Here is a 212,412-nt window from a genome sequence, read left to right as displayed (position 1 = left end):
CCCCCCCCCTCCCGCCCCCCCCCCCCCCCCTCCCCCCACCCCCCCCACCCCCCCCCACCCCCCCCCCCCCCCCTCCCCTTCCCCCCCCCCCCCCCCCCCCCCCCCCCCACCCACACCCCCCCCCCCCCCCCCCCCCCCCCCCGCCGTGCGGGACGAGGCGGGTCAGTCTCCGGCGAGGCGCCGCCGGAGCTCGGCCTTCTTGACCTTGCCGGTGAGGGTCTTGGGCAGGGCCTCGGCGAGTTCCAGCCGGTCCGGCAGGAAGCGCGGGTCCTGGCCGCGGTCGAGCAGGTGCTCCCGGACCTCCCGGAGCGTGGGCCGGGCGCCGCCGCGCGCGACGACGAAGGCCACGACGGGGTCGTCCGTCCGCCCCGTGGGACCGACCAGCGTCGCCTCGGCGATCTTCGGGTGGGCGGAGAGGATCGCCTCCAGCTCGGCCATGGGTACGACGATCCCGTCACGCAGGACGGCGTCCTTGGCCCGGCCCAGGACGCGGATGCCGCCGCGGCCGTCCTCCCGCGCCACATCGCCGGTGTCGAACCAGCCGTCCGCGGTCAGCTCGGCGTCGAAGGCCCGCTGGTTGCGGTAGTAGCCGAGCGCCTGGGAGGCGCCGCGCACCCGCAGCCGGCCCACCCGGGCCCGCCGGCCGGGCTCGTCGCACCGGTCGATGCGGATCTCCATGGCGTCGATCGCCCGGCCGTGGCTGTGCGCGGACCAGTCCTGGTCGTAGTCGAGCCGGCTGATGGTGATCGGACCGAACTCCGACATGCCCCACACCGAGTACGTGGCCGTGTCGAAGGTGTCGCGCAGCTCGTCCACCAGCTCCTGGAGCACCGGTTGGGCCCCGGTGACGGTGTAGCGCAGGCTGGACACGTCGTGCCGGTCGGCGCGCTGGGCCGCCGCCACACCGAAGAGCGTGGGCGGCGGACCGTACAGCAGGGTGGCGCGGTAGCGCTCCGCCAGGTCCAGCAGGCTGGTGTGGTTCCTGCCGTCCTGGAAGGCGATCGTCCCGCCGAGCATCACGCCGGCGAGGATGCCCTGGCCGAAGCCGGAGTAGTGCACCAGCGGCGTGGTGACGACGGCGACCAGGTCGTCGCGGAGCAGGAAGGTGTCCACGTAGCCGCGCACGCCCGAGTGCACGGTGTTCTGGCTGTGCACGACTCCCTTGGAGAAGCCGGTCGTACCGGAGGTGAACAGCACCACGAACGGCTCGTCGGGTCCGAGTGCGCGGCCCTCCAGGTCGCCCATGTGCGTGTCTTCCCAGGGCACCGCCACGAAGTGGTCGTGGAAGTCGAGCGTGCCCTCGGGAGCCTGGCCGCCGACCACCGCCACCCGCTCCAGCGGCAGTTCGTCGCGGAGCGCGGCGATGTCCCGGGCGAGCGGGTGTCCGTCCCACTCGGCGACCGTGACGCACAGCCGGGCCTCGGTGAGTTCGAGGCGGTGACGCAGCTCCTCGCCCTGGCACTCCGGCGCGATGGGGCAGATGACGGCGCCGACGGCCATGCACGCGTACATCAGCGGCACCATCTCCCACCGGTTGGGCAGCTGGACCGCGACGACGTCCCCCCGCCGGACGTCGAGTTCGAGCAGCGCTCCGGCGAACCGGTCGGTGAGAAGGGAGAGTTCGGCGTAGTCGAAGGTGTCGGTACGCGCCTCGCCCAGGCGGCGCCCGGCGACGGCCAGTTTGCGCGGCCGTATCCGGGCCTGCCGCCGCAGGTCGTCGAGGAACGTCTCGTCCCTCCACCAGCCGCGCGACCGGTACGCGGCCGCGCGGTCCGTGGCCGGCGCCGGGGCCGGCGCCGGTATGTGTGCCGGGGGAACGATCGTCGTCATCGCAGTTCTCCACGTCGCACCGCGAGCAGCTCCGGCAGCGGGTCGCCGGCGCGTCCGGCGGCGATCTCCAGCAGGGCCCGGGTGTTGTCCCGCACCCGGTCGCCGATCCAGTCGAAGACCCATGCCTTGCGCGCCTCGGCCGCCAGCTCGAAGGGCACGACCCGGGTGACGGCCAGGGCGGCCGCGCCGGCGCCGCCGATGTTGGCGATGACGCCCGGCACCAGGGTGGCGCCGGCCGCCCGCGCCTTCTCCCGCGCCTCGGCGTCGGAGGCGAGGTTGGCGCCCTCGACCACCAGGCCGGCGCGCAGCCGGTGCGCGTTCTCAGCGTTCAGGGCGTGCTTCTGGGCGGCGAGGATCAGCAGGTCGGCGTCGACGTCGAGCCAGGCGTCGGGGCCACTGGAGCGGGTGACGTGCTGCGGCAGACGGGAGCGGTCGATCAGCCCGAACTCGTCGGTGATCGCGACGAGGTCGGCCACGGGCAGCCGGTCGGCGCTGATGGTGCCCTGCGCGTCCGCGACGCCCACGATGACGTGGCCGCGGTCCTCCAGGAACCGGGCGACCGCGCGGCCCACCGCGCCGAAGCCCTGCACAACGACCCGGGCGGGCTCGGTACGGCCGCTCGCCTCCAGGGCGGTGACGGCGGCGACGCCGACGCCGTGCCCGGTGACGTCGATGAGCGGCTCGTAGTAGGTGCGCCAGTCGATCGGCATGTCCGGGGCGCCCAGCCGGTAGCGCGGGTCGTAGCCCGCCTCGTCGAAGAAGACGGCCCGGTCGGCGGGGGTGACGCCCATGTCGATGCCGAGGTGGATGCCGCCGTGCAGCAGGGGCTTGACGGTGCGTCCGAAGGTGCGGAAGGTCTCCTCACGGTTGCTGCCGTCGGAGACGATGCCGCCCTTGGCGCCGCCGATGCGCAGGCCCGCGAGCGTGAACTTGTGGGTCATGTCGCGGGCGAGGCCGGCCACCTCCTCCTGGGTCACCCCGGGGGTCATCCGGACGCCGCCCATCGCGAGGCCGTCGACCAGCGTGTCGATCACGACCCAGCTCTTGATGGTGCCGCCGCTGCCGTTCAGGTGCACGACGAGCGCGGGATCCTGCGTCGTGGTGTCGTCGAGGCTCATGTGCCGAGTACTCCTGTCAGTCGGTGAGGTGCGTTCACTGGTAGAGCTGCGCGAAGCCCCGCAGGATCTCCAGGCCGTCGCTGCGGAACTCCAGGTGCGCCTGGGAGCCGTGGATCCGGCCGTCGTCGGAGCGCAGGAACTCCACGGGCGCGTGCTCGGAGCGGCCGATGGAGCGGAAGCCCCGCGGGGCCTCCTTCAGGTAGAGGGTGTGCCGGTGGAAGACCGTCACCGTGGGCTTCACATGGGTGAAGAGGGGCTCTTCCTTGTCGACCTGGACCTCGTAGCCGCCGACCCGCTGCGGGCCCTCGGCCAGCTGCCCGCCGGCCGCGACCGCGAGGATCTGCATGCCGCCGCAGATCCCGAACACGGGGACGTCGGCGTTCATGACGAGGTCCACGAGCGGCTTGTAGTACTCCTGGTCGTAGGCCCGTACCTTGGTGCCGCTCAGGACGATCGCCTGGTAGCGGCCGTCGAGCCGGGCGGGCACGTCGGCCGGTTCGACGGTGTCGGTGTCCGAGCCGAGCGTCTCGAAGCGTCCGCGCAGCTGTTTCAGGGACAGGGTGCGGTTGTTGACAACCAGCACACGGGTTTTCGCCACGGTGGTGCTCCTCAGGTTCGCGTGATGACGGTGCCGGTGCGGGCGGCGAGCAGGTCCGTGACGGGTGCGCTGCCGATGACGACCCGCTCCACGCCCCGGTCCAGGGCCTCGCCCGCGGCCCGCAGCTTCTTGCGCATGCCGCCGGTGGCGCCCTTGTCGCGGAACTCCGCCGCCGCCTCGGCGGTGATCTCGGACACCGGCTTGCCGTCGATCAGCAGGTGCGCGACGTCGGTGACGAGGACCAGGTCGGTGGCGCCGGTGGCCCCGGCGATGGCGGCGGCGGCCCGGTCGGCGTCGGTGTTCACCTCCTGGCCCGCCTCGTTCCGGGCCAGCGGCGTGACCAGACAGGCGTGTCCGGGCCGCAGTCCGGTCAGCGGCGCCGGGTCGACGCCGGTGATCGGGCCGACCAGGTTCTCCAGCTCGACCAGCTGCTTGTCCTTCCACCACCAGCGCTCACCGGCGCCGGCACGGACCAGGCCGTCGCTGCCGAGCAGCCGCCGGGCGGTGATGCCGCGCTGTTCGAGCCGCTTCAGCACCTCCCGGCCCAGCTCGGCGCTGACGGTCTTGATGTCCTCGATGACCTCGGGGGTGGTCCAGCGGCTCTGGTTGCCGTAGCGGTCGCGCAGGATCGCGGAGGGCTCGCTGTAGCGGGGGCTGAGCTGCTTCAGCGGCTTGGACCAGCCGTGCACGAGGACCAGCGGCCGCTCCTGGCCGTGCTTGGCGAGGTCGTCCCACCAGCCGCCGTCGAGGTCGGCCAGGCAGCTGCCGCCGAGCTTGACCACGGTCGGGGGGAGCTGTGCCTGTGTCCCGTTCATGCGGGCATCACCGGCTGCATGGTCAGACCCGTCTCCTCGGGCAGGCGGAAGCGCTTGTTCACGGCCTGGACGGCCTGGCCCGCGGCACCCTTGACCAGGTTGTCCAGGGCGGCGAGGACGACGATCCGGCCGCCGTCCGGGTCGTGCAGGGCGGTGACGTCGCAGTAGTTGGAGCCGAGCACGGCCTGCGGGTCGGGCACCGGGATCAGCGTCTCGTTGTGCCGGCGCACCCGGACGAACCGGTGCTCCTTGTAGAACCTGATGTACGCGCGCTGGAGTTCCCGCTGGTCCACCTGCTCGTCGGTGTACACGTAGGAGCTGGCCAGCAGCCCGCGCACATGCGACACCCCGTACGCCGACATGGCCAGGGAGCCGACGCTGCCGGGCTTGCCGCGCAGCAGGAAGTCGCTGACCTCGGCGGCGTGCCGGTGGCCGGTGGGGGCGTACGGCGCGATGGCGCCGTTGCGCAGCGGGTGCAGGTCCGGGACGCGCAGCTGGAGACCGCCGCCGCTGGAACCGCTCTTGCCGTCGATGACCACCGTGCGCAGGTTCAGGCCGAGGCCGAGGGTCAGCGGGGCGAGCCCCAGGGTGATGGCGGTGGCGTAGCAGCCGGGCACCGAGATCAGCGCGGCGTCCACCAGCTGGTCACCGACCAGTTCCGGCACCCCGTAGACGAAGCGGTCGGCCAGCTCGGTGGCCCGCTCGGCCTTCGGGTACCAGCGCGCGTGCAGCTCCGGGGTGCGGATCCGGAAGGCGCCGCTGAGGTCGGTGACGCACGGGACGCGGTCGGCGAGTTCGGCGGCGAGCCGGGCGGAGACCGGGGCGGGCGTGGCGAGGAACACCACGTCGCACCGCTCGGCCACCCGGTCGGCCGTGACCGGCTCGACGGTCAGGCCCAGGTCGAGACGGAGCCCCGGGTGCAGCTCGGCCGGACGCCTTCCGGCGCTGGAGTTGCCGCCCAGGAAGGTCAGTTCCATCTCGGGGTGCTGGGTGACCAGTCTGATGAGTTCCCCGCCGGCGAGCCCGGAGGCGCCGACGATTCCCACACGGATCATTCGAGTGTCTCCTGGACGTGACGGACGACGACCGACGCGATGTCGACCCCGGTCGTCGAGGCAACTCCCCGCCAGGCGGGGGCGTGGTTGACCTCGTTGACGAGATAGCCCGACGGGGTCCTGAACAGGTCGACCCCGTAGATGCCGCTGCCGAGCCGGTCCACGACGCCGTCCACGATCTTCTGCACGTCGGGGTCGTGGGCGAGGGCCCGGCTCTGGTTGCCCAGGGCCGCGTTGCTGCGCCAGTCGGCGCCCGCGCTCTCGAACTCGGCGGCGGCGACGATCTCCCGGCCGACGACCAGGCAGCGGATCGAGCCGCCGCCGAGGTAGGGCTCCACCAGGCAGGCCTGCTCGAAGGCGTGGCCGAGGTCCTCGACGTAGTCGTAGACGGACTGCGCCAGGTCGGCGTCGCGGACCAGGGTCACGCGCTTGCCCATGCCGCCGTAGACCGGCTTGAGCACGACCGGCACGCCCAGTTCGTCCAGCGCCTTCTCGAAGTCCTTGCGGGACAGGGCGAGCCGGAAGTCCGGCACCGGGACGCCGGCCTCGCGCAGGACGGCGCGCAGCACCAGCTTGTTCTCGCAGGAGTGGATGGCGGAGGCGGAGTTGAGGACGCGGAAGCCGTCGGCCTCGGCGAGGGTGGCGATCAGGCCGCCCCGGGTGTAGCTGCGGCTGCGCACCATGAGCGCGTCGTAGCCCTTGACGGACAGGGCGTCGCGGTGGCCGGCGCACAGGGACTCGTCGTTGACCCAGTCGATCCGCAGGCCGAAGTCCTGGGCGGTCTCGATGAGCCGGCGTTCCTCCCAGCCGACCCGGTCCGCGACGATGGCGACTCGGTTGGTCATGTCACTGGCCCCAGTCGCGGAGCTGGACCTCGACCATCTGCAGGGTCAGCCGGCCGTCCTCGATGCCCTCGATGCGCAGGGTCAGCATGCACTCGGGGCAGGAGAGGGTCTCGCCCTCGACCATCTCGGGCACGGTCAGGTCGGTCTCGCACTCGGGGCACGAGCCGGTGAGAACAGCGGTGCTCATGGATGAACTCCGTTCACGGTGACGGTGGGAGGGATGAGGAGAGGTTGGGTACGGTCGTGGCGCGGGACGCGCTCAGGCGGCCTGGAAGTCGATGGCGGCCTTGCGGACCGCCTCCTGGTCCAGCACGGGGGCGCCGTTGCCCTCCTGCCGCCGGACGAGCCAGGCGGTGAAGGCCTCGATGTCGACGTCGATGTCCGAGCCGGCCAGCGCCCACCTGACGAGGGCGGGGGTGAGACGGGTGCGGACCCGCAGCTCCCGGGTGTTGCCGACGAGTTCGGCCGGCAGGGTCTCGTACGCCTCCGGGTGGCTGAGCTGGCCCGGCAGCTCGTAGGCGAAGGCGTGCGGGGTGGTCGGGCCGGACTGGAAGGCGCTGCCGAGACCGGCGCCCTTGAGGGCCGCCCGGGACAGCTCCGTGAGGTGGGTCAGGTCGAAGCGGGTGTCGCCGTGGATGACGCGCAGCGAGGTGAGCAGCTCGGCCAGGGGGGCGTTGCCGCCGCGCTCGCCGATGCCGCCGACGGTGGCCGAGATCCACTGTGCTCCCGCGCGGACGGCGGCGAGGGAGTTGGCGACGGCCATGCCCAGCATGTTGTGCGAGTGGATCTCGATCTCGGAGCCGTCGATGGCGGTGAGGTCGGAGATGACCTCCTCCATCTGCCAGGGCGAGAGGTACGCGACGGTCTCCGCGAGCCGGAACCGGTCGGCCCCGGCCTCGAAGCCGGCGGTGACGTAGGGCACGAGCCGGCCCTTGGGGGTGCGGGCGCCGTCCTCACCGCTGAAGGTGACGTGGAAGCCGCGCTCCTTGGCCTGCGATATCGCCGAACGCGCCAGTACCTGCAGGAACTTGGCGCTGGGCGAGCCGAGCTTCAGCTTGGCGTGCTGCTCGGAGGTGGGGATGGAGTACATGATGTGCCGCACGCCCAGGCGCTCGGCCTCGTCCAGGGCCTTCTTGACCTGCTCGCGGTCGCGCACCACCACGAGGGTCATGCTGCGCTCGGGGCCGATCGCCTCGTGCGTGGCGAGGACCAGGTCGGCGTCCTTGGAGTCGGGGCCGGAGACCATGCCGACCTCGACCAGGTCGATACCGGTCCTCACCAGCAGTTCGGAGATGACCGTGGCGTCCTTCGGACCGAATTCGACACCTCCCATGTGTGCGGAGTCGCGCAGGGTCGCGTCGGACAGATGGGGCAGCTGCGGAAGGCTGCCCTCGTTCTCTGATTCAGCCATTGCGTTCCCTCCTTTTCCAGAGCCTGCTTCCTTTTCGACACCGAACATGCTGCGTGACCCCGTGCAAAGATGCGATGCTCGCTTTGTCAGAGCTGTGTCAAGGGCTGTCAGGGAATGTCACGCCCGGCAAGAAGTGCGAATGATTCTCAGACTTGGAAAATCCCGGGAACCGCTTGTCGTTTGCCTTTGCATGAAAACCGCCCCCACCGGCTGGGCCGGCGGGGGCGGTTCGAGGCCGTCGTGCGGGACGGAATCCGTCAGGCGGTGTAACCGCCGTCCACGGCGAGGGCGGTACCGGTGATGTAGCGGCCGGCCGGGCCCGCCAGGTAGGCCACCGCGGCGGCGATGTCCTCGGCCTCGCCGTAACGGCCCAGGGCGGTGAGGGAGGCCTGCCACTCGGCGGAGTCACCGTCGGCCGGGTTCATGTCGGTGTCGATCGGGCCCGGGTCCACGACGGTGGCGGTGATACCGCGCGGTCCCAGCTCCCGGGCGAGGCCCTTGGTCAGGCCGACGAGCGCGGTTTTGGCCATCGCCTGGAGGACGAAGTTCCCGGCGGGGACACGCCCGTTGAAGCACGAGCCGATGCTGATGATCCGCCCGCCGTCGCCCATGTGCCGGGCGGCGGCCTGGGAGGCCAGGAACACCGACCGGACGTCGGCGGCCAGCACCTTGTCCAGGTACTCGGTGGTCACCTCGTCCAGCGGGCCGTAGGCGAGGAAGCCCGCGTTGTTCACCAGGATGTCGATGCCGCCCAGCTCGCGCACCGTCTGCTCCACGGCCTCCACCGCGTCGTTCGGCCGGGTCAGATCGGCCCGGACGACCGCGGCCCTGCCGCCGTTCTCCTCGATGCTCTTGGCGACCTGGCGGGCCCGATCCTCCGCCTGCACGTAGGTCAGCGCGACCGCGGCACCCGCGTCGGCCAGCCGCTTCGCCACCGCCGCGCCGATACCGCGGCTGCCGCCGGTCACCAGCGCCACTTTGCCGGTCAGGTCACTCATGGGACTTCCTCCGTAGACGGCTCGATGTTCGTCGCCCCGCTACGCTAGAAGCTGACACCGGTGTCAGATTCAAGTCCTCTGCTCGGACAAGGGGTTGAAAGATGCGGATCGGTGAACTGGCCAGGCGCAGCGGGGTGAGCGAGCGGTCGCTGCGTTACTACGAGGCCCAGGGGCTGCTCACGTCCGAGCGGACCCCCGGCGGCCACCGCGACTACGGCGAGTGGGCCGTCGACCGGGTCATCCTCATCCAGGCGCTCTACGCCGCGGGGCTGAACAGCAAGAAGATCGCCCAGCTGCTGCCGTGCATGCGCGACGGCGACGGCACACCGAGCGCGAGCGCGACGCCCCGGCTCGTGGACGAGCTGACCGCGGAACGGAGCCGGCTCGACCGGATGATCGCCGACCTGGTCCGCTCCCGTGATGTCCTGGACGGTGTCATCAGCACCGCGTCGGAGGGCCTGAGCGCCGCCGCCCTCTCCGGCACCGGCGGCGGCTGACCCCCGGCGCCGTTCAGGCCGCCTTGTCCGCCAGCGCGGCCAGGGCGGTGCGCGCGTGGTGCTCCGCCTCGTCGGGGCTCAGCCACACCCCGCGTTCGAACGCCTCGGTGAAGGCCCGCCCGCCCAGGACACCCTCGGCCGCCGCGGTGATCCGGTCGACGTCACCGCGCTCCGCGGGCGGCAGGGGTGCGCCCACGCTCCGGCGAGCGGCGTGGGCGGCGCCGAGGAGCAGGGCCGCGCAGGTGGCGCCGGAGCGGTGTCCGCACAGCGCGGCCGTGCCGGCGAGGCCCTCCAGGGAGAGGGCGAGGGCGCGCGGCTCGTCCAGGCTGTGGGCGATGCGCAGACCGCGCAGGTGGTGGGCGGCGGAGCGGGCGGCGTCGCCGCGGAGTTCGGCGATGAACCCGAGCTCGGCGTGGAGCAGATGGTCACCGGCCGGTGAGGAGACGTCGGCGTGGGCGTCGCGGATGCGCAGCAGGTGCGCCTCGGCCGCGTCGACGTCCCCGGAGCGCCGCGCACCGAGCGCCAGGCCCATGTCGGCGTGGATCTCGCCGTACTTGTAGCCCTGTTCGACGGCGATACGGCGGGCCTGCTCGTGCAGTTCGCGGGCCCGGTCGAAGTCCTGGGCGAGCAGCGCGAGCCGGCCGAGCCCGGACAGCCGGGCCGACACCTCGGCCTCCAGGCTCAACTCCCGGGCGATCTGCAGCCCTTCGTGCTGGCGGTGCGCCGCCTGCGCGTACTCCCCCTTGATCTCGGCGAGCGCGGCGAGCGGTGACACGGTCTGCAGTTCGCCCCAGCGGTCGCCCAGTTCACGGAAGAGCGCACGGCTGCGCCGTCCGTCGCGGGCCAGGCCGTCCAGGTCACCGCGGACCAGGGCGAGCGCCGCCCGCAGGCCGAGCGCGGCGGCGATCCCCCACTGCTCGTCCGCGGCCTCGAAGTGGAGGAGCGCACGGGTGTTCAGCGCGCGGCTGCCGTCCAGGTCGCCGACGCTGAACCTGCCGTAGGCGTTCAGCCACAGCGCCCGGGCGCGGCGCACGGGGTCGGGTACGGCGTCGGCGCGGCAGGTCACCGTGCGCTCGCCGGTCAGCAGGAGGAACCCGCCGTGCAACAGGGCGAGTTCGGGGTCGGGATGGCGGGGGGTGGCGGTGAGGACGGCGGCCAGGGCGCGGCGGGCCTCGGTGAGCCGGCCGCGCAGCAGCCACCACCAGGACAGAGCGGTGGCGAGCCGTACGGCCTCTTCGCCGCGCCCGTCGGCGGCCCGTCGTACCGCCTCGTCCAGGGCGGCGCGCAGGTTGCACGCCTCGGTGTCCAGGCGGGTGAGCCAGTCCCGTTGCTCCGGACCGCGCAGCCGGTGCTCGGCGTGTTCGGCGAGCGCGAGGTAGTGGTGCAGATGGCGTTCCCGGACCGCGTCCTCGTCGGCCGTCTCGTGCAACCGCTCGGTGGCGTAGGCGGCGACCGACTCCAGGAGGCGGTAGCGGGGGCCGGCCGGGCCGTCCGTGACGACCACGAGGGACTTCTCCACCAGCCGGGTGACGAGGTCGAGCACGTCGGCGCCGGCCACGCCCTCGCCCGCGCACACCGCCTCCGCGGCATCCAGGCCGCAGCCGTCGCGGTGCACGGCGAGGCGGCTCAGGACGAGGCGTTCGGGCGGGCTGAGCAGCTCCCAGCTCCAGTCGATCATCGCGCGCAGGGTCTGCTGGCGGGCGGGCGCGCCGCGCTGCCCGGAGGTCAGCACCCGGAACCGGTCACCGAGGCGGGCGGCCAGCTCCCGTACGCCCAGGGCGCGTACCCGGGTCGCCGCGAGTTCCAGGGCGAGCGGGATGCCGTCCAGGCGGCGGCAGATCTCGGCCACGGCGGCGTGGTCGGGCCCCTCGCCCGTGCCGAGCCGGAAACCGGGCGCGCAGGCGGCGGCCCGCTCGGTGAACAGGCGTACGGCGTCCGGGGTGGGGAGCGGCTCGACCAGGAACACGGCCTCGCCGGCCAGGGCGAGCGGTTCCTGGCTGGTGGTGAGGATGCGCAGCTGGGGGGCGCTGCGCAGGAGCAGCGCGACCAGCTCGGCGGCGGCCGCGACGACGTGTTCGCAGTTGTCCAGCACCAGCAGGGTACGGCGGTCGCGCAGGGCGGCGGTCAGCCGGTGCACGGGGGAGGTGGCCCCGGTGCCGGTGGCGGGCGGGGCGGAGGGGGCGTCGTCCCGGATGCCGAGGGTCGCGGCGACGAGGTCCGCGAGGTCGTCGGGGGTGGCACTGCGCACCCCCGCGAACTCCACGAACCAGGCCCCGTCGTGCAGCCCCCCGGCGACGCCCTGCGCGGCGGCCACCGCCAGGCGGGTCTTGCCGACCCCGCCGGGCCCGGTGAGCGTGACGAGCCGCTGCCGCCCGAGCATCCGGGAGATCAGCCCGAGAGCCTCTTCACGCCCGATGAGCGCGGTGAGGGGCACGGGCAGGTTGGTCGCCGGGGCGACGCCGGGACGCGATGCCGGCGGGGCGGAGGGAGACATGGTGGGCGCGGTCGCGGCCTGCGGCCGACCGGCGTGCGGCGGGCCGGCGTGCAGGAGCCCGGCGTACGGCGCCGCAGCGGACGGCTCACCGGCGAGCGCCGGATCGGCGTGGGACGCGCCGGGGTTGGACGCCTCGGCGTGCGGCGCGCCACTGTGCGCCGGCGCGGTGTGCGGTGACGCCGCGTGCGAGGGTGCGGAGGGCGGCAGCGCGGAAGGAGGAAGGCCGGCGTGCGGCGGGTGGGCGTGCGGCGGCGCGGCATGCGGCTGACCAGCGTGCGGCGGCGCGGCATGCGGCTGGCCTGTGTACTGCGGGCCGGCGTGAGGTGGCCCAGCCTGCGGCAAGCCCCCCTGCCGGGGCCCGTCCTGCGCCAGGCCGGCATCCGGCGGCGCGACAGGAGACACCCCGGGATTCGACGCCGCGGCATGCGACGACCCGGTGTACAGCGGAGCGCCGTGCGGCGGTGCCCCTTCCGCTGGACCTGTGTGCAGCGGAGCGCCGTGCAGGGAACCGGCGTACGGTGGCGGCGCGTCCAGGCCTGGGTCCTGGCGGAGCATGGCCTGGTGGAGGGCGCTCAGGGCGGGGGCGGGGCAGGCGCCCAGTTCGGCGGCGAGGCGGCTGCGCAGGTCCTCGTACGACGCGAGGGCCTCGCCCTGGTGGCCGGCCCGGTACAGCGCCTGCATCTGCACGGCGCGCAGCCGCTCCCGCAGCGGGTGCTCGGCCACGAGCGCGGCCAGTTCGCCGGCGAGCAGCAGGTGGTCCCCCGCCGCCAGGCGGGCCTCGGCCCGCTCCTCCAGCACGGCCAGCCGCTGTTCCGCGAGGCACTCCCGGGCCGCGCGGACGAACTCCTCGTCGGCGAAGTCCGCGTACGCCGGTCCGCGCCACAGCCGGAGGGCCTCGGTGAGCAGTTCGGCCCGCGCGCGCGGGTCAGCGACGGAGCGGGCCTCGGCGACGAGCCGGCCGAAGCGGTCGGCGTCCACGTCGTCGGCGGGGCCGAGCCGCAGCCCGTACCCCGGCGGCTGCCGCACCAGCCGTTCCCGGCCGAGCACCCGGCGCAACTGCGAGACCTTGGCCTGCAGCGCGCCCGACGGATTGCCGGGGGGATGGTCGCCCCAGAGATCGTCGATGAGCCGGTCCGCGGAGACGGGGCCGCCGTCGTGCGCGAGCAGATCCGCCAGCAGCGCCCGCACCTTGGTCTCGGGGACCTGAAGCCGCTCCCCTTCGTCGTCCCACACCGCGAGTGGTCCGAGCACCCCTAACCGCATGTGCACCACCGTACCCGGTCCGTAATGCGTCCGCTCGGTTCCGGTTCCGTCCCGGGCCCGTTCTGTTCCGGCACCGGCCCCGAAGCGTTCCCGAAGGCTTTCCGAAGCATTCCCGAAGTGGCCGCGCGCACAGTCGTACTCCCCGGATGTCCGGCTGCCGGGAGTGCCCGGCAGCGTCACGGCGGATCCCCCTCCCCCCGCCGTGGCCCACGGGCATCGCCCCAGCAGATCAGGAGTACAGCCCATGAGCGCCTCACCCGACACCGCCACCCCTGCCGGCGCCGCGCCGCCCAGCCGGCGGGCGAGCGAGGAGCCGCCGCAGAAACTGCCGATGCTCGCGCTGCTCGCCCTGGCCACCGTGGTGTTCATCACCAGCCTGACCGAGACGCTGCCCGCGGGCCTGCTCCCCGACATGAGCCATGACCTGCGGGTGAGCGAGTCCGCGACCGGGCAGACGGTCACCATCTACGCCATCGGCACCGCGCTCACCGCGATCCCGCTGACCGCGGCCACCGCGGGCTGGCGGCGCAAGCGGCTGCTGCTCACCGCCGTCGCGGGCTTCGCCGTGGCCAACACGGTCACGGCCGTGTCGTCCGTCTACGGCCTGACGATGGTGGCCCGCTTCCTCGCCGGTGTCGCCGCGGGCCTCGCGTGGGCCCTGCTCGCCGGCTACGCGCGGCGCATGGCGCCGGTCCCCCTGCAGGGCCGGGCCATCGCCGTCGCCATGGCGGGCATTCCGGTGGCGCTCTCCCTCGGCGTGCCCGCCGGGACCTTCCTCGGCCAGGCCCTCGGCTGGCGGGTGGCGTTCCTGGCGATGACGGCGCTCACGGTGGTGCTGCTGCTGTGGATCACCGCCGCCGTGCCCGACTACCCGGGCCAGCCCCGCGGCGAACGCCCGCGGATGCTGCGGGCATTGGGTGTCCCGGGGGTGCGCCCGGTACTGTTCGTCACGCTCGTCTTCGTGCTGGCCCACACGGTGCTGTACGCGTACATCGCCACCTTCCTGGACGGCCTGGACATGGGTGACCAGACCGATCTGGTCCTGCTCGCCTTCGGTGTCACCTCGCTGCTCAGCATCTGGATCGTGGGCGCCCAGATCCAGCACCGGCTGCGCTCGCTGACCGTCGCCAGCACCCTGCTGGTGGCTGCCGCCGCCGCGCTGCTCGCGGCGCTGAACGGCGGCGGCGCCCTGGTGTACGTCGCCGCCGTCCTGTGGGGGTTGGGCTGGGGCGGACTGCCCACGCTGCTGCAGACCGCCGTCGGCGACGCGGGCGGCGACCAGGCCGACGCGGCGCAGGCGATGCTCGTCACGCTCTGGAACGTGGCCATGGCCGGCGGCGGTGTGCTCGGCGGCGTGCTGCTGGACGCGACCGGCAGCGGTTCCTTCCCCTGGACGGTGCTGTTGCTCCTGGTGCCGGTGCTGGCCGTGGTGCTCGCCGCGCGCCGCCACGGCTTCCCGGCGCGACGGCGCGCAATGTGATGTTCACAGACCGGTGACGGTACGCGGGCTTTCTTTCGGCCCTTCTCCGCCGGTGGCCCCGGCCTCCGGCGGAATGCCCGGCTCCCTCCGCCTGACCAGTGGAAACCGGTCCTGTTCCGTGGGTCACGGAAGGGGCGCAAGGGCTTTCCCCGGCCCCTTCACCGCCCTTGGCCCCACCCCTCCCCCGACCCCGTTCCCGCTGGTCAGCGGCCGAAATGTCAAAGTGACAGCACAAGGCGTGAATTTAGCGATGCAGCCGGTAGCTTTGTCCCTCGTACGACTGCCCGTACATCCACACGAACACTGTGGGACGACACGACTGCGAGGGGGCGTAGTTAAACATGTCGTCATTGGGAGTGCGCGTCGCTGCCGGGGATCGCGAGCGCATACAAACGTTTGTTGAAAGCGTATTCAATCCGCTGCACCGCGCGGAACAACGCCGCTGGGCCCGGGCCTACTTGTGGGGGCTGATCCACACCCCCGGCAAGAAGACCCCGCGGCGCATGGCCGAGGCCGGATTATTGCCGGCCGGAGCGGCGCACGGCCTGCACCAGTTCATCAACAGCAGCACATGGAGCTGGGAACCGGTGCGCCGCGCGCTCGGCCGGACCATCGCGGCGAACCGGCCGGCGTACGCCTGGACGGTCGCCGATCTCCTGATCCCGAAGCAGGGCGAGCACTCGGTGGGGGTGCACCGTCGCCTCGACCAAGCGACCGGACGCACCATCAACTGCCAGCGCGGGGTGGGGCTCTTCCTGTCGACGGGCACCCGGTGCTTCCCCGTCGACTGGAGCCTCGTCCTCGACGGAGCGTGGGACTGGGACGATCTGCGCAGGCGCCGTGCGCGCATACCGGACACCGAGACCGGGCGCCCCGTGGGGGCGTTCGTCCTCGGCTTCGCCGCCGGGGTCACCACCGCGCACCCGCCGCTGCCCACGGCGCCCTGGGTGCTGAACCTCACGCAGCGGTGCGACGACGCGAGCGGCGTCATGGCCGGACTCGCCCGCCGCGGGCTCGACTTCGTGTGCGAGGTCGACTCCGGACAGATCGTCCTCGTCGGACGCCCGTCCCCGAGGGTGATCACCGTCGGGGAGCTGATGGAGGAACCGCACGCCCGGCAGCCGCATGTGCTCATGCGCCCGGCCGAGCACGGGATGTCGCGGGCCGTACGGGTCAACGTGTACACGGGGCCGGTACGTCTGTCCCAGCGCGGGGCCGCCAAGGACGGCGTCTCGCGTACGTACCACGTCCTCGAACAGCTCTCCGCCGACGGCGGCCAGCCGGCCCGGTACTGGATCACCAGCCTGATGGGCCGGGGCGTGGAGGAGGTCCTGGCGCTGGCCCGGAGCCAGGCCGTCGCCCGCCGGACCGTGACCACGCTGCGGGAGGAATTCGGTGTGCTCGACTTCGAGGGCCGTTCCTTCCCCGGCTGGCACCACCACATGACCATGGTCTCGGCAGCGTACGCCTACCAGCACCTGTGCGGCGCTCACGGCGCTGTCCCCGCGCCGGCCGCAGGGCTGGCCGCGGCCGGCGCCGACGCCACGGGCTACTGGGCGGACGCCGGAGCGAAAGGCCTGGGAGCGTGAAGAAAGTGCTGGTCGTAGAGCCGGACGCCACCGCGGCCGAGACTACGGCGGGTGATCTGCGCCGGCAGGGCTACGCGGCCCACACCGTCGACCGGGGGTCACGGATCCTGCGTTCCTACCACGACGCCGATCTGGTGCTGCTGTCCCTGGATCTGCCCGACATCGACGGACTGGAGGTCTGCCGCACGCTGCGGGCGGAAAGCGATATTCCGCTGATCGCCTGCACGCACCGGGACAACGAACTGGAAAGGGTGCTCGCGCTCAAGGCGAGAGCGGACGACTGTGTGCTGAGGACGTGGAGTCCGCGCGAGATCGGTGCGCGGATCGAAGCGGTGCTGCGGCGCACCCGTCCGCACTCCGTCGGCGCGGACAGCATCTCGCTCCGGCCGCTGCACATCGACCCGCGGACCCGGGAGGTGCGGCTGCGCGACCGTGTCGTCGACGTGACGGCCACGGAGTTCGAGTTGCTCTACACCCTGGCCGCCCGGCCCGACTCCGTCGTCTCCCGGAAGGAGCTGATGGCCAAGGTCTGGGGCAGCAACTGGGTCAGCACCAGCCGCACCATCGACACGCACGTGAGCAGCCTGCGGGCGAAACTCGGCTCCAGCCGCTGGATCATCACGGTGCGCGGGGTCGGCTACCGCATGGGACACGTCGGGCAGCTACCCGAGGTGTCCGCGGGCTGAACCGCCCGAACACCTGTCGAGGACCCCGGGCACGCGCGGTGCCGGACACCGCGCCGCCCGGGGCCGTTTCCCCCCGCGCTCGAGAAGGAGCATCTTGACGAAGCAGATCCATCTCGCGGCCCAGCTGCCGGGCATCCACAACGTCACCGTCTGGTCGGACCCGCGCTCCAGGAGCCAGATCGCCATCGGCTCCTTCGTGCACCTCGCGCGGACCGCTGAGCGCGGCAAGTTCGACTTCTTCTTCCTCGCCGAGGGACTGCGGCTGCGCGAGCACAAGGGCCGCGTCTACGAACTGGACGTGGCCGGCCGCCCGGACAACCTGACGATGCTGAGCGCCCTGGCCGCCGCCACCACGCGTCTCGGGGTCGCCGCCACCGTCAACGCCACGTTCAACGAACCGTACGAGGTGGCGCGCCGGCTGGCGACCCTGGACCACCTCAGCGGCGGGCGGGCCGGCTGGAACGTGGTGACCAGTTTCGACGCCTTCACCGGGGAGAACTTCCGCCGCGGCGGCTTCCTCGCCGAGGCCGACCGCTACACCCGCGCCGCCGAGTTCCTGGCCACGGCGCGTGAGCTGTGGGACAGCTGGGACCGCGCGGATGTGCCCGCGGACCCGGTGTCCGGGCGGTTCGTGCGCCCCGGGGCCGGTGAGTTCGCCCACCACGGCGGGCACTTCGACATCGCGGGACGGTTCACCACCCCGCGCAGCCCGCAGGGGCACCCGGTGATCATCCAGGCCGGGGAGTCCGACGCGGGCCGTGACTTCGCGGCGTCGGACGCCGAGGTGGTGTTCAGCAAGTACAACCGGCTGGAGGAGGCCCGCGCCTTCTACCGCGACGTCAAGGGCCGGCTCGCCCGGTACGGCCGCTCACCGGACGACCTGCGGATCATGCCCACCGCCACCGTGGTCGTCGCCGACACCGACGCGGAAGCCGCGGCCTACGCCGACGAGATCACCCGCGCCCAGGTGAGTCCGCAGACCGCGATCGCCCATCTGGAGGCCGTCTGGGGCCGCGACCTGTCCGCGTACGACCCCGACGGGCCGCTGCCCGACATCGACCCGGAGCCCGAGTCGCTGGTCCTCAAGGGGCACTCCGTGTTCCGCACGGGCCGTGCCGAGACCGCCCGGCGCTGGCGGGCCCTGGCCGAGGAGCGCGGGCTGAGCATCCGCGAGCTGGTCATCGAGGTGCACGGCGGGCAGACCTTCGTCGGCAGCCCGCACACCGTCGCCGACGCCATCGACCACTTCGTGCAGACCGACGGCGCGGACGGCTTCGTCTTCGCCACGCATCTGACGCCCGGCGGCCTCGACGACTTCGTCGACCGGGTGGTGCCCCTGCTCCAGGAGAAGGGCGTCCACCGCCCCGACTACACCGGCACGACGCTGCGGGACCACCTCGGCCTGCGCCGGCTGCCGGACACCGAGCGCACGTCCGGCGCCGCTTCGGCCCAGCGGGAAGGGAGTGCATCGTGAACGACAGCTTGCTGCACCTCGCCGTCGCCCTCGACGGTGCCGGCTGGCACCCCGCGGCCTGGCGGTCGGAGGACGCCCGTCCCGGCGCCCTGTTCACCCCCGGGTACTGGGCGGACCTGGTCACGGAAGCCGAGCGCGGCCTTCTCGACCTCGTCACCTTCGAGGACGCCCTCGGTCCGCAGTCGGCCGCGCCGCACCGCCCCGACGACCGGACCGACCAGGTCCGCGGCAGTCTGGACGCGGTCCTGCTCGCGTCCCATCTCGCCCTGCTCACCACGCACATCGGCCTGGTCCCCACGGTCAACGTCACCCACACCGAGCCCTTCCACGTCGCCGTGGGCATCGCCACTCTCGACCATGTCAGCGAGGGCCGCGCGGGCTGGCGTCCGCAGATCGCCTCGCGCGCCGCCGACGCCGCCCACTTCGGCCGCCGTACGACCCCGCAGCTGACCGACGACGACCTCCGCGACCCGGAACTGATCGCCGCACGGCTGCGCCCGCTGTTCGCGGAGGCCGCCGACGTGGTGGAGGTGGCCCGGCGGCTGTGGGACAGCTGGGAGGACGACGCGGAGATACGGGACACGGCCACGGGCCGCTTCCTCGACCGCGACAAGCTGCACCACATCGACTTCGAGGGCGCCTGCTTCAGTGTCAAGGGCCCCTCGATCACCCCGCGCCCGCCGCAGGGCCAGCCGGTGGTGGCGAGCCTCGCGCACGCCTCGACGCCGTACGAGTTCGCTGCGCGTGGCAGCGACATCGTGTTCGTGACACCGTTCGACCGCACGGACGCCAAGGCGATCCTCGCGCAGGTGGACGAGGCCGCGGACCGGGTGGGCCGGGACCCGCGGGACGGGCCGCTGCGCAGGTTCGCGGACCTGGTCGTCTTCCTGGACGACGAGCCCGGCGCCGCCGCCCGCCGCAAGGAGCGCCTGGACGCACTGGACGGCGCGGAGTACACCTCGGACGCCCTCGTCTTCACGGGCAGCCCCGGTGAACTGGCCGACCTGCTGCTCGACTGGCGCACCGCCGGACTGGACGGCTTCCGCCTGCGGCCGGGCGCGCTGCCGCACGACCTCACCGCGATCACCCGGCGGCTGGGGCCGGAACTGCGCCGCCGCGGCGCGTTCCGCAGCGCGTACGGCACCGGGACCCTCCGCGAGCGGCTGGGCCTGCCGACGCCCCGCAACCGGTACGCGCGCCAGGGCTGATCACGGTCGGCGGGCGTGGCTCACCGGGCGTCGTTCACCGGGCGTCGTCGGGTGTGCCGAGCCCGGTCAGCGCGCCCACCGGGTCGAGGTCCGGGGTGCCGCGGGGCCACCAGTCCTCCTGGCCGGGCTCCGACTCGTAGGCGTACCAGAGGCCGTCGCGGCCGAGGCGGAGCTGGACGTGGCCGCGGGGGTGGGTCAGCCGGTTGCGCCAGGGGCGGAACGCCGGGAGGTCGGCGGCGAGCAGCAGCGGGCGGGCCCGGTCGAAACGCCCGGCCGGCGGGTCCCACGGTTCCTCCAGGACGGCCAGGCCCGCCGGACCGCCCTGCCGCCAGGCCGCGACGGCACGCGCGAGGTCGGCCGGGGTGCGGCCGGCGGCATCGGCGAGCGTGGCGTACAGCGCCCGGGTGGCCGCGGTCAGCCCGGAACCGGGGCGGGCCGCGGCGAGCCGTACCGCGTCCTGCCACAGGGTCAGCTCGCCGACCGGGTCGCGTCCGGTGCCGAGCAGGGCGTGGGCGCGGGCGGCGGCGTCGGTGGCCAGCTGGTCCAGCGCGAAGGGGTCCGGGCCGCCGGGTGCCGAGGGATAGACCGGGGGCTGCTCGGGGTGCGGGGGCACCGGCAACGGCGGGGGCAGCGGCGGACGTTCACGCGCGGCGAGGGCCTCGGTGGCCCGGACGCCGGGCAGGGTCTGCGGCTGCCCTTCCCGCGCGGCACGGGCCGCGCGGGCGGCGCTGCGCCGGGACAGCGCGTCGAGCAGCTCCTTCTCGCCCCGGCCGCGCAGCAGGAGCAGCACGAACGGGTCGGCGTCGAGCAGGCGGGCCGTCTGGTAGCAGAGGGCGGCGGCGTGCTTGCAGGGGTGGCCGGAGTCGGGGCAGCTGCACCGGGGGGCGAGGTCACCGGGCCCGGGCAGCAGGGGCACGCCGCAGTCGGCGAGCGAGTGGGGCAGCTCCTTGTCGAGCAGCGCCGCGATGTGCCCCGGACGGTCGGCCGCCGCGTCCAGGAACCTCTCCCAGTCCTCGTCCCCCAGCGTCCGCACCCGCACCTGCACCCGGTAGGGGCGGGGCCGGCTCCCGCGCACATAGGCCAGCACCAGCCCCGGCGTGACGGTGATCGCGTCCACATGCCCCTGCTCCGCGTACCCCCGCCCGCGAGCCAGCCGCTTGCCGTCCAACGCCCCCCGCTCCAGCGCCGTCACCCAGGCGTTCCCCCACCAGGTCCCGGCGAACGAGGCCTCCTCCCCCGAGTCCTCCCGCACCGCGAACGCCGGGAAGGTACGGCGGAGTTCGGTGTCGCGGTGAGGGGTGGCCATGGTGGGGGGTGCGTGCGGGGTCGCGGGGGCGGGGGCCGGGGGCGGGGGCGGGGGCGACGGGGATGACGTCGGCGGGGCCGGCTCGGTGGGTGCGGGTGTGGGCGCGGGGGTGACGTGCGCGGGGTGTTCCGGCTCGTCGGAGGTGTCCGCCCAGGTGGGCATGCGGAAGGCGGTCGCCAGGTAGTGCCGCATCTCCTGCACGGCCTGGGCCCTGGTGGCCCGGGCCTCCCCCAGCGCGGGCGCTGCGGAACCGGAAGGCGCCGGTGCCCGCCGCTCACGCCGGGGCTCCGCCGCCTCGGCGCGCAGCGCCTCCCGCCGGGCCGCACGCAGCGCCTCCCGCGCCGCGTCGCCGGGCCGCCCACCGGAGACACCGGCAGCACGGTCACCGGAACCGGCCGGACCCGCACTCGAACCAGCCGCCCCGGCTTCCGGCACGGCGGGCGCGGGCTCCTCCTGTCCTTCGCCCGCCACGGGGCCGGCGGCATCATCCGCCGGCGCCGCGCCGCCGGTCGTCGACGCGTCTCCCCGCCGCGTGGAGAAGGCAGCCCGGAGCGCCGCCCGCGCCACGTCCCCGGGCCGCGCCGCGCTCTCAGGGGACGGCACCGCGCGCGTCACGTCCTCCGGCTCGACGTCGTCACCGCCGGACAGCGCCCTCCGCGCCGCATCGCCCGGCTCACCGCCGCCGTCACCGGACGGCACCTTCGGCGACAGGTCCCCCGATTCCGCCCCCGTGCTGTCGGTGTCGGCTCCGTGGCGTGCCGCCCGCAGGGCACGGCGGGCGGCGTCGGCGGGGCGGGGGCCGTCGGTGCCGGTCATGGCGTCCTCCGCAGGGAGACCAGGTCGGAGAGTTCACGGTCCGTGAGTTCGGTGAGCGCGGCCTCGCCGGAGCCGAGGATGGCGTCGGCGAGGGCGCGCTTGGAGGCGAGCATCTCGGCGATGCGGTCCTCCACCGTGCCCTCGGTGACCAGGCGGTGGACCTGGACGGGCTGGGTCTGCCCGATGCGGTACGCGCGGTCCGTGGCCTGTTCCTCGACGGCCGGGTTCCACCAGCGGTCGAAGTGGACGACATGGCCGGCGCGGGTGAGGTTGAGGCCGGTGCCGGCGGCCTTCAGGGACAGCACCAGCACCGGGGTCCCGCCGCTCTGGAAGCGGTCGACCATGCGCTCGCGCTCGGGGACCGGCGTGCCGCCGTGCAGCAGGTCGACGGGGACCGCGCGGGCGGACAGGTGGGCGGTGAGGAGGCGGGCCATGCCGACGTACTGGGTGAAGACGAGGGCCGAGCCGTCCTCCGCGAGCAGGGTGTCCAGCAGTTCGTCCAGGAGGGCGAGTTTGCCGGAGCGGGCGGCCAGGCGATCGGGGTCCGGCTGCTCCTTGAGGTAGAGCGCGGGGTGGTCACAGATCTGCTTGAGCGCGCCGAGCAGCTTCAGCACCAGGCCCCGGCGGGCCATGCCCTGCGCCGTCTCGATGGCCAGCATCGACTCGCGCACCACCGCCTCGTACAGCGCGGCCTGCTCCCGGGTGAGCGGCACCGGGTGGTCCGTCTCCGTCTTGGGCGGCAGCTCGGGCACGATGCCGGGGTCGGACTTCTTGCGGCGGAGCAGGAAGGGGCGGACCAGGCGGGACAGGCGCTCCACGGCTTCCGTGTCCTCGCCGGTCTCGACCGCGCGGGCGTGCCGGGCGCGGAAGGACTTCAGCGGGCCGAGGAGCCCGGGGGTGGTCCAGTCGAGCAGGGCCCACAGTTCGGAGAGGTTGTTCTCCACGGGGGTGCCCGTCAGCGCCACGCGCGCGGGGGACGGGATGGTGCGCAGCGCCTTGGCGGTGGCGGAGTAGGGGTTCTTCACGTGCTGCGCCTCGTCGGCGACGACCATGCCCCAGGGCTGCCGCGCCAGCTGTGCGGCGGTGGAGCGCATGGTGCCGTACGTGGTGAGGACGAAGCCGCCGGTCACCTCGTCCAGGGTGCGGTCGGGGCCGTGGAAGCGGCGGACGGGGACGCCGGGCGCGAAGCGGGTGATCTCCCGCTGCCAGTTGCCGAGGAGGCTGGCCGGGCAGACGACGAGGGTCGGCTCGGTGCGGGCCCGCTTCAGGTGCAGGGCGATCAGGGTGACGGTCTTGCCGAGGCCCATGTCGTCGGCGAGGCAGCCGCCGAGGCCGAGGGAGGTCATGAGGTCGAGCCAGGCCAGGCCGCGCAGCTGGTAGTCGCGGAGGGTGGCGTTCAGGCCGGGGGGCGGGGTGGCGGGGCGCAGGCCCGCGGTGAGCCGGTCGCGGAGGGCGGCCAGCGCGCCGGCGGGGACGACGTCGACGGTCTCGCCGTCCACCTCGGCCTCGCCGGTGAGGGCGACGGACAGCGCGTCGACCGGGTCGAGCAGGCCGAGTTCACGCTTGCGGGCCTTGCGGACCAGGGCGGGGTCGACGAGCACCCAGCGGTCCCGGAGCCGTACGACGGGGCGGTGGGTCTCGGCGAGGGTGTCCATCTCGGCCTCGCTGAGCGGATCGCCGCCGAGCGCCAGCTGCCAGCGGAACCGGAGCAGGTCCTCGCTCTCGAAGAAGCCGGTGCCGTCGGTCGCCGAGCCGGGCGCCGGGCGGACCACCGCGGTGGCGGTCAGGTCGCGGGCGAGGTCGCGGGGCCAGTGGACGGCGACCCCGGCGGCGGCCAGCCGGCCCGCCGCCACGCCGAGCAGCTCGCCCAGCTCCTCCTCGGTGAGGGCGAGGACGTCGGGCACGTCCTGTTCGGCGAGGCGGTCCAGGGGCGGCCACACCCGGGCGGCGCGCCGGACGGCGAGGGCCGCGTCCACGCGCGCGCGGGGCCCGAACGCCGCATCGGCCTCCCCCGTCCACAGGGCCGCCGCGTCGGCCACCAGGGTGGGGTCGGCGAGGCTGTGGACCTGCACGATCGCCGCCCCCGCGGCACGCGTCCCCTCGCGTTCGCCGGCGTCGAAGACGTCGTACGCGGACAGGTCCAGGCGCAGCGAGATCCGGACGCCCGCGTCCATGCCGGCGGCGACCTCGGCCGCCCACTCATGGGCCTCGGGCAGGTGCTGGGGCTCGCGGGCGGCGAAGGGCCGGCCGGCGGTGAAGGGGGCCGCGGGCGTGCGGGGCAGGGTGTCGGCGACCGCGTCCAGGAAGGAGCGCACCAGGGCCTCGGGCTCGGGCAGGCACAGCGGGCCCGGGCCGGGCAGGGGCACGGCGTGGCCCTCGGCGGGCAGGGCCGCGGCGATGGCGCGCAGGTGGGCGATGTCCTCGGGCTCCAGCGGGCCGGCCCGCCAGGCGTCGTGGCCGCCCGGGGTGAGGCCCGGCAGCAGCCGGCCGCGGGCGACGAGCCGCAGCGCGTGCAGGGCGGCGGCGCCCCAGCAGGCGGTGGCCGGGTGGGCGGCCGGGTCGCGCCGGGCACGGACCAGCAGCGGCAGGGCCTCGGCGAGCGGCAGGGTGAGGGCGGGCACCTGCCGGCGGCGCGCCCCGGCACCGTGCCGTCGTACGACCGTCAGCTCCTCCGTGGCGGTCCCGGCGCCGTCGGGCAGCGGGGCGCCGTCGGGGTCCCAGAAGGCGAGGCGGCCCTGGCGCGGCAGGGGCGCGGGCAGGTAGACGGACGCGAGGCGCACCGGGAGCGGGTGCCCGGTCCCCGTCTCGCGGGACCCACCCGTGCGCTCGGCCACCGCAGCCGTGCCGCTCATACGTCCTGCCACCTCCCGCCCTTGCCTCGGACCAGTCGTCTCCGACTCTACGGGCGGGGTCTGACAATCGGCTCCGAGGCCGGTCACGGGCCCGGTTACGGCACCGTGCGGGAGACGACGAACACCACCGGCTGCTCCGGGTCGGACAGGTTGACGACCACGTCCTGGGTGGGTGCCGGGTTCCTCTGTTCGTGGGTCAGGCCCCACCAGGGGCCCGGGCCGCCGAAGGTCCAGCCGCTGACTTTCCGGTCGCGTTCTCCGACGGCGATCTCGTTCTTCTTCAGCTGGTCGCGGCGGACGCCCATGGCGCCCAGGAAGCTGTCCAGGCCGGCGGGGTTGGTGCGGAACTGGACGTAGAGCCGGCTGGTCTTCCAGTTGTTCGTCTCGTAGTAGGCGATGTCGTCGGCGGGGTGCGGGACGGACACCTGGTACAGGCGGCGCTGGACCTTCGACGGCCAGCCCGGGGTGAGGCCGGTCGCCGAGTACTTGGCCTCCTTGTCCTTGCCGCTGTTGCGGCTCTGGTTCGCGGAGATCACCAGGTAGCCGGCCGGGACGCCGATGAGCAGGACGATGATGAGCAGGGTGAGCGCCCGGCGCTTCGCCTTGTGCCGGGGGTCCTCGGCGGGCCGCTGCGGCTCGTCCGGGGGGCCGCCCTGGTGGGGCAGCGACGAGGTCATGCGGTGTCCCGGTCGCGGCGGCCCTGGACGTACCGCTCGTAGCGCTCGTACCGCTCCACCCGGCGCCGCTTGGCCCGGCGGAACCGGCGGGCGACCAGCCGGGCCAGGTCGGCGGCGCCCACCATGCCGGCCTCGGGGCCGAGCTGGGCGCGGGTGATGCGGGCCTCGGGGCGGTAGCCGCGGCCGGTGAGGTGGCGCTTGAAGGCGTCCCGGGCCGGGCCGATGAGCAGGTCGTCGGCGGCCGAGACACCGCCGCCGATCACGAAGCAGGAGGGGTCGAGGGCGGCGGCGAGGTTGGCGATGCCGACGCCGAGCCACTGGCCGATGTCCTGGAGCAGCTCCACGCACATCGCGTCGCCCTCGCGGGCCAGCTCGGTGATCATCGGGCCGGTGATCTCGTGGATGTTGCCCTTGACGTGCTCGATGATCCCGTAGGCCACCGGGGAGTCGGCCGCGGCCAGCTCCTTGGCCTCGCGGACGAGGGCGTTGCCGGAGCTGTACTGCTCCCAGCAGCCGCGGTTGCCGCACGGGCAGCGGTGCCCGCCGGGGACGACCTGCATGTGGCCGAACTCGCCGGCGACCCCGAACTTGCCGCGCTTGACCTGGCCGTCCTCCAGGATCGCGCCGCCGATGCCGGTGCCGAGGGTGATCATGACCAGGTGGTCCTCGCCGCGGCCGGCGCCGAAGCGCCATTCGGCCCAGGCGGCGGTGTTGGCGTCGTTGTCCACCAGGACCGGCACGGCGAGGCGGCTGGCGATGCGGTCGCGCAGGGGTTCGTTGCGCCAGGACAGGTGGGGGGCGAACAGGACCCGGTTGCGGTCGGCGTCGACCCAGCCGGCGGCGCCGATGCCGACCGCGTGCACGTCGTGCCGGTCGGACAGGTCCAGGACCAGTTCGACGATGGTGTCCTCGACGACCTTGGGGCTCTTGGACTTGTCCGGGGTCTCCGTGCGGAGCTTCTCCAGGATGTTGCCGTCGGCGTCCACGACGCCCGCCATGACCTTGGTGCCGCCGATGTCGATGCCGACCGTCGGCACACGGGGTGCGGTCAGGTGGGACCGGCGCTCTCGTGTGCCGACGGTGCGCAGGACCGGGGCGCGGCGGGAACCGATGGGGGCGGTGAGGTCGCGGTAGGTGCTCATCGTTGGTCGATTCTGCCGCACGCTCACGCGCGGTGCCGCGCAGGGCAGGGGCAGGGGGTGCGCGTCTTCAGGTTCGCTGCAGTTCGTGGACCAGAGCGTCCAGGTCGGCTCCGCCCGCCATCTGCTTCGTCAGCTCGTCCAGCGTGATCTCGTCCCGTGTGTAATTGCCCACCATCGTGCCTCTCCTCAGGAGCACGAATCTGTCGCCCACCAGGTACGCGTGATGCGGATTGTGGGTGATCAAGACAACACCCAGGCCCTCGTCCCGTGCCGCGGCCACATATTTGAGGACCACACCGGACTGCTTCACACCCAGTGCAGCCGTCGGCTCGTCCAGCACGAGGACCTTCGCGCCGAAGTGCACCGCCCTCGCGATGGCGACGCACTGGCGCTCGCCACCCGACAGGGTGCCGATGGGCTGGTCGACGTCACGGAGGTCGATGCCCATGCGCAGGAGCGCCTCGCGGGTGGTGCGGCGCATGAGGTCGGTGTCGAGGCGCTTGAAGGGGCCGGCGCCCCTGCGGGGCTCGGAGCCGAGGAAGAAGTTGCGCCAGACCGGCATGAGGGGGACGACGGCGAGGTCCTGGTAGACCGTGGCGATGCCCCGGTCCAGGGCCTCGCGCGGGGAGGAGAGGGTGGTCTCCTCGCCCTCGATGCGCAGGGTGCCGCCGTCGTGCCGGTGCAGGCCCGCGATCATCTTGATCAGCGTCGACTTGCCCGCGCCGTTGTCGCCGAGGACGCAGGTGATCTCGCCCGCGTGGACCTCCAGGGAGACGCCCTCCAGGGCGCGGACGGTGCCGTAGTGCTTGCTGACGTCGGTCAGCTCCACGAGTGTCACTTGGTGGCCTCCGCGCGCTTGCGGACCCAGGCGTTGAGCAGGGTCGCGAGGAGCAGCATCGCTCCGAGGAAGAATTTGAACCAGTCGGGGTTCCACTCGGCGAAGACGATGCCCTTGCTGGTCATGCCGAACAGGAGGGCGCCCACGGCGGAGCCGATCGCGCTGCCGTGGCCGCCGGTGATCAGGCAGCCGCCGATGACGGCCGCGATGATGTAGATCAGCTCGTTGCCGACGCCCTCGCCGGACTGGACGGCGTCGAAGGAGAAGAGCAGGTGCTGGCCGGAGATCCAGGCGCCGAACGCGACGCCCATGTAGAGGCCGATCTTGGTCCGGGCGACCGGCACGCCGACCGCGCGGGCCGCGTCCTCGTTGCCGCCGACGGCGAAGATCCAGTTGCCGGTGCGGGTGCGCAGCAGGATCCAGGAGGCGAGGGCGACCAGGCCGAGCCACCACAGGATGGTGACCTTGACGTCGACGCCGCCGACGCCGATCGTCGAGGCGAAGACGGCGTGGGCGCTGGGGAAGCCCTCCATGTCGGCGATGGTCTTGGTGGAGACGGTGCCGTCGATCAGCTTGGTGAAGCCGAGGTTCATGCCGGTCAGCATCAGGAAGGTGCCCAGCGTGATGATGAAGCTGGGCAGCTTGGTGCGGGTGAGCATGAAGCCGTTGAAGGCGCCGATGGCCAGGGTGACCAGCAGCGACACGCCGACACCGACCCAGGTGTTGGCGGTCATCTGGTAGCTGAACATCGAGGAGACCAGCGCGGAGGACGTCACCAGGACGCCCGCCGAGAGGTCGAACTCGCCGCCGATCATCAGCAGGGCCACGGGTACGGCCATGATGCCGATGGTCGAGGAGGCGTACAGGACCGTGCTGAGGCTGGAGGCGCGCAGGAAGCCGTCGGCGGCGAAGGCGAAGAAGACGAAGACCGCGAGGGCGCCGACCGTCGAGCCGAGTTCGGGGCGGGTGAGCAGCTTCCGCAGCGCGGAGGTCTGCAGAATCCTTTCGTCCAGCAGCTTCTCGTCCGTGACCGCGCTCATCGGGTGCCCCGCTCGGTGTACTCCGCGAGGGCGGACGCCTGGTCCCTGGTGATGATCTGCGGGCCGGTCAGGACCGGCTTGCCGCCGCCGAGGACGTCGCCGTTGTACTTGTACAGCCACAGCAGGTCGACGGCCTGGTAGCCCTGGAGGTACGGCTGCTGGTCCACGGCGAAGCCGAGGGTGCCGTCCTTGAGCGAGGCCGCGACCTTGGCGTTGAGGTCGAAGGTGTCGATCTCGGCTTTGCTGCCCGCGTCCGTCTTCGCCTTCACGGCGGTGTCGGCGTAGGGCGCGCCCAGGGTGACCACGGAGTCGATGGACGTGTCGGCCTGGAGCTTGGCCTCGATCGCGGACTGCACGTCGGGCATGTTGGTGCCGTTGACGTAGAGCTTGCGCAGGGTGCCGCGGAAGGTCTTGGCGACGCCGTCGCAGCGCTGCTCGTGGCCCACGTTGCCCTGCTCGTGCAGCACGCACAGGGCCTTCTTCCTGCCGCGCTTGTTCAGCTCCTCACCGACGGCCTCGCCGGCGATGGTCTCGTCCTGGCCGATGTGGGTGAGGGCGCCGAAGGCCTTGGACTCCTCGGAGCCGGAGTTCACCGTGATCACCGGGATGCCGGCCTTCTCGGCGCGGGCAACGGCGGCCTTCATGGCGTCCGGCTTGGCGAGGGTGACGATGATGCCGTCGACCTTCTTGTCCACGGCCGCGTCCACCAGCTGGGCCTGCTGCTGGGCCTCGTCGTCGTGCGAGTACAGGAAGTTGATGTTGTCCTTGACGGCGGCCTGCTCGGCGCCGCTCTGCACGATGTCCCAGAAGGTGTCGCCGTCTCCCGAGTGGGTGATCATCGCGAAGGTCCAGCGGGGGGTGTTCACCGCCGCCCTGCCCTGGGCGGCGGCGGCCTTGCGGGCGTCCTCCGCCCGCTTGCCTCCGGTGCTGCTGCACGCCGCCAGGGACACGGAGAGTGCCCCCGCCAGCGCTATGCCTACCCAGGTCCGAAACCGTGCCACGAGGCCGTGCCCTTCTTGCTGTGTCCATCCATACGCAAGGGGCCGTCGATCGCATCAGCGGCCCCAAACGCTCCAGTATCGAACACGAGGAACACACGTGACATGACCGGGGAGCCCCGGGCGGTCGCATTGTCCGGACATTGCGACGAAGCGGGGCAGCCGATCAGGGACGTACGAGCAGCTGGAACTCGAAGGAGTAGCGGCTCGGGCGGTAGGTGTGGTCGCCGAACTCGACCGCGCGGCCGGTGTCGTCGTACGTGGTGCGCTGCATGGTCAGCAGCGGGGCCCCCTCGGCCTCGCCGAGCCGCTCGGCTTCGGCGGCCGTGGCGCCGCGGGCACCGATGGACTGGCGGGCGCTGTGCAGGGTGATCCCGGCGGAGCGCATCAGCCGGTACAGGCCGGTGGCCTCCAGCTGGTCGGTGTCGAGGTCGAGCAGACCGGGCGGCAGGTGGTTGATCAGGTACGCCATCGGTTCGCCGTGCGCGAGGCGGAGCCGCTCGACGCGGTGCACGTCACTGCCCTCCACGACCCCGAGGGCGGCGGCGACCGCTGCGGAGGCCGGGACGACCGTGTTGACCAGAACCTTCGTCGCGGGGCGCTGGCCGGCCGCCTCCAGGTCGTCGTAGAGGCTGCTCAGCTCCAGCGGACGCTTGACCTGGCTGTGCACGACCTGGGTGCCCACACCGCGGCGCCGGACGAGGAGCCCCTTGTCCACGAGGGACTGGATGGCCTGGCGCACGGTGGGCCGGGACAGACCGAGCCGCGCGGCCAGCTCGATCTCGTTGCCCAGCAGGCTGCCCGGGGTGAGGCTGCCGTGCTCGATGGCGGCTTCCAGCTGCTGGGAGAGCTGGAAGTACAACGGCACCGGGGAGCTTCGGTCCACACGGAGGTCGAGCGACACGGTCGGGTCCACATCTGGTTTCGGCACGGGCCCGAGCGTAGTCCGGTGCCCGGTTGACGGGAAGTTGTGTAGTCCGGTTGTCCGGACATACACATTGACAGCGTACGGGGTCCGCCCTCACTTTGTTTCCATGCGCATCGGGGTCATCGGTACGGGCCGCATCGGCACCCTTCACGCGAGGACGCTCAGCCGCCACCGCGAGGTCGGTTCCCTGATCCTCACGGACGCGGACCCGGCGCGGGCGCAGGAGCTGGCGCACCGGCTGGGCGAGACGGCGGCGCCGGGCGTGGACGAGATCTTCCGGTGGGGCGTGGACGCGGTGGTGATCACCACGGCGACGCCGGCCCACGCCGAGTACATCGGCCGGGCGGCCCGCTCGGGCCTGCCGGTCTTCTGCGAGAAGCCGATCGCACTGGACCTGCTGGGCACGCTGCACGCGCTCGCCGAGGTGGAGACGGCCGGGACGGTCCTGCAGATGGGCTTCCAGCGGCGGTTCGACGCGGGCTACGCCGGCGCCCGGGAAGCCGTCCGCGCCGGCCGGCTCGGACGGCTGCACACCGTGCGGGCCATGACCTGCGACCAGTCCCCTCCCCCGGCCGAGTGGCTGCCGCTGTCCGGCGGGCTGTTCCGGGACACGCTGATCCAGGACTTCGACGTGCTGCGCTGGGTGACGGGCCGTGAGGTGCGCGAGGTGTACGCCACCGGCTCGGACCGCGGGCCCGCGATGTTCCGGGAGGCCGGGGACGTCGACACGGGCGCGGCGCTGCTCACGCTGGACGACGGCACCCTGGCCTCGACGACGGCGACCCGGCTGAACGGCGCCGGCTACGACGTCCGCATGGAGCTGGCCGGGGAGCGCGACACGGTCGTGGTCGGCCTGGACGACCGTACGCCCCTCGCGTCCACCGAGCCGACCGGTCCACCGCCCGCGGACAAACCGTGGACGGGGTTCCTGGAGCGGTTCGGCCCCGCCTACGAGGCCGAACTGAACGCCTTCGTGGAGGTCGTGCGCGGCGAGCGGCCCAACCCCTGCGACGGCCGGGAGGCGTTGCAGGCCCTGCGGATCGCCGAGGCCTGCGAACGCTCCCGCCACGAGCGGCGCCCGGTGCCGCTCGCGGAGATCCCGGGCGGCGGTCAGCCGGCGTAAGGCTGCCGAGGGGCGTACGACGGCTGCCCGGGCGCCCGGCTCACACCCGCTGCCAGCGCACCGGCAGGCTTCTGACGCCCCGCATGAGCAGTCCCGGCAGCCACTCCCCCGGTTCGCCGTCCAGGACGAGACCGGGAGCGCGTTCCAGGAGGGTGCCGAGGGCGATCCTGCCCTCCAGGCGGGCCAGGGGTGCGCCCAGGCAGTAGTGGATGCCGTGGCCGAAGGCGAGGTGGCCGCGGGTGTCGCGGCGGATGTCGAAGCGGTCCGGCTCGGCGTACCGGGTGGCGTCACGGTGGGCGGCGGTGAGGCCGACCAGCACGCCCTGGCCCTGCCCTATCCGGGCGCCGGCGATCTCCAGGGGTTCGGCGGCGTACCGGTAGGTGGCGTTCTGCACCGGGCCCTCCCAGCGCAGCGTCTCCTCCACCGCCGCGTCGAGGAGGGTCGTGTCGGCGCGCAGGGCCGCCAGTTGGGCGGGGTGGGTGAGCAGGGCGAGGACCGCGTTGCCGATGAGGTTCACCGTGGTCTCGTGGCCGGCGATGAGCAGCAGGTAGGCCAGGCCCCGTAGCTCCTGCGCGGAGAGCCGGTCGCCGTCCTCGGCGGTGGTGCGGATCAGGTCGCTCAGCAGATCGCCCGTGGGCCCGGCGCGGCGCTTGTCCTCGATCAGCTCGGTGAGGTACTCGGCGAGGCGGACGGTCGCGGCGCGCTCGCTGTCCTCACCGGTCGGCGCGACGACCTCCGTGGAGATCTTCCGGAACTCCGCGCGGTCCATCTCGGGGACGCCGAGCAGCTCGCAGATGACCGTGATCGGCAGCGGGTAGGCGAGGGAGTCGATGAGGTCGGCGCGGCCGCGCGGCAGCATGTCGTCGAGCAGTTCGTCGGTGATCTGCTGGATCCGGGGGCGGAGTTGCTCGACCCGGCGCATGGTGAACGCGCGCGCGACCAGGCTGCGCAGACGCGTGTGCTGTGGGGGGTCGGCCGTCAGCAGGTACTTGCCGATCAGCTGCTCGTCCAGCGGCACCTCGCCGATCTTGGTGGTGTCCTTGGCCAGCCGGGGGTCGGCGAGGGCGGCCCGCGCCTCCTCGTACCCCACGACCAGCCAGGTCTCCCAGGGTCCTCCCGGCGTGGCCAGCCGGACCCGGTGGACGGGGCCCTGTTCGCGCAGCCGTGCGTAGACCGGGTGCGGGTCCCGGCGGAGCGCGTCGCCGTGCTCCGTCAGGTCGATCACTGGTTCCATGTCCTCCCCTTACGGACAGCCCCGAGGTCCCGGACAGCTGCCGGTACCCGGACAACGCGCACGGCGTCCGGCTAGTGCCCGCCGTCGCCGTCCAACAGCCCCGCGTCGTAGGCGAGGAGGGCGATCTGGACCCGGTTGTCGAGGCCGAGTTTGGCGAGGATGCGCGAGACATGGGCCTTGACGGTGGCCACGCTGATGAAGAGTTCGGCGGCGATCTTGGCGTTGGCCAGTCCCCGGCCGACGGCGACGGCGACCTCGCGTTCGCGGTCGTTGAGGACGGCGAGCCGTTCACGCGCGCGGGTCTGCCGGGAGTCGGCGGCGGTACCGGCCGCGTGCCGCATCAACTGCCGGGTGACGGCGGGCGACAGGACCGGGTCGCCGGCGGCGACCCGGCGCACGGCGTCGACGATCTCGGCGGGCGGGGTGTCCTTCAGCACGAAGCCGGCGGCTCCGGCGCGCAGGGCGTGCAGCACCTGTTCGTCGGCGTGGAAGGTGGTGAGCACCACGACCTGCGGTGCGTCCGGCCGCGCGCGCAGCCGCCGCGTCGCGGTGATCCCGTCCACCGCCGGCATCCGGATGTCCATCAGCACGACGTCCGGCCGGACCCGCCGCACCAGTTCCTCGGCCTCCGACCCGTCGGCCGCCTCCCCCACGATCTCGATGTCCCCGGCCCCTCCGATCATCAACGCCAGACCGGCACGTACGAGGGGGTCGTCGTCCACGAGGAGCAGTCTGATCGGCGTCGCAGTCATGGGGTTACGTAATCACGGGCGGGGAGCGGGACGGGACGAGCGGTCCGGATGAGGAGGTGTGGGACCCGGGCTCGGAAGGAACGCTCCGGAACGGGGTGCGCACGCCCGCGTGCACGACGGGAGGGAAGCCCGGGGTGCACGCCGACGGTGGCGGTGACAGGAACACGCGTGCCCCGCCCGGAACAGGACACCGGGCTGCACGGCGTCGGCCTCCGAGGCACCGCGCGCGCGGGTGCGTGGCCGCACCGCGGTGGTGGCTGGTGGCACACGCGGGTGTGGGGGCCGGGTCGAGCGGTGTGCCGGTGGTGGCGGTCCTCAGGGCCGCGGCCACGGCAGCCGCCCCCGTACCTCGAAGCCCCCGTCGGGCCGCACGCCGTGGTGCAGGTGGCCGCCTGCCAGCGTGGCGCGTTCCGTGAGGCCGATCAGGCCCTGGCCGGAGCCGGGGACGGGCGGTACCTCGGCGGGCGGGGCGGGGTTGGTGACCGTGACGGTGAGGCCGTCGCCGGGGGTGCCGGTGAGGCGGAGGGTGACCTCGGTCCCGGGGGCGTGCTTGCGGGCGTTGGTCAGGGCCTCCTGGGCGATGCGGTAGGCGGTGCGGCCGACGGAGGCGGGTACGGCGCCCGGGTCGGCGACGCGATGGTCCAGGGTGACCTTCATGCCGGCCTCGCGGCACTCGGTGACGAGGGCGTCCAGCGCGGCGAGCGTCGGCTGGGGACGCCCGCCGGACGTCTCCTCGGCCTCGCCGGCCCGCAGCACGCCGATGATCTCCCGCAGGTCCTGCAGGGCCTCGTGGGCGCTCTCCCGGATCACCCCGGCGGCCCGCGCGATCTCCTCGCGGGGCGCGTCCGGCCGGAACTCCAGGGCGCCCGCGTGCACGCTGAGCAGGGTGAGCCGGTGGGCGAGCACGTCGTGCATCTCGCGGGCGATGGCCTCGCGGGCCAGCCGCTGCGCCTGCTCGGCCCGCAGCCGGGCCTCCGTCTCGGCGTGCCGGGCGCGGTCGCGCAGGCTCAGCACGAGCTGCCGCTTGGACCGTACGAACATGCCCCAGCCGACCATCGCGGCGGTGAGCAGCACGCCCGAGGCGACCGCCCCCACGTACGGCACGTCGGGGTCGGGCCGCAGCCGGAAGAAGACCGGGAGCAGCGCCACGGAGGCCCCGCCGACCCAGGCCACGTACCGGAAGGGCCGGTGCACGGCGAGCGTGAACAGGGCGACCACGCCCGCGCCGCCCGCGGTGTTCGACAGGAAGGCGACCGGCACCATCGCCACGGCGAGCCCGACCGGCCACCGGCGCCGCAGCCACACGGCGGCGCAGGCGAGCGCGCCCAGCACCTGGTCGAGGGCGGCGTAGCCGTCCGGGAGGTCCTCGTGCCGCAGGGTGTCCGCGCTGAGCAGGCCGATGAACACGGCCAGCAGGAAGCAGAGGAAGTCGACCACCCAGTCGCGCGCCGTGCGCCGGGGCCGTCGGCCGGAGGCCGCGGCGTCCGGGTCCAGTTCGTGGACCAGCGCGGAGGGGAACAGCCACCGGCGGCCCGTGATCTCCTTCGGGGCCGGCGCCCTCTCGTCTGTGCTCACGATCGGCAAATCTACGCACCGGCGGCGCCGTTCCGTCGTTCCGTGCCCGCGATCGCCTACCGGTCGACCGCAATCATCGACCAAAGTCGCACCGCGGTGGACTTTCGGCGACCGACCGCCGACGCGGGGACAGCCTTTCGGCAGCGTGCGCTCGCCCCGCGGCCGATGTGTGGGGGGAGGCCGCGGGGCGAGAGTCGTGCCATGAAGCGTTTGCTGGAGTTCCTCGGGTTTCTCGCCCTGACGCAGGGCACGGGCGGTCTGGTGTACGAGATCACGGGCAAGGTGCGCTGGGGCATCACCCAGCAGTGGAGCATCCTCGACGGCTACGAGATCTACGCGAGCATCGCGTTGGTGGTGCTGGCGCTGGCCATGTTCGCCGCCGCCGAGAGCCGCAGGCCCGGCTGACCCGCGGCCCCCGGCGGCGGTGGGTCAGCAGCCGTAGTCGATCAGGTCGAAGGTGGCGTAGTGGTCGGCGGTGTAGTAGTCCTCCTGGTTCTCCTCACCCGTGACGATGCGGCGGGCACCGCGGGTGGAGGAGCCGGGGGTCTTGACCGTGTACTCGTGGTAGTAGCCCGTCGGCTGGCCGGGCAGGACGCCCTCCCGGTTCTGGAAGACGCTTCCGTCCTGCGAGTAGGGGAAGGGGCCGCCCTGGGCGATCAGCCGCAGGGTGTCGTAGGCCTGCGACGGCAGGTCGCCGTAGCAGACGCTGCCGACCGACGCGGTCGCGGCGTCCGCCGTCGTGGCGGTGACGGTGCCGCCCACGAGGAGGGCGGACAGGAGTGCGGCGGCGGCGCCGATGCGTGTGGCGCGTGGGGGGAATCTCATGCTCCTCATGATGACGCGCGTAGACGTTGGCATGTCAACGTCAAGGTTGAAGATTTTCCCATCAAGCCCGAGGAGTTTTCAGGGAGTTAACCTGCCGTCCGGCGCCCCCACGCGGTCCCCACGAGCACCAGCGCGCCGCCCGCGAGCCCGAGCGCGCCGAGCCGGTCGCCGCCCAGCGCGATACCGGCACCGGCGGCCCACAGCGGCTCGGTGCCGAGCAGCAGGCTGACCCGGGAGGGCGAGGTACGGCGGACCGCCCACATCTGTACGAAGAAGGCGAACACCGTGCACAGCACCGACAGGAACAGCAGCCCCGCCCACTGCCGCGCACCGAGCCCCGTCGCGACCGTCCACGGCGCGGGGCCCCCGCCGGCGGCCGCCAGCAGGGCGAAGACGGCGACGGCGGTGCCGAGCTGCACCGTCGTCAGCGGCAGCGCGCCGGCGCCCTGCACGGCCCTGATCCGGGACATGGCGAGGACGTGCAGGGTGCGGGCGAGGGCGGCGAGCAGCATCAGCAGGTCGCCGAGGGAGGGCCGGGTGAACCCGGCGCCCTGGGTGAGCAGGACGACGCCCAGCACCGCCAGGGCCGCCGCGCCGAGGAAGGCCGGCGTGGGCCGGGTGCGGGTGACGGCGGCCTCGGCGAGCGGGGTGAGGACCATGGTGAGGCTGATGATCAGTCCGGCGTTGGTCGCCGAGGTGTGCACCACCCCGTACGTCTCCAGCAGGAAGATCCCGGCCAGGATCAGCCCGAGCAGGGCCGCGCCGCGCCACTGGGCACCGGTGAGGGCGCGCAGGGCCCGGCGGCCGGCGAGGGCCAGGGCGGGCAGCGCGAGCGCGAACCGCAGCACCAGGACGGCGAGCACCGTCCGGGCGGTGGTGATCTCCTTCGCCGCGAGGTAGCTGGCGCCCCAGCAGACGGCGACGAGCAGGACGGGCAGGTCGGTGTGCCAGGCCCGGCGGGGTGCGAGCGCGGCGGGCACGGCGAGCGAGGACATGGGCGCGGTTCTCCCGGTCTCCGAAAGGGGTGCGGAGACTTCGGCGGCTCGCGCGGGGCGCGCTCACCGTACCGGTGAGGACGATCTTCGGCCAGGGTTTTCCCACGCCCCCGGCATCGGGGCTAGCCCTCCTCGGGCAGGTCGTAGGAGCCGTACTCCGGGCTGCCCGCCACGTCGTACGTCTGGAGGGAGATGCCCGAGCCGGTGACGCGGCCGGAACGGTGGGTGAAACGGGTGGGGACCGTACCGTCCGGGAACAGGCGGCGGCCGGCGCCGAGGACGACCGGGAACGTCAGCAGGTGCAGGGTGTCGACGAGCCGCAGGTCCAGCAGTGAGCGGAGCAGGACGCCGCTGCCGTGGATCTGGAGTTCGCCGTCCGTGCGCTCCTTCAGGGCCGTGACCTCCTTGGTGAGGTCGCCCGGGACGACGGTCGTACCGGACCACCCGGGTGACTGGAGCGTCGAGGAGACGACGTACTTCGGGAGCGTGTTGAGCGGGCCCGCGACGGGGTGGGCGGGGTCGGTCACCTTCGGCCAGTAGGAGGCGAAGATGTCGTACGTACGGCGGCCGAGCAGGAAGCCGCCCGCGCGGGCGAAGGACTCGGTGACGAACCGGCCGAAGTCGTCGTCGGCGTGCGGGAAGCTCCAGCCGCCCTGTGTGAAGCCGTCGCGGGTGTCCTCCTCGGGGCCGCCGGGCGCCTGGTAGACGCCGTCGAGGGTGACGAAGATCGTGGAGACGAGCGTGCCCATGGCGGGTGCCTTCTTCCGGGTGCGGGGTCTGCTGTCATCGGTGCAGACCCCGCGCCCGCCCGCAACTCATCGGTTCAGCCGGCGTGGGTGGAGAACAGTCCGCCGGTCGGGCCCTGCTTGTCGCCGCCCTGGGCCTTCTTCAGGGCGTTGGCGAGGCTCTCGATGGTGAGGGACTGCAGGATCACCCGGCCGTTGCCCTCCAGGGTGGCCAGGGACAGGCCCTCGCCGCCGAACACGGCGTTCATGATCCCCTGCCGGTTGAGGCCGCCGACCCGCTGGACGCCGTACTGGATGCCCTCCTCGAAGGCGACCACACAGCCGGTGTCGACCTCGATACGGCCGCCGAAGTCCGCCGGGTTCAGGTCGATGAAGTTGCCCGCGCCGGCGATGATCACCGTGCCGTGCCCGGTGAACTTCTCCAGGATGAAGCCCTCGCCGCCGCTCATGCCGGTCCGGCCGCCGGCGAAGGCGATGCCGAAGTCGACGGTGGACTCGGCGGCCACGAAGGCGTCCTTCTCGGCGAACCACGCGCGCGTGCCGTCCAGCTCCAGGGCGCGCATCTCGCCCGGGAGGACGCCCGCGAAGCCGACGGTGCCCTCGCCGCCCTGGGCGGTGAAGTACTGGAAGGCGAGCGACTCGCCCGCGAGCATGCGCTGGCCGACCTGCATGGCGGTACCCATGGCCTGGCGGAGCAGGCCGCCCATGCCGCCGCCCGAGCCGCTCTGCTGCTGCCCGCCGCTGCCGGACGGCCCGGACAGCCGCGTCTCCATGGTCACGTTCGTGGTCTTGAACAGGAACTTCCCGGCCTCGCAGTACACGGTCTGGCCGGGGTTCAGGTTGACGACCGCCATCTGCATGGCGTTGCCGACGATCTCTTGCTTAAGGGTCACGCGGAAACAACGCGAGAGGTGGAGGGAAGAGTTCCGGCAGCTCGGAACAGGGGTCCGTACGGGTGACGCGTGGGGCGCCCCGGTGCTGTCCAGCCGGGGCGCCCCACGCGCGCGTGGACGGGGATCAGCCGCCCAGTTCCTGGTGGCGGGCGGCGAGGCCGCTCGCGCCCTGCTCGGTCAGGGAGCCGAACAGGCGCAGCCGGGAGATGCCGCCGTCGGGGAAGATGTCGATCCGCGCGTGGGTGCCGACCGCCGGCTCGGGCAGGACGAAGCGGTGATCGGTGTCGGGCTGGAGGCGGGTGCGCGGCAGGATCTCGGTCCACTCGCCCTCCTCGCCGTCCTTGACGGAGACCGAGGCCCAACCGGCGCTGTTGCCCTTGAGGTAGGCGGTGTCGATCTCGATCGCGCGGATCCGGGACTGGGCGGCGAGCCGGTAACGGATCCAGTCGTTGCCCTGGTCACGGCGGCGGCGGGTCTCCCAGCCGTCGTCCATCTTGCGGGAGCGGCCCGGCTGGATGGTGTTGGTGGCCGGGGAGTAGAAGAGGTTCGAGGCGTCCTCGACCTGGCCGCCGTTCTCCAGGGCGACCACGTCGAAGGTGCCGAGCACCGCCAGCCACTGCGGGTCCGGGACGACCTCGCCGTGGACGCGCAGGCGGGCGATGCCACCGTCGGGATGCTGGTTGACGCGCAGGTGCGTGAAGCGCTGCTCGACGGAGACGGCGAAACCGTTCGCCGCGTGGCCGCCGACGGCCGTGCGCGGGACCAGGGTCGTCCACTTCACGTCGTCGCCGAGCAGTTCCTCCGGGGACGGCGAGCCGGGTACGGAGGTGCCCTCGATGGAGACGGCCTGCGGGTAGTTGCCGCGGAAGTGGGCGGTGTCGACGACGATCCCGCGTACGACACCCGGCGCGCCGAGGCGGACCAGCGCCCAGTCGTGGTCCTCGGCGGTCGGCCACGGGTGCTCGGCGGAGGTGCCGCGCCGGCGGCGGGTCTCCCAGCCGTCCATGATCTTGCCCTTGTGACCGAAGTGCTCGGGGTCGAACTCGGCCCGCTCGGGCACCAGCAGGTTCTCCCGCTGGGCGAAGAACTCGTCGTTGGCGGCGATGACACCGGCGCCGAGCTGCCGGTCGGCGAGGTTGGCGTACTGGGTGAAGGGGAAGTCGGCGGTGCGGTAGTCCGCGTACGGGTCGCCGCCTCCGTAGGGGTTCGCGTCGCCGGTGAAGCTGGGTATCGCCGTCACGGTGATCAGTTCTTCCTTTCGAAGCTCGGTGGGTGGGATTCAGTCGGTCCGGCTGAGCAGGGTGCCCTTCGGCTCGGTGAACTCGCCGTCGGCGACGATGCGTTCGCCGCGCAGCCAGGTGGACTTCACGACGCCGTACAGAGTCCTGCCGGCGTAGGCGGTGACCCGGTTGCGGTGCTGGAGGCCGGCCGGGTCGACGGTGAAGGTCTCGTCGGGGGCGAGGACGGCGAAGTCGGCGTCGCGGCCGGCCTCGATGGCGCCCTTCCGGGTCAGGCCGACCAGGCCGGCGGTCCGCGTGGACATCCAGCGGACGACGTCCTCCAGGGTGTGACCGCGCTTGCGGGCCTCGGTCCATACGGCGGACAGGCTGAGCTGGAGGCCGGAGATGCCGCCCCACGCGGTGGCGAAGTCGTCCGTCTTCAGGTCGGCCGTGGACGGCGAGTGGTCGGTGACCACGCAGTCGATGGTGCCGTCGGCGAGGGCCTCCCAGAGGAGGTCCTGGTTGGCGGCCTCGCGGATGGGCGGGCAGCACTTGAACTCGCTGGCGCCGTCCGGGACTTCCTCGGCGGTCAGGGCGAGGTAGTGCGGGCAGGTCTCCACGGTGATGCGGACGCCCTCGGCGCGGGCGTCGCGGATCAGCGGCAGGGCGTCGCTGGAGGACAGGTGCAGCACGTGCACGCGCGCGTTCAGCCGCCGGGCCTGCGCGATGAGGTTCGCGATGGCGGTGTCCTCGGCGTCGCGCGGGCGGGAGGCGAGGAAGTCGGCGTACCTGGGGCCGCCGTGCTGCGGGGCGGCGGCGAGGTGGTGCGGGTCCTCGGCGTGCACGATCAGCAGCCCGTCGAAGCCGGCGATCTCCGCCAGGGACTGGGCTAGCTGGTCCTGGTCGAGGTGCGGGAACTCGTCCACGCCGGACGGGGAGAGGAAGGCCTTGAAGCCGAAGACGCCGGCGTCGTGCAGCGGGCGCAGGTCCTTGACGTTGTCGGGCAGGGCGCCGCCCCAGAAGCCGACGTCGATGTGCGCCTTGTCGCGGGCCACGTCCTGCTTGGTCCGCAGGTGGTCGACCGTGGTGGTGGGGGGCAGGGAGTTGAGCGGCATGTCGATCAGGGTGGTGATGCCGCCGGCCGCCGCCGCGCGGGTGGCGGTCCAGAAGCCCTCCCACTCGGTGCGGCCCGGGTCGTTGACGTGCACGTGGGTGTCGACCAGGCCGGGCAGCAGGACGTGGTCGCCGACGTCCTCCAGCCGGGCCGCGGCCGGGACCTCGGCGTCGTAGGGCAGGACAGCCGTGATCTTCCCGGCGGAGACGGTGACGGTGGCGGCCCGCGTCCCTTCCGGAGTGATCACGCGCGTGGAGCGCAGCACCAGTTCAGCCTCGGACACCCGAACCCCTCTCTCTACCGCCGTTTTACGTCCAGGAAACGGGATTTACACCCACGTAACGGATTTCAACGTTCTGTTGAAGGAGTCTTCACTCCCGCTTCCCCGCCGTCAAGAGGCACACTTCCGGGCAGGGCGGAGGGAGCGCCCACTCTGGACGTTTCCACAAAGCGGAATTAGAATTCCAGCAGGCAGAACGTAGCTATGTACAAGCCGGGAGTCAACCGACTGCCGGGTAGGCTTCTGCCCTCCCGCCAGTCCCGAAAGGAACGCGCCGTGCCGACGTCCAGCGCCAGCACCACCGACTCCGCCAAGCCCTCCGCCGCAGGCGGGGTGCAGTCCCTGGAGCGCGCCTTCGACCTGCTCGAGCGGATGGCGGACGCGGGCGGCGAGGTGGGTCTGAGCGAGCTGTCCGCGGCCAGCGGGCTGCCGCTGCCCACCATCCACCGGCTGATGCGCACCCTGGTCGCCTGCGGCTACGTCCGCCAGCAGGCCAACCGGCGGTACGCGCTCGGCCCCCGGCTGATCCGGCTCGGCGAGTCCGCCTCCCGGCTGCTCGGCACCTGGGCGCGGCCGTATCTGGCCCGGCTGGTGGAGGAGACCGGCGAGACGGCGAACATGGCGCTGCTCGACGGCGACGAGATCGTGTACGTGGCACAGGTGCCCTCGAAGCACTCGATGCGGATGTTCACCGAGGTCGGGCGGCGGGTGCTGCCGCACTCCACCGGCGTGGGCAAGGCGCTGCTGGCCGGCGTGCCGGACGACGAGGTGCGGGCGCTGCTGGCCCGGACGGGCATGCCGGCCGCCACGGAGAAGACCATCACCACGCCGGAGGGGTTCCTGGCGGCGCTGGCGGACGTACGGCGGATGGGATACGCCGTCGACGACAACGAGCAGGAGATCGGGGTGCGCTGCCTCGCGGTGTCCGTGCCCGACTCCCCCACGGCCGCGGCCGTCTCCATCTCCGGACCGGCGGGGCGGGTCACGGAGGCGGCCACGGAGAAGATCGTGCCGGTGCTCCAGCAGATCGCCCGCGAACTGTCCGCGGCGCTGGCCAGCCAGAACCACGGCTGACCGAGCCGGAGCCGGTCCAGGGCCACCGCGGCTTCCCGACCCGGGCTGAGTACCCGTACTCATGTGCCTGCCCCGCCCGTGAGGGCAAGGTGGCGGGCATGGACCTGCCCACGGCTCCGCCGGCCTTCGACGCCACCGAGGGCCCCGGTCCGCACCGCCGCGCCGACCGGGGTGCCGACATCGGGGCCGGGTGCGGACTGGTGCTGCTGGAGCTGATCGCCCTGGTGGTGATCTTCGGACTCTGGTGGCTGTCCTGGTTCAACCTCGACCCGGCCGAGACCGTCACCGCCGACTCACTGTGGGGCTGTCTGGCCGCCGCCGGCGGAGTCGGGGTGCTCGCCGTCGCCGCGGCGGCGGTCGCCGCGCGGGCCGGGGCCGTCGTGACCGTCGTCAGCCAGACCGTCATGGCCGTCCTGGTCTGCCTCGTCGTCTTCGGCGGGGCCGCGGCGCAGTCCCACCAGAACCAGGTGTGCCGTGACCTGCCGTCGGCGTCGGGCTGCCCGACGGACGGCTAGGGCGTCTCGTTCGGATCAGGTCGGACCCGGGCTCATCCGAACGGAACCCCCTGGTTCCGGGGCGGCTCGCCGAACAGGTCCACCGCGTCGCGCACCTGCGACAGCCCCCGGGCCAGTGCGCTCATCGAGCCGATCGCGCCGGCGATCAGCAACAGGGAGCTGCGCAGGCGCGGGATCTCCGGCAGGCCGCCGGCGGCCATCGCGGCCAGGGCCGCGAGTTCGTCCTCGGCTATCGCCCGGTCGGGGAAGTCCGCCGGTAACGCGGCGAGTTCGCGGCGCAGCCGGGACACCGCGGTCCGCAGTTCCGCCACCCTCGCGTCCTCGTCGCTGCCGGTCACTGGCCTCTGCCCCAAGCTCTGCAACACAGCCCTCCCCCCTGGCACGCCCTCGTGCGCGGGCCAGTAAACGCCACCCCGTGCGGGAGCGCCACAGCGCGGACCGAAATTCAGCCCAACGGAATCCGCGCCGGAAAAAACGGCCGGCTCCGGCGCCGTCGGGTATGCAGGACCCATGACGGACAACCAGGATCTCCAGGCCGAGGTCGCGGGGCTGCTGCTCGCCGCGGGCGGCGGCAGACGGCTCGGCGGGCGCCCGAAAGCACTGCTGCCGCACCGGGGACACCCCCTGGTCGAGCACGCGGTCGGGGTGCTGCGCGCGGCCGGGTGCGGGCGGATCCACGTGGTGCTGGGCGCCGCTGCGGCCGAGGTGCGGGCCCGCGCCGAGCTGGGCGGCTGTGTGCTGGTGGACAACCCGGACTGGGCGGAGGGCATGGGCTCCTCGCTGCGCGCGGGCCTGGCCTCGCTGGCCGGTACGGGGGTGCGGGCGGCCCTGGTGAGCCTGGTCGACCAGCCCGGCATCGGACCGGCCGCGGCGGCCCGGGTACTCGGCGCGTACGAGGACGAGAAATCGCTGGTCTCGGCCGCCTACGACGGGGTGCGCGGCCATCCGGTGCTGTTCGGCTCGGCGCACTGGGCGGGCATCACGGAGACGGCCACCGGCGACCGCGGGGCGCGGGACTACCTGAAGGCGCATGCGGCGGGGATCCGGCTCGTGGAGTGCGCGGACGTCGCCGAGCCGTACGACATCGACACCGAGGCCGACCTGAGCCACCTTGAGTGAACGGGGTGGCACCGAGCGCCACCTTGCCTCGACCCAGAGAATCTCGACATCAACAAACCATTGAACTTCCACGATGAGGAAACTACTATCCACTGATCAGAAGCGTCCGACCGCACAGTGGGCGCTCACTGTCCTATTCGTGCCACTTGGCACTAGGTGCCACCGCTGAAGGAAGTGACAGCTCATGTCCGCACCAGCGCCGTCCCCGCTGGCCATCGTCGACGCCGAGCCCCTGCCCCGGCAGGAGGAGGTCCTCACGGACGCGGCGCTCGCCTTCGTGGCGGAGCTGCACCGGCGGTTCACCCCGCGCCGTGACGAACTCCTGGCCCGCCGGGCCGAGCGCCGCGCCGAGATCGCCCGCACCTCCACGCTCGACTTCCTGCCCGAGACGGCCGCGATCCGCGCGGACGACTCCTGGAAGGTCGCCCCGGCCCCGGCCGCGCTGAACGACCGGCGCGTCGAGATCACCGGCCCCACCGACCGCAAGATGACCATCAACGCGCTCAACTCGGGCGCGCGGGTCTGGCTCGCCGACTTCGAGGACGCCTCCGCGCCCACCTGGGAGAACGTGGTCCTCGGCCAGCTCAACCTGATCGACGCCTACACCCGGAACATCGACTTCACCGACGAGCGCACCGGCAAGTCCTACGCCCTGCGGCCCAGCGAGGAGCTGGCGACCGTCGTCATGCGCCCGCGCGGCTGGCACCTGGACGAGCGGCACCTGGTCGACGCCGACGGCCGTGCCGTCCCCGGTGCCTTCGTCGACTTCGGCCTGTACTTCTTCCACAACGCCCAGCGGCTGCTCGACCTCGGCAAGGGCCCCTACTTCTACCTGCCGAAGACCGAGTCCCACCTCGAAGCCCGCCTGTGGAACGAGGTGTTCGTCTTCGCCCAGGACTACGTCGGCATCCCGCAGGGCACCATCCGCGCGACCGTCCTGATCGAGACGATCACGGCGGCGTACGAGATGGAGGAGATCCTCTACGAACTGCGCGACCACGCCTCCGGGCTGAACGCGGGCCGCTGGGACTACCTGTTCTCCATCGTCAAGAACTTCCGTGACGGCGGGTCGAAGTTCGTCCTCCCGGACCGCAACGCGGTCACGATGACGGCCCCGTTCATGCGGGCGTACACCGAACTCCTCGTCCGCACCTGCCACAAGCGCGGCGCGCACGCGATCGGCGGCATGGCGGCGTTCATCCCGTCCCGCAAGGACGCCGAGGTCAACAAGGTCGCCTTCGAGAAGGTCCGCGCCGACAAGGACCGCGAGGCGAACGACGGTTTCGACGGCTCCTGGGTCGCCCACCCCGACCTGGTGCCGATCGCCATGGAGTCCTTCGACAAGGTCCTCGGCGACAAGCCCAACCAGAAGGACCGGCTGCGCGAGGACGTCCACGTCGAGGCGGCCGACCTGATCGCGATCGACTCGCTCGACGCCAGGCCGACGTACGCCGGTCTCGTCAACGCCGTCCAGGTCGGCATCCGCTACATCGAGGCCTGGCTGCGCGGGCTCGGCGCGGTCGCCATCTTCAACCTGATGGAGGACGCGGCCACCGCCGAGATCTCCCGCTCGCAGATCTGGCAGTGGATCAACGCCGGTGTCGAGTTCGAGAACGGGGACAAGGCCACGCCGGAGCTGGCCCGCAAGGTCGCCGCCGAGGAACTGGACGCCATCCGCAAGGAGATCGGCGAGGAGGCCTTCGCGGCCGGGCACTGGCAGGAGGCGCACGACCTGCTGCTGAAGGTGTCCCTGGACGAGGACTACGCCGACTTCCTCACCCTGCCGGCGTACCAGCAGCTGCACGGCTGACCGCCACGGCCACGCACGGGCCCGGGGCTTCCCCCGGGCCCTTCCGTCGTTCCCGGCTCACCCCAGGTGCGCCGACCAGTCCTGTTCCGCCGCCGGTTTGCCGTGCAGGTCGGGGACGCGCTTGAGCCAGTCCGGGCGGCCCGCCTGGGTCTTCGCCGCGCGGGCCGCCTCCTCGGCGGCGAGCTGTTCGCGGCTCGGGAAGTCGGTGGGCAGCCACTCGGCCGAGAGCCGGAGCCGGTCCAGCAGATAGCCGACGTAGGCGTCCCGGACGTCGTCGGGCGTGGCGAACCCGGCGTCCTCGGCGAGCCAGGCGTCCGGCACCTCGGCGACGATCCCGCGCAGCAGCTCCTCCGTGACCCGGGGCGCGAGCTCCGCGTCGGCGGCGCGCACGTCGGGGCCGTAGTGGCCGAGGGCGTGGTGCCGGAAGTCGTACCTGCGGCCCGGGGCCGTGGTGTCCCAGCGGTGGTGGAAGACGAGGGCGGCGCCGTGGTCGATGAGCCACAGCCGCGGGGGCACGGTGCCGAGCGTGGGCCACACCATCAGGTTGGAGCTGTGCACCGTACGGTCGACGTTGACGGTCAGCGCGTCCAGCCAGACGATCCGGCCGGCCTCCAGCGGGTCCACCGGGAAGCTCCGGGCGATCTCCGGGGTGAAGTCCCGGGCGCCCGGCAGATAGTCCATGCCGAGGTTGACGCCCGCGCTGGCGCTGTGCAGCTCACGCACCTCCTGGTGCGGTTCGGCGGCGGCGATGTCCGGGTCGAAGTGGACCAGGACCAGTTCCGGGAAGCGCAGGCCGAGCGCGCGGGCGAGTTCCCCGACGATGATCTCGGCGACCAGCGCCTTGTGGCCCTGCGCCGAGCCCGTGAACTTCACGACGTACGTGCCCAGGTCGTCGGCCTCCACGACGCCGGGCACGGAGCCGCCGGAGTGCAGGGGGGCGACGTAGCGGGCCGCGGTGACCTCCCTCAGCGGTGCCATGCCGATCCCCGTCCCTTCCGAGCAGCCCGAAGTGAGCATAGTAACCGAGCGTGACAGCGGACGAGGGGTGCGCCCGAGTCGCCAGGCCCGACACCACTGACGCCCGGAAACCGCCCATCCCCCATATCGTCTTGGCTTCAATCATTTGACACCAGATAATTTTGCTCCTACGGTCACGCCCATGACCCTGGACCTGACACCGGATCAACTCCTGTCCACCACAAGGGCCGTCCGCAAGCGCCTGGACTTCTCCCGGCCGGTTCCGCGGAAGCTGATCGAGGAGTGCGTGGACCTGGCCACCCAGGCGCCCACCGGACGCAACCGGCAGCGCTGGCACTTCCTCGTCGTCACCGACGAGGACCGGCGCACGGTCGTCGCCGACATCTACCGCCGCGCCGTGGCCGCCGGCGGCGGAGCGCCGGTGAACGCCCGCGACCTGCGCCGCATGAACACCCACCCCGGGACCATGGAGCGCATCTTCGACGGAGTGCAGTACCTGTACGCGAACATCCACCGGGTTCCGGCCTTCGTCGTCCCGGCGGTGGAGGGCCGCACGGAACGGGCGTCCGTGCTCGACCAGTCGATGACCTGGGGATCGATCCTGCCGGCCGTGTGGAGCTTCATGCTCGCGGCCCGCGCCCGCGGCCTCGGCACCTGCTGGACGACCGCCCAGGGCCCGCTGGAGCGCGAGCTGGCCGAGGCGCTCGGCGTGCCGTACGACGAGGTCATGCTCGCCGCGTTCCTGCCGCTCGCCTACACCGTCGGAACCGACTTCAAGCCCGCCCGCCGTATCCCGCGCGACGAGGTACTGCACTGGGACACCTGGTAGACGTTAGAGTTGAGTTTTCGGGATATGTAGTCGCGCAGATATTCTTCGCACCTCCTATGGCGAAGGCGTGCAGGGACGAGGAAGCCGATGACCACCAAGCCGCCACGCGCCCGGCGTACTTCGCCGAGCAGGGACGCCGGGGACACAGCCCGCCGGCGCTACTTCGCCACACTGGCCGTGAACCGCCCGGACATCGCGATGTGCCGGGCCACCACCGTGGTGGCGCGCGCCGTCGAGGCCGGACTCACCGAGTACGACGTCACCGCGGCCCAGCATCTGGTGCTGAAGATGCTCAGCGACGTGGGCCCCTGTTCGCAGCAGGAGCTGAGCGAACAGCTGCGCATCGACCGCAGCGTGATGGTGGGCTGCATCGACGGCCTGGAGGACTCGGGCCTGGTGCGCCGCGAGCGGCACCCCAAGGACCGGCGGGCCAACGCGATCACGCTGACCCCGGAGGGGCTGGTCGCCCTGGCCGAGGTCGAGAGCGGGGTGCCGCGGCTGCTGGACCGTGTCTTCCAGGCCCTCACACCCGCCGAGCGCAAGACACTGGCCCGCCTGGCCGCCAAGATCCTCGAAGTCGGCTGAGCGGGCGCGAGAAGTCCGTCCACGAGCCGGTCCGGGACGCCCGCCGCAGCATCCCGCGGCGCGCACATGCCCATGCCCATGCCGCCCGGCGTGCGGATCAGGCGTCGGCCAGCGGGTTCGGCAGGGGCAGGTAGCGGGCGTCCGCCCCGTCCGCGCCGGTCCAGCGCAGCAGCAGGTTGGTCTTGCCGGGCAGGGTGGGCGCGGTGAGCAGGGCGGGGATCTCGGGCAGGTCGTGCCGGGCCAGTTCGCGGCGCGCGGCGGGCCACGGATCGAGGCCGGGATGGTGGTCGACGAGGGCGCCGGCGATCTCGATGAGGTGGTTGACGACCAGGCAGTACACCAGCCGCTCCCAGCCGGCGGCCCGGGTCACGTCCGGCAGCAGCTTGGCGCCCTCGGCGTCCCGGAACAGGGCCTGCACGGGCGTGCCGGCCGCGTCCACGGCGACGAGCGTGTTCTGCAGGTGGGCCTCCAGCACCACGCCGTGAACGTCGAACGCGGTCAGGGCGGGCGGCACGACCTGCCGTAGGTACGCCTCCCACCAGCCGCCCGGGTCGGTGGCGTCGGCCAGCGGGCTGCCCTCGAAGCCCTCGGCGAGCCCCGCGGCCAGCAGCGGGGTGGCGCCCGGCAGCAGGTGGCCGCGCAGTCCGTCGCGGACCAGGACCGCCAGCTCCTCGAAGGCGAAGGCGGCGGTGCGGTAGCCGCGGTCGCTCAGCCAGGCCGCGGGCGGTCCCATCGCCGCGAAGGCGTGACCGGCGGCCGTGTCGGTACGGCGGAGTCTGCGCAGGTCGTGGCGCCAGAGCCGGCGGATGTCGTTGGTGATGCGGACGTCCAGGCTGAACTTCAGGAACAGGTCGCGGCGCGGCTCGTACACCGTGCGGACGGCGGCCGTCGGCCAGGCGTCGAACCCGGTCGTGGCGAGCCGCAGCAACCGGCCGTCGGCGAACGCGGGGGCGAGGTCGCGGGCGACGAGATCGAGCTGCCAGGGGTGGGCGGGCAGCAGCCGGTAGCCGGGCGGGGCGGTGCCGAGGGCGTCCAGGGCCCGGGTGTCGCCCTCCTCGGCCACCTGGTCCTCGCGGACGCCGAGCAGCACCAGCGGGAAACGGGCGTGCGCCTCGGGGGCGTACGGCAGCCAGGACGCGACCGGGCCGCCGCCGCGGGCCTTGGGGGCCGGGTGGTAGGGGTGGCCGGTGAGCAGGGACTGCTCGGAGCGCAGATACGGGTCCGCGGGTGCCGTGGCGCGGGCGCGGGCGGTGAGCAGGGCGGCGATCGCCTCCCGGCTGTCGATCATCTCGGCGGGCAGGTCACCGCCGGGCAGACCGGTGTGCCGGCGCAGCTCCTCGGCGACCAGTTTCACCAGCTCGGGGTGGCCGATCCGGCGCCAGGTGCCGTCCGTGCACACCTCGGGGTCGGTGGGGCGCCGCCCGGCGCGCACCCGCAGCAGCCGGCCGTCCGGCAGCCGGTGGACGCGGTGTTCACCGGCGTCCGGGAGCGGCTCGGCCACCTCCCGCAGCAGGCAGTTGAGCAGGGGGGCGGCCGCGTAGGCGTCGGCGCGGCGGCCGACCGAGCCGGTGGGAGGTGTGCGGCCGGCGCCGGTGGGGGATGTGAGGTCCACGCGATCCATTCGTTCTTCGTCCAGGGGCCCGCGGTCTTCCCCGCGCACCCGGGTGCGCTCCGCGGGAGCCGGTGACGATCAGTATGGCTGCCGTCCCGGACAATCGTGCCGTGCCCCGTGTACCCGAGGAGCCGACCGTGCACCGTCCCCCCACCGCCGAGGCCGAGATCGCCGAGGAACTGGCCGCCGTCCGGCCCGGCCTGCTGCCCCGGTACACGGCGGAGCTGCCCGGCGCCCGCGCCGCCGTACTGACCCGGCTGTGGCGGGCGCTGGCCCATGAGCCGCTGCCCTGGCTCACCGGCCGGGTGTCCGGGGCGCACGGTCTCGCCCTGCGCCTGGCCGACGGCCGGACCCTGCACGGGCCGCACGCGGACCCGTACGCCACGAGCGCGTACGTCACCGCCGTACGCCTGGACCGGGAACGGTACGACGATCCGGCGCGGCTGATGACGGCGCTCGGGGTGCCGCACGGACCCGCCTTCGCGGCGGAACTGGCGCACAGCGTGGCCTCGCTGGCACTGTCCCGGGCGGGCGCGGATCACTCGAAGGAGTGGCCGGAGCTGGGGTGGGAGTGGGAGCAGCGGGTGGTCGACGGGCACCCGTTCCACCCCAACTGCCGCTCCCGGCCCGGTTTCTCGGCCGCGGACCAGCTGGCGTACGGCCCCGAACACGGCCCGGTGGTGGAGCTGGGGACCGTACCGGTACCGGCGGCCGACTGCCTGCTGTCCGGCGACTGGCCGGCGGAACTCCGAGACGGTGACCGCCTCTTGCTGCCGGTGCACCCCTGGCAGGCCACGCACGTACTGGGGCGCTCGTACGACCCCTGGCGCGCGGCCCGGCCGCTGATGTCCCTGCGCACCCTGGCGGTGCCCGGCGGTCCGCACGTGAAGACGGCCCTCAGCGCCCGGCTGACGTCGTCGGTGCGGGACATCTCCGCGTACGCGGTACGGTCCGCCGCGGCCCTGTCCGACTTCGCCGAGGAGCTGGCGGCACACACCGAAGGTCTGCTCCACATCACCCGCACGCTGGGCGCGGCCACGGCCGACTCCCCCGACCTGGCCGCCCTGCTGCGGGAACCGCCGGAGGTGTACGCGGCACCGGGTGAGCGCGTCGTACCGGTGGCCGCCCTCGCCACCACGTCCCTGCCCGACTGCCCCGCCTGGCTGGCCGCGTTCACCCGGCTGGCGCTCACGGTGGGCCTGCGCCTGCTGGATCTCGGCGTGGCCCTGGAGGCCCACGGCCAGAACCTCCTGGCCGTCCTGTCGGCCGACGGCACCCCGCTGCGCCTGGTCTACCGCGACCTGGCCGACATCCGGATCAGCCCCGCCCGCCTGACCCACCACGGCATCACCCCACCCGCCCTCACCGGCCGCCTGATCACCGACGACGACACCGCCTTGCGCCGCAAGCTGTTCGGCTCGCTGGTGGCGGGAGCACTGGCGGCTACGGCGGGTTCGGGGCCGGCGCTCAGCACCGCGCTCGCCAGCGCCCTGCCGGACCTCGCGGACACCCCCGACCTCCTGGCACTGCGTCACAGCCCGCTGCCCTCGAAGGCGCTGACCCTGATGCGGCTGTCCCCCGGGACCCCGGGTGACCTGTGGGCTTCCCTGCCCAACCCGCTCGTTTTGGAGGGTGACCCGTCTGATCAATAAGATCCGGCGATGATCAGAAGACAACGGCTGGCGGCGGGCGTGTGTGCTCTGCTCGCCGCCCTGACGGCCGGGATCGCGTTCCCCGCCGGAGCGGTCGCCGACGAGACGGAGCAGGCCGCTCCGAAGGTCGAACTGGTGCTGGACGTCAGCGGTTCCATGCGCACCCGGGACATCGACGGCGGCACCCGGATGGCCGCGGCGAAGCAGGCGTTCAACGAGGTGCTGGACGCGACTCCCGAGGAGGTCCAGCTCGGTATCCGCACGCTGGGCGCCAACTACCGCGGCAACGACCGCAAGGAGGGCTGCAAGGACACCGAGCAGCTCTACCCGGTCGGCCCGCTGAACCGGACCGACGCGAAGACGGCCGTGGCCACGCTGGCGCCGACCGGCTGGACGCCGATCGGGCCGGCGCTGCTGAAGGCGGCGGACGACCTGAACGGCGGTGACGGCACCCGCCGTATCGTCCTGATCAGTGACGGCGAGGACACCTGCCAGCCGCTCGATCCGTGCGAGGTGGCCCGGGAGATAGCCGCCAAGGGCATCGGGCTGACCATCGACACCCTCGGCCTGGTGCCGGACGCCAAGACCCGCGAGCAGCTCAGCTGCATCGCGGACGCGACCGGCGGCACCTACACCGACGTACGGCACAAGGAAGAACTGTCCGACCGTGTCGGCCAGTTGGTCGAGCGGGCGGCCGATCCGGTGGTGACGCCGGTGGCCACCGAGGGCGCGGACCGGTGCGAGAAGGCACCGGGCCTGAAGTCCGGTCTGTACACCGACCGTGCGGAGTTCGGGCAGCAGCGCTGGTACAAGGTGGAGGTCGAGCCCGGCCAGGAGCTGCGCGCCTCGGTGAGCGTCGCGGACGACCGGGCGGTCCAGCCGCACTACGGAGTCCTGCTGCGGGCGGTCACCGTGCACGGCCGGGAGATCGTGCGCGGCGAGGCCGCCGGCACCGGCCGTACCGACGTCATCTCCACCGGTCTGCGCTATCCCAGGCCGGACAGCGACGACGACACGGCGCCCGCCGAGACGGTGTGCCTCCAGGTCACCAGTTCCTTCTCGGCCGCCGCCGGCGTCAAGACCAGCCCCGGCCTGCCGCTGGAGCTGACCGTCGACGTCGTGGACGGGCCGTCGGGGCACCACGACGTGGCCGCCTTCGGTCTCGGCCGCGGCTGGTGGCTGCTCGGTCTGCTGGTGCTGATCGGCTTCCTCGCCGGTCTGCTGTGGGGCTGGCTGTCGCGCTGGCGGGTCGCGGTCTGGAGGACGAACTGATGCGGATCACACGAGTGCTGGGCGCCGCGCTGCTGGCGCTGGGGCTGGCCGCCGGGCCGGCCGCCGCCGACTCCTCGCCCTCCCCGAGCGCCTCCGCCGACGGCGACGCGCCCACCCAGGCGGGCACCTCCTTCCGTACGGCGACCGAGATCGAGCAGGGGCAGCGGGCCACCGCCTCCGGCTCCACCGGCGACTACCTGTACTGGTCGTTCCCCGCGGACACCGGGCAGCGTCCCACCGTCAAGGCGACGGTGAAGCTCCCCGGCACGCACGGCGCCGAGACCTGGCAGCTCGACGTGTACGACGGTCTGCGGCGCCGCCAGGCCTGCCAGTACGGTGCCCAGACCCGCACCGCCGCGCAGGGCACCGCCTCGGTCGAACTGGCCTGTGTGCTGCGCACGGTGCGCGGCTGGTCGGAGCCGTGGGCCAACGACCCGCTGCCGGGCACCTACTACATCCGGCTGACGGTGGTGAACCTCGCCGCCGCCGACCTCGGCCAGCCGGTCAACGCCGAGGTGCGCGTCGACTCCAAGGACATCGGCGGCGCGGCGGCGGTCGACGGCTCCCTGGGCAAGCCGCTCGTCCCCGGCATCGCCGCCAAGTCCGAAGCCGCGCAGGGGAGTTCCAAGGGGGCCGTGCTCTCCAGCTTCGGCCAGGACGACGGCTGGTCGTCCGGCTGGTGGTCCGACCGCTGGGTGTGGACCGGCATCGGCGGCGTACTGGCCGCGCTCGCCGGCATCGGGGGGTACGCCCTGACCCGCGGCTCGGGACGGCCGTCGCGGGTGCCGCCGGGCGCCTGAGCGACGGCGAAGGTCCGTGACCGGGCCGACGCCGGGACAGAACACGACAGAGCCCGGCCGGGGCGGCTTCCCCGGCCGGGCTCCGTGCTGTGCGGGCCCCTAGGGGTGGGGCGCGGCGCTCCCGCGGTGTCGGACAGCCCGGACTCCGGCCCCGCGTCCTCCGCCCGGGTCTCCCACGGACCGAACGCCCGGGTGGCCTAGAGACCGAACAGGCCGACATCCGAGGCCAATTCCTTGAACACCTCCCGCGGGTCGGCTATCAGCTTGCGCTGTTCGAGGTTCAGCAGGCCGCCCACCGCGGTGACCTCGGCGGCGAGCGTGCCGTCGGTCTTGCGGATCTCCTGCCGGATCCGGAAGGTCTTGCCGCCGCCCCACTCGAACGCGCAGGTCACGTCGACCTCGTCACCGGCGAGGAGTTCCCGCAGATAGCGGATGTTCGTCTCCAGCGCCACCGGGCCCACGCCCCGGCCCACGAGCCGGGCCTGGCTGATCCCGGCCGCCTGGAGCAGCGACCAGCGGGCGTGCTCGGCGTAGTTGAGGTACACCGCCTGGTTGAGATGGCCCTGGGTGTCGGTCTCGTAGCCGCGGACGGTCACACGGACGGAAAACGGTTCGGCCACTGCGTGCCCTTCTCGTGTTCGGATCTCCGGTCGACCGATCTTGACACGCCGTTCACACCCGACGCGGCGAGGCGAGCAGATAGCGGGCTCTCGTCCGGGGCTCGGTGTACTCGCCCGCCTGCCAGCCGGCCCGCTCCAACGTGGCCGCGCAGGCCGCCAGCGTCTCCGCGTCCGGCGCGTACACCGCGACCGCCTCCGGCTGCGGGGTGGCCCGGACCCGGTACCCGTCCGCGTCCCCGCCCGCGGGAGGGTGCCCGGCCGCCTCCAGCGCGAGCGCCGCGGCCCGCACGAGATGCGTCCGCTCCCATCCGCAGGGCCGGTCCACGGCGCCGTCGGGATTCGTCATCCGGCGCAGCTCCAGCAGGCCCTGCCAGGCACTGTGCACCTCGCGCCGCCGGGCCGGACCGGACTCGGGCGGCTCCTCCTCGCCGCCGACGCGGGCCGCGAACACCCCGGTGTCCGGCGCGGGTTCCGCCGGCGCCTCGGGCACCGCTTCCCGTATCCGGTGACCCGCCGGGGTGAGGAAGTGGTCGTGCGGCGGACGCGGATGCCGGAAGGCCAACCCCCGCTTCACCAGCGCCGCGAGCTGGGCCTCCGTACCGCGCAGCCGGCCGGTGACCGGGTCGGCCCCCTCGATCACCCGCCGCTGCGCGGCGGTCGGCGGTCGGGTCACGGCATGCTCCTTCCGACACCGTTGCTTCTCGGGACCGTCGGGGGGCGGTCCGTGCGCGTAGCCGGGACCGCCGATGGGCGGGCCCACGCACCGGACCGCCGGGCCGACGGCCCAGCGAGACCGCCGGGACGGCGGCCCGTTCGCAGAGTACGGCCCGGGTCTGACAACGCCCGGGGCACGCGGACCTCCCGGTGTCACCGCGGGCAGGCCCCACGCGGTCGCCCCCGTGTGGGCGCCGCCGGTGCCCGTCGCTACCCCGGGGGCCGGATGTTCCAGCCCGCCACCACCGGTCGTCCGTGTTCCGTACCGAGGCGGCACAGTGTGCCTGTCGCCAGTTGGAAGAGGGCCCCGTGCCGGGGTGGCAGGCCCAGGCGGCGGGCGGTGAGGACGCGGAGGAAGTGGCCGTGGGCGATCAGCACGACGACCCCCTCGGTGTCGGCGAGCGCGGCGTCGGCCTTGGCCAGCATCCGGTCGGCGCGCTCCCCGACCTGTTCCGCGGTCTCGCCCGGGTGGTCCGGCGGGCCGGGTGCGACCCCGTCCGTGAAGAGGAACCAGCCGGGCCGGGTCCGCTGGATCTCCGGGGTGGTCACGCCCTCGTACCCGCCGTAGTCCCATTCGCGCAGGTCGGCGTCGACCCGCGCGTCCGGGATCCCGATGAGCCGGGCGGTCTCCCGGGCCCGCTGGAGGGGGCTGACGAAGGCCGCGCCGATCCGGTGCGGGCGGATCAGCGGCACGAGCCGGCGCGCCTCCTCCCGGCCGTGCTCGGTGAGGGGCACGTCGGTGCAGCCGGTGTGCCGCCCGGACCGCGACCACTCGGTCTCACCGTGCCGGACGAGAAAGAGGTCACCCATGACGGCACGGTGGCACACCCCCGCCCCGGCCCGCAGGACGGACTGCGCCAGACGGCTTCGGAAGTCCACGGCCCTTGCCCTGCCCGCCGCTCTCGCCACGGCGTGCCGCCCGGTGTGAGGTAACGCGCGGGGCGTCCGCCGTCAAGTCACGAACAGCCGGGGCTGGGGCTCCGGCCCGGTCACGGGCGACCGTGTGCGTATCCCGCATCACCCGCTTACGCCCCCCACGGCCCCACCCACGAGCAGGTCCCCCATGACTGACATCGCCATCGTCGGACTCGGCTGCCGCTTCCCCGGCGCCCGCGACAGCCAGGCGTACTGGCGGCTCCTCCGGAATGCGGAGCGTCAGTTCCGCCCCGTCCCGGAGGACCGCTGGAACCATCGTCCCTTCCACGCCCCCGGGGACCGGTCGGCGCCCGACACCGCCTACACCGACCGGGTCGCCTTCCTCGACGGCGTCGACCGCTTCGCCGCCCTCCACTACGGTCTGCCGCCCCGCCGCGCGGAGGCCATGGACCCGCAGCACCGGCTGCTGCTCGACGTCACCCGCGAGGCCCTGGACGACGCCGGGCTGGGCCGGGGCGGCTTCGACCGGGACGGCACCGGGGTCTTCTTCGGCCTGTCGGTGTCCGACTACAAGGACCTCCTCACGGCCCGGATGCGCGCCCTCGCCCTCGCCGACGGCCCCCTCGCGCAGCTGCCGCCCGGCGACCCGGCGGGTCCCGGCACCGCGCGCGCCCTGCGGGACGGCGTCACCGCGCTCCTCCCGCCGCTGGACGCCTTCACCGTGCCGGGCAGCCTGCTCAACATGGCGTCCGCCGCGGTCAGCCGGCACTTCGGTCTGGGCGGGCCCAGCTTCGCCGTCGACGCCGCCTGCTCCAGCTCGCTGGTCGCGCTCGAACAGGCCGTACTGCACCTGCGCGCCGGCACCTGCGGCATGGCCGTCGTCGGCGGCGCCTACCTCAGCCTCACCCCGGACACGCTCGTCGGCTTCTCCCGGCTCGGGGCGCTCTCGGCCGACGGGGTGTGCCGTCCGTTCGACGAGCGGGCCGACGGCTTCGTCCTCGGCGAGGGCGCCGGTGCCGTCGTCGTACGGCCGCTGAAGGACGCGCTCGCCGCCGGTGACCGGGTCTACGCCGTCCTGGAGGGGATCGGCACGGCCAACGACGGCGCCACGCCGGGCCCGCTGTGCCCGACGCCCGAAGGACAGCTGCGGGCCATGCGCCGCGCGTACGCCGACGCGGGCGTGCCGCCCTCGGCGGTCGGGTTCATCGAGGCCCACGGCACGGGTACGGGCGTGGGTGACCGGGTGGAGGTGGAGGCTCTGCGCCGGTTGCGGGCGGACCGGCCGGGCCCGTGCTACCTGTCGGCCGGCAAGGCGCTGATCGGGCACGCGCTGTCCGCCGCCGGTATCGCGGGGCTGATCAAGACCGCGCTGGTCGTCCACCACCGTACGGTCGTCCCCCAGCCGGACACCGCCCCGCACCCCGGTCTCGGCCTGGCCGCCGCCGGCCTGCGCATCGCCGACTCCGCCCGGCCGTGGCCGGACACCGGCACCCCGCGCCGCGCAGCCGTCAGCTCCTTCGGCTTCGGCGGCACCAACGCCCACGCGATCCTGCGCGAGGCCCCGGCCCCGGCCCCTGTCCGGACGGCCCCCGCACCGGCGCCCACCCGAACCACCGCCCACGTGGTCCCCGCTCCCGACGGCAGCGCACCGACCCCGCTACCGGGGCAACCCGCGCCCCACAGGGCGTCCCCGCCCTCCCCTGACGCACCGACTCCGGCCCCGGGACGAGCCTCCGGCCGCACGGCACCCACGCCCGGTCCCGCCGAGCCCACCCCGGCCCGCGCCACGACCACCCCCGAAAGCCCCGGAACCACCGGAGCCGGTCCTCAGCTCGTGCTCGTCTCGGCCGGCAGCCCGCGCCTGCTCGTCGAGCAGATCGACGAACTGCTCGACGCCCTCGATCACCATCCGGCGGTGTCCGCCGGGGCTCTCGCTCACACCCTCGGTGGTCGTGAGGCGCTGTCGAGCAGGCTTGCCGTCGTGGCCGCGGACGCGGCGGGGTGTGCGGAGCGGCTGCGCCGGGCGCGGCGGCAGCTTGCCGAGGGTGCCCGGGGTGATCTCGGGGACGGTGCCTTCGCCGCCGACGCGGTGCTGCCGCCGGCCGAGCGGCGCGTCGCCCTGCTGTTCCCGGGCCAGGGCAGCCAGCGGCCCGGGCTGCTGCGCGCCGCGTACGAGCGGTTCCCCGGCTTCCGGCGGACCGTGACCGCCCTCGGCGCGGCGGCCGGGGTCGAGGTCGCCGAGCTGCTGTACGGCGGCGCGGCGACCGGGCCGGCGCGGCAGGAGCGGCTCGCCGCCACCGAGGTGTGCCAGCCGCTGCTCGGCACCGTGCAGATCGCCGCGAGCCGGTTGCTGGCGGCCTGCGGTGTCGTACCCGACCTGGTCCTCGGCCACAGCGTCGGCGAGTTCGCGGCGGCGGCCGCGGCCGGCGTGCTCGGCGACGAGGAGACGGTACGGCTGCTCGCCCACCGGGGTGCCGTGCTGCGGGGCGCCGAGGCGGAGCCGCGCGGCGGGATGCTCGCCGTGCAGGCCGACCAGGAGACCTGTAGCCGGCTCGTCCGGGACGTCGACGGCGTCTGGCTCGCCTGCTTCAACGCGCCCCGGCAGATCGTGGTGAGCGGCAGCCGCGAGGGCCTCGACACGCTGCGGCGGCGCTGCGCCGAGGCGGGTGTCGTGACGTCCGGCCTCGACGTGTCCCACGCCTTCCACTCCCCGCGGCTCACCGCGGCCGACGAGGCGATGCGCACGGATCTCGCCGGGCGCCCGCTCGCCGAGCCCCGCCTGCCGTTCGTCTCGGCCGTCAGCGGGACGGTGTGCCAGGACCCCGGACGGCTGCGCGAGCTGTGGGCGCGGCACGCCTCCGCGCCGGTCCGCTTCGGCGACGCCGTCCGCGCCGCCCACGACGCGGGCGCCCGGGTCTTCGTCCAGGTCGCCGGTGCGGGTTCGCTGCTCGCCGCCGTCCGCCGCAATCTGACCGGGCACGACGGCGTCCACGTCGTCGCGGTGGACGGCGCCGAGCCGGACGACGTGTGGGCGCTGCCGCGGGCCCTGGGCCGGCTGGCGGTGCTGGGCGTCCCGGTCGATCCCCGGGCGCTGGTGCCGGAGCACGAGCGCCGGCTGCTGGATCTGCCGGCCGCCCGGCTGGACACCCGGCCCTACTGGCTGCGCCGCCCGGCCCCCGCACCGACGCCGCCGTCAGCCCCTCGCCCTCTTCCTCTCCCCCTCCCTCTCCCCGCCCACCGGCCTACCGCCCCGGAGAACCCCGTGAACGACATCGACAATCCCCTGCACCAGCTGCTCGACCTGGTGCAGCAGCAGGTGACCGTCCTCCGGCGCCTGGGCGAGACGCTGCCCGGAACGCCTGCCACACCCTTGACACCTGCCCTGCCCCCGACGCCCTCCGCGGCCGAGGACCCCGGTGCCGGCCGAGCCGTCCGGGAGCAGATCGCCCGCATCGGTGCCTTCCCGGTGGAGCACCTGAGGGACGACCAGCGGCTGGTCGAGGACCTCGGCTTCGACTCGCTGATGCTGACCGACCTGTTCGCCTCCCTCAAGCGCCGGTGGCCCGCCCTCACGATCGACGGCCGGTGGGCCCGGCCGACCGTCGGCGGCGTCACCACGCTGGTCGAGGCGGAGGCGGGACCGGCGGAACCGGCGATCGCCGACGGCACCGCGCGGATCGAGTGCTTCCCTGAGGTCGCCGCGCACCGCGAGCGCGTCGCCGTACTGGACGAGCTCCGCCTGCCGAACCCGTACTTCCTGGTCCACGAGCGCGGCATGACGGACCGGACGGTCGTCGGCGGACGGGAGCTGGTCTCCTTCGCCGGCTACAACTACCTCGGCCTGGCCACCGACCCCCGGGTGCGGGACGCGGTCACGGAGGCCGTCGCACGGTACGGCACCTCCGCCTCCGCCAGCCGGCTGCTGTCCGGCAGCCGCCCGCTCCACGTGGAGCTGGAGCGCGAACTCGCCGACACGCTCGGCACCGAGGACGCGCTCACCCTGACGAGCGGGCACGCCACCAACGTCACCGTGATCGGGCACCTCGTCGGGCCGGACGACCTGATCGTCCACGACGCGCTGGCCCACGACAGCATCCTCCAGGGCTGCCGGCTCTCCGGCGCCACCCGCCGGCCGTTCCCGCACAACGACGCGGCGGCCCTGGACGCGCTGCTCGGCGGGGTCCGGAACCGCTACCGCCGGGTGCTGGTGGTGGCGGAGGGCGCCTACAGCATGGACGGCGACATCGCCGACCTGCCCGCCCTGATCGAGGTCAAGCGCCGGCACCGGGCGCTGCTCATGGTGGACGAGGCGCACAGCATCGGGGTGCTCGGCGCCACCGGCCGCGGTGTCGGCGAGCACTTCGGCGTCGACCGGGCGGACGTCGACCTGTGGATGGGCACCCTGTCCAAGGCGCTGGCGAGCTGCGGCGGTTACGTCGCGGCGGGCCGCGGCGCGATCGAGTGGCTGCGCTACACCGCCCCCGGCTTCGTGTACAGCGCCGGTATGACCCCCGCCGACGCGGCGGCGGCGCTGGCCGCGCTGCGGCTGCTGCGGGCCGAACCGGAGCGGGTGTCCCGGCTGCGGGAGAACGCGGCGCTGTTCCTGCGGCTCGCCCGCCGGGCGGGGGTGGACACCGGGGACAGCGGGGGCACACCGATCGTGCCGTGCGTCGTCGGGGACTCGGCGGGCACGCTCCGGCTGGCCCAGGGGCTGTTCCAGGACGGCGTCAGTGTCAACCCGATCCTGCACCCGGCGGTCCCGGAGGAGCTGGCCCGGCTGCGCTTCTTCGTCACCGGCGCGCACACGCCCCCGCAGATCTGCCGTACGGTGACGGCGCTGGCCCGGCGGCTGCGGCCCGGCGACGACGCCGAGCCCGCCGCGGCGTGAGGGGAGCGTGCCGTGCACAGCGTCTTCCCCGCGATCCCGGCGGGCCGGGTCCACCGGTGGAGCGGTGTCACCCTGGTCGTGGCCCGCCGCGAGACCCTCGACCGGGCGCCGTCCTGGTCACCGCTGCCGCTGCTGACCCCGGCCGAACGCCGGCTCTTCGCCGCGCTGCCGCCGTGGCGGCAGGCCGAGTGGGCCGCCGGACGGCTGCTCGCCAAGAGCCTGGTCTCCGAGGTGACCGGGGCACCGCCCGGTGCGGTGGAGATCCTTCCCCGGGACGACGGCAGCCCACGGGCGACCGTCCCCGGCGGCCGGGTGCCCGTCCCGCACCTCTCCCTCAGCCATACGGACCGTCATGTCGCGGCGGCCGTATCCCGCGCACCGGTCGGTGTGGACGTGTGCGAGACCTCCTCGGCGGCGGCGGTGCGGCGGGCCGCGGACCACGTGCTGCTGCGGCAGGAGCGGGCCCTCGTCACCGGGCGGCCCGAACTCCTCGCCGCGGCCTGGGCGTTGAAGGAGGCCGCGGTGAAGGCGGAGCGGCTGGGCCTGTTCGGTGAGGCGCCCCGGCGAATCCGCATCCTCACGCTCAGCCCGCCCACCCTGGACGGCGGGCGCCGTGTGCTGGTCCGGCGGACCGGAGGGGCGGTCCTCGCCCTCGTCCTCGCGCCGGCGCCGTGAGCGCGGGGAGGCCGCCTCGGTCAGGTGCCGGGGTGGACCAGTGTGTGCTCGGTGCCGAGGGTCTTGGCGCCGGTGTCGGCGTACAGCGTGGTCTCCCCGTCGGACCAGCGCGCGATCAGGTCGTTGCCGGTGCGGTCGTGGAGGAAGTCGCCGGCCGTCAGCACCTGCGCGTGCGTCCACAGGCTGTTCGGGCCGCGCATCCGGGTCCTGGTGCCGAGGCCGGCGGCCGAGGTGCCGGCGTACGTGTCGAGCGTGCCGTCCGCCCAGCGCACCAGCAGGTCCCCGCCGGCCGTGCCGTCGAAGTCGCCGCCGGTCAGCTGGGCGGCCTTGGTCCAGGTGCCGTTCGCCGCGAGGATCTGTGTGCCGGTGCCGAAGCCGCCGGTCCCGATCCCGGTGTAGAGGGTGAGCGCGCCGTCGGAGCGGCGCACCAGCAGGCCGGTGCCGCCGCCGTCCGCGAACGCTCCGGCGGTGAACTGGACGGCGTTCTTCCACGCGGAGCCGGGTGCCGCCATCCGGATCTCCCGGCCCAGGCCGGCCGGGCCGGGCTGCGGGTAGAGGGTGACCTCGCCGTCGGACCAGCGGACCAGCAGCCCTGAGCGGTCGCCGGTGAAGGTGCCGCCGGCCACGGTCCGGGCGTGGGTCCAGGTGGAGTTGGCCTGCCGCAGCCGCTTCTCGGCCCCGAATCCGCCCTTGCCGTCGCCCGGGTGCAGGGTGACCCCGCCGTCGGACCAGACCACGAGCAGATCGCCGTGCCGGTCGCCCGTGTAGTCGCCGGAGGCCATGAGCGCGGCCTTGCGCCAGCGTGCCGCGCCGCCGGGCAGGGTGCCCTTCAGGCCCCGGTACGGGGGCAGGTCGGCGGGCGGGGCCTGGTCGGCGACGGCGTCGGCGAGGAGGTTCGCGGCGTCGGCGCCGAACGCGGTGCCGTAGCTGATGTAGTCGACGTTGGCGTCGTTGCCGCCGCCGTTGTAGCCGCCGAGGTTGCCGATGACGTGCCCGGTGCGGGCGTCGTCCTTGTAGTCGGTGATCCAGGGGCTGCCGGAGACGCCGCCGTAGTAGCCGCCGCAGGTCATCGCCAGCTGCCGGTAGCCACGGAGTTGTCTGGTCGGGACCGTGCACTTGACGGCGCGTCCGGCGCTGTTGTGCCGGTAGGAGGGGTAGCCGACGACGGTGACGTTCCGGAGGTTGTAGCCGGGCGGCCGGGTGAAGGTGAGCCCGCCGCCGACCGCGTCCTGGAGGGACTTGCCCCACTGGTTGGCCGAGACCCGGGCGAACGCGGTGTCCAGGTCGGACGCGGCCTTCTTGGTGGTGGTGGAGCCGCGGTCGGGCACGTACCGGGGGTCGATGAAGACCCGCTGGATGTGGAAGATGCCGTACGGCTGCCGGTCGGGGGCGGCGCCCTTCACGAACTTCGGGACGAAGACATAGTCGCCCTTCATGTTCAGCGCGCAGTGGGCCGCGGTGAGCACGATGTTCCGGGACTTGGTGGCGATCACGCTGCCGGTGCAGTGCCAGGTGGTGCCGCGCGGCCCGTCGGAGCCGAAGAACGTCCCCACCAGGCGGGTTCCCTTGTACAGGGTGCCCTTCGGCCGGGCCGCCGCGGCAGGCCCGCCCGGCGTCGCCGGGGTCTGCCGTACCGGGTCCAGGGGCTGTGCGTCGGCCATGCGCTGCGCGGTCCAGAACCGCGCGGCCTGCCGTGCCTCCTGCCCGGCGGCGGGGCCGGGCGGCGTGGGCTCCGCGGCCCCCGCGGCCGGGACGGCGAGGCCGAACAGCGCGATGCACAACACCATGACGGCGGGACGCCGTCCGGCGGGCGCGACTCTGCTTCCGGGCGTACGGCGTGGTCCGTACGAGAACACTGCTGATCCCCCCTGATCCGTATGTCTGCCGGAACCGGACCAGGGGAGGGCGGGCGGTGCGGCGCTGGTCAGGCGCGCAACACGGCGGATGGGCCCGTTCCGCGCGCGGCCCCCGGTCGGCAACGGGGGTGATCTTCGCACGAATGCGCGAAACGGGCCAGGCGGCTACTGCCGGTACCCGCTGAGGAACCGGCCGATCCGGCCGATCGCCGCCTCCAGGTCGTCCGCGTGCGGCAGGGTCAGGATGCGGAAGTGGTCGGGGGTGGGCCAGTTGAAACCGGTGCCCTGGACCACCTGGATCTTCTCGCGCAGCAGCAGGTCCAGGACGAACTTCTCGTCGTCGTGGATCGGGTGCACCTTGGGGTCGATGCGCGGGAACGCGTACAGCGCGCCCTTGGGTTTGACGCAGGACACGCCGGGGATCTCGTTGAGCTTCTCCCAGGCCACGTTCCGCTGCTCGTGCAGCCGGCCGCCGGGCAGGGTGAGTTCGCGGATGGACTGGCGTCCGCCGAGGGCGGCCTGGATGGCGTACTGGGCGGGCGCGTTGGCGCACAGCCGCATGGAGGCCAGCATGGTCAGGCCCTCCAGGTAGTCCTTGGCGTGCTGCTTCGGACCGGTGACGACCAGCCAGCCGGAGCGGAAGCCCGCCACCCGGTAGGTCTTGGACAGGCCGCAGAAGGTGAGGACGACCAGGTCGGGGGCGAGGGCGGCGGCCGAGTGGTGGACGGCGTCGTCGTAGAGGATCTGGTCGTAGATCTCGTCGGCGAACACCATCAGGCCGTGCCGGCGGGCCAGGTCGAGGATGCCCTCGACGACCTCCTTCGGATAGACCGCGCCGGTCGGGTTGTTGGGGTTGATGATGACCACGGCCTTGGTGCGGTCGGTGATCTTCGACGCCATGTCGGCGAGGTCCGGGGTCCAGTCGGCCTGTTCGTCGCACAGGTAGTGGACGGCCTTGCCGCCGGCCAGCGTGGTGACGGCCGTCCACAGCGGGAAGTCCGGTGCGGGGATGAGGATCTCGTCGCCGTCCTCGACCAGCGCCTGTACGGCCATGGAGACCAGCTCCGAGACGCCGTTGCCCAGGAAGACGTCGTCCACGGTGACGTCGAGGCCGAGGGTCTGGTAGCGCTGGGCGACCGCGCGGCGGGCGGAGAGGATGCCGCGGGAGTCGGTGTAGCCGTGCGCCTGCGGCAGCATCCGGATCATGTCCTGGAGGATCTCCTCCGGCGCCTCGAACCCGAAGGCCGCGGGATTGCCGGTGTTCAGGCGCAGCACGCTGTGCCCCGCCTCCTCCAGCGCGTTCGCGTGCTCGATCACCGGGCCGCGGATCTCGTAGCACACCTCGCTGAGCTTGTTGGACTGCCGGAACTCCATGCGCCCCTCCGGAAACTTGTGTTGCTTGGTTTTACCAAGTGTGAGCTTGGAAAGTCCAACAACACGTCTACACTGCGTCGCATGTCACCTCGCCGAAGCTACGACCAGTACTGCTCCGCAGCCCGCGCCCTCGACCTCGTCGGCGACCGCTGGACCCTGCTGATCGTCCGGGAGCTGCTCGCCGGCCCCCGCCGCTACACGGACCTGCACGCGGACCTGCCCGGCGTGAGCACGGACGTACTCGCCTCACGGCTGAAGGACATGGAACGGGACGGCCTCACGACCAGGCGCCGCCTCCCCCCGCCGGGCGCGGCCTACGTCTACGAACTCACGGCTCAAGGCCGGGGGTTGCTCCCGGTCCTCCAGGCGCTGGGCTCCTGGGGCGAGGGAGAACTGGGCGAGCGCCGCCCCACGGACGCCGTCCGCGCCCACTGGTTCGCCCTGCCGCTGCTGCGGGCGCTGGACGGGGAGGGAGTCGTGGAAGTCGCCCTGGAGGAAGGGCAGTTCCACCTCCACGTAGGCGCCGGGGACGGCCCGGTCTACGGCGACGGTCCCGCCCCCGGCGAGGCGGACGCACGGCTGGAGATGGACGCGGCGACCTGCGAGGCCCTCGCCCGCGGCGAGACCCGCCTGCCGGACGCGGTACGGGCCGGACGGGTGACGGTGACCGGCGACGGAACCCTGGCGAAGGCACTGCGCGAGGGGTGAACGCCTAATTGCGCGGCCTCGGCCTGGAGGAGGAGGCCGGCAGGCCCGGGTGCTGCCCGACCGGCTCCCGGCGCCGGCCGCGGACCTCGCGCGGCGGACGGCCGGCGTCGGGGTCTCCCCGCCCCCGAGCACCAGGCCCGGATCCACCGCGTACGCCGTGTGCCCCCCATGCCGCCACCGCGCCGAGGGCCGAGCCGGCCGCCGCGGCCGGCCGCGCAGGACGCCGTCAGGCGTACCGCCGGCCCGGAATGCGCGTGCGGGTGCGTGGTGAGGGTGGGATGCTCGCGGTCATGTCCGCACGTCGCGTCAAGCCCAGTCTGTACATCTCCGTCGACATCGAGGCCGACGGTCCGATTCCCGGGCCGTACTCGATGCTCGGTCTCGGCGCCGCGGTCGCCGGAGTGCAGGACGGTGCCGGTTTCACCGCCGCCGACCCCGAGGAGCGGACCTTCTACCGTGAACTGCGGCCGATCAGCGCGGAGTTCGTGCCGGAGGCGCTGGCGGTGAGCGGACTGGACCGGGCCCGGCTGACCGCCGAGGGGGCCGAACCCGCCGTGGCGCTCACGGAGTTCGCCGCGTGGGTGCGTGAGGTGAGCGCGGGGGCGCAGCCGGTGATGTGCGGTTACCCGGCGGCGTACGACTGGACGTTCCTGTACTGGTACCTGATCCGCTTCACCGGCTCCAGCCCCTTCGGGCACTCCGGCTGCCTGGACATGAAGACGCTGTACGCGACGAAGGCCCGGCTGCCGCTGCGGGCGGTGGCCAAGGACACCATGCCGCGTGCACTGCTGTCCCGGCGCCGGCACACGCACCATGCCCTGGACGACGCGATCGAGCAGGCGGAGCTGTTCGCCAACCTCATGCGTTGGCCGGGGGTGACGGTGTCCCCGTCTCCCCCGGCCGGTTAAGTCCTGACCGTCGGTCTCAGTGCACAGCGGCGATCTCCTCCCCCGCCTCCATCGGATGGGTGACGTCCTGGGCCTCACGGCCCTTGCCGAGGTGGTTGAAGAGGAGGTTCAGCACCACGGCGGTGACGCAGCCCGTGGAGATGCCCGAGTCCAGGACGATCTTCGCGGTCTCGGGGAACGCGTGGTAGAACTCCGGCGCGGTGATCGGGATGATGCCCACCGCGAGGGACACGGCGACGATCAGGACGTTGTTGTCCTTGTCGAGGCCGGCCCGGACCAGCGTCTGGATGCCGCTCGCGGCGACCGAGCCGAACAGGACGACGCCGGCGCCGCCGAGGACCGGGCGGGGTACGACCGCGATGAGCGAGGCCGCCATCGGGCACAGGCCCATCAGGACCAGGAAGCCGCCGCCGGTCGCGACGACATAGCGGCTGCGGATCCTCGTCATCGCGACCAGGCCGATGTTCTGGGCGAAGGCGCTGCACATGAAACCGTTGAACAGCGGGCTGATCGCGGAGCCCAGGGTGTCGGCGCGCAGGCCGGCCGCGATGGTCTTCTCGTCCGCGGGGCGCTCCACGATCTCGCCGAGCGCCAGCATGTCGGCGGTCGACTCGGTCATCGACACCACCATCACCACGCACAGCGAGAGGATCGCGGCGAGCTGGAACTGGGGGGCACCGAAGTGGAACGGGGTCGGGAAGCCCACGATGTCGGCCTCACCGACGGGGCTGAAGTCCGTGACGCCGAACGGTATCGCGATGAGCGTGCCCACGATCAGACCGAGCAGGACGGCGATCTGCTTGACGAAGCCGCGGGTGAAACGGCGCAGCAGCAGGACGATCAGCAGGGTGATGCCGGCGAGGGTGAGGTAGGTGGTGGAACCGTAGTCGTCGGCCCGGGGGTTGGGGCCCTGTGCCCAGCCGAAGGCGACCGGGAGGAGGGACACGCCGATCAGGGTGATGACCGAGCCGGTGACGACGGGCGGGAAGAAGCGGATCGCCTTGCTGAAGAAGGGCGCGGCGAGGAAGCCGAGGAGTCCGGCGACGATGACCGCGCCGAAGATGATCGGCAGGGCGTCGGACTTGTCCTCGGTGGAGGCGACGACCGCGGTCATGGGGGCGACACCGGCGAAGGTGACGCCGTTGACGAAGGGCAGGCGGGCGCCGATCTTCCAGAAGCCGAGCGTCTGGAGGAAGGTGGCGAGGCCCGCGGTGAACAGGCAGGCACCGGTGAGGAAGGTCAGGTCGGTCGCGCTCAGGCCTATGGCCGCGCCGACGATCAGGGGTGGGGCGACGACTCCTGCGTACATGGCGGCCACGTGCTGCAGGCCGCTGGTCGCCATTTTCAGGGCGGGGAGTTTCTCGTCTACGGGATGGGCGGCCACGGCGGGTCCTCCGGGCGGGTAACACGTCGTCTTCGACGTGGGTTTCATGGAGGTGGTGCGTGTGGGCATGGGGGCACCTCCCTGCTCGAGCGAAGCCGAGAGCTTGGGGGAGGGACCGTCGGGGGGTGGCGGTTGAGCGGTTGAGCGGACGGTGTGGGGGTGACCGTCTCCGGGGCGCGTGCGTCCGCACGCGACCCGGAGACGGCGTGCCGTGGATCCCGCTCGGATCCACGGTCCCGGCCGGAAGCCGTCCCTCCCGGCCGGAGTCTGTGAGGGCCCGGGGTCAGGCCTGCGCGGCGATGCGGGCCAGGCGCTGGGCCTCCGCGCGGGTGGAGACGGCGATGGCCTCCTCGTCGACGGCGACCAGACGGCCGTTCTCCACGATCTGCCGGCCGTTGACGAAGGACGCGGTGACCGGGGCCGCCGCGCCGAAGACCAGCGCGGTCACCGGGTCGGCGATGGAGGCGTGGGCCAGGGTGTCCATCTTCCACAGCACCAGGTCGGCGAGCTTGCCCGGCTCCAGCGAGCCGATCTGCTCGGCCCGGCCCAGTACCTGGGCGCCGCCGTAGGTGCCGAGCCGCAGCGCCTGACGGGCGTTGAGGGCCGCCTCGCGGTGGGCGCCGAGGCGGTTGATCAGCAGGGCGTTGCGCAGCTCGGTGTGGAGTTCGCCGGACTCGTTGGAGGCGGTGCCGTCGACGCCGAGGCCCACGGGCACGCCCGCCTTGAGCATGTCGGGGACCCGGGCGATGCCGGCCGCGAGGCGGGCGTTGGAGGACGGGCAGTGAGCGACGCCGGTCTTCGTGCGGCCGAACGCGGCGATGTCGGAGTCGTTCATGTGGACGCAGTGCGCCATCCACACGTCCTCGCCGAGCCAGCCGGTGGACTCGAAGTAGTCGGTCGGGCCCATGCCGAACAGCTCGTGGCAGAACTTCTCCTCCTCCACGGTCTCCGAACCGTGGGTGTGCATCCGCACTCCGAGGCGGCGGGCCAGCTCGGCGCCCTGGCGCAGCAGCTCGGTGGAGACGGAGAACGGCGAGCAGGGGGCGACCGCCACCTGGGTCATCGCGTCGAAGGAGGCGTCGTGGTGCTTGCGGACGGTCTCCTCGGTCGCGGCCAGCGCGCCCTCCAGCGTCTCCACGGCGAAGTCCGGGGGCAGGCCGCCGTCCTTCTCGCTGCGGTCCATCGAGCCGCGGGCCAGGGTGAAGCGCACGCCCATCTCGGCGGCGGCCCGGATGATGGAGCCGGACAGGTCGCCGGAGCCGTGCGGGAAGACGTAGTGGTGGTCCATGGCGGTGGTGACACCGCCCCGGGCCATCATGGCCAGGGACCCCTGCGCGGCGGCGTACGTCATCTGCTCGTCGATGCGCGCCCAGGTGGGGTAGAGCGCGACCAGCCAGTTGAACAGGTTGTGGTCGGTGGCCAGGCCCCGGGTGATCCACTGGTAGAAGTGGTGGTGGGTGTTGACCAGACCGGGTGTGGCCAGATGACCGGTGGCGTCGATCCGGCGTACCACGTTCTCCAGGCCCTCGGGGGCCTTGCCCGCGCCGACCGACTCGATGCGGTTGCCGGCCAGGACCAGGTATCCGGAGGCGTACTCCGTGTCGCCCGCGTCCACGGTCGCGATCGCACAGTTCTCGATGACGATGCGCTGGGCTGCCGATGGTGCCATCGTGCTTCCTTGTCTTTCAGTGGCGGCCCGTGGACCGAAGGGGTGTCCACGGGGAGGGCACGGCAGGACCCTAGGAGGATTTGAGTGCCGGGGCCGGCCTGCGGCTCCGGGTGCCGAGGTGATGGAAGAACAGGTTGAGCAGGACCGCGACGAGCGCGCCCGCGCTGATGCCGGAGCCGAGCACGGTCTGCGCCCAGGCCGGGAAGCCGGCGTAGAAGGTCGGCGCGGCCAGCGGGATGATGCCGGCACCGAGCGCCACGGCCACCAGGATGATGTTGGAGCTGTCGTCCAGGCCCGCCTCGGACAGTGTACGGATGCCGCTGACGGCGATGGAGCCGAAGAGGACGATGCCCGCGCCGCCGAGGACCGGCATGGGGACCAGGGAGACGACCGCGCCGAGCACCGGGAAGGCGCCGAGGACCAGCAGGGTGCCACCGGCGACGGCGACGACGTACCGGCTGCGCACCCGGGTGAGGGAGACGACGCCGACGTTCTGGGCGAAGGCGGAGGTGGGGAAGCCGCCGAAGACGGGGCCGAGCAGGGTGGCGATGCCGTCGGTGCGCAGGCCGCGGGTGATGGTCCTCCCGTCGGCGCGGCGGTCGCAGATCTCGCCGAGGGCGAGCATGCCGGCGCTGGACTCGGTCATCAGCACCAGCATCACGATGCACAGGGAGAGGATGGCCGCCGGCTGGAACTCGGGGGCGCCGAAGGCGAACGGGGTGGGCAGCGCGGCGACGGGCGCGGACTTCAGGCCGCTGAAGTCGGCCATGCCGAAGGGGATCGCGGCGAGGGTGCCGACGAGCAGTCCGAACAGCAGGGCGATCTGCTTGACGAAGCCCTTGCCGAAGCGCTGGATCAGCAGGATGACGGCGAGGGTGAACCCGGCGAGGGCGAGGTGCCGCATGGCGCCGAAGTCGGCGGCGGTCTTGTCGCCGCCCTGCGCCCAGCTCACCGGGACGGGCATCAGGGTGACGCCGATCAGGGTGATGACGACACCGGTGACCAGGGGCGGGAAGAAGCGCAGCAGCCGGCCGAAGAACGGGCCGAGGGCCAGGCAGAAGGCTCCGGCGACCATCACCGCGCCGTAGATGGCGGGGAGTTGGTGGCCTGTGCCGTTGGTCTCGGCGATCGCGAGGATCGGGGCGATGCCGGCGGAGGAGGCGGCGTTGACGAAGGGCAGCCGGTTGCCGACGAGGCCCTTGACGCCGATGGTCTGCAGGATGGTCGCGACGCCGGCGATGAGCAGGCTCGCGGCGATGAGCCGGGTGCGGGCCGCGATGTCGAGTCCGCAGGCCTGGCCGATGATGAGCGGAGGAGTGACAACGCCTGCGTACATCGCGGCGATGTGCTGGAGCGCGGCGGGGACGAGCCGCGAGACGTGGAGCTTCTCGTCCACCGGGTGCACGGACGTGACGGCGTCCTCGGTGTGCTCCGGCGGGGTGGAACAGGGGGCTGTGTCGGGCCCCTTCGCAGGCTGTGCCATTTTGTTCCCTCCGGTGTTGCGGGCCCCCGGCCCGGGTGGCGGGGCCGGGGGCGCGCGTCCCGCGTCAGAGGTTGGTCATGTCGACCGGGATACGGGCCTCACAGCCGTCCCGCAGGATGGTGGCCTCGATGAGGCCGTAGGGGCGGTCGGCGGCGAAGTAGACCTCGTTGTCGTTCTTGAGACCGAACGGCTCCAGGTCCACCAGGAAGTGGTGCTTGTTCGGCAGCGAGAAGCGGACCTCGTCGATCTCGCTGCGGTTGTTGATGATGCGCGACCCCATCTGGTACAGCGTCTGCTGCAGCGAGAGGGAGTACGTCTCGGCGAAGGCCTGGAGCATGTGCTTCTTGGTCTGCTCGTAGGACTTCTCCCAGTTGGGCATCTTCTGCTCGTCGTCGGTCCAGTTGAACCGCCAGCGGCCGGAGACCTGGGTGGCCAGGATGCGGTCGTACGCCTCCTGGAGGGTGGTGTACTTGTCCTTGACGTAGCCCCAGAACTCAGAGTTGGTCGAGTTCATCACGACCAGGTCCTTCAGGCCGGAGACGACCTCCCACTTCTCACCGTCGTAGGTGATCTGGGTGAGGCGGGTCTCCTGGCCCTTGCGGACGAAGGAGTGCTTGACCTCGTCGGCGCCGATGAACTTGCTGTTGGCGTCGGAGGTCTCGATCCGCTCCCAGGCGTACTCCTCGATGCGGATCCGGGCCTGGTGGATCGGCTCCTGCGAGGTGACGAAGTGCCGGGCGAGGTGGATGCCGAACTGCTCGGCGGACTCGATGCCGTACTCCTTGGCGAACGCGAACACCGTGTTCTTGGTGGTGTCGGTCGGCAGGACGTTGGCGTTGGAGCCGGAGTAGTGGACCTCGTCCATGTCGCCGCTCAGCGCGACGGAGACGTTGAGGTCCTTGATATGGTGGGTGGCGCCGTCCCGCGTGATCTTGACGACTCGGTTCTCGGCCTTGCCGTACTGGTTCTGTCCCAGGATGGTCGGCATTAGCTAGCTCCCTCGGTAAACGGAGTAGCCGAACGGGTTGAGCAGCAGCGGTACGTGGTAGTGCTCGCCCGGTACGACGGCGAACGTGATCGCCACCTCCGGGAAGAACACGGACGACGCACCGCTGTCCCGGTTCGCGGGGGCGTCCTGCTGCGCATCGGCTTGCTTCTTCGCAGTTTTTCCTTCGAAGTACGGCTCGACGGCGAAGTCCAGCCGTACGTGGGTGGTCCCCTCCGGCAGTGCCGGCAGGTCCTTGCACCGGCCGTCGGCGTCGGTCGCGGAGCCGCCGAGCGCCTGCCAGTCCGCGTCCGCCCCGCCGCGGGCGGAGAGGTGGACGGCGACGCCCTCGGCGGGGCGGCCGATCGAGGTGTCCAGGATGTGCGTGGACACGGAGGCGGTGGTGCTGGTGCTCATGGTGTCAGGCGTCCTCTTCGACGAGTCGGGCCAGTCGGATGCGGTTGATCTTGCCCAGCTCGGTGCGGACGATCTCCCGCTCCTGCTCCGGCGAGTTCCCGATCCGCTCCTTGACCGCGTCCCGCATCTGCTCGCCGGTCCGGCCGGTGGCGCAGATGAGGAAGACATGGCCGAACTTCTCCTGGTAGGCCAGGTTCAGTTCGAGCATCTCCGCCTTGAGGGCGTCGGAGGCGCCGGCCATGCCGCGCTGTTCGCGGGCGGAGGTCGGGTCGCCGGGCTTGGGGCGCCCGATCGGCGGGTGCCCGGCCATCGCCTCCTGAAGGTCCGCGGTGGTCAGCTCGGCCATGGCGGCGTCGCTGGCGGTGTACAGGTCCTCCACGGTGGCGTACGGGCGGGCGGCGAGCAGCCGCCGGGCCCACTCGGTGGAGGCGCACGCCTCGTGGAGGGCGGCGAGGGCCGCGCTCTCCCCGAGATCGTTGAACCGGGCCAGGCCCGGGGGCGTGGAAGTCGACGTCACGGGAGCCTCCGTGGCCGGATTCGGCCTTCGTGCTGAACGGGCTGCGAACAGCTAACGCCCTCCGAAACACGACGTCAACACTTTGTTGAAAATTCGGGGGTACACGAAGGATTCCGCAGCCCGGGTTCAGGCCCCCTTCTCCCGGTTGAGGTAGTTGTAGACCGTGAAGCGGCTGACGCCGAGCGCACTCGCCACGGTCTCCACGCCGTGTCGCACGGCGAACGCGCCGCGCGCCTCGAGCATGCGTACGACCTCCTGTTTCGCCTTGCGGTCCAGGTCGGCCAGCGGCCGGCCCTCCCGGCGCTCCATGGCGGCGAGGATGTGGTCGAGGGAGTCGGCCAGCTGGGGCAGGCGTACGGCGACGACGTCGACGCCCTGCCAGGCGAGGACGACGTCCTCGGGGCCGGCCTCGTCCGGCGGGAGCATCTCCCCGCCCATGGCGTCGACCAGCGGTTTCACCGCCGTGATGAAGGACTCGTCCCCGTTGCCGGTCATTCGCCCGCTCCGATCACGTTGACCTGCAGCGAGATCCGGGTGGCACCGGCTTCCAGGCTCTTGCGCAGCAGCGCGTCCACGGCGGTCAGCACCTCGTCGGCACCGCCCTCCGCCGTGTTGCCGAACGGGCCGACGTCCACCGCGTCCAGCTCCGCCGCCTCGATCACCTCGCGGGCCGCCAGCGCGTGCGCGGGCGCCTCGTCCAGGTCGAAGGGCTCGGTCGTGAACTCCACTTTCAGTCGCACTGTGCCCCCATGGCATCTGCTCCGACCCGCGCGTTCCGCCAGGTCCGCGGCGGCGGGGTCCGACCGCCCAGGCCGCTTGGGGAGACCTTAACGGACGCCCGTGCCCACCCGGCCTCGCGAGAAGGTCCGGCTTCCGGCGGTCTTCCCGCGACGGACGGACCACCCGCCCGCGTAGAGCAGAGGACGGAGACCACACAGGGAGGGGACCGCGAGGTGCGCACATTCGGGAGCGGCGTGTTCAGAGGTGCCAGGGGGACGGCGGTCGCGGCGACGGCGATGGCCGTGCTGACCGCGTCACAGGCGCCCGGGGCGGTGTCGGCGCAGGCCCCGGAGCCGGCGCGGAGGGCGGTGCCCGCCGAACACGGCCCCAGCGTGTCCGGAGACGCCCCCTTCCGCACCGGCCTGCCCCCGCTGCGGACGAGCGGTGAGGCATCGGCACAGCGAGTGACGGGCGGCGCCCTGCCCGCGAGCGTGTTCGCCGCGTACCGGCGCGCCGAGGAGGAGCTGGCGCGGAGCGCGCCCGGCTGCCGGCTGCGGTGGCAGCTGCTGGCCGCGATCGGCCAGGTGGAGTCCGGGCAGGCCCGGGGCGGCCGGGTGAACCCGGACGGTACGACCGTGACACCGATCCTCGGCCCCCGGCTGACCGGCGGCGCCTTCGCCGTCGTACCGGACACCGACGGCGGCGCGTACGACGGGGACACGGCGTTCGACCGCGCGGTCGGCCCGATGCAGTTCATTCCGTCGACCTGGGCGCACTGGGGCGCGGACGGCAACGGAGACGGGCATGCCGACCCGAACAACGTCCATGACGCGGCGCTCGCCGCCGGCCGCTACCTGTGCGCGGGCGGCCGTGACCTGTCGAGCCCGGCCGAGCTGGACCGGGCGATCCTCGGCTACAACCACTCGGAGGCCTATCTGCGCACGGTGAGGGCCTGGTACGCGTACTACCTGACCGGACACCGGGTGGTGCCGGACGCCCCCGGCGGGTCCCGGGCGGACCGGCCGAGGCCGTCCCGTCCGACGACCGCGAAGCCCTCTCCGAAGCCGTCAAAGAACCGGAAGCCGGACCCGCGCCCGTCGCGCACGCCCTCGGCGCCACCCGCCTCGCCCTCCCCCGCCCCGTCCCGCAAGCCCGGCGTCCCGGAGGAGTCGCAGACGCCGCCGATCCCCGTCCCCGAGCCGACCCTCACCCTGCCCGGCGGTGCCGTGTTGCCCGACGCCGGCCCGCTGACCAGCGACAGCTAGGTCCGGCAACGGCTGGAACACGATCGGATTCTCCCCCTCCACAACCGCGGATACCGGGCGGTAATGTCGCCACCCGCCGGGAGCACAGGACCGGCGGGTGAGTGCGAAGGGGCCCTCATGGCGACGGACATGCCTGCGGACACAGCGGCCGCCGAGGAGCGTTGGCAGCGGATGTGGAGCCACCGTGAGCAGTTGCTCAAGGTGGCCCGGCGCCGCTCGATGAGCCAGGAGGACGCCGAGGACGCCGTGCACGAGGCGATGCTGCGGGCCGCCGAGCGCCGGGACCTCGACGACGAGCGGCTCGGCGCCTGGCTGACGACGGTGACGATGCGCCTGTGCGTCGACCGGCACCGGCAGGTCAACCGCGAGGCCGAGGTCGGCAGCCGCCCCACGCTCGTCGCGCCGGGCCCGGTGCCCGTCGAGGAGGCGGTGTGTGACCGGGCCGAGGCGAAGTGGCTGGCCGTGCGCAGCGGGGAGCTGCCCGCCCGGCAGGCGGAGGCGCTGCGGCTGAAGTCGGAGGACCTGGATGTGAGCCAGGTCGCCGTGCGGATGGGACTCAGCTACCGGACCGTCGAGTCGCTGCTCGCCCGGGCCCGGCGGACGCTGCGCGCCTCCCTGGCCGGGACGCTCGGGCTCGTCCTGTTCCTGGTCGGGCGCGGGCGGCCGCGCGGTGGCGGGAAGGTCCAGGCCGTGGCGGTCACCTCGACGGCGGCGACCCTGGCGGTGGCGGGGTTGGTGCTGCCGTACGCGCTCGACGGCGGCGGTGGCCCGGCCGCTCCGTCTCCGCGGCCGGCGGTGTCCGACGGGGCACAGGTCCGGAGCGACAGCACCACCGGGCAGGCGTTCCCCGCGAAGACGCGCGGGCCGTCAGCGGCGGAGCCGGGCCGGGCGGCGACTCGCCCGCCCTCCGGCGAGCCCGTCCTGCCCGCGCTTCCCGAGCTGCCGGTGAAGTCCGCGGTGCCGTCCGTACCGCCGGTGCCGTCCGTACCGCCGGTGCCGTCGCTTCCGTCGGCACCGTCCCTGCCGGCGGCGCCGACACTCCCCTCTGCGCCGTCCGTCCCGTCCGTCTCCCTGCCCGCACCCCTCCCGAGCGTGCCGTCCCCGAAGCTGCCGTAGCACGCCGTAAACGCGTCCGAAAAAAATTCGCGGTCACCGCGACGGACGCCGCGCCCCTCCCCGTAGAGCAGATGTCGGAGCTGCTCCACGGGCGAAGGGTGGGACCGGATGGGTGTCGAGATCTGTGTGGAAGGGCTGACCAAGTCCTTCGGACGGCAGGTCATCTGGCAGGACGTCTCGCTGACGCTGCCCGCCGGGGAGGTCTCGGTGCTGCTCGGCCCCTCGGGGACGGGCAAGTCGGTGTTCCTCAAGACGCTCGTCGGGCTGCTGAAGCCCGGGCGCGGCTCGGTGAAGGTCGCGGGCCGGGACATCACCCGCCTGCGCGAACACGACCTGTACGAGGTGCGGAAGCTGTTCGGAGTGCTGTTCCAGGACGGCGCGCTGTTCGGCTCGATGAACCTGTACGACAACATCGCCTTCCCGCTGCGCGAGCACACCCGCAGGTCCGAGAGCGAGATCCGGCGGATCGTGCTGGAGAAGATGGACATGGTCGGGCTGATCGGCGCCGAGGGGAAGCTGCCCGGCGAGATCTCCGGCGGTATGCGCAAGCGGGCCGGGCTCGCCCGCGCGCTGGTCCTGGACCCGGAGATCATCCTGTTCGACGAGCCGGACTCGGGCCTCGACCCGGTGCGCGTGGCCTACCTCAACCAGCTCATTGTCGACCTCAACGCGCAGATCGACGCGACCTTCCTGATCGTCACCCACGACATCGCCTCGGCCCGCCAGGTACCCGACAACATCGGGCTGCTGTTCCGGCGCGAGCTGGTGATGTTCGGGCCGCGCGAGCAGCTGCTGACCAGTGAGGAGCCCGTCGTACGGCAGTTCCTGAACGGCCGGATGCAGGGGCCGATCGGCATGGCGGAGGAGAAGGACGCGGCGCAGGTCGAACAGGAGCTGGCCGGGATCGACGACGGCGGCCCGGCGGACGCGCTGCCACCCCGCCTGCTGCCCAGCCCCGGCATCACCCGCCCGCCCCGCTGGGAGGCGATCGCGAGACGCGAGGCCCAGCTCCAGGGAACGGGGGTGAACAGCGCATGAGGCTCTCCCCGACAGGGGCGCTCCGACACTCGGGCAACCTGTTCGCGATGGCGCTGGACGTCCTGCGCACCCTGCCCCGACGGCCCTTCCAGGCACGGGAGTTCATCCAGCAGGCGTGGTTCGTGGCGAGCGTCACCATCCTGCCGACCGCGCTGGTCTCGATCCCGTTCGGGGCGGTCATCGCGCTCCAGATCGGCAGCCTGACCCGGCAGCTGGGCGCACAGTCCTTCTCCGGTGCCGCGTCCGTGCTGGCCGTGCTGCGCGAGGCCTCGCCGATCGTCACCGCCCTGCTGATCGCGGGCGCGGGCGGCACGGCGATCTGCGCGGACCTCGGGGCCCGCAAGATCCGGGACGAGATCGACGCGATGCAGGTGCTCGGCATCGACCCGATCCACCGGCTCGTCGTACCGCGCGTACTGGCCTCGATGGTCGTGGCCGTGCTGCTCAACGGCCTGGTCTCGGTGGTCGGTGTCGCAGGCGGCTACTTCTTCAACGTCATCCTCCAGAACGGCACGCCGGGCGCCTACCTGGCCTCCTTCACGACGCTCGCCCAGCTGTCCGACCTGTGGGCGGCCGAGATCAAGGCGCTGGTGTTCGGGGCGATCGCGGCGATCGTCGCCTCGTACAAGGGGCTCACCGCGAAGGGCGGCCCGAAGGGCGTGGGCGATGCCGTGAACCAGTCCGTGGTGATCACCTTCATGTTGCTGTTCGTGACCAACTTCGTGATGACCGCGGTGTACTTCCAGGTCGTCCCGCAGAGGGGTTAGCCGATGAGACTTCTCGACCGCCCCTTGCGCTCACTCGAAGAGCTGGGCACCCAGCTGTCCTTCTACGGCCGCTCACTGGCGTGGACGGGCCGCACCCTGCGCCGCTACAAGAAGGAGATCCTGCGGCTGCTGGCCGAGGTGAGCTTCGGGCGTGGCGCGCTCGCCGTCGTGGGCGGAACGGTCGGCGTGATCGCCTTCCTGTCCTTCTTCACCGGCACCGAGGTCGGCCTCCAGGGCTACGCGGCCCTCAACCAGCTCGGCACCTCCAACTTCGTGGCGTTCCTGTCGGCGTACTTCAACACCCGGGAGATCGCCCCGCTGGTGGCCGGTCTCGCCCTCTCCGCCACGGTCGGCGCCGGATTCACCGCGCAGCTCGGCGCGATGCGGATCAGCGAGGAGACCGACGCGCTGGAGGTGATGGGCGTCCCGTCGCTGCCGTTCCTGGTGACGACGAGGATGATCGCCGGCTTCGTCGCCGTGATCCCGCTGTACGTGATCGGTCTGCTCTCCTCGTACTTCGCCGCCCGCACGATCACCACCGGCTACTACGGGCAGTCCACGGGCACCTACGACCACTACTTCCAGCAGTACCTGCCGCCGGTGGACGTGCTCTGGTCCTTCGGCAAGGTGATCGTCTTCGCCGTGCTGATCATCCTGGTGCACTGCTACTACGGCTACCACGCGAGCGGCGGCCCGGCGGGCGTAGGCGTCGCGGTGGGCCGGGCGGTGCGGACGTCCATCGTCGCCGTCAACGTCCTGGACTTCTTCCTGAGCCTCGCGATCTGGGGCGCCAACACGACCGTCCGGATCGCGGGGTGAGAAGGGTGAGAGTGCTGAGACTCAGGTTGTACGGCATCGCGTTCCTCGTCGTGCTCGCGCTGCTGCTTTCGCTCGCGGTGGCCGTCTACCAGCAGGCGTTCACGTCCGTCGTACGGGTCACCCTGGAGGCCGACACCCTCGGCAACCAGCTCGATCCGCGCGCCGACGTCAAGCTGCGCGGGCTGCTGGTCGGCGAGGTGCGGAGCGTGCACGCCGACGGCACGAAGGCGACCCTCGACATCGCGCTCAAGCCGGAGTACGTCACGGACATCCCCTCGGACGTGCACGCGCGGCTGCTGCCCAAGACCCTGTTCGGCGAGAAGTACGTCGACCTGGTGGCGCCCGCCCGCTCCACGGCTCGGCCGATCCGCGAGGGGGATGTGATCACCCAGGACCGTACGAAGGTCGGCATCGAGGTGCAGCAGCTGATGAACGACCTGCTGCCGCTGCTCCGCACGGTCAGGCCGGGCGAGCTCAACGCCACGCTCTCGGCGTTCGCCACCGCTCTGGAGGGCCGCGGCGACCGGATCGGCGACAACCTCACCCGGGTCGAGGGCTATCTGCGCCGCCTCAACCCCCACCTGCCGTCGATCAAGGAGGACATCGCGCGCTTCGCCGACGTCGCCGAGGTCTACGGCGACGCCGCGCCCGACCTGATGCGGATCCTGCGCAACACGGTCACCACCAGCCGCACGATCGTGGAGAAGCAGGACCAGCTGGCCGCGGGGCTCCGCTCGACCGCTGCCGTGGCGGGCACGGCGAACGACTTCCTGTCCGAGAACGGCGACCGGCTGATCACCCTGGGCCGGGTCTCGCGCCCCACGCTGGAGCTGTTCGCCCGCTACTCCCCCGAGTACCCGTGCCTGTTCCGGGGCCTGGTCCGGCAGGAGAAGGCGTCGGAGGACGCGTTCCGGGGCGGCGAGATGCGGATCACCCTGGAGGTCGTCCGGCCGCAGGGGGCGTACCGGCCCGGTGAGGAGCCGGTCTACGCCGAGCGGTCGGGTCCCGACTGCCGTGGCCTGCCGCATCCGCGGGTGCCCGGCCCGAAACCCCATCTCGACGACGGCACGTCCGCCCGGAGTCCCGGCGGCGCGCTCCCGGGAGGTGCCAACGTGTCCGCAACCGAGGCCGAGCAGCGTGCCGTCGGCTCACTCGTGGCGCCCGTCATGGGTGTCCCCTCGGACGAGGTGCCGCCCGTCGCGACCCTGTTGTTCGGGCCGCTCGCGCGCGGAACGGCGGTGAGTGTCGCATGAGCAGGGCAGGAGCCCGGCAGACCGCCGCCCCACTGATCAAGTTCGGTCTCTTCGCGCTGGTGACGATCGCGGCGACGGCCCTGCTGGCCGCGACCATCGTCAATGTCTCGTTCACCCCGAAGGACAGCTACCACGCGGTCTTCAGCGACGTCACAGGGCTGGAGACCGGCGACGACATCCGGGTGGCCGGCGTACGGGTCGGGGAGGTCGAGGACATCCGGATCAAGGACCGGACCCTGGCCGAGGTCACGTTCACCGTCACCACGGACCGGCCGCTGCTCACGGGCACCCACGCGGTCGTCCGCTACCGCAACCTGGTCGGGCAGCGGTACATCGCGCTGACCGAGGGCACCGGCGACGGGACCACCCGGCTGCGGCCGGGCGGCACGATCCCGCTGTCCAGGACCCAGCCGGCGCTGGACCTCAACGCGCTGCTGAACGGCTTCAAGCCGCTGTTCGCCGCGCTCAGCCCGAGCGACGTCAACCAACTCGCCACCGAGATCATCAAGACCCTCCAGGGCGAGGGCGGCACGGTGAACAGCCTGCTCGCGCACACCGCCTCGCTCACCACGACCCTCGCCGACCGCGACGAGCTGATCGGCTCGGTGATCGACAACCTCAACACCGTGCTGAAGACGCTCGACAAGCGCGGCTCCCGCTTCTCCGGGCTGCTCAAGCAGCTGCGCCGGGTGATCTCGGGGCTGTCCGCCGACCGCAAGCCCATCGGGCAGTCGCTGGTGAGCATCGGCGACCTCACGGAGGTCACGTCGGGGCTGCTGAAGGACGCGCGTCCGCCGCTGAAGGACGACATCGCCGGTCTGGGCCGGCTCACCGGAACGCTGAACGACAACGAGAAGACCGTGGAGGGCGTCCTGCAACGGCTGCCGAACAAGCTCGACAAACTGACCGGGACGGCGTCCTACGGCTCGTGGTTCAACTTCTACCTCTGCGACTTCGACGGCCGGATCGTGCTGCCGAGGACCAAGCAGGTGATCAGCCCGGAGCTGCACGTGGCACGGGCGAGGTGTGGCGGATGAGAATGCGTGTCCCACGGCGGCGGCAGCGCCCTGAGCCCCTGGTGAGGGTACGGATCCTGCCGCCGAAGCTGCCGAAACTCCCCCGGCTGCCCAGGCGCAAGGCCCGCCCCGAACCGCTGGTGAAGGTACGGATCCTGCCGCCGAAGCTGCCCAGGATCCGGCTGAAGCGCCCGCGGCTGAAGCCCTTCCGTGAGCGGAACCCGGTCGTCGTCGGCGCCGTCGGACTCACGGTCCTCGCGCTGCTCACGGTCGCCGCCTTCAACGCCGACAGCCTGCCGCTGATCGGCGGCGGCGACACGTACAGCGCGGCCTTCTCGGAGGCGGGCGGGCTCAAGCCGGGCGACGAGGTGCGGATCGCCGGGGTCAAGGTCGGCAAGGTGGAAGACGTCGACCTGGACGGCGACCACGTCAAGGTCACCTTCAAGGTGAAGGACCACCCGGCGTTCGGCACCGACACGGGCGCGTCGATCCGGGTCAAGACGATCCTCGGAGCGAAGTACCTGGCCCTGCACCCGAAGGGACCGGGGCAGTTGAAGCCGGGCAGCGAGATCCCGCTCCGGCGGACCGTGTCGGCGTACGACGTCGTCCAGGCCTTCAGTGACCTGACGACCACCACCGAGGAGGTCGACACGGACCGGCTCGCGAAGGCACTGGACACGATCTCCGTCACCTTCCAGGACTCGCCCGAGGAGGTGCGGGCGTCGATCAAGGGACTGTCGCGGATCTCCAGGACCGTCGCCTCCCGTGACAAGGCGCTGCGCGAGCTCCTCGACCACGCGAACGGAGTCACCAAGGTGCTGGCCGGCCACACGGAGGACTTCTCGGCGCTGGTGAAGGACGGCGACAAGTTGTTCCAGGAGATCGGCAAGCGGCGCGCGGCGATCCACAAGCTGCTCAAGAGCTCGGCGCTGCTGGGCATCGAGCTGTCCGGCCTGGTCGACGACAACAGCAAGGAGATCGGGCCCGCCCTGAAGAACCTCGACACCTTCGTGAAGATGCTCGAACGCAACCAGGCGAGCCTCGACCGCAGCGTCAAGCTGCTCGCCCCCTACGTGCGGCTCTTCACCAACACCCTCGGCAACGGCCGCTGGTTCGACTCCTACGTGCAGAACCTGGTCGCCGCCCCGGTCACGCCCCGGACGGGAGGCACCCGATGACCCGCAGACTCCTGGCCCTGTTCACCGCGCTCGCCGTCGTCGTGGCGCTCGCCGTGGTCCTGTGGCCGCACCCCGACCCCGTCCGGATCACGGCGTACTTCCCGCGCACCGTCGGCATCTACCCCGGTTCCGACGTCCGCGTCCTCGGTGTCCGCATCGGCGAGGTCAAGAGGATCACGCCGGAGGGCGGCCGGGTACGGGTGGAGCTGGAGTACGACCAGGGCCGCAAGGTCCCCGCGGACGCGCAGGCCGCCATCGTCAACTCCTCGGTGGTGAGCGACCGTTACGTGCAGCTGCTGCCGGTGTACCGCAAGGGCGCGGTCATGCGGGACGGTGACGTCATCCCCGAGTCCCGCACGGCCGTCCCCGTCGAGCTGGACCGGATCTTCGACAGCCTGCACACCACCGCCGAGGCGCTCGGCCCGGACGGCGCCGGCAAGAAGGGCTCGCTGTCCCGGCTGCTCGGGGTGAGCGCGGACAACCTCCAGGGACAGGGGAAGAACCTCAACCAGACGGTCCAGGACCTCTCCCAGGCGGTCACCACGCTGTCCGACGGGCGCGGCGACCTGTTCGGGACCGTGCGGAACCTCCAGGTGTTCACGGCCGCGCTGGCGGCGGACGACCAGAGCGTGCGGTCGTTCAACACCGACCTCGCCGACGTGGCCGGGCAGCTCGCCGGGGAGCGCAAGGATCTCGCGGCCGCGCTGAAGTACCTGGCCGCCGCCCTCGGTGACGTGGCCGGCTTCGTGAAGGGCAATAAGAAGGCGCTGACCTCGGACGTGCGGGGCCTGGCCAAGGTCACCAAGGTCCTCGTCAGCCAACGGGCCGCACTGGAGGAGCTGTTGACCGTCGCCCCCACCGGCCTGTCGAACCTCCAGAACGCCTACAACCCGGCCGCCGGCACCCTGGACACCCGCAACAACGCGCAAGCCCCGCAGGACCCGACGTCCCTGCTCTGCTCGATCCTGAAGACGACCGGGGACGACCACGACGACTGTGCCGGGCTGAAGAAACTCTTCGACTCCCTGCCCGCGGTGCCGTCGGCCCCGGCGGCGACGGGCACGGTCGACCGGAGCCTCGGCGGAATCCTGGGGGCACGGGCATGAGCGGGCAGCGCTTGGGGCGGGTGGCCGCCTGGACGGCGGTCGGCTCGCTGGTGCTGACCGGCTGCGAGTTCAACGGCTGGTACGACGTCCCGCTCCCCGGCGGCGCCGCCTCGGACGGCCACGCCTACCACGTCACCGTCGAGTTCCGGGACGTACTGGATCTGGTGCCGCAGTCCGCGGTGAAGATCAACAACGTCACCGTGGGCGCGGTCGAGGAGGTGGAGCTGGACGGCTGGCACGCGCGCGTGCGGCTGCGGATCGCCGACTCGGTGAAGCTGCCGGGCAACGCGGTCGCCGACCTCGGGCAGACCAGCATGCTCGGCGAGAAGTACGTGGCCCTGTCCGCGCCGACCGGCACCCGGCCCGTCGGACGACTCCGCGACGGCGACCGCATCCCCCTCTCGCGCAGCGGCCGCAACCCCGAGGTCGAGGAGGTCCTGTCGGCCCTGTCCGCGCTCCTCAACGGCGGCGGGGTGGCCCAGCTGAAGACGATCACCGTCGAGCTGAACAAGGCGCTCAGCGGCCGCGAGCCCCGGGTCAGGTCCCTGCTGAAGCAGCTCGACACGTTCCTCGGCGGGCTCGACGACCAGCGCGCGGAGATCGTGCGTGCGCTCAAGGGCGTCGACCGGCTGGCCGGGCGGCTGAAGAAGGAGAAGAAGACGATCGCCGAGGCCGTCGACACCATGCCGCCCGCCCTGAAGGCCCTCGCCGACCAGCGCAAGGACCTGACGAAGATGCTCACCGCGCTGTCCAGGCTCGGCAGGACCGGCACCAAGGTCGTGAACGCCTCCCGGGACGACACCGTCGCCAACCTCAAGAAGCTGCAGCCGATCCTGCAGGAGCTGAACAAGGCCGGCGACGACCTGCCCGACTCCCTCGAGCTGCTGACCACTTACCCGTTCCCGCGCAACGCCACGGACGCCGTCAAGGGCGACTACGTCAACCTGAGGATCACCGCCGACCTCGACCTGACGGACGTCTACGGCAACGTCGGCGACAAACCGGGCAAGGGCAAGCCCTCCCCGACGCCCGGGACCCCGGACCTTCCCGGCGTCCCCACGCCCACCCCGCTCCCGTCCCTGCCGCCCGTCCCGGACACCCCGTCCCTGCCGGACACCCCGTCCGCACCCGCCGTGCCCTCGACGCCCTCCGACGGCGGCACCCTCCTGTGCCCGCCGGTGTGCACCGCGGCGTACGGCACCGGGGGCGGCTCACGCCGCCTTCCGCCCGGGGTCGACCTCGGCCTCGCCGAGCTGATGCTGAAGGGGATACTGCCGTGATCACACGTACGGTCAAGGCCCAGCTGCTCGCCTTCGCGACCGTCACCGCGCTCGGGGTGTCGTACGTCGGCGCGCGGTACACCGGCCTGGTGGACGGCCTCCTCGACCGCGGCTACACCGTGCGCGCCGACTTCGCCGAGTCCGGGGGCGTCTTCCCCGGCGCCGAGGTCACCTACCGGGGTGTGCCGGTGGGCCGGGTGGGCGATCTGAGGCTGACCGGATCCGGGGTGTCCGTGGCCCTGGACATCAAGGACGGCGCCCCGAACATCCCGGCCGACACCCTCGCGGTGATCGCCAACCGTTCGGCGGTGGGCGAGCAGTACGTCGACCTCCAGCCGCGCCGGTCGGACGGGCCGTACCTCGTCGACGGCAGCCCGATCCCGCGCAGCCGCACCCGGACCCCGCTGCCGGTCACCGACCTGGTCCTCAGCCTCGACCGGCTGGTCAACTCGGTAGGCAAGGACGATCTGCGGGTGACCGTCGACGAGCTGGGCAAGGCCTTTTCCGGCACCGGTCCACACCTGAGCCGCCTGGTGGACTCCGGGAACGCGCTGGTGGAGTCGGCGTCCGAGTCGCTGCCGGAGACGGTCTCGCTGATCGAGGACTCGCGGAAGGTGCTCAGGACGCAGGCCGACCAGGGCTCGGCCATCAAGTCGTTCTCGCGCGATCTCGCCACGCTCAGCGCGCAGTTGAGGTCGAGCGACGGGGATCTGCGCCGGCTGATCGGCAACACGGTGCCCGCCGCGCAGGAGGTCGGTTCCCTGCTGAGGTCCACGCGAGCGCACGTGCCGGTCCTGCTGGCCAACCTCATCAGCGGCGGCCAGGTCACCGTGGCCCGGCTGCCCGGCGTCGAGCAGGCCCTGGTCACGCTCCCGCTCAACGTGGCGGGCAGCTACACGGTCATCCCCGGCGACGGCACCACCCACTTCGGGCTGACCGTGAACGCCGACGACCCGCCCGCGTGCACCCAGGGCTACGGCACCCAGCGGCGCGACCCCGCCGACACCGGCACGCGCCCGGCGAACACCGACGCGCGCTGCACGGCACCGCGCGGCAGCGGGACCTCGGTGCGCGGCGCGCAGAACGCGCCCGGCGCGAGGGCCGGTTCGACCGGCGCGAACCAGGCCACGTTCGTGGCCCCGTACGACCCGGAGACCGGCACCGCGACCGGCCCGGACGGAACGCCCGTCGAGATCGGCTCGACGGGCGGCGAACAGACCGTGTTCGGAAAGGAGTCGTGGCAATGGCTGCTCGTGGGACCGATGGCATGACAGGGGCGCGCAGGAGGCTGCTGTCGGCGGGGCTGGTCACCGCGACCGCGCTGACGACCGTGCTGTCCGTGTGGCTGGGCCTGAGACTGGCCGACGAGCGGGAGGCGGAACAGCGCCGTCAGGACGTCCTGGCGGCGGCCCGCCAGTCGGCGCTGAACTTTACCTCGCTCGACTACCGGCACTACGACCGGGACAGCGGCAACGTGCTGAAGGGCGCCACCGGTGACTTCAAGAAGCAGTTCGCCGCGCAGACCGCGCAGTTGACGAAGCTCGTCGCCCAGAACAAGTCGGTGTCCGAGGGGCAGGTCCTGGAAGCGGGCGTCGTACGGTCCGACGAGCGCTCGGCCCGGGTCCTGGTCGTGGCCGACAGCAAGGTGACCAACAAGGCCGCACCCGAGGGCCAGGCGCGCACCTACCGGCTCCAGCTCGACCTCGTGCGGGTGGACGGCCGCTGGCTGACCTCCGACGTCACGTTCGTGGGCTGACCCACCGGCCTGCCCTCATCAGCGCTGTCCCACCAGTGCCCCACCAGTAAGGAGAGACCCCGTGGCGAACCCGACCTCCCGCACCCGTGGCACCGGCTCCCCGGCCCGCCGCACGATGACCGCGGCCGCCCGCGCGGCGGCCAAGCGCGCCGGGCGGCCGGCGGGCCCTGAGCGGGGTGCCCGCCGGGAAGAGGAGATCCCGTCCGGGCGCACCCTGCTCATCGAGCCCCCGGCGACCGGCTGGGAGGACCCGCCGGAGCCCGCGCCGGCCGAGTCGGGCGAGGAGGAGCCCGAGGAGAGCACGCCGCCGCGCCGGGCGGGACGGAGGCTGCTCACCGCGGCACTGTGCGCCGTCCTCGTGGCCGGCCTGGTCGTGGCCACGGTACTCGGGTGGCGGTACCGGGAGGGGCAGCGGGCGGAGCAGGCCCGGGGCGAGGCCCTCGCGGCCGCACGGAAGGCGGCGCCGGTCGTGCTGTCGTACGACTACCGGCACCTGGACCGTGACTTCGCCCGGGCCCGCGCCCTGCTGACCGGGCGCTTCCGCGAGCAGTACGGCAGGACCACGAAGGCGGTGGTCGCACCGACGGCGAAGAAGTACCACGGCGTGGTGACGGCGACCGTGGCCACCCCCGCCGACGGCGGCGCGCCGGCGGTCTCGGTCGTGTCGGCCGCGCCGGACAGGGCCGTCGTCCTGCTCTTCGTCAACCAGATCACGGAGAGCACCCGGGTCTCGGGGCCCCGCCTGGACCTGAACCGGGTGCGGATGACCCTTGCGCGCACCTCCGACGGCTGGAAGGTGAGCGGCATCGACGCCCTCTGACCCGTCCGCCCCGAGTGCCCTCGCGCAGTACGCGCGGGGGCACTTTTTCGTGGGCTCTCTTGACAGTCCTCCCCTCCCACAGGCAATCTTCCATTAAGCAGAAACGAACTTCCGCAATATGGAATTACAGGGAAGGGAGCGCCGCCCCCGTGGGATTTGCAGACCAGCGCTTCAACGTCAACCTGTCGATCCTCTTCACGGAACTCCCGCTCCTGGAGCGTCCCGCGGCCGCCGCCGCGGCGGGCTTCTCCGCGGTCGAGCTGTGGTGGCCCTGGATCGACTCGCCCACCCCCGCCCAGTCCGAGCTGGACGCCCTCAAGAAGGCCATCGAGGACGCCGGAGTCCAGCTCACGGGCCTGAACTTCTACGCCGGGCAGCTGCCCGGCCCGGACCGCGGTGCCCTCTCGGTCCCCGGTGAGGAGTCGGAGAGGTTCCGCGCCAACATCGACGTCGCCGCGGACTTCGCGGCCTCCCTCGGCTGCACGGCGCTCAACGCGCTCTACGGCAACCGCGTCGACGGCGTGGACCCGGCCGAGCAGGACGCGCTCGCGCTGGAGAACCTGGCCCTCGCGGCCCGGGCGGCCGACCGGATCGGCGCGATCCTGCTGATCGAGGCCCTCAACCAGCCCGAGTCGCCGCTGTACCCGCTGGTGTCGGCGCCGGCCGCGGTCGGGGTCGTCGACAAGGTGAACGCGGCGACGGGACTCGGCAACGCCAAGTTCCTCATGGACCTGTACCACCTGTCCATGAACGGCGAGGACCTGCCCTCGGTCATCGAGCGGTACGCCGCGAAGACCGGTCACGTCCAGATCGCCGACAACCCCGGCCGCGGCGCGCCCGGCACGGGCTCGCTCCCGCTGGAGGAGCTGCTCGACCAGCTGCGCAAGGCCGGCTACGACGGCTGGGTCGGCCTGGAGTACAAGCCCGGCGACCGGCCGAGCGCCGAGGCCTTCGACTGGCTGCCCGCCGAGGCCCGCGCGGCCCGCTGATCACCCTGTACTGAGAAAGGCACCCCCAATGAGTCTTCCCAAGATCGCCTGGATCGGCCTCGGCATCATGGGCTCCCCCATGTCCGAGAACCTGATCAAGGCGGGTTACCAGGTCACCGGCTTCACGCTGGAGCGGGAGAAGCTGGACCGGCTGGCCGCCGCCGGCGGTACGGCCGCCGCCTCGATCGCCGAGGCCGTGCGGGACGCCGACGTGGTGATCACCATGGTCCCCGCCTCCCCGCAGGTCGAGGCCATCGCCTACGGCCCCGACGGCATCCTGGAGAACGCGAAGCAGGGCGCCCTGCTGATCGACATGTCCTCGATCACCCCGCAGACCTCCGTCGACCTGGCCAAGGCCGCCAAGGACAAGGGCATCCGGGTGCTGGACGCCCCGGTGTCCGGCGGTGAGGCCGGCGCCATCGAGGCCGTACTGTCGATCATGGTCGGCGGTGAGCAGGCCGACTTCGAGCAGGCCAAGCCGATCTTCGAGGCGCTCGGCAAGACCATCGTGCTGTGCGGCCCGCACGGCTCCGGCCAGACGGTGAAGGCGGCCAACCAGCTGATCGTCGCCGTGAACATCCAGGCGTGCGCCGAGGCCGTGGTCTTCCTGGAGAAGTCGGGCGTGGACCTGGCGGCCGCGCTGGACGTCCTCAACGGCGGCCTCGCGGGCTCCACCGTGCTGACGCGCAAGAAGGACAACTTCCTCAACCGCGACTTCAAGCCGGGCTTCCGTATCGACCTGCACCACAAGGACATGGGCATCGTCACCGACGCCGCCCGCAACGTCGGCGCCGCCCTGCCGGTCGGTGCCGTGGTCGCCCAGCTGGTCGCCTCGCTGCGCGCCCAGGGCGACGGCGGTCTGGACCACTCGGCCCTGCTGCGGGCGGTGGAGCGCCTCTCCGGCGCCCAGGTCTGACAGCCTCCCCAGACTTCCGGGCCGCGGCGCCGCTGACACCTGTCCTGTCGCGCCCAGGCGGCGCCGCGGCCCGGAATCACTTTCAACAAACCGTTGATTCGCATTCAACAAACTGTTGACGCCCAGATCGCCCCACTTCTAGGCTCCACAAAGCGGAAACAGGTTTCCGCTGACACCCGCACGGAAGGTCCACGATGTCGCAGCGCGTGCTCACGACAGAGTCCGGCGCCCCGGTCGCCGACAACCAGAATTCCGCCTCCGCCGGCGTCGGCGGCCCGCTCCTGATCCAGGACCAGCACCTCCTGGAGAAGCTCGCGCGCTTCAACCGCGAGCGGATCCCGGAGCGCGTGGTGCACGCCCGTGGCTCCGGCGCGTACGGCCACTTCGAGGTGACGGACGACGTCACCGGCTACACCCACGCCGCCTTCCTCGGCGAGATCGGCAAGCGCACCGAGGTCTTCCTGCGCTTCTCCACGGTCGCCGACTCCCTCGGCGGCGCCGACGCGGTCCGTGACCCGCGCGGCTTCGCGGTGAAGTTCTACACCGAGGAGGGCAACTACGACCTCGTCGGCAACAACACCCCGGTGTTCTTCATCAAGGACCCGATCAAGTTCCCCGACTTCATCCACTCGCAGAAGCGGGACCCGTTCACCGGCAAGCAGGAGCCCGACAACGTCTGGGACTTCTGGGCGCACGCCCCCGAGGCCACGCACCAGATCACCTGGCTGATGGGCGACCGCGGCATCCCGGCGTCGTACCGGCACATGAACGGCTACGGCTCGCACACCTACCAGTGGACGAACGCCCAGGGCGAGGCCTTCTTCGTCAAGTACCACTTCAAGACGAACCAGGGCATCCGCTGCCTGTCCACCGAGCAGGCGCAGGAGCTGGCGGGCAAGGACGCCAACTCGCACCAGACCGACCTGCTCCAGGCGATCGAGCGCGGTGTGCACCCGTCCTGGACCCTCTACGTCCAGATCATGCCGGCGGCCGAGGCGGCCGATTACCGCTTCAACCCGTTCGACCTGACCAAGGTCTGGCCGCACAAGGACTACCCGCTCCAGCGCGTGGGCCGCCTGGTCCTCGACCGCAACCCGGACAACGTGTTCGCCGAGGTCGAGCAGGCCGCGTTCTCCCCGAACAACTTCGTGCCCGGCATCGGCCCGTCCCCGGACAAGATGCTCCAGGGCCGCCTGTTCGCCTACGCGGACGCGCAGCGCTACCGCCTGGGCGTCAACCACACCCTGCTCCCGGTGAACGCCCCGAAGGCGACCGAGGCGAACAACTACGGCCGGGACGGCTTCATGGCCCTCAACCCGCAGGGCCGGGCCGCCAGGAACTACGAGCCGAACTCCTACGACGGCCCCGTCGAGACCGGCCGCCCGCTGTCCGCCCCCCTGGCGGTCCATGGCCACACCGGCACCCACGAGGCCCCGCTCCACACCAAGGACGACGACTTCTTCCAGGCCGGCGAGCTGTACCGGCTGATGTCCCAGGAGGAGAAGTCCCGCCTGGTCGCGAACATCGCCGGCGGCCTCTCGCAGGTCTCCCGCGACGACGTGATCGAGAAGAACCTGGCCCACTTCCACGCCGCCGACCCCGAGTACGGCAAGCGCGTGGAGGAGGCGGTCCGCGCCCTGCGCGAGGACTGAGCACCAGGAACACAAGCAGCGTACGGGACTGACGGGAGGTCATGATCCCGCACGCGGCCCGCGCAGCACGCCCGGCGGCCCGGATGAGGGGTGGCCGCCGGACGGAGGGCGCGGGCAGGGCGAGGACCGCGGCGGTGTGCGAGCCAGTGCGGTGGTGAAGGACCGAGTCCCCTTCTCGACCAGAGGGAAGGGCACCCGGCTCCGTCGCAGCCACCGCGGTCCCACCCAGCCCCTTCCCTGGGGCCCGCCCACCCCGTCCGGCGGCGCGAACGACCTGTCGCGCCCAGCCTCGCGCCGTCGGACGGCAACCACCCGGTGCCGAAGCGCCCCCTGGAGCAGGGGGCGCTTTCGCGCGTTCCCGGCTCGGGTCACGTCCGGTTCGGCGTGCGCCCGCACCCCTTCCGCAGCAGGCTGAAGGCATGGCGAATCCGACTCACTTTCCGCACATCGTGGTGCATGCCCCGGCCCTGGACGGCTCCCGGCGGGTCACCGAGGGGGACGTGACGCTGGGGATCGCCTCGCATCTGGACGACGTCGTGGAGATCCTGCGGCTGGCCGACCTGGACCGGATCGAGGTGGAGGAGAGCGACCTCATCGAATGGCAGGGCGGCGGCCCGGACGACTGGCCGGGGCTGTCGGAGCACGAGCTGTGACGGCGGCGCGTACGGCAGCGGTCGTAGGCCGGGTGCGCAACCCTCAAATCAACCTCTGAAGACCGCGGCGGAGGCTTCAACCACCCCTGCGCCAGGGCACATTACGGCACAGGGGCCCGTCGGCACGGGGGCGGCGGGCCCCGCTCGGGGGGTGTCTCATGGCCCGTACGACGTCGGTTCCGCCGACTCCGCCGACTCCACCGGTTCCGCCGGACCCGTACGCGGTCGCGCTGCTGCGCGGGGGCGACCGTGCCGCCATCACGGTCGCCGTCCTCGCACTGCACCTGCGCGGCGCGGTCGAGGCGGGCCGGCCGGGCACGCTGCGCAGGACCGGGGCAGGCGGAGCCGAGCCCTTCCGGCATCCGCTGGAGAAGGCCGTCCGTACCGGCCTCTACCGGCCCGCCGGAGCGCGGGAGCTGCCCGGCCGCGCGGTGGTGCGGCGGGCCCTGGCCCGGATGCGGGCCGGACTCGCGGCGGACGGACTGCTGCGGGTGCTGCCCCCGGGCCGCACCCGCGCCGCCCGCCGTCTGCTGGCGGAGCTGCGCGAGCGCCGTCCGGTCCCGGAAGGCCCCGACGGGCTGCCGGAGGCGGAGACGCTGCTCGCCGTGGCGCTGTACGGCGAGCAGGCCCTGACCGTGCTGGTACCGCGGTTCGCCCGCGAGGCCGGGCTGACGGGCCGCGGCGCGCTCGCGGACGAGGGCCGCTTCCCGTTCGGCCGGGGCACCAGCCTGCGCCACATCGCCGGTGACGAGGATCTGTACGGCGACCTGGGCGGCTGGGCCGGCGACGACCGGGGCGACAGCACGCCCGGCGGTCACGGCCACGGCCACGGCCACGGCCACGGTGGCGGGGGCTGCGGGGGCGGCGGCTTCGACTGAACGCCCGGGCGCCGCGCGAACGGGCTGACAGGCCACGGCGCGCTCACGCACGAGGACCACGTCCCGCTCGACGCCGGGGCATCAGCCGCGATCTGGGCGGCCGGAGCGGCGGCACGGACGGGGGCGGGGGCGGGGGCTGTGGCTGTGGCTGGGCGGTCGGATGGGCGTCGGCCGGTGGGCATGGCGAAGGGGCGGCCCGCCTCCCCTGGGCGGGCCGCCCCTCGTGTGTGCCGGACGTGTCAGACCTTCAGCGGCTTGATCGACGTCGGCGCGTGGCCGGGCTCGGTGGCCAGGTCCTCGAACTCGCTGATGTCGCTGATGTCCATGGTGCGGCTCATCGAGATGTTGGTGATCCGCTCCAGGATCGCCTCCACGACGACCGGCACCTGGTGCTCGGCGGCCAGCTTCTTCGCCTGCTCGAAGGCCGCACCCAGCTGGTCCGGCTCGGTGACCCGGATCGCCTTGCAGCCCAGGCCCTCGGCGACCTTGACGTGGTCCACGCCGTAGACGCCGAGCTCGGGCGTGTTGATGTTCTCGAACTCCAGGTTGACCTGGAAGTTGATGTCCAGGCCGATCTGCGCCTGACGGATCAGGCCCAGGTAGGCGTTGTTCACCAGGACGTGGACGTAGGGGATCTTGTGCTGGGCGGCGACCGCCAGCTCCTCGATCAGGAACTGGAAGTCGTAGTCACCGGAGAGCGCGACGACCGGCGAGTCCGGGTCGGCCTTGGCGACACCGATCGCGGCCGGGATGGTCCAGCCGAGCGGGCCGGCCTGGCCGCAGTTGATCCAGTGGCGCGGCTTGTAGACGTGCAGCATCTGCGCGCCGGCGATCTGGGAGAGGCCGATCGTGGTGACGTAGCGGGTGTCCGGGCCGAAGGCCTTGTTCATCTCCTCGTACACGCGCTGCGGCTTCATGGGCACGTTGTCGAAGTGCGTACGGCGCAGAAGGGTCGCCTTGCGCTCCTGGGTGGAGGCGACCCAGTCGGAGCGGTCGGGGAGCTTGCCCGCGGCCTTCAGCTCCTTCGCGACCTCGATGAACAGCTCCAGCGCGGCCTTGGCGTCGGAGACGACCCCGTAGTCCGGCGGGAAGATCTTGCCGATCTGGGTGGGCTCGATGTCGACGTGGACGAACTTGCGGTCGCCGCGGTACACGTCGAGCTTGTAGCCGGTGTGGCGGTTGGCCCAGCGGTTGCCGATGCCGAGGACGACGTCCGACTCCAGGAAGTTGGCGTTGCCGTACCGGTGAGAGGTCTGGACGCCGACCATGCCGGCGTTCAGCTCGTGGTCGTCGGGCAGCGCGCCCCAGCCCATCAGGGTCGGGATGACCGGGGTCTGGGTCAGCTCGGCGAACTCCACCAGCAGGTCGGCGGCGTCGGCGCCGAGGATGCCACCGCCGGCGACGATGACCGGGCGCTCGGCGGCGAGCAGGAAGGAGATCGCCTTCTCGATCTGCGCGCGGGTCGCGGCCGGCTTGTAGACGGGGAGCGGCTCGTAGGTCTCCGGGTCGAACTCGATCTCGGTGAGCTGCACGTCGATCGGCAGGTCGATCAGGACCGGGCCGGGACGGCCGGAGCGCATCAGGTGGAAGGCCTGCTGGAAGACGCCGGGGACCTGCGCGGCCTCCAGGACGGTGACCGCCATTTTCGTGACCGGCTTGGCGATCGAGGCGATGTCGACGGCCTGGAAGTCCTCCTTGTGGATGACGTTCGTGGGCGCCTGACCGGTGATGCAGAGGATCGGGATGGAGTCGCCGATGGCGGAGTACAGGCCGGTGATCATGTCGGTGCCGGCCGGACCCGAGGTGCCGATGCAGACGCCGATGTTGCCCGGCTTGGTCCGGGTGTAGCCCTCGGCCATGTGCGAGGCACCCTCGACGTGGCGGGCGAGGGTGTGGTTGATACCGCCACCCTCTTTGAGTGCCTTGTAGAACGGGTTGATCGCCGCGCCCGGCACACCGAAGGCGTCGGTGACGCCCTCGCGCTTGAGGATCTCAACTGCCGCGCGGGCAGCGGTCATACGAGCCATCGAGTACTCCTGCTTCGGCTGTCGGATGCGTACTCCCGTCGCGCCCCGCGGTGAGCACCAACATCTTCCGCATAGCGGAAACTGACTTCTACTATCTGGAAGCAATGTAAGTGCGAGGGGCAAGGTCGTCAAGAGTGGTCCGGACAGCGGAAAGCGCCGGACAGGAGGGGCCGGAGAGGAGCACCATGGGCGCGACGCCTACGCGACGCCTGGGGGTGGGCCATGCCCGAGAGCGTTCCGGTGCGCTGCCCGGTCTGCCGGCGCACGCACCTTTACACCGCGCCGGTGTATCCGTGCGCGTGCGGCGCGCCGACCGCGCCGTGGCTGGATCCGGCGGCCGAGCCGGCCGTGGCGGCGCACCGCGCCTGGGACGACGAGTGGCTCACCGTGCCGTGCGCCGCCTGCGGGCGCGGCAACCACTGGCCCCACCCGGAACTGGGCTGCCCGTGCGGCACGGTCCTGCGCGTTCCGGTGGCCGAGGGCCCGACGCCACGGGAGCCGGGCCCGGCCGACGCCGACGGCCCCCGTGAACCCGAACGGCAGCGTCCGCCCTTCCAGCCCCGCGCCATCCGCACCGCCCGCGACGCCGTCACGACCGCCGCGCTCTATCTGCGCTGGCTCGGCTACGGCGACATCCGCCGCGCCGACCAGCGGCCCCCGAACGGCATCGGGCTCGCCGCCCGCGGACTGCTCGCTCAGGTGGACCCGACCGTGCGGCCCGCCGGGCCGAGGGACGTGGAGTGCCTGTGGCTGACGGCGATGACCGAGTCGGCGCAGTGCGTGTACTTCTCCCTCGCCGGCTACACCAGCGCCGCCCGGGCCGCCGCGGACGCGCTTGGCATCCCCCTGTTCGTACTAGACCTGGCGGGCGCGCCCCAGCCGGTGAACGACCCCGCCGTCACCCTGCACACCAGGGGCGCCCCGAAACCGGCAACCAGAGCCCGGGACGGCCACACCTGACCCGGACACAGGACGGCCAGGCACGACCTCGCCCGGGGACGGACACCCCGGCCCGGAATCGACACACCCCAGGCACCCGGACACGCATGCCGCACGGAACCCGAGACGCCCTCCAGGCACGGAACCGATCCCGCCCAACCTCGACCCAGCACCGACACACCTGACCCGGACGCACGACGGCCAGGCACGACCTCGACCCGCGACAGACACGCTGAGCCGGGCCCGGGACCGACGCATCTCGCCCTGGGACGGGACCGGTCATGCCTGCCCCTGAGCGTGGGACGGGCGGTCCTGACCTCCGCGCCCGTCTGACGAGCCCCGGGCCGGGTACGCCGCCGACTGCGCGCTCGGTCCGGGGTCGCCGTGGGGCATTCAGCGGATGCTCGTTCCCCGCCGTTTCACGCCCCGTACTTCTCCCGCAGTTCCACCTTGCGGACCTTTCCGGACACCGTCATCGGGAAGGAGTCGAGGATGCGGAGCCGGCTGGGGATCTTGTAGTGGGCGAGCCGGCCCGCGCAGAACTCCCGTAGTTCCTCCAGGGTGAGCGGGTCCGCCGGGTCGCCCGGGATGACGCAGGCCAGGACCTCCTCGCCGTACCGCTCGTGCGGCACCCCGACGACCTGGACGTCCCGGATCTTCGGGTGGGCGTGGAGGAACTCCTCGATCTCGCGCGGGTAGATGTTCTCGCCGCCCCGGATGATCATGTCCTTGATCCGGCCGACGATCTCGACGTACCCGTCCTCACGCATCACCGCCAGGTCCCCGGTGTGCATCCAGCGGCCAGCGTCGATCGCCTCGGCCGTCTTGTCCGGCTCGTTCCAGTAGCCGAGCATCACGCTGTAGCCGCGGGTGCACAACTCGCCTGCGCTGCCGCGGGGTCGGGTGACCCCGGTGGCCGGGTCGACGACCTTGACCTCCAGGTGGGGCAGGACCCGCCCGACGGTGGCGGTGCGGTGCTCCAGGTCGTCCTCGATCCGCGTCTGCAAGGACACCGGTGACGTCTCCGTCATGCCGTAGCAGATGGAGACCTGCTCCATGTGCATCTCGGCGACCACCCGCTTCATCACCTCCACCGGGCACGGCGAGCCCGCCATGATGCCGGTGCGCAGGCTGGACAGGTCGTAGGTGGCGAAGTCGGGGAGGTTCAGCTCCGCGATGAACATGGTCGGGACGCCGTACAGGGATGTGCACCGCTCCCGCTGCACCGCCTCCAGGGTGGCCGCCGGGTCGAAGGACGGGGCCGGGATGACCATGCAGGCGCCGTGCGAGGTGGCCGCCAGATTGCCCATGACCATGCCGAAGCAGTGGTAGAAGGGCACCGGGATGCAGACCCGGTCCTGCTCGCTGTAGGCGATCAACTCCCCCACGAAGTAGCCGTTGTTGAGGATGTTGTGGTGGGAGAGGGTGGCCCCCTTGGGGAAGCCGGTCGTGCCCGAGGTGTACTGGATGTTGATGGGGTCGTCGCAGGACAGTTCCGGGTACGACACGTCGGGGGTCGCCCGCCCGAGCAGCGCCTCCCAGCTCGGGTCGCCGAAGTACACGACCTCGCGCAGTTCGGGGCAGTTGCCCCGCACCTGCTCGGCCATGGCCCGGTAGTCGCTCGTCTTGTGGCGCAGGGAGGCGAACAGCAGGCGGACACCGGCCTGTTTGAGGACGTACTCGACCTCGTGCGTGCGGTACGCCGGGTTGATGTTGACCATGATCGCGCCGATGCGGGCGGTGGCGTACTGCGCCAGGACCCACTCCGGGCAGTTGACCGCCCAGATGCCCACCCGGTCGCCCTTCGCGACCCCGCTCACGACCAGCGCCCGCGCCAGCTCCTCGACGGCCGCGCCGAACTCCGCGTACGTCCAGCGCCGCCCCGACTCCACGTCGACCAGGGCCTCCCGGTCCGGCCAGGTCGCCACGGCCCGGTCCAGGTTGGCGCCGATGGTGTCGCCGAGTAGGACGGTCGGGCTCGTCCCGTGCGTGTACGACAGCTGTGCGGTCACCGGAAGTCCTCCTCGCGGTACTCGTCCTCGGAGCCGGCCGCCGTGGCCTCGCGCAGCTCGATCCGGCGGATCTTGCCGGAGACGGTCTTGGGCAGCGTGCCGAACTCCAGCCGGCGGATGCGCTTGTACGGGGCGAGCACCTCGCGGGAGTGCTCGAAGATGACCTTCGCGGTGTCGGGGCCGGGCTGCCAGCCCTCGGCGAGGACGACGTACGCCTTGGGTACGGAGAGCCGCAGCTCGTCCGGGGCGGGCACGACGGCCGCCTCGGCCACCGCCTCGTGCTCCAGCAGCGCGCTCTCCAGCTCGAACGGACTCACCTTGTAGTCCGAGGACTTGAACACATCGTCACTGCGCCCGATATAGGTGAGATACCCCTCTTCGTCCCTCGTGGCGATGTCCCCGGTGCGGTAGTAGCCGCCCGCCATGGCCTCCGCGGTCCGGTCGGGGTCGCCGTGGTAGCCGGTCATCAGGCCGACCGGACGCTCGGCGAGGTCGAGCGCGATCTCGCCCTCGGTGGCGCCGGGCGCGCCGGAGACCGGGTCGAGGAGTTCCACCCGGTATCCGGGGCTGGGCCGGCCCATGGAGCCGGTCTTCAGCGGCTGGCCGGGGCTGTTGGAGACCTGCACGGCGGTCTCGGTCTGTCCGAAGCCGTCCCGGACGGTCACTCCCCAGGCCCGCCGGACCTGCTCGATGACCTCGGGGTTGAGCGGCTCGCCGGCGGCGACGATCTCGCGGGGCGGGGTGCGCAGCTGCCCGAGGTCGGCCTGGATGAGCATCCGCCACACGGTCGGCGGCGCGCAGAACGTGGTCACGCCGGCCCGGTCCATCTCGGCCATCAGCCGGGCCGCGTCGAAGCGGGTGTAGTTGAAGACGAAGACGGTCGCCTCCGCGTTCCACGGCGCGAACAGGTTGGACCAGGCGTGCTTGGCCCAGCCGGGCGAGGAGATGTTCAGGTGGACGTCGCCGGGCCTGAGGCCGATCCAGTACATGGTGGCCAGGTGGCCGACCGGGTACGAGGTGTGGGTGTGCTCGACCAGCTTGGGGCGGGCGGTCGTACCGGAGGTGAAGTAGAGCATCAGGGGGTCGTCGGCCAGGGTCGGACCGTCGGGGAGGAACTCGGCGGGCGCCGTGTACGCGTCCTCGTACGGCTCCCAGCCCTCCTCCGGCAGGCCGCCGACCGAGATCCGGGTGTAGGCGCCGGGCACGTCGGCGAACTTCGCCGTGTCCCCGGCGCGCGCGATCACATGCTTCACCCGGCCGCGCTCCACGCGGTCGCGCAGGTCGGCCGGACCGAGCAGCGGCGTGGCCGGGATGACCACCGCGCGCAGCTTCATCGCGGCCAGCGCGGTCTCCCACAGCTCGGCCTGGTTGCCGAGCATGACGAGGACGCGGTCCTCGGCGGCGACCCCGCGCTCGCGCAGCCACCGGGCGACCCGGTTCGACCGTTCGGCCAGTTCGGCGAAGGACAGCCGGGTCTCGCCGCCGTCCTCCTCGACGATGTGCAGCGCGGTGCGGTCGTTGCCGGCGGCGATCACGTCGAACCAGTCCAGCGCCCAGTTGAAGTGGCCGGGCCGGGGCCAGCGGAAGCCCTCGTAGGCGGTGGCATAGTCCTCGCGGTGCTCCAGCAGGAAGTCCCGTGCGTTCCTGAAGGCCTCGGTCGCCGTCGTCATCCGTCCTCCTTGCCCGTGTGGTCGCTCGCCGGTGCGCCCTCCGGCTCACTCCCGTGCTTCCCGGCCATTGCCGGGCGGCTCTCTGGCATCGTCTAATCCGTGATGCAGGTCTCACTACCCCCGAACGGGGGTGTGAGCGGCCGAAGGGGCGAAGACGTGACGGCAGACGCGGTGGGGGCGGTGGAGATCGGTGGTGCGCTGGCCCGGCTGCGGCGGGCGACGGGGCTTCCCGTGGCCTTCGGCGGCCTGGTGGAGTCCGGCCGGCCGCAGATCCGCATCAGCGAGCTGAGCGGCACGACCACGGCCGCGCTGCGTTCGCTCGCGGTGACCTCCGGCAGCGGGCTCGGCGGCAAGGCGGTGGCGCTGGCCCGGCCGTGCGCGGTGACCGACTACTCCAGCTCCCGGCAGATCAGCCACGAGTACGACGTACCGGTGGCCGCCGAGGGGATCCGCGCGGTGCTCGCGGTGCCGGTGGTGGTCCGGCGCCGGGTGCGCGGGGTGCTGTACGGCGCGCTGCGCTCGGCCCAGCCGCTCGGCGACCGCACACTGGGCGCGGCGGTGGCGGCCGCGCGGGACGTGGAGCAGGCGCTGGTGGTGCGGGACGAGGCACGCGGGCTGCTGGCGGCGGCCCGGCCGGAGCGGGCCGGCGCCGCTCCGGGGGGAGCGTGGGAACAGGTGCGCGAGGCGCACGCGGCGCTGCGGGCGCTGGCACCCCGGATCACCGACCCGGGGCTGCGGGCCGAACTGCTGGCCGCGTGCGGTCTGCTGACCGCGCCGCCACGAGCCGGGGGCGTGACCCTGGCGCCACGGGAGCTGGACGTGCTGTCCTGGGTGGCGGCGGGGGCCACCAACGCGGCGGTGGCGGAACGGCTGGGCCTGCGCCCGGAGACGGTGAAGGGCTATCTGCGTTCGGCGATGCGGAAGCTGGGCGCGCACACGCGAGGGGAGGCGGTGACCGCGGCCCGCGGGGCGGGGCTGCTGCCGTAGCGCGAAGGCGGTAAGGAAACCTGCCCATTCATCCGGCGCCGCTTTGAATTTCCCTCTGCTTGACCGTTTGTTATTTCCCTCACCACGGCTTCCGTCCGAATTTCAAGGATCGTTGCCTAGAATTTGGCCCGGACACGACACACGAGGGGAGCGGTGACCGTGCGACGGGACTTCCAGGAGCCTGCCAGGTGCCGCCCCGACCTGGTCATCGGCCGCGAGGAGCTGTTCGCCGGCGCCCGTGAGCAACTCGCCTCGGGGGGCAGTGTGCTGCTCCACGGCCCCGCCGGAATAGGGAAATCCACGGTCCTGCGGGCATTGGCCGAGGAATACGGCGCCACCGCGCGCACGGTCTTGCGCTGCTCGGCGACCGAGTCCGAATCCCACCTCCCCTTCCTCGCCCTCGCCGACCTCCTCGGCCTGGTCCTCGACGAGGTCTCCCCGCGGCTGCCCGCCGCCCAGCGCACCGCCCTGGAATCGGCGCTCACCGGCCGCGGCGAGTCCAGCCTCCAGCGCGACGGCCTCGCTCTGCGCCTGGCCGTGCTCTCCGCGCTGCGCGCCCTCGCCGCCCACGGCCCGGTCCTGGTCGTCGCCGACGACCTGCAGTGGCTGGACCCGGCCAGCGCCGAACTCCTCGGCTTCGCCGCCCGCCGGCTGGAGGGCACCCCGGTGCAACTGCTGTGCGCGGTCCGCACGGAGGGGCAGGAGAGCCAGGAGTACGACCGTCATCTGCGCGCCTGCCCGCCGGGCACCCTCGCCGTCCGGCTGGGCCCGCTCTCCCGCGCCCAGGTCGCCCAGCTGCTCGACCACCGCGGCCACGGCGGCCTGTCCCGCTCCACGGTCCGCGAGATCCACCGCACCAGCGGCGGCAACCCGCTGTTCGCCCTGGAGCTGGGCCGCGCCCTCGCCGACAACCCCACCCCGCCCCGGCCCGGCGAGCCGCTGCCCGTGCCGACCTCGCTGCGCGCCCTCGTCCTCAGCCGGCTCGACATGCTCTCAGTGGAGGCCCGCCGCACCCTGCTGGTGGCCAGCGCCGGCGCCCGCCCCACCCTCGCGCTGCTGCACGCGGCCGGCCGGGAGAACGCCGAGGCCGAGTGCGCCCAGGCCGCCGAACTCGGGCTGCTGGCCACCGAGCCCGACGCACCCGCCGTACGGTTCGCGCACCCGCTGATCTCCGCCGCGCTGTACGCGGAGGCACCCGCGCACGAACGGCGGGCCGCGCACGCGGCGCTGTCCACCGCCGCCTCCGACCCGATAGAACGGGCCCGCCACCTGGCCCTCGCCACCACCGGCACCGACCCGGACGTCGCCGCCCGGCTCGCCGAGGCCGCCGCCCTCGCCCGCGACCGCGGGGCGCCCTCGGTCGCCGCCCAGCTGGGCCTGCTCGCCGCCCGGCACACCCCCGCCGACGGCACCCCGAGCCCGGAGGAGCGCCGGCTGACGGCCGCCGAGGACGCCATCACCGCCGGCGAGGTCGACCTGGCCCGGGACATCGCCCGGGAGGTGCTGACCCGGGCGACCGTGCCCGCCGACCGGGTGCGGGCCTGGATCGTCGTCATCGACACCGCCGGCCACACCATGGCCGAGGTCGACGCCGTCTTCCCGCAGGCCCTCGCCGACGCCGGCGACGACCCCCGGCTGCTCGCCCTCGTGCACTACCAGCTGGCCTGGCGGGCGCTGATCGTGGAGGGCGACTTCACCGAGGCCCGGGAGGCCGCGGCGCACGCCGCCGAACTGGCCGCGCGCGGCCAGGACCGGCGCACCGAGCTGCTCGCCCTCGCCTTCCAGGCACAGACCGAGACCCTGATGGGCCATCCGGAGGCGCCCCGCACCATCAAACGGGCCCTGAGGGAACCCCAGGACCCCCGGGTGGCCTGCCATCACAACGGCGCGGGCAGCGCCCGGTTCCGCTGGCTGGTCATGGGCGACCAGCTGGCCGAGGCCCGGACCACCGTCACCGCGCTGCTGCGCGAGGTCCGCCGGCGCGGCTCGGTGGAGAGCGAGGTGCACTTCCTGCGCGGCCTCGCCGAGACCGAACTGCGCGCCGGACACTGCGGGCGCGCCCTCGACCTGGCCCGCGACAGCCTGCGGCTCGCCCGCGACTCGGGGATAGGCGAGACGGCCTCGGCGATGCTCACCTCGCTCGCGGAGGCCTCCGGCGGCGATGTCGACCGGGCACTGGCGCTCGCCCGGGAGGCGGTGGACCACGCCGAGGAGGACGGCGACCAGATGTACCTGTCCCGGGCGCTGGGCGCGCTCGGGTACGCCCAGCTGGTGGCCGGGGACCCGGCGGGCACCGTGCGCTCGCTGCGCCGGGTGCGCAGCCTGGAGCTGGGGCTCGGCATCACCGACCCGGCCCGGGGCCGCTGGCAGGGCGACCTCGCCGAGGCGCTCGTCCGGATCGGTGAACCCGCCGAGGCACAGGACGTCATCGACGTCAGCCGGGAACACGCGCTGCGGCTCGGCCGGGAGAGCGTCCTCGCGGTCCTGGACCGGTCCGAGGCGCTGGTGCGGGCCGCCCAGGGCGGTCTGGAGGCCGCGCTCGCCCAGCTGACGTCCGCTCAGGACCGGCTCGGCAAGCTCGGCTACGGCCTGGAGGAGGCGCGGGCCGCGTTCGCGCTGGCCCGGCTGCGCGGCGGTGTCCCCGGACCCGCCGGCTACGACGAGGCCGCCCGGATGTTCCGGCGCTGCCGGGCACTGCCCTGGCTGCGCCAGGTGGAGGAATCCCGCACCAACCCCGAGCCGGCCCCGGCGCCGGCCGCGCCCGACGCGCCGGCCGCCCTGGCCGTGCTGGCCGCGATGGAGCGTCAGGTCGCCGCGCTCGTCATGGAGGGCGCGACCAACCGGGAGATCGCGGCCCGGCTGTTCATCAGCGTGAAGACGGTGGAGGCGACCCTGACCCGGGTCTACCGCAAGCTGGGGATCCGGTCGCGCGTCGACATCGTCCGATTGGCGGCGGCTCAACGGGCACGTTGAGCGGCGCTCTTGTTAACTGAACCGGACCGAGGGTTTTCCCTCACCCAACCCCCTAGGGGGTTCCCTCATTGGGAGCCGAGGGATCCGGGTCCTAGCGTAAAGGGCGTGCCGCTCGCCCGGGCATACGGGGGTCGGTCCCGCGACCCCCGTGCACACCCCCCACACCCGCGCGACCCCCCACCGGTGCAACCCCCACTGAGGAGACTCATGTTCGGGCTCACACGTGCCAGAAAGACCGCCGCGACCCTGGTGGCCACCGCCGCCGCAGCGGCGACCGCGCTGCTCGCCTCCCCCACGGCGAGCGCCGCACCCCAGCCCATCGTCGGCGGTACGACCACCACGACGACCGCGTACCCGTTCATGATGCAGATCACGGACGCGTCCGGGAACCAGTTCTGCGGCGGCACCCTCGTGTCCGCCACGAAGGTGGTGACGGCCGCGCACTGTATGGTCGGCGAGACCACCGGCAGTGTCCGGGTGGTCGGCGGCCGGACGTACCTGAACGGCACCAACGGCACGGTGAGCCGGGTCAGCAGGATCTGGGTCAACCCGGACTACACGGACGCCACCAACGGCGACGACGTGGCCGTACTGACCCTCTCGACGTCGATGCCGTACACCCCGGCGAAGTACGTCTCCTCCTCCCAGACGAGCGTGTACGCGGCCGGCACCAAGGCCCGCATCCTCGGCTGGGGCACCACCTCGGAGAACGGCAGCTCCTCCAACCAGCTGCGGACCGCGACCGTGCCGGTCGTGTCCGACTCCGGCTGCCGTTCCTCCTACGGTTCGGACTTCGTCCAGTCCGACATGGTGTGCGCCGGATACACCTCCGGCGGCGTAGACACCTGCCAGGGCGACAGCGGCGGTCCCCTGCTCATCGGGGGCGTCCTGGCAGGGATCACTTCTTGGGGCGAGGGGTGCGCGGAGGCCGGTTACCCGGGTGTCTACACCCGGCTGACCACCTTCTCGGACCTGGTGACCGCGCAGGTCGACTCGTGACCCGGAAGATTTCCCGAGTATCCCTCGGGTAACCGCCAGGGGGCGGTTGCGAGCCACCACGAGCGGCCCGCAACCGCCCCCTATCCAATGGCCGGCTCCCCTGGCCGGCCGTGGTCCGGCTACGCCGTCCGGCGGTCCCTCGCGGAGGCGAAGCCCAGCCAGGTGTGCCGGTTGCCGGCCCAGCACCAGCCGACCTTGGGGGCGTTACGGCGCTCGCGGCCGTCCCGCCCGGTGCCGTTGCTGATCCAGAGCGCCGGGGTACGGGCGTCCAGGGCGCCGTTCGCCTTGCGCAGCCGGGAGCCGATCGTCATGAAGCAGTGGTTGCGCTCCAGGACGTCCGGCTGCTGGAGCACCCAGTGGATGCCCTCGGTGAGCAGCAGCGGGGTGCGGGCCTCGGCGGTGAGGGCGGGCAACGCCTCGTCCGGGCTCCAGTTGGCCATCCGGTCGCCTCGGTCGACCCCGGTGAGCAGGTAGAGCGGGGCGTCGGGCAGCGTGACCGTGTCCAGCGGGGCGAAGAGGTCGACGTCGGTCATGTCGGTGACCACGAAGCCGGCCTTGTCCTCGCGGCGGAGCAGCGGCGCGAGCGCGGAGGCCGGGGCCCGGTCCGGATGGACGGCGAGCAGAACCCCGCTGTCCGAGGGGACCTCGCCGTCCGAGCAGACCTCGGCGCTCGCGGCGAAGGCGCGCAGCTCGGCGGCGGCCAGTCCGGCGATCCGGTGCACCCCCAACTCGATCAGCCGCTCGGCCTGCGCGCTCGGCGCCGGGAGTGCGGGGAGGGCGGTGGCGGGTGCGGGCGTCGTTTCGGGCACGATGCTCCCAGGATCGGTGACAGGGTGGACCCAGGGGCAACGGAACGTACCGCCGGAACGTTCCCGTCCGCATAGCCCCCCGGCTCACGGCCGTACGACGTCCCCGAACCGGATGTCGTACGCGGCACCCGGATGCATCACCGCGAGCATCCGCTCCCCTTCCGCGGTGACCTCCTCCCGCTGAACCCTGGTCAACTGCTCGAAGGTCTCGACGACGAGGGCGTCGCCGTCGAGCTTCCACAGGCCGGCCAGGAAACCGTCCACGAGCAGGGTGCGGTAGGCCTGGTTGCCCCGCCAGTGACGGCCGCGGTGGGCGGGCGGTACGACCCGGGTGCGGTCGGCGTGGGAGAGCAGGAGGTTGTCGAACTCAGGCAGGAAGCGGGGCGGTGCCGGGGTGGCCGGGTCGGGGCGCGGGGCGTCGGGGAGGTCGAAGAGTTCCACGCCGTTCGGGTCGCGGAAGGTCAGCAGCCGGGGGCGCAGGCGCTCGAAGGCGGGCTTGAGGCGGGTCAGCCCGGACCAGGTCTGCATGTCCCGCACGGAGGCGGGGCCGAACGCGGCGAGGTAGCGCAGGACCACGGCATCCGGCGCGGGGGCGGCTTCGGCGGGCCGGCCCAGCCACTGCTCGACGGTGGTCAGGGCGACCTGGCCGCTCTCCTCCCACAGGCCGCGCGGGGTGACCTGGACGAGCGGGAGCAGACAGCGGGCGGCGACGGCAAGCGCCCTCGGGTCGGCGTCCGGCCACTCGGCGCCGAGCGCCTCGCGCAACTGGGCCATGGTCCGCGGCTCGGCCTCCACGAGGTCCCGGGCGACGGCCGCGAGCCGGTCCAGGTCCACACCGGCCAGCCCCGCGCGGAAGGCCCCCAGCTCGCGGTCGCGGGCCGGCTGGACGAAGGGCCGCAGCGCGAGGCAGTCGTCGGCGGTGTGGGTGTGGATCGTGGACCGCAGGGTGACGATCCGGGCCACCTCCCGTCCGGCCATGAGCGCCGACAACCGCTCCGGCGCGAACCCCTCCAGCCGGGCGGCGAGGGCGTAGTACGGGGGCCTGGTGTTCTGCGCCTGGAGACCGACGACATGACTCACCGCGTCCCTGACCGACCGCGCGGAACGGCTCAGCAGGAGCTGCCGGGCGAGGGTGGCGCGGTTGAGGGCACGTTCCGCCATGACCGGGGCACCTTCCACACCGCTCCGGCTACTGGTCCGCTTCCCGCTGCTCTTGGTCATGGCCGCACGTTAACGTCACTCGAGGACATCGACCGGCGGAAGGGGCAGGCGTGCGTGAGGCGTTGGTGCTGGGCGGCGGTGGGGTCGGCGGGATCGCCTGGATCACCGGGGTGCTGGCGGGGCTCGCCGATGGCGGGCGGGATGTGACGGGGGCCGGGCTGCTCGTCGGGACCTCCGCGGGGTCCACCGTGGCGGCCCAGTTGGGCAGTGGGCTCGGTCTGGAGGAGTTGTACGCACGGCAGGTGGATCCCGCGGCGCGTACCGTCGAGATCACGGCCGAGATGGATCGGGAGAAGTTCGCCGCGGAGATCGGCTCCGCCATCGAGTCCGGCGCGTCCGTACCGGAGTTGCGGCGCGTGGTCGGGCGGATGGCGCTCGCGGCGCGGACGGTGTCCGAGGCGGAGCGGCGCGCGGTGATCGAGTCGCGGCTGCCGGTCCACGAGTGGCCCGGGCGGGCACTGAAGGTCGTCGCGGTGGACGCGGAGAGCGGCGAGCCGCGGGTGTTCGACCGGACCTCGGGGGTGTCCCTGGTGGACGCCGTCGCGGCGAGCTGTGCGGTGCCGGGTGTGTGGCCGCCGGTGACGATCGGTGGGCGCCGGTACGTGGACGGCGGGGTGCGGTCCGTCGCCAACGTCGATCTCGCCGCCGGCGCCGACCGGGTGCTGGTGCTGGTGCCGCTGGGCGTCACCGAGCCGTTCCCCAGCGAGCAGCCGCTGGAGCGTGCCGTGGCGGAGCTGCGGGACCGGGGGGCCGAGGTCGTGGTCGTCGGTCCCGACGAGGCGTCGGCCGCGGCGATCGGCGACAACCCGCTGGACCCCGCCACCCGCGGCCCGGCCGCCGAGGCGGGCCGGGCGCAGGGGCGGGCGCTCACGCTGCCCTGGGCGCGGGGCTGAGCCTGGCCGGTCAGTCCGGCGCGCGGTCGCACACCGACGGCAGCCAGGTCAGGCCCCGGGTGCGGCTGAGGGTGTCCAGGGAACGCAGCAGGCTGTCCAAGTGGTCGCGGTGGGCGAGGAATTCGATGGTCGCCTCGGCGAACGCGTCGCGTACGGCGGGCGGCATCGCGTCGGAGGCGTCGAAGCAGTGCACCTCCCTCTCGTCGCGCAGGGCGCGGGCCAGCGGGAGGCGCCAGTCCGAGTCCGGGTCGCCGGGGCCGGGCTGGACGTCGGCGTGCACGGAGAACCCGGACTTCTCGGCGCTCCAGGCGCGTTGGGCGTCGGCGGAGGCCAGGTAGCGGATGAGCTTCTCGGCCTCCGGGGTGGCGTGCAGCAGGGCGACCAGGTCGCCGGAGACCTCCCAGGCGCGGTTGGCGGCGGTCCCGAGGAGCAGCGGGGCGGAGGGTCCCCAGCGGCCGTGGGCCTGCCGCCAGGCGTGCTGGCCGCGGATGAACGACGCCTGGTGCTCCAGGGTGCAGCCCCGCGGGTTCGCGGTGACCGGCCGGGACGCCGCGTCGAACGGGGTCTTCAGGGCCCGCCGGACGAGGTCCGGGTCGCCGCCTGCGCCGACGAGGTCGCGCCAGGTGGTCCAGGCCGACTTCACCTGCTTCGACCGCCAGGACAGATCGCCGTGCGCCCACTGCTCGTAGACCTTCGGACCGTACCGCTGGAGCAGGATGTCCTCGATCCAGTCGGTGCCGGGCCAGCCGCTGGTGGCGCCGGAGCCCATGCCGACGCACCACTCGGCCGGCTCGCGCGCCGCCTGCCCGCGCTGCTGCTCACCGACGTCGCCCGGATACCAGACGATGCTCTTCAGATCGGCCTTGAGCGGGAACCAGTACACGTGTCCGTCCGTCAGCGGCACGGCCCAGGACTTGCCGAAGTCCTCCGGGTCCACGAGGCCTTCGAGCGGCAGGAGGTGCTTCTGCCGGGCGTATTCGGCGAGTTCGCCGGGGCCGGTGAGCACCACCACGTCGGGCGGGGTCCCGGCCTCGACGTCGGCGCCGAGCACATGGCTCTCGGCATTGCTGCCCTGGTAGTCGACGTGGATGTGGTACTTCCGCTGGAACGGCTCGATGACCGCCTTCCGGAAGTTCTTCTCGTCGTCGCGGGTCCAGTTGGCCAGCAGGGTGACGGTCGGCTCCTGCCCGAGGGCGCGTACCCCCACCACCACGGCCGCCGCCAGGACGGCCAGGCAGCTCGCCACCACCGTGACCGTGCGGACCAGGCGGCGCGAGGGGCGGCGCCGGATGCCGGGGGCGGCCGTCGCCGGACCGCCGGTGTGCGCGCTCACCGGGGCCTGAACCGGTAGTCGTCGATGTGCCGCCGCAGGCCCGTCTCGGCCAGTGCCATCAGCAGGACGCCTCCTATCAGGATCCACACCGCCGCCGCCGCGCGGAAACCGGTGTGCGCCAGGTACGAGGCGGTGTGCCGCCCCGCTTCGGGGATGAGCCGCCCGGGCAGCGGGCGGTCGAGCAGGTGCCGGGTGTCCGTCATGCCCGCTTGGGTCCACACGGTGAACAGCACGGCGGTGACGACTCCGGCCGTCAACAGGGCAAGGGCGGCGAGGAGTTGCCGGTTGTAGCGGCGGCGGAACCGGCGCCGGAGGAAGAGCTGGGTCTCCAGCAGGGCCGCGCCGAGGGCCAGGGTCAGCAGCAGGGTGACGCTCCAGGCGAGCCACAGCAGCGGGCCGAACGAGGTCTGCCGGTGCACGGCGGCACGCTGCTGCCGTTGCAGGGCCTTCAGCCGGTCCTGTATCCCGGAGCCCTTCTCGGTCAGGACGCTGGTGGCGTAGCTGAGATACGCCTCGCGCAGCACGCTGCCGTCGGGCTGGAGCTGGGACTGCTGGACCTTGACGGCGTAGACGGTGATCAGCCCGGCGATCGTCTGCAGGGCCTGGCGGCCCGCCGGTCCGCCGAGGTCGTCCTCCGCGGCGGCGGCCGACAGGCTCTGCGCGGCGACCGAGATCTGCTTCTGGAAGTCGCTGGTCGGGGCCGGCGCGCCGGCGTCCTGCTGGGCCTGGCCGAGCGCGTACAGGGCGGTGTCGAGGGACAGCACGGCCGGGGCGCTGGAGGTGCGCAGCGGGTTCGCGTCGCCGTGCACGCCCTGGTACGACACGAACAGGGACAGCGTGAGCAGGGCCGACAGGGCCAGCAGCAGGCGATGGCGGACGGTGAGGTCGCGGGCGGTCGTGCTGCCGCCGTCCGCCGGGCGCGGACCGGCGCCGGGGAGCCGGGCGAGCAGACGGGCGGGCAGGCGGGGTGCCTTGCCGCGTACGCGACGGTCGGCCGGGTGCGCCCGCGGGTGCGGAACGGAAGAGGAGGGTGCCGCGGGCGTGCCGGCGCCTGAACGGTGCTCCGGTCCGGCGGTCGTACCTCTGCCGGTGCTCATGCGGGCGCCCCCCTCAGCAGCCGGCCGCAGTCGCCCCCGCAGTAGACGGAGTCGGCCGGGCCGAGCCATCGGCAGTCCGGGCACTCCACGAGCCCGTCGGGGCGGACGGGGAAGGCGGGGTCGGGCGGGGCGACGGCAGCGGGCTCGGGGGGCGCGCCCGGGTCCGCCCGCGGTGTGGGCGCCCGCGGTGTGGCCGCCGGGGGTTCCGGTGGGGTGGTCAGGGCGCTGGAGAGGATCAGGTGCTGCCAGTCGACGTCCTTCAGGCCGGTCCGGACCCGGCCGGTGCCCGGTGCCGCCTCGATCAGCCGGAGCGCGCCGAGCAGTTGGGTGTCGCCCAGTTCGCCGGCCAGCGCGAGGGCCCGGGCGAGTTCGCGGTCCGCCGTGTCCCGGCCGTCGGTCCCGCGCAGCCAGGCCCGGTAGGCACCGGCGACGGCGGCGCTCGCCTGCTGGTACAGCTCGTGCCGGCGGACCCCGGGATGCTGCCGGGAGGCGTCGAGCGGGTTGTCGGTCCAGCGCACCAGGACGGGCCGCGGCGCGGGCAGCCGTACCGGCCGGCCGAAGTCGGGTACGACGACCTCCACGGCCGCCAGCTGGAGGTCCTCGCCGGTCTCGCGGCCGGTCGGGTCGGCGGTCAGGACGACCTGGAAGTGCCGCACCTCGTCGCCCCAGGCGCGGGTGACGTACTCCACGCCGCGCCGGCCGGAGCCTGCCGGTACGGGGGGCAGCTCCTGTTCGTTGGGCACCACCTGTTTGACCTCGCGGATCACCGTACCGGGGGTGGGGGTGATCCGGATGCGCAGTTCGGGTACCGCTGTGCCGAGCAGTCCGGCCATCAACTCCTCGTACGCCGAGGTCAGTTCGGACTCGGCGCGGACGGCGCGGGCGCGGCCGTGCAGCCGCCGGGTGATGCGCAGCAGCAGTTCGGCGTCCCAGTCGTCGCCGATGCCCCAGGCGTCGCAGACGAGCCGGCCCTCGCAGGCGTCGAGGGCGGTGTCCAGGGACATGGCGGCCCGGTGGTCGTGCTCGTTGCGCCCGTCGGTGAGCAGCAGGACGTGCTTGACGGGGGCGGGCTGGTCCTTGAGCAGCCGCCGGGCGAGGTCGAGCCAGGTGCCGATGGCGGTGCCGCCGTCCGCGTCCAGGATCCGTACGGCGCGTTCGGCGGCCTCGCGTTCGGCGGGGCCGGCGACGGCGAGCACCGCGCTGCCGGACCCGGGGTGGACCAGGGTGGCGTCGAACCGGCCGGAGAGCACGGCGAACGCGGTGCCGTCGGGCAGCATCCGGACCGCGGCGACGGTGGCGTCCTTGGCGGCGTGCAGTTTGGCGGCGGGGTGCAGCATGGAGCGCGAGGTGTCGACGATCAGCACCTCGGCGAGCGCGGGCCCGGTGCCGGGCACGGGCGCACCGGCGCGCGCCGGGCGGCGGTCCCCGCTCCTCACCCCGATCTCCAGGATGGCGTGCATCTCCCGGTCGGGGTGCCGTCCGGCCGGGTCCGGCGCGACGGGCAGTTCCTTCTGCTGGCCGACCGCGAGCGTCACCTCGGTCTCCTCGGCCACGGTCATCGGTGCCTCTTCCCTGGGTGGTCGGAAGGTGGTCAGAAAGTAGTCAGAAGGTGGTCATCGGCCGGACCGCGTGGGCCAGGTCGAGGAGCCGGCCGTGTTCCCCGGCGGTGCGGGCCTGGGCGGCCAGCTGCCGGAAGGACTGCTCCAGCCGGGTGCGCAGGCTGTCCTCGTCCCCGGGGCCGAACAGGTCCCCGGCCGGGAAGTCGGGTCCCCAGCCCCGGCCGGGCCGGCTGTGCAGGGCGTTCTCGCGGACCTCGGCGATCAGCCGGGCCCGGGACTCGCCGCTCGCGGCGCCGCCGTCCAGGCGCAGTTCGGGCAGCCGCCGGGCCGCGTCCCCGAGGCCGGCCGCGGTGGGCGGGCCGCCGTGCAGGATGCCGGCGCGGATGCGTACGGCGGCGATCCGGGCGGCGTCGTAGTGCCGGGAGGTGGCGGGGACCTCGTCGAGGACGTGGACGGCGGCGTCCCGGTCGCCGCCGGCCAGGTGGCCTCGGGCCAGGCCGAACGCGGCGGCGGTGTGCGCGGAGTCCCGTTTCCAGACGGCCTCGTAGTAGCGCATGGCCCGGGCCGGGCGCCCGCCTCCGGACTGGTCGGTACCGGTGTGCTCGGCGCAGTAGCCGAGGGCGAGCTTGGGCACGTACTCGCCGGGCAGGGCCCGGTAGACGGCGTCGAAGCGGGCGCCGGCCAGGTCCACCTCGCCCCTGCTGAGGTGCAGGACGCCGTGGTGCCAGGCGATGCGCCAGTCGTGGGCGGCGCGTTCGCCGAGCTGGGTCTCGGCCTCGGCCAACCAGCTCTGCGCCGCCTGCTGTTCGCCCTTCCTGAGGTAGGCGCGGCACAGCCACAGCGCGGTCTCGGGGGTACCGAGGCGGGATTCGCGGGGCCACTGCCGGGCGACCCGGTCGGGGGCGTCGGGCGGGAAGGTGTCCAGCAGCAGGGCGGCGCCGTCCTCGGGGTCGGGGACCGGCTCGGGCAGGGCGCCGGCCACCTCGGCGGCGGGCGGCGGGGAGACGTCCAGTCCGGGGGGCCGCTCGCCGGGGCGGCCGGTCCAGTGGTCCAGGGCGGGGATGGCGCCCAGTCCGGCGTCCAGGCTGGCGCCGGAGGCACGGAACCGGGTGGAACTCTCCGGAAGTTGCTCACCGAACTGGAGGGAGCGGAACTCGCGGAGTACCTCCCAGAGTTGGCGGGACATCTCGGCCGCCGAGCGGAACCGGGCGCGGGGTTCGGCGTGGGTGGCGCGGGCGATGAGCCGGCGGAAGGAGTCGGGGGCGAGGCCGCGGGCGGTCTCGGTGCCGCGGGCCAGGGCCTGGAGGGTCATGCCGACGGTGTAGAGGTCGCTGTCGATGTGCCAGCCGCGCCGGTCGATCTCCTCCTTGGGCGGGGCGAACCCGGCCGTGTAGACGTAGGCGGAGGCGCGGTCGCCGATGGCGCGGACGGCGCCGAGGTCGATGACCTTGATCGCCCGGCCGAAGTGGATGACGTTGGCGGGCTTCATGTCGCAGTAGAGCAGGCCGCGTTCGTGCATGTACTCCAGCGCGCCGAGTATCTTGCAGCCGTAGGTGAGGACGTGGTCGAGGCGGGGGCGGCCGTGGAAGATCCGCTCGACGTCGTCGGCGTCGAAGAGCTGCTGCAGGGAGCGTCCGCCGATGTAGTCCATGACCAGGTAGCCGGTGGGTGAGCGGCCGGGGGTCCGGTGTTCGGCGTAGGTGATGATGCGGACGATGTCGGGGTGGTGCAGGTCGGTGAGGGAGCGGCGCTCCTCCACGGCGGTGCGGCGGGCGAGGGCGTCGTGGACGTTGATCTGGCCCTTGAGGACGACCCGGTGGCCGTCGGCGCGGGTGTCCTCGGCGAGGTAGACCCAGCCGAGGCCGCCGTGGGCGAGGCAGCCGAGGACCTTGTAGTGATCGGCGACCACGTCGCCCTTGGCGAGCTGCGGCAGGAAGGAGTAGGGCGTGCCGCAGCGCGGGCAGCGGCCGGTGGCACGGGCGGGCTGGCCGCCGTAGCCGATGCCGATGGTCATGGTGCAGCCGTTCGCGCCGCAGCGGCGGCCCCCGGTGGGCGGGTGGGGGTCCTCCACGAGCACGTCGTCGGGGACGGGGATCTCGGGCAGCACGACCAGTCCGTGCTGGTCGAGTTCGCCGATCCCGGCGACGGCGTGCACGGCGGCCGGGCCGGCGGGTTCCTCGGCGGTACCGGTGGTACCGGTGCTGCCGACCGGGGGCCGGTCCGGCGGCGCGGTGCGCGGCTCGGCGTGCCGGTGGCCGCAGGTGTCGCAGTAGCCGGTACCCATGATGCGGCCCGCACAGCCGGGCCGGACGCACGAGGTCACGAGACGCGCTCCTCTCCGAGCTGGACGAACGAGGCCAGGCAGCACTCCTGTCCGGACCGCACGCGGGAGGTCACGGGACCTGCTCCTCTTCGAGCTGGACGCACGAGGCCGGGCCGCGCTCGTGTCCGGACCGCACGCACGAGGTCGCCGTCCTCCGCGAACCGCACACGCCGGAACCCGAGGCCGCCCTCCCCTTCGGCCCGAACACACCAGGCACCAGGCGGCCTTTCCCTCCGAGCCGGGCCACGACATGCCCTCCGGGCCGAACGCACGAGATCAGACGGCCGCCGTCCCCTGCGAGCCGAACGCACGAGATCACGCGGCCGCCCTCCCCCCCGGGCCGGACAGAACAGGCCAGGCCAGGCCAGGCCACCAAGCCGCCCCTGCCCCGAGCCGGGGCACGCGACGTCCACCAGGCCGCGCACACGAAGTCACCAGGGCACCCTCCCGGGCGGGCCGTACGCACGAGGTCACGGGACCTGCTCCTCTTCGAGGTGGACGCACGAGGCCGTGCCGCGCTCCTGTCCGGACCCCACGCACGAGGTCGCCGTCCTCCGCCGACCGAACACACCAGGCCACCAGGCTGCCCCCTCCCTCGAGCCGGGGCACGCGACGCCCGCCTGACCGCGCGCACGAAGTCACCAGGGCGCGGGAGGTCATGAGGCGCCCTCCTCTTCGGGTGCGGTGGTGGAGCAGAAGCCGACGAAGCGTTCTACGGCGGCCTCGGCCCGCTCGATGTCGCAGGGGGTCTGCCGCAGCACCGACATGGCGTGTTCGTAAAGCCGGTACGCCGCCATGACCCGGTCGCCGTGTGCGGCGGCCCGCTGCCGGCACAGCGGCCACTCCGCGCCGACGCGGCCGAGGAGTTCCTCGCGGCGGCGCAGCCGGGCGTCGAGCAGGCCGATGGCCTTCTCCAGGCGCCGCCGGCGGCGGCCGACGGCGTCCTCGAAGGTGAACAGCAGGTCGGCGCGCCCGGGTTCGCGTTCCTGGTCGGGGCTGTGGGCGATCCAGGCGCGCAGCATCCGGCTGCGCCGCACGCCGGCCTCGGCCCGGTCGAGCAGCGGACGGGTGCCGGGCGCGGGCAGCACACGGTCCCGGCGGACGTCGAGCGCGGGCCCCAACTCGTCGGTGATGTGGTCGAGTTCGGTGTGCAGGCGGGCCCAGCGGTCACGCAACGGGTGGCGTACGAGGTTCTCGGCGGCCCGGGTGGTGCGCTCGCCCGGGCGGCGGAACACCAGCAGCAGCCGGGCGCCGTGCCGGGCGAGCCGGTCCAGCAGGGTGAGCAGGGCGTCGGGTTCGGCGGCCTGGTCGACGGCGACCAGGACGGCGGCGAGCGGGACGCGCAGGTCACCGAGCCGTTCGGGCCGGGGGTCGTCGCGGATGCCGAGGCGTTCGGCGATCCGGTCCATGACCTCCGCGGACGTCAGTCCCTTGACGTCGAGGGCGAGGTCGTGGGCGCCGGCCGGGGGCACGGTCTCGGGCGGGTCGTGGCTGACGGCGCTGGTGTTGCGGTGGGTGCGCAGTTCGCGATCGGCGAGGGTGATGGCGCGCTGCAGGGTCCAGGCGCGGTCGCCGCGGGCGGGGACGACGGTGACGAGGACCGGCCAGCCCTCGCCGCGGAACCAGGAGGCGAGTTCGGTGGCGAACGGTACGTCGAGCCGGCCGGCGGCGGCGCCGGTGCCGGTACGCAGCCGGGGGTCGACGGCCTCGGCGCCGTCGGTCCACTCGGCGACCTGCGGCAGATGGCTGACGATGGTCTCGGCGGGGCTCATGTAGCTGAACGCGGAGCCCGGCCCCTCGTCCACGCTGAGGACGATGCCGATGACCTGGTCGGTGGCGTGGTCGATGACGCCGCCGCCGCTGAAGCCGGAGACAGCGAGTTCGCCGGGGGTGAGCGGGCGCAACTGCACCTGGCTGTCCCGGCCGCGGGCGGCGACCAGGGTGGCGCCGTGCCAGCGCCCTCCGTCGTCGCCGTCCGGGAAGCCGTACATGCTGACGGGTCCGTGCGGGGCGGCGAGCCGGTAGAGCCGGGTGGTGTGTTCGGCGGGCAGCGGTGCGGACAGGCGCAGCAGGGCGAGGTCGCCGCTGCGGTCGCCGAAGGTGTCCTCGCGCTGGGGCACGTGTTCGTCGGGGTGGACGGTGGCGGTCACGGCGTCCAGCCCGGGGACGCCGACCAGACGGACGGTGTAACGGTGTCCGGGGCTGACGACGTGGCCGGCGGTGAGGACCCGTTCGGGGGCGAGCAGCACGCCCGCGCCGAGGACGCGCCCGTCCGGTGTCTCGATGCGGGCGATCCAAGGCGGTGTCCGTAAGCGCGATGCCACGACTCGCTCCCCCGTGCGCGTCATGGTCCCGAGGTTACTCCGCGTACCCGTCCGGTACTACTGGTGTGCACGGGGTCGTTGCGGAGGTCCGGGGGCGAGGGGCTTGCAGGACCGGGGAAGGAATTCGAACGGGTGCACTATACACTCGGTGTATAGTCCGGGCATGCCTCTTTCGACCGACACGATCTCGACGCCGACCGATGCGCCCAGGAAGATGCGCGGAACGGGCCGGAGGTTGCGTGGCCGGGCGCTCGCGTCCGCCGCGGCCTGCCTGGCGCTCACGCTGACCGGCTGCGCGCAGGTCGACACGACCGCACCGAGCACCGCCCGCGCCGAGGCGGCCGAGGGGGCGCACGGGGCGCCGGCCCGCTTCGGCACCGTCGACTGCCGCGAGGCCAAGTGCATCGCGCTCACCTTCGACGCGGGACCCAGCGAGAACTCGGCACGGCTGCTCGACATCCTGAAGGAGAAGAAGGTCCCGGCCACCTTCTTCCTGCTCGGCAAGCGGCACATCGAGAAGTACCCGGAGCTGGTCAAGCGGATGGCGGCGGAGGGCCACGAGGTCGCCAGCCACACCTGGGACCACAAGATCCTCACCCGGATATCGGACAAGGAGATACGTGAGGAGCTGAACCGGCCCAACGAGGCGATCGAGCGGCTCACCGGGCACAAGCCGACCCTGATGCGCCCGCCGCAGGGCCGTACCGACGCCGACGTGCACGAGATCTGCAAGGAGCTGGGCCTCGCGGAGGTGCTGTGGAGCGTGACCGCCAAGGACTACACGACCAACGACTCGGCGCTGATCACCAAGCGCGTCCTCGACCAGTCGTCCCGGGACGGGATCATCCTGCTGCACGACATCTATCCCGGGACCGTGCCGGCCGTGCCCGGCATCATCGACGCGCTGAAGGCGCGCGGCTACGTCTTCGTGACGGTCCCTCAGCTGCTGGCGCCCGGAAAGGCGGAGCCCGGAAAGGTGTACCGCCCGTAGCCTCCCGCGAGGCTCCTCAGAACACCACGGTCCAGCCTTCGCCGGCGGCCTGTTCGGCCGTGTAGGAGACGCCGTGGACCTTCAGTCCGGCCGCGTCGAGCAGCGAGATCTCACCGCCCTGGTTGCCGAGCTGGGCCCCGGCGGTGAGCGGGACGGCGAGGCAGCCGCCGGGCGCGAGCGGGGCCGCGGCCGGGACCGGCGAGCCCGGGCCGGTGCGGCCGACGACGCGCCAGCCGGTCAGGTCGACGGGATCCGGCGAGGCGTTGAGGAGGGTGACGGTCTCCGCCTCGGGGGCGGCGCCCTTCGGGTTGACCAGCGCCGCGACGATCCGTACGGGCCGCGCGGCGGGGGTGGGCCGGGTGCCGTCGACGTCTTCCAGGGTGTGCCCGGTGGTGTCGTCGGTGTGCCAGGACTGGCTCTGGAAGGCCAGGAAGATGCCGACCCAGCGGGACTGTCCGGGGAAGCGCAGCAGCATCGCGCCGTCCTGCCAGACGCCGTCGTCGCCGCGGAACCGGTGGCTGTTGCCCTGGTTCATGTGGACGTCGTGCACGCCGTTGCCGGGCAGGAACCCGAACACCTTGTCCTTGACGGAGGGTTCGGGGCCGAAGCGGGAGCCGAAGACGTACAGCCGCGCCGCCGGGTCGGCCACCGCGCGCTTGACGTAGTGGTCGAGGAGGTCGGCGAGGTCGTTGTCGGGGCCCTCGACGTCCGCCGGGAGCGAGCGCATGCCGGCCGGGTCGAAGAGGTTGCCGCGTACGAAGTCGAGGTTCGGGCCGCCGGGACCGGGCGGCAGGGTGTTCCAGCCGCCGGGGAGGCCCTCCAGGCGGGCGGTCAGCGGGTGCCGGAAGTCGTCGGCGACCAGGTAGAGCAGCTCGGAGGGGCGCTCCTGCGACAGCACGTTGACCGCCGCGCGGTAGTGGGTGCCCCGGTCGTCCGTGAGGTGGATCTGGTAGTGCGGCGTGTTCCTCGCGCCCTCACGCCGGATGTCGACGGCGCGGGCGATGAGAACGCCGTAGTCCTTCAACGGCATGACGATCAACTCCCCCGTGAGACGGGCTGGTTGCCCGGCACATGGCAGGAAGGGCAGAAACAGGAACGGCGTCGTGCCGCCCCGCGCACCGACTGTTTCAGCATACGTCCGCGCACGGACACCTGCTACGCGGGCGGGGTGAGGCGGCCGATGAACGCGCAGGTGACCGGCGCGCGTTGCCTACGATCGTGCCCGTGCCCACCTTCTCCTTCGAACGTACGGCCCCGCTCCCGCTCGACGTGGCGTGGCGCCGGCTCACGGACTGGCCCCGCCACGCCGACGCGGTCCCGCTGACCCGGATCAGGATGCTCACGCCCGCCCCGACCCACGAGGGCACCCGCTTCGTCGCCCGCACGGGCTTCGGCCCGCTCTCCGTGGACGACATCATGGAGGTGACGATCTGGCGCCCCCCGGCCGCCGACGAGGGCGGCCTGTGCCGCCTGGAGAAACGCGGCCGGCTCATCCTCGGCTGGGCGGAGATCGAGGTCCACCCGGGCCCCGGCGGCCGCACCCGCGTCCTGTGGCGCGAGAACCTACGCCTCCGCTACCTGCCCCCCGCCTTCGACGGCGCCCTGAAAACAGCGTCCCTCCATCTGTTCGGCCGCGCGGCGAACAGACTGCTGAGAGGGGCGTGAGGGGGCTCGCGGGGGGGGCGTGGAGGGGCCCGACCGGGCGGACCGGCGTGAGCCACCACAGGCCCCTGTCACCCGGAACAGGCTCCGCCGGCGCCCCCACGAGCGGGGTTCAGTCCTTGCGGCCCGTCAGCGCGACCGTGACGCCCAGGCCGATCATCGTCAGGCCGCCCGTGCCACCGACCGCGGACAGGCGTCGGGGTGAGCGGGCGAACCAGTCGCGGGCGGCGGAGGCGGCGAGGCCCCAGACGCCGTCGGAGATCACCGCGATGGCGTTGAAGACCAGGCCGAGGAGCAGCATCTGGGCCGGGACGTGTCCGTGCTCCCGGTCCACGAACTGCGGCAGCACGGCGGCGAAGAACACCATCGTCTTGGGGTTGGCCACGCCGACCGCGAACCCCTCACCCAGCGTGCGCAGGCCGCCGCGCGCCGGGCCGGACTCCGCGACCGCGGCCCGCAGGGAGCCCCGCTGCCGCCACGCCTTGACGCCGAGGTACACCAGGTAGGCGGCGCCCACGAGCTTCAGGGCGGTGAAGACGAGGACCGAGCGCTCGACGACCGATCCGATGCCGAGCGCCACGGCCACGACGAGCACGTACGCGCCGAGCGTGTTGCCGACGACGGTGGTCAGCGCGGCCCGGCGGCCGTGGGCCAGGGCCCGCCCGACCACGAACAGCACGCTGGGGCCGGGCACCACGATGAGCAGGAAGGAGAGGGCGGAGAAGGCCGCCAGCCGATCGGGGGACACCATGCCGTCATGCAACACAGGGCCGACGGCGCCCGGCAAACCGTTTTCCCGGCGGCCCAGGCCGACGCGCAGGAGGCGCCGCCATGCACCCGGCCACACGGGAACGGACGACGCCACTTCCCCGGCCGGGCCCGGTCACGAACCGGCTTCCCGAGCCCACCGCGACCCGCCGCCCAAGCACGAACCGCTCCCCGGACGGACCAGGCCCACGCAAGGGACAGGACGTCACGCACCCGGCCGTCCCAGAACGAGGGGACGCCATTCCCCCCGGCCGGACCCGGCCACGAACCCACTCCCCCGGACAAGCCAGGCCGACGCACACGACGCGCCGCCATGCGCCCGGCCACACCGGAACGGGGCGACGCCATATCACCGGCCGAACCCGGCCACGAACCGCTTTCCCAAGCCCGCCATGGCCCGCTGGCCGCCCCCGACCCGCCGCCCGGCCGCGGCCCACTCCCCGGCCAGGCCAGGCCGACGCAAGGGACAGGACGCCATGCGTCCGGCCACCCCGGAGCGAGGGGACGCCATTCCCCCGGCCGGACCCGGCCACGAACCCGACCCCCGGCCGGGCCAGGCCGACGCACACGATGCGCCGCCATGCGCCCGACCACACCGGAACGGGCGACGCCACTTCCCCGGCCGGGTCCGGTCGCGAGCCGGTTTCCCAGGCTCCGCGCGGTCCGCTGGCCGGCCACGGCTCGCTCTTCCGGCCGCAGCCCGCGCCCCGCTCCCCCCGCCCCCGTCTCCTCAGGCCACCGATCCGATCCGGCCCGTCGGTGTCGTCGGCGTGTCGTGGTGGATGGGGGTGTGCGCGCCGGTGAGGGACACCCCGCTGCCGCCGCGGCGGCCGGCGACGATCTCCGCGGCGATGGACAGGGCCGTCTCCTCGGGTGTGCGGGCGCCGAGGTCCAGGCCGATCGGGGAGCGCAGGCGGGCCAGTTCCAGTTCGGTGACGCCGACCGCGCGGAGCCGCTCGTTGCGGTCCAGGTGGGTGCGGCGGGAGCCCATCGCGCCGACGTAGGCGACCGGCAGGCGCAGGGCGAGCCGCAGCAGGGGGACGTCGAACTTGGCGTCGTGGGTGAGGACACAGAGGACCGTACGGGCGTCGACCTCGGTGTGCTCCAGGTACGTGTGGGGCCACTCGACCACGATCTCGTCGGCCTCCGGGAAGCGGGCCCGCGTGGCGAACACCGGGCGGGCGTCGCACACCGTCACGTGGTAGCCCAGGAACTTGCCGATCCGGACCAGCGCCGACGCGAAGTCGATGGCGCCGAAGACGATCATCCGGGGTGCGGGGACGGAGGATTCCACCAGGACCGTGAGCGGGGCGCCGCAGCGCGAGCCCTGTTCGCCGATCTCCAGCGTGCCGGTGCGGCCCGCGTCCAGGAAGGCGCCGGCCTCGGCGGCGACCGTGCGGTCCAGCTCGGGGTGGGCGCCGAAGCCGCCGTCGTACGAGCCGTCGGGACGGACCAGGAGGGCCCGGCCCCGCAGCTCGGCGGGGCCCTCGGCGATCCGCGCGACCGCCGCCGGCTCCCCATGGGCGGCGGCGGCCAGCGCGGTCGCGAACACCGGCCGGGCGGGACCGTCCGCCCGGACCGGAGTGACGAGGATGTCGATGACGCCGCCACAGGTCAGGCCGACGGCGAAGGCATCCTCGTCGCTGTAGCCGAAGCGCTCCAGGACGGTCTCGCCGTCCTCCAGCGCCTGCCGGCACAGCTCGTACACGGCTCCCTCCACACACCCGCCGGAGACCGAGCCGATCGCCGTGCCGTCGGCGTCCACCGCGAGGGCGGCGCCGGGCTGGCGCGGGGCGCTGCCGCCGACGGCCACCACGGTGGCGACGGCGAAGTCACGGCCCTGCTCGACCCACCGGTTCAGCTCCTCGGCGATGTCCAGCATCTGTCGGTCTCCTTAAGCGGGTGGGAGGGATCTGGGGGACGGGCGGCTAGTGGACGCCCAGCCAGGTCTCGATCGGATGGAGGGCGAAGTAGATCAGGAAGACGACCGTCAGGCCCCACATGAAGGCGCCGATCTCGCGGGCCTTGCCCTGCGCCGCCTTGATGGCGACGTAGGAGATGACGCCCGCGGCGACACCGGTGGTGATGGTGTAGGTGAACGGCATCAGGACGACGGTCAGGAAGACCGGGATGGCGGTCGCGCGGTCGGCCCAGTCCACGTGCCGGGCGTTCATCAGCATCATCGCGCCGATGACGACCAGGGCTGCGGAGGCGACCTCCTGCGGCACGATCGCGGTGACCGGCGTGAAGAACAGGCAGGCCGCGAAGAACAGGCCGGTCACGACGGAGGCGAGACCCGTGCGGGCGCCTTCGCCTACGCCGGTGGCCGACTCGATGAACACGGTCTGGCCGGAGCCGCCCGCGACACCGCCGATCGCGCCGCCGGCGCCGTCGATGAACAGCGCCTTGGACAGGCCCGGCATCCGGCCCTTGTCGTCGGCGAGGTTCGCCTCGGTGCCGACGCCGATGATGGTGGCCATGGCGTCGAAGAAGCCGGCGAGCACCAGAGTGAAGACGATCATGCCGATCGTCATCGCGCCGACCTCGGCCCAGCCGCCGAACTCCACGTCCCCGAAGAGCGAGAAGTCGGGCATCGAGACCGCGCTGCCGTGCAGTGCGGGGGCGCCGTTGGCCCACTGCCCGGCGCCGATGACGCCGAGCCCGTTGAGGACGGCGGCGACGATCGTGCCGGAGACGATGCCGATGAGGATGGCGCCGGGGATGTTCCGGGCCTGGAGCATGAAGATCAGCAGCAGGGTGCCGGCGAAGAGCAGCACCGGCCAGCCGGCGAGTTCACCGGCGGGGCCGAGGCTGAGCGGGGTGGCCTTGCCCTGGTGCACGAAGCCGGCCTTGTAGAAGCCGATCAGCGCGATGAACAGGCCGATGCCCATGGTGATCCCGTGCTTGAGCGCGAGCGGGATCGCGTTCATGATCATCTCGCGCAGGCCGGTGACGACCAGCAGCATGATGACCACGCCGTACATCACGCACATGCCCATGGCCTGGGGCCAGGTCATGTTGGGGGCGACCTGCGAGGACAGGACGCCGGAGACGGAGAGGCCGGCGGCGAGGGCGAGTGGCACCTTGCCGACGAAACCCATCAGCAGCGTGGTGAAGGCCGCCGCGAACGCGGTCGCGGTGATCAGCGCCTTCTGGCCGAGCGTGTCCCCCGCGTGGTCCTTGCCGGACAGGATGAGGGGGTTGAGCAGGAGGATGTACGCCATCGCCATGAAGGTGGTGATGCCGCCGCGCACCTCACGCGCGACCGTGGATCCTCTTCTGGATATGTGGAAGTACCGGTCGAGCCAGGACCGTCCGGCCGGGACGCGGCTTCCTTCGCCGGCGTCTTCGGCTGCGGTCCTGGGCTCCACTGACTGCTGGGTCATGGTGCCATCTCCCAAGGTTCAAAGGGGCACCCGTACGACTTCCCTGTGGGGTACGGGATTTGGGGAATGGACGACCCGGGGGACGGCCCGAGACGAACGTTTTCCTGGTACTTCAAGGACCGCGAGCGGAGCGGAACTCAAAGAGGGGGTTCCTCCGGGCGGCGCGTGGAGTGTGTGACGTTCCCTGCGCCGCCCGGAGAGCTGTGGGGGTGTTACGCGGTGCCGGTGAGGTGCTCGGGCCGTACGGGAGTGCGGTTGAGCTCCAGCCCGGTCGCGTTCCGGATCGCCGCGAGGACGGCCGGGGTGGACGACAGGGTCGGCGCCTCGCCGATGCCGCGCAGCCCGTACGGGGCGTGGTCGTCGGCGAGTTCGAGCACGTCGACCGGGATGGTCGGCGTGTCGAGGATGGTGGGGATCAGGTAGTCCGTGAAGGAGGGGTTCCTGACCTTCGCCGTCTTGGGGTCGACGATGATCTCCTCCATCACGGCCACGCCCAGGCCCTGGGTCGTACCGCCCTGGATCTGGCCGACGACGGAGAGCGGGTTGAGCGCCTTGCCGACGTCCTGGGCGCAGGCCAGTTCGATGACCTTGACCAGGCCGAGTTCGGTGTCGACCTCGACCACCGCGCGGTGGGCGGCGAAGGAGTACTGGACGTGTCCGTTGCCCTGGCCGGTGCGCAGGTCGAAGGCCTCGGTCGGCCGGTGCCGCCACTCCTCCTCGACCTCCACGGCCTCGCCCTCCAGGACGTCGACCAGGTCGGCGAGGACCTCGCCGCCGTCGGTGACGACCTTGCCGCCCTCCAGCAGGAGTTCGGCCGTGGCCCAGGCGGGGTGGTAGGAGCCGAACTTGCGCCGGCCGATCTCCAGGACCTTCTCCCGGACGATCTCGCAGGCGTTCTTCACGGCGCCGCCGGTGACGTACGTCTGCCGGGAGGCCGAGGTGGAGCCCGCGGAACCGACCTGGGTGTCCGCCGGGTGGATGGTCACCTGGGTGACGCCCAGCTCCGTGCGGGCGATCTGGGCGTGGACGGTGACACCGCCCTGGCCGACCTCCGCCATCGCGGTGTGCACGGTGGCGACGGGCTCGCCGCCCACGACCTCCATGCGGACGCGCGCGGTGGAGTAGTCGTCGAAGCCCTCGGAGAAGCCGACGTTCTTGATGCCGACGGCGTAACCGACGCCCCGTACGACGCCCTCGCCGTGCGTGGTGTTGGACAGACCGCCGGGCAGCTGCCGTACGTCGGCGCCCTCGCTGGACTCCCACTGGCGCTCCGGCGGCAGCGGCATCGCCTTGACGCGGCGCAGGAGTTCGGCGACGGGGGCGGGCGAGTCGACCGGCTGGCCCGTCGGCATGATGGTGCCCTGCTCCATCGCGTTCAGCTGCCGGAACTCCACCGGGTCCATGCCCAGCTTCTTCGCCAGCTTGTCCATCTGCGCCTCGTAGGCGAAGCACGCCTGGACCGCGCCGAAGCCGCGCATGGCGCCGCAGGGCGGGTTGTTGGTGTAGAGGGCGATGGCCTCGATGTCGACGTCGTCGATGACGTACGGGCCGACGCTCAGCGAGGAGGCGTTGCCGACGACCGCCGGGGAGGCGGAGGCGTAGGCGCCGCCGTCCAGCACGATCCGGCACTTCATGTGCGTGAGCTTGCCGTCCTTGGTGGCGCCGTGCTCGTAGTACAGCTTGGCCGGGTGCCGGTGGACGTGCCCGAAGAAGGACTCGAACCGGTTGTAGACGATCTTCACCGGCTTGCCGGTGCGCAGCGCCAGCAGGCAGGCGTGGATCTGCATCGACAGGTCCTCGCGGCCGCCGAACGCGCCGCCGACGCCGGCCAGCGTCATGCGCACCTTCTCCTCGGGCAGGCCGAGGACGGGCGCGATCTGGCGCAGGTCGGAGTGGAGCCACTGGGTGGCGATGTAGAGGTGGACGCCGCCGTCCTCCTCCGGCACGGCGAGGCCGGACTCGGGGCCGAGGAAGGCCTGGTCCTGCATGCCGAAGGTGTACTCGCCCTCCACGATCACGTCCGCGCGCTTGCGCGCTTCCTCCACGTTCCCGCGGATGATCGGCTGGCGGTGCACGATGTTGGGGTGCGGGACGTGCCCGGAGTGGTGGTCGTCGCGGTTCTCGTGGACGAGGATCGCGTCCGGGGCGGTCGCGGAGGCCTCGTCGGTGATCACCGGGAGTTCGCGGTAGTCGACCTTGATCTTGGCGGCGGCACGGCGGGCCGTCTCCGGGTGGTCGGCGGCGACGATCGCGACCGGCTCGCCGTGGTGGCGTACCTTGCCGTGCGCGAGGACCGGGGTGTCCTGGATCTCCAGGCCGTAGTTCTTCACCTCGGTGGGCAGGTCGTCGTACGTCATGACGGCGTACACGCCCGGCATGGCGAGGGCCTCGGAGGTGTCGATCGAGACGATCTCGGCGTGGGCGACGGTGGAGCGCAGGATCTGACCCCACAGCATGTCCTCGTGCCACATGTCGGACGAGTACGCGAACTCGCCGGTGACCTTGAGGGTGCCGTCCGGGCGGAGCGTGGACTCGCCGATGCCGCCCTTGGTCTGCGAACCCTGGGTGATCTTGGTGGGTGCACCGTTGGTCGGCATGCTCAGACCCCCTCGGACTGGCGGGCCGCGGCCAGGCGGACCGCGTCCATGATCTTCTCGTAGCCCGTGCAGCGGCACAGGTTGCCCGACAGCGCCTCACGGATGTCGGCGTCGGTCGGGTTCGGGTTGCGCTCCAGCATCTCGTCGGCGGCGACGAGCAGACCCGGGGTGCAGAAGCCGCACTGGACGGCGCCGGCGTCGATGAAGGCCTGCTGGATCGGGGAGAGTTCGGTGCCCTCGCCGGTCTGCGAGTCGGTGCCCTTGGCCTGCCACTGCTGGGCGTCCTGCAGCGACGTACCGCAGGCGCCGGTCGCGCAACCGCCGTGCTCGGCGCGCTGCTTGGCGTAATCCGCGAGGCCCTCGACGGTCACGACGTCGCGGCCCTCGACCTGGCCGGCCGCGACCAGGCAGGAGCAGACGGGCACGCCGTCCAGGCGCACGGTGCAGGAACCGCACTCGCCCTGCTCACAGGCGTTCTTGGAACCCGGCAGGCCGAGGCGTTCGCGCAGGACGTACAGCAGGGACTCGCCCTCCCAGACGTCGTCGGCCTCCTGCGGGCGTCCGTTGACGGTGAAGTTGACGCGCATCACGCAGCTCCCTCGGTGGTACGGCGGGCGCCGCGGTACGACTCCCAGGTCCAGGTCAGCGTCCGGCGGGCCATGACGCCTACCGCGTGCCGGCGGTAGCTGGCGGTGCCCCGGACGTCGTCGATCGGGTTGCAGGCGGCCGAGCACAGGTCCGCGAACTGCTTGGCGACCGACGGGGTGATGATCTTCCCGTTGTCCCAGAAGCCGCCCTCCTCCAGGGCCGCGTTCAGGAACTCCTCGGCGGCCTTGGCCCGCACCGGGGTGGGGGCGGCCGAGCCGATGCCGGTGCGCACGGTCCGGGTCTCGGGATGCAGGGCGAGCCCGAAGGCGCACACGGCGATGACCATGGCGTTGCGGGTGCCGACCTTCGAGTACTGCTGCGGGCCGTCGGCCTTCTTGATGTGGACGGCGCGGATCAGCTCGTCGGGCTGGAGCGCGTTGCGCTTGACGCCCGTGTAGAACGCGTCGATCGGGATGAGGCGGGTGCCGCGGGCCGCCGACGCCACCTCGACCTCGGCGCCGGCCGCGAGGAGGGCGGGGTGGGCGTCGCCCGCGGGCGAGGCCGTGCCGAGGTTGCCGCCGACGCCGCCGCGGTTGCGGATCTGCGGGGAGGCGACCGTGTGCGAGGCGAGCGCGAGGCCCGGCAGCTCGGCACGGAGGTTCTCCATGATCCTGGTGTACGGGACGGAGGCACCCAGCCGTACGGTGTCCTCGCCGACCTCCCACTCGTAGAGGTCGCCGATGCGGTTGAGGTCGAGGAGGTACTCGGGCCGGCGGTGGTCGAAGTTGATCTCGACCATCACATCGGTGCCACCCGCAATCGGCACAGCGGTGGGGTGCTCGGCCTTCGCGGCGAGCGCCTCCTCCCAGCTGGCGGGGCGAAGGAAGTCCATGACCGGCTCTCTTCTTCTTCGTCTCGTGGGTCGTACAGATTGAGCCAATCCGTGTGCGGCGGTCCCGGCTCGTTCATGTGCTGTTAACGCGGAGTGGACTCAGTACACCGCCCTGTGCTCCGGCGGGGTCAGTCACCGAAACCATGAAGGAGTTCGCTGGCCAGGGGGAGCATCTTGTAGATTCGTATGAACGGAGGTCATCGGTAACCTCTCCGTTTTCCTGGGGAAACGCAGGTAACGGCACGGCGAGCCCGGTTTCCGGCCGGTACGGCCCCTCATCGGGCCCCTTCCCGGCCCCCCTCCAAGATCCATCGTAGGTTTCGAGACAAAGAACGGCGGCGACGAGATGCGGCTGCGCGCACTGCTGGACACCGATGCGCTGGGCCTGCGGCTGCTCGGCGGCGAGGACGAGCTGGACCGCTCGGTACGCGGGGTGATGACCACCGACCTGCGCGACCCGAGCCGGTACCTCTCCGGGGGCGAGCTGGTGCTGACGGGCCTGGCCTGGCGCCGGGACGCCGCCGACTCCGAGCCGTTCGTGCGCATCCTGGTGCAGGCCGGGGTGGCGGCCCTGGCGGCCGGCGAGGCCGAGCTGGGCGATGTACCGGACGATCTGGTGCTGGCCTGCGCCAAGCACCGGCTGCCGCTGTTCGCGGTGCACGAGTCGGTGGCGTTCGCGACGATCACCGAGCATGTCGTCCGGCAGGTCTCCGGGGAGCGCGCCGGCGACCTGGCGGCCGTCGTGGACCGGCACCGGCGGATGATGACCTCCGGCCCGGCGGGCGGCGGCCCGGACGTGGTCCTGGACCTGCTCGGCTCCGACCTGGACCTGCGCGCCTGGGTGCTCTCCCCCACCGGCCGGATGATCGCCGGCTCCAAGGAAGCGGGCCCGGCGCTGCCCGCCGAGACCTGCGCGAAGCTCGCCGCCGAGCACCTGGCGGCCACCCGCACCGGCCGCCGCGGCCCGTACCGGGTCCCGCTGCACGGCACCACGTACTCCCTGTTCCCGATCCGCTCCTCCGGCCGCTCCCCGCAGGCCGCCCGCGATGTGCGCGAGACGGTCCTGTCGGACTGGCTGCTGGCGGTGGAGGCGGACGCGGGCGACTGGCCCGGGGAGCGTCTGGACCTGCTCCAGGGCGTCACCCAGCTGATCGCCGTCGAGCGGGACCGCCGGGACGCGGCCCGCACGGTCCGGCGCCGGCTCGCCCAGGAGGTGCTGGAGCTGGTACAGACGGGCGCCGCGCCCGCCGAGATCGCCGCCCGCCTCAGGGTGGCGGCGCCGGTGCTGCTGCCCGGGCTCGGGGCGGCCCCGCACTGGCAGGTCGTGGTGGCCCGCGTGGAGTGGGAGGGGGACGAGGTCGACGGCGGCCCGGTCGCCCAGTCCCTGCTGGAGGAGGTGCTGGTCGACCCGCAGGCGACCGGCCCCGAGCCCTCCGACCGGATCGCCGTCGCGCACACCGGCGGCGAGGCGATCGCCCTGGTCCCGCTGCCCGCGGTCGCCTCCGAGCACGACGGCTCGGAGACCGGGCTGCTCGCCGACGCCCTGCTGCAGTCGGTCCGCGAGCCGCTGTCGGCGGGCCTGGACGACGACGGCCGGCTCACCCTCGGGGTCAGCGCGGCCGTGCACTCGGCGGAGGGCCTGCGCGGCGCCCTGGAGGAGGCCCGGCACGCCCGCCGGGTGGCCGCCGCCCGCTCCGGCCGGGTCTGCGCGGCCGGCCACCAGGAGCTGGCCAGCCACGTCCTGCTGCTGCCCTTCGTCCCGGACGACGTCCGCCGCGCGTTCACGGCCCGGCTGCTGGACCCGCTGAAGGACTACGACCGCCGGCACCGGGCCGAGCTGATACCGACCCTGGAGGCGTTCCTCGACTCCGACGGCTCCTGGACCCGCTGCGCGACCCGGCTCCACCTGCACGTCAACACGCTGCGCTACCGGGTGGGCCGGATCGAGCAGTTGACGGGACGGGACCTGTCCCGCCTGGAGGACAAGCTGGACTTCTTCCTGGCCCTGCGCATGAGCTGAGGTCAGCGGGGGCGTGCGGCGGCCAAACCCGGTCACGCCCACGCCCCACGACTTTGTGAAATCTTTCACCCAGCCTCTTGGCCGGGCGCCGCGATTGGTGCTGGAATGCCGCCACCACTCAACAGCTCGATGGCGTGCTCGGGGAGGGCAACGTGGCGCATACCGCCATGTCTGGTAACGGAACCACCGGTGACGATCCGCTCCAGACCGCGGTATGGCGGTTGCGCAGCCGGGCCTGCTGGGCCGACGCGGCGGCCCTGCTGCCCGCCGACCGGCCCGAGCCGGCGCTGCAGCGGGCCGCCCTGCTGACCGAACGGTGTCTGTACACCGAGCGGGGCTGGGAGGAGGCGGAGGACGCGCTGCGGACGGCGGAGGCGCTGGCGCACAGCGACGAGGAGCGGGGCGCCGCCGCGTGCGAGCGGGGCTACCTGGCGTACGCCGCCACACTGCTCGGGGTGCGCGACCGGGCCGACGAGGCGCGGGCCGCGCTGGGCCGGGCGGCGGCGCTGATCCCTCCCGGGGCGTCGGGGCGGGCCCTGCTGGACTTCCGGCGCGGGCTGGTGGCCCAGAACCTGGCCGGCGCCCCGCAGGCGGCCCGCGCCGCGTTCCGTCGCGCGCACGCTGCCGCCACGGCCAACGCCGACCCGTTGCTGCTGTCCTTCACCTGGCGACACCTGGCGGGACTCGCGCTGCGGGACGGCGAGTTGGCGGAAGCGCGGCACGGCTTCGCCGAATCCCTCCGGATCCGGGAGGAGTTGGGCTACCTGGTGGGCACGGCGCCCGCGCTGGTGTCCCTGGCCGACACGGAGGAGGAACCCGAGGCGTCCCGGCTGCGCGAGGAGGCCCGCCGCTTGTTCCGACTGCTGGGTGGGGTGCCGACGTGGCTGGCGAGCCAGCTGGCCCCGCCGGCGGCGGGGGCGGCGACGGCATAGGGGCAGCGACGGCGTAGGGGCGAGGCGTGCGGATCCGCAGCCGGCCGCCACCGTCCGGGGCGTCACACCGGCGCACGGCGACGCTACCCGCTCATTGCCCCTTCAGCACCCTCCGCGCCCTGTCCAGTTCCCTTCGCTTGGCCGCCGCCAGGCCCGCGAAGTAGCCCCGATGCCGCCCGACCGCCTCGCTCTGAAGGCGCCGCTCGACGTTCCGGAACGCCTCCGTGTAGCCTGACCGCGCCTTGCACCGCACGTCCGCCCCGGCCGTCTTCTTCTCGGCCGCCGACGCCCCGGCCGTCGTGTCGGCCCTCCACCGCGGATCCGCCACCACCTCGAACGGATCGGCGTACCGGTGGCCGGCCGACCGCATGCACCCCTGCCACGCCAGCGCCGCACGCCGCACCGGCCCGCTGCGCCGCGCCTTCTCGAAGATCGCGGCCCCCACCTGGTTCAGCAGGGAGAAATCCGCCTCCTGGCCGCCGAGGTCGTGCTGCGCCCGCCGGTCACAGCCCGACTCGCCTTCCAGGGCCTTCCTCTGCTCCCGCGTGAGCAGGCTCTCGCGTCGGCGCACGGCCGCTTTCACCCCCTGAGGGTCCATCAGGGCCGCCGGGGCGTGATAGCCCCACCTGGAGGCCACACGGGCCTCCAGAACGCCATAGCGGCGCCGGTTGGCCACCTGGGGGACGTGGACCGGCCGTACGAGGACCGTCCACGGCTGACCACGCTCCCGCATACAGACGCCGGTGAGGACGTCGCGGGCGTTCTCGACCTCGGCGAACTGCGACTCGGTGAGGTCGTAGGCGTCGAACGGCAGCACCAGCGACGTGACGTCCTCGTTCGGGACCACGGCATCCTGCGCCGGGACGGGCCGCACGGTCTTCACCGCCTCCGACCGCCGCGCCCCCTCCACGGAGGTACAGCCGGCTGCCGCGGCCAGCAGCAGCACGGTGCAGACAACACGTGTGGCTATCAACGGAACGGCTCCAGACGGACGAAAGCCCGACGCGGCTGCTCCACGCCGGGAAGGGACTCCATGGACGGCCCGCAGCGCAGGGACGGCTGCGACTGCGGTCCGTCGGCCGATCGCCTTGCGGTCAGCGCCAGTCGACCGAGCTGACGGCGTTGTCGATGTGCGGGTTGTTCGCGAAGCTCAGGTCGATGCTGTGCTTCTTGGCCACGTACTTGTAGCCGGTGAAGTTGGCGCCGGTGTAGAGCCACGCGTCATGGCCCGAACGGTTGATCATCGAGCTGGGGCGGTTGTCGATCGCGGCGCCCCGGTTCGTCTTGTTGTTGTTCAGGTTGCGGTCGTCCGCCTTGAACCGGGCCCAGCCCCCGCCGCACTCCTTGTCGACGAAGAGGTAGATGTAGTCACCCGTCTGGGCGCACTCACGGCCCCTCGCCTCAGCGGCGTTCGCCGCGCCGGAACCCGCGACGAGCAGGCCGGCGGCCACGGCGGCCGAGGCGGAGACGAGTGCGATGGTGCGTTTCATGGAACGTTCCTCCCGTTGCACTGCTGGTTGTGTGCCGTGACCGGAAGCGAACGACGCTTCCCGGCCACTGCCTACGAAACCTAGGGGGAACATGGGGTCGGACAAATGCGATCTTCGGCCACACCAGACATTCATGACATCGAACGGCAATCGCCATCCAACCTCCGGAGAAACCACCGAAGTTCGCGCTCATACGCGTCGAATGCCGGTTCCCGGCACCGCGCGGCGGTCGCGCTGCGTGACGAGATACGGACACTTAGCACACCACCGCCACAGCAGCAACCGAGTGGCTGAAATCCGTTGGCCGATGCGACAGGAAGGCCGTCCGCCGGACCGGCACAGTTCAGCACGCGCCCGCGAAGTGCTCCCCGGCCAACCCCCGCACCACATCCACGTCCCCGAGCGCCAACGCGTCCAGCAGAGCCGTGTGCTGCGCCGCGTCGGCGACCAGCTCGGCCCGTCCCCGCCGCACCGGCGGCCACTGTGAGCGCCGGTGCAGGTCCTCGGCGATGCGGACCAACTGCTCGTTGCCCGCGAGGGCGAGCAGTGCGCGGTGGAAGGCGCGGTCGGACTCCGCGTACGTCGCCGGACAGCCGGAGGCGGCCGCGCGTACCGTCTCCTCCGCGAGCGGCCGCAGCTCGGCCCACCGCTCGGCCGGCACCGTACGGGCGAGCCGCAACATCACCGGCACCTCGATGAGCGCGCGCACCTCGGCCAGCTCGGCCAGCTCCCGCGCCCCGCGCTCGACCACCCGGAAGCCACGGTTGGGCACGACCTCGACGGCGCCCTCCTGCGCGAGCTGCTGCATGGCCTCCCGCACCGGTGTGGCCGAGACGCCGAAGCGCTCGCCGAGCACCGGCGCCGAGTAGACCTCGCCCGGTGTGAGTTCGCCGGTGACCAGTGCCGTGCGCAGCGCGTCGAGGATCTGCCCGCGCACCGAGGAACGCTGTACCGCGGCCCGCGGCTCGGGGACCGGCCGCTCGCCGTGGGTGTGCTCGCCGCGCACCGCGCCCGGCACGGCGGCGTCCCGCTCCCGGCCGCACTCCGCGCCGCCCGCGGGCCGCTGCTGCGCCGGCACCCGGGCGGCGACCGGAGTGCCCGGGGAGCCCTGCGCGCCCTGCTTCACGGGTCCTCCTGGCGGCTTGTCGGTACTTGGGGTCATTAACGACGGGTTGTCGCTTGTCCGTCAAGCACCTTAGGCGCACCGGGCGACAGTTCAAATTCCGACGACCTTGGGTAAGGTAAGGCTTACCTGCTCAACCCAGTCCGCGATCACGGACGCGTCCAAGGACCGGTGGTTCCGCCATGCCCGCTGCGGCCTCGCCGCTCACCGCCGCGTACGACCGCCTCACCGCGGCCTTCCCCGGCCTGACCGTGACCGAGCTGGGCCCGGACGACCCGATGCCCGCCGGCGCGGGCTGGGTGGGCGCCGACGGGCTCGCCGCGGGCGGCGCGGAGCTGGACGCCTTCCTGGCCTGGGACGCGGCCCAGGTGGTGCGGGACTACGGCCGGGTGGCCCGCCCGGACGTCGTCGCGAGCTTCGGCCTGCACCGCTACGCCTGGCCCGCCTGCCTGCTGATCACCGTCCCGTGGTTCCTGCACCGCCGGGTCCCCCGGCTGCCCGTGACCCACGTCCGCTACGACCGCGCGGCCGGCCGGATGGCCGTACGCCGCCCCGCCTCCCTCGCCTGCCTGCCGGGCGACCCCGCCGCCGCGCTGCCCGGCACCGTCGTCGTCCCGGACGAGGAGGCGCTGCGGGCCGAGGTGCGGGCGGCCGTGGCCGAGCATCTGGAGCCGGTGCTCGCCGCGTTCGGGCCCCGGATGCGGCGGCGCGGGCGCGCGCTGTGGGGCATGGCGACCGACGAGGTCGTGGAGGGGCTGTGGTATGTCGCGCGGCTGTTCGGCGAGCGGGAGGCGGAGCGGGCCGTGCGGGAGCTGGAACTGCTGCTGCCGGGGGCGACCCTGCCGTACGCCGGTGCCGCCGGGTTCCGGACGCTGACCGGCCCGGACGGCGCGCCGCTGGCCACCCGGGACCGGGCGAGCTGCTGCATGTTCTACACCGTCCGCCCGCAGGACACCTGCGCCACCTGCCCGCGCACCTGCGACAGCGACCGGACCGCCAGGCTCACGGCCACTGCCGCCGCTTGAGGGTCACACTCCCCCGGGCGCCGTACGAAGTTCCCACGGAACCATCCGTCCGGGTAGTTTTATTCGAACTCAACTCCAGTCCGTCAAGCGGCAGTTCGAACAGAACGCCGTCCTGGGCATCCCCTTGCACCTCTATGGCGGCCTCTTGCCCCGAAACCCCCTGAGGGCCCTCGGGAGTGGGCCACTATGGCGGGCGTTACGCCCTATCCCAATGCAAGGGACCCCTGATGAGACTGACCGACATATCGCTGAACTGGCTGCTTCCGGGCGCCGTACTGCTCCTGGGGATGCTGGCGGCGGTGGCGGTGCTCGCGCGCGGCAAGCGCTCCTCCGGGGAGAACGCGAGCGCGGACGACTCCTGGGAGCGCAGCGAGGAGCGCCGCAGGCGCAAGGAGGCCATCTACGGCACGGCCTCCTATGTGCTCCTGTTCTGCTGTGCGGCGGTCGCGGCAGCCCTGTCCTTCCACGGCCTCGTCGGCTTCGGCGAACAGAACCTCGGGCTGACCGACGGCTGGCAGTACCTGGTGCCCTTCGGCCTGGACGGCGCGGCGATGTTCTGCTCCGTCCTCGCGGTGCGCGAGGCCAGCCACGGCGACGCGGCCCTCGGCTCGCGGATACTGGTCTGGCTGTTCGCGGCCGCCGCGGCCTGGTTCAACTGGGTGCACGCGCCGCGCGGCGTGGGTCACGCCGGCGCTCCGCAGTTCTTCTCCGGCATGTCGCTGTCGGCGGCGGTGCTGTTCGACCGGGCGCTGAAGCAGACCCGCCGGGCCGCGCTGCGCGAGCAGGGCCTGGTGCCGCGTCCGCTGCCGCAGATCCGGATCGTGCGCTGGGTACGGGCGCCCCGCGAGACCTACAGGGCCTGGTCGCTGATGCTCCTGGAGGGCGTGCGCAGCCTCGACGAGGCGGTCGAGGAGGTCCGCGAGGACAAGCGGCAGAAGGAGGAGGCCCGGCAGCGCCGGCGCGACCAGCAGCGGGTGGAGCGCGCCCAGCTCAAGGCGATCAGCCGGGGCCACCGCGGCTTCGTGGGCCGGGGTGCCGGCCGGGAGGTCGAGGTGCAGGTGGAGCGTGGACCGGCGCAGGCGACCGCGGAGCCTGCCATATCGAGCGCGGAGCAACTGCCCGTCCGCGCTCGGCCCTCCCTTCAGCCGGTCCCCAGCGGGGCTGAACCGGTGACCGTCGACCTCACCGCCGAGGACGACACCATGGCCCTGCCGCGCCTGGACTCCCTGGAGCGCAAACTCAAGGACCTGGAGCAGCAGTTCGGCTGACCGCCGGACCCGCGGTGGGACCGCGGTACGGGACGGGGGCGTGACCGCGCGGGTCGCGCCCCCGTCCCGTTGTCACCCCGCCCCTCCGGTCGGCACCGCGCCTCACGCCGCCTCGGCGCCGAGTTCGAACCACACCGACTTGCCCACCCCGTGCGACCGTACGCCCCAGGCGTCGGCGAGGGACTGCACCAGCACCATGCCCCGGCCGTGGGTGTCGTCGTCCGTGCCGGGGCCGCGCACCTCGGGTCTGCGGGCCACGAAGTCCCGTACCTCCACGCGCAGTCCGCCGTCCTCCACGACGGCCGTGAGGACGGCGTCATCGTCGGTGTGGACGAGCGCGTTGGTGACGAGTTCGCTGGTGAGCAGTTCGGCGATCTCCGAGCGGCCCGGTTTGCCCCAGTGCCGCAGCAGCTCGCGCAGCGCCCGGCGGGCCTCCGGCACCGCCCTGAGGTCGGCCCGGCCCAGCCTGCGCCTGAGGCGCCGTGCGTGATCGGTGATGGTGTCGGTCTCTTCCCCCGTTGCCGCCGAGAAGGCCCCTACAGCCATGGGACCGCCCCCTCGTGCCTGCCTCTTCATGACCCCCGCCCGCACGCCGCCGGTCCCTGCCCCTCCTGGTCGAACACGTTCACGGGGGATGCTTGCCCAGCAGACTCCGGGGCAGTCCTGGCGTATGCCCGATCGACGGTGGTTCGGCCATATCCGCGCACCGTCCCGACGGGCCGCCCGGCCGCTCCTGACCCCCGCCCCGGGCTCCCCGGACGCCGCTGCACGCCACCGACGCCCCGCGACACCGGTCCGGCCGCCTCCGGCACCGGTTGCCGTCACGTCGTCACGCCACGTGAAACTGGCCGAAATCACCCCCCTACGGCCGCGGTACGTTGCGCAGATTGGAGCGGGCCATCTGGAGCATCCGGCCGACCCCGCCCTCCAGCACGATCTTGGAGGCGGACAGCGCGAACCCGGTGACCATCTCGGCGCTGATCTTCGGCGGGATGGACAGGGCGTTGGGGTCGGTGACGATGTCCACCAGGGCCGGTCCCTTGTGCCGGAAGGCGTCCTTGAGCGCCCCGGCGAGCTGCTTGGGCTTCTCCACCCGCACCCCGTGGGCGCCGCAGGCCCGGGCGACGGCGGCGAAGTCGGGGTTGGTGTTGGCGGTGCCGTACGAGGGCAGCCCGGCGACCAGCATCTCCAACTCGACCATGCCGAGGGAGGAGTTGTCGAACAGCACCACCTTGACCGGCAGGTCGTACTGCACCAGCGTGAGGAAGTCCCCCATCAGCATGGAGAATCCGCCGTCCCCGGACATCGAGACCACCTGCCGGCGCCGGTCGGTGAACTGCGCGCCGATGGCCATCGGCAGCGCGTTCGCCATCGAGCCGTGCGAGAAGGAACCGATGATCCGCCGGCGGCCGTTGGGCGAGACGTACCGGGCGGCCCAGACGTTGCACATCCCGGTGTCGACGGTGAACACGGCGTCGTCGTCGGCGACCTCGTCCAGGACGGCGGCCACGTACTCGGGGTGGATCGGGATGTGCTTGTCGACCTTCCGGGTGTACGCCTTGACCACGCCCTCCAGCGCGTCCGCGTGTTTCCTCAGCATCCGGTCGAGGAACCGCCGGTTCGTCTTCTCCTTCACCCGCGGGATCAGACACCGCAGCGTCTCGCGCACATCGCCCCACACGGCGAGGTCGAGCCGGGAGCGGCGGCCGAGCACCTCGGGCCGCACGTCGACCTGGGCGATCCTCACGTCGTCGGGCAGGAACGCGTTGTACGGGAAGTCGGTGCCGAGCAGCAGCAGCAGATCGCACTCGTGGGTGGCCTCGTAGGCGGCGCCGTAGCCGAGCAGTCCGCTCATGCCGACGTCGTACGGGTTGTCGTACTGGATGTACTCCTTGCCGCGCAGCGCGTGCCCCACCGGTGCCTTGATCCTCCCGGCGAACTCCATCACCTCGGCGTGGGCGCCGGCCGTGCCGCTGCCGCAGAACAGGGTGACCTTGCCGGCCGCGTCGATCATCTCCACGAGCCGGTCGATCTCGGCGTCACCGGGCCGCACGGTGGGCCGGGAGGTGACGAGCGCGCTCTGCGCGGCCTTCTCCGGGGCCGGTTCGGCGGCGATGTCCCCGGGCAGCGACACCACGCTCACCCCGCTCTGCCCGACCGCGTGCTGGATGGCGGTCTGCAGCAGCCGGGGCATCTGCTTCGGGCTGGAGATCAGCTCGCTGTAGTGACTGCACTCCTGGAACAGCCGGTCCGGGTGGGTCTCCTGGAAGTAACCGAGGCCGATCTCGCTCGACGGGATGTGCGAGGCGAGCGCGAGCACCGGGGCCATCGAGCGGTGGGCGTCGTACAGGCCGTTGATCAGGTGCAGGTTCCCCGGGCCGCAGGAGCCGGCGCAGGCGGCCAGCCTCCCGGTGATCTGGGCCTCCGCACCGGCCGCGAAGGCGGCGGACTCCTCGTGGCGTACGTGGATCCAGTCGATGGCGGCGTTGCGGCGGACGGCGTCCACGACCGGGTTGAGGCTGTCGCCGACGACACCGTAGAGGCGGCGCACGCCGGCGCGGACGAGGATGTCGACGAACTGCTCGGCTACGTTCTGTCTGCCCATACCCCCATCCAGTCACAGGGGCCGCGGTTACGCCTCCCACACGGCGGCCGCCGTACGGTCGTCGGCGTAGCCCTTCACCCGCACCTGGGCGTCGGCGAGGAAGGCGGCGAGGCCCGGCGGGGTACGGCAGGACCAGCGCCGGGCCAGGTAGGCGCAGAGGGCGGGCTCGCCGCGCAGCGGCTCGGCCAGGCCCGCCGTGCACATCACCAGCGCATCACCCGGACGGGCTACCGAGGCCCGGAAGCGGAACGGCTCGCGGGGCGGCTCCGGGGCCGGCCCGGCGGGTTCGAAGGGGCTCGGCGGGGTCGGGATGCCGAGGTCCATCGTCAGCCGGTCGCCCTCGGGGGTCCGCTCGGGCGGCGAGCCGGAGCCGGCGCCGGGGGCGCCGGTGCCGCCGTCGGACGGCACGCTCGGCTCGATGTCCTGCCAGGCGCCGTCCCGCAGCCGGAACAGCCCGCCGTCGCCGACGCCGAAGAACACGCGGGTACGGCACTCCGGGCCGGCCGGCAGCAGCAGACAGCGCAGGCTCGCCCTGTACTCCTCGGGGTCCAGGCCCTGTTCGGCGGCGCTCGCGCGGAGCTTGCCGAGCGTGCGGTCGGTGAGCCGGTGCAGGCCGGACTTCAGGTCGCCGCGGCGGGCCGCGCTGATGTCCTCCACGAGCCGCTGGTGGCTGCGGCCCACGGCCCGCCCGATCCACCGGCACGCCTCGGCCGCCGCCAGGTGCGCGCCGGGCGTGGCCCGCGCGCCGGTCGCCATCGCGACCAGGACCAGCGCCTGCTCCCCCGTCCCGAACCGCGCGGTGAGCAGCGAGTCCCGGCGCGGCTCGCCCCGGTAGCGCGCCGAGTCCCCGCGCAGCGAGACGGCCCGCAGCGTCCACGTCCCGTACCGGGCGCCGTCCAGCACGGTGTCCGCGACCAGTTCACCGAGCCCGTCCGGGTCGGCGGGCGGCAGCGCGGTGGGTTCGGGGTCGTAGGTGGGAGGGCCGGAACCGACGTAGTCGACGTGGTCGGCGGGGTCGGCGGGGAGGAGGGCGGGCTCGGCGGGCTCGGCGGGCTGGGCCGGCTCTGCCGGCGGATGCGGCGCGGCCCGCTGCGGCGGCACCGCCGCCTTCTCGGGCGCCGGTGGCGGGAGTGCGGGCTCCGGGCGCCCCGCCACCGCGTTCCGCGCCGAGGCGTACCGGTCGTCCAGGGAATCGGGCGCTGCCGTGGGACCCGTGTCCTGGGTGGAGTCGTCGTACAGCTGGCCCCACCAGTCGTCCTCATGACGGGCGGGTCTTCCCCCCTGCTGGCTCATGCCCGTAATTGTCCACCGCGCGGGCCGTAGGAAAACGGGGCATCAGGAAAATCCCGGCGCATCGGCCGCGTTGAAGGGCGTGTCGGGTGAGGGGGTGAACTGCCGTACGAGAACCGGCGGGTGACCACCGGGCGGCCCCACCCCCCACGGGAGGACCGCCCGGTGCTGCCACCTTGGCAGAGTCCCCACCCCTACGGCGATGATGTCCCGCGGCGGGTTTGCGCCGTGGCCGGTTTCCGCCAGGGCGATCCGCCTCGGTGACGTGTGCACAGGGGAGGGACGTGGGCCGATGCTCGCGGCGATAGGGCTGGACGAGACCCACGAGGCGGCGTACCGGGCGCTGGTGTCCGTGGGCGCGGCCGACGTGGCCGATCTGGCGCGGCGCCTGACGCTGGCCGAGCAGGACACCGAGCGGACGCTGCGCCGGCTGGAGCGGCAGGGTCTGGCGGCCCAGTCCTCGGCACGGCCGGGCCGCTGGGTCGCGGCGCCGCCCGGGGTGGCGCTGGGCGCGCTGCTCACCCAGCAGCGGCACGAGCTGGAGAAGGCGGAGCTGGCGGCGGCGCTGCTGGCGGAGGAGTACCGGGCTGCGGCGGCCGAACCGGCGGTGCACGACCTGGTGGAGGTGGTGACCGGCGCCTCGGCGGTCGCCCAGCGCTTCCTCCAGCTCCAGCTGGGCGCGGCCGACGAGGTGTGCGCGCTGGTCACCGGCGCTCCGGTGGTCGTGTCCGGCATGGAGAACGACGCCGAGGAGCAGGCGGCCGGGCGCGGGGTGCGCTACCGGGTGGTCGTGGAGCGCGCGGTACTGGACCTCCCCCACGGGCTGACCGAGCTGACGGCGGCGCTCGGCCGGGACGAGCGGGTCCGGGTGGTGGACCGGGTGCCGACCAAGCTGGTGGTGGCCGACCGCTCGCTCGCGATGGTGCCGCTGACATCGCGGACCGCGGAGCCGGCCGCGCTGGTGGTGCACGCCAGCGGGCTGCTGGAGCTGCTCGCCGGGCTGTTCGAGTCGGTGTGGCGGGAGGCGCTGCCGCTGCGCCTCGGCGCCTGCGGGGTGACCGAGGAAGAGCCGGACGGCCCCGACGCCACCGATCTGGAGGTGCTGTCCCTGCTGCTGGCCGGGATGACCGACGCGAGCGTGGCCAAACAGCTCGACCTGGGCCTGCGGACGGTCCAGCGCCGGGTGCGGCGGCTGATGGAACTGGCCGGGGTGACGACCCGGCTCCAGCTGGGCTGGCACGCCCGGGAGCGGGGCTGGGTGAGCCGGGAGGATTCCCGCTGACCTGCGCCTCCTTTCGTTCGGCCCGGCCACCGGCCCTCCGCACGGTCCCGTCGCGATCAGCACGCCGGGCAGCAGGAGTTCCCACCGGCCCGGGGACACGAGGCGGGCCGGCCGGGCGAGCGGCGGGTCAGGGCGCCGTGGACGGTGTCGGCCACGGCGGCCATGCCGGCGTCGTTGAAGTGCAGATGGTCGCCGGGGTCGTAGGCGGGCAGGATGCGCCCGGGGTCGGCCGGGTCGCGCAGGACGGCGTCGGCGTCGGCGACCGCGTCGAAGGCGCCGCCGGTGCGGATGAAGGCGTTCACCCGCTGCCGTACCTCCTCACCGGCGGCGGTCCAGGCGGGGTAACCGCGGTACGGGGTGAGGGTGACGCCGACGACCCGGATGCCGCGGGCGTGGGCCCGGGCCACCAGGGTGCGGTAGGCGGCCGCGAACGCGGCGGGGTCGTTCGCCGCCGGGGTGCCCTTGATGTCGTTGATGCCCTCAAGGACGACCAGGGACCGCACGCCGGCCCGGTCCAGGGCGTCGGCGTCCAGGCGGGCGAGGGCGCTCGGTCCGGTGCCGTCGCGCAGCAGCCGGTTGCCGGCGATGCCCGCGTTGAGGACGCCGAGCCGCTGCGGGGAGAGCCGCTGGGCGAGCCGGTCGGGCCAGCGGCGGTTGGTGTCGGGGGTGGAGCCGTTGCCGTCGGTGAGCGAGTCCCCGAACGCGACGACGCTGCCGGCGGCGGACCCGCGGACGTCGACACCGGTGACGTAGTACCAGCGGCTGGTGGTCTCCGTGTACGCGGTGCCGGCCTCGTCGGCGGCCCGGCCGGCGCCGGGCCGGGCCAGGTAGCTGGTCTGCAGGGCGGTGCGGTGGTAGGTGGCGGGCCCGGAGTCGTCCGGCGTGTACACGGTGACGAGCAGGTCGGCTCCGGCCGGTACGGGCAGCGGCACCGGATCGGTGAGCGTGTCCGCGCCCGGCGGGACGGTCGTCTCCGGGGCGCCCTGGAAGGTGGCGGTGCGCAGGCTGCCCGGCACGGCGTCGGGGCCGGCGGCGCGGCGCAGGGCGACGGTGACCGCGCCGAGACGCAGCGGCCTGGTGCCGAGCCGGTTGCTGAGCCGGACACGGACGGCGGTGCCGCCGGTGCTGAGGTGGACGACGTTGCGGACGGCGGCACCCGGCAGCGCGGCGGCGGTGCCGGAGGGCGCGGTCTCCCAACTGCCGGTCCAGGGCAGCGGGGCCGGCTCGGCGACGGCCGGTGCCGTGAGACCCGGCAGCAGCGCCGGGAGGAGGACCGCGAGGACCCGAACGAACCTGGCCATGTCTGCCCGCCCTTCCCCGAGGCCCGCCGGGGACTTCCCCGTGGCCCTCGGAGGCGACCGTGCCACATGGCCGGGCGGTGCCGCCGGAGGATCCGGGACGGTCCACCCACTCGGCGCAACGCCGCGAACGGCCGCGCGGAACGAACAGCGGCTCATGAAGCGGGCGGGCGGTCAGCGGACGGGCTCTCCCGCCACGCGCAGGTGCTGGACGGCGTACGACCGCCAGGGCCGCCAGCCGTCGGGGACATCGGCGCCGGGCGGGGCGACGTCGGGGTCGCCGAGGGCGCGGACACGGAGGGTGGCGACGGTGGCCGGGTCCATGCCCGGCAGCGCGAGCAGGGCCTCCTCGGCGTCGTGCCGGTCGGCGCCCGGGTCCAGCCGCAGGGTGCCGTCGGCGAGGGCGGCGGCGAGCGCACCCAGCGGGCCGCGGGGCTCGGCCTCGGCGAGGACGCCGGGCTCCGGGAAGAGGTGGGTGAGGCCGCCGTGGGGGGCGTCCAGCACCTTGCCGTACCGGCGCACCAACTCCTGGGCGCCGTGGGTGCCGGCCAGGGCGCGTACGGCGGGCTCCAGCGGATCCACGGCGCCGGGCGAGCGCAGCCCGGGCCGGGCGGCGACCAGCGGGGCGAGCCGGGGGTCGGCGCCGAGCCGCTCGTCGACGGCGTACGGGTCGGCGTCCAGGTCGAACAGCCGGCGCAGCCGCTGCACGGCGGTGGTGAGGTCCCGGGGGTCGGTGAGGTGCAGCCGGGCGTCGAGCCAGCCGCCCGGGTGGGTGCCGGTGCCGGCCCGTGGGGCGCGGGTGCGTTCCTGGACGGCGGCGAGGGCGGTGCCGTACGGCAGCCGCAGGGTGCGCCGGTAGGTGCGGGCGCCCAGGGCGCCGGTCACCTCCTCGACGCCGGGTACGGCCTCCCGCGCGAGCTGGTCGAAGACGGCGGCGGCCTGGTAGGGGCCGCGGTGGGCGAGCCGGAGCGGGATGCCGGTGCCGGGGGTGGCCCGGCGGGCGGAGCGGCCCCCGGGGGCGGCGGCCCGCAGCTCGGTCGGTGTCGCCGCGTACACCTCCTTGACGGTGTCGTTGAACTGCCGCACGCTGGCGAACCCGGAGGCGAACGCGATCTCGGTGACCGGCAGTTCGGTGGTCTGCAGCAGGACGCGGGCGGTGTGGGCCCGCTGGGCCCGGGCGAGGGCCACGGGCCCGGCGCCCAGTTCGGCGGTGAGCTGCCGCTGGACCTGCCGGGCGCTGTAGCCGAGCCGCGTGGCGAGCCCGGCGACGCCCTCGCGGTCCACGACGCCGTCGGCGATCAGCCGCATGGCCCGGCCGACGACGTCCGCGCGGACGTTCCACTCCGCCGAGCCCGGCACGGCGTCCGGCCGGCACCGCCGGCAGGCCCGGAAACCGGAGCCCTGCGCGGCGGCGGCCGTGGCGAAGAACCGCACGTTGTGCCGTTTCGGCGTCACGGCCGGGCAGCTGGGGCGGCAGTAGATGCCGGTGGTCTCGACGGCGAAGAAGAACACGCCGTCGAACCGCCCGTCCCGGCTCCGCACCGCCTCGTACCTGCTGTCTTCGTCCTTCACGCGTTCCAGTGTGGGACGCCGGGCCGGGGCCGGGCCAGCGGAAACCGGACATGACGCCGGCACCGGCCCCGGTGGGCGAGCCGCACCCGCCCCGGGCCCGGCCGGCGAATCAAACCGGTCCCCCCGGCCCGGGCGTACGGCGCGCCTACCTCCAGCCCCGCCGCTTGGCCTCCACCGCCGCCTTGCCCACGGCGTGCTTGCGCTTCCAGTCCTTCTTGATCTCGGCCCGGAGCCGGGCGTCCGTCTTGGCCACGATCCACTGGTTCTCCCGCATGAGCTTGCGGTAGCTCTCCAGCCGCCGCTCCGGCAGCTCCCCGTCCTCCACGGCGGAACGCACCGCGCAGCCCGGCTCCGTCTCGTGGGCGCAGTCGTGGAACCGGCAGCCCTCGGCCAGTTCCTCGATCTCGGAGAACACCTGCCCGACGCCGGTCTCCGCGTCGAAGAGGCCGACGCCCCGCAGCCCGGGGGTGTCGATGAGGACCCCGCCGGAGGGCAGGGCGAGCAGGTTGCGGGTGGTCGTGGTGTGCCGCCCCTTTCCGTCGACGTCCCGGGCCGCCCGCACGTCCATGACGTCGGCGCCGATGAGCGCGTTGGCGAGGGTGGACTTGCCCGCGCCGGACTGGCCGAGCAGCACGCTCGTACCGGAGCCGACGAGTGCCACGAGCACGTCGAGCCCGTCGCCGTGCAGGGCGCTGACGGTGAGCACGGGCACGCCGGGCGCGCTGGTCTCCACGTCCTGCACGAGGTGGGCGAGGGTGACCGGGTCCGGCACGAGGTCGGCCTTGGTGAGGACGACGACGGGCTGGGCGCCGGACTCCCAGGCGAGGGCGAGGAAGCGTTCGACGCGGCCGAGGTCGAGTTCCAGGGCGAGGGACACGGCGACGACGGCGTGGTCGACGTTGGCGGCGAGGATCTGCCCCTCGGACCGCTTGGAGGAGGTGGAGCGGACGAAGGCGGTGCGGCGCGGCAGGTACGCGCGGACGTACCGCGGGTCGCCGTCGGGGTCGACGGCGACCCAGTCCCCCGTGCACACGACCTTCATCGGATCGCGGGGCACGACGAACTCGGTGTCGGCGCGGACGGTCCCGTCCGCGGTGACGATGTCGCACTGGCCGCGGTCGACCCGGACGACCCGGCCGGGCAGCAGTCCGTCGGCGGCGTACGGGGCGAACGCGTCGGCCCAGTCCTCGTCCCAGCCGTAGGGAGACAGTGCGGGGAACACAGCGGAGGTGGAAGTCAAGGGAGACCCTTCACAAGGGTGGCCCCGGCCAGGCGCGTGGGTTGCGCGGGCGCGTGGGTCGCGCGGTCGGTTCAGCCGGTGGCCACGGAGGTGGACTTGAGGAGTTCCTGGATGAGGGCAGCGCCCAGCACAGTGACAGCCATCGGTCGACACCTCCTCTTTCTCGCTCGCGCGTGCGCACACCACCTCGGCGTGCCCGGCAACTGTAGCCCGCGGGCGGGCTCGTGCGTCAAAGGGTTTTCCGGCGGCAGTCTCAGCCGGTCGTGCAGGGCTCCCCGTTGAGGGCGAAGGCGTGCGGGGTGCGGTTGGTGTCCGTCCAGGTGCCGAGGAAGCCGAAGGACAGGGTGCCGTGCGCGGCGACCGTCCTGTTGTAGTCGGCGGCGGTGGCGGTGACGCGGGAGCCGTTCTGCTGGACGGTGGCGTCCCACATCTGGCCGACCTGCTGGCCGTCGCGGAAGGACCAGGACACCCGCCAGCCGCTGAGGGCCTTGTCGGTGGTGACGGTGACGGTGGCCTGGAAGCCGTCGGGCCACTGGCTGTCCAGCTCGTAGGCGACCCGGCAGCCCGCCGACGGGGTGGTGGCGGGGGCGCCGGCGGGGCCGGTGCGGTGGGTGGCGGAGGAGGTGCCCTGGGGTTCGGGGTCGGGCTTCCTCCGGCGCGGGGTGTCGTTCGTGGGACTCGGGGTGGGGGTGGCGGAGGACGAGCCGGTGGGGCGGGGCGCGGTGCTGGACAGGTCCGGGTCGGCGACCGGCTGCCGGTCGTCCTGGGCGGCGGCGGTGTCGTCGCCGGAGCCGCCGAACGGCATCATCGACACGCCGAGCGCCAGTGCGGAGAGCAGGACCGCGGCGGCGAGCAGTCCGCCGCGCAGCACACGGCTGCGGCCCGTGCCCTCGGCGGGGTCGGCGGGGTCGTCGGTGCCCGGGCGGCCCGCGCCGAGGCGGACCTCGGTGGCGCGGCGGCGCCGCTCCAGGTAGGCGAGGCCACCCCAGCCGATCACTCCGCCGGCCAGCGCGGCGGGCAGTCCGCCGCCGTGCAGGCGCAGGCAGGCGGCGGCCTCGGCGCACCGCACACAGGTGGCGAGGTGCCGGGAGAGGTCGCCGGGGGTCTCGGCGACGGCCGAGCGGGTGACCGCGTCCAGCAGGCGGGCGTAGCTGCGGCACTGCGCGTCCATCGGGGAGTCGAGGTGGGCGCGGTGGCAGCGGTCCCGGAACAGGGTGCGGACCTGGTCGAGTTCGTCGGTGACGGTGGCCGGTTCCAGGCCGAGCCGGCGGGCCACGGTGGGCAGCGGGAGCGCCTCGACCTCGGCCAGCCAGAGCAGCTCGGCGTCCGCCTCCTGCATGTCCCGCAGTCCGCGCAGCGCGACGGGGCGGTCGAGCGGGGGCCCCGAGAAGCGGGCGGCGTTCCCGGAGTTGAGCCACAGCCGCAGGTCGGGGTCGAGCCGGTGCCCCTGTCCGCCGGCCTCCCAGGCGGCGGCGGTGTTGCGTACGGCGGTGAGCAGCGCCGGGATCGTCGGCAGCCGTGCGGTACGGCGGCCGGCGCCGCGCACATGGGTGTGCGCGGCGGCGCGGACCTCGCGCATGCCCAGCGTGAACGCCTCGGTCGCCAGTTGATGGGCCGTCAGGGAACCGGAGGTGCACAGGTCCGCGTACGAGAGCACCGCGTCCCAGCACTCCGAGAACAGCGCGGCCTCGGTGTCGTCCTGGGGGGTCGGCAGGTCGGGCATGGGACTCCTGCATCCACGAGCGAGGTCAACTCACCAAAGGGAAAAGGGAGTTAAGGGGAACCTCGCGGCAGCGCACAGAGCCTTTCACGTCCTCGACACAACTGACAAGCGGCCTGTTCACATCCGGCTACCGACGGTGGCGGCAGGCGTGCGCGCCGCTACGGACCCCGGAACTCCGGCCTCTGGTACGGATGCGGACGCGCTTCGGCTCACACCGGTACGGCTTCGTTCGCGGGCAGGCTGTCCATGAAGGAGCTGACGGAGAAGACCGCGCGGCCGGGGCCGGGCGGGCCGTAGCCGGGCGGGGAGGACAGGCCGAAGTCGTCCATCGTCTGCCGGTAGGCCTGGAGCAGCCGGATGTGGTACTCCAGCGGGGCGCCCTGCGGGTTGGCCTTGCCGAGCGGGGTGGTGGGCTCCGGGCACCAGGTGGTGAAGCGGGGCGTGATGCCGTGCGACATGAAGAAGCGCAGGCCCTCGGTGGTGGAGTCGATGGCCTCGTCGACGGTGGTGAAGCCGAACGGCTCGGCCATCTCCACGCCCGCCACGAAGTTCGGGATCACGTTGCGCGCGCCGAACACCTCGGCGGAGTCCAGGATCCGGCGGTGCCACTCGTCCCGGCCGACGTACCGCTCCTTGCCGGGGCAGTACAGCTCGAACAGCCGGCGGTCCCACACCTCGAAGTTGGGGTGGTAGATCTGCACGCCGTAGTCCTTGAACCGCTGCACGTCCGCCTTGGGCAGTGCCTGGGCGACGACCTTGCCGATCCAGCGGCCCGGGAAGCGCTCCTCGATGGCCTTGGCGTAGTGGCCGTAGAAGTCGGCCTCGTCGCGGCCCGCCACCTTCGACGTGATGGCGCCGCCGGTGAGGGTGTAGGCGGTCGACGCCTTCTGGGTGTCGTAGCGGTCGATGATCTCCAGCGCCTCCAGGACCTCCTCCACGTCCTTGACACCGGTGTACGGCCGGCCCGCCGCCTTGTGCTGGCGCCAGTTGTGGTTGATGTCGCAGTACTGGCACTCCTCCTTGGCGCCGAAGTACTGGCAGACCCGGAAGACGGTGAGGTAGATCAGGTAGCCCCACTGGATGGTCGGCGCGACCTCCATGACGGACTTCCCGTTGGACAGGGTGTGCCGGTAGTACTCGGGCATCGGCGGCACCCCGACGTCGGCGATGCGCCTGCCGTCGAGGTACAGCCCGAGCAGCCCCTCCTCGTCGGCGGCGACCCGGTACGGCGAGGCGGGGTTCACCCGTACGGAGACGACCGTACGCCTCAGGTCGTACGGGCCGCCGGTCAGGATGATCTCCTCCGGCGGCCGGCGCAGCGCGGCCTCGCCCAGTTCGGGCAGGGTGCCGTGGTCGAAGGAGAAGATGAAGTACGACTTCGGCTTGACGTCCCCGCCCTCATTGTCACTGAGGGCGGACCGGTCGAAGGCGACACCGCCGCGGAGCAGGTCCTCCTTGAAGACGGCTTCCCGCGGCACGTGCGGGAACCGCTGCATCAGATCCTCGACCAGCGCGGTACGACTGCCCATCCGTCTGTCTCCTCCCGGTTCAGGCGTACGGATCTCACCGTATGCCCCCATCCCGGGCTCATCCGTGCCGGGTCCCCTCCCGGCGCGCGATGTGCTCCGGTACGGCGGTCCCGGGGGGCAGGGCCGGGTCGGGTACGGGAGCGCCCCAGGACTGGGTCAGCGGGAGTACGCCCGCCCACAGGCCGAGGGCCGCGTCGGGTCCGTCACCGTCGTCGGGGGCGCCCGTACGGATCTTGACGGAGGCCTCCTCCAGGGAGAGGGCGAGGAGGGTGGTGGCCGCGAGTTCCCTCCGGTTCGGGCGGCGGGCGTACGACCACTGTCCGGGCGTGGCGTGCTCGGTGAGCCGGCGCAGCCCGTCCAGCTTCTCGTCGGGGTCGGTGACCTTGCGCGCGTCGCCGTGGATCACGGCGCTCCGGTAGTTGACCCCGTGCTCGAACACGGACCGGGCGAGCACGAGCCCGTCGATGTGCGTGACGGTCACGCAGACCGGGAGGCCGCCGGCGAGGCTGCGGCTGGCCACGGAGCCGTGGACGTACAGCCGGCGCTCGTCCCGCCCGTACACGGTCGGCACGACCAGCGGCCGTCCGTCGACCACCACGCCCAGGTGGCAGACGAAACCGGCGTCCAGGATCGCGTCGAGATCGGCGCGCTCCAGGCTGCCCTGCTCGCGCAGGCGGCGGTGGCGGGTGCGGTCGGTCTCGGGGAGGCGAGCGGGGAGGGGGTGCGAGGTCATGCCGCCGAAGCTATCGAAAAAGACAGGGATCGGCGAAATTTTTTGCGAATTCCAGAGTTTTAGAGTCAATGAACAACGAAATCCGCTGCACGGGCCCCGAAGTCGAGCTCCACGGCGGTTCGCGCCGGATGAGAGGGTCGGGGGACACGCAACTCTCGTGGAGGGACGCACGGATGACCGAGACAGCGGACACGGGGACCAGGGACGGCGCGGGCGCGCCCACCAACTGGGCGCGCACCGTCACGTACGCGGCGCGGGAGTTCCACCGTCCGCGCACGCCGCAGGAGTTGGCGGCGCTGGTGCGGGACAGCACGCGGGTACGGGTGCTGGGCAGCGGGCACTCCTTCAACCGGATCGCCGACCCGGGCCCGGACGGCATCCTGATCTCCACCGCCGGGCTGCCCCGGACGATCGACGTCGACACGACGGCGCGTACGGTCCGGGTGGCGGGCGGGGTCCGCTACGCCGAACTGGCCCGCGCGGTCCACGCGCACGGGCTCGCGCTGCCCAACATGGCCTCGCTGCCGCACATCTCGGTGGCCGGTTCGGTGGCGACGGGCACACACGGCTCGGGCGTCGACAACGCTCCGCTGGCGTCGGCGGTCCGGGAGCTGGAGATGGTCGTCGCGGCCGGCGACACCGGGACGATCGGCCGGGACGACCCGCGCTTCGACGGCTTCGTGACCTCCCTCGGCGCGCTGGGCGTCGTCACCGCGCTCACGCTCGACCTGGAGCCGGCGTACGAGGTGGAGCAGCGCGTCTACACCGAACTCCCCCTGGACGGACTGGACTTCGACGCCGTCGCCGCCGCCGGGTACAGCGTGAGCCTGTTCACGGACTGGCGGCGGCCCGGCTTCCGGCAGGTGTGGGTCAAGCGGCGCACGGACCGGCCGGCGGTGGACTTCCCGTGGGCGGCGCCCGCGGCCGGCCCGCTGCACCCGGTGCCGGGCATGCCCGCCCGGAACTGCACCCAGCAGCTCGGTGTGCCGGGGCCGTGGCACGAGCGGTTGCCGCACTTCCGGGCGGAGTTCACGCCGAGCAGCGGGGAGGAGACCCAGTCGGAGTACCTGCTGCCCCGGTCGGCGGCCCTCGACGCGCTGCACGCCGTCGACGGTATCCGCGAGACGGTCGCCGGGGTGCTGCAGACCTGCGAGGTGCGGACGGTCGCCGCCGACACGCAGTGGCTGAGCCCGGCCCACGGACGGGACTCGGTCGCGCTGCACTTCACCTGGGTGCGGGACGAGGCGGCCGTGCTGCCGGTGGTACGCCGGCTGGAGGAGGTGCTGGAGCCGTTCGACCCGCGCCCGCACTGGGGGAAGGTCTTCGAGGTCCCCGCGGCCGTGCTCCGCGGGCGGTACGCGCGGTTCGACGACTTCGCGTCCCTGGTCCGCCACACAGACCCGTCCGGCACGTTCGCCAACGCCTTCGTGCGGGACCTCCTCGGCCTCCCCGGCCACTGGTAGCCGCCCGGGACTTTCTCCAGCCCCTTTCCTAACCCCTTGTCGAAAGTCCATCCCAGCCCATAGCCTGACGCCCGCGCCGGTGCCGAAGCCGCCCCGGCCTGGACTGGTCCGCACGGGACGGGAGGGGCAGCCGCGTGAAGCGCACATCACGGGACATCCGCACCGCGAACCGCTACGAGGTGCTGCGCCAGATCATCGCCGAGTCTCCCACCTCCCGGCAGGAGCTGGCCGCGGCCACCGGGCTGAGCCTCGCCACGGTGGCCACGCTCGTCGGCGAGCTGCTGGACCTGCGCATGATCACCGAGGTCGGGTTCGAGGACTCCGCCGGGGGCCGCCCCCGGGGGCTGGTCGCCGTCAACGCGTCGGGGGGCGCGTTGATCGGCGTGGACATCGCCGAGACGTACGTCCACGTCGAGCTGTTCGACCTGGCGCTGAACGTGCTGGCCCGGGCCGACGAGGACATGCGGCCCGGTGAGAGCCGGCCCGAGCAGGTGGTCGGGCACGTCGCCGCCGCGGTCGGCTCGGTGGTCGCCCAGGCCGGGGTCGAGGCGGCCCGGGTGCTCGGCGTCGGGGTGAGCGTGCCGGGCCAGGTGGACCGGGACACCGGCGTCGCCGAGTACGCGCCCAACTGGGACTGGCACGACGTGCCGTTGCTCGACCTGCTCGCCGACCACATCGCCTACCCCCTCTACCTGGACAACCCGCTGCGCGCCTGCGCGGTGGCCGAGCTGTGGTTCGGGGCGGCGCGGGGCCGCGGGGACGCCGTGGTGGTCAACCTCGGCACCGGGGTCGGCGCAGGCCTGGCCCTCGGCGGCGGGCTGCACCGGGGCGTGAGCAACAGCGCGGGCGAGTGGGGGCACACCACGCTCGTGCTGGACGGCCGGCTGTGCCACTGCGGCAACCACGGCTGTGTGGAGACGTACGTCGGCGCGCCCGGCATCATGCAGAACCTGCGCGAACTCAGCCCGCGCTCCACCCTGTTGCACCCCGAGGACCAGACCGCCACCATCGACGCGCTGGCCCGCGCGGTCGCCGAGAACGACCCGGTCGCGCTCAAGGTCGTCCGGGACACCGCCCGTTACCTCGGCGCCGGCATCTCCGACCTGATCAATCTCCTCAACCCCGAAGTGGTCGTGCTCAGCAGCTGGGTGGCCGCCCGGCTCGGCGAGCCGCTGCTCGGGGAGGTCCGTCAGGCGGTCGCCCGGCACGCCCTGCGCCGGCCGCTGGCCGCCACCGAGATCGTCCTCTCCCCGATCCCCACCGACCCGGTGTCCCTCGGCGCGGCCACGTTCGCGCTGGAGGGGGCGCTGCAGTCCGTCGGGCAGAGGGCAGTGAAACGCACGCACGCACGGAGCCGTACCGCACCGCCTTCATGACGACGGAAGGGATGCACGTGTCTCACCCCCGCCTCACCAGACCCGCCCTCCTGACAGCCGCGACCGCGCTCGCTGTCACGGGCCCCCTGATATCCGCCCCCACCGCCCAGGCCGCCCCCGCGACGGCGCAGGTCTCCCCGCACGCCGCCCAGACCATCGACAACATCGGTGCCTCCGGGGCCTGGTGGGTCAACGACCTGAAGAACTTCGACCCGGCGGTCCGGGCCCGGGTCGCCGAGCTGCTGTTCTCCAAGGACGGCCTGGCCCTCAGCTCGTACCGCTACAACATCGGCGGTGGCGGCACCGGTGTGACGTACGCGCCGCGCGCACCCGAGGACTTCCTGGATCCGGACGGCGGTTACGACTGGAGCAAGGACGAGGCCGGCCGTTACTTCCTCGACGCCGCCGCCGAGTACGGCGTCAAGGACCTGATCGGCTTCGTCAACAGCGCGCCCGCCCAGTGGAAGACCAACGGCAAGAGCTGCGGAGGCTATCTCAAGGCGGAGAACGAGAAGGACTTCGCCACGTACATCGCCGACGTCACCGACCACTTCGCCGAGCAGGGCGTCAAGTTCGACTACATCAGCCCGTTCAACGAGCCGACGAACAGCTTCGACTCGTGCGGCCAGGAAGGCATGCTGGTCGACGTCCCGCAGCGCGACGACATCGTGCGCGCGCTCGGCGCCGAGCAGCGGGCCCGGCACCAGAAGACGACGATCATCGCCGACGAGTCGACCAGCACGGTGAAGTTCAACTCCGAGGTCCCGCAGTGGATCTCACAGCCGGGCACCGCGCGGTACGTCGCCAAGCTGGCCCATCACACGTACGACAACCCGAGCGACGCGAACCGCGCGCAGGTGTACGAGACGTCGAAGGCGGCCGGCAAGGAGTCCTGGTCGACGGAGATCTGCTGCTTCGGCAAGGGCGGCACCGGCTGGGCGCAGGAGTACGACCCGACGATCGACGGCGGGCTGAACCTGTCCCGGATCATCTACAAGGACTTCGCGACCGCCCACGACTCGGCGTTCCAGTGGTGGGTTGCGCTGTCGGAGATGTTCGGCAGCGATCCGAACGCCCGCAACGACGAGGGCTGGAACGACGGGCTGATCTACTACGACCCGGACTACGCGAAGAACGGCAACCAGTCCCTGTACTTCACCAAGCGCTACTACGCGCTGGGCCAGTACAGCAATTTCGTGCGGCCGGGCGCGGCCCTGCACAACGTGACCGGGGTGCCGGACGGCGTGGAGGTGTCGGCCTACGACCGCAACGGCACCTGGGTCGTGGTGGCCAACAACCACAACGCGTCCGACACCGCGCTGAACCTGCACTTCAACAGCGACTCGCCGGTACGGGCCCGGCAGGCCGTGCGGACCTCCGCCGACGAGAACTGGGCGAGGGTGGCGAAGCCGTCGGTCACCGGCGGCACCCTGTCCGCGACGCTCGCGGCCCGTTCGATCACCACGTACGTCCTGGACGGGAAGGGACACGGCAGTTCGGCGCTGACCGGTGCCCTGGTCGGCGGCCAGTCGGGCAAGTGCCTGACGGCCGACGCCTCGGGCGCCGCCATCGCCGCCTGCACGGGCACGGCCGGGCAGTCGTGGTCGTACGACGCCCGGGGCACCCTGAAGGGTGCGAACGGCTATCTGACGGCGGCGGGTTCGAACCTGACGGCCGTCGCCTCGTACAGCGGTGGCGGCTCCCAGCGCTGGCTGCTGAACGGCAACGGGCAGATCGTGAACGAGGCGTCGGGCAGGTGCCTGGACGTCGGCGGGCAGGCGACGGCCGACGGCAGCGAGGTCATCCTCTACAGCTGCACCGGCGGCGCCAACGAGGCCTGGACCCGGCGCTAGCGCGACCGCTCCCCCGTACCGAGGGCCGCCGGCCACTCCCCTGACCCGGCGGCCCTCAACTCGCCTGCCCGGACAGCCCGTTCGTGATCCCGAACCGCGTACAACAAGTCGTACCCACTTCGTCCAACCCCTTGCCGAAGCCTTAGCCGAAGGTTAGCGTCCCGCACCACGCCCCCGTTGCGGGCCACCCGGCCGACGCCGGCAGGGCCGCCGGGCGTGAGAGCCGCACCGTCGAACCCGACAGACAAGGACGTCAGCAATGTCCGCACAGAGCAGCACCTGGGACCGCCGATCGATACTCCGGGCCGCCGCGGGCCTGGCCGCCGCCGGCACGCTCGCCGCGTGCGGCAGCAACAACGGCCGGGGCGGCGGCTCCGGTTCGGGCAAGCAGCTCGTCCAGTACTTCCACGCCTACGGCGAACCGGGTACCGAGCAGGCGATCAAGCGCTACGCGAAGGCCTACACGAAGGCGAACGTGACCACACAGTGGATCACCGGCTCGAACTTCGAGAGCAAGCTGTTCGCCTCGCTGCTGACCGACCAGGCGCCGGACCTGTTCGAGTTCCACCCGCAGATCCAGCTCGTCAGGAGCGGCCAGGTGGCGGACCTGACCGACATCATCGAGCCGGCCAAGGACGACTTCAACCAGGCCGACATCCGGTCGCACACGGTGGACGGCAAGATCTACGGCGTGCGGATGATCGACGACCCGCAGTTCTTCTTCTACCGCAAGTCGATGCTGGAGAAGGCGGGCATCGAGCCGCCGCAGACGCTGGACGAGCTGATCGAGGCCGCCGCCAAGCTGACCACGCGCAAGGTCAAGGGCGTGTTCCTCGGCAACGACCTGCACGCGGTCATCAACCCGCTGATCTGGTCGGCCGGTGCCGACACCCTGAACGAGAAGAACGAGATCGCCTACCACACGGACGGCGTGGTCGAGGGCCTGAAGAAGATGCGCAAGCTGTTCACCAGCGGCGATCTGCTGCTGGACGCCCCGGCCGACTTCTGGGACCCCTCCGCCCTCAACCAGGGGCTGTGCGCCATCCAGTTCTGCGGCATGTGGGCCATGCCGCAGTTCCAGCAGGCCCTCGGCGACGACCTCGGCATCATGCCGTTCCCGAAGGTCGGCGACGCGGGCAAGCCGTCCGTCTACAACGGCGGCTGGTCGATGTTCGTCAACGCCAAGGGCAAGAACGTCGATGCGGCCAAGGAGTACGTGAAGTGGCTGTGGATCGACCAGAAGAAGTACCAGGAGGACTGGGCGACCTCGTACGGCTTCCACATCCCGCCGCGCACCTCCATCGCCCAGTCGACGAGCAAGCTGAAGTCGGGCCTGCCGGCGGAAGGCGTGAAGCTCTTCAGCGAGTACGGGCACTTCGACAACATCGGCTGGACCCAGGCGATGATCACCGCCACGGAGGACGTCTTCGCCGACTGCGTCCGCAAGGGCGGTGACCCGGAGGCCGCGCTCGACAAGTGCGACAAGACGGTCAACGCCGAGCTGAAGAAGCTGTTCGGATAGGCCGCCGGACGGATCACGCCATGTCTACGACCACCGCGCGCGGTGTCACGAGCACCGCCCCGGCGGGGGCCCCCGAGGCCCGGCCGCGGCGGCGGCTGCTCGGCAGCCGCACCTTCAACTTCTGGCTCTTCAGCAGCCCCTTCCTGATCGGGCTGATCGTCTTCGTCTACGTCCCGATCGGCTGGAGCCTCTACCTCAGCTTCTTCGAGGCCCGCTTCACCGTCACGCCCAGCGAGTTCGTCGGGCTGGGCAACTACCGCGAGATCCTCTCCGACAGCGGGTTCATGGGCTCGCTCGGCACCTTCACCGTCTTCGCCGCGTTCATCGTGCCCACCACCTGGGCGCTGTCCCTGGGCCTCGCCCTGCTGGTGAACCGGCTGCGGTTCATGCGGGCGTTCTACCGGTCGGTGTTCTTCCTGCCGACCGCGTGCAGCTATGTCGCGGCCTCGCTGGTCTGGAAGATGTCCATCTTCAACGGTGTGCGCTTCGGCCTGGCGAACACGGTCCTCGGCCTGTTCGGCGTGGACAACACCGCCTGGCTCGCCAACCCGGACCCGCCCTGGTACTGGCTGGTCATCATCACCGCCCGGCTGTGGCTCCAGTCCGGCTTCTACATGATCCTGTTCCTGGCCGCGCTCCAGAACATCCCGCAGGAGCTGTACGAGGCCGCCGCCATCGACGGCGCCAAGCGCGGCTGGCAGACCTTCCGGTACATCACCCTGCCGCAGCTGCGGGCCACCTCCACGGCCGTGATCCTGCTGCTGCTCGTGGCCGCCTACCAGGCCTTCGACGAGTTCTTCAACCTGCTGGCCAAGACGACCTGGGGCCGCCCGCCGCTGGTCGAGCTGTACTACACCGCCCTCGGCCAGGACCAGAACTACGGCAAGGGCAGCGCCGGAGCCGTCGTACTGACCGTGCTGATCTGTGTCGTCACCCTGTTCCAGGGCCGGATCATGGGCTTCGGAAGGGGTGAGGAGTCCAAGTGACCACGACCGCACCCGACACCGGCAAGCGCGCCCGGCGCGGCGGGGTGATCAGCTCCACCGGCCTGTACATCGCCACGAGTGTCGCCGCGCTGCTCTTCCTCATCCCCTTTTATCTGATCGTCCGCAACGCCCTGTCCACCGACCCGGAGATCACCGGCGAGAACTGGAAGTTCTTCCCGACCCACATCCAGTGGGACAACATCACCGAGCCGTTCGAGGACACGACGGTCGACTTCGGCCGGTCGATGTGGAACTCGCTGGTGGTCGGCGTCCTGCACACGGTCGGCACGCTGTTCGTCTGCTCGCTTGCCGGCTACGCCCTCGCCCGTATCCCCTACCGGCACGCCAACAAGATCTTCTACGCCGTCCTGGTGACCCTGATGGTCCCGGCCGCGGTCACCTTCGTCCCCAGCTTCGTGCTGGTGTCGTCCCTCGGCTGGGTGGACAGCTACCGGGGTCTGATCGTCCCGGGGCTCTTCAGCGGTTTCACCTGCTTCCTGTTCCGGCAGTACTTCCTCGGGTTCCCGAAGGAGCTGGAGGAGGCGGCGCGCGTGGACGGGCTCGGCTACTGGGGCGCGTACTGGCGTGTCGTGGTGCCGAACTCGCTGAACTTCTTCGCGGCGATCGCCACGATCACCTTCATCAACGGCTGGAACGCCTTCCTGTGGCCGCTGGTCATCGGCCAGGACCCGAACGCCTGGACCGTCCAGGTCGCGCTGTCGTCGTACATGACCAACCAGACCGTCAACTACCACCTGATCTTCATGGCGACCGCCATCTCGATCCTGCCCCTGCTGTTCGTGTTCCTCTTCCTCCAGCGCTGGCTGGTGCAGGGGATCGCGCAGACCGGCATCAAGGGCTGAGCTAGGAGACCGATGTCTTTCCGTACGACCGCCGCCTACGTCGAGGACGTCTCGCCGGGTTCCGGGGCGCTGCCACCCCGCGCCTGGTACGCGTCCTCGGACGCCAAGTCCCTCTCGCTGAACGGCAGCTGGCGCTTCCGACTGTCGGACACAGCCGACGCCGAGGACGACTCCTTCGCGGCCGAGGGGTACGACGCCGGTGACTGGGCGGAGGTCACGGTCCCCGGTCACTGGGTCCTCCAGGGCCACGGCTCCCCCGTCTACACCAACCACCTCTACCCGTTCCCGGTCGACCCGCCCCGGGTGCCCACCGAGAACCCCACCGGCGACCATCTGCGCACCTTCGACCTGCCCGCGGACTGGCCGGCCGACGGCGGTGCCGGCTTGCGCCTCGACGGCGTGGAGTCCTGCGCCCGGGTCTGGCTGAACGGCACCGAGCTGGGCGAGTTCAAGGGCTCGCGGCTGCCGCACGAATTCACCGTCGGGCACCTGCTGAAGCCCGCCGGGAACGTCCTGGCCGTCCGTGTGCACCAGTGGTCGGCGGGCTCGTACCTGGAGGACCAGGACCAGTGGTGGCTGCCGGGCATCTTCCGGGACGTCACCCTGCTGCACCGCCCGGCGGGCAGCGTCCGGGACTTCTTCGTGCACGCCTCCTACGACCACGTGTCCGGCACCGGCACCCTCCGCGTCGAGTCCGAGGTGCCGGGCCGGGTCACGGTCCCGGATCTCGGCATCGACGTCGCCACCGGGGAGCCGGTGACCGTCCCGGTCGAGCCGTGGACGGCGGAGACGCCGAGGCTGTACGACGGTGTGCTGGCCACCGAGGGCGAGCGGGTGCCGCTGCGCATCGGCTTCCGTACGGTGGAACTGTCGGACGGCCTGATCAAGGTGAACGGCCGCCCGGTGCTCTTCAAGGGCGTCAACCGGCACGAGTGGCATCCGGAGCGGGGCCGCGCCCTGGACCTCGCGACCATGCGCGAGGACGTGCTGCTGATGAAGCGGCACAACATCAACGCGGTCCGCACCTCGCACTACCCGCCGCACCCCGCCTTCCTCGACCTGTGCGACGAGTACGGGCTGTGGGTGATCGACGAGTGCGACCTGGAGACGCACGGCTTCACCGAGCAGGGCTGGCGGGACAACCCCGTCGACGACGACCGCTGGACCCCGGCCCTGCTCGACCGTGCGGCCCGCATGGTCGAGCGGGACAAGAACCACCCGTCGGTCGTCATCTGGTCGCTGGGCAACGAGGCCGGCACCGGCCGGGGCCTGACCGCGATGGCCGAGTGGATCCACGGCCGCGACGCCTCCCGGCTCGTGCACTACGAGGGCGACCTCGGCTGCCGTGACACGGACGTGTACTCGCGGATGTACGCCGACCACGCCGAGGTCGAGCGGATCGGCCGGGGCCTGGACGGCGGGACGCACAAGCGCCGCGAACTGCCCTTCGTCCTGTGCGAGTACGCGCACGCCATGGGCAACGGGCCCGGCGGACTCGCCGACTACCAGCGGCTGTTCGAGACCCACGACCGGCTCCAGGGCGGCTTCGTCTGGGAGTGGATCGACCACGGCATCACCCACCCGGACCTGGGCTTCGCCTACGGCGGTGACTTCGGCGAGGAGCTGCACGACGGCAACTTCGTCTGCGACGGCCTGCTGTTCCCGGACCGCGAACCCTCACCCGGTCTGGTCGAGTACAAGAAGGTGATCGAACCGGTCGCCCTCACCGGTGACGGCACGGACGGCGCGGCCGGAACGGTCCGGGTCACCAACAAGTACGACTTCGCGGACCTGTCGGCGCTGGCCTTCTCCTGGGTGTACGAGGTCGAGGGGGAGACGGTGGACTGCGGCACCCTGTCGGTGCCCGCGCTGGCGCCCGGCGAGTCCGCCGAGGTCAAGCTGCCCGCCGTACCGGGCGGGGCACCGGCCGGCGAGGCCCACTGGACCGTCCGGGCGGTCCTCGCGTCCGACACGGCGTGGGCGCCGAAGGGCCACGTCGTCGCCTGGGGCCAGCTCCCGGTGTCGGAGCGCCGGGTGCCGTACGTCGCCGCGACCGCCCGCCCGGCGCCCGGTGACGGCGTGATCACCTTGGGCCCGGCGGTGTTCGACGCCCGTACCGGGGCGCCGCGGACGATCGGCGGGGTGCCGGTCACCGGTCTGCGGCTGGACGTGTGGCGGGCCACGACCGACAACGACGACGGCGCCGCCTGGCAGAGCGACCTGCGCTACGGGCTGCTGTGGCGCACGCTCGGTCTGCACCGGATGCGGCACCGCCTGGACGCGGTCGAGGTGGGCGGGGACGCGCTGACGGTCCGCACCCGGGTGGCGCCGGCCGCCCGGGAGCTGGGGCTGTCGACGGTGTACCGCTGGACGTCGGACGGGGACCGGCTCCGGCTGACCGTGTCCACCACCCCGGACGGCGACTGGACGGTCCCGCTGCCCCGGCTCGGCATCCGCTTCGGACTGTCCGCGGCCGACGCCGTGCGCTGGTACGGCGGCGGCCCCGGCGAGGCGTATCCGGACACCAGGACGGCGTCCCGGATCGGCCGTTGGCAGTCGACCGTGGACGGCATGCAGACCCCCTACGTCCGCCCCCAGGAGAACGGCGCCCGGATCGACGTCCGCTGGGCGGAGCTGGGCGGCCTGCGCATCGAGGGCGACCCGGCGTTCTTCCTCACCGCCCGCCGCTGGACCACCGAGCACCTGGACACCGCGGCCCACCGCACCGACCTGGTGCCGGGCGACACCGTCTGGGTCAACCTGGACCACGCCCAGCACGGCATCGGCTCCCAGTCCTGCGGCCCGGCCCCGCTGCCCCGGTACCACCTGCGGGCCCGGCCGGCGGAGTTCTCGTTCGTCTTCTCCGCGACGGAAAGCGTTTGCTGAACTCCTCTTCAATCGCAGTCGAGTTGACGTGACCATGGGTCGCATGCGACCCATGGGACGACTCCTCGGCGCTCTCGCCGCCGGCCTGCTGACCGTGTCCGGGCTCACCGCCTCGGCCGGTAGCGCACAGGCCGCCGAACCAGGCGGCTTCAGTGTCCTGACCTACAACGTGGCCGGACTCCCGGAGGGACTCAGCTCCAGCCATCCGGCCACCAACACACCGTTGATCTCGCCGCGGTTGGCGGGATACGACATCGTCAACGTCCAGGAGGACTTCAACTACCACGCGGCGCTCTACGCGGGCGACCACCACCCCTACCGCACGGCGACCAGCGGCGGTGCGGGCTTCGGCGACGGCCTCAACACCCTCTCCGCCTACCCGTTCGAGGACTTCGAGCGGGTGAGGTGGAACGACTGCACCGGCACCAACTGCCTGACCCCGAAGGGCTTCACCCTGGCCCGGGTACGGCTCGCCGAGGGCGTCTACGTCGACCTGTACAACCTGCACCCCAACGCCGACGACACCGACGACGCCCTGGCCGCGCGCCGTGCCAACATCGCGCAGCTGTCGGCCTTCGTCCGGGCCAACTCGGCGGGCAACGCGGTGATCGTGATGGGTGACACCAACACCCGGTACACCCGCGCCGGGGACACCATCCGCACCCTCGTCGCCGACAACGGCCTGACCGACGCCTGGGTGCGGCTGGTCAAGGGCGGTACGGCCCCCGCGCAGGGCGCCGACCCGCTGCTGTGCCCGGCGTCCGCGCCGCCCGACGACTGCGAGGTGGTCGACAAGATCCTCTACCGCGGCAACGACCTGGTCTCGCTGACCGCGACCCGCTACCACGACGAGTGGGCGTCGTTCCTCGACGCGGCCGGCGGCAACCTCTCCGACCACTTCCCGCACACCGTCGACTTCTCCTACACGCCGAGCCCGAAGCTCCGGGCGAGCGACTTCTTCGGCGGCCCGCACGGCACGGCCTTCAACGACGCCGACGACCTGCCGGCGACCCCGTCCCCGCGCACCCTCGCCCTGCGCGGCGGCGCCCGCCTGGACGCCGTGTCCCTCACCCACGACGGCGGCACGGCCCTCGCCCACGGCGGCACGGGCGGCACGGCCGCCTCCCTCACCCTGGCCGCCGGCGAACACCTCACCTCGGTGAAGCTCACCGAGGGCCAGAAGGACGGCCGCACCCGGATCTTCTCGGCCGCCTTCACCACCGACAAGGGCCGCACCCTCGCAGCGGGGACTCCGACCGCCGACACCGCCGCCTTCACCGCCCCCAGCGGCTGGCAGATCGTCGGCTTCACCGGCCGTTCCGGCACCGAGATCGACAAGCTGGGAGTGCTGTACGCGCCGATCGGCTGAGCACTTCCCTAGATGCTCTAGGCTATGCCCTAGACATTCAAGGGAGGCGGGCGCATGGCGAGAGCGGGGCTCAGTGTCGAGCGGGTGGTGGCGGGGGCCGCGGAACTGGCGGACGAGGCCGGGTTCGAGAACCTCAGCGTCTCCGCGCTGGCCCGCCGCTTCGGCGTCAAGGACGCGAGCCTGTACTCGCACGTCCGCAATCTCCAGGACCTGCGCACCCGGCTCGCGCTGTACGCGGGCGGTGAGCTGATCGACCGGATCGCGGCGGCCGTGGCCGGCCGGGCGGGCAAGGAGGCGCTGACGGCGTTCGCCGGCGCCTACCGGGAGTACGCCCTGGAACACCCGGGCCGGTACGCGGCCACCCAGATCCGCATCGACCAGACCCTGGTCGCCGACTCCCCCGCGCTGCGCCGCACCGCGCAGATCACCTACGGCATGCTGCGCGCCTACGGTCTGGAGGAACCGGACCTGACGGACGCGGTGCGCCTGCTGCGCAGCACCTTCCACGGCTACTGCGTCCTGCAGAGCGCGGGCGGCTTCGGCGCGGACCGGGACGTGCGGGCCTCCTGGGACAAGGCGGTCGACGCCCTGCACCTCGCCCTCACCCACTGGCCGCGCGAGAACGGGGAGCGGAAGAACGATGACTGACACGCCGCACTACGACGTCACGGGCCGCGGTCCCGTGCTGCTGCTCGTGCCGGGTGGCGCCGGGCATCCGATGGGTCTCGGGCCGCTCACCGAGCGGCTGGCCACCCGCTTCACCGTGGTGACGTACGACCCGCTGGGCCTCGCGCACGGCCGGCTCGGCGCGCCGGTCGCCGAGCAGCGGGTCGCGGACTGGAGCGAGGGCGCGCGGCGGGTGCTGGAGGAGGTGCTGCCGGAGGGTGAACCCGCGTCCGTGTTCGGGACCAGTTCCGGTGGCATCGCGGTCCTGGACCTGCTCGCCCAGTGTCCGGGACGGCTGGCGCACGTGGTCGCGCACGAGCCGCCGTGCGTGACCGTCCTGCCGGACGGGGCCGCGCGGCGGGCCGAGCTGATCGAGCAGCTCGACGGGCCCGGGCGGCCGCCCGCCGAGGGCGCGTCGGCGACCCCGACGGGGGTCTTCCTGGCCCGGGTGCTGCGCCCGTTCACCGCGTACGTGCCCGCCGCCGCCCCGCCCCGGGGCCGGCTCACCATCGCCGCCGGCGCCGGCTCGCGCGGTCAGGTCCTGCACCGTACGGCCGAGTCGGTCGCCGGGCGGCTGGGGTGTGCGTTCACCGAGTTCCCGGGCGGGCATCTGGGCACCCTGGATCACCCCGAGGACTTCGCCGACGCGCTCACCGAGACGCTGCGTCCCCGTGCGCGCACGTCGGCGTAGGACGGGGTCGTACCGCCCGGGGTGCGCCCGGCCGCGATGTCGGCCATGGCGTCGAGGGCCGCGCCGAGCGCCCGCCGGTACAGCAGCGAGCCGAGGCTGATGCGGCGCACGCCGAGATCGGCGAGGCGGGCGACCGTGGGCCCGGTGGGCGAGTAGAGGACGTTGAGCGGGACGGCGGTGTGCCGGACCAGGGCCGCGATGCGCCCCGGGTCGGTCAGGCCCGGGACGAAGACCCCGTCGGCACCCGCCTCCTGATAGGCGTCGAGCCGGCGCAGGGTGTCCCTGTCGTCGCCGTCGCCCGCCCAGTACGTGTCCGTACGGGCGTTGACGAAGAGACCGGGCACGGCCGCCTTCACGGCGGCGATCTTCGCCGCGTGCCGGCCGGCCGGGCCCAGGCCGTCCTCCAGGTTGATGCCGACGGCGCCCGCGGCCCACACCTCACGGGCCAGCGCGGCGACTTCCTCCGGGTCGTCGCTGAAGCCGCCCTCGGCGTCGACGGAGAGGAGGTACGGCTCGGAGCCGAGGGTCAGGGCGAGCCGGACGGTGTGCTCGCGGGTCGCCGCCTCCCCGTCGGGCAGGCCGACGGCCGCCGCGACCGCCAGGCTCGTCGTGGCGATCGCCGGGAACCCGCGGGCGGCGAGGGCGGCGGCCGAGGCGTGGTCCCAGGCGTTGGGCAGCAGCAGCGGCTCGCCCGGACGGTGGTGGAGGCAGGCGAAGGAAGAGGCCGGGGCGGGGGCAGGCTCTGCGGTCATACGGCCACGCTAGGCTCGGGACGGTTCGGTCCCCGCCGAACCGTCCCCGACCCGTCCTCCTGTCAGCGCGGCGCCACCGACCACGCCTCGGCCGTCGCCCCGTCCGGCGCCGTGAACCGGAAGGCGGCGGTCTCGCCCGCGGTCCAGCTCACGCGCACCTCGAGGCCCGGTTCCCCGGTGTCGTCCTCCCGCACCGCCACGGACACCAGCTCCGCGAGCGGCAGCGGGTCCGGCTCCCCGGTGAGCCGGGCCAGCGCCACGAAGAGCGTGGCCCCTCCGTCCCCGGTCACCCCGGTCAGCTCCGCCGACAGACAGGTGACCGGGGCGAGTTCGGCCCGTACGCCCTTCGCGTCCGGCCAGCCCGTCACCCGCACCGGAGTCCCGGGCGCCGCACCGGCCACCAGATGGGCCCGGACCTCCACGGCACCCCGGACCACCACCAGGCTGGTGACGGTGACGCCGGCGCCCACGGTGTGCCGGGAGGCGATCCAGCCCTCGCCCGTGCCGAGCGGCTCGATCCCCGTGCGGCTGGGATCACCGCCGACGATCACGCTGTTGTCGTACGACGGCGCGGGCGCGGTGGCGGTCGAGTAGGCGAGCCGGGTGTAGTACGGGTCGTAGCGGACGTCCTCGCTGCCGTGGTTGTGGAGCCGGACCAGGCCGTCCGAACGGGTGGACTGCAACAGCCAGTTGGGGACGGGAACGGGGTGTGCCCCGTCCGCGCGGTCGGCCGGCCCCGGCCGCTCCGGCGCCGTCCAGACCTCGTGCTCCGGCGGCAGCAGCAGGCCCAGGAAGCCCTTGCTCGCCCAGTACGGCGAGGCGGGGCCCGAGTAGTTCTGCGCCAGGGACTCGTCGGGGCCGAGCCAGCCGAGCGGCAGCAGGCCCCGCTCGTCGACCGCTCCGCCGTCCAGGAAGTACCGCAGCGCCCCGGAGGCCAGGCGCCGTGTCTCGCCCGGGGGCAGCGGGGTGTGGCCGGTGAGGGCGCCGAGCCAGAGCGGGGCTGTCGTCGCGAAGCGGTAGGTCAGGGAGCGGCCCTGGTGCATCGGGGCGCCGTCGCCGCCGAACAGGCGGGCGTAGTCGGCGAGGTGACGGGAGAGCCGTCGGCCGTACCGGTCCAGCAGGTCGCTGTCGTCCGCCAGCCAGGCGTGCAGGACCGTGTACAGGTGCATGGCCCAGCCGTTGTAGTAGTCGAACTTCCGGCCGTCGCCGTCGGTGTACCAGCCGTCGCCGAGGTACCACCCCTCGACCCGCTCCAGCCCCCGGTCGATCGCCCTCCGCGCCGCCTCCTCCTGGTGGCCGGTCTCCGCGAGGAAGCCGCCGACGGTGACCGGGAACAACTCCCAGTTGCACGGCCAGGGTTCGGCGGTGAGCGCGTCCGCGAGCCAGGCGGCGGTCCGCTGGCGCACCGCGTCGTCCAGGCGGTCCCAGAGCAGCGGCCGGGTGAGCCGCAGGGCGAGTGCGACGGAGGCGGCCTCGACCAGGGGCTGGCTGCGGTCCGTGATGCGCGGCCAGACCCCGCAGGGGCCGGCCGCGAGGCCCTCGGCGTACCGGCCGAGCGCATTCTCGTCGCGGCGGAACGCTGCCAGCAGCAGCGTGCGGGCGTAGCCCTCGAGCCCGTCGGAGAGCCGGCCGGCGTGGCTCACACGGGTGCCGGGCAGGTGGTAGAGGGCGCGGTCGGGGGTGGCGTACGGCTCCACGGCGGCGAGGAGGGCGTCGGCGGCGGCCTCCCAGTGGGCGCGGGTGTAGCCGGTGTGGGGGCTGGCCGCGCGGTCGTCGGCGGGCAGTCGGATCACGGCGGTGGTCTTCCTTCCTGGCAGGGCCTGGGACGCCCCGGTTCCGGTCGGGGCGCCCCAGGGCTTCATCCCACCCGCACGGCGCCCTCGGGCACCAGATGCCGGGCGAGGAGTTCGTCGCGGACCAGGCCCGCGTAGACGGTGGCGCCGTGCACGGAGGTGTGCGTGTTGTCGCGCTTCTCGTCGGAGAGGTAGAGGGCCTTGGAGCCCTCCGGGCCGAGGGACTCCACCAGCGCCTTGGTCTTCGCCGTGAGGTCGATCAGCGGAACGTCCCCGGCGGCGGCGACCGAGCGGATGACGGCCGGGTGGTCGACGCCGAGGCCGTTGACCAGCAGGGCGGTGTTGTTGTTCAGGGTGCCGTCGGCGTTGAACCAGCGGCGCACGATCGGGGTGACGAGCACCGGCTCGCCGCGCTTCTCCCGGATGCCCGCGACCAGCGTCTCCAGGTTGGCGCGGTAGGTCGCCTCGTCGGTGGTCTTGTCGTTGTGGGCGAGCTGGACCAGCACGAGGTCGCCGGGCCGGATCCGCGGCTGGACGGTGGCCCACAGCTGCGGGTTCTGCAGGTAGGTGACCGTACTTTCGCCGGAGTCGGCGTGGTTGGCGACGGACAGGCCCTTGCGCAGGTACTGCGGGAGCTGCTGGCCCCAGCCGGAGTAGGGGTCGGCGGGCTGGTCGCAGACGGTGGAGTCGCCGATGAGGAAGATCTGGCGGACGTGTCGGGCGGGGGTGACCCTGATGCCGGCGAGGGCGGGTGCGGAGCCGCCGAGTGCCAGGTCGAGGCCGGGAGTTCCGTCGGGGCCGGTGGGTTCGCCCTCGGGAGTGCGGACGTCGACGGTGAAGCTGCGGGTGACGTGCTCGCCGGCCGGTACGGCCGTCTCCGGCAGCAGCGAGCGCCGGGTCTCGCCGGTGACCCGGGTGCTCGACGCCGCCGCGCCGCCGAGCCGGACCGTGACGTCGTAGGCGCCCGGGGGGACGTCGAAGTGGCAGGCGGTGGCGGTGCAGTTCGCCATGCCGAGCGGGCGGCCGCCGTGGGCCTGGGCGGGTGTCGCGGTCAGGGCGGCGCCCAGGGCTGCGGGCACCAGCAGGGCGGCTGTGACACGTCTCATGAGCGGCTCCTTGGTCGGTCGAACCTCGGCCGACCCGAGACCGTACCGCTCTGGACAAGCGCTTTCTAGTCTTAGGCGAAAATTCAAGTAATCCCCGACTGCCCCGCCGTGAAAGCCCTTTCGCAAAATCGATTCAACTGTCACTCTGCCAGACACCCGCACACCCCGGACCTCCCGAAGGAGGCACCCCCATGTCCGGATCCCCCGAGAGCGCCGTCAGCCGCCGCGCCTTCGTCGTCGGCGCCGCTGCCGCCGCCGGCTCGGCCGCCCTCGCCGGCCCGCTCGCGGCCACCGCGTCCGCCGCCGGCTTCGGCTGGAGCGACGACGGCTCGCACTACGTGGTCGACACCGGCGCGAACCTGGTCTTCAAGGTCAGCAAGACCAACGGCGACCTGACCTCACTGGTCTACAAGGGCACCGAGTACCAGGGCTACGGCGGCAAGAACTCGCACATCGAGTCCGGCCTCGGCACTTCCACCGTCACGGTCAGGCAGTCCGGTACGACGATCCTGATCTCCGTCGCGTACGGCACGCTCCGGCACTACTACGCGGCCCGCAGCGGCGAGAACAACATCTACCTGTGGACCGACAAGGCCGACGACTCCGTCTCGGCGACCCGTTACATCCTGCGCGTCAACGCGGGGAAGTTCCGCAACGACGAGCCCGACTCCTACACCTACGCGCCCACCACCATCGAGGCCTCGGACGTCTTCAAGAAGTCCGACGGCCAGACCCGTTCGAAGCACTACTCCAAGCTGCGGGTCATGGACTACGCCTACGTCGGCTGGTCCACCGGCAGCGTCGGCCTGTGGATCGTGCGCAGCAACCACGAGAAGGCCTCCGGCGGACCCTTCTACCGCTCGCTGCTGCGCCACCAGAGCGCGGACGGCGGCGGGCTGTACGAGATCCTCTACTACGGCGAGAACCAGACCGAGGCCCAGCGCTTCGGCCTCCAGGGCCCGTACGTCATCGCGTTCACGGACGGCGGGGCACCCTCCTCGTCGCTGTTCCCGGGCACGCTCACCACCCCGTGGGCGGACTCGCTCGGCATCTCCGGGTACGTCCCCGCGAGCGGGCGCGGAAAGGTCGCGGGTGTCGGGATCGCCGGGCGCGACACGGCGTACCCGTACACGGTGGGGCTCGCCAACGCGTCGGCACAGTACTGGGGTTCGGCGCGCTCCTCGGACGGCTGGTTCTCGATCGGCGGTGTACTGCCGGGGACGTACACGCTGACCGTCCACAAGGGCGAGCTGGCCGTGTACACCACCTCGGTGAGCGTGTCCGCGGGCGGTACGACCACCCTCAACACGATCACGATCCCGTCCTCCGACGACCCGTCCAACGCGGGCGCGATCTGGCGGATCGGCGACTGGAACGGCACCCCGGCCGGGTTCAAGAACGCGGACCTGATGACGTACGCCCACCCCTCCGACGTCCGGGCCGCGTCCTGGACCGGCAACGTGGTGATCGGCAGCGGCACGGAGACGTCCGCCTTCCCCTGCTACCTGTGGAAGGACGTCAACAGCGGGATCATCGTCTACTTCAAGCTGACCGCCGCGCAGGCCGCCGCCGCGCACACCCTGCGCATCGGCGTGACGACGGCCTACGCCAACGGCCGCCCGCAGATCACCGTCAACGACTGGACGTCGTCGATCCCCTCGCCGCCCGCCCAGCCGAGCACCCGGTCGCTGACCGTGGGCTCGTACCGGGGCAACAACCACACCTTCAGCTACAGCGTTCCGGCCAGTGCCTGGCTCACGGACACCAGTCGGTACAACGTGCTGAAGATCAATGTGGTGAGCGGCTCGGGGACGACGTCCTATCTCAGCGCGGGCACGTCCGTCGACGCGATCGACCTGCTGGCCTAGGGATTCTCAGGTCCCGCGCGTCCACTGCTGGTTCGTTCCTCCGTTGCAGGTGTACGTGATGATCGCGGCGGAGTCGGCGGTGGACGCGCCGTTCACGTCCAGGCACTCGCCGCTGGCGCGGGACTTGATGGTCACGTAGGAGCCGCTGGTGGTGACCGACCACTGCTGGCCGGCCGCCGAGGCGTTGCAGTTCTCCTGCGTCACCGTGCTCGCGTTCTCCTGGACGCAGAGCGAGCTGTGCCGGGTCATCAGCTGGTGGTAACCGCTCCCGACGGACTTGAACCAGTACTTCTGGTTGGTGCCGCCGTTGCAGCCGTACTGCTTGATCTGGGCGCCCGCCCACAGCGACTGGCCGGTGACGTCGGCGCACTTGGTGCTGTGCCGCGCGATCAGCGTCTGGTAGGTGGCGCTCGTCCCGCTGACCGTCCCGGTGGCCGTGTCGACGGTGACCTCCGGGGTCCAGGACATCGACATCGAGGTCGAGGACGGGAAGGTGAGCGGCAGCCACACGTACCGCGAGTCGTTGACGGTGCCGCCGAAGGAGTTGCCCCAGCGGTCGCCCAGGTAGAGGTACGAGGTGCCCGAAGTGCCCTGCACGGGAAGGACGTACGCGGTCTGCGAGCCGTAGGCCGTGGAGTCGCCGATGCTGGTCATCGAGGTCCAGGGGCCGGCGAGGTTCGTGGCCGTGGCGTACTGCTGCTGGTTGGGGTTCCAGCCGGTGGCGCCGGATGTCAGCATGAAGTACACGCCGTTTCGCTTGAACAGCGCCGGGGCCTCGCGGTGGCCGCCCGGCCAGGGGTTGGCGACCAGGCTCGCGATGCCGGTGTAGTCGGCGGTGAGCCTGTAGATGTGCAGGTCGTAGTTCTCGTTGGCGGCCGAGGCCATGTATCCGGTTCCGTCGGTGTCGACGAAGACGGTGATGTCGCGGGACATGTGCTGTCCGAGCGGGCGGAAGCTGCCTTTCCAGGTGTAGGTGCCGTCGACGGTGTCGGAGACGGCGACGGCGGCGCGGGCCTCGCTGTAGTCGGTGCCGTTCTCCTTGTGCATCCACATGACGAACTTGCCGGTGGCCGCGTTGTACATGACCTTCGGGCGCTCGATGTTGGCGGTGGCCAGCTCGGAGGAGGACGACTGGGTCAGGACGTGGCCCCGGAACTCCCAGTTCTTCAGGTCGGTGGAACGGTAGGCGTCGACGTAGCGGAAGGTGTTGTCGGCGTTGCGGTCCTCGCCGAACCAGTAGTAGTAGGCGCCGACCTTGACGACCCCGCCGCCGTGGGCGTGCACCGGGTCGCCCGACGTGTCCGTGAACTGCGTGCCGTTGACGATCGTCTGCGGTGCCGCCTGGGCCGGTCCGGCCGTCGCCAGGGCGGCGGCGAGGGCGCAGCACAGGGCGAGCAGGATCGCGTACGCGCGTCTCATCTCACGCACCCTCCTTCACGGTGTCGGCCACGGGGACGCCGAAGTCCGGGGTGCCGTCCGGCTTCCAGCCGAGCTTCTGGATCCGGGTGTGCCGGTTGGGGTCGTGCAGTGGGTCGCCGGCGATCTCCTTGTACTGGCGGGCGTGGTAGACGAGGACGTCGGTCCGGCCGTCCTCGGCGACGGTGAAGCAGTTGTGGCCGGGGCCGTACTGCTTCGTGGTGTCGTTGCTGGTGAACACCGGGACCGGCGACTTGCTCCAGCTCCGCGCGTCCAGCAGGTCGCTGTGCGCGTCGGCGGTCAGCAGGCCCATGCAGTAGTGCCAGTCGGTGGCGCTGGCCGAGTAGGTGAGGAAGACCCGCCCGTTGCGCTGCAGGACGCAGGGGCCCTCGTTGACCTTGTAGCCGACGCACTCCCAGTCGTACTCCGGCGTCGACAGCCGGACCTGGGGGCCGGTCAGCGTCCACGGGTCGGCCATCTTCGAGATCCACAGCGCGGTGTTGTTGTCCATGCCGGGTTCGTGCTGGGCCCAGACCAGGTAGCGGGTGCCACGGTGCTTGAAGGTGGTGGCGTCGAGGGAGAAGGTCTCCCAGGCGGTCTTGATCTGCCCCCGCTCCACCCATGTCCCCTCGAACGGGTCGGGGTTCGCGTTCTCCAGCACCCAGATGCGGATGGCCCACACGTCCTCGGCGGGGGCCGAGGCGAAGTAGATGTACCACTTGCCGCCGATCCGGTGCAGCTCGGGCGCCCAGATGTGCGCGCCCATCGGACCGGTCGCGTGCGCCCGCCAGATCACCGACTCGGCGGCCGTGGACAGGCCGTTCAGGGTACGGGCGCGGCGCAGGACGATGCGGTCGTACTCGGGGACGGTCGCCGTGAAGTAGTAGTGGCCGTCGGTGTGCCGGGTGATGTGCGGGTCGGCGCGCTGGACGACGAGGGGGTTCACGTAGGGGGCCGCCTTCGGGACCGCGGACGCGGACGGGGACGCGAGTGCGGGGGTCGCGGACGTGGCCGCCAGGGCGCCGGCGGCTGCGGCGCCCTTCAACAGCAGGCGGCGGGCGGGGAGGTGGGGAGGGTGGGGGTCGCGGCTCATGCGGACTGCCTCTCGGTGGGGAAGCAAGGAGGTTCGATGTTCGATATGTCGGACCTCATCTGCTATTCCGAACGCCGAAAAGGTAAAGGTGAGCCACGAGAGGGTCAATGGGTCTGACGGCAAGGAGGAGAAAGCGCTTCCCCTCCTCAGCTCGCGGGGGCTGACGGCCACGCGGTCACACATGGGGCGGCCATGAGGGATCCCCAGCGGGAGCGGGTGACCGTGACGGGGGCGTTCACATGTTGGGCAAGCTGTTCACGAACGACTAGCGTCGTGACATGACCAGCGACACCTCCCCCAGCCTCGCCGACGCCCTCGCCGCCGGGACGGTCGTGCTCGACGGCGGCATGTCCAACCAGCTGGAGTCGGCCGGGCACGACCTGAGCGACGAGCTGTGGTCGGCGCGGCTGCTCGCCGAGCGGCCCGAAGCGGTCACCGAGGCTCACCTCGCCTACTACCTCGCGGGCGCGAGCGTGGCGATCACCTCCAGCTACCAGGCCACCTTCGAGGGCTTCGGCAAGCGCGGCATCGGCCGGGGCGAGGCCGCGCGGCTGCTCGGGCTGAGCGTGGAACTGGCCCGGGAGGCGGCCCGGCAGGCCCGTGGAGCGGGTGTCTCGCGCCCGCTGTGGGTGGCTGCCTCGGTCGGGCCGTACGGGGCGATGCTCGCGGACGGCTCCGAGTACCGGGGCCGCTACGGGCTGAGCGTGGACGAGCTGGAGCGGTTCCACCGGCCCCGGATGGAGGTGCTGGCCGCCGCCGCGCCGGACGTGCTGGCGCTGGAGACCGTCCCGGACGCCGACGAGGCCGCCGCGCTGCTGCGGTCGGTACGGGGGCTGGGGGTGCCGGCCTGGCTGTCGTACACCGTCGAGGGCCTGCGGACGCGGGCCGGGCAGCCCCTGGAGGAGGCGTTCGCTCTCGCCGCCGACGCGGACGAGGTGATCGCGGTCGGCGTCAACTGCTGTGCGCCGGAGGATGTTCGGGATGCGGTGGAGATCGCGGCGCGCGTCACCGGCAAGCCGGTCGTGGTGTACCCCAACAGCGGGGAGGCCTGGGACGCGCAGGCGCGGGCCTGGCGCGGGGGCACCACGTTCGGCACCGAGCGGGTGAAGGCGTGGCGGGAGGCGGGCGCACGGCTGATCGGGGGGTGCTGCCGGGTGGGTCCGGAGGCGATCGGCGCGCTCGCGGGGGCGCTGGCGGCTTGATCCGGTAGTCGACACCGTTCCGGCTCCTCGCACAGTCCCCCACCCGGGGGACGCCGGAGTACGCAGAGCACTCCTCGATCGAACGGCGCCCCCGAGCGCCGGTGACGGTGCGCATCCACGTCCGTACTGTCAGTGGTGGACCGGGTACAGCCTCTCCATCCGGTGACCTGAGCCGTGCCCCTGCCACCGGCCGCCCGGAGCCTCCCACCGGGCGGCCGGCCCCTTCCCTGCCCGGGGCCGCGGGACACTGGCCCGCCGCTCCGCCGGGACGCCGGCCTCCCGGCGCGGGAACCGGTTGCCGTACGGCGTGGTTCCCAGGGGAGACAGGGGCCCGGATGACCACCGTGCAGGTGCCCTACGAGGAGCTGGGCCGGCCGTGCGCACCGCGCTCGACCGGTGCGCCGGCAGCGGGTCGGCGCACCCGCTGCCGGGCACGCGTGGGGTGGTGCGGGACTCGGTGGCAGCCATGAGTGGCCGAGGGGCGGGTCAGCGGCGCAGGGTGCCCACCGAGCGGCGCAGCCGGCGCATCGCGGCGGCGAGTTCGGCGCCGGGGGCGCGGGGCACCGAGTGCCGCGGGGGTTCCGGGAGCGCGGGCGCGGCCGACCACAGGGCGACCTCCGCGTCCCGGGGGCCGTACGCGGTGTGCGGAACGCCGTCGCCGAAGACCCGCACCGGGTGCGTGGCGTCCCAGGCCGCCCAGCCGGGGTCCCCGGTCGTCGCGAACCGCACCCAGGCGGTGTGCATCGCGTCGCACAGCTCCTGCGGGGCGCCCTCGCCGGCCAGCCGCTTCGACTCGGGCACGTCCCCGGTGTCGAAGACGAATCCCAGCTCCAGCGCGTGGCAGGCGCCGAGGCCGGGGAGGCGGGACGGCCAGGCGAACTCGTACAGGTAGGAGGTGCCGGGGCGGGCGTCGGCGAGCCGGTGCAGCGGTACCCGCAGCAGGTGGTCGGTGACCATCTGGCCGACGATCTCGGCGGTCCCGGCGTCGGGGTGCAGCGCACGGTAGCCGCGCGGTATCTCGTGGCCGGCGTGACAGCGGGCCATGGCCCCGGCCAGGGCGAACGCGCCGAGCCGGTCGACGCGCTCCAGCAGCCCGCCGGGCACCAGCCACAGCCGGTACTCGTCCCGGGTCCAGCCCATGAGCAGCTCGACGTCCCGGGCGGCGGCGCCCTCGGTCAGCGCCTTCAGCGGGTCGCGGGGCACGAGGTCGCCGTCCGCGACGATACCGAACGCGGGGCCGCCCAGCACCGGGCTGCTGAGCCGGCCGACCTCGGCCTGGGTGCGCAGCAGCAGTTCGCGGTCGACGGCGGCGAACGCCTCGGCGGTGGCGGGGATCTTCAGCCGGGTGGCCATCCGGCGCACCATCCGCCGTACCTTCTCGCGGTCCAGGATCTCGGGCGGGCCGCTCTGCAGCACCGCCCGCCGGATCAGGCCCCGCGTCCGGGGCGCGGCGAGCAGGACGCCGGCGCTGATGGCACCGGCCGACTGGCCGCACAGGGTGATCCGGCCGGGGTCGCCACCGAAGGCCTCGATCGCCTCGTGCACCCAGCACAGGGCGGCGAGCTGGTCGCGCAGGCCGGGGTTCGGGGGCGCGTCCGGGAACAGTCCGTAGCCCTCCACTCCCAGCCGGTAGTTGACCGAGACGCAGACGACGCCGTCACGCGCGAAGGCGCTGCCGTCGTACACCGGCACGGCCGAGGAGCCCCTGGTCAGCGCGCCGCCGTGCAGCCAGACCAGCACCGGGAGCTTGGCGCCGGGTCCCGGTTCGGGGGTCCAGACGTTGAGGTTGAGGCAGTCGTCGCCGGGGATCACCGGGTCGGACAGGTACGGGGCGAACGCCTCGGAGTACGGCGGCTTCGGCGCGGTCGGCCCGAACGCGCCGGCGTCCCGCACCCCGTCCCAGGGCTCGGGCGGCCGGGGTGGGCGGAACCGCAGGGGGCCGAAGGGCGGGGCGGCGTACGGGATACCGCGGAAGACCGCGACACCCCGCTCGTACCGGCCGCGTACGGCTCCGTGGGGCGTTCTGACCACGGGGCCCGTCTGGTCTGCCGTCATCGCCCACCAGCCCTTCGCCGCGCGTGCAGTGTTCCTTCAGAGCACCACACCGGCCGCGGGTATTCCGGTGCACGGGCCCCGCGTGTGGGCCATTCGGCGTACATCAGGGCGCCGCAGCCCAGCTGGTCGTATCCGCCGGAGGGGGAACCGCAGTCGCCGCCTCCGCCCTCGAGGGCCGCCGCTGGGCCGCCGTACGAACTGGCCGGAGCTGCCCTGGCCGTTGACGCCGAGGTCGCTCCCAGGGCCCCGTACCGCGAAGGTCCCGTCCTCGTGGGCGATGCTGTGCGGGCGGCGGGGTGCCGACGGTGCGGATGAGGGTGCCGGTGGCGTCGCCGGCCGCGTTACCCGCGGTGGTGGTGGCGGTGAACTCGCCGGTCCCGGTGGGTGTTCCGGAGACGAGGCCGGTGCGCTCGTGGACGCGCGGGCCGTCGGTGCCGGAAGCGGGCCGGCCCCGGCCCGGCACGGCCCACCTCCCGAGCCCCACCGATTGACCCGTCTTTCTCGGCAGACATACGGTAGAAGGCGCTTTCTGAAACTGTTTCCCCGCGTTCGTCAGGAGAGCCATGCCCAGCCCTCAGCCGCCGCGGGCCGTGTTCGCGATGGATCCGGTACACCTCCCGCTGCTCTTCCCCCCACCGCTCATGGACCGGCTGAGGCGGACGGCCGACATCGACCCGGCGTTCGTCGTACGGGACTTCGCCGATCCGGTGGTGGCCGAGGCCCTGGCCCCGGCCGAGGTGCTGATCACCGGCTGGGGCTGCCCGCACCTGGACGCCGGCGTCCTCGCCGCGGCCCCCGGACTGCGGGCCGTCCTGCACGCCGCGGGCTCGGTCCGCTCCCTGGTCGGCGAGGCCCTGTGGAAACACGGCGTCACCGTGTCCAGCGCGGTCACCGGCAACGCCCTGCCGGTGGCGGAGTACACGCTCGCGATGATCCTGCTCGCCGGCAAGGACGTCTTCGACCACCGCGAGCGCTACCGCCGCGAGCACACCTGTCCGACCCCCGCCGAGACCGCGGCCACCGGCAACCTCGGCCGCCGCGTCGGGGTCGTCGGCGCCTCCCGCGTGGGCCGCCGGCTCCTGGAGCTGCTCCGGCCGTTCGACCTCACGGTGCTGTTGCACGACCCCTACGTGAGCCCCGCCGAGGCCGCCGCGCTGGGGGCGGAACTGCTGCCGCTGGAGGAGCTGTTGCGGCGCAGTGACATCGTCACCCTGCACGCCCCCGACATCCCCGAGACCCACCACATGCTCGACCGCACCCGGCTCGCCCTCGTCCGGGACGGGGGCGTGCTGATCAACACCGCTCGCGGTGCGCTGGTCGACCACGAGGCACTGACCGAGGAACTGGTCTCGGGACGCCTGTACGCGGTGCTCGACGTCACCGAACCCGAGCCGCTGCCCGCCGGTTCCCCGCTGTACCGGCTGCCCAACGTCTTCCTCACCCCGCACATCGCGGGCTCGCTCGGCAACGAGCTGCAGCGGCTGGGCGCGATCGTGGTGGACGAGCTGGAGCGGCTGGCCGAGGGGCTGCCGCCGCTGCACGAGGTGCGGCACACGGATCTGGCCCGGGTCGCCTGATGCCCGCGGCGGACGCCGTCCACAGGCCCACCAGCCCGGAGTGACCATGGGACGCGGTTTCCGCACCGGCGCGGGCGGGACCCGGGCAGGCGGGAAGCGCGCCACGACGTCGAAGGAGCCGGAACGGTGAGTCAGCGCAAGGCGCCCGGTGACGCCGGCCGGGCGACCATCCGCGACGAAGCCAGCCCCGCAGGGTGGCGGCGCCCTCGACGCCCTTGGCCACGTGAGCGAACGCGGCACCGGTGACGTAGTCCAGGTCCCGGATGACCTTCATCTTCGCTGGTCGGCACGGCCGGCGACGACCCCGAGCGGGAGCCGGCGCTGGTGAACCTCATGCGGCAGCAGGGCGTGGCCGCGGTGGTGCTGCTGGGCGGTGCGTACGACTACGACGAGTACCAGCTGCGCATGGCCCGCTTCGCCCGCTCCCTGGACGCGACCGGATCCCGTCTCGTCCTGGTGGGCAGGCCTCCCCTGGAGGGCGACGCCCCGGCCACGACGGTCGACTACGACAACGAGGGCGGCGCCTACGCGATGGCCGGCCACCTGCTGTCGGCCGGCCACCGGCGCATCCTCGTGCTGCCGGGACGCGCCGAACTCACCACAGCTCAGGGCCGGTTGAGGGGAGACGACATCGGTGGCCGACCGGCGCGAGGGCGGCGCGGGCCGCCGCAGGGGCGCCGACGGCGAGCACGTGGTGCCGGGCGCCCATGCCGTCGTACGCCACTCCGTGCGGCCGCCCGCCGGTCGGGTACAGCCCTCGCCGTGGAACGCCGAGGGCGTTTCGTAAACGGTTTCCCCGGGGTCTTCAGCAGCCGAGCTGTTGGAGGCGGCCCACATCGACAGCGCCGGTGAGCTGCGGAGGAACACCCGTGTCTTCCCGCCGTGTTGACGCGCATCTATCGTAGGAAGCGCTTTCTGCATGGTCGGTGCGCAGGCCGCGGAAGCAGCGTTGGTCGCAACTTTCGGTGGCCCACGGGCGGGCCGGAGAGGTGGTTCCCTATGGTCCGTGCGGGGAGTGCGAGCGTGGCGGCCGGCCCGACGCTGGCGGTGGTGGCCCGTGAGGCGGGCGTGTCGGTGCCCACCGCGTCGAAGGTGGTCAACGGCCGGGAGGACGTCGCACCGGAGACCCGCCGCCGGGTGACCGAGGCCCTCGACCGGCTCGGCTATGTGCGCCGCCCCCGCTTCGACGCGTCGAAGGCGCCGGGCCTGGTCGACCTGGTACTGCACTCGCTGGACAGTTCCTGGTCGGGTGCCGTGCTGCACGGGGTGGAGGCAGCGGCGTACGAGGCGGGCCTGGAGGTGGTGGTCTCGGCCGGGCCGAGCCGCAGCGGGGGCGCCCGGCCGGAGCGCGGCTGGCTGGACAAGCTGACCACGCGCGGCTCCTCGGGCGTGCTGTTCAACCTGGCGGAGCTGTCCGCCGCGCAGTACGCGTGGCTGGACCAGCACCGCATCCCGTACGTGCTCATCGACCCGGCGCACGAACCGCCGGCCGGAGTGGTCTCGATCGGGGCGGCCAACTGGCAGGGCGGGGTGAGCGCGACCGAGCACCTGCTGGGGCTCGGTCACGAGCGGATCGCGGTGATCGCCGGGCACCGGCGCGCGATGGCCGACGGCGCCCGGGTGGCCGGCTACCGTTCGGCGCTCGCCGCCGCGGGTGTACGGCACCGCGCCGAGTACGTGCGGCACGCGGGCGGTGACGAGGCCACCGCCCGGCTGCGCACGCACGAGCTGCTGGACCTGCCCGAGCCGCCGACCGCGGTGTTCGTGTGCTCGGACCGGATGACGCTCGGGGTGTACGCGGCGCTGGCCGAGCGGGGGTTGCGGGTGCCGGACGACATGAGCGTGGTGGGCTTCGACGATCTGCCCGAGGCGCGCTGGGTCGCCCCGGCGCTGACCACCGTCCGCCAGCCGCTGGCGGAGATGGCGGCGACGGCGCTCCGGCTGCTGGTGCGGATGATGCACGGCGAGCGCCCCGAGGGCACCCGGACGGAACTGTCGACCCGGCTGGTGCAGCGCGCCAGCACGGCCCGGCCCGCGGCGCACCACCCGGCGCACCACTCGGCGGCCCGCGCGGCGGCGCCGACCGGGCGGCCAACTGCGTGACGGCAGCGGCCGATTCGGGCACCGGACGGTGACCCCGCCCCCGCTGAGGTCGTTTTCCGGGCATGAACCACACCACGCGTACCGCCGCGGCCCTGGTCGCGGCCGCAGTCGCCTTGGTCACCGCCTACGGCACGGCCCATGCCGCCGACCGCGTCCTCGCTCCCGGTCCGCACCGCGCCACCGTGGCCTCGCCCGCCGACGAGCACGACCCGAAGGAGGACGTCGAGCTGGACGAGAACGGCCGCCCCGACCTCACCGAGGACTGAGTCCCGGGAGGTGCCCGGCCGCATGGCGACGGCCGGGCACCTCCCGCAGGGGTGCCCGGCCGCTTCCCTCTTCTGCTGTCGCTCAGTCCTCCTCGCCCCGGCCGGCGCCGACGAGGGCCTCCACCACGTCCACGGCGCTGCCGTCGTGGTCGCTGCCGGCGGTGCCGCTGCCTGTCTGCGCGTTGCCCGTGCGGTCGACCTCCAGGATCGAGTCCTGCTCCGAATTGTCGACACCGGTCCGCGAGTTGTCGATCACGGTGATCAGGCCTCCGGACGCGACGGCGGGTACGGCGCCGGCTCCGAGGAGCACGGCGGCGACCGCCGTGGCCATGCCGAGCCGGGGTAACGCACGGGTCACACGCCCACGCCCTCGGGGGTGAGCCGGTCGCGGGCGATGTTGCGCTCCAGCAGGCTGGTGGAGGCCTTCACGCCGACCCCGCTCGCGGGATCCACCTCGGGCAGCCGGCCGTCGGCGGCCTTGAGGTCCGAGAGCGCGGAGTCCATCGCCTCGTGCGCGGCGAACAGGCACGGGGTGCTGTAGATGGCGACGTCCACGCCGAGGTCGGACAGTTCGCCGAGGGACAGGCGGGGCGACTTGCCGCCGGCGATCTGGTTGAACAGCAGCGGCTTGTCCCCGACGACCTCGCGGATCCGCTTGATCCACTCGACGCTGCGCACCCCGTCGACCAGGACCACGTCGGCTTCGGTGGCCGCCAGCTGTTCGGCGCGGTGCAGGATGTCGTGCTCGTCGGTGGCGTCCGTACGGGCGACGACGACCAGGTCCTTGCGGGTCTCCAGGACCTTGTGCAGCTTCTCCAGGTACTCGTCCAGGGGCAGCACCTGCTTGCCGTCGGCGTGGCCGCAGCGGCGGGGCCGCTTCTGGTCCTCCAGGATCACCCCGGAGGCGCCGATGCGCTCCAGTCCCTCGACGACGTGACAGGCGACCTCCGGGTCGACGTACCCGTCGTCGATGTCGACCAGCAGGTGGTGGTGCGGGAACGCGCCCCGCAGCCGCTGTACGAAGGCCACCATGTCGGGCCAGGCGATGAATCCGATGTCCGGCAGTCCGTAGTACGAGGCCGCGAAGCCGAAGCCCGATACGAACATCCCGTCGTAGTGCTTGGCCGCGATCGACGCGGAGTACATGTCGTACACGCCGATCAGCGGTGTGGTCCCGGGCCCGGCGATGCGCTCGCGCAGCTTCTTCCCGTAATTCAAGGTCCGGCTCCTCCTGTGGGTGGGTGACGCGGGCGGAAGGGGGGTGGCCCGCCGCGTCCGGCGCCCTTTGCCAAGACAAGAGCATGTCTAGATAGTCACGTGACCTTCGCCCTACGCCAGCTTTACTCACTCGAACGGCGGAACCGGTTCACCGCAGAAACGTCACTCGGCGAGCCGCCCCGCCCAGATGAGCCCGCCGTTCAGGTGGGCCAGGAAGACCGGGTCGCGGTAGGCGTCGGCACAGTGGCCGAGGGCGGTGTAGAACACACGTCCGTCTCCGGGGCCCTGTTCGCGGCACCAGGCCAGCGGATGGTCCGCGCCCATCCCGCCGCCGTCGTACGACGTCTCGTCGGCGCGCAGCAGCACCCGGGCCCCGCCGCCCGGAGCGCGGTCGAAGTCGTACCACTCGTCGGTGAATTCCCACCCGGCCGGCAGCTGCCGGGTGGCGGGATGGCCGGGGTCCGCGACGAGGATCCGGCCCCGCTGGCAGGCGGGGTGCCGGGTGAAGCGGGCGCCGAGCAGTTCGCCGTAGTACGGCCATCCGTACTCGGTGCAGGCCGCCGCGTGCACGCCGGCGAAGCCGCCGCCCGAGCCGACGTACCGCTCCAGCCGCTCGCGCCCGGCCGGGGTCAGCACGTCACCGCTGGTGGAGAGGAAGACCACGGCCGCGAACCCGTCCAGCGGCCGTTCGAGGTCCGCGGGGTCCTCGGTGTGCTCGACAGCGAACCGGCCGAGCGCCCGGACGGCGGCGACGGCGTCCGGGATGGAGTCATGACGGTAGTCGGCGGTACGGGTGTACACGAGGAGACGAGGAGGCATGCCACGGGACTCTAGGCGGACGCGCGCCTGCCCGGCAGACGCCTCCGGTCACCGGTGGCCGGCCCGGTCAACCGCCCTCGCCCACATGGTTGTCGGGCGCTCCGTCGCCGTACGACGGAAGGTCGCCGCGCCGCACCGGGGCCGTGGCCGTGGCCGTGGGGGCCGGCGGCAGGAGTGCGGCGAGTTCCGCCGGCGTGGGGCGGTGCACGGCGTCCGCCGCTCTGCGGAGCACACCGGGCGCGACCTTCTCGCCGCCGATCCGCACCACGTGACCCTTCGCCGGTGCGAGGCAGGCATAGCCCTCGGGGCAGTCGGCGGCGCTGCCCCGCTCCGCGTAGAGGTGGAGCACGGCACCGTTCTTCGCCCAGTACGCGGCGGAGAAACCGTCGTCACCGTTCACCCCGACCGACTGCTGCGCGAGCGTGAAGCCCGGCACGTCCGTGACGTAGACCAGTTCCGGTGCGATACCCAACGCCCGCAGTCGGGCGTCCGTTCCGGGCTGCCGCGTGGCGGTCGGCGTGGGCCGCCCGGTGGCGGTCGGCGCGGGCTCCCGGGCGTCGCCGGTGTCCGCCTTCTCGGTGCCGCACGCCGTGAGCAGTGCCGGGAGGAGGAGCAGCGGCAGGGCGCGTGCGGTTCGGATCATGTGCCCATGGTGCCGCACGGCCGTTCCCCGGGGCGGCCCCGGTCCCGTAACCTCCCGCACGATGAACGCCATTCCGCCGCTGCTGGACCATCTCGTCCTCGCCACGCCCGACTTGCGCGCGACGGTCGCGGACTTCGCCCGGCGGACCGGGGTCACACCGGCGCCCGGCGGGGTGCACCTCGGACTGGGTACGCGCAATCACCTGGTGGGGCTGGGCGGCCGGAGCTATCTGGAGATCCTCGGGCCCGATCCGGACCAGCCCGAGCCGGCCGGGCCGCGCCCGCTCGGCGTCGACCGGCTGGCCGGGCCCTTGGTGCTGACCTGGGCCATCAGCCCGCCCGACCTGGACGCGGCGATCGCCGGGGCGCGGGCGCGGGGCCATGACCCGGGTCCGGTACGGCCGATGAGCCGCCGCACCCCGGACGGCACCCTGCTGCGGTGGCGGCTGACCGACGCCGGTCCCGGGGAGGCCACGGGCCTGGTGCCGTTCCTCATCGACTGGGGCGACTCCCGGCACCCGGCCGCCTCGGGCCTGCCGGTCACCCCGCTGCTGGCGGTGTCGGCCTCGGCCCCCGACCCTGAGGAGCTGCGCGGCCGACTCGCTGCTCTGGGCACCTCACTGACGCTCCGCCCGGGACCGGCCGCGCTCTCCTTCACCGTCGACTCCCCGAACGGGCCGGTCACCTTCGGCTGAGTGCCGGACCCGCCTGTCGTCCGGGAGTGTCCGGCTGCCGGACGCGGCTTCGCCGGTCCGAGCCGTGTACCACCTCGCCGGCGAGGGATCGGTGGGCGGCGGGGAGTTCGTCGGCGGTCCGGTCGGCGGTAGGCGACACCGGGGCGGGCGTGGTGAAGGGCCGTGTGTGCGGGTGCGAGCGAGGCTGGTGAACCGCTTCGGCAACGCCCGGGTGATCTTCGCCGGACTGCTTCCGGCCCCGCTGTCGTACGCCCTGTTCCTGCCGCTCGGGGCCGACTGGACCGTTCCCTTCGCGGACGCGGAGCCGACGGGCTACGGCCTGGAGTGGCGGGCCGGCACCGCACCCCCATGATTGAACATGTTCAATTCCATGCCTAGGATCGGGCCCCTCGCTGTCGCACGAAGGAGGGGGTATGCGCGACGAGGAGAGGTCCGCCGCGGGCGGACTGAGGCACGGGCTCGCCCAACTGGTGCGGTTCGGCATGGTCCAGGTCCGTGCCTGCGCCTTCGCCGGGGCGCTGCTGGCCGGGATCGGCGCCTCCCGGCTGCTGCCCCCGCTGCCCGTGGCGCGCTACGACCTGATCCTGGTCTACGGCGTGCTGCTCACCCTCGTCGCCCGCCGGGTCGGCTGGGAGACCCGGCGGGACACCGCCGTGATCGCCGTGTGCCATGTGCTGGGCCTCCTGTTCGAGCTGGTCAAGGTGCGCCTGGGGTCGTGGAGTTACCCGGAGGACGCCCTCACGAAGATCGCCGGGGTGCCGCTCTACGGCGGCTTCATGTACGCGGCGGTCGCCAGTTACGTCTGCCGGGCCCGGCGGCTGATGCGACTGCGCTACACCCGCTACCGCGCCGCCGCCACGACCCTGGTGGCCGCCGCCGTCTACCTCAACTTCTTCACCCACCACTGGATACCGGACCTGCGCTGGCCGCTCGCGGTGGCGATGACCGCCGCGACCGCCGGGAGCTGGGTGGGCTTCAGCGTGGGCACCCACCGCTACCGCATGCCACTCGCCGTCTCCTTCGTCCTGATCGGTTTCTTCCTCTGGGTCGCCGAGAACGCCGCGACCTACGCGGGCGCCTGGAGCTACCCGCAGCAGCTCGGCGGCTGGCAGCCGGTGCCGCTGACCAAGTTCGGCGCCTGGTCCCTGCTGATCAGCGTCACCTTCGTCCTCGTCGAGCGCCTCGGATCATCCGGTCCGGACCGCCGCGCCGGGCACCCCGAACCCGGCCGGCCCGCCACCGGTGTGCCCGGTGTTCCCGGTGTCCGATTCCTTCAAGACCGGCTGACCGGCCGCCGCCTACGGTGACCGCATGACCGTACAATTCGCCGTGACCGGCCTGGTGGCCTCCGATCTGGCCGCCTCGCTCGCCTTCTACCGCCGCCTCGGACTGGTCTTCCCCGAGGGAGCCGAGGACCAGCCGCATGTCGAGGCCGCCCTGCCCGGCGGGCTGGTGCTCGCCCTGGACACCGAGGAGACCATCCGCTCCTTCCAGCCCGGCTGGCAGCCGCCCGCCGGCGGAGGGCGGGTCTCGCTCGCCTTCCGCTGCGACTCCCCCGCCGAGGTCGACGCCCGGTACGAGGAGCTGGTGGCCGCCGGCCACCACGGGGAACTGAAGCCGTGGGACGCCTTCTGGGGCCAGCGGTACGCCGTCGTGCACGACCCCGACGGCAACGAGGTCGCCCTGTTCGCCCCGCTACCCGTCTCCGGCGAGTAGCTCCCCGAGCGGCATCCCCGCCAGCTGCCGCACCTCCCGCGCCAGATGCGGCTGGTCCGCATAGCCCGCACGGACCGCCGTCTCCGCGTACGGCGTCCCGGAGCGGGCCAGGCTCAGCGCGCGCTGCAGACGCAGGATGCGGGCCAGGGTCTTCGGGCCGTAACCGAACGCGGCCAGGCAGCGGCGGTGCAACGTACGCTCGCCGAGGCCCAGATCAGCGGCCGTCGCGGACACCGGGCGGCCCTCGTCCAGGCACTCCACCAGCCGGCGCAGCACCGGGTCCGGGGGTCCTGCCTCCGCCGCCCGGTCGAGCGCGATGTCCTCCAGCGCGCTCGCCGGGTCGGGGTCCGCCGCGATCCGGTCGCACAGCCTCCGGACCCGCGCTGTGGGCCAGAGGTCCGCCAACTCCACCCGGAAGTCGCGTAGTTCGTGCGCCGGGACGCCGAGCAGCGCGGGTGCGGTCCCGGGGAAGAAGCGGACACCGGCCCAGGAGCGGGCCGGGCCCTCAGGGGCGTAGGGGCGGGTGTCGGGCCCCGCGACCAGCAGCCGGCCCTCGCTCCACAGCAGGTCCATGCAGCCGTCGGGCAGCACGGGCCGGGCGCCGGAGCCGGCCGGGGAGTTCGTCCACACGACCGCGCCGGTCAGCCGGGATGCCCGCTCCGTGTACACGGGAGCCAGCGTACGTCGCCGGGGGTGCCCGTGTGCGGCCTCCGCGCTCAGCCCGGCCGATGGACCGCTCAGCCCGGCCGGCGGACCACGGACGGCGAGGGCGCCCGGGCGGGGCCGGCGCCGGGAGCCGTCGTCGGGGCCGGTGCCGGGGCCGGGGCACCGAACAGCGGGAGGGCGTGGCGTATGCGGAAGCGGCGGGCGTAGACCGCGGTGGCCCCGGCGGTCAGGGCCAGCAAGAGGAGGGAGAGGACACGGTCGAACAGCGGCACCGTGTCCGTCGGCAGCGTGGCCGCGGCCAGTGCGCTCAGACCCCCGTCCAGGAGCTGCTCGGTTCCCCAGAGCAGGGTGAGGACGCGCAGGCCGCGGCGGAACGGGGCGCTGTCCCGCCAGAATCCGGCCCGTACGCGGACCGCGCTTCCCCGGTGCAGTCGCTGTCCCAGCTGGAAGGCCAGGGGTCTGCCGGTGAACGCGGTGGCGAGCGCCCAGCCGCCGACCGCGAGGGACAGTGCGGCGTTCTTGAACAGCAGGACCCGGGGGCCGCCGCCGATCAGGGACACCAGTGCGGCGGTGGCCAGCAGCACCGTCAGGAACAGGTCCACTCCGTCGGTCCGGCGGTGCCGCACCGCGCCGGCCACCAGGCGCAGGGCCGGCGGCGCCCCGCTCAGCAACAGGGCGGGCGCCTGGCCGGCACCGAGTGCCCGGGCCGCGTAGTAGACGAGGAGCGGGAGGAGGATGTCCACGGCGAGGGACAGCAGGGCGCCGCGGGCCGCTCCGGGTGGCTCGGCGGGCCTGGGCGGCCCGGGAGGCTCGGGGGGCTCGGGGGGCTTGGCCTCCCCGGCCGTCCCCCGTGCCGTACCCCGCCCCCGCGTGTGTCCTGTCGGTTGCACCATGTCCGCTGCCTCCCTGCCCGGTCTCAGAGCCGTACACCTGTGTCATCACGCTAGGCGCAGGACCGTGTCCGGCGGATCGGCGCAGGGGTGGAGTGCCGGGTGGATATCCCGAGGACAAGCACAGCCGCCTTCTCCACCGCGGGGAGGAGACGGACACCTCGGGGATCAGGAAGGGCTGTCGCCGCCGTGGCCGCCATGGCCGCCGTGCCCCCCGCTGCCCTTGTGGGCGTGGTGGGGGTTCTTCGCATGGGTGCGCAGGCGGGCCGTCACGTCCTCCGGAGGGAGGAAGCGGGACCAGCGCTCGGGAAACTCGGAGGGCATGTCCGGGTCGTCGGGATCGTCGGGGTGGGCCTCGCGGGCCGCCGCGGCACGCGCGACGTACTCGGCGACCTGCGCATGCCGCACCCGCTCGTTGGCCTCGCGCGCGGCGGCCGTGGCGGCGGCGGGCCAGACCCGGTCGATGGCCGCGTTCACGGCCGCGCCGACGAGCACCGCGAAGGCGGACACACCGATCCACAGCAGCACGGCGACGGCGGCGGCGAGGGAGCCGTAGATCGTGGCGCCCTCGATGGTGTTCGTGAGGTAGATGCGCAGCAGGAAGCTGCCGAGGACCCACATCGCGAGGGCGACCAGGGCGCCCGGCACGTCCTCGATCCACGGGGAGCGGACCGGCACCGACACGTGGTACAGCGTCGTCAGGAAGACGATGGACAGGACGATCACGACCGGCCAGTACAGCACCTGGACGACCGTCTCCGACCAGGGCAGGATCCGGACCACCGCGTCCGGCCCGGCCACCATCAGCGGCAGCGCCACCGAGCCGATCAGCAGCGCCACGATGAACAGCAGGAACGCCATGATCCGGGTCTTGACGATGCCCCGGACGCCGTCCAGGCCGTACATGACGGTGATGGTGTCGATGAAGACGTTCACCGCACGCGAGCCCGACCACAGGGCGAACAGGAAGCCGATGGAGATGACGTCGGGCCGGCCGCCCTTCATCACGTCGTCCAGGATCGGCTCGGCGATCTCCTTGACGCCCTTGTCGGAGAGCACCGTGCGGGAGGCCTCCAGCAGGTTGGTCTCCAGGCTGTGGATGGTGTCGGCGCCGGTCCAGTCGTCGACGTAGCCGAGCAGTCCGATCAGGCTCAGCAGCAGCGGCGGCACGGACAGCAGCGTGAAGAACGCCGCCTCGGCCGCCAGGCCCAGGATGCGGTACTCCATGCAGGAGTTGACGGTGTCCTTGAGCAACAGCCAGGCGGTCCTGCGCTTGGATACGTTCCGGTAGAGGGCTCTGGCCCGGTGGAGCCGGCCGGCCGGCTGCTCGGGGATGTCACTTGCTGGCTGCACGTCCTAACGGTATCCGCCGCGCGGGGCCGCCCTCACCTTCCGGGGGCGATCAACGGTTCTCCGCCCCGGCTTGCCCGCGCTGTGCCACTCTGGAGGCCGTCACCGCCATCATCGCCGCCGTCCCGGGTAGGTTCGCAGTCATGGCAGGTACCTCCACCCACACCGTGACGAACCAGCCGCCCCCACTGGTCGGCTACGACGTCTTCACCGCCGACCGGGCCCTCGTGGAGGCCGTCGACCGGTACGCCGGCCCGGACGTCCTGGACGAGGTGCGCGCCGAGCTGTCGGCGCTCGGCCGGGCCGCCGGCTCGACGCAGCTGCAGGAGTGGGCGGTGCAGGCGAACGCGTACCCGCCCCGGCTGCGCAGCCACGACCGGTACGGCCACCGGATCGACGAGGTCGAGTTCCACCCCGCCTGGCACCGGCTGCTCGGCAAGGGTGTCTCGGCCGGTCTGACCGGTGCCTGGACCCGGCCCTCCGGGCACGTGCGCCGGGCGGCCGGGTTCCATGTCTGGACGCAGGCCGAGGCGGGCACCTGCTGTCCGCTGTCGATGACGCACGCGGCCGTGCCCGCGCTGCGCGCCGACCCGGAGCTGGCCGCCGAGTGGGAGCCCCGGCTGGCGTCCACGGTCTACGACCGGGAGCTGCGGCCCGCCGGTCAGAAGCCCGGCGCGCTGTTCGGGATGGGCATGACGGAGAAGCAGGGCGGCAGCGACGTCCGCGCGAACTCCACCCGGGCGGTCCCGCTCGCGGAATCCGGGACGTACGCGCTGACCGGGCACAAGTGGTTCTGCTCGGCGCCCATGTCGGACGCGTTCCTGGTGCTCGCGCAGGCCCCGGACGGGCTCACCTGCTTCCTGGTCCCGCGGGTCCTGCCCGACGGCAGCCGCAACGCCTTCCTGATCCAGCGGCTGAAGGACAAACTGGGCAACCGTTCGAACGCCTCCGCCGAGGTGGAGTTCGACGGCACCTGGGCGTGCCGGGTCGGCGAGGAGGGGCGCGGGGTGGGCACGATCATCGGGATGGTCGCCGCGACCCGGCTGGACTGCGCGCTCGGCTCGGCGGGCCTGATGCGGCAGGCGGTGGCGCAGGCCGTGCACCACTGCGCCTACCGGGAGGCGTTCGGCGGGAAGCTGGTCGACAAGCCGCTGATGCGCAACGTCCTCGCCGATCTCGCGCTGGAGTCGGAGGCGGCGACCGCGCTCGCGCTGCGGCTGGCCGCCGCGTACGACGACGGGGGCGAGCAGGAGCGCGCGTTCCTGCGGCTCGCGGTGCCGGCCGCCAAGTACTGGATCACCAAACGCTGTGCCCCGGTGGCCGTGGAGGCCGCCGAGTGCCTGGGCGGCAACGGGTACGTCGAGGACTCCGGCCTGCCCCGGCTGGTGCGGGAGTCGCCGCTGAACTCCATCTGGGAGGGTGCCGGGAACGTCCAGGCGCTGGACGTGCTGCGGGCGCTGCAGCGGGAGCCGGGCGCACTGGACGCGTGCCTCACCGAGATCGGCCGGGCGCACGGCGCCGACCACCGGCTGGACCGTGCGGTGAAGGACCTGTTCACCGAACTCGCCGACCTGGACGGCATCGAGGGCCGGGCCCGCCGCCTGGTGGAACGGCTCGCCCTCGCCCTCCAGGGCTCCCTCCTGGTACGGCACGCGCCCCCGGAGGTCGCCGACGCCTTCTGCGCCTCCCGCCTGGGCGGCGACCACGGGGCGTCGTTCGGCACGCTGCCGGCGGGCCTGGACCTGGAGTCGGTGGTGGACCGGGCGAGGCCGGTCTGACCTGTCCGAAGGGCACGGGCTCCGGCCGGACCCCCGGAGGGAGGGGGTGATGCTGCGCCGACACGGCACCACCCCCCACCGCCTGGGTCAAGTCTCAGCCACTCCGCGACGGTCCACCAGGGTTGCAGGGGGTTGCAACTTATGGGGGCACGTGCGCGGAGTCTGTGCCTCCGCCATGCCCGGAGCGGCAGTATGAGGGGCACAGCCGGACCGGATTCCGCCGCCCGGACGGCTTGACAAGTGTGTTCGACACCCTTTCCGGGAGGACCGCAGTGGTGAACCCGCCGATGAACGTGGCGCGCCTGGCCGCCGTGGACGCGGCACAGGCGGCGCGGGTGCTGAGCGAGGTGCGCGAGGCCACGCTCGCCGGACAACGTGCGCGGATCGCGCCCCGACCGGTGATCGAGCAGTCGTGGGGACGGGTGCTGCGCCGCGGCGTCGACCCGGAACGCGACGTCCGCTCGGGGCTGTTGTCCTCCGACGAGGTGCGGCGCCGGAGGGAGGAGTCACCGCTGCGGCATGTCCTGCCGGTGCTGCGGGAGGGGCTGCTTTCGGTCGCGGACGTCGCCCAGCACATCATGGTCGTGGCGGACGCCGACGGGCGCGTGCTGTGGCGGGAGGGGGCGCCCGCGGTGATGCGCAAGGCCGACGGGCTCGGTTTCGAACTCGGCGCGGACTGGCGGGAAGACGTCGTCGGCACCAACGGGGTGGGCACCCCGGCGGTGGTGCGGCGGCCGGTCCAGGTGTTCGCCGGTGAGCACTTCGTACGGTCACAGACCTCCTGGACGTGTACGGGCGCACCGATCACCGATCCGCGGGACGGCCGGCTGCTCGGTGTGGTGGACGTCAGCGGTCCGCTGGAGACCATGCACCCGGCCACCCTGGCCTGGGTGGACTCGGTGGCCAAGCTGGCCGAGGCCCGGCTGCGGGAGCTGCACCTGGCCTCGCTGGAGAGGCTGCGTGCGGTGGCGGCGCCGGTGCTGGCCCGGCTGGCCGGGCGGGCGCTGGTGGTGGACCGGGACGGCTGGGCGGCGGCCGTGACCGGGATGCCGTACGTACGGCGGGTGACGCTGCCCAAATCGCTGGCGCCGGGCCGCCGGTGGCTGCCCTCACTCGGTTCGTGCGCGGTGGAGCCGCTCGCCGGGGGCTGGCTGCTGCGGGCGGAGGACGAGCCCCGGGCCGGTGCCGTCCGCCGGGTCGTGCTGGACCTCGCGCGGCCGGGCCGCTGCACGGTGACGGTCAAGGAGTCGGCGGTCTCCTGGTCGCGGGAACTGAGTCCACGGCACGCCGAGTTGCTGTTCCTGCTCGCCGAGCACCGCGCCGGGCGCGGGGCGGCGGAGCTGGCCGAGGACTTGTTCGGCGATCCGTCCCGGACTGTTACCGTACGGGCTGAGATGTCCAGAATCCGGCGGTATCTTGGGGATCTTCTCCAGCATCGGCCGTATCGTTTCAGCGAGGATGCGGAAGTAGACGTGGTCCTTCCAGACAATCCGCGTGAGCTGCTCACACAGTCGACGGCACCGGCGGTGGCCCGGAAACGGAATGCCGAGCACGACGACCGGCCCGCGTAGCCGCCGACCGGTTCGGCGCCCGCGCCGACCGCGCGCCTTCCGCCCATCTGCGGGGTCTTGGCCCTGCCCGGCCCGTTCCTGCCGTAGCATCCGGTACGGGCCCCCCACCTGCTCCTCGCGTCAACGTACGGATCACGAGGCGCAGTTGGCCCGCCCTCTGGAGGAGAGATGAAGCATCGCGGCAGACACCGCCGGCGCAGGCGGGGCGCGGCACTGCGCGCCGTCCTGACCGGGACCGCGCTGGCACTCACCGCCGCCGCCACCATAATCAGCGCCTCCCAGGCCGAGGTCACCGAGGGGCCGGGCGCGCTGAAGCCGCTGACCTCCCCGGCGGACACCGGCCCGCTCCGGCTCCAGGAGGACCTGGTCCCCGCCCGCACGCTGGACCGGCTCACCGCCGCGATGGGCCGCCCGGTCGGTGTGGACGCCGTCCTGCAGAGCGCCGACCGCGGCCTGCGCGAGGCCGCCGACTGCTCCTCCGGCGACCGCGCGTCCCTGCCCGTCGCACCGGCCGCCGCCCGCGCCTACTGCTGGGACCCGGCCGACACCTCCGGCGACGCCTGGCGGCCGGCCTCCGTGACCACCTCCGGCGACGCCGACGACGACGGCGTCTGGGGCACCCACCGCGTCGTCCTCGCCGGCTGGACCCACAGCACCACCGCCGGCCGCCCCGCCGAGCGCGGCCTCGCCCGGATCGCCTTCGTCGACGCGGACGACCCCGCTCACCTCGCCTACCGCTGGGTGCTGCTGGTGGTACCGGTCGACGGCGGCCGGGACTACCGGGGCCTGACCTCCGGCATCTCCGGCATGGTCTGGTACGAGAACAAGCTCCTGGTCACCACCACGGCCGGCGGCGCCGACGCGCTCTACGTCTACGACCTCGACCGCATCCAGCGCACCACGGTCGACGGGCCCGCGATCGGCCGGGTGCCCGGCGGCTGGTCCGCCGACGGCCACCGCTACGTCCTGCCCGCCATCGGCTCGTACCGCTATACGGACGGCCGCTGCACCTCCTCCGGTCCGCCCTGCCCCGGGGCGCTGGCCCTCGACCGCGGCACGGCACCCGACAGCCTGGTCGCCGCGGAGTGGACCGCACCCGGCGCCGACCGGCGCGCCCGGCTGTGGCGGTACGCGTTCAGCACCGATCCGGCGCGCCCGGGGCTGCTCGCCACGGACGCCCGCGGGCGGGCGGACGCGGTGGAGGCGTACCGGACCCGGGCGGACGGGATCCGGGGCGTGCTGTCGTACCGGACGGCCGGGGCGGACAAGGCGTCCTGGTATGTGGGACGGCTGCCCGCTTCGCAGGACGGGCACGGCGGACTGTGGCGGCAGGACTCCGAGGGGGCCCGGGCGGCCCGCTGCGGCGCCGACGCCTCGGACCGCTGCTGGGCGCGGGAGGCGGGCTCCCTCTCCTACTGGCAGGCGACCGGCGAGGTGTGGTCGCTGTCCGACCGGATGCTCTTCGCGCTGCCGCTGGCCGACCTCGACCGTTCCCTGGACTGACCTCGCGGGCCGCGGCCCCTGGAGCCGGTCGACAGACCGGGCCGATCGACAGACCGGGCGGCGGGATGGTTCCCTGGCCCGCATGAGCAGCGTCCCTGTCACCACCTGGTCCCTGGAGCAGACCTCCCCGGCCGACCTCCTGCCCGCCGCCGCCCCCGACGGCGAGGTCCGGATCGTCCGCGCCGAGGTGCCCTCCCCCGAGTTCAGCCGGTTCCTGTACGCCTCGGTCGGCGGCGACATCCGCTGGACCGACCGGCTGGGCTGGACGTACGCACAGTGGCGGGAGTACCTGGAGCGGCCCGGTGTGGAGACCTGGGTGGCCTACGACCACGGCACCCCGGCCGGTTATGTCGAGTTGGAGCCGCAGGACGAGGGCGCGGTCGAGATCGTCTACTTCGGGCTGATCCCGGCTTTCCGCGGCCGGCGCATCGGCGGTCATCTGCTGGCGCAGGGCACGGCCCGCGCCTGGGACCTGGCCGAGCGGTGGCCGGGACGGACGCCGACCAAGCGGGTGTGGCTGCACACGTGCAGCAAGGACGGCGAGTTCGCGATGGCCAACTACCAGCGGCGCGGCTTCAAGCTGTTCGACACCAAGGTGGAGCTGGAGCCGGACGTGGCAGCGCCGGGACCGTGGCCCGGGGCATACCCCGCCTGACCTGCTGGGACAAGCCTTCCGGCAGCGCATGTGAGCGACGACACCCTTGTCCCACTCCTCGGGACAAGGGTGTCCGCATGATGGACGAAGCTGGACTGTGTCCAGATCGCCGTGACACGCTGCCGTCATGTCTGGAACTGGAATTGCCTTGGTGAGTCGGCGGCACGTCGACCTCGGCCGCATGTCCAGCGCCATCTGTCCGGCGAGCTGACGCCCCAGCACCGCCGCGAACCCCCCGCATTCCACTCTCCTTGCGCAAGGACGCGCACGCCTGCCCGCGTGCGCGCATCTGTGCAGGTCAGACCTGACTCCCACCGGTCCGAAGGACGTACAAACCATGGCCGCCACCCCACAGAACCCCGCCGCCTCCGCGCCCCGCCGCAAGGTGAGCCGTCACCGCGGTGAGGGCCAGTGGGCCGTTGGCCATTTCACGCCCCTCAACGGCAATGAGCAGTTCAAGAAGGACGACGACGGTCTCAATGTGCGGACACGCATTGAGACGATCTACTCCAAGCGGGGCTTCGACTCGATCGACCCGAACGACCTGCGCGGCCGGATGCGCTGGTGGGGGCTGTACACCCAGCGCAAGCCCGGGATCGACGGCGGCAAGACCGCGATCCTGGAGCCGGAGGAGCTGGACGACAGCTACTTCATGCTGCGCGTCCGCATCGACGGCGGGGCGCTCACCACCCGGCAGCTTCGGGTGATCGGCGAGATCTCGCAGGAGTTCGCGCGCGGCACGGCGGACATCACCGACCGGCAGAACGTCCAGTACCACTGGATCCGGATCGAGGACGTGCCCGAGATCTGGGACCGGCTGGAGGGCGTGGGTCTGTCCACGGTCACCGCCTGCGGTGACACCCCGCGTGTGATGATCGGTTCCCCGGTGGCGGGCATCGCCGAGGACGAGATCATCGACGCCACGCCGGCGCTGGAGGAGATGAAGCGCCGGGTCCTGAACAACAAGGCGTACTCGAACCTCCCCCGCAAGTTCAAGACGGCCATCTCGGGTTCGCCGCTGCTGGACGTCGTGCACGAAATCAACGACGTCGCGTTCGTCGGCGTCCGCCACCCCGAGCACGGGCCGGGCTTCGACGTGTGGGTCGGCGGCGGTCTGTCCACCAACCCCAAGCTGGGCGTGCGGCTCGGCGCGTGGGTGCCGATCGAGGAGGTCCCGGACGTCTACGAGGGCGTCATCTCGATCTTCCGTGACTACGGCTACCGCCGGCTGCGCAACCGCGCCCGCCTGAAGTTCCTCGTCGCCGACTGGGGCGCGGAGAAGTTCCGGCAGGTGCTGGAGGACGAGTACCTGGGCGGGCGCAAGCTGATCGACGGGCCCGCTCCCGAGCAGCCGGTGCAGCAGTGGCGCGACCACATCGGTGTGCACCGGCAGAAGGACGGCCGGTTCTACGTCGGTTTCGCGCCGCGGGTCGGCCGGGTCGACGGGGCCACGCTGACGAAGGTCGCCGACCTCGCCGAGGCGCACGGCTCGGGCCGGGTCCGCACCACCGTCGAGCAGAAGATGATCATCCTCGACGTCGAGCAGGACAAGGTCGACTCGCTGGTGGAGGGCCTGGAGGCGCTGGACCTCACCGCCCGGCCGTCCTCCTTCCGGCGCGGCACGATGGCCTGCACCGGCATCGAGTTCTGCAAGCTCGCCATCGTGGAGACCAAGCAGCGCGGCTCGCAGCTCATCGATGAACTGGAGCGCCGTCTGCCGGACTTCGACGAGCCGATCACCATCAACCTCAACGGCTGCCCGAACGCCTGCGCCCGTATCCAGGTCGCGGACATCGGTCTCAAGGGCCAGCTGGTCCTCAACGACGAGGGCGAGCAGGTCGAGGGCTACCAGGTGCACCTCGGCGGCGCCCTCGGCCTGGAGCCGGGCTTCGGCCGCAAGGTGCGCGGCCTGAAGGTGACGTCGGAGGAACTGCCCGACTACATCGAGCGGGTGCTGAAGCGGTTCCAGGCGGAGCGCGAGGACGGCGAGCGGTTCGCCACCTGGGCCGCGCGGGCTTCCGAGGAGGCTCTGTCGTGAGTGAGCGCGCGGCGCCTTTCTACTGCCCCTACTGCGGCGACGAGGACCTGCGTCCGCATGAGCAGGGCCATGGCGCCTGGGAATGCGGGGCGTGCAACCGCGCATTCCAGCTGAAGTTCCTCGGGCTGCTGGCCCGGGGGCTGCAGCGGGCCGACAACGGAGGGGATGACCGGATATGACGACGGCTCAGGAAGAACGTACGACCGAGGAGTTGAAGGCGCTCGCCGAGCAGGCGGGCCGTGACCTGGAGGACGCGTCCGCGCTGGAGATCCTCCAGTGGGCGGTGGACACCTTCGGCACGAAGTTCTGCGTCACCTCCTCGATGGAGGACGCCGTGGTCGCCCATCTCGCCTCGCGCGTGCTGAAGGGCGTCGACGTCGTCTTCCTCGACACCGGCTACCACTTCCCGGAGACCATCGGCACCCGGGACGCCGTGGAGGCCGTGATGGACGTCAACGTCATCACCCTCACCCCGCGGCAGACGGTCGCCGAGCAGGACGCGGAGTACGGCCCGAAGCTGCACGACCGCGACCCCGACCTGTGCTGCGCGCTGCGCAAGGTGCGGCCGCTGGAAGAGGGCCTGAAGGGCTACCAGGCGTGGGCGACGGGCCTGCGCCGCGACGAGTCCCCGACCCGGGCGAACACCCCGGTCGTCGGCTGGGACGAGAAGCGGCAGAAGGTCAAGATCTCGCCGATCGCCCGCTGGACCCAGGACGACGTGGACGCGTACATCACCGAACACGGCGTGCTCACCAACCCGTTGCTGATGGACGGCTACACCTCCGTCGGCTGCGCCCCGTGCACCCGCCGGGTCCTGGAGGGCGAGGACGCGCGGGCAGGCCGCTGGGCGGGCCGCGCCAAGACCGAGTGCGGGCTGCACGGATGACGAACGATCAGATTCAGGAGAACCACGTGACGACCGGAGCCACCGTCTGGCTCACGGGTCTGCCGAGTGCCGGCAAGACCACCATCGCCCACGAGCTGGCGGGCCGGCTGCGCGGCGAGGGCCACCGGGTCGAGGTGCTCGACGGCGACGAGATCCGCGAGTTCATCTCGGCGGGCCTCGGCTTTTCCCGGGAGGACCGGCACACCAACGTGCAGCGCATCGGCTTCGTCGCCGAGCTGCTCGCCCGCAACGGCGTCAAGGCGCTGGTGCCGGTGATCGCGCCGTACGCGGACAGCCGGGACGCGGTGCGGGGGCGGCACGAGGAGAACGGGACGCCGTACCTGGAGATCCATGTGGCGACCCCGGTCGAGGTGTGCAGCGTGCGGGACGTGAAGGGTCTGTACGCCAAGCAGGCCGCGGGCGAGCTGTCGGGACTCACGGGCGTGGACGACCCGTACGAGGAGCCGGAGAAGCCCGATCTGCGGATCGAGTCGCAGCACCAGACGGTGCAGGAGTCCGCCGCGTCGGTGTACGCGCTGCTGAGCGAGAGGGGACTGGCATGACCACGGTCGCCAAGGTGGAAGAGGGCACGGACAGCCCGTACGCCCTGTCGCACCTGGACGCTCTGGAGTCCGAGGCGGTGCACATCTTCCGTGAGGTGGCGGGCGAGTTCGAGAACCCGGTGATCCTGTTCTCCGGCGGCAAGGACTCCATCGTCATGCTGCACCTCGCGCTGAAGGCGTTCACGCCCGCGCCGGTGCCGTTCTCGCTGCTGCATGTGGACACGGGACACAACTTCCCGGAAGTCCTTGAGTACCGGGACCGTGTGGTGGCCGCACATGGGCTGCGCCTCCATGTGGCCTCCGTCCAGGACTACATCGACCGCGGTGTGCTCAAGGAGCGCCCCGACGGGACGCGTAACCCGCTGCAGACGCTTCCGCTCACCGAGAAGATCCAGAGCGAGAAGTTCGACGCCGTGTTCGGCGGCGGACGGCGGGACGAGGAGAAGGCCCGCGCCAAGGAGCGCGTCTTCTCCCTGCGCGACGAGTTCTCCCAGTGGGACCCGCGCCGCCAGCGCCCCGAGCTGTGGAACCTGTACAACGGCCGGCACGCCCCCGGTGAGCACGTCCGCGTCTTCCCGCTCAGCAACTGGACCGAGCTGGACGTCTGGCAGTACATCGCCCGCGAGGACATCGAGCTGCCGCAGATCTACTTCGCGCACGAGCGCGAGGTGTTCCAGCGGGGCGGCATGTGGCTGACCGCGGGCGAGTGGGGCGGCCCGAAGGACGGCGAGACCGTCGAGAAGCGCCAGGTGCGCTACCGCACCGTCGGCGACATGTCCTGCACCGGCGCGGTCGACTCCGACGCGACCACGCTGGACGCCGTCATCGCCGAGATCGCCGCCTCCCGGCTGACCGAGCGGGGCGCGACCCGCGCCGACGACAAGCTGTCCGAGGCCGCGATGGAAGACCGCAAGCGCGAGGGGTACTTCTAAGCATGAGCACGACCACGACCGAGGCGCTCTCGGCCACCACCCTGCTGCGGTTCGCCACCGCCGGCTCCGTGGACGACGGCAAGTCCACCCTCGTCGGACGGCTGCTGCACGACTCCAAGTCGGTCCTCGCCGACCAGCTGGAGGCCGTGGAGCGGGCCTCCGCGAGCCGTGGCCAGGACGGCCCGGACCTCGCGCTGCTCACCGACGGCCTGCGCGCCGAGCGGGAGCAGGGCATCACCATCGACGTGGCCTACCGCTACTTCGCCACGCCCCGCCGCCGGTTCATCCTCGCCGACACCCCCGGCCATGTGCAGTACACCCGCAACATGGTCACCGGTGCGTCGACGGCCGAGCTGACGGTCATCCTGGTCGACGCCCGCAACGGCGTGGTCGAGCAGACCCGCCGGCACGCGGCCATCGCCGCCCTGCTCCGCGTCCCGCACGTCGTCCTCGCCGTCAACAAGATGGACCTCGTCGGGTACGAGGAGGGGGTCTTCGCCGCGATCGCCGAGGAGTTCACGGCGTACGCGACGGAGCTGGGCGTCCCCGAGGTCACCGCGATCCCGATCTCGGCGCTGGCCGGCGACAACGTGGTGGAGCCGTCCGCGAACATGGACTGGTACGGCGGCCCGACCGTGCTGGAGCACCTGGAGACCGTGCCGGTCAGCCACGACCTGGCGCACTGCCACGCGCGGCTGCCCGTGCAGTACGTGATCCGGCCGCAGACCGCCGAGCACCCGGACTACCGGGGCTACGCGGGTCAGATCGCGGCCGGTACCTTCCGGGTGGGCGAGCAGGTCACCGTCCTGCCGTCCGGCCGGACGACGACGATCACCGGCATCGACCTGCTCGGCGAGCCGGTCGACGTCGCCTGGACGACGCAGTCGGTGACGGTGCTGCTGGCGGACGACATCGACGTCTCGCGCGGCGACCTGATCGTGCCCACGAAGGACGCGCCGGCCACCACGCAGGACGTGGAGGCGACCGTCTGCCATGTCGCCGACGCGCCGCTGACCGTCGGCCACCGGGTGCTGCTCAAGCACGGCACGCGCACCGTCAAGGCGATCGTGAAGGACATCCCGTCCCGGCTGACGCTGGACGACCTGTCCCTGCACCCGCACCCGGGACAGCTCGTCGCCAACGACATCGGCCGGGTGAAGATCCGTACCGCCGAGCCGCTGCCGGTCGACTCCTACGCCGACTCGCGCCGCACGGGCTCGTTCATCCTGATCGACCCGAACGACGGCACCACGCTCACCGCGGGCATGGTCGGCGAGTCGTTCGCGTCCCCGGAGCCGGTCAAGGACGAGACCGGCGACGACGGTTGGGACTTCTGAGCATGAGATCCCCTGACGTCTACTCGACGTTCGCGAAGGAGGGCGGCCGCGTCGGCAGCGGCGACCTCGGCAGCGGGCAGGGCGGAGTGGCGCGATGTGTGCGCTGACGTACGCGCACCGCTTGCGCGCCTCCACCCCCCACCGCCGTGAACGAAGACCTGCCGACTTCCCGGCCACGATCTGAGAGACGTGACCGCCGGGCCTCCGAGAGGAAACCCTCCCGTGCCTGCAACACAAGCCTTCCGCCGTACCCTCGCGGTGATAGCCGCGCTCCCTCTGCTCAGCCTCGCCGCCTGCGGCTACGGTTCCGAGGCCAAGGACGACGGCACCGCCAAGATCGCCGACGGCGCCGAGAAGACCGACGGGCTCGACTCCGTCAAGATCGGTTACTTCGGCAATCTCACCCACGGGACCGCGCTGGTCGGCGTGCAGAAGGGCTTCTTCCAGAAGGAGCTGGGCGCCACCGAGGTCAAGCCCGCCGTCTTCAACGCCGGCCCGTCCGAGATCGAGGCCCTCAACTCCGGCTCCATCGACATCGGCTGGATCGGCCCGTCCCCGGCGATCAACGGCTACACCAAGTCGAACGGCAAGAGCCTGAAGATCATCGGCGGTTCGGCCTCCGGCGGCGTGAAGCTGGTCGTGAACCCGGAGAAGATCAAGTCCCTGAAGGACGTCGAGGGCAAGAAGATCGCCACCCCGCAGCTGGGCAACACGCAGGACGTGGCGTTCCTCAACTGGGCCGCCGAGCAGGGCTGGAAGGTCGACGCGCAGAGCGGCAAGGGTGACGTCACCGTCGTCCGCACCGACAACAAGATCACCCCGGACGCCTACAAGTCCGGTTCCGTCGACGGCGCCTGGGTGCCGGAGCCGACCGCGTCGAAGCTGGTCGCCGAGGGCGCCAAGGTGCTGCTGGACGAGTCGACGCTGTGGCCGGACAAGAAGTTCGTCATCACCAACATCATCGTGCGGCAGGGCTTCCTCGAGGACCACCCGAAGGCGGTCGAGGCCGTTCTGAAGGCGGCCGTCGAGACCAACAAGTGGATCAACGCCCACCCGGACGAGGCGAAGGCCGCCGCGAACAAGCAGCTGGAGACCGACTCCGGCAAGGCGCTGCCGGCGGACGTCCTGGACCCGGCGTGGAAGTCCATCCGGTTCACCGACGACCCGCTGGCCGCCACCCTCGACACCGAGGCGCAGCACGCGGTCAAGGCCGGTCTGCTGGAGAAGCCGAACCTCAAGGGGATCTACGACCTCTCGATCCTCAACAAGGTCCTCAAGGCCGAAGGCGGGAGCCCGGTCGACGACGCCGGCCTCGGCTCCAGCTGACGCCGGTCCCCGATGAGTCCCCAGGAGGTGACGACCATGGCCACGACCCTCGCCAAGGCCGACGAGACCGTCGACTTCGCGGCACGCCTCGAGCACGTCTCGAAGTCCTTCACGGGACCGGGCGGGCAGCAGCTCGTCCTGGACGACATCAGCATCGATGTCGCGCCGGGCGAGTTCGTCACCCTCCTGGGGGCCTCGGGCTGCGGCAAGTCCACGCTGCTGAACCTGGTGGCCGGCCTCGACCGGCCGACCGCCGGGTCCATCACCACGGACGGCCGGCCCGCCCTGATGTTCCAGGAGCACGCCCTGTTCCCGTGGCTGACCGCGGGCAAGAACATCGAACTCGCGCTGAAGCTGCGGGGTGTTCCCAAGCCGCTGCGCCGCGACAAGGCCGAGGAACTGCTCGAACTGGTCCGGCTGAAGGGCGCGTACGGCAAGCGCGTCCACGAACTGTCCGGCGGTATGCGCCAGCGCGTGGCGATGGCCCGCGCGCTCGCACAGGAGAGCAACCTGCTGCTGATGGACGAGCCGTTCGCCGCGCTCGACGCCATCACCCGGGACGTGCTGCACGACGAGCTGACCCGCATCTGGGCGGAGACCGGACTGTCCGTGCTGTTCGTGACGCACAACGTGCGCGAGGCCGTACGGCTCGCGCAGCGCGTGATCCTGCTGTCCTCCCGCCCGGGGCGGATCGCGCGCGAGTGGGAGGTCGACATCCCGCAGCCGCGCCGTATCGAGGACGCGCCGGTGGCCGAACTGTCCCTTGAGATCACCGAAGTACTGCGTGGGGAGATCCGCCGTCATGGCCAGCACTGAGACGACACCGGTCCAGGACGCCGGGAGCGTCGAGGCGGGCCTGGACGCGCTGGAGACCACGGCCACCGGCCGCCCGTCCCTCCGGCAGACCTTCGTCGACAAGATCCTGCCGCCGATCACCGCCGTCGCGGTGGTGATCGTCGCCTGGTTCATCCTCTACCCGGTCGTCGACAACCCGACGAAGCTGCCGTCGCCGGGTGCCGTGGCGAGCGCCTTCAAGGCCGCCTGGCTCAAGGGCGAGCTGCTCGGCTACATCTGGACCAGCGTCTCGCGCGGTCTGCTGGGCTTCGCCTTCGCGCTCCTCATCGGCACCCCCCTGGGTCTGCTGGTGGCCCGGGTCACGTTCGTGCGCGCGGCCATCGGGCCGATCCTGTCCGGCCTGCAGTCGCTGCCGTCGGTGGCGTGGGTGCCCCCGGCCGTGATCTGGCTCGGCCTGAACAACTCCATGATGTACGCGGTGATCCTGCTCGGTGCCGTCCCCTCCATCGCCAACGGCCTGGTGTCCGGCGTCGACCAGGTGCCGCCGCTGTTCCTGCGGGCGGGCCGCACGCTGGGCGCCACGGGTGTGAAGGGCGTCTGGCACATCACGCTGCCGGCCGCGCTGCCCGGCTATGTGGCCGGCCTGAAGCAGGGCTGGGCCTTCTCCTGGCGTTCGCTGATGGCCGCCGAGATCATCGCGAGCTTCCCCGACCTGGGCGTGGGCCTCGGCCAGCTGCTGGAGAACGCCCGCACCGCCAGCGACATGGCCATGGTGTTCGAGGCGATCCTGCTCATCCTGTTCGTCGGCATCGCGATCGACCTGCTGATCTTCAGCCCGCTGGAGCGGTGGGTGCTGCGCAGCCGCGGCCTGCTGGTGAAGAGCTGACCATGCGCAACGAGCCCGTTCTCCTCGTCATCGCCCACGGCAGCCGCGACCCGCGGCACGCGGCGGCCGTGCACGCCCTCGTGGAGCGCGTACGGTCGCTGCGGCCGGGCCTGCGCGTGGAGACCGGGTTCCTGGACTTCAACGTCCCCTCCGTGCAGGGGGTGCTGGAGTCCTTGGCGGCGGAGGGAGTGCGGGACGTCGTCGCCCTGCCGTTGCTGCTGACCCGCGCCTTCCACGCCAAGGCCGACATCCCCGCCGTGCTGCGGGACGCGCCGGCGCGGCTGCGGATCCGGCAGGCGGAGGTCCTCGGACCGTCCCCGCTGCTGCTGTCCGCGCTGGAACGGCGCCTGTACGAGACGGGGCTGACACCCGCCGACAAGTCCTCGACCGGGGTCGTGCTGGCCTCGGCGGGGTCCTCCGACCCGGAGGCGATCGCAGTGATCGCCGACATCGCGCGGGAGTGGTGGCACACCGGTTGGTGCGCCGTGCGACCTGCGTTCGCCTCCGCTGGTTCTGCCGCGGGGTTCCCCCGCACCGAGGACGCCGTGCGCGAACTGCGCGCCCTCGGCTGCGAGCGGGTCGCCGTCGCGCCCTACGTCCTCGCCCCCGGCTTCCTGCCGGACCGCATCGCGCGGGGCGCGGCCGACGCGGACGTCCTGGCGGACGTGCTGGGCGCGGCGCCGGAGGTGGCCCGGGTGCTGCTGGAACGGTACGACACGGCCGGGCGGCCGGCTCTGGCGGCGCTCCCGGCGTGACCACCGGTCCGGGCAGACCGGCGGCCATCGAGGCACCCTCTCGTCCCGGCACGCTCCCACCTGCTCCGTTTCCCCGAAAACCCCTCCTCGGCGGGGCTGGATCTGCTGGGATGGACCCCTGAGCACTATCGGGGGAGAACGGTTCAGTGGCCGGTCAGGAGTTCGGGCATCACCTGGGGCTGCCCAGGGCGCTGTCGGGTCTGCCGCTCAGTCCGCTCGTGCCGGGGTACGGCACTCTCGCCGCCGCCCAGCACGCGGCCGGCCTGCGCCACCTCGGCGAGGTGCTGGCGGCCGGCCCCGGCGGGTTACGCGTGCTGGACGGACTGTACGTGCCCGCGGGGGTGCGGGGCCGGCGCCGGGTGGACGTGCCGCTGCTGGAGGCGCTGGCCGGGTCCGCGGACCCCGCGGTCACCCCGCTCGCCGCGCGGCTGGCCGAGCTGCACCGCGCCGACCCGCAGGCACCCCGCCGGGTCGTCCTCTACCAGCTGATCAATCTGCTGCAGGACCAGCCCGAGGGCCGGCACGAGTCCTTCGTGCGGAAGCTGGGCGTGCACCCGAGCGAGACCGCGGGCCTGGTGGCGGCGGCCCGGCTGCGGCCCCGGCTGGACCGGCGGCAGCGGGACGCCGCCGAGTCCCTGGCCGACGCCCGGGCACAGGGGCGGCTGCACCGGCTGCGCGCCCTGCTCGACCGGCTCCCGGCGGACGGCGCCGACCCGGCGCTGGCGGCCGTGCGGGCCGAGGCGGCCGAGCGGCTGCGTACCGCCGAGGACGCCCTGCGGGCCGGGCGGCGGGCCGAGGAGCGGGGCGACCGGGAGGCGGCGAGCGCCGGGTACCTGTGGGCGCTGCACGCGGCCTCGGACGACCGGCGGGCCCTCGGCGGACTGGTCCGTGTGCACGGCCGCCGGCCTACGCTCGACACCGAACTCCGCTCCGACCACGTCGCGTTGGCCTGGAAGGAGAACCGGGAGCCACCCGGCGAGTGGCGGCTGCTGCGGCTGTACCGGGACGGCCGGGGCAAGCCCGCCGTACGCACCGTCGTCGGGTCCGTCACGGCCACGGCCGCCGCGGGCACGGCCCGGGACACGGGGGCCGAGCCGGGCACCACGGTCCGGTACGCGGCCCTGCCGCTGCGCGACGGACGGCTGGACGGCCCGCCCCTGGTCTCCCGGCGGCTGCTCGTCGCCCCCGAGGTGGAACGCCCGGTGCTGACGGACGGCCCCGAGCGGATCGACTGCTCCTGGCACCGGCCGCCCGGCGCCGCCGACGTCACGGTCGAGCACACCGGACCCGACGGACGGACCACTCGACTCCCCGCTCGGGACGACGGGTTCACCGCCACCGGGCTGGCCTCCGGCAGCCACGCCGTCCGCATCGTGTGCCATTACCGTACGACCGGCGGCCGTACCGTCCCCTCCCCCGGCGTCCGGGCCACCGCCACCGTGCACCCCTGGCCGGAGCCCGTGCGCACGCTGACCGCCCGGCCCGCCGACGGGGCCGTACGGTTCGCCTGGACCGGGGCGGAAGGGGCCGAGGTACGGCTGGTGGCGTGGCCCGGCGGGGCACCGGAGCCGGGCAGCGAACTGCGCGCCGAGGAGCTGCCGGCCCCGCTGGACTGGCCGGAGTCGGCGGGCGGTCTGTGCCCGCCGCCCGGCACGTACACCGAGGTGGCCGCGGTCGCCGTGCGCGGTGCCCGGGCGCTGGCGGGGCCGGTGGTCGGCGTGGAGGCCGTACGGCCCGTAGCCGGGCTGACCGCCCACCGGCTCCCGGACGGGCAGGCGCGGATCGGCCTGGACTGGCCCGAGGACGTCTCGCACCTGGTGGTCGGCTGGACACCGGTGGGCTCCACGGGCGGCGGGGAGCACACCGTCACGGCGCACGCCTACCGGCGCGGCGGGCTGCACCTGCCCGTCGGTCCGGGCGCCGTCCGGGTGCGGGCCGCGTCGGTGCCCCGGGTGCCCGGCGCGGTGGTCGTGGTGCCCGCCGCCGCCGAGGTGCTGGTGCCGGCGGACGTGGCCGTCTCCTACCAACTGGTGCGTGCACCACGGCGGTTGCTGGGCCGGGGCCGCAGCCGACTGCTGCGGGTCACGCTGACCGCGCCCGGCGGGTTCGCGGAGGTCCCGGAGTTCGTGTGCGTCGCGCGCGGCGGCACCCTCCGCCCGCGCAACGCCACCGACGGGACGACCGTCCTGCGGATCCCCGGGCCCGAACTCGCCCGGCACGGCAGCCTGGAACGGGAACTGCCGGCCGCCCCCTGCCCGGCCCCCTACACCCTGCGCTGCTTCCTGCTCGGGGAGCACGCCGCCTCGGTCCGACTCGAAGAACCCTCTCTCGCCAGCCTGGTGGTGCGCTGAGCCATGACGACCGTGATCTGCCCCTACTGCTTCACCCGCGCGTCGGCGGCGAGGCTGCCGTACCGCTGTCTGATGACCCCGAACGGGGTGCGCGGCGGCTCGCCCTGCGGGCCCGAACCGGACGAGAAGTGGGCCGCGTTCGTGGGGCCCGGGGTGCCTCCGGCGGCCCGGATGCGCGGGCCGGTGTTCACCCCGGCGCGCAGGTTCGCCGGACTCGCCGGGCCCGGCGGCTCCGGCAGCAGCGTGGCCTGCCCCGACTGCGGAGTGCCGACGCCGGTACGGGTGTGCGGGTCCTGCCACAGCGACCTGCCCAGCGACTACTGCGACCAGGACAGCCGGATCATCGCCCTGGTCGGCGCCAAGGCCTCCGGCAAGAGCACCTATGTGGCCGTGCTGCGCAACGAGTTGGACCACCGGGTGGGGCAGGCCTATCACGCGTCGCTGGCGGCGATGGGACAGCACACGCAGGCGCGGGACAGGGAGATGACCGAGGACCTGTACGAGCGGCTGCGGCTGCCCGCCGCCACCCGGCCGGCCGCGCTCGGCTTCAACGACCCGCTGCTGTACCGGCTCAGCCTGCCCCGACGCGGGCTGCTGGGCGGCTCCGGCACCCGGCACACCACGCTCGTCTTCTTCGACGCGGCCGGCGAGGACCTCGCGGACGCCGAGGCGATGGACCGCTACACCCGCTACCTGAGCGCCGCCGACGGCATCATCCTGCTGGTCGACCCGCTGCAACTGGGCTCGGTGCGCGACCGGTTGCCGGTCCACGACGGCCCTCCGCTGCCGGTGGTGGAGACCTCGCCACGGCAGATCGCCGCCGATCTCGCGGCCCAGCTGCGCACCCACGGCAAGGGCAGGGCGGGCGGCCGGGTGACCACCCCGATCGCGGTGGCCGTCACCAAGACGGACATGCTCAAACCCCTGCTCGACCCGCACTCCCCGCTGCTGCGCAACGCCCCGCACCCCGGCGGCGCCTACGACGCCGAGGACCGGCTCGCCGTCCACGAGGAGCTGCGCACCCTGCTCACGGACTGGGACTCCGGCGCGCTGCTGCGCCAACTGGAGCACGACTTCGACCGGTTGTCGCTGTTCGGGCTGTCCGCGCTGGGTGCGCCGCCGCCCGCGAACGCGCCCGCCGACGTACCGAAGTCGGGGCCGCAGCCGGTGCGGGTGGAGGACCCGCTGCTGTGGCTGCTCTCCCTGCGCGGGCTGCTGCCCGTACGCACGGCCGCGAAGGACAAGGCCGGACGGGACAAGGCCGGACGGGACAAGGCCGGAAAGGAGCGGGTGCGGTGAGCCTCGCCCAGCTGCACTACACCTCGGCGCCGCCCGGCCCGGACGGGTCCGGCTTCCGCTTCACCGCGGTCAGCCCCGGCGTACCGGCCACCCTGCTGCGGGAGGCCGAACAGCTCATCGGGTACGAGCCGCCGCGGGACCTGCCGGACCGGCCGGACACCGAGCAGCTGAAGTCCTTCCCGAAGGCCTTCTCCTGCAGCGAACTCTCCGACGGTGGGCGCCTGTTGTGCCGCTCGGTGTACACCGGCGCGGACTACAGCGGGCGGTGGGGCAACTTCCACGCCCACGCCGTGCACCTGCCGCCCGGGACCCGGCTGCCCGACGGGGCGCTGCCCATCACCGTGTGGGAGTCGCCGCGCTGGGCGGACTCCACTCCCCCGGGCGGGCGGCCGGAGCCGGTGGACCGGATCGAGCCGTCCCGGCTGCTGCGCCGGGACGGGCTCGTGGCGTTCGCCCGGTCCCGCACGGACCGGCTCGCCGCGTTCTTCGCCGACCTGCGCACGCTGGCCGACGGCAGCGACGTCCGGCAGATCGTGCTGGTGGAGCGGGACAGCGCGGACGTGGCCCAGTGGATCGCGCTGGCCTGCACGGTCCTGCCGCGCGAGCAGGCGCACCGGCTGACCTTCACGACGTACACCCGGCGACCGCAGCAGGCCCGGCAGCAGATCGTCGGGGCGCTGCCCGCGTCGGAACCGGTCGGGCACGACCACCGGTTCCGGGTGCACGACTGCACCGGGCGGGCCACCGGGGAGCCCGTGACGGACGCCTGGGCCGAGGTGTGCGCGCGGATCTGGACGGCCGGGCGGCCGGAGCTGTTCCGCGACACCGCCCGCGACCTCGGGGACACCGCCGACGATGTCGGCCGCCTCGCCGTGGCCGCGCTCGCCGAGGGCATCGCGCTGCCCCCGGCGGCCCGCGCGGCAGCGGCCCGCCGGGCCACCGAACGCACCGCCGAGCTGCCCGAACCCACGCTGACGGCGCTGCTCGGGGAGCTGGCGCGGGCGACCGACGCGGACGACGGAAGCGCCGGGGACGAGGAACCGGCCGCGCTCGCCGCCCTGTTGGCCCGGCTGGACGGACAGGTACCCACGGTCGTGTCGGCGCCGCTCGCCGCGCGGGTGCTGACCCTGGCGGTCCGCGGTCGCGGCCCGGTGCCCGCGCTCGGCGCGGGCTCGCTGACCCCCGAGGTACGGGCCGCACTGGCCCGGGACCTCGCCCCGGCCCTGCGGCGCGCCGTCGCCGACCCTGCCGAAGCGCCGACCGGCCGTCCCCTGGCGCTGCTCCACCTCGCCGACCTGCTCGACGTCAACTGCGCGGACCTGCTGCCGGACTTCGCCGGACGGGTCGCGCGCGAGCTGGTGCGCACGGAGCCGGTGAGCGCTGCGCCGGATGCCGCCCTCCTCGACGCCCTGCACGGCCACCCGGCCCTGCGCACCGCCCTCTTCGGGGCACTGAACGCGCTCGCGGCGGCTCAGCCGGCCACGGTCGCCGGGCGGCTCGCCGGGTCGGGGCTGCCGGTAAACCTGGACCCGGGCTTCCCGCATCTGCGGATGTGCGTCCTGGGCGGCGCGGCGGCGGGTGCGGCCGGAGGTGACCGGCGGAGCCGGCTGCGCGTGGTGCTGCACACCGCCGGGGTCTCACCGCACGCCGAACCGGCCGTCCTGCGCACCGCGATCCGTCTGGTGTGGCCGGACGAGCCGCCCACCGGCGAGGAGGCGAGCCTGCTGCTGAACGAGCTGGGCTCGGACGCGCACCGGCTGGCCGGCACCCGGGACCTGCTGGTGGCCGCCGCGCTCGCCGCGCCGGCCGAGGACGCCGCCGCCCCGCTGCTCGCCGCCGACCTGCTGCGCTGCTTCACCGATGAGCTGGCCCCGGCGCACCGGGCCCCGCTGCTGTTGCTGGAGTTCGCGGCGCTGCTCGGTACCGACGGCGAGGGTGAGAACTGGGTGGAGCGGGTCCGGGCGCTGCGGGACGGCGCGGTCGAGGCCGTGCCCGAGCAGGTGACCCGTCGGGTGTACGACGCCCTCGCCCGGCGGCTCCTGACCGTGCCGGTGCCCGAGAGCGAGCTGTACGCGCTGGCCCGCTCGGGCGACGCGGCGCTGCTGGCCGCGTACGAGCGGGCGGCGCGCGGTGCCACCGTGGCCGAGCGGCTGCGCACGGCACCGTCGTACGTGGCCGCCCGCTTCTGCGACTGGAGCGCCTACCAGGACACCCACCCCGGCTGGGAGGCGGTGCGTACGACGCTGCTGGCCAAGGTGTTGCGGCCGGTGGTGCGGGCGCTGCCCGCCGAGGACCGGGACGCGGTCGAGGAGGCGCTGCGCCGCACGGGCCGGGGCCGGCTGGACGCGTACCGGGCGTGGAACCGGCCGGGCGCCCTGGGCCGGCTGGCGGGCCGGCTGACCGGGCGCGGCCGGCGCGAGGACACACGGACCCGCTGGCCCGGGGATGTGCAGCCGCCCGCCGGCGGAGGTGCCCGGTGAACGCCGGAGGCGGTGACTCCGAGCTGCACCTCGCGTTGCAGGTGGTGCTGGCCCTGTTCGGCTGGGCGGGGCTGGTCGCCGTCGCGGTGTGCCTGTTCCGGACGCTCTGGGAGTTCCTCGGCCGGGGTGTGCACGCGGTGTGGCGGAGCCTCGGGCCGTGGCAGGCGGGCCACCTGGACCCGCGCCTGACCGGCGCCGTCGGCACGGAGCCCGCCGAACTCGCCTACTGGTGGCGGCAGATGTGGGCGGACGCGGGATCCGCCGGCCGGGACGGCATGCGGATGCTGTGGCGGGCCTTCACCGATCCCTGGATGGACCGGACCGTGCGGAACCTGTTCCGCGGCCGGCGCCCCCGGGGCAGGTGGGTCCGGGCGCCGCTCGGCCGGTTCCTGCTGGCCACGCTGATCGCCCCGGGCACGGCGGCGGGGGCGCTGATCGGCGCGGTGCTCGCCACCGTCCTGCTCGGCTGGACGCTGCTGGTCTTCGCGCTGCTGCTGGGCGTGGTCTGGCTGGGCTGGGCGGCGGGCGTGCCCCTGCTGCGCGCGGTGGAGCGGGCCTGGACGCTGCTGCGGGGCCTGCGCGCCGCCTGCCCGCACCCGGGCTGTTACGCACCGGTGCCACTGGCCGTGCACCGCTGCCCCGGCTGCCCGGCCCGCCATGCCGAGCTGCGGCCGGGCCGGTACGGCGCCCTGTGGCACGTGTGCGGCTGCGGGCGCCGGCTGCCGGCCACCCGGCTCACCGGCCGGGGGAAGCTGTCCGCGCTGTGCCCGCACTGCGAGCAGGTCCTGCCGCCGGCCGTGGCCACCACCCGGGTGGTGCACACCCCGCTGGTCGGCGGGACGTCCTCCGGCAAGACGATGCTGATGGCGGCCATGGTGGAGGGGCTGCACGCGTGGGCCCGGGAGGGTCACCTGCGCGTCGAGTACGCCACCGTGGCCGACCGCAGCTCCCGGGCCGGGATCAACCAGCAGCTGAACCGGACCGGTTGGGCGCACGCCACCACCGGCGGCCCGCCACGCGCCCTCATGCTCACCGTGGCCCGGGGGCGGCGGCGCCGGCTGCTGTACCTGTACGACCCGATGGGCGAGTCGGTGAGCGACGCCGAACGGGTGCGGGCGCAGCGGTACCTCGCGCACGCGGACGGGGTCGTCCTGGTCGCCGACGTGCTCGCCGACCCCACGGTGCGGGCGCGGCTCGGCCCGGCGGACGCCGAGCGGGCGGAGCGGGCGCGGCCCTCGGCGCAGGGCCCGCGGACCACGTACGAGCGGCTGACCGGTGAACTGGCCGCGCTGACCGGACGGCGGCGCCGGCTGCCGGTGGCCGCGGTCGTCACCAAGCGGGACGTGCTGGACCAGCTGACCTCGCTGCCGGTGCCCGGCGACGGCCGGATCGACGACTGGCTCGGTGACATCGGTCTGGGCGCGCTGGTGCGGGCCCTCGGCCATGACTTCGGGGCGGCCCGCTACTGGGCGGTCAGCGCGCACGCGGCCACCGGCACCGGACCGCTGGAGAGCGAGCAGCGGCGGGCCGCCGAACCGGTGCTGTGGCTGCTCGCGGCCTCCGGGCTGCGCACCGGCCCGCTGACCGGGCGGGCCGGGAGCGGGACGGGCCGGCTGCCACGGCCCCGGCGGCCGGAGAAGGAAACCGAGAGGGAAGGCGGGTACCGCCCGGCATGAACCATGTGACTCCGCCCGTCGGCCGGGCCCGCCGGGTGATGGCGGGCTTGTTCGTCACCGCCCTGCTCCTGGCGGCGGCAGCCATCGCCGGCACGGCCTGGCTGCTGCTACCGCCCTGACCCGACCCCCTCGCCTTGACACCAAGCCCCTCTTCGACAGGAAAGGAACCGCGGCGTGAGTGACATTCCCGGCGGGCCGATGGCCAACCGGCCGGTCCACTTCATCTGGCTGCTGGACTGCTCGTTCTCGATGCACGGCGAGAAGATCGCCAAGCTGAACTACGCCATCAGGGAAGCCGTTCCGGAGATGCGGTCGGTGGCCCACGACAACCCCGCGGCGCAACTGCTGCTGCGGACGGTCACCTTCTCCACGACCGCGCAGTGGCACCACCAGACTCCGGTCCCGGTGGACGACTTCACCTGGCAGGACGTGCAGGTCGACGGCATGACCAACCTCGGTGAGGCGCTGCACCTGGTCGCCCGCGAGCTACAGACCCCGCCGATGCCGCAGCGGGCGCTGAAGCCGGTGCTGGCGCTGGTGTCGGACGGGGTGCCCACCGACGACTGGAAGGCGGGCCTGAAGGCCGTGGACGCCACCCCGTGGGGCCGCAAGGCGGTCCGGGTGGCCATCGCGATCGGCGCGGACGCGGACCGTGGGGTGCTCCAGGAGTTCCTCGGCAACCCGGAGCTGCAACCGCTGGACGCCAACAGCCCCAAGCAGCTGGCGGCGGCGATCCGCTGGGCGTCGACGGCGGCCGTGAAGGCGGCGTCCCAGCCGGTCGCCGGTGACGGTTCCGGGGTGAGCACGGCCAAGCAGCCGTACGCGCCGCCGGTGCTGGACGACGACGATGACGACGACGTGTGGTGACGCTCGGGGTGCGACGGTGGGAGACGCTGGCGGGCAGCGTCCAGGGCGTGGGCAAGCGCCGCAACCAGGACTGGTACGAGTGCCGGGGCGCCGGGACCGGGGCCGACCCGCTGGTGCTTGCGGTGGCCGACGGGCACGGCTCGGCGGTGCACGCGCGCAGCGCGCTGGGCGCGCGGTTCGCCGTGGACCGGTTCCTGGCGCTGGCCGCCACGTTCGGGCGGGCGGCGCGCGACTGCCATGAGCCGGGGCGGCTGACCCGGCTGATGACCTATGCCCGGGACGACTTCCCGCGGGCCCTGGTCCACGAGTGGCGCCAGGACGCCCTCGGCCACTGGGACCGGAACCGCCCGGTGGTGGAGGAGGCCTCCCGGGAGCCGGGGCCCGAGGAGAAGCTGGTCCTCTACGGCACCACGCTGATCGGCGCGGTGCTCACGCCGTGGCTGTTCGTGGCCTGGCAGATCGGCGACGGCGACCTCGCGGTGGTCGAGCACGACGGCACGCTGATCCGTCCGCTCGCGCCCGCCGAGGAGGACCTGGGCGACGAGACCGAGTCGCTGTGCGGGCGGGAGGCGTGGCGGTCGATGCGGATGCACTGGGCACCGCTGTTCGAGGAGGCCCGGGCCCCGCGGCTGGTCGTCCTCTCCACGGACGGCCTGTCGAAGAGCTTCGCCTCGGGTGACGGGTACACCGAGTTCGTCAGGGGCCTGTCCGCCCGCCTCACCGAGGAGGGCAGCGCGGGCATCCGCAGCTCCCTCCCGGACTGGCTCACCGAGGCGTCCCGCTATTCCGGCGACGACACGACCCTGGCGGCGGCGGTACGGCCGGAAGAGACCCCGCAGGACACCCCGGAGAAGCCCCTCGAGGAGTCTTCGCAGCGGAGCGCGGCGGAGACCGCGGCGGACGCCCGGGCGGAACCCGGCCCGGCCGGGGGCGATGTGGACATGGAACGGAAGACGGAGACGTAGATGAGCGGCATGCTCGATGGCGGGACGCGCCTCGTGGCGGAGAACGGCGATGACGTCGAGATCCTGGACTTTCTCGGCGCGGGCGGCCAGGGCGAGGTGTACCGGGTCCGGACGCCGCACGGGGAGCGGGCGCTGAAGTGGTACTACCCGACCCTCGCGACCACGGACCAGGAGGCGATCGTACGGGAGCTGGTGACCCGGGACTTCGCCGACGACCGGTTCCTGTGGCCGGAGGCCTTCGTGCCGGCGCACCGCGGCTCGTTCGGCTATCTGATGGGGCTGCGCCCGGACCGCTACAAAGGTCTCCCGGCGCTGTTCCGGAGGCAGTTGCGCACCAGCCCGCGTGCTCTGCTGACGGCCTGCCTGTACACGGTGGAGGCCTATCAGGCGCTGCACTCGCGGGGCATCGCCTACCGGGACATCTCCTGGGGGAACATCTTCTTCGACCCGGACACCGGTGACGTCCTGGTCTGCGACAACGACAACGCGGTGGTGGAGGGTGACGCCACCGGCATCTCCGGGACCATGGAGTTCATGGCGCCGGAGCTGGTCCGCGGGGATCCGGGCGCGCGCCCCGGCACCCAGTCCGACCTGCACTCGCTCGCCGTACTGCTGTTCATGCTGCTGATGAACCACCACCCGCTCAAGGGCAGGCGCGAGTTGGGCATCCACTGCCTGGACGAGGCGGCCGAGCGCAAGCTGTACGGCAAGAGCCCGCTGTTCGTCTTCGACCCGGCGGACGACGCCAACGCGCCGGACCCGATGGAGCACGCGACGGTGCTGGCCACCTGGGACGCGGCGGCGGAGAGGCTGCGGGAGCTGTTCCGGCGGTCGTTCACCACCGGGCTGCGCGATCCGGCGGCCCGGGTCCGGGAGTCGGAGTGGCGTGACGCGCTGCGGGCGGTGCTGGACTCGGTGGTCGAGTGCGCCTCGTGCGGGCGGCAGAACATGACCGAGCCGGGGGAGAACCCGCCGCCGCGGGACTGCTGGGGCTGCAAGGCCCGCCTGGTGCTGCCGCCACGGCTGACGGTGACCACTCCCCCGCCCCGCACCGAGCACCACATCCGGCTGCGCCGAGCCGCCCGGGTGCAGGTCCATCACCTGCTGCCGGAGCCGGCCCGCCACGACTGTTCGGACGCGGCGCTCGTCGCGGAGCTGGTCGAACACCCCAAGAAGCCGGGGCGGTTCGGGCTCGCCAACCGCTCGCGGGAGACCTGGACGGGCACCCGCTCCGACGGCACGGTGCAGAAGATCGAGCCCGGTCAGACGGTGCCGCTGCGGTCGGGGCTGGACCTGGACCTCGGCGGCGGTGTCCGCGCGGTGGTGCGGGCGCGGTGACGTCCCTGGGCCGGAGCCCCGTGGCGGCGGGGCTCCGGCCGCTCACAGGCCGAGGGCGTTGATGAGTTGCTGAGTGAAGGCGAGGCTGCCGGTCCCGGCCGACGCCGCGATGGCGATGGTCTCCAGCGCGGACCGGATCCGGCCGCGGTTCGGCGGCAGGCCGTCGTCGGCGGACTCCTGGAACTGGGCCTGGATGATCTCGCCCTGGGGCACCAGGTGCGGGTACTCGGCGCGCAGCGTGTCGGTGAGCCGCTGGGCGAGGTCCATCATGGTCGGCAGGTCGGGGTGGGCGTGGTTGATCTGGATCTGGCCGTGGTCGCCGAAGTTGGCGGGGCCGTTGACGTTGCCGAAGTTGTAGGTGCTCATGTCCTGTCCTCGCTTCTGCTCCGGCGCCTGGCTTGCGGGCCGGAGGAGTCGTGGAGATGGCTGGGGGTTACGGCTTCGGCGCGGGCGGTCCGGATCCCGCGGGCCCGGGGCCGCCCTGGGCTCCCGGGCCGCCCTGGGGGCCGGGCCCTTGCTGCCCGCCCAGGAGGATCGTCCCGTGCGCGCCGAAGTTGCTGGGGCCGCTGACGTTACCGATGTTGTAGGTCTGCGTGTTGATGACCTGTACGGCCTTGTCGAACGAACTGGTGTCGATGTTGTGGTCGCGCAGGAACCGTTCCGTGGCGGTCAGTACGCCCTGCTGGAGCCGGAACAGGTAGTCCTGCGCGTCGGTGCGTTCGATGTAGCCGGCCTCGTCCCAGGCACCGAGGTCCTCGCGCAGGCTGCCGGTGGCGCCGTAGTCGTGGCGGACGTGCTGCTTGGTGATGGCGCGGCGGGTCCTGGCCAGGTACCGGTCGTGGTCGCGCTGCCAGCGCCGGCGCCGCAGGATGCGGCCGAGGGAGCCGCGCAGTTCGGGTCCGGTGCGCCGGGTGGCGTGGCGGACCAGGGACCACCAGCGTTCGAAGGGCGCCACGGGGAGCCGGTCGACGCGGTGGAAACGGCCGTCCAGCGGCGGTATCGCGTAGGCGGCCACCTCCCAGGTGAGGCTGGGGTGTTGGAGGATCGCCCGCAGGTACATGGAGACGATGAGCCGGCCGCCCTCGCCGACCCGTTCCAGGCACAGGTGGGTGCGCATGCCGGCCCCCGGTGTCTGGAGGCCTGCCTGGACGAGCTGCTTGGGTATCTGGGCCCGGGGCCGCCGGGTGGGGTCGGGCACCAGCTCGGGTATGAGGTGGGCGTTGCTGCCGCGGACGTAGAGCCGGTTCCTGGCCCGCAGGCCCTGGAGCCCGGAGATGTTCTCCATCTGCCGTGCCACGTAGGTGTGCAGGTCGATGACGTCGAACGGGCGCAGCGGGAGTTTGCCGCCGCCGGGTGCGTCGGCGGGTCTGCTGATGTCGATGGGCTGCCAGACGACTTCCTTGATCTTGTCGCCGCTGCCGACGAACGGCGAGGTGTAGGCGGCCTCGTCGGCGTACGGCAGGACGTTGGCGCGTTTGAGGTCGTGCAGCGCGGCCTCGGCCTCGGGTTCCACCGGGGGTGCCGTCTGTTCGGGTTTCTCGGCGGAGAGGAACACGTTCCGGGCCGTGTCGCGGCTGCGGGCCTCGGTGTGGCGGACCAGCGTCCAGGCGACCGCGTAGGCCCCGAGAGGGCCGAAAATCGCCACCCATCCGAGTGACGGGCGTGCGTTGACCAGCCCCCAGAGTCCGACGAGGACCGTGAGGGGTACGGCCGCCAGGAGGCAGGCGAGCCGGCGGTCGAGGGCGGCGCGGCGGAGGGTGGCCACGCGGGCGTGCCGGGCGAGGGCGACGAAGTTGATGTTGAGACTCAGCCCCAGGGCGTTCAGCCGGTCTCCGGTGAGCACCCGGTCGACGTACAGGGCGAAGTCGTCGTCGAGGTGCACCGAGGCGCTCAGGCGCCGGGTCACCCCGTCCTTGCGGTACTGCGGCAACGACGGCAATGGTCTGCCGGTCACACTCATCCGTCCGTCCCCCTCAGGCGTTCCGCGCGTTTCACCCTAGGGACAACGCCGCGGGTTTGTCGCGTGGTTCGGTGAGGCGCGGTGCCGGGAGGCGGGCGTGTGGTAACGGCCGCCGCGGTCCGGCGCTCCCCTGTGACGTCGGACCGCGGCGGCTCTTCCTTCTGCGCCGGTCGGGGCTGCCGTGTCACACGTGCGGCGCGGCCGGCCCGCCGGAGGGGCGTTTATCGGCCAACCCTGCTTCGGGTCAGTCGAACCGGAGCGCGCCGGTGCGGGTGCGCTTCAGTTCGAACAGGTCGGGGTGGCGGGCCAGCACCCGGAAGCTGTCGAAGAGTTCGGCCGCCTCGGCGCCGCGCGGTACGGCGCGCAGCACCGGTCCGAACCACACCGTGCCGTCGAGGTGGAGGGTGGGGGTGCCGACGTAGCCGCCGGTGTCCGGCTCGGCGCCGGCCTCGTGGCTGCGGCGGACCGCGTCGTCGTGCGCCGGGTCGTGGGCGGCGGCGGACAGCTCGGCGGGGAGCCCGAGTTCGGCCAGCGACTCGGTGATCACCGTGTCGAAGTCCTTGACGCCCTGTTCGTGGATGCGGGTGCCGAACGCGGTGTACAGGTCGCGCAGCACCGTGTCGCCGTACCGTTCGGCGGCGGCCACGGCGACCCGCACCGGGCCGATCGAGCGGTCCACCAAGTCCCGGTACCAGTTGGGCAGTTCGTTCCCAGCGTTGTGCAGGTACAGGCTCATCGCCCGGAACCGGAGGTCGAGCGGGCGCAGGCGCTCGACCTCCAGCAGCCAGCGGGAGGTGATCCAGGCGAAGGGGCAGGCCGGGTCGAAGAAGAAGTCGATCCGGGTGGGGACGGCGAGGGTCCGGGAGTCGGTGTCGGTACCGGTCTCGGTACCGGTCTCGGTACGGGTGTCGGTACGGGTGTCGGTGCTGTGCGTCATGACGGTGACGCTAGTGCGCCGGTGGCACAGCGCCCCGGCCCAATCCCCCTCCCTTTCCTTGGCCCACTTGCCCGCCGACCGTCAACTCCCCTGCGCCACCGCCTCGTCGGCCAGCCGCACCAGTTCGGCGACCGGCATCGAACCGGCCGCCCGGTGCTCGCGGGCGAACTGGTTC

The 212,412-nt window shown here is 73.0% G+C and carries 183 protein-coding genes (1 of these 183 cut by a window edge); 94 read left to right on the top strand and 89 right to left on the bottom strand.

What is annotated here, in order from left to right:
- Positions 1-162: 162 nt before the first annotated feature.
- The 9 genes from ACZ4U1_RS13430 to ACZ4U1_RS13390 all read right to left on the bottom strand — a co-directional run bounded on the left by ACZ4U1_RS13430 (position 163) and on the right by ACZ4U1_RS13390 (position 8,670).
- The gene (locus tag ACZ4U1_RS13430) at positions 163-1,830 is read right to left on the bottom strand and encodes an AMP-binding protein (RefSeq protein WP_467902889.1); all 1,668 of its coding nucleotides are present in this window, start codon (positions 1,828-1,830) and stop codon (positions 163-165) included.
- Complete coding sequence (locus tag ACZ4U1_RS13425; protein WP_467902887.1) at positions 1,827-2,948, bottom strand: Glu/Leu/Phe/Val dehydrogenase dimerization domain-containing protein; 1,122 nt, start codon at positions 2,946-2,948, stop codon at positions 1,827-1,829. The genes ACZ4U1_RS13430 and ACZ4U1_RS13425 overlap by 4 nt, the downstream gene beginning before the upstream one ends.
- A gap of 34 nt (positions 2,949-2,982) precedes the next feature.
- On the bottom strand, positions 2,983-3,546 hold the full coding sequence (locus tag ACZ4U1_RS13420) for a type 1 glutamine amidotransferase (RefSeq protein ID WP_467902886.1): 564 nt from the start codon (positions 3,544-3,546) through the stop codon (positions 2,983-2,985).
- Positions 3,547-3,557: 11 nt separating this feature from the next.
- Positions 3,558-4,361 (bottom strand): amino acid kinase family protein, encoded by an 804-nt coding sequence (locus tag ACZ4U1_RS13415; protein ID WP_467902885.1) that lies wholly within the window; start codon positions 4,359-4,361, stop codon positions 3,558-3,560.
- The gene (gene argC, locus ACZ4U1_RS13410) at positions 4,358-5,416 is read right to left on the bottom strand and encodes an N-acetyl-gamma-glutamyl-phosphate reductase (protein ID WP_467902884.1); all 1,059 of its coding nucleotides are present in this window, start codon (positions 5,414-5,416) and stop codon (positions 4,358-4,360) included. Before argC ends, ACZ4U1_RS13415 begins: the two co-directional genes overlap by 4 nt.
- Positions 5,413-6,261, bottom strand: coding sequence for an ATP-grasp domain-containing protein (locus ACZ4U1_RS13405; protein ID WP_467902882.1), 849 nt, complete (start codon positions 6,259-6,261; stop codon positions 5,413-5,415). The genes argC and ACZ4U1_RS13405 overlap by 4 nt, the downstream gene beginning before the upstream one ends.
- 1 nt (position 6,262) lies before the next feature.
- Positions 6,263-6,448, bottom strand: coding sequence for a lysine biosynthesis protein LysW (locus tag ACZ4U1_RS13400; RefSeq protein WP_356162895.1), 186 nt, complete (start codon positions 6,446-6,448; stop codon positions 6,263-6,265).
- A gap of 72 nt (positions 6,449-6,520) precedes the next feature.
- Entirely contained in the window at positions 6,521-7,672 is a 1,152-nt protein-coding gene (locus tag ACZ4U1_RS13395) for an isopropylmalate synthase (protein ID WP_467902881.1), read from the bottom strand.
- A gap of 257 nt (positions 7,673-7,929) precedes the next feature.
- On the bottom strand, positions 7,930-8,670 hold the full coding sequence (locus ACZ4U1_RS13390; protein ID WP_467902879.1) for an SDR family NAD(P)-dependent oxidoreductase: 741 nt from the start codon (positions 8,668-8,670) through the stop codon (positions 7,930-7,932).
- A gap of 101 nt (positions 8,671-8,771) precedes the next feature.
- On the opposite strand from ACZ4U1_RS13390, the gene ACZ4U1_RS13385 reads away from it, so the two are divergent.
- Positions 8,772-9,167 (top strand): MerR family transcriptional regulator, encoded by a 396-nt coding sequence (locus ACZ4U1_RS13385; RefSeq protein ID WP_467902877.1) that lies wholly within the window; start codon positions 8,772-8,774, stop codon positions 9,165-9,167.
- Positions 9,168-9,180: 13 nt separating this feature from the next.
- On the opposite strand, the gene ACZ4U1_RS13380 is transcribed toward ACZ4U1_RS13385, so the two are convergent.
- Complete coding sequence (locus ACZ4U1_RS13380; protein ID WP_467902876.1) at positions 9,181-12,924, bottom strand: AfsR/SARP family transcriptional regulator; 3,744 nt, start codon at positions 12,922-12,924, stop codon at positions 9,181-9,183.
- A gap of 244 nt (positions 12,925-13,168) precedes the next feature.
- Here ACZ4U1_RS13380 and ACZ4U1_RS13375 point away from each other — a divergent pair, with 244 nt between their 5' ends.
- The 5 genes from ACZ4U1_RS13375 to ACZ4U1_RS13355 all read left to right on the top strand — a co-directional run bounded on the left by ACZ4U1_RS13375 (position 13,169) and on the right by ACZ4U1_RS13355 (position 19,361).
- On the top strand, positions 13,169-14,404 hold the full coding sequence (locus ACZ4U1_RS13375) for an MFS transporter (RefSeq protein WP_467902874.1): 1,236 nt from the start codon (positions 13,169-13,171) through the stop codon (positions 14,402-14,404).
- A gap of 341 nt (positions 14,405-14,745) precedes the next feature.
- Positions 14,746-15,993 carry an IS701 family transposase gene (locus ACZ4U1_RS13370; protein WP_467902872.1) on the top strand — a complete coding sequence of 416 codons (1,248 nt, stop codon included), beginning with the start codon at positions 14,746-14,748 and terminating at the stop codon, positions 15,991-15,993.
- Positions 15,990-16,679, top strand: coding sequence for a response regulator transcription factor (locus ACZ4U1_RS13365; RefSeq protein WP_467902871.1), 690 nt, complete (start codon positions 15,990-15,992; stop codon positions 16,677-16,679). The genes ACZ4U1_RS13370 and ACZ4U1_RS13365 overlap by 4 nt, the downstream gene beginning before the upstream one ends.
- A gap of 94 nt (positions 16,680-16,773) precedes the next feature.
- A complete protein-coding gene (locus ACZ4U1_RS13360) occupies positions 16,774-18,153 on the top strand; it encodes an NtaA/DmoA family FMN-dependent monooxygenase (RefSeq protein WP_467902869.1) in 1,380 nt (459 codons plus the stop codon).
- Positions 18,150-19,361 (top strand): LLM class flavin-dependent oxidoreductase, encoded by a 1,212-nt coding sequence (locus ACZ4U1_RS13355; RefSeq protein ID WP_467902868.1) that lies wholly within the window; start codon positions 18,150-18,152, stop codon positions 19,359-19,361. Before ACZ4U1_RS13360 ends, ACZ4U1_RS13355 begins: the two co-directional genes overlap by 4 nt.
- A gap of 34 nt (positions 19,362-19,395) precedes the next feature.
- Here ACZ4U1_RS13355 and ACZ4U1_RS13350 read toward each other — a convergent pair whose 3' ends face one another.
- The 8 genes from ACZ4U1_RS13350 to ACZ4U1_RS13315 all read right to left on the bottom strand — a co-directional run bounded on the left by ACZ4U1_RS13350 (position 19,396) and on the right by ACZ4U1_RS13315 (position 29,934).
- Complete coding sequence (locus tag ACZ4U1_RS13350) at positions 19,396-21,483, bottom strand: SWIM zinc finger family protein (protein WP_467902867.1); 2,088 nt, start codon at positions 21,481-21,483, stop codon at positions 19,396-19,398.
- The gene (locus ACZ4U1_RS13345) at positions 21,480-24,335 is read right to left on the bottom strand and encodes a DEAD/DEAH box helicase (RefSeq protein ID WP_467902865.1); all 2,856 of its coding nucleotides are present in this window, start codon (positions 24,333-24,335) and stop codon (positions 21,480-21,482) included. Before ACZ4U1_RS13345 ends, ACZ4U1_RS13350 begins: the two co-directional genes overlap by 4 nt.
- A gap of 95 nt (positions 24,336-24,430) precedes the next feature.
- A complete protein-coding gene (locus ACZ4U1_RS13340; protein WP_467902863.1) occupies positions 24,431-25,012 on the bottom strand; it encodes a sugar kinase in 582 nt (193 codons plus the stop codon).
- Positions 25,009-26,154: an ROK family glucokinase gene (locus tag ACZ4U1_RS13335; protein WP_467902862.1), complete on the bottom strand. Its 1,146-nt coding sequence runs from the start codon at positions 26,152-26,154 to the stop codon at positions 25,009-25,011. The genes ACZ4U1_RS13340 and ACZ4U1_RS13335 overlap by 4 nt, the downstream gene beginning before the upstream one ends.
- Positions 26,155-26,221: 67 nt before the next feature.
- Positions 26,222-26,992, bottom strand: coding sequence for an ATP-binding cassette domain-containing protein (locus ACZ4U1_RS13330; protein WP_467902860.1), 771 nt, complete (start codon positions 26,990-26,992; stop codon positions 26,222-26,224).
- Positions 26,989-28,032, bottom strand: a complete 1,044-nt coding sequence (locus tag ACZ4U1_RS13325) for an ABC transporter permease (protein WP_467902858.1) — start codon at positions 28,030-28,032, stop codon at positions 26,989-26,991. The genes ACZ4U1_RS13330 and ACZ4U1_RS13325 overlap by 4 nt, the downstream gene beginning before the upstream one ends.
- Positions 28,029-29,033, bottom strand: a complete 1,005-nt coding sequence (locus tag ACZ4U1_RS13320) for a sugar ABC transporter substrate-binding protein (RefSeq protein ID WP_467902857.1) — start codon at positions 29,031-29,033, stop codon at positions 28,029-28,031. Before ACZ4U1_RS13320 ends, ACZ4U1_RS13325 begins: the two co-directional genes overlap by 4 nt.
- 163 nt (positions 29,034-29,196) lie before the next feature.
- Positions 29,197-29,934: a GntR family transcriptional regulator gene (locus ACZ4U1_RS13315; protein ID WP_467902936.1), complete on the bottom strand. Its 738-nt coding sequence runs from the start codon at positions 29,932-29,934 to the stop codon at positions 29,197-29,199.
- A 130-nt stretch (positions 29,935-30,064) separates the two neighbouring features.
- On the opposite strand from ACZ4U1_RS13315, the gene ACZ4U1_RS13310 reads away from it, so the two are divergent.
- A complete protein-coding gene (locus tag ACZ4U1_RS13310) occupies positions 30,065-31,081 on the top strand; it encodes a Gfo/Idh/MocA family protein (protein WP_467902855.1) in 1,017 nt (338 codons plus the stop codon).
- 40 nt (positions 31,082-31,121) lie between these two features.
- Here ACZ4U1_RS13310 and ACZ4U1_RS13305 read toward each other — a convergent pair whose 3' ends face one another.
- The 3 genes from ACZ4U1_RS13305 to ACZ4U1_RS13295 all read right to left on the bottom strand — a co-directional run bounded on the left by ACZ4U1_RS13305 (position 31,122) and on the right by ACZ4U1_RS13295 (position 34,642).
- Positions 31,122-32,315, bottom strand: a complete 1,194-nt coding sequence (locus ACZ4U1_RS13305; protein WP_467902853.1) for a cytochrome P450 family protein — start codon at positions 32,313-32,315, stop codon at positions 31,122-31,124.
- A 71-nt stretch (positions 32,316-32,386) separates the two neighbouring features.
- Positions 32,387-33,067 carry a response regulator gene (locus ACZ4U1_RS13300; RefSeq protein WP_467902851.1) on the bottom strand — a complete coding sequence of 227 codons (681 nt, stop codon included), beginning with the start codon at positions 33,065-33,067 and terminating at the stop codon, positions 32,387-32,389.
- 315 nt (positions 33,068-33,382) lie between these two features.
- The gene (locus ACZ4U1_RS13295) at positions 33,383-34,642 is read right to left on the bottom strand and encodes a sensor histidine kinase (protein WP_467902849.1); all 1,260 of its coding nucleotides are present in this window, start codon (positions 34,640-34,642) and stop codon (positions 33,383-33,385) included.
- Between the two features lie 201 nt (positions 34,643-34,843).
- Here ACZ4U1_RS13295 and ACZ4U1_RS13290 point away from each other — a divergent pair, with 201 nt between their 5' ends.
- Positions 34,844-35,047, top strand: coding sequence for a hypothetical protein (locus tag ACZ4U1_RS13290; protein WP_467902848.1), 204 nt, complete (start codon positions 34,844-34,846; stop codon positions 35,045-35,047).
- A 24-nt stretch (positions 35,048-35,071) separates the two neighbouring features.
- Here the strand turns inward: ACZ4U1_RS13290 and ACZ4U1_RS13285 are convergent, their stop codons facing one another.
- The 6 genes from ACZ4U1_RS13285 to allB all read right to left on the bottom strand — a co-directional run bounded on the left by ACZ4U1_RS13285 (position 35,072) and on the right by allB (position 40,718).
- Entirely contained in the window at positions 35,072-35,467 is a 396-nt protein-coding gene (locus ACZ4U1_RS13285) for a guanyl-specific ribonuclease (RefSeq protein ID WP_467902846.1), read from the bottom strand.
- A gap of 86 nt (positions 35,468-35,553) precedes the next feature.
- Positions 35,554-36,462 (bottom strand): DMT family transporter, encoded by a 909-nt coding sequence (locus ACZ4U1_RS13280; protein WP_467902844.1) that lies wholly within the window; start codon positions 36,460-36,462, stop codon positions 35,554-35,556.
- A gap of 122 nt (positions 36,463-36,584) precedes the next feature.
- Positions 36,585-37,211 carry a dihydrofolate reductase family protein gene (locus ACZ4U1_RS13275; protein WP_467902842.1) on the bottom strand — a complete coding sequence of 209 codons (627 nt, stop codon included), beginning with the start codon at positions 37,209-37,211 and terminating at the stop codon, positions 36,585-36,587.
- A 74-nt stretch (positions 37,212-37,285) separates the two neighbouring features.
- Positions 37,286-38,101, bottom strand: a complete 816-nt coding sequence (locus ACZ4U1_RS13270) for an AIM24 family protein (protein WP_467902840.1) — start codon at positions 38,099-38,101, stop codon at positions 37,286-37,288.
- A 124-nt stretch (positions 38,102-38,225) separates the two neighbouring features.
- Positions 38,226-39,341 (bottom strand): allantoicase, encoded by a 1,116-nt coding sequence (gene alc, locus ACZ4U1_RS13265; RefSeq protein ID WP_467902839.1) that lies wholly within the window; start codon positions 39,339-39,341, stop codon positions 38,226-38,228.
- Positions 39,342-39,380: 39 nt separating this feature from the next.
- On the bottom strand, positions 39,381-40,718 hold the full coding sequence (gene allB / locus ACZ4U1_RS13260; protein WP_467902837.1) for an allantoinase AllB: 1,338 nt from the start codon (positions 40,716-40,718) through the stop codon (positions 39,381-39,383).
- A 273-nt stretch (positions 40,719-40,991) separates the two neighbouring features.
- On the opposite strand from allB, the gene ACZ4U1_RS13255 reads away from it, so the two are divergent.
- Complete coding sequence (locus ACZ4U1_RS13255) at positions 40,992-41,789, top strand: IclR family transcriptional regulator (protein ID WP_467902836.1); 798 nt, start codon at positions 40,992-40,994, stop codon at positions 41,787-41,789.
- 98 nt (positions 41,790-41,887) lie between these two features.
- Positions 41,888-42,304, top strand: coding sequence for a DUF6234 family protein (locus tag ACZ4U1_RS13250; protein ID WP_467902834.1), 417 nt, complete (start codon positions 41,888-41,890; stop codon positions 42,302-42,304).
- Between the two features lie 32 nt (positions 42,305-42,336).
- Here ACZ4U1_RS13250 and ACZ4U1_RS13245 read toward each other — a convergent pair whose 3' ends face one another.
- The gene (locus tag ACZ4U1_RS13245; RefSeq protein WP_467902832.1) at positions 42,337-42,669 is read right to left on the bottom strand and encodes a DUF5955 family protein; all 333 of its coding nucleotides are present in this window, start codon (positions 42,667-42,669) and stop codon (positions 42,337-42,339) included.
- 145 nt (positions 42,670-42,814) lie between these two features.
- Between ACZ4U1_RS13245 and ACZ4U1_RS13240 the strand changes: the two genes are divergently transcribed.
- On the top strand, positions 42,815-43,423 hold the full coding sequence (locus ACZ4U1_RS13240; protein WP_467902831.1) for a nucleotidyltransferase family protein: 609 nt from the start codon (positions 42,815-42,817) through the stop codon (positions 43,421-43,423).
- A 184-nt stretch (positions 43,424-43,607) separates the two neighbouring features.
- Positions 43,608-45,233: a malate synthase A gene (gene aceB, locus ACZ4U1_RS13235; protein WP_467902830.1), complete on the top strand. Its 1,626-nt coding sequence runs from the start codon at positions 43,608-43,610 to the stop codon at positions 45,231-45,233.
- Positions 45,234-45,290: 57 nt separating this feature from the next.
- Here aceB and ACZ4U1_RS13230 read toward each other — a convergent pair whose 3' ends face one another.
- On the bottom strand, positions 45,291-46,211 hold the full coding sequence (locus ACZ4U1_RS13230; RefSeq protein ID WP_467902829.1) for a HipA family kinase: 921 nt from the start codon (positions 46,209-46,211) through the stop codon (positions 45,291-45,293).
- Between the two features lie 181 nt (positions 46,212-46,392).
- Here ACZ4U1_RS13230 and ACZ4U1_RS13225 point away from each other — a divergent pair, with 181 nt between their 5' ends.
- Complete coding sequence (locus tag ACZ4U1_RS13225) at positions 46,393-47,040, top strand: nitroreductase family protein (protein ID WP_467902828.1); 648 nt, start codon at positions 46,393-46,395, stop codon at positions 47,038-47,040.
- 87 nt (positions 47,041-47,127) lie between these two features.
- Positions 47,128-47,625 (top strand): MarR family winged helix-turn-helix transcriptional regulator, encoded by a 498-nt coding sequence (locus ACZ4U1_RS13220; protein WP_467902826.1) that lies wholly within the window; start codon positions 47,128-47,130, stop codon positions 47,623-47,625.
- A gap of 97 nt (positions 47,626-47,722) precedes the next feature.
- Here the strand turns inward: ACZ4U1_RS13220 and ACZ4U1_RS13215 are convergent, their stop codons facing one another.
- Positions 47,723-49,246: an IucA/IucC family protein gene (locus ACZ4U1_RS13215; RefSeq protein WP_467902824.1), complete on the bottom strand. Its 1,524-nt coding sequence runs from the start codon at positions 49,244-49,246 to the stop codon at positions 47,723-47,725.
- A gap of 128 nt (positions 49,247-49,374) precedes the next feature.
- Between ACZ4U1_RS13215 and ACZ4U1_RS13210 the strand changes: the two genes are divergently transcribed.
- From ACZ4U1_RS13210 to ACZ4U1_RS13200, 3 genes are read left to right on the top strand one after another with little or no spacing between them, the layout of a single operon-like run.
- Positions 49,375-50,889 carry an IucA/IucC family protein gene (locus tag ACZ4U1_RS13210; RefSeq protein WP_467902934.1) on the top strand — a complete coding sequence of 505 codons (1,515 nt, stop codon included), beginning with the start codon at positions 49,375-49,377 and terminating at the stop codon, positions 50,887-50,889.
- Between the two features lie 9 nt (positions 50,890-50,898).
- Positions 50,899-52,161, top strand: a complete 1,263-nt coding sequence (locus tag ACZ4U1_RS13205) for a VWA domain-containing protein (RefSeq protein WP_467902822.1) — start codon at positions 50,899-50,901, stop codon at positions 52,159-52,161.
- Positions 52,161-52,961, top strand: a complete 801-nt coding sequence (locus tag ACZ4U1_RS13200) for a hypothetical protein (protein ID WP_467902821.1) — start codon at positions 52,161-52,163, stop codon at positions 52,959-52,961. Before ACZ4U1_RS13205 ends, ACZ4U1_RS13200 begins: the two co-directional genes overlap by 1 nt.
- Before the next feature lie 197 nt (positions 52,962-53,158).
- Here the strand turns inward: ACZ4U1_RS13200 and ACZ4U1_RS13195 are convergent, their stop codons facing one another.
- The 3 genes from ACZ4U1_RS13195 to ACZ4U1_RS13185 form a co-directional block, all read right to left on the bottom strand.
- Positions 53,159-53,581 (bottom strand): acyl-CoA thioesterase, encoded by a 423-nt coding sequence (locus ACZ4U1_RS13195; RefSeq protein ID WP_467902819.1) that lies wholly within the window; start codon positions 53,579-53,581, stop codon positions 53,159-53,161.
- 52 nt (positions 53,582-53,633) lie between these two features.
- Positions 53,634-54,254: a hypothetical protein gene (locus ACZ4U1_RS13190; RefSeq protein WP_467902817.1), complete on the bottom strand. Its 621-nt coding sequence runs from the start codon at positions 54,252-54,254 to the stop codon at positions 53,634-53,636.
- 251 nt (positions 54,255-54,505) lie between these two features.
- Complete coding sequence (locus ACZ4U1_RS13185; RefSeq protein WP_467902816.1) at positions 54,506-55,105, bottom strand: histidine phosphatase family protein; 600 nt, start codon at positions 55,103-55,105, stop codon at positions 54,506-54,508.
- A 253-nt stretch (positions 55,106-55,358) separates the two neighbouring features.
- Between ACZ4U1_RS13185 and ACZ4U1_RS13180 the strand changes: the two genes are divergently transcribed.
- Positions 55,359-60,059, top strand: coding sequence for an aminotransferase class I/II-fold pyridoxal phosphate-dependent enzyme (locus tag ACZ4U1_RS13180; RefSeq protein ID WP_467902814.1), 4,701 nt, complete (start codon positions 55,359-55,361; stop codon positions 60,057-60,059).
- Positions 60,060-60,071: 12 nt separating this feature from the next.
- The gene (locus ACZ4U1_RS13175) at positions 60,072-60,734 is read left to right on the top strand and encodes a 4'-phosphopantetheinyl transferase family protein (protein WP_467902812.1); all 663 of its coding nucleotides are present in this window, start codon (positions 60,072-60,074) and stop codon (positions 60,732-60,734) included.
- 20 nt (positions 60,735-60,754) lie between these two features.
- On the opposite strand, the gene ACZ4U1_RS13170 is transcribed toward ACZ4U1_RS13175, so the two are convergent.
- A complete protein-coding gene (locus ACZ4U1_RS13170) occupies positions 60,755-62,521 on the bottom strand; it encodes a trypsin-like serine peptidase (RefSeq protein ID WP_467902810.1) in 1,767 nt (588 codons plus the stop codon).
- A 234-nt stretch (positions 62,522-62,755) separates the two neighbouring features.
- A complete protein-coding gene (locus ACZ4U1_RS13165) occupies positions 62,756-63,964 on the bottom strand; it encodes a pyridoxal phosphate-dependent aminotransferase (protein ID WP_467902808.1) in 1,209 nt (402 codons plus the stop codon).
- Between the two features lie 81 nt (positions 63,965-64,045).
- On the opposite strand from ACZ4U1_RS13165, the gene ACZ4U1_RS13160 reads away from it, so the two are divergent.
- Together ACZ4U1_RS13160 and ACZ4U1_RS13155 are read left to right on the top strand one after the other, a co-directional pair.
- Entirely contained in the window at positions 64,046-64,672 is a 627-nt protein-coding gene (locus ACZ4U1_RS13160) for a winged helix-turn-helix transcriptional regulator (RefSeq protein WP_467902806.1), read from the top strand.
- Positions 64,673-64,962: 290 nt separating this feature from the next.
- Entirely contained in the window at positions 64,963-65,580 is a 618-nt protein-coding gene (locus ACZ4U1_RS13155; protein ID WP_467902805.1) for a 3'-5' exonuclease, read from the top strand.
- A gap of 16 nt (positions 65,581-65,596) precedes the next feature.
- On the opposite strand, the gene ACZ4U1_RS13150 is transcribed toward ACZ4U1_RS13155, so the two are convergent.
- From ACZ4U1_RS13150 to ACZ4U1_RS13115, 8 genes are all read right to left on the bottom strand, one after another.
- Complete coding sequence (locus tag ACZ4U1_RS13150; protein WP_467902933.1) at positions 65,597-66,964, bottom strand: nucleobase:cation symporter-2 family protein; 1,368 nt, start codon at positions 66,962-66,964, stop codon at positions 65,597-65,599.
- Positions 66,965-67,247: 283 nt separating this feature from the next.
- Positions 67,248-68,633 (bottom strand): 8-oxoguanine deaminase, encoded by a 1,386-nt coding sequence (locus ACZ4U1_RS13145; protein ID WP_467902803.1) that lies wholly within the window; start codon positions 68,631-68,633, stop codon positions 67,248-67,250.
- Between the two features lie 70 nt (positions 68,634-68,703).
- On the bottom strand, positions 68,704-70,116 hold the full coding sequence (locus ACZ4U1_RS13140) for a nucleobase:cation symporter-2 family protein (protein WP_467902802.1): 1,413 nt from the start codon (positions 70,114-70,116) through the stop codon (positions 68,704-68,706).
- Positions 70,117-70,180: 64 nt separating this feature from the next.
- Positions 70,181-71,104, bottom strand: coding sequence for a factor-independent urate hydroxylase (gene pucL / locus ACZ4U1_RS13135; protein WP_467902800.1), 924 nt, complete (start codon positions 71,102-71,104; stop codon positions 70,181-70,183).
- 3 nt (positions 71,105-71,107) lie between these two features.
- Positions 71,108-71,518: a hydroxyisourate hydrolase gene (uraH, locus tag ACZ4U1_RS13130; protein ID WP_467902799.1), complete on the bottom strand. Its 411-nt coding sequence runs from the start codon at positions 71,516-71,518 to the stop codon at positions 71,108-71,110.
- A 4-nt stretch (positions 71,519-71,522) separates the two neighbouring features.
- Complete coding sequence (gene uraD, locus ACZ4U1_RS13125; protein ID WP_467902797.1) at positions 71,523-72,035, bottom strand: 2-oxo-4-hydroxy-4-carboxy-5-ureidoimidazoline decarboxylase; 513 nt, start codon at positions 72,033-72,035, stop codon at positions 71,523-71,525.
- A gap of 126 nt (positions 72,036-72,161) precedes the next feature.
- Positions 72,162-72,530 carry a helix-turn-helix domain-containing protein gene (locus ACZ4U1_RS13120; protein ID WP_467902795.1) on the bottom strand — a complete coding sequence of 123 codons (369 nt, stop codon included), beginning with the start codon at positions 72,528-72,530 and terminating at the stop codon, positions 72,162-72,164.
- Positions 72,527-72,775, bottom strand: a complete 249-nt coding sequence (locus ACZ4U1_RS13115; RefSeq protein WP_467902794.1) for a YkoF family thiamine-binding protein — start codon at positions 72,773-72,775, stop codon at positions 72,527-72,529. The genes ACZ4U1_RS13120 and ACZ4U1_RS13115 overlap by 4 nt, the downstream gene beginning before the upstream one ends.
- A gap of 234 nt (positions 72,776-73,009) precedes the next feature.
- Here ACZ4U1_RS13115 and ACZ4U1_RS13110 point away from each other — a divergent pair, with 234 nt between their 5' ends.
- The 18 genes from ACZ4U1_RS13110 to ACZ4U1_RS13025 all read left to right on the top strand — a co-directional run bounded on the left by ACZ4U1_RS13110 (position 73,010) and on the right by ACZ4U1_RS13025 (position 91,257).
- On the top strand, positions 73,010-74,020 hold the full coding sequence (locus ACZ4U1_RS13110) for a lytic transglycosylase domain-containing protein (protein ID WP_467902792.1): 1,011 nt from the start codon (positions 73,010-73,012) through the stop codon (positions 74,018-74,020).
- Between the two features lie 117 nt (positions 74,021-74,137).
- Positions 74,138-75,136: an RNA polymerase sigma factor gene (locus ACZ4U1_RS13105; RefSeq protein WP_467902791.1), complete on the top strand. Its 999-nt coding sequence runs from the start codon at positions 74,138-74,140 to the stop codon at positions 75,134-75,136.
- Positions 75,137-75,244: 108 nt separating this feature from the next.
- Positions 75,245-76,174, top strand: a complete 930-nt coding sequence (locus tag ACZ4U1_RS13100; RefSeq protein ID WP_467902789.1) for an ABC transporter ATP-binding protein — start codon at positions 75,245-75,247, stop codon at positions 76,172-76,174.
- Positions 76,171-76,941: an MlaE family ABC transporter permease gene (locus tag ACZ4U1_RS13095; protein ID WP_467902787.1), complete on the top strand. Its 771-nt coding sequence runs from the start codon at positions 76,171-76,173 to the stop codon at positions 76,939-76,941. Before ACZ4U1_RS13100 ends, ACZ4U1_RS13095 begins: the two co-directional genes overlap by 4 nt.
- A 3-nt stretch (positions 76,942-76,944) precedes the next feature.
- Entirely contained in the window at positions 76,945-77,760 is an 816-nt protein-coding gene (locus tag ACZ4U1_RS13090) for an MlaE family ABC transporter permease (protein ID WP_467902785.1), read from the top strand.
- A gap of 5 nt (positions 77,761-77,765) precedes the next feature.
- Entirely contained in the window at positions 77,766-79,013 is a 1,248-nt protein-coding gene (locus ACZ4U1_RS13085; protein ID WP_467902783.1) for an MCE family protein, read from the top strand.
- On the top strand, positions 79,010-80,050 hold the full coding sequence (locus ACZ4U1_RS13080; RefSeq protein WP_467902781.1) for an MCE family protein: 1,041 nt from the start codon (positions 79,010-79,012) through the stop codon (positions 80,048-80,050). Before ACZ4U1_RS13085 ends, ACZ4U1_RS13080 begins: the two co-directional genes overlap by 4 nt.
- 41 nt (positions 80,051-80,091) lie before the next feature.
- Entirely contained in the window at positions 80,092-81,207 is a 1,116-nt protein-coding gene (locus tag ACZ4U1_RS13075) for an MCE family protein (protein ID WP_467902780.1), read from the top strand.
- On the top strand, positions 81,204-82,313 hold the full coding sequence (locus tag ACZ4U1_RS13070; RefSeq protein WP_467902779.1) for an MCE family protein: 1,110 nt from the start codon (positions 81,204-81,206) through the stop codon (positions 82,311-82,313). The genes ACZ4U1_RS13075 and ACZ4U1_RS13070 overlap by 4 nt, the downstream gene beginning before the upstream one ends.
- On the top strand, positions 82,310-83,593 hold the full coding sequence (locus ACZ4U1_RS13065) for an MCE family protein (RefSeq protein WP_467902777.1): 1,284 nt from the start codon (positions 82,310-82,312) through the stop codon (positions 83,591-83,593). Before ACZ4U1_RS13070 ends, ACZ4U1_RS13065 begins: the two co-directional genes overlap by 4 nt.
- Complete coding sequence (locus ACZ4U1_RS13060; RefSeq protein ID WP_467902775.1) at positions 83,590-84,864, top strand: MCE family protein; 1,275 nt, start codon at positions 83,590-83,592, stop codon at positions 84,862-84,864. The genes ACZ4U1_RS13065 and ACZ4U1_RS13060 overlap by 4 nt, the downstream gene beginning before the upstream one ends.
- Positions 84,837-85,349 carry a hypothetical protein gene (locus ACZ4U1_RS13055; protein WP_467902774.1) on the top strand — a complete coding sequence of 171 codons (513 nt, stop codon included), beginning with the start codon at positions 84,837-84,839 and terminating at the stop codon, positions 85,347-85,349. The genes ACZ4U1_RS13060 and ACZ4U1_RS13055 overlap by 28 nt, the downstream gene beginning before the upstream one ends.
- A 61-nt stretch (positions 85,350-85,410) precedes the next feature.
- The gene (locus ACZ4U1_RS13050) at positions 85,411-86,169 is read left to right on the top strand and encodes a hypothetical protein (protein ID WP_467902772.1); all 759 of its coding nucleotides are present in this window, start codon (positions 85,411-85,413) and stop codon (positions 86,167-86,169) included.
- A gap of 149 nt (positions 86,170-86,318) precedes the next feature.
- Complete coding sequence (locus tag ACZ4U1_RS13045; protein WP_467902771.1) at positions 86,319-87,158, top strand: TIM barrel protein; 840 nt, start codon at positions 86,319-86,321, stop codon at positions 87,156-87,158.
- 28 nt (positions 87,159-87,186) lie between these two features.
- Positions 87,187-88,074 carry a 2-hydroxy-3-oxopropionate reductase gene (locus ACZ4U1_RS13040; protein WP_467902770.1) on the top strand — a complete coding sequence of 296 codons (888 nt, stop codon included), beginning with the start codon at positions 87,187-87,189 and terminating at the stop codon, positions 88,072-88,074.
- Between the two features lie 194 nt (positions 88,075-88,268).
- Positions 88,269-89,726, top strand: coding sequence for a catalase (locus tag ACZ4U1_RS13035; RefSeq protein WP_467902768.1), 1,458 nt, complete (start codon positions 88,269-88,271; stop codon positions 89,724-89,726).
- Between the two features lie 419 nt (positions 89,727-90,145).
- On the top strand, positions 90,146-90,379 hold the full coding sequence (locus ACZ4U1_RS13030; RefSeq protein ID WP_356154532.1) for a hypothetical protein: 234 nt from the start codon (positions 90,146-90,148) through the stop codon (positions 90,377-90,379).
- A gap of 158 nt (positions 90,380-90,537) precedes the next feature.
- On the top strand, positions 90,538-91,257 hold the full coding sequence (locus tag ACZ4U1_RS13025; protein WP_467902766.1) for a TIGR04222 domain-containing membrane protein: 720 nt from the start codon (positions 90,538-90,540) through the stop codon (positions 91,255-91,257).
- A 239-nt stretch (positions 91,258-91,496) separates the two neighbouring features.
- Here ACZ4U1_RS13025 and gcl read toward each other — a convergent pair whose 3' ends face one another.
- Positions 91,497-93,284, bottom strand: a complete 1,788-nt coding sequence (gene gcl / locus ACZ4U1_RS13020; protein ID WP_467902764.1) for a glyoxylate carboligase — start codon at positions 93,282-93,284, stop codon at positions 91,497-91,499.
- Between the two features lie 222 nt (positions 93,285-93,506).
- Between gcl and ACZ4U1_RS13015 the strand changes: the two genes are divergently transcribed.
- On the top strand, positions 93,507-94,244 hold the full coding sequence (locus ACZ4U1_RS13015) for a hypothetical protein (protein ID WP_467902762.1): 738 nt from the start codon (positions 93,507-93,509) through the stop codon (positions 94,242-94,244).
- Positions 94,245-94,642: 398 nt separating this feature from the next.
- Here the strand turns inward: ACZ4U1_RS13015 and ACZ4U1_RS13010 are convergent, their stop codons facing one another.
- Entirely contained in the window at positions 94,643-96,235 is a 1,593-nt protein-coding gene (locus ACZ4U1_RS13010) for an AMP-binding protein (RefSeq protein WP_467902760.1), read from the bottom strand.
- Positions 96,232-97,905: an AMP-binding protein gene (locus ACZ4U1_RS13005; RefSeq protein WP_467902758.1), complete on the bottom strand. Its 1,674-nt coding sequence runs from the start codon at positions 97,903-97,905 to the stop codon at positions 96,232-96,234. The genes ACZ4U1_RS13010 and ACZ4U1_RS13005 overlap by 4 nt, the downstream gene beginning before the upstream one ends.
- Before the next feature lie 156 nt (positions 97,906-98,061).
- Between ACZ4U1_RS13005 and ACZ4U1_RS13000 the strand changes: the two genes are divergently transcribed.
- From ACZ4U1_RS13000 to ACZ4U1_RS12990, 3 genes are all read left to right on the top strand, one after another.
- Positions 98,062-98,892: a helix-turn-helix transcriptional regulator gene (locus ACZ4U1_RS13000; RefSeq protein WP_467902756.1), complete on the top strand. Its 831-nt coding sequence runs from the start codon at positions 98,062-98,064 to the stop codon at positions 98,890-98,892.
- Positions 98,893-99,045: 153 nt separating this feature from the next.
- The gene (locus ACZ4U1_RS12995) at positions 99,046-101,865 is read left to right on the top strand and encodes an ATP-binding protein (protein ID WP_467902753.1); all 2,820 of its coding nucleotides are present in this window, start codon (positions 99,046-99,048) and stop codon (positions 101,863-101,865) included.
- 207 nt (positions 101,866-102,072) lie between these two features.
- Positions 102,073-102,864 carry a S1 family peptidase gene (locus tag ACZ4U1_RS12990; protein ID WP_467902752.1) on the top strand — a complete coding sequence of 264 codons (792 nt, stop codon included), beginning with the start codon at positions 102,073-102,075 and terminating at the stop codon, positions 102,862-102,864.
- A gap of 119 nt (positions 102,865-102,983) precedes the next feature.
- Here the strand turns inward: ACZ4U1_RS12990 and ACZ4U1_RS12985 are convergent, their stop codons facing one another.
- Positions 102,984-103,673, bottom strand: coding sequence for a DUF5701 family protein (locus tag ACZ4U1_RS12985; RefSeq protein ID WP_467902751.1), 690 nt, complete (start codon positions 103,671-103,673; stop codon positions 102,984-102,986).
- A gap of 84 nt (positions 103,674-103,757) precedes the next feature.
- Entirely contained in the window at positions 103,758-104,894 is a 1,137-nt protein-coding gene (locus ACZ4U1_RS12980) for a winged helix DNA-binding domain-containing protein (protein ID WP_467902750.1), read from the bottom strand.
- 50 nt (positions 104,895-104,944) lie between these two features.
- Here ACZ4U1_RS12980 and ACZ4U1_RS12975 point away from each other — a divergent pair, with 50 nt between their 5' ends.
- A complete protein-coding gene (locus tag ACZ4U1_RS12975; protein WP_467902748.1) occupies positions 104,945-105,787 on the top strand; it encodes a patatin-like phospholipase family protein in 843 nt (280 codons plus the stop codon).
- Positions 105,788-105,797: 10 nt separating this feature from the next.
- On the opposite strand, the gene ACZ4U1_RS12970 is transcribed toward ACZ4U1_RS12975, so the two are convergent.
- The 5 genes from ACZ4U1_RS12970 to ACZ4U1_RS12950 all read right to left on the bottom strand — a co-directional run bounded on the left by ACZ4U1_RS12970 (position 105,798) and on the right by ACZ4U1_RS12950 (position 114,423).
- Positions 105,798-107,120: an extracellular solute-binding protein gene (locus tag ACZ4U1_RS12970; protein WP_467902746.1), complete on the bottom strand. Its 1,323-nt coding sequence runs from the start codon at positions 107,118-107,120 to the stop codon at positions 105,798-105,800.
- Positions 107,117-108,217 carry a hypothetical protein gene (locus ACZ4U1_RS12965; protein ID WP_467902744.1) on the bottom strand — a complete coding sequence of 367 codons (1,101 nt, stop codon included), beginning with the start codon at positions 108,215-108,217 and terminating at the stop codon, positions 107,117-107,119. Before ACZ4U1_RS12965 ends, ACZ4U1_RS12970 begins: the two co-directional genes overlap by 4 nt.
- Positions 108,214-109,776, bottom strand: a complete 1,563-nt coding sequence (locus ACZ4U1_RS12960) for a VWA domain-containing protein (RefSeq protein WP_467902742.1) — start codon at positions 109,774-109,776, stop codon at positions 108,214-108,216. Before ACZ4U1_RS12960 ends, ACZ4U1_RS12965 begins: the two co-directional genes overlap by 4 nt.
- A gap of 43 nt (positions 109,777-109,819) precedes the next feature.
- A complete protein-coding gene (locus ACZ4U1_RS12955) occupies positions 109,820-112,099 on the bottom strand; it encodes a serine/threonine-protein kinase (protein WP_467902740.1) in 2,280 nt (759 codons plus the stop codon).
- 656 nt (positions 112,100-112,755) lie between these two features.
- On the bottom strand, positions 112,756-114,423 hold the full coding sequence (locus tag ACZ4U1_RS12950; RefSeq protein ID WP_467902738.1) for a trypsin-like serine peptidase: 1,668 nt from the start codon (positions 114,421-114,423) through the stop codon (positions 112,756-112,758).
- 214 nt (positions 114,424-114,637) lie between these two features.
- On the opposite strand from ACZ4U1_RS12950, the gene ACZ4U1_RS12945 reads away from it, so the two are divergent.
- Positions 114,638-115,414, top strand: coding sequence for a polysaccharide deacetylase family protein (locus tag ACZ4U1_RS12945; RefSeq protein ID WP_467902931.1), 777 nt, complete (start codon positions 114,638-114,640; stop codon positions 115,412-115,414).
- Positions 115,415-115,430: 16 nt separating this feature from the next.
- On the opposite strand, the gene ACZ4U1_RS12940 is transcribed toward ACZ4U1_RS12945, so the two are convergent.
- On the bottom strand, positions 115,431-116,444 hold the full coding sequence (locus ACZ4U1_RS12940) for a DUF2278 family protein (RefSeq protein WP_467902736.1): 1,014 nt from the start codon (positions 116,442-116,444) through the stop codon (positions 115,431-115,433).
- Between the two features lie 194 nt (positions 116,445-116,638).
- Here ACZ4U1_RS12940 and ACZ4U1_RS12935 point away from each other — a divergent pair, with 194 nt between their 5' ends.
- Positions 116,639-117,079: an SRPBCC family protein gene (locus ACZ4U1_RS12935; RefSeq protein ID WP_467902734.1), complete on the top strand. Its 441-nt coding sequence runs from the start codon at positions 116,639-116,641 to the stop codon at positions 117,077-117,079.
- A gap of 109 nt (positions 117,080-117,188) precedes the next feature.
- Here ACZ4U1_RS12935 and ACZ4U1_RS12930 read toward each other — a convergent pair whose 3' ends face one another.
- The 6 genes from ACZ4U1_RS12930 to ACZ4U1_RS12905 form a co-directional block, all read right to left on the bottom strand.
- A complete protein-coding gene (locus ACZ4U1_RS12930; protein ID WP_467902732.1) occupies positions 117,189-117,827 on the bottom strand; it encodes a LysE family translocator in 639 nt (212 codons plus the stop codon).
- A 747-nt stretch (positions 117,828-118,574) separates the two neighbouring features.
- Positions 118,575-119,726: an XdhC family protein gene (locus ACZ4U1_RS12925; RefSeq protein ID WP_467902731.1), complete on the bottom strand. Its 1,152-nt coding sequence runs from the start codon at positions 119,724-119,726 to the stop codon at positions 118,575-118,577.
- 46 nt (positions 119,727-119,772) lie between these two features.
- Complete coding sequence (locus tag ACZ4U1_RS12920) at positions 119,773-121,230, bottom strand: NCS2 family permease (protein WP_467902730.1); 1,458 nt, start codon at positions 121,228-121,230, stop codon at positions 119,773-119,775.
- A gap of 212 nt (positions 121,231-121,442) precedes the next feature.
- Positions 121,443-123,827, bottom strand: coding sequence for a xanthine dehydrogenase family protein molybdopterin-binding subunit (locus ACZ4U1_RS12915; protein WP_467902728.1), 2,385 nt, complete (start codon positions 123,825-123,827; stop codon positions 121,443-121,445).
- Between the two features lie 2 nt (positions 123,828-123,829).
- Entirely contained in the window at positions 123,830-124,414 is a 585-nt protein-coding gene (locus ACZ4U1_RS12910; RefSeq protein WP_467902726.1) for a (2Fe-2S)-binding protein, read from the bottom strand.
- Complete coding sequence (locus ACZ4U1_RS12905; RefSeq protein WP_467902725.1) at positions 124,414-125,307, bottom strand: FAD binding domain-containing protein; 894 nt, start codon at positions 125,305-125,307, stop codon at positions 124,414-124,416. Before ACZ4U1_RS12905 ends, ACZ4U1_RS12910 begins: the two co-directional genes overlap by 1 nt.
- Before the next feature lie 346 nt (positions 125,308-125,653).
- On the opposite strand from ACZ4U1_RS12905, the gene ACZ4U1_RS12900 reads away from it, so the two are divergent.
- Both ACZ4U1_RS12900 and ACZ4U1_RS12895 read left to right on the top strand, forming a co-directional pair.
- A complete protein-coding gene (locus ACZ4U1_RS12900) occupies positions 125,654-127,327 on the top strand; it encodes a PucR family transcriptional regulator (RefSeq protein ID WP_467902724.1) in 1,674 nt (557 codons plus the stop codon).
- Positions 127,328-127,494: 167 nt separating this feature from the next.
- Positions 127,495-128,259, top strand: a complete 765-nt coding sequence (locus tag ACZ4U1_RS12895) for a hypothetical protein (protein WP_467902723.1) — start codon at positions 127,495-127,497, stop codon at positions 128,257-128,259.
- Between the two features lie 91 nt (positions 128,260-128,350).
- Here ACZ4U1_RS12895 and ACZ4U1_RS12890 read toward each other — a convergent pair whose 3' ends face one another.
- From ACZ4U1_RS12890 to ACZ4U1_RS12880, 3 genes are all read right to left on the bottom strand, one after another.
- Positions 128,351-129,205 carry a hypothetical protein gene (locus ACZ4U1_RS12890; protein WP_467902722.1) on the bottom strand — a complete coding sequence of 285 codons (855 nt, stop codon included), beginning with the start codon at positions 129,203-129,205 and terminating at the stop codon, positions 128,351-128,353.
- Between the two features lie 148 nt (positions 129,206-129,353).
- Positions 129,354-129,749 carry a peptidase inhibitor family I36 protein gene (locus tag ACZ4U1_RS12885; RefSeq protein ID WP_467902720.1) on the bottom strand — a complete coding sequence of 132 codons (396 nt, stop codon included), beginning with the start codon at positions 129,747-129,749 and terminating at the stop codon, positions 129,354-129,356.
- A 343-nt stretch (positions 129,750-130,092) separates the two neighbouring features.
- A complete protein-coding gene (locus ACZ4U1_RS12880) occupies positions 130,093-130,875 on the bottom strand; it encodes a GntR family transcriptional regulator (RefSeq protein ID WP_467902718.1) in 783 nt (260 codons plus the stop codon).
- Between the two features lie 179 nt (positions 130,876-131,054).
- Between ACZ4U1_RS12880 and ACZ4U1_RS12875 the strand changes: the two genes are divergently transcribed.
- Positions 131,055-131,897, top strand: a complete 843-nt coding sequence (locus ACZ4U1_RS12875; protein ID WP_467902717.1) for a (2Fe-2S)-binding protein — start codon at positions 131,055-131,057, stop codon at positions 131,895-131,897.
- 227 nt (positions 131,898-132,124) lie between these two features.
- Positions 132,125-133,165, top strand: a complete 1,041-nt coding sequence (locus ACZ4U1_RS12870; protein WP_467902715.1) for a DUF2637 domain-containing protein — start codon at positions 132,125-132,127, stop codon at positions 133,163-133,165.
- Positions 133,166-133,267: 102 nt separating this feature from the next.
- Here ACZ4U1_RS12870 and ACZ4U1_RS12865 read toward each other — a convergent pair whose 3' ends face one another.
- From ACZ4U1_RS12865 to ACZ4U1_RS12855, 3 genes are all read right to left on the bottom strand, one after another.
- On the bottom strand, positions 133,268-133,711 hold the full coding sequence (locus tag ACZ4U1_RS12865; protein WP_467902713.1) for an ATP-binding protein: 444 nt from the start codon (positions 133,709-133,711) through the stop codon (positions 133,268-133,270).
- 316 nt (positions 133,712-134,027) lie between these two features.
- Positions 134,028-135,770, bottom strand: a complete 1,743-nt coding sequence (locus ACZ4U1_RS12860; protein WP_467902711.1) for a pyruvate dehydrogenase — start codon at positions 135,768-135,770, stop codon at positions 134,028-134,030.
- 27 nt (positions 135,771-135,797) lie between these two features.
- Positions 135,798-137,063: a protein phosphatase 2C domain-containing protein gene (locus ACZ4U1_RS12855; protein ID WP_467902710.1), complete on the bottom strand. Its 1,266-nt coding sequence runs from the start codon at positions 137,061-137,063 to the stop codon at positions 135,798-135,800.
- 289 nt (positions 137,064-137,352) lie between these two features.
- On the opposite strand from ACZ4U1_RS12855, the gene ACZ4U1_RS12850 reads away from it, so the two are divergent.
- On the top strand, positions 137,353-138,342 hold the full coding sequence (locus ACZ4U1_RS12850; protein ID WP_467902708.1) for a helix-turn-helix domain-containing protein: 990 nt from the start codon (positions 137,353-137,355) through the stop codon (positions 138,340-138,342).
- 56 nt (positions 138,343-138,398) lie between these two features.
- Here the strand turns inward: ACZ4U1_RS12850 and ACZ4U1_RS12845 are convergent, their stop codons facing one another.
- The 6 genes from ACZ4U1_RS12845 to ACZ4U1_RS12820 form a co-directional block, all read right to left on the bottom strand.
- Positions 138,399-139,643: an SGNH/GDSL hydrolase family protein gene (locus ACZ4U1_RS12845; RefSeq protein WP_467902707.1), complete on the bottom strand. Its 1,245-nt coding sequence runs from the start codon at positions 139,641-139,643 to the stop codon at positions 138,399-138,401.
- Positions 139,644-139,814: 171 nt separating this feature from the next.
- A complete protein-coding gene (locus tag ACZ4U1_RS12840) occupies positions 139,815-141,212 on the bottom strand; it encodes a DNA-3-methyladenine glycosylase 2 family protein (RefSeq protein WP_467902705.1) in 1,398 nt (465 codons plus the stop codon).
- A 145-nt stretch (positions 141,213-141,357) separates the two neighbouring features.
- On the bottom strand, positions 141,358-142,452 hold the full coding sequence (rsgA, locus tag ACZ4U1_RS12835; protein WP_467902703.1) for a ribosome small subunit-dependent GTPase A: 1,095 nt from the start codon (positions 142,450-142,452) through the stop codon (positions 141,358-141,360).
- Between the two features lie 253 nt (positions 142,453-142,705).
- Positions 142,706-144,175: a cellulose binding domain-containing protein gene (locus tag ACZ4U1_RS12830; RefSeq protein ID WP_467902702.1), complete on the bottom strand. Its 1,470-nt coding sequence runs from the start codon at positions 144,173-144,175 to the stop codon at positions 142,706-142,708.
- 209 nt (positions 144,176-144,384) lie between these two features.
- Positions 144,385-145,704, bottom strand: a complete 1,320-nt coding sequence (locus tag ACZ4U1_RS12825) for a radical SAM protein (protein ID WP_467902700.1) — start codon at positions 145,702-145,704, stop codon at positions 144,385-144,387.
- A gap of 58 nt (positions 145,705-145,762) precedes the next feature.
- Positions 145,763-146,437: a pyridoxamine 5'-phosphate oxidase family protein gene (locus ACZ4U1_RS12820; protein ID WP_467902699.1), complete on the bottom strand. Its 675-nt coding sequence runs from the start codon at positions 146,435-146,437 to the stop codon at positions 145,763-145,765.
- Between the two features lie 173 nt (positions 146,438-146,610).
- Between ACZ4U1_RS12820 and ACZ4U1_RS12815 the strand changes: the two genes are divergently transcribed.
- From ACZ4U1_RS12815 to ACZ4U1_RS12770, 10 genes are all read left to right on the top strand, one after another.
- Positions 146,611-147,900, top strand: a complete 1,290-nt coding sequence (locus ACZ4U1_RS12815; RefSeq protein ID WP_467902698.1) for an FAD-binding protein — start codon at positions 146,611-146,613, stop codon at positions 147,898-147,900.
- A gap of 134 nt (positions 147,901-148,034) precedes the next feature.
- The gene (locus ACZ4U1_RS12810) at positions 148,035-149,276 is read left to right on the top strand and encodes an ROK family transcriptional regulator (protein ID WP_467902696.1); all 1,242 of its coding nucleotides are present in this window, start codon (positions 148,035-148,037) and stop codon (positions 149,274-149,276) included.
- An 11-nt stretch (positions 149,277-149,287) separates the two neighbouring features.
- Complete coding sequence (locus ACZ4U1_RS12805) at positions 149,288-151,129, top strand: glycoside hydrolase (protein WP_467902694.1); 1,842 nt, start codon at positions 149,288-149,290, stop codon at positions 151,127-151,129.
- Between the two features lie 259 nt (positions 151,130-151,388).
- On the top strand, positions 151,389-152,651 hold the full coding sequence (locus ACZ4U1_RS12800; RefSeq protein WP_467902692.1) for an ABC transporter substrate-binding protein: 1,263 nt from the start codon (positions 151,389-151,391) through the stop codon (positions 152,649-152,651).
- Positions 152,652-152,671: 20 nt separating this feature from the next.
- Positions 152,672-153,637: a carbohydrate ABC transporter permease gene (locus tag ACZ4U1_RS12795; RefSeq protein ID WP_467902690.1), complete on the top strand. Its 966-nt coding sequence runs from the start codon at positions 152,672-152,674 to the stop codon at positions 153,635-153,637.
- Positions 153,634-154,500, top strand: a complete 867-nt coding sequence (locus ACZ4U1_RS12790) for a carbohydrate ABC transporter permease (RefSeq protein WP_467902688.1) — start codon at positions 153,634-153,636, stop codon at positions 154,498-154,500. Before ACZ4U1_RS12795 ends, ACZ4U1_RS12790 begins: the two co-directional genes overlap by 4 nt.
- 12 nt (positions 154,501-154,512) lie before the next feature.
- The gene (locus ACZ4U1_RS12785) at positions 154,513-157,386 is read left to right on the top strand and encodes a glycoside hydrolase family 2 TIM barrel-domain containing protein (protein WP_467902686.1); all 2,874 of its coding nucleotides are present in this window, start codon (positions 154,513-154,515) and stop codon (positions 157,384-157,386) included.
- Positions 157,387-157,438: 52 nt separating this feature from the next.
- Complete coding sequence (locus ACZ4U1_RS12780) at positions 157,439-158,755, top strand: jacalin-like lectin (RefSeq protein ID WP_467902930.1); 1,317 nt, start codon at positions 157,439-157,441, stop codon at positions 158,753-158,755.
- Positions 158,756-158,809: 54 nt separating this feature from the next.
- Complete coding sequence (locus tag ACZ4U1_RS12775; protein WP_467902684.1) at positions 158,810-159,403, top strand: TetR/AcrR family transcriptional regulator; 594 nt, start codon at positions 158,810-158,812, stop codon at positions 159,401-159,403.
- A complete protein-coding gene (locus ACZ4U1_RS12770) occupies positions 159,396-160,112 on the top strand; it encodes an alpha/beta fold hydrolase (protein WP_467902682.1) in 717 nt (238 codons plus the stop codon). The genes ACZ4U1_RS12775 and ACZ4U1_RS12770 overlap by 8 nt, the downstream gene beginning before the upstream one ends.
- Here ACZ4U1_RS12770 and ACZ4U1_RS12765 read toward each other — a convergent pair.
- From ACZ4U1_RS12765 to ACZ4U1_RS12755, 3 genes are all read right to left on the bottom strand, one after another.
- Positions 160,046-160,864 (bottom strand): isocitrate lyase/PEP mutase family protein, encoded by an 819-nt coding sequence (locus tag ACZ4U1_RS12765; RefSeq protein WP_467902681.1) that lies wholly within the window; start codon positions 160,862-160,864, stop codon positions 160,046-160,048. The genes ACZ4U1_RS12770 and ACZ4U1_RS12765 overlap by 67 nt on opposite strands.
- A gap of 62 nt (positions 160,865-160,926) precedes the next feature.
- On the bottom strand, positions 160,927-162,654 hold the full coding sequence (locus tag ACZ4U1_RS12760) for a DUF2264 domain-containing protein (protein WP_467902929.1): 1,728 nt from the start codon (positions 162,652-162,654) through the stop codon (positions 160,927-160,929).
- Between the two features lie 68 nt (positions 162,655-162,722).
- A complete protein-coding gene (locus tag ACZ4U1_RS12755; protein ID WP_467902679.1) occupies positions 162,723-163,763 on the bottom strand; it encodes a rhamnogalacturonan acetylesterase in 1,041 nt (346 codons plus the stop codon).
- 191 nt (positions 163,764-163,954) lie between these two features.
- Here ACZ4U1_RS12755 and ACZ4U1_RS12750 point away from each other — a divergent pair, with 191 nt between their 5' ends.
- Positions 163,955-165,631 (top strand): rhamnogalacturonan lyase B N-terminal domain-containing protein, encoded by a 1,677-nt coding sequence (locus ACZ4U1_RS12750; protein WP_467902677.1) that lies wholly within the window; start codon positions 163,955-163,957, stop codon positions 165,629-165,631.
- A 6-nt stretch (positions 165,632-165,637) separates the two neighbouring features.
- On the opposite strand, the gene ACZ4U1_RS12745 is transcribed toward ACZ4U1_RS12750, so the two are convergent.
- Together ACZ4U1_RS12745 and ACZ4U1_RS12740 are read right to left on the bottom strand one after the other, a co-directional pair.
- Positions 165,638-167,050, bottom strand: a complete 1,413-nt coding sequence (locus ACZ4U1_RS12745) for a family 43 glycosylhydrolase (protein ID WP_467902675.1) — start codon at positions 167,048-167,050, stop codon at positions 165,638-165,640.
- A gap of 1 nt (position 167,051) precedes the next feature.
- Positions 167,052-168,140, bottom strand: a complete 1,089-nt coding sequence (locus tag ACZ4U1_RS12740) for a glycoside hydrolase family 43 protein (protein ID WP_467902674.1) — start codon at positions 168,138-168,140, stop codon at positions 167,052-167,054.
- Positions 168,141-168,418: 278 nt separating this feature from the next.
- Between ACZ4U1_RS12740 and mmuM the strand changes: the two genes are divergently transcribed.
- Positions 168,419-169,342, top strand: a complete 924-nt coding sequence (gene mmuM / locus ACZ4U1_RS12735) for a homocysteine S-methyltransferase (RefSeq protein WP_467902672.1) — start codon at positions 168,419-168,421, stop codon at positions 169,340-169,342.
- Between the two features lie 486 nt (positions 169,343-169,828).
- Here the strand turns inward: mmuM and ACZ4U1_RS12730 are convergent, their stop codons facing one another.
- Positions 169,829-171,397, bottom strand: a complete 1,569-nt coding sequence (locus ACZ4U1_RS12730) for a carboxylesterase/lipase family protein (protein ID WP_467902670.1) — start codon at positions 171,395-171,397, stop codon at positions 169,829-169,831.
- A gap of 563 nt (positions 171,398-171,960) precedes the next feature.
- Here ACZ4U1_RS12730 and ACZ4U1_RS12725 point away from each other — a divergent pair.
- The 4 genes from ACZ4U1_RS12725 (at position 171,961) to ACZ4U1_RS12710 (ending at position 175,343) form a co-directional block, all read left to right on the top strand.
- The gene (locus ACZ4U1_RS12725; protein WP_467902668.1) at positions 171,961-172,974 is read left to right on the top strand and encodes a hydroxyacid dehydrogenase; all 1,014 of its coding nucleotides are present in this window, start codon (positions 171,961-171,963) and stop codon (positions 172,972-172,974) included.
- Between the two features lie 324 nt (positions 172,975-173,298).
- On the top strand, positions 173,299-173,826 hold the full coding sequence (locus ACZ4U1_RS12720; protein ID WP_467902666.1) for a hypothetical protein: 528 nt from the start codon (positions 173,299-173,301) through the stop codon (positions 173,824-173,826).
- A gap of 147 nt (positions 173,827-173,973) precedes the next feature.
- A complete protein-coding gene (locus tag ACZ4U1_RS12715; RefSeq protein ID WP_467902664.1) occupies positions 173,974-175,077 on the top strand; it encodes a LacI family DNA-binding transcriptional regulator in 1,104 nt (367 codons plus the stop codon).
- A 62-nt stretch (positions 175,078-175,139) separates the two neighbouring features.
- Entirely contained in the window at positions 175,140-175,343 is a 204-nt protein-coding gene (locus ACZ4U1_RS12710) for a hypothetical protein (protein WP_467902662.1), read from the top strand.
- A gap of 82 nt (positions 175,344-175,425) precedes the next feature.
- Here ACZ4U1_RS12710 and ACZ4U1_RS12705 read toward each other — a convergent pair whose 3' ends face one another.
- The 4 genes from ACZ4U1_RS12705 to ACZ4U1_RS12690 all read right to left on the bottom strand — a co-directional run bounded on the left by ACZ4U1_RS12705 (position 175,426) and on the right by ACZ4U1_RS12690 (position 178,023).
- A complete protein-coding gene (locus tag ACZ4U1_RS12705; protein ID WP_467902660.1) occupies positions 175,426-175,701 on the bottom strand; it encodes a hypothetical protein in 276 nt (91 codons plus the stop codon).
- Positions 175,698-176,561, bottom strand: coding sequence for an isocitrate lyase/PEP mutase family protein (locus tag ACZ4U1_RS12700; RefSeq protein WP_467902659.1), 864 nt, complete (start codon positions 176,559-176,561; stop codon positions 175,698-175,700). Before ACZ4U1_RS12700 ends, ACZ4U1_RS12705 begins: the two co-directional genes overlap by 4 nt.
- A gap of 162 nt (positions 176,562-176,723) precedes the next feature.
- Positions 176,724-177,380: a ThuA domain-containing protein gene (locus ACZ4U1_RS12695; RefSeq protein WP_467902657.1), complete on the bottom strand. Its 657-nt coding sequence runs from the start codon at positions 177,378-177,380 to the stop codon at positions 176,724-176,726.
- A gap of 67 nt (positions 177,381-177,447) precedes the next feature.
- Entirely contained in the window at positions 177,448-178,023 is a 576-nt protein-coding gene (locus ACZ4U1_RS12690; protein WP_467902656.1) for a membrane lipoprotein, read from the bottom strand.
- 61 nt (positions 178,024-178,084) lie between these two features.
- Here ACZ4U1_RS12690 and ACZ4U1_RS12685 point away from each other — a divergent pair, with 61 nt between their 5' ends.
- The 4 genes from ACZ4U1_RS12685 (at position 178,085) to ACZ4U1_RS12670 (ending at position 180,433) form a co-directional block, all read left to right on the top strand.
- Positions 178,085-178,717 (top strand): VOC family protein, encoded by a 633-nt coding sequence (locus ACZ4U1_RS12685; RefSeq protein ID WP_467902655.1) that lies wholly within the window; start codon positions 178,085-178,087, stop codon positions 178,715-178,717.
- A gap of 166 nt (positions 178,718-178,883) precedes the next feature.
- Positions 178,884-179,069: a hypothetical protein gene (locus tag ACZ4U1_RS12680; RefSeq protein ID WP_467902939.1), complete on the top strand. Its 186-nt coding sequence runs from the start codon at positions 178,884-178,886 to the stop codon at positions 179,067-179,069.
- A gap of 61 nt (positions 179,070-179,130) precedes the next feature.
- Positions 179,131-180,024, top strand: a complete 894-nt coding sequence (locus ACZ4U1_RS12675; RefSeq protein WP_467902654.1) for a DUF817 domain-containing protein — start codon at positions 179,131-179,133, stop codon at positions 180,022-180,024.
- Positions 180,025-180,028: 4 nt separating this feature from the next.
- Positions 180,029-180,433 carry a VOC family protein gene (locus ACZ4U1_RS12670; protein WP_467902652.1) on the top strand — a complete coding sequence of 135 codons (405 nt, stop codon included), beginning with the start codon at positions 180,029-180,031 and terminating at the stop codon, positions 180,431-180,433.
- On the opposite strand, the gene ACZ4U1_RS12665 is transcribed toward ACZ4U1_RS12670, so the two are convergent.
- The 3 genes from ACZ4U1_RS12665 to ACZ4U1_RS12655 form a co-directional block, all read right to left on the bottom strand.
- Positions 180,413-181,102, bottom strand: coding sequence for a helix-turn-helix domain-containing protein (locus tag ACZ4U1_RS12665; RefSeq protein WP_467902650.1), 690 nt, complete (start codon positions 181,100-181,102; stop codon positions 180,413-180,415). The two genes, ACZ4U1_RS12670 and ACZ4U1_RS12665, sit on opposite strands and share 21 nt — an antisense overlap.
- A gap of 68 nt (positions 181,103-181,170) precedes the next feature.
- Positions 181,171-181,992 carry a VC0807 family protein gene (locus tag ACZ4U1_RS12660; RefSeq protein ID WP_467902648.1) on the bottom strand — a complete coding sequence of 274 codons (822 nt, stop codon included), beginning with the start codon at positions 181,990-181,992 and terminating at the stop codon, positions 181,171-181,173.
- Between the two features lie 165 nt (positions 181,993-182,157).
- Positions 182,158-183,342 carry a YihY/virulence factor BrkB family protein gene (locus ACZ4U1_RS12655; protein ID WP_467902647.1) on the bottom strand — a complete coding sequence of 395 codons (1,185 nt, stop codon included), beginning with the start codon at positions 183,340-183,342 and terminating at the stop codon, positions 182,158-182,160.
- Between the two features lie 140 nt (positions 183,343-183,482).
- Here ACZ4U1_RS12655 and ACZ4U1_RS12650 point away from each other — a divergent pair, with 140 nt between their 5' ends.
- The 23 genes from ACZ4U1_RS12650 to ACZ4U1_RS12540 all read left to right on the top strand — a co-directional run bounded on the left by ACZ4U1_RS12650 (position 183,483) and on the right by ACZ4U1_RS12540 (position 209,340).
- Positions 183,483-185,117 (top strand): acyl-CoA dehydrogenase family protein, encoded by a 1,635-nt coding sequence (locus tag ACZ4U1_RS12650; RefSeq protein WP_467902645.1) that lies wholly within the window; start codon positions 183,483-183,485, stop codon positions 185,115-185,117.
- A gap of 287 nt (positions 185,118-185,404) precedes the next feature.
- Entirely contained in the window at positions 185,405-186,688 is a 1,284-nt protein-coding gene (locus ACZ4U1_RS12645; RefSeq protein WP_467902643.1) for a GAF domain-containing protein, read from the top strand.
- A 168-nt stretch (positions 186,689-186,856) separates the two neighbouring features.
- Positions 186,857-188,191: a hypothetical protein gene (locus tag ACZ4U1_RS12640; protein ID WP_467902642.1), complete on the top strand. Its 1,335-nt coding sequence runs from the start codon at positions 186,857-186,859 to the stop codon at positions 188,189-188,191.
- Positions 188,192-188,273: 82 nt separating this feature from the next.
- Positions 188,274-188,846: a GNAT family N-acetyltransferase gene (locus ACZ4U1_RS12635; RefSeq protein WP_467902640.1), complete on the top strand. Its 573-nt coding sequence runs from the start codon at positions 188,274-188,276 to the stop codon at positions 188,844-188,846.
- A 127-nt stretch (positions 188,847-188,973) separates the two neighbouring features.
- Complete coding sequence (locus ACZ4U1_RS12630; RefSeq protein ID WP_309486338.1) at positions 188,974-189,057, top strand: putative leader peptide; 84 nt, start codon at positions 188,974-188,976, stop codon at positions 189,055-189,057.
- A 126-nt stretch (positions 189,058-189,183) separates the two neighbouring features.
- The gene (locus ACZ4U1_RS12625) at positions 189,184-190,884 is read left to right on the top strand and encodes a nitrite/sulfite reductase (RefSeq protein ID WP_467902638.1); all 1,701 of its coding nucleotides are present in this window, start codon (positions 189,184-189,186) and stop codon (positions 190,882-190,884) included.
- Positions 190,881-191,063, top strand: a complete 183-nt coding sequence (locus tag ACZ4U1_RS12620) for a hypothetical protein (protein WP_358641148.1) — start codon at positions 190,881-190,883, stop codon at positions 191,061-191,063. Before ACZ4U1_RS12625 ends, ACZ4U1_RS12620 begins: the two co-directional genes overlap by 4 nt.
- Positions 191,060-191,770, top strand: a complete 711-nt coding sequence (locus ACZ4U1_RS12615; protein WP_467902636.1) for a phosphoadenylyl-sulfate reductase — start codon at positions 191,060-191,062, stop codon at positions 191,768-191,770. Before ACZ4U1_RS12620 ends, ACZ4U1_RS12615 begins: the two co-directional genes overlap by 4 nt.
- A 26-nt stretch (positions 191,771-191,796) precedes the next feature.
- Complete coding sequence (gene cysC / locus ACZ4U1_RS12610) at positions 191,797-192,333, top strand: adenylyl-sulfate kinase (protein ID WP_467902634.1); 537 nt, start codon at positions 191,797-191,799, stop codon at positions 192,331-192,333.
- The gene (gene cysD / locus ACZ4U1_RS12605; RefSeq protein ID WP_467902632.1) at positions 192,330-193,265 is read left to right on the top strand and encodes a sulfate adenylyltransferase subunit CysD; all 936 of its coding nucleotides are present in this window, start codon (positions 192,330-192,332) and stop codon (positions 193,263-193,265) included. Before cysC ends, cysD begins: the two co-directional genes overlap by 4 nt.
- A gap of 2 nt (positions 193,266-193,267) precedes the next feature.
- Complete coding sequence (locus ACZ4U1_RS12600; RefSeq protein ID WP_467902630.1) at positions 193,268-194,602, top strand: sulfate adenylyltransferase subunit 1; 1,335 nt, start codon at positions 193,268-193,270, stop codon at positions 194,600-194,602.
- A gap of 222 nt (positions 194,603-194,824) precedes the next feature.
- Positions 194,825-195,928: an aliphatic sulfonate ABC transporter substrate-binding protein gene (locus ACZ4U1_RS12595; protein ID WP_467902628.1), complete on the top strand. Its 1,104-nt coding sequence runs from the start codon at positions 194,825-194,827 to the stop codon at positions 195,926-195,928.
- Positions 195,929-195,964: 36 nt separating this feature from the next.
- On the top strand, positions 195,965-196,744 hold the full coding sequence (locus ACZ4U1_RS12590) for an ABC transporter ATP-binding protein (protein ID WP_467902626.1): 780 nt from the start codon (positions 195,965-195,967) through the stop codon (positions 196,742-196,744).
- Positions 196,731-197,609, top strand: a complete 879-nt coding sequence (locus ACZ4U1_RS12585; RefSeq protein ID WP_467902624.1) for an ABC transporter permease — start codon at positions 196,731-196,733, stop codon at positions 197,607-197,609. The genes ACZ4U1_RS12590 and ACZ4U1_RS12585 overlap by 14 nt, the downstream gene beginning before the upstream one ends.
- A gap of 2 nt (positions 197,610-197,611) precedes the next feature.
- A complete protein-coding gene (locus ACZ4U1_RS12580) occupies positions 197,612-198,364 on the top strand; it encodes a sirohydrochlorin chelatase (RefSeq protein WP_467902622.1) in 753 nt (250 codons plus the stop codon).
- Positions 198,365-198,510: 146 nt separating this feature from the next.
- Positions 198,511-200,715, top strand: coding sequence for a hypothetical protein (locus tag ACZ4U1_RS12575; protein WP_467902621.1), 2,205 nt, complete (start codon positions 198,511-198,513; stop codon positions 200,713-200,715).
- Between the two features lie 3 nt (positions 200,716-200,718).
- Entirely contained in the window at positions 200,719-202,014 is a 1,296-nt protein-coding gene (locus tag ACZ4U1_RS12570; RefSeq protein WP_467902619.1) for a TRAFAC clade GTPase domain-containing protein, read from the top strand.
- A complete protein-coding gene (locus ACZ4U1_RS12565) occupies positions 202,011-204,494 on the top strand; it encodes a GTPase-associated protein 1-related protein (protein WP_467902617.1) in 2,484 nt (827 codons plus the stop codon). The genes ACZ4U1_RS12570 and ACZ4U1_RS12565 overlap by 4 nt, the downstream gene beginning before the upstream one ends.
- The gene (locus tag ACZ4U1_RS12560; protein WP_467902615.1) at positions 204,491-206,170 is read left to right on the top strand and encodes a TRAFAC clade GTPase domain-containing protein; all 1,680 of its coding nucleotides are present in this window, start codon (positions 204,491-204,493) and stop codon (positions 206,168-206,170) included. The genes ACZ4U1_RS12565 and ACZ4U1_RS12560 overlap by 4 nt, the downstream gene beginning before the upstream one ends.
- Complete coding sequence (locus ACZ4U1_RS12555) at positions 206,167-206,289, top strand: hypothetical protein (RefSeq protein WP_467902613.1); 123 nt, start codon at positions 206,167-206,169, stop codon at positions 206,287-206,289. Before ACZ4U1_RS12560 ends, ACZ4U1_RS12555 begins: the two co-directional genes overlap by 4 nt.
- 79 nt (positions 206,290-206,368) lie before the next feature.
- Positions 206,369-207,037: a vWA domain-containing protein gene (locus tag ACZ4U1_RS12550; RefSeq protein ID WP_356160178.1), complete on the top strand. Its 669-nt coding sequence runs from the start codon at positions 206,369-206,371 to the stop codon at positions 207,035-207,037.
- Positions 207,031-208,002 (top strand): PP2C family serine/threonine-protein phosphatase, encoded by a 972-nt coding sequence (locus ACZ4U1_RS12545; RefSeq protein WP_467902611.1) that lies wholly within the window; start codon positions 207,031-207,033, stop codon positions 208,000-208,002. The genes ACZ4U1_RS12550 and ACZ4U1_RS12545 overlap by 7 nt, the downstream gene beginning before the upstream one ends.
- Entirely contained in the window at positions 208,003-209,340 is a 1,338-nt protein-coding gene (locus ACZ4U1_RS12540) for a protein kinase domain-containing protein (protein ID WP_467902610.1), read from the top strand.
- Between the two features lie 42 nt (positions 209,341-209,382).
- Here the strand turns inward: ACZ4U1_RS12540 and ACZ4U1_RS12535 are convergent, their stop codons facing one another.
- The 4 genes from ACZ4U1_RS12535 to ACZ4U1_RS12520 all read right to left on the bottom strand — a co-directional run.
- Positions 209,383-209,706: a hypothetical protein gene (locus tag ACZ4U1_RS12535; protein ID WP_467902608.1), complete on the bottom strand. Its 324-nt coding sequence runs from the start codon at positions 209,704-209,706 to the stop codon at positions 209,383-209,385.
- A gap of 67 nt (positions 209,707-209,773) precedes the next feature.
- On the bottom strand, positions 209,774-211,300 hold the full coding sequence (locus tag ACZ4U1_RS12530; RefSeq protein ID WP_467902607.1) for a hypothetical protein: 1,527 nt from the start codon (positions 211,298-211,300) through the stop codon (positions 209,774-209,776).
- Positions 211,301-211,544: 244 nt separating this feature from the next.
- Positions 211,545-212,237: a mycothiol-dependent nitroreductase Rv2466c family protein gene (locus ACZ4U1_RS12525; protein WP_467902605.1), complete on the bottom strand. Its 693-nt coding sequence runs from the start codon at positions 212,235-212,237 to the stop codon at positions 211,545-211,547.
- 81 nt (positions 212,238-212,318) lie between these two features.
- A protein-coding gene (locus tag ACZ4U1_RS12520; RefSeq protein ID WP_467902604.1) for a ketopantoate reductase family protein crosses the window boundary here: on the bottom strand, positions 212,319-212,412 show its final stretch. 923 nt of this gene lie beyond the right edge of the window; 94 of the gene's 1,017 nt are visible here — the last part of the coding sequence; the start codon falls outside the window, past its right edge; its stop codon occupies positions 212,319-212,321.

This window comes from Streptomyces sp. NPDC028928, assembly GCF_055564915.1.
The sequence above is the reverse complement of the archived record's forward strand: the minus strand, read 5'-3'. Positions and strand labels throughout refer to the sequence as shown.

Coding starts and splice junctions, on each gene's coding strand:
- ACZ4U1_RS13430 (WP_467902889.1), bottom strand. CDS start 1,830: ATGACGACGATCGTTCCCCCGGCACACATACCGGCGCCGGCCCCGGCG.
- ACZ4U1_RS13425 (WP_467902887.1), bottom strand. CDS start 2,948: ATGAGCCTCGACGACACCACGACGCAGGATCCCGCGCTCGTCGTGCAC.
- ACZ4U1_RS13415 (WP_467902885.1), bottom strand. CDS start 4,361: ATGAACGGGACACAGGCACAGCTCCCCCCGACCGTGGTCAAGCTCGGC.
- argC (WP_467902884.1), bottom strand. CDS start 5,416: ATGATCCGTGTGGGAATCGTCGGCGCCTCCGGGCTCGCCGGCGGGGAA.
- ACZ4U1_RS13405 (WP_467902882.1), bottom strand. CDS start 6,261: ATGACCAACCGAGTCGCCATCGTCGCGGACCGGGTCGGCTGGGAGGAA.
- ACZ4U1_RS13400 (WP_356162895.1), bottom strand. CDS start 6,448: ATGAGCACCGCTGTTCTCACCGGCTCGTGCCCCGAGTGCGAGACCGAC.
- ACZ4U1_RS13395 (WP_467902881.1), bottom strand. CDS start 7,672: ATGGCTGAATCAGAGAACGAGGGCAGCCTTCCGCAGCTGCCCCATCTG.
- ACZ4U1_RS13390 (WP_467902879.1), bottom strand. CDS start 8,670: ATGAGTGACCTGACCGGCAAAGTGGCGCTGGTGACCGGCGGCAGCCGC.
- ACZ4U1_RS13385 (WP_467902877.1), top strand. CDS start 8,772: ATGCGGATCGGTGAACTGGCCAGGCGCAGCGGGGTGAGCGAGCGGTCG.
- ACZ4U1_RS13380 (WP_467902876.1), bottom strand. CDS start 12,924: ATGCGGTTAGGGGTGCTCGGACCACTCGCGGTGTGGGACGACGAAGGG.
- ACZ4U1_RS13375 (WP_467902874.1), top strand. CDS start 13,169: ATGAGCGCCTCACCCGACACCGCCACCCCTGCCGGCGCCGCGCCGCCC.
- ACZ4U1_RS13370 (WP_467902872.1), top strand. CDS start 14,746: ATGTCGTCATTGGGAGTGCGCGTCGCTGCCGGGGATCGCGAGCGCATA.
- ACZ4U1_RS13350 (WP_467902867.1), bottom strand. CDS start 21,483: ATGACCGGCACCGACGGCCCCCGCCCCGCCGACGCCGCCCGCCGTGCC.
- ACZ4U1_RS13345 (WP_467902865.1), bottom strand. CDS start 24,335: ATGAGCGGCACGGCTGCGGTGGCCGAGCGCACGGGTGGGTCCCGCGAG.
- ACZ4U1_RS13340 (WP_467902863.1), bottom strand. CDS start 25,012: ATGACCTCGTCGCTGCCCCACCAGGGCGGCCCCCCGGACGAGCCGCAG.
- ACZ4U1_RS13335 (WP_467902862.1), bottom strand. CDS start 26,154: ATGAGCACCTACCGCGACCTCACCGCCCCCATCGGTTCCCGCCGCGCC.
- ACZ4U1_RS13325 (WP_467902858.1), bottom strand. CDS start 28,032: ATGAGCGCGGTCACGGACGAGAAGCTGCTGGACGAAAGGATTCTGCAG.
- ACZ4U1_RS13310 (WP_467902855.1), top strand. CDS start 30,065: ATGCGCATCGGGGTCATCGGTACGGGCCGCATCGGCACCCTTCACGCG.
- ACZ4U1_RS13305 (WP_467902853.1), bottom strand. CDS start 32,315: ATGGAACCAGTGATCGACCTGACGGAGCACGGCGACGCGCTCCGCCGG.
- ACZ4U1_RS13300 (WP_467902851.1), bottom strand. CDS start 33,067: ATGACTGCGACGCCGATCAGACTGCTCCTCGTGGACGACGACCCCCTC.
- ACZ4U1_RS13290 (WP_467902848.1), top strand. CDS start 34,844: ATGAAGCGTTTGCTGGAGTTCCTCGGGTTTCTCGCCCTGACGCAGGGC.
- ACZ4U1_RS13285 (WP_467902846.1), bottom strand. CDS start 35,467: ATGAGATTCCCCCCACGCGCCACACGCATCGGCGCCGCCGCCGCACTC.
- ACZ4U1_RS13280 (WP_467902844.1), bottom strand. CDS start 36,462: ATGTCCTCGCTCGCCGTGCCCGCCGCGCTCGCACCCCGCCGGGCCTGG.
- ACZ4U1_RS13275 (WP_467902842.1), bottom strand. CDS start 37,211: ATGGGCACGCTCGTCTCCACGATCTTCGTCACCCTCGACGGCGTCTAC.
- ACZ4U1_RS13250 (WP_467902834.1), top strand. CDS start 41,888: ATGGACCTGCCCACGGCTCCGCCGGCCTTCGACGCCACCGAGGGCCCC.
- ACZ4U1_RS13240 (WP_467902831.1), top strand. CDS start 42,815: ATGACGGACAACCAGGATCTCCAGGCCGAGGTCGCGGGGCTGCTGCTC.
- aceB (WP_467902830.1), top strand. CDS start 43,608: ATGTCCGCACCAGCGCCGTCCCCGCTGGCCATCGTCGACGCCGAGCCC.
- ACZ4U1_RS13230 (WP_467902829.1), bottom strand. CDS start 46,211: ATGGCACCGCTGAGGGAGGTCACCGCGGCCCGCTACGTCGCCCCCCTG.
- ACZ4U1_RS13225 (WP_467902828.1), top strand. CDS start 46,393: ATGACCCTGGACCTGACACCGGATCAACTCCTGTCCACCACAAGGGCC.
- ACZ4U1_RS13220 (WP_467902826.1), top strand. CDS start 47,128: ATGACCACCAAGCCGCCACGCGCCCGGCGTACTTCGCCGAGCAGGGAC.
- ACZ4U1_RS13215 (WP_467902824.1), bottom strand. CDS start 49,246: ATGGATCGCGTGGACCTCACATCCCCCACCGGCGCCGGCCGCACACCT.
- ACZ4U1_RS13205 (WP_467902822.1), top strand. CDS start 50,899: ATGATCAGAAGACAACGGCTGGCGGCGGGCGTGTGTGCTCTGCTCGCC.
- ACZ4U1_RS13200 (WP_467902821.1), top strand. CDS start 52,161: ATGCGGATCACACGAGTGCTGGGCGCCGCGCTGCTGGCGCTGGGGCTG.
- ACZ4U1_RS13185 (WP_467902816.1), bottom strand. CDS start 55,105: ATGGGTGACCTCTTTCTCGTCCGGCACGGTGAGACCGAGTGGTCGCGG.
- ACZ4U1_RS13180 (WP_467902814.1), top strand. CDS start 55,359: ATGACTGACATCGCCATCGTCGGACTCGGCTGCCGCTTCCCCGGCGCC.
- ACZ4U1_RS13170 (WP_467902810.1), bottom strand. CDS start 62,521: ATGGTGTTGTGCATCGCGCTGTTCGGCCTCGCCGTCCCGGCCGCGGGG.
- ACZ4U1_RS13165 (WP_467902808.1), bottom strand. CDS start 63,964: ATGGAGTTCCGGCAGTCCAACAAGCTCAGCGAGGTGTGCTACGAGATC.
- ACZ4U1_RS13160 (WP_467902806.1), top strand. CDS start 64,046: ATGTCACCTCGCCGAAGCTACGACCAGTACTGCTCCGCAGCCCGCGCC.
- ACZ4U1_RS13155 (WP_467902805.1), top strand. CDS start 64,963: ATGTCCGCACGTCGCGTCAAGCCCAGTCTGTACATCTCCGTCGACATC.
- ACZ4U1_RS13145 (WP_467902803.1), bottom strand. CDS start 68,633: ATGGCACCATCGGCAGCCCAGCGCATCGTCATCGAGAACTGTGCGATC.
- ACZ4U1_RS13140 (WP_467902802.1), bottom strand. CDS start 70,116: ATGGCACAGCCTGCGAAGGGGCCCGACACAGCCCCCTGTTCCACCCCG.
- pucL (WP_467902800.1), bottom strand. CDS start 71,104: ATGCCGACCATCCTGGGACAGAACCAGTACGGCAAGGCCGAGAACCGA.
- uraH (WP_467902799.1), bottom strand. CDS start 71,518: ATGAGCACCAGCACCACCGCCTCCGTGTCCACGCACATCCTGGACACC.
- ACZ4U1_RS13120 (WP_467902795.1), bottom strand. CDS start 72,530: ATGACCGGCAACGGGGACGAGTCCTTCATCACGGCGGTGAAACCGCTG.
- ACZ4U1_RS13105 (WP_467902791.1), top strand. CDS start 74,138: ATGGCGACGGACATGCCTGCGGACACAGCGGCCGCCGAGGAGCGTTGG.
- ACZ4U1_RS13100 (WP_467902789.1), top strand. CDS start 75,245: ATGGGTGTCGAGATCTGTGTGGAAGGGCTGACCAAGTCCTTCGGACGG.
- ACZ4U1_RS13095 (WP_467902787.1), top strand. CDS start 76,171: ATGAGGCTCTCCCCGACAGGGGCGCTCCGACACTCGGGCAACCTGTTC.
- ACZ4U1_RS13090 (WP_467902785.1), top strand. CDS start 76,945: ATGAGACTTCTCGACCGCCCCTTGCGCTCACTCGAAGAGCTGGGCACC.
- ACZ4U1_RS13080 (WP_467902781.1), top strand. CDS start 79,010: ATGAGCAGGGCAGGAGCCCGGCAGACCGCCGCCCCACTGATCAAGTTC.
- ACZ4U1_RS13070 (WP_467902779.1), top strand. CDS start 81,204: ATGACCCGCAGACTCCTGGCCCTGTTCACCGCGCTCGCCGTCGTCGTG.
- ACZ4U1_RS13065 (WP_467902777.1), top strand. CDS start 82,310: ATGAGCGGGCAGCGCTTGGGGCGGGTGGCCGCCTGGACGGCGGTCGGC.
- ACZ4U1_RS13055 (WP_467902774.1), top strand. CDS start 84,837: ATGGCTGCTCGTGGGACCGATGGCATGACAGGGGCGCGCAGGAGGCTG.
- ACZ4U1_RS13040 (WP_467902770.1), top strand. CDS start 87,187: ATGAGTCTTCCCAAGATCGCCTGGATCGGCCTCGGCATCATGGGCTCC.
- ACZ4U1_RS13035 (WP_467902768.1), top strand. CDS start 88,269: ATGTCGCAGCGCGTGCTCACGACAGAGTCCGGCGCCCCGGTCGCCGAC.
- ACZ4U1_RS13030 (WP_356154532.1), top strand. CDS start 90,146: ATGGCGAATCCGACTCACTTTCCGCACATCGTGGTGCATGCCCCGGCC.
- ACZ4U1_RS13025 (WP_467902766.1), top strand. CDS start 90,538: ATGGCCCGTACGACGTCGGTTCCGCCGACTCCGCCGACTCCACCGGTT.
- gcl (WP_467902764.1), bottom strand. CDS start 93,284: ATGGCTCGTATGACCGCTGCCCGCGCGGCAGTTGAGATCCTCAAGCGC.
- ACZ4U1_RS13015 (WP_467902762.1), top strand. CDS start 93,507: ATGCCCGAGAGCGTTCCGGTGCGCTGCCCGGTCTGCCGGCGCACGCAC.
- ACZ4U1_RS13005 (WP_467902758.1), bottom strand. CDS start 97,905: ATGACGACGGCGACCGAGGCCTTCAGGAACGCACGGGACTTCCTGCTG.
- ACZ4U1_RS12990 (WP_467902752.1), top strand. CDS start 102,073: ATGTTCGGGCTCACACGTGCCAGAAAGACCGCCGCGACCCTGGTGGCC.
- ACZ4U1_RS12980 (WP_467902750.1), bottom strand. CDS start 104,894: ATGACCAAGAGCAGCGGGAAGCGGACCAGTAGCCGGAGCGGTGTGGAA.
- ACZ4U1_RS12965 (WP_467902744.1), bottom strand. CDS start 108,217: ATGAGCACCGGCAGAGGTACGACCGCCGGACCGGAGCACCGTTCAGGC.
- ACZ4U1_RS12960 (WP_467902742.1), bottom strand. CDS start 109,776: ATGACCGTGGCCGAGGAGACCGAGGTGACGCTCGCGGTCGGCCAGCAG.
- ACZ4U1_RS12945 (WP_467902931.1), top strand. CDS start 114,638: ATGCGCGGAACGGGCCGGAGGTTGCGTGGCCGGGCGCTCGCGTCCGCC.
- ACZ4U1_RS12940 (WP_467902736.1), bottom strand. CDS start 116,444: ATGCCGTTGAAGGACTACGGCGTTCTCATCGCCCGCGCCGTCGACATC.
- ACZ4U1_RS12930 (WP_467902732.1), bottom strand. CDS start 117,827: ATGGTGTCCCCCGATCGGCTGGCGGCCTTCTCCGCCCTCTCCTTCCTG.
- ACZ4U1_RS12925 (WP_467902731.1), bottom strand. CDS start 119,726: ATGCTGGACATCGCCGAGGAGCTGAACCGGTGGGTCGAGCAGGGCCGT.
- ACZ4U1_RS12920 (WP_467902730.1), bottom strand. CDS start 121,230: ATGACCCAGCAGTCAGTGGAGCCCAGGACCGCAGCCGAAGACGCCGGC.
- ACZ4U1_RS12915 (WP_467902728.1), bottom strand. CDS start 123,827: ATGCCGACCAACGGTGCACCCACCAAGATCACCCAGGGTTCGCAGACC.
- ACZ4U1_RS12910 (WP_467902726.1), bottom strand. CDS start 124,414: ATGCGCGTCAACTTCACCGTCAACGGACGCCCGCAGGAGGCCGACGAC.
- ACZ4U1_RS12905 (WP_467902725.1), bottom strand. CDS start 125,307: ATGGACTTCCTTCGCCCCGCCAGCTGGGAGGAGGCGCTCGCCGCGAAG.
- ACZ4U1_RS12900 (WP_467902724.1), top strand. CDS start 125,654: ATGCGGCTGCGCGCACTGCTGGACACCGATGCGCTGGGCCTGCGGCTG.
- ACZ4U1_RS12895 (WP_467902723.1), top strand. CDS start 127,495: ATGTCTGGTAACGGAACCACCGGTGACGATCCGCTCCAGACCGCGGTA.
- ACZ4U1_RS12885 (WP_467902720.1), bottom strand. CDS start 129,749: ATGAAACGCACCATCGCACTCGTCTCCGCCTCGGCCGCCGTGGCCGCC.
- ACZ4U1_RS12875 (WP_467902717.1), top strand. CDS start 131,055: ATGCCCGCTGCGGCCTCGCCGCTCACCGCCGCGTACGACCGCCTCACC.
- ACZ4U1_RS12870 (WP_467902715.1), top strand. CDS start 132,125: ATGAGACTGACCGACATATCGCTGAACTGGCTGCTTCCGGGCGCCGTA.
- ACZ4U1_RS12865 (WP_467902713.1), bottom strand. CDS start 133,711: ATGGCTGTAGGGGCCTTCTCGGCGGCAACGGGGGAAGAGACCGACACC.
- ACZ4U1_RS12860 (WP_467902711.1), bottom strand. CDS start 135,770: ATGGGCAGACAGAACGTAGCCGAGCAGTTCGTCGACATCCTCGTCCGC.
- ACZ4U1_RS12855 (WP_467902710.1), bottom strand. CDS start 137,063: ATGAGCCAGCAGGGGGGAAGACCCGCCCGTCATGAGGACGACTGGTGG.
- ACZ4U1_RS12850 (WP_467902708.1), top strand. CDS start 137,353: ATGCTCGCGGCGATAGGGCTGGACGAGACCCACGAGGCGGCGTACCGG.
- ACZ4U1_RS12845 (WP_467902707.1), bottom strand. CDS start 139,643: ATGGCCAGGTTCGTTCGGGTCCTCGCGGTCCTCCTCCCGGCGCTGCTG.
- ACZ4U1_RS12830 (WP_467902702.1), bottom strand. CDS start 144,175: ATGCCCGACCTGCCGACCCCCCAGGACGACACCGAGGCCGCGCTGTTC.
- ACZ4U1_RS12825 (WP_467902700.1), bottom strand. CDS start 145,704: ATGGGCAGTCGTACCGCGCTGGTCGAGGATCTGATGCAGCGGTTCCCG.
- ACZ4U1_RS12820 (WP_467902699.1), bottom strand. CDS start 146,437: ATGACCTCGCACCCCCTCCCCGCTCGCCTCCCCGAGACCGACCGCACC.
- ACZ4U1_RS12815 (WP_467902698.1), top strand. CDS start 146,611: ATGACCGAGACAGCGGACACGGGGACCAGGGACGGCGCGGGCGCGCCC.
- ACZ4U1_RS12805 (WP_467902694.1), top strand. CDS start 149,288: ATGCACGTGTCTCACCCCCGCCTCACCAGACCCGCCCTCCTGACAGCC.
- ACZ4U1_RS12800 (WP_467902692.1), top strand. CDS start 151,389: ATGTCCGCACAGAGCAGCACCTGGGACCGCCGATCGATACTCCGGGCC.
- ACZ4U1_RS12795 (WP_467902690.1), top strand. CDS start 152,672: ATGTCTACGACCACCGCGCGCGGTGTCACGAGCACCGCCCCGGCGGGG.
- ACZ4U1_RS12785 (WP_467902686.1), top strand. CDS start 154,513: ATGTCTTTCCGTACGACCGCCGCCTACGTCGAGGACGTCTCGCCGGGT.
- ACZ4U1_RS12780 (WP_467902930.1), top strand. CDS start 157,439: ATGGGACGACTCCTCGGCGCTCTCGCCGCCGGCCTGCTGACCGTGTCC.
- ACZ4U1_RS12775 (WP_467902684.1), top strand. CDS start 158,810: ATGGCGAGAGCGGGGCTCAGTGTCGAGCGGGTGGTGGCGGGGGCCGCG.
- ACZ4U1_RS12770 (WP_467902682.1), top strand. CDS start 159,396: ATGACTGACACGCCGCACTACGACGTCACGGGCCGCGGTCCCGTGCTG.
- ACZ4U1_RS12765 (WP_467902681.1), bottom strand. CDS start 160,864: ATGACCGCAGAGCCTGCCCCCGCCCCGGCCTCTTCCTTCGCCTGCCTC.
- ACZ4U1_RS12755 (WP_467902679.1), bottom strand. CDS start 163,763: ATGAGACGTGTCACAGCCGCCCTGCTGGTGCCCGCAGCCCTGGGCGCC.
- ACZ4U1_RS12750 (WP_467902677.1), top strand. CDS start 163,955: ATGTCCGGATCCCCCGAGAGCGCCGTCAGCCGCCGCGCCTTCGTCGTC.
- ACZ4U1_RS12745 (WP_467902675.1), bottom strand. CDS start 167,050: ATGAGACGCGCGTACGCGATCCTGCTCGCCCTGTGCTGCGCCCTCGCC.
- ACZ4U1_RS12740 (WP_467902674.1), bottom strand. CDS start 168,140: ATGAGCCGCGACCCCCACCCTCCCCACCTCCCCGCCCGCCGCCTGCTG.
- mmuM (WP_467902672.1), top strand. CDS start 168,419: ATGACCAGCGACACCTCCCCCAGCCTCGCCGACGCCCTCGCCGCCGGG.
- ACZ4U1_RS12730 (WP_467902670.1), bottom strand. CDS start 171,397: ATGACGGCAGACCAGACGGGCCCCGTGGTCAGAACGCCCCACGGAGCC.
- ACZ4U1_RS12725 (WP_467902668.1), top strand. CDS start 171,961: ATGCCCAGCCCTCAGCCGCCGCGGGCCGTGTTCGCGATGGATCCGGTA.
- ACZ4U1_RS12715 (WP_467902664.1), top strand. CDS start 173,974: ATGGTCCGTGCGGGGAGTGCGAGCGTGGCGGCCGGCCCGACGCTGGCG.
- ACZ4U1_RS12710 (WP_467902662.1), top strand. CDS start 175,140: ATGAACCACACCACGCGTACCGCCGCGGCCCTGGTCGCGGCCGCAGTC.
- ACZ4U1_RS12695 (WP_467902657.1), bottom strand. CDS start 177,380: ATGCCTCCTCGTCTCCTCGTGTACACCCGTACCGCCGACTACCGTCAT.
- ACZ4U1_RS12690 (WP_467902656.1), bottom strand. CDS start 178,023: ATGATCCGAACCGCACGCGCCCTGCCGCTGCTCCTCCTCCCGGCACTG.
- ACZ4U1_RS12685 (WP_467902655.1), top strand. CDS start 178,085: ATGAACGCCATTCCGCCGCTGCTGGACCATCTCGTCCTCGCCACGCCC.
- ACZ4U1_RS12675 (WP_467902654.1), top strand. CDS start 179,131: ATGCGCGACGAGGAGAGGTCCGCCGCGGGCGGACTGAGGCACGGGCTC.
- ACZ4U1_RS12670 (WP_467902652.1), top strand. CDS start 180,029: ATGACCGTACAATTCGCCGTGACCGGCCTGGTGGCCTCCGATCTGGCC.
- ACZ4U1_RS12660 (WP_467902648.1), bottom strand. CDS start 181,992: ATGGTGCAACCGACAGGACACACGCGGGGGCGGGGTACGGCACGGGGG.
- ACZ4U1_RS12650 (WP_467902645.1), top strand. CDS start 183,483: ATGGCAGGTACCTCCACCCACACCGTGACGAACCAGCCGCCCCCACTG.
- ACZ4U1_RS12645 (WP_467902643.1), top strand. CDS start 185,405: ATGAACGTGGCGCGCCTGGCCGCCGTGGACGCGGCACAGGCGGCGCGG.
- ACZ4U1_RS12640 (WP_467902642.1), top strand. CDS start 186,857: ATGAAGCATCGCGGCAGACACCGCCGGCGCAGGCGGGGCGCGGCACTG.
- ACZ4U1_RS12635 (WP_467902640.1), top strand. CDS start 188,274: ATGAGCAGCGTCCCTGTCACCACCTGGTCCCTGGAGCAGACCTCCCCG.
- ACZ4U1_RS12630 (WP_309486338.1), top strand. CDS start 188,974: ATGTCTGGAACTGGAATTGCCTTGGTGAGTCGGCGGCACGTCGACCTC.
- ACZ4U1_RS12625 (WP_467902638.1), top strand. CDS start 189,184: ATGGCCGCCACCCCACAGAACCCCGCCGCCTCCGCGCCCCGCCGCAAG.
- ACZ4U1_RS12615 (WP_467902636.1), top strand. CDS start 191,060: ATGACGACGGCTCAGGAAGAACGTACGACCGAGGAGTTGAAGGCGCTC.
- cysD (WP_467902632.1), top strand. CDS start 192,330: ATGACCACGGTCGCCAAGGTGGAAGAGGGCACGGACAGCCCGTACGCC.
- ACZ4U1_RS12600 (WP_467902630.1), top strand. CDS start 193,268: ATGAGCACGACCACGACCGAGGCGCTCTCGGCCACCACCCTGCTGCGG.
- ACZ4U1_RS12590 (WP_467902626.1), top strand. CDS start 195,965: ATGGCCACGACCCTCGCCAAGGCCGACGAGACCGTCGACTTCGCGGCA.
- ACZ4U1_RS12585 (WP_467902624.1), top strand. CDS start 196,731: ATGGCCAGCACTGAGACGACACCGGTCCAGGACGCCGGGAGCGTCGAG.
- ACZ4U1_RS12580 (WP_467902622.1), top strand. CDS start 197,612: ATGCGCAACGAGCCCGTTCTCCTCGTCATCGCCCACGGCAGCCGCGAC.
- ACZ4U1_RS12570 (WP_467902619.1), top strand. CDS start 200,719: ATGACGACCGTGATCTGCCCCTACTGCTTCACCCGCGCGTCGGCGGCG.
- ACZ4U1_RS12555 (WP_467902613.1), top strand. CDS start 206,167: ATGAACCATGTGACTCCGCCCGTCGGCCGGGCCCGCCGGGTGATGGCG.
- ACZ4U1_RS12550 (WP_356160178.1), top strand. CDS start 206,369: ATGGCCAACCGGCCGGTCCACTTCATCTGGCTGCTGGACTGCTCGTTC.
- ACZ4U1_RS12540 (WP_467902610.1), top strand. CDS start 208,003: ATGAGCGGCATGCTCGATGGCGGGACGCGCCTCGTGGCGGAGAACGGC.
- ACZ4U1_RS12535 (WP_467902608.1), bottom strand. CDS start 209,706: ATGAGCACCTACAACTTCGGCAACGTCAACGGCCCCGCCAACTTCGGC.
- ACZ4U1_RS12530 (WP_467902607.1), bottom strand. CDS start 211,300: ATGAGTGTGACCGGCAGACCATTGCCGTCGTTGCCGCAGTACCGCAAG.
- ACZ4U1_RS12525 (WP_467902605.1), bottom strand. CDS start 212,237: ATGACGCACAGCACCGACACCCGTACCGACACCCGTACCGAGACCGGT.